General features: G+C 39.0%; 211 protein-coding genes, 1 tRNA gene and 1 riboswitch (2 of these 213 only partly in view). Of the genes, 104 read left to right on the forward strand and 108 right to left on the reverse strand.

From position 1 onward, the window contains the following. The 7 genes from R2Q84_RS11470 to R2Q84_RS11500 form a co-directional block, all read right to left on the reverse strand. Window positions 1-532, reverse strand: the beginning of a protein-coding gene (locus R2Q84_RS11470) for a right-handed parallel beta-helix repeat-containing protein (RefSeq protein ID WP_316816682.1). Its footprint begins 1,274 nt before the window's first position; 532 of the gene's 1,806 nt are visible here — the first part of the coding sequence; the start codon lies at window positions 530-532; its stop codon lies off the left edge, out of view. Next, window positions 529-2,787 carry a beta-galactosidase gene (locus tag R2Q84_RS11475; RefSeq protein WP_316816683.1) on the reverse strand — a complete coding sequence of 753 codons (2,259 nt, stop codon included), beginning with the start codon at window positions 2,785-2,787 and terminating at the stop codon, window positions 529-531. Before R2Q84_RS11475 ends, R2Q84_RS11470 begins: the two co-directional genes overlap by 4 nt. A 306-nt stretch (window positions 2,788-3,093) precedes the next feature. Next, on the reverse strand, window positions 3,094-3,582 hold the full coding sequence (locus tag R2Q84_RS11480) for a DUF5018-related domain-containing protein (protein ID WP_316816684.1): 489 nt from the start codon (window positions 3,580-3,582) through the stop codon (window positions 3,094-3,096). A 14-nt stretch (window positions 3,583-3,596) separates the two neighbouring features. After that, window positions 3,597-5,486, reverse strand: coding sequence for a RagB/SusD family nutrient uptake outer membrane protein (locus tag R2Q84_RS11485; protein WP_316816685.1), 1,890 nt, complete (start codon window positions 5,484-5,486; stop codon window positions 3,597-3,599). 19 nt (window positions 5,487-5,505) lie between these two features. Continuing rightward, window positions 5,506-8,811, reverse strand: coding sequence for a TonB-dependent receptor (locus R2Q84_RS11490; RefSeq protein WP_316816686.1), 3,306 nt, complete (start codon window positions 8,809-8,811; stop codon window positions 5,506-5,508). Between the two features lie 216 nt (window positions 8,812-9,027). Continuing rightward, window positions 9,028-10,071 carry a FecR family protein gene (locus R2Q84_RS11495; protein ID WP_316816687.1) on the reverse strand — a complete coding sequence of 348 codons (1,044 nt, stop codon included), beginning with the start codon at window positions 10,069-10,071 and terminating at the stop codon, window positions 9,028-9,030. 110 nt (window positions 10,072-10,181) lie between these two features. Next, window positions 10,182-10,760: an RNA polymerase sigma factor gene (locus R2Q84_RS11500; protein WP_316816688.1), complete on the reverse strand. Its 579-nt coding sequence runs from the start codon at window positions 10,758-10,760 to the stop codon at window positions 10,182-10,184. Between the two features lie 227 nt (window positions 10,761-10,987). On the opposite strand from R2Q84_RS11500, the gene R2Q84_RS11505 reads away from it, so the two are divergent. After that, entirely contained in the window at window positions 10,988-11,659 is a 672-nt protein-coding gene (locus R2Q84_RS11505; protein WP_316816689.1) for a MarC family protein, read from the forward strand. 103 nt (window positions 11,660-11,762) lie between these two features. On the opposite strand, the gene R2Q84_RS11510 is transcribed toward R2Q84_RS11505, so the two are convergent. The 3 genes from R2Q84_RS11510 to R2Q84_RS11520 all read right to left on the reverse strand — a co-directional run bounded on the left by R2Q84_RS11510 (window position 11,763) and on the right by R2Q84_RS11520 (window position 13,694). Further along, window positions 11,763-12,074 carry a hypothetical protein gene (locus R2Q84_RS11510; protein ID WP_316816690.1) on the reverse strand — a complete coding sequence of 104 codons (312 nt, stop codon included), beginning with the start codon at window positions 12,072-12,074 and terminating at the stop codon, window positions 11,763-11,765. A 197-nt stretch (window positions 12,075-12,271) separates the two neighbouring features. Continuing rightward, window positions 12,272-12,628: a hypothetical protein gene (locus R2Q84_RS11515; protein ID WP_316816691.1), complete on the reverse strand. Its 357-nt coding sequence runs from the start codon at window positions 12,626-12,628 to the stop codon at window positions 12,272-12,274. Between the two features lie 25 nt (window positions 12,629-12,653). Further along, complete coding sequence (locus tag R2Q84_RS11520; protein ID WP_316816692.1) at window positions 12,654-13,694, reverse strand: methyltransferase; 1,041 nt, start codon at window positions 13,692-13,694, stop codon at window positions 12,654-12,656. A gap of 223 nt (window positions 13,695-13,917) precedes the next feature. Between R2Q84_RS11520 and R2Q84_RS11525 the strand changes: the two genes are divergently transcribed. Continuing rightward, window positions 13,918-14,292: a hypothetical protein gene (locus R2Q84_RS11525; RefSeq protein ID WP_316816693.1), complete on the forward strand. Its 375-nt coding sequence runs from the start codon at window positions 13,918-13,920 to the stop codon at window positions 14,290-14,292. Between the two features lie 116 nt (window positions 14,293-14,408). Here R2Q84_RS11525 and R2Q84_RS11530 read toward each other — a convergent pair whose 3' ends face one another. From R2Q84_RS11530 to R2Q84_RS11575, 10 genes are all read right to left on the reverse strand, one after another. After that, window positions 14,409-15,707 carry a gluconate:H+ symporter gene (locus tag R2Q84_RS11530; RefSeq protein ID WP_316816694.1) on the reverse strand — a complete coding sequence of 433 codons (1,299 nt, stop codon included), beginning with the start codon at window positions 15,705-15,707 and terminating at the stop codon, window positions 14,409-14,411. Window positions 15,708-15,712: 5 nt separating this feature from the next. After that, the gene (locus tag R2Q84_RS11535) at window positions 15,713-17,209 is read right to left on the reverse strand and encodes a gluconokinase (RefSeq protein ID WP_316816695.1); all 1,497 of its coding nucleotides are present in this window, start codon (window positions 17,207-17,209) and stop codon (window positions 15,713-15,715) included. A 218-nt stretch (window positions 17,210-17,427) separates the two neighbouring features. Then, a complete protein-coding gene (locus R2Q84_RS11540; RefSeq protein ID WP_316816696.1) occupies window positions 17,428-18,858 on the reverse strand; it encodes a Gfo/Idh/MocA family oxidoreductase in 1,431 nt (476 codons plus the stop codon). A gap of 164 nt (window positions 18,859-19,022) precedes the next feature. After that, on the reverse strand, window positions 19,023-19,772 hold the full coding sequence (locus R2Q84_RS11545; protein ID WP_316816697.1) for a DUF4998 domain-containing protein: 750 nt from the start codon (window positions 19,770-19,772) through the stop codon (window positions 19,023-19,025). 19 nt (window positions 19,773-19,791) lie between these two features. After that, window positions 19,792-21,027 carry a DUF5000 domain-containing lipoprotein gene (locus tag R2Q84_RS11550; RefSeq protein ID WP_316816698.1) on the reverse strand — a complete coding sequence of 412 codons (1,236 nt, stop codon included), beginning with the start codon at window positions 21,025-21,027 and terminating at the stop codon, window positions 19,792-19,794. A gap of 25 nt (window positions 21,028-21,052) precedes the next feature. Then, window positions 21,053-22,957 (reverse strand): RagB/SusD family nutrient uptake outer membrane protein, encoded by a 1,905-nt coding sequence (locus tag R2Q84_RS11555; protein ID WP_316816699.1) that lies wholly within the window; start codon window positions 22,955-22,957, stop codon window positions 21,053-21,055. Between the two features lie 10 nt (window positions 22,958-22,967). Further along, on the reverse strand, window positions 22,968-26,339 hold the full coding sequence (locus R2Q84_RS11560) for a TonB-dependent receptor (RefSeq protein WP_316816700.1): 3,372 nt from the start codon (window positions 26,337-26,339) through the stop codon (window positions 22,968-22,970). 323 nt (window positions 26,340-26,662) lie between these two features. After that, on the reverse strand, window positions 26,663-27,811 hold the full coding sequence (locus tag R2Q84_RS11565; protein WP_316816701.1) for a FecR family protein: 1,149 nt from the start codon (window positions 27,809-27,811) through the stop codon (window positions 26,663-26,665). An 81-nt stretch (window positions 27,812-27,892) separates the two neighbouring features. Next, window positions 27,893-28,474: an RNA polymerase sigma-70 factor gene (locus R2Q84_RS11570; protein ID WP_316816702.1), complete on the reverse strand. Its 582-nt coding sequence runs from the start codon at window positions 28,472-28,474 to the stop codon at window positions 27,893-27,895. 91 nt (window positions 28,475-28,565) lie between these two features. Next, window positions 28,566-28,757, reverse strand: coding sequence for a hypothetical protein (locus tag R2Q84_RS11575; protein ID WP_316816703.1), 192 nt, complete (start codon window positions 28,755-28,757; stop codon window positions 28,566-28,568). Between R2Q84_RS11575 and R2Q84_RS11580 the strand changes: the two genes are divergently transcribed. Further along, window positions 28,756-31,131 carry an ABC transporter permease gene (locus R2Q84_RS11580; RefSeq protein ID WP_316816704.1) on the forward strand — a complete coding sequence of 792 codons (2,376 nt, stop codon included), beginning with the start codon at window positions 28,756-28,758 and terminating at the stop codon, window positions 31,129-31,131. The two genes, R2Q84_RS11575 and R2Q84_RS11580, sit on opposite strands and share 2 nt — an antisense overlap. 326 nt (window positions 31,132-31,457) lie before the next feature. Further along, a complete protein-coding gene (locus R2Q84_RS11585) occupies window positions 31,458-32,120 on the forward strand; it encodes a hypothetical protein (protein ID WP_316816705.1) in 663 nt (220 codons plus the stop codon). A gap of 43 nt (window positions 32,121-32,163) precedes the next feature. Here R2Q84_RS11585 and R2Q84_RS11590 read toward each other — a convergent pair. Both R2Q84_RS11590 and R2Q84_RS11595 read right to left on the reverse strand, forming a co-directional pair. Further along, window positions 32,164-32,235, reverse strand: a tRNA-Arg gene (locus R2Q84_RS11590). A gap of 189 nt (window positions 32,236-32,424) precedes the next feature. After that, entirely contained in the window at window positions 32,425-33,216 is a 792-nt protein-coding gene (locus tag R2Q84_RS11595) for a HEPN domain-containing protein (RefSeq protein ID WP_316816706.1), read from the reverse strand. A gap of 124 nt (window positions 33,217-33,340) precedes the next feature. Between R2Q84_RS11595 and R2Q84_RS11600 the strand changes: the two genes are divergently transcribed. Beyond that, complete coding sequence (locus R2Q84_RS11600) at window positions 33,341-33,757, forward strand: helix-turn-helix transcriptional regulator (RefSeq protein WP_316816707.1); 417 nt, start codon at window positions 33,341-33,343, stop codon at window positions 33,755-33,757. Window positions 33,758-34,039: 282 nt separating this feature from the next. Continuing rightward, complete coding sequence (locus R2Q84_RS11605) at window positions 34,040-34,861, forward strand: hypothetical protein (RefSeq protein WP_316816708.1); 822 nt, start codon at window positions 34,040-34,042, stop codon at window positions 34,859-34,861. 5 nt (window positions 34,862-34,866) lie between these two features. On the opposite strand, the gene metG is transcribed toward R2Q84_RS11605, so the two are convergent. After that, window positions 34,867-36,975 (reverse strand): methionine--tRNA ligase, encoded by a 2,109-nt coding sequence (metG, locus tag R2Q84_RS11610; protein WP_316816709.1) that lies wholly within the window; start codon window positions 36,973-36,975, stop codon window positions 34,867-34,869. 41 nt (window positions 36,976-37,016) lie between these two features. On the opposite strand from metG, the gene R2Q84_RS11615 reads away from it, so the two are divergent. Next, window positions 37,017-37,913: an LD-carboxypeptidase gene (locus R2Q84_RS11615; protein WP_316816710.1), complete on the forward strand. Its 897-nt coding sequence runs from the start codon at window positions 37,017-37,019 to the stop codon at window positions 37,911-37,913. Window positions 37,914-37,991: 78 nt separating this feature from the next. Here the strand turns inward: R2Q84_RS11615 and R2Q84_RS11620 are convergent, their stop codons facing one another. From R2Q84_RS11620 to R2Q84_RS11640, 5 genes are all read right to left on the reverse strand, one after another. Continuing rightward, a complete protein-coding gene (locus R2Q84_RS11620; RefSeq protein WP_316816711.1) occupies window positions 37,992-39,359 on the reverse strand; it encodes a SusD/RagB family nutrient-binding outer membrane lipoprotein in 1,368 nt (455 codons plus the stop codon). A gap of 12 nt (window positions 39,360-39,371) precedes the next feature. After that, entirely contained in the window at window positions 39,372-42,482 is a 3,111-nt protein-coding gene (locus R2Q84_RS11625) for a SusC/RagA family TonB-linked outer membrane protein (protein WP_316816712.1), read from the reverse strand. A gap of 445 nt (window positions 42,483-42,927) precedes the next feature. Then, window positions 42,928-44,283: a SusD/RagB family nutrient-binding outer membrane lipoprotein gene (locus R2Q84_RS11630; RefSeq protein WP_316816713.1), complete on the reverse strand. Its 1,356-nt coding sequence runs from the start codon at window positions 44,281-44,283 to the stop codon at window positions 42,928-42,930. 26 nt (window positions 44,284-44,309) lie between these two features. After that, on the reverse strand, window positions 44,310-47,552 hold the full coding sequence (locus R2Q84_RS11635; RefSeq protein WP_316816714.1) for a SusC/RagA family TonB-linked outer membrane protein: 3,243 nt from the start codon (window positions 47,550-47,552) through the stop codon (window positions 44,310-44,312). Window positions 47,553-47,750: 198 nt separating this feature from the next. Continuing rightward, window positions 47,751-50,237 (reverse strand): M14 family metallopeptidase, encoded by a 2,487-nt coding sequence (locus R2Q84_RS11640; protein ID WP_316816715.1) that lies wholly within the window; start codon window positions 50,235-50,237, stop codon window positions 47,751-47,753. 91 nt (window positions 50,238-50,328) lie between these two features. Between R2Q84_RS11640 and R2Q84_RS11645 the strand changes: the two genes are divergently transcribed. Beyond that, the gene (locus tag R2Q84_RS11645; protein ID WP_316816716.1) at window positions 50,329-51,630 is read left to right on the forward strand and encodes a UDP-N-acetylmuramoyl-tripeptide--D-alanyl-D-alanine ligase; all 1,302 of its coding nucleotides are present in this window, start codon (window positions 50,329-50,331) and stop codon (window positions 51,628-51,630) included. Here the strand turns inward: R2Q84_RS11645 and R2Q84_RS11650 are convergent, their stop codons facing one another. From R2Q84_RS11650 to R2Q84_RS11660, 3 genes are read right to left on the reverse strand one after another with little or no spacing between them, the layout of a single operon-like run. Next, window positions 51,631-52,101, reverse strand: coding sequence for a gliding motility lipoprotein GldH (locus tag R2Q84_RS11650; protein ID WP_316816717.1), 471 nt, complete (start codon window positions 52,099-52,101; stop codon window positions 51,631-51,633). It abuts the gene before it with no gap. After that, window positions 52,094-53,566: a regulatory iron-sulfur-containing complex subunit RicT gene (locus R2Q84_RS11655; protein ID WP_316816718.1), complete on the reverse strand. Its 1,473-nt coding sequence runs from the start codon at window positions 53,564-53,566 to the stop codon at window positions 52,094-52,096. The genes R2Q84_RS11650 and R2Q84_RS11655 overlap by 8 nt, the downstream gene beginning before the upstream one ends. A 6-nt stretch (window positions 53,567-53,572) precedes the next feature. Beyond that, the gene (locus R2Q84_RS11660) at window positions 53,573-54,715 is read right to left on the reverse strand and encodes a hypothetical protein (protein WP_316816719.1); all 1,143 of its coding nucleotides are present in this window, start codon (window positions 54,713-54,715) and stop codon (window positions 53,573-53,575) included. Window positions 54,716-54,935: 220 nt separating this feature from the next. Here R2Q84_RS11660 and R2Q84_RS11665 point away from each other — a divergent pair, with 220 nt between their 5' ends. From R2Q84_RS11665 to R2Q84_RS11715, 11 genes are all read left to right on the forward strand, one after another. Further along, window positions 54,936-55,244, forward strand: coding sequence for a type II toxin-antitoxin system RelE/ParE family toxin (locus R2Q84_RS11665; RefSeq protein WP_316816720.1), 309 nt, complete (start codon window positions 54,936-54,938; stop codon window positions 55,242-55,244). Between the two features lie 4 nt (window positions 55,245-55,248). Beyond that, window positions 55,249-55,545, forward strand: a complete 297-nt coding sequence (locus R2Q84_RS11670) for a HigA family addiction module antitoxin (protein ID WP_316816721.1) — start codon at window positions 55,249-55,251, stop codon at window positions 55,543-55,545. A gap of 30 nt (window positions 55,546-55,575) precedes the next feature. Next, the gene (gene ruvX, locus R2Q84_RS11675; RefSeq protein WP_316816722.1) at window positions 55,576-55,989 is read left to right on the forward strand and encodes a Holliday junction resolvase RuvX; all 414 of its coding nucleotides are present in this window, start codon (window positions 55,576-55,578) and stop codon (window positions 55,987-55,989) included. A gap of 14 nt (window positions 55,990-56,003) precedes the next feature. Next, window positions 56,004-56,639 carry an O-methyltransferase gene (locus R2Q84_RS11680; RefSeq protein ID WP_316816723.1) on the forward strand — a complete coding sequence of 212 codons (636 nt, stop codon included), beginning with the start codon at window positions 56,004-56,006 and terminating at the stop codon, window positions 56,637-56,639. A 3-nt stretch (window positions 56,640-56,642) separates the two neighbouring features. Next, window positions 56,643-57,323: a glucosaminidase domain-containing protein gene (locus tag R2Q84_RS11685; protein WP_316816724.1), complete on the forward strand. Its 681-nt coding sequence runs from the start codon at window positions 56,643-56,645 to the stop codon at window positions 57,321-57,323. Continuing rightward, on the forward strand, window positions 57,323-58,231 hold the full coding sequence (locus R2Q84_RS11690; protein WP_316816725.1) for a glucosaminidase domain-containing protein: 909 nt from the start codon (window positions 57,323-57,325) through the stop codon (window positions 58,229-58,231). Before R2Q84_RS11685 ends, R2Q84_RS11690 begins: the two co-directional genes overlap by 1 nt. A 48-nt stretch (window positions 58,232-58,279) precedes the next feature. After that, the gene (locus R2Q84_RS11695; protein ID WP_316816726.1) at window positions 58,280-59,032 is read left to right on the forward strand and encodes a hypothetical protein; all 753 of its coding nucleotides are present in this window, start codon (window positions 58,280-58,282) and stop codon (window positions 59,030-59,032) included. After that, a complete protein-coding gene (locus R2Q84_RS11700; protein WP_316816727.1) occupies window positions 59,029-59,352 on the forward strand; it encodes a hypothetical protein in 324 nt (107 codons plus the stop codon). The genes R2Q84_RS11695 and R2Q84_RS11700 overlap by 4 nt, the downstream gene beginning before the upstream one ends. 82 nt (window positions 59,353-59,434) lie before the next feature. Beyond that, entirely contained in the window at window positions 59,435-60,472 is a 1,038-nt protein-coding gene (locus R2Q84_RS11705; protein ID WP_316816728.1) for a DUF3078 domain-containing protein, read from the forward strand. An 82-nt stretch (window positions 60,473-60,554) separates the two neighbouring features. Continuing rightward, window positions 60,555-61,889 (forward strand): signal recognition particle protein, encoded by a 1,335-nt coding sequence (gene ffh, locus R2Q84_RS11710; RefSeq protein WP_316816729.1) that lies wholly within the window; start codon window positions 60,555-60,557, stop codon window positions 61,887-61,889. A 143-nt stretch (window positions 61,890-62,032) separates the two neighbouring features. Continuing rightward, complete coding sequence (locus R2Q84_RS11715) at window positions 62,033-63,571, forward strand: YifB family Mg chelatase-like AAA ATPase (RefSeq protein WP_316816730.1); 1,539 nt, start codon at window positions 62,033-62,035, stop codon at window positions 63,569-63,571. Here the strand turns inward: R2Q84_RS11715 and R2Q84_RS11720 are convergent. The 5 genes from R2Q84_RS11720 to R2Q84_RS11740 form a co-directional block, all read right to left on the reverse strand. After that, on the reverse strand, window positions 63,568-63,846 hold the full coding sequence (locus R2Q84_RS11720; RefSeq protein WP_316816731.1) for a hypothetical protein: 279 nt from the start codon (window positions 63,844-63,846) through the stop codon (window positions 63,568-63,570). The genes R2Q84_RS11715 and R2Q84_RS11720 overlap by 4 nt on opposite strands. A 32-nt stretch (window positions 63,847-63,878) precedes the next feature. Further along, window positions 63,879-65,312, reverse strand: a complete 1,434-nt coding sequence (locus tag R2Q84_RS11725) for a hypothetical protein (RefSeq protein ID WP_316816732.1) — start codon at window positions 65,310-65,312, stop codon at window positions 63,879-63,881. A gap of 26 nt (window positions 65,313-65,338) precedes the next feature. Beyond that, a complete protein-coding gene (locus R2Q84_RS11730) occupies window positions 65,339-65,932 on the reverse strand; it encodes a penicillin-binding protein activator LpoB (protein WP_316816733.1) in 594 nt (197 codons plus the stop codon). 31 nt (window positions 65,933-65,963) lie between these two features. Beyond that, window positions 65,964-66,359, reverse strand: a complete 396-nt coding sequence (locus R2Q84_RS11735; RefSeq protein WP_316816734.1) for a hypothetical protein — start codon at window positions 66,357-66,359, stop codon at window positions 65,964-65,966. Window positions 66,360-66,494: 135 nt separating this feature from the next. Next, window positions 66,495-67,091, reverse strand: a complete 597-nt coding sequence (locus R2Q84_RS11740; protein ID WP_316816735.1) for a TlpA disulfide reductase family protein — start codon at window positions 67,089-67,091, stop codon at window positions 66,495-66,497. Window positions 67,092-67,346: 255 nt separating this feature from the next. Between R2Q84_RS11740 and R2Q84_RS11745 the strand changes: the two genes are divergently transcribed. From R2Q84_RS11745 to R2Q84_RS11755, 3 genes are read left to right on the forward strand one after another with little or no spacing between them, the layout of a single operon-like run. Beyond that, complete coding sequence (locus R2Q84_RS11745; RefSeq protein WP_316816736.1) at window positions 67,347-68,213, forward strand: TraB/GumN family protein; 867 nt, start codon at window positions 67,347-67,349, stop codon at window positions 68,211-68,213. Between the two features lie 3 nt (window positions 68,214-68,216). Next, a complete protein-coding gene (locus R2Q84_RS11750; RefSeq protein ID WP_316816737.1) occupies window positions 68,217-68,720 on the forward strand; it encodes a sigma-70 family RNA polymerase sigma factor in 504 nt (167 codons plus the stop codon). Beyond that, the gene (locus R2Q84_RS11755; protein WP_316816738.1) at window positions 68,710-69,330 is read left to right on the forward strand and encodes a hypothetical protein; all 621 of its coding nucleotides are present in this window, start codon (window positions 68,710-68,712) and stop codon (window positions 69,328-69,330) included. The genes R2Q84_RS11750 and R2Q84_RS11755 overlap by 11 nt, the downstream gene beginning before the upstream one ends. Window positions 69,331-69,332: 2 nt before the next feature. On the opposite strand, the gene R2Q84_RS11760 is transcribed toward R2Q84_RS11755, so the two are convergent. The 3 genes from R2Q84_RS11760 to R2Q84_RS11770 all read right to left on the reverse strand — a co-directional run bounded on the left by R2Q84_RS11760 (window position 69,333) and on the right by R2Q84_RS11770 (window position 72,142). After that, window positions 69,333-70,628 carry an outer membrane beta-barrel protein gene (locus tag R2Q84_RS11760; RefSeq protein ID WP_316816739.1) on the reverse strand — a complete coding sequence of 432 codons (1,296 nt, stop codon included), beginning with the start codon at window positions 70,626-70,628 and terminating at the stop codon, window positions 69,333-69,335. Continuing rightward, window positions 70,625-71,158, reverse strand: coding sequence for an RNA polymerase sigma factor (locus R2Q84_RS11765; protein WP_316816740.1), 534 nt, complete (start codon window positions 71,156-71,158; stop codon window positions 70,625-70,627). Before R2Q84_RS11765 ends, R2Q84_RS11760 begins: the two co-directional genes overlap by 4 nt. A gap of 282 nt (window positions 71,159-71,440) precedes the next feature. After that, the gene (locus R2Q84_RS11770; protein WP_316816741.1) at window positions 71,441-72,142 is read right to left on the reverse strand and encodes a DUF4397 domain-containing protein; all 702 of its coding nucleotides are present in this window, start codon (window positions 72,140-72,142) and stop codon (window positions 71,441-71,443) included. A gap of 295 nt (window positions 72,143-72,437) precedes the next feature. Between R2Q84_RS11770 and R2Q84_RS11775 the strand changes: the two genes are divergently transcribed. The 3 genes from R2Q84_RS11775 (at window position 72,438) to R2Q84_RS11785 (ending at window position 74,879) form a co-directional block, all read left to right on the forward strand. Further along, window positions 72,438-72,902, forward strand: a complete 465-nt coding sequence (locus R2Q84_RS11775) for a nucleoside triphosphate pyrophosphohydrolase family protein (protein WP_316816742.1) — start codon at window positions 72,438-72,440, stop codon at window positions 72,900-72,902. 165 nt (window positions 72,903-73,067) lie between these two features. Further along, window positions 73,068-74,126, forward strand: a complete 1,059-nt coding sequence (locus R2Q84_RS11780) for a sensor histidine kinase (protein ID WP_316816743.1) — start codon at window positions 73,068-73,070, stop codon at window positions 74,124-74,126. 3 nt (window positions 74,127-74,129) lie between these two features. Next, the gene (locus tag R2Q84_RS11785) at window positions 74,130-74,879 is read left to right on the forward strand and encodes a LytTR family DNA-binding domain-containing protein (protein WP_316816744.1); all 750 of its coding nucleotides are present in this window, start codon (window positions 74,130-74,132) and stop codon (window positions 74,877-74,879) included. Here R2Q84_RS11785 and R2Q84_RS11790 read toward each other — a convergent pair. Next, window positions 74,865-75,791: a DUF6268 family outer membrane beta-barrel protein gene (locus tag R2Q84_RS11790; RefSeq protein WP_316816745.1), complete on the reverse strand. Its 927-nt coding sequence runs from the start codon at window positions 75,789-75,791 to the stop codon at window positions 74,865-74,867. The two genes, R2Q84_RS11785 and R2Q84_RS11790, sit on opposite strands and share 15 nt — an antisense overlap. 246 nt (window positions 75,792-76,037) lie before the next feature. Here R2Q84_RS11790 and R2Q84_RS11795 point away from each other — a divergent pair, with 246 nt between their 5' ends. Then, window positions 76,038-76,412 carry a helix-turn-helix domain-containing protein gene (locus tag R2Q84_RS11795; protein WP_316816746.1) on the forward strand — a complete coding sequence of 125 codons (375 nt, stop codon included), beginning with the start codon at window positions 76,038-76,040 and terminating at the stop codon, window positions 76,410-76,412. 385 nt (window positions 76,413-76,797) lie between these two features. On the opposite strand, the gene htpG is transcribed toward R2Q84_RS11795, so the two are convergent. The 3 genes from htpG to R2Q84_RS11810 all read right to left on the reverse strand — a co-directional run bounded on the left by htpG (window position 76,798) and on the right by R2Q84_RS11810 (window position 80,884). Beyond that, complete coding sequence (gene htpG / locus R2Q84_RS11800) at window positions 76,798-78,687, reverse strand: molecular chaperone HtpG (protein ID WP_410478421.1); 1,890 nt, start codon at window positions 78,685-78,687, stop codon at window positions 76,798-76,800. A gap of 173 nt (window positions 78,688-78,860) precedes the next feature. Then, the gene (locus R2Q84_RS11805) at window positions 78,861-79,934 is read right to left on the reverse strand and encodes a class I SAM-dependent methyltransferase (protein ID WP_316816747.1); all 1,074 of its coding nucleotides are present in this window, start codon (window positions 79,932-79,934) and stop codon (window positions 78,861-78,863) included. A 95-nt stretch (window positions 79,935-80,029) separates the two neighbouring features. Further along, on the reverse strand, window positions 80,030-80,884 hold the full coding sequence (locus R2Q84_RS11810) for a helix-turn-helix domain-containing protein (RefSeq protein ID WP_316816748.1): 855 nt from the start codon (window positions 80,882-80,884) through the stop codon (window positions 80,030-80,032). A 120-nt stretch (window positions 80,885-81,004) separates the two neighbouring features. Between R2Q84_RS11810 and R2Q84_RS11815 the strand changes: the two genes are divergently transcribed. Beyond that, window positions 81,005-82,234, forward strand: a complete 1,230-nt coding sequence (locus R2Q84_RS11815; RefSeq protein WP_316816749.1) for a pitrilysin family protein — start codon at window positions 81,005-81,007, stop codon at window positions 82,232-82,234. Window positions 82,235-82,252: 18 nt separating this feature from the next. Then, entirely contained in the window at window positions 82,253-82,813 is a 561-nt protein-coding gene (gene def / locus R2Q84_RS11820) for a peptide deformylase (RefSeq protein WP_316816750.1), read from the forward strand. On the opposite strand, the gene R2Q84_RS11825 is transcribed toward def, so the two are convergent. Genes R2Q84_RS11825 through R2Q84_RS11835 form a run of 3 tightly spaced genes read right to left on the reverse strand, consistent with a single transcriptional unit; the run spans window position 82,810 to window position 84,893 of the window. Continuing rightward, window positions 82,810-83,448, reverse strand: a complete 639-nt coding sequence (locus tag R2Q84_RS11825; RefSeq protein ID WP_316816751.1) for a hypothetical protein — start codon at window positions 83,446-83,448, stop codon at window positions 82,810-82,812. The genes def and R2Q84_RS11825 overlap by 4 nt on opposite strands. 56 nt (window positions 83,449-83,504) lie before the next feature. Continuing rightward, on the reverse strand, window positions 83,505-83,750 hold the full coding sequence (locus R2Q84_RS11830) for a NifU family protein (RefSeq protein WP_316816752.1): 246 nt from the start codon (window positions 83,748-83,750) through the stop codon (window positions 83,505-83,507). Window positions 83,751-83,804: 54 nt separating this feature from the next. After that, window positions 83,805-84,893 (reverse strand): Mrp/NBP35 family ATP-binding protein, encoded by a 1,089-nt coding sequence (locus tag R2Q84_RS11835; RefSeq protein ID WP_316817178.1) that lies wholly within the window; start codon window positions 84,891-84,893, stop codon window positions 83,805-83,807. A gap of 119 nt (window positions 84,894-85,012) precedes the next feature. Here R2Q84_RS11835 and R2Q84_RS11840 point away from each other — a divergent pair, with 119 nt between their 5' ends. The 3 genes from R2Q84_RS11840 to R2Q84_RS11850 are packed head-to-tail and all read left to right on the forward strand — an operon-like array spanning window position 85,013 to window position 88,451. Beyond that, window positions 85,013-87,172, forward strand: coding sequence for a biosynthetic peptidoglycan transglycosylase (locus R2Q84_RS11840; protein ID WP_316816753.1), 2,160 nt, complete (start codon window positions 85,013-85,015; stop codon window positions 87,170-87,172). A gap of 10 nt (window positions 87,173-87,182) precedes the next feature. Next, a complete protein-coding gene (gene hpt / locus R2Q84_RS11845; RefSeq protein ID WP_316816754.1) occupies window positions 87,183-87,743 on the forward strand; it encodes a hypoxanthine phosphoribosyltransferase in 561 nt (186 codons plus the stop codon). A 48-nt stretch (window positions 87,744-87,791) separates the two neighbouring features. Next, window positions 87,792-88,451: a phosphatidylserine decarboxylase family protein gene (locus tag R2Q84_RS11850; RefSeq protein WP_316816755.1), complete on the forward strand. Its 660-nt coding sequence runs from the start codon at window positions 87,792-87,794 to the stop codon at window positions 88,449-88,451. 62 nt (window positions 88,452-88,513) lie between these two features. On the opposite strand, the gene R2Q84_RS11855 is transcribed toward R2Q84_RS11850, so the two are convergent. The 7 genes from R2Q84_RS11855 to R2Q84_RS11885 all read right to left on the reverse strand — a co-directional run bounded on the left by R2Q84_RS11855 (window position 88,514) and on the right by R2Q84_RS11885 (window position 93,931). Continuing rightward, window positions 88,514-89,629: a mechanosensitive ion channel family protein gene (locus R2Q84_RS11855; RefSeq protein ID WP_316816756.1), complete on the reverse strand. Its 1,116-nt coding sequence runs from the start codon at window positions 89,627-89,629 to the stop codon at window positions 88,514-88,516. A gap of 4 nt (window positions 89,630-89,633) precedes the next feature. Then, window positions 89,634-90,860, reverse strand: coding sequence for a Glu/Leu/Phe/Val dehydrogenase dimerization domain-containing protein (locus R2Q84_RS11860; RefSeq protein WP_316816757.1), 1,227 nt, complete (start codon window positions 90,858-90,860; stop codon window positions 89,634-89,636). Between the two features lie 92 nt (window positions 90,861-90,952). Beyond that, complete coding sequence (rplS, locus tag R2Q84_RS11865) at window positions 90,953-91,300, reverse strand: 50S ribosomal protein L19 (RefSeq protein WP_008241658.1); 348 nt, start codon at window positions 91,298-91,300, stop codon at window positions 90,953-90,955. 299 nt (window positions 91,301-91,599) lie between these two features. Then, on the reverse strand, window positions 91,600-91,884 hold the full coding sequence (locus R2Q84_RS11870; protein ID WP_316816758.1) for a hypothetical protein: 285 nt from the start codon (window positions 91,882-91,884) through the stop codon (window positions 91,600-91,602). Between the two features lie 170 nt (window positions 91,885-92,054). Further along, window positions 92,055-92,732 (reverse strand): tRNA (guanosine(37)-N1)-methyltransferase TrmD, encoded by a 678-nt coding sequence (gene trmD, locus R2Q84_RS11875; protein WP_316816759.1) that lies wholly within the window; start codon window positions 92,730-92,732, stop codon window positions 92,055-92,057. A gap of 14 nt (window positions 92,733-92,746) precedes the next feature. After that, on the reverse strand, window positions 92,747-93,274 hold the full coding sequence (gene rimM, locus R2Q84_RS11880) for a ribosome maturation factor RimM (RefSeq protein WP_316816760.1): 528 nt from the start codon (window positions 93,272-93,274) through the stop codon (window positions 92,747-92,749). A gap of 75 nt (window positions 93,275-93,349) precedes the next feature. Further along, window positions 93,350-93,931: a 30S ribosomal protein S16 gene (locus R2Q84_RS11885; RefSeq protein WP_316816761.1), complete on the reverse strand. Its 582-nt coding sequence runs from the start codon at window positions 93,929-93,931 to the stop codon at window positions 93,350-93,352. Between the two features lie 173 nt (window positions 93,932-94,104). Here R2Q84_RS11885 and R2Q84_RS11890 point away from each other — a divergent pair, with 173 nt between their 5' ends. Beyond that, entirely contained in the window at window positions 94,105-94,428 is a 324-nt protein-coding gene (locus R2Q84_RS11890; RefSeq protein WP_316816762.1) for a heavy metal-binding domain-containing protein, read from the forward strand. 35 nt (window positions 94,429-94,463) lie between these two features. Here R2Q84_RS11890 and pfkA read toward each other — a convergent pair whose 3' ends face one another. Continuing rightward, the gene (pfkA, locus tag R2Q84_RS11895) at window positions 94,464-95,447 is read right to left on the reverse strand and encodes a 6-phosphofructokinase (protein ID WP_316816763.1); all 984 of its coding nucleotides are present in this window, start codon (window positions 95,445-95,447) and stop codon (window positions 94,464-94,466) included. A 58-nt stretch (window positions 95,448-95,505) separates the two neighbouring features. After that, complete coding sequence (locus R2Q84_RS11900) at window positions 95,506-96,240, reverse strand: biotin--[acetyl-CoA-carboxylase] ligase (RefSeq protein WP_316816764.1); 735 nt, start codon at window positions 96,238-96,240, stop codon at window positions 95,506-95,508. A gap of 83 nt (window positions 96,241-96,323) precedes the next feature. Between R2Q84_RS11900 and rsfS the strand changes: the two genes are divergently transcribed. From rsfS to R2Q84_RS11920, 4 genes are read left to right on the forward strand one after another with little or no spacing between them, the layout of a single operon-like run. Continuing rightward, entirely contained in the window at window positions 96,324-96,698 is a 375-nt protein-coding gene (rsfS, locus tag R2Q84_RS11905) for a ribosome silencing factor (RefSeq protein WP_316816765.1), read from the forward strand. A gap of 26 nt (window positions 96,699-96,724) precedes the next feature. Further along, window positions 96,725-98,815 carry an ATP-dependent zinc metalloprotease FtsH gene (ftsH, locus tag R2Q84_RS11910; protein ID WP_316816766.1) on the forward strand — a complete coding sequence of 697 codons (2,091 nt, stop codon included), beginning with the start codon at window positions 96,725-96,727 and terminating at the stop codon, window positions 98,813-98,815. Window positions 98,816-98,873: 58 nt separating this feature from the next. After that, complete coding sequence (locus R2Q84_RS11915; protein WP_316816767.1) at window positions 98,874-99,527, forward strand: lactate utilization protein C; 654 nt, start codon at window positions 98,874-98,876, stop codon at window positions 99,525-99,527. A gap of 55 nt (window positions 99,528-99,582) precedes the next feature. Beyond that, the gene (locus tag R2Q84_RS11920; RefSeq protein WP_316816768.1) at window positions 99,583-100,665 is read left to right on the forward strand and encodes a ketoacyl-ACP synthase III; all 1,083 of its coding nucleotides are present in this window, start codon (window positions 99,583-99,585) and stop codon (window positions 100,663-100,665) included. Here R2Q84_RS11920 and R2Q84_RS11925 read toward each other — a convergent pair. The 5 genes from R2Q84_RS11925 to R2Q84_RS11945 form a co-directional block, all read right to left on the reverse strand. After that, window positions 100,662-102,137: a tetratricopeptide repeat protein gene (locus R2Q84_RS11925; protein WP_316816769.1), complete on the reverse strand. Its 1,476-nt coding sequence runs from the start codon at window positions 102,135-102,137 to the stop codon at window positions 100,662-100,664. The two genes, R2Q84_RS11920 and R2Q84_RS11925, sit on opposite strands and share 4 nt — an antisense overlap. Window positions 102,138-102,231: 94 nt before the next feature. Next, window positions 102,232-102,975, reverse strand: coding sequence for a zinc ribbon domain-containing protein (locus R2Q84_RS11930; protein WP_316816770.1), 744 nt, complete (start codon window positions 102,973-102,975; stop codon window positions 102,232-102,234). Beyond that, a complete protein-coding gene (locus tag R2Q84_RS11935; RefSeq protein ID WP_316816771.1) occupies window positions 102,975-104,072 on the reverse strand; it encodes a Nif3-like dinuclear metal center hexameric protein in 1,098 nt (365 codons plus the stop codon). Before R2Q84_RS11935 ends, R2Q84_RS11930 begins: the two co-directional genes overlap by 1 nt. 27 nt (window positions 104,073-104,099) lie before the next feature. Further along, window positions 104,100-104,459: a TM2 domain-containing protein gene (locus R2Q84_RS11940; RefSeq protein WP_316816772.1), complete on the reverse strand. Its 360-nt coding sequence runs from the start codon at window positions 104,457-104,459 to the stop codon at window positions 104,100-104,102. After that, the gene (locus R2Q84_RS11945; protein WP_316816773.1) at window positions 104,452-104,784 is read right to left on the reverse strand and encodes a DUF2752 domain-containing protein; all 333 of its coding nucleotides are present in this window, start codon (window positions 104,782-104,784) and stop codon (window positions 104,452-104,454) included. The genes R2Q84_RS11940 and R2Q84_RS11945 overlap by 8 nt, the downstream gene beginning before the upstream one ends. A gap of 187 nt (window positions 104,785-104,971) precedes the next feature. Here R2Q84_RS11945 and mfd point away from each other — a divergent pair, with 187 nt between their 5' ends. Beyond that, complete coding sequence (gene mfd / locus R2Q84_RS11950) at window positions 104,972-108,313, forward strand: transcription-repair coupling factor (protein ID WP_316816774.1); 3,342 nt, start codon at window positions 104,972-104,974, stop codon at window positions 108,311-108,313. Between the two features lie 10 nt (window positions 108,314-108,323). Continuing rightward, complete coding sequence (locus R2Q84_RS11955) at window positions 108,324-108,545, forward strand: DUF3820 family protein (protein ID WP_316816775.1); 222 nt, start codon at window positions 108,324-108,326, stop codon at window positions 108,543-108,545. Between the two features lie 216 nt (window positions 108,546-108,761). Here R2Q84_RS11955 and R2Q84_RS11960 read toward each other — a convergent pair whose 3' ends face one another. Then, window positions 108,762-109,571 carry a phosphatidate cytidylyltransferase gene (locus R2Q84_RS11960; protein ID WP_316816776.1) on the reverse strand — a complete coding sequence of 270 codons (810 nt, stop codon included), beginning with the start codon at window positions 109,569-109,571 and terminating at the stop codon, window positions 108,762-108,764. Further along, entirely contained in the window at window positions 109,568-110,476 is a 909-nt protein-coding gene (locus tag R2Q84_RS11965) for a CPBP family intramembrane glutamic endopeptidase (RefSeq protein WP_316816777.1), read from the reverse strand. The genes R2Q84_RS11960 and R2Q84_RS11965 overlap by 4 nt, the downstream gene beginning before the upstream one ends. Window positions 110,477-110,530: 54 nt before the next feature. Here R2Q84_RS11965 and dusB point away from each other — a divergent pair, with 54 nt between their 5' ends. Both dusB and apaG read left to right on the forward strand, forming a co-directional pair. Then, on the forward strand, window positions 110,531-111,538 hold the full coding sequence (gene dusB / locus R2Q84_RS11970; RefSeq protein ID WP_316816778.1) for a tRNA dihydrouridine synthase DusB: 1,008 nt from the start codon (window positions 110,531-110,533) through the stop codon (window positions 111,536-111,538). A gap of 38 nt (window positions 111,539-111,576) precedes the next feature. Next, on the forward strand, window positions 111,577-111,963 hold the full coding sequence (gene apaG, locus R2Q84_RS11975) for a Co2+/Mg2+ efflux protein ApaG (RefSeq protein ID WP_316816779.1): 387 nt from the start codon (window positions 111,577-111,579) through the stop codon (window positions 111,961-111,963). Window position 111,964: 1 nt separating this feature from the next. Here the strand turns inward: apaG and R2Q84_RS11980 are convergent, their stop codons facing one another. Continuing rightward, complete coding sequence (locus R2Q84_RS11980) at window positions 111,965-112,657, reverse strand: zinc metallopeptidase (RefSeq protein WP_316816780.1); 693 nt, start codon at window positions 112,655-112,657, stop codon at window positions 111,965-111,967. 265 nt (window positions 112,658-112,922) lie between these two features. Here R2Q84_RS11980 and R2Q84_RS11985 point away from each other — a divergent pair, with 265 nt between their 5' ends. Then, window positions 112,923-114,221, forward strand: a complete 1,299-nt coding sequence (locus tag R2Q84_RS11985) for a DNA recombination protein RmuC (RefSeq protein ID WP_410478422.1) — start codon at window positions 112,923-112,925, stop codon at window positions 114,219-114,221. On the opposite strand, the gene thiL is transcribed toward R2Q84_RS11985, so the two are convergent. After that, on the reverse strand, window positions 114,216-115,256 hold the full coding sequence (gene thiL / locus R2Q84_RS11990; protein ID WP_316816782.1) for a thiamine-phosphate kinase: 1,041 nt from the start codon (window positions 115,254-115,256) through the stop codon (window positions 114,216-114,218). The two genes, R2Q84_RS11985 and thiL, sit on opposite strands and share 6 nt — an antisense overlap. A 44-nt stretch (window positions 115,257-115,300) precedes the next feature. Further along, window positions 115,301-116,293 (reverse strand): quinolinate synthase NadA, encoded by a 993-nt coding sequence (nadA, locus tag R2Q84_RS11995; protein WP_316816783.1) that lies wholly within the window; start codon window positions 116,291-116,293, stop codon window positions 115,301-115,303. A 602-nt stretch (window positions 116,294-116,895) separates the two neighbouring features. Here nadA and nadB point away from each other — a divergent pair. Together nadB and R2Q84_RS12005 are read left to right on the forward strand one after the other, a co-directional pair. Then, on the forward strand, window positions 116,896-118,482 hold the full coding sequence (gene nadB, locus R2Q84_RS12000; protein ID WP_316816784.1) for an L-aspartate oxidase: 1,587 nt from the start codon (window positions 116,896-116,898) through the stop codon (window positions 118,480-118,482). Window positions 118,483-118,485: 3 nt separating this feature from the next. Beyond that, on the forward strand, window positions 118,486-118,995 hold the full coding sequence (locus tag R2Q84_RS12005; protein ID WP_316816785.1) for a gamma carbonic anhydrase family protein: 510 nt from the start codon (window positions 118,486-118,488) through the stop codon (window positions 118,993-118,995). Here the strand turns inward: R2Q84_RS12005 and R2Q84_RS12010 are convergent, their stop codons facing one another. From R2Q84_RS12010 to R2Q84_RS12030, 5 genes are all read right to left on the reverse strand, one after another. Beyond that, window positions 118,996-120,624, reverse strand: a complete 1,629-nt coding sequence (locus R2Q84_RS12010) for an Ig-like domain-containing protein (protein WP_316816786.1) — start codon at window positions 120,622-120,624, stop codon at window positions 118,996-118,998. Between the two features lie 143 nt (window positions 120,625-120,767). After that, window positions 120,768-122,630, reverse strand: coding sequence for a tRNA uridine-5-carboxymethylaminomethyl(34) synthesis enzyme MnmG (gene mnmG / locus R2Q84_RS12015; protein ID WP_316816787.1), 1,863 nt, complete (start codon window positions 122,628-122,630; stop codon window positions 120,768-120,770). Between the two features lie 165 nt (window positions 122,631-122,795). Continuing rightward, window positions 122,796-124,658, reverse strand: a complete 1,863-nt coding sequence (locus R2Q84_RS12020; RefSeq protein WP_316816788.1) for an ABC-F family ATP-binding cassette domain-containing protein — start codon at window positions 124,656-124,658, stop codon at window positions 122,796-122,798. Between the two features lie 411 nt (window positions 124,659-125,069). Continuing rightward, window positions 125,070-125,504 (reverse strand): rRNA maturation RNase YbeY, encoded by a 435-nt coding sequence (gene ybeY, locus R2Q84_RS12025; protein ID WP_316816789.1) that lies wholly within the window; start codon window positions 125,502-125,504, stop codon window positions 125,070-125,072. Between the two features lie 11 nt (window positions 125,505-125,515). Beyond that, the gene (locus tag R2Q84_RS12030) at window positions 125,516-128,830 is read right to left on the reverse strand and encodes a DUF4175 family protein (RefSeq protein WP_316816790.1); all 3,315 of its coding nucleotides are present in this window, start codon (window positions 128,828-128,830) and stop codon (window positions 125,516-125,518) included. 155 nt (window positions 128,831-128,985) lie between these two features. Here R2Q84_RS12030 and R2Q84_RS12035 point away from each other — a divergent pair, with 155 nt between their 5' ends. Then, window positions 128,986-129,783, forward strand: coding sequence for a glycerophosphodiester phosphodiesterase (locus tag R2Q84_RS12035; protein WP_316816791.1), 798 nt, complete (start codon window positions 128,986-128,988; stop codon window positions 129,781-129,783). A 63-nt stretch (window positions 129,784-129,846) separates the two neighbouring features. Here R2Q84_RS12035 and R2Q84_RS12040 read toward each other — a convergent pair whose 3' ends face one another. The 6 genes from R2Q84_RS12040 to R2Q84_RS12065 all read right to left on the reverse strand — a co-directional run bounded on the left by R2Q84_RS12040 (window position 129,847) and on the right by R2Q84_RS12065 (window position 135,704). Beyond that, a complete protein-coding gene (locus tag R2Q84_RS12040; RefSeq protein ID WP_008241764.1) occupies window positions 129,847-130,038 on the reverse strand; it encodes a cold-shock protein in 192 nt (63 codons plus the stop codon). 97 nt (window positions 130,039-130,135) lie between these two features. After that, entirely contained in the window at window positions 130,136-131,074 is a 939-nt protein-coding gene (locus R2Q84_RS12045; RefSeq protein WP_316816792.1) for a hypothetical protein, read from the reverse strand. A gap of 43 nt (window positions 131,075-131,117) precedes the next feature. Beyond that, window positions 131,118-132,335: an aspartyl protease family protein gene (locus R2Q84_RS12050; protein ID WP_316816793.1), complete on the reverse strand. Its 1,218-nt coding sequence runs from the start codon at window positions 132,333-132,335 to the stop codon at window positions 131,118-131,120. A 2-nt stretch (window positions 132,336-132,337) separates the two neighbouring features. Beyond that, complete coding sequence (locus R2Q84_RS12055) at window positions 132,338-133,564, reverse strand: alanine dehydrogenase (RefSeq protein ID WP_316816794.1); 1,227 nt, start codon at window positions 133,562-133,564, stop codon at window positions 132,338-132,340. Window positions 133,565-133,626: 62 nt separating this feature from the next. Next, window positions 133,627-134,052, reverse strand: coding sequence for a tRNA (adenosine(37)-N6)-threonylcarbamoyltransferase complex ATPase subunit type 1 TsaE (tsaE, locus tag R2Q84_RS12060; RefSeq protein WP_316816795.1), 426 nt, complete (start codon window positions 134,050-134,052; stop codon window positions 133,627-133,629). Window positions 134,053-134,150: 98 nt separating this feature from the next. Next, window positions 134,151-135,704, reverse strand: coding sequence for a bifunctional response regulator/alkaline phosphatase family protein (locus R2Q84_RS12065; RefSeq protein WP_316817179.1), 1,554 nt, complete (start codon window positions 135,702-135,704; stop codon window positions 134,151-134,153). A 105-nt stretch (window positions 135,705-135,809) separates the two neighbouring features. Here R2Q84_RS12065 and R2Q84_RS12070 point away from each other — a divergent pair, with 105 nt between their 5' ends. From R2Q84_RS12070 to R2Q84_RS12105, 8 genes are all read left to right on the forward strand, one after another. Continuing rightward, complete coding sequence (locus R2Q84_RS12070) at window positions 135,810-137,033, forward strand: HD domain-containing protein (protein ID WP_316816796.1); 1,224 nt, start codon at window positions 135,810-135,812, stop codon at window positions 137,031-137,033. Window positions 137,034-137,152: 119 nt separating this feature from the next. After that, window positions 137,153-138,226 carry a UDP-3-O-(3-hydroxymyristoyl)glucosamine N-acyltransferase gene (gene lpxD / locus R2Q84_RS12075; protein WP_316816797.1) on the forward strand — a complete coding sequence of 358 codons (1,074 nt, stop codon included), beginning with the start codon at window positions 137,153-137,155 and terminating at the stop codon, window positions 138,224-138,226. 2 nt (window positions 138,227-138,228) lie between these two features. Then, on the forward strand, window positions 138,229-139,638 hold the full coding sequence (locus R2Q84_RS12080; RefSeq protein ID WP_316816798.1) for a bifunctional UDP-3-O-[3-hydroxymyristoyl] N-acetylglucosamine deacetylase/3-hydroxyacyl-ACP dehydratase: 1,410 nt from the start codon (window positions 138,229-138,231) through the stop codon (window positions 139,636-139,638). After that, window positions 139,635-140,420 carry an acyl-ACP--UDP-N-acetylglucosamine O-acyltransferase gene (gene lpxA, locus R2Q84_RS12085; RefSeq protein WP_084238270.1) on the forward strand — a complete coding sequence of 262 codons (786 nt, stop codon included), beginning with the start codon at window positions 139,635-139,637 and terminating at the stop codon, window positions 140,418-140,420. Before R2Q84_RS12080 ends, lpxA begins: the two co-directional genes overlap by 4 nt. A gap of 10 nt (window positions 140,421-140,430) precedes the next feature. Next, complete coding sequence (locus R2Q84_RS12090; RefSeq protein ID WP_316816799.1) at window positions 140,431-141,045, forward strand: ATP-binding cassette domain-containing protein; 615 nt, start codon at window positions 140,431-140,433, stop codon at window positions 141,043-141,045. A gap of 157 nt (window positions 141,046-141,202) precedes the next feature. After that, window positions 141,203-141,763, forward strand: coding sequence for an elongation factor P (gene efp / locus R2Q84_RS12095; protein WP_316816800.1), 561 nt, complete (start codon window positions 141,203-141,205; stop codon window positions 141,761-141,763). Window positions 141,764-142,065: 302 nt separating this feature from the next. Then, complete coding sequence (locus tag R2Q84_RS12100) at window positions 142,066-142,626, forward strand: 5-formyltetrahydrofolate cyclo-ligase (RefSeq protein WP_316816801.1); 561 nt, start codon at window positions 142,066-142,068, stop codon at window positions 142,624-142,626. Between the two features lie 109 nt (window positions 142,627-142,735). After that, window positions 142,736-144,526 (forward strand): OmpA family protein, encoded by a 1,791-nt coding sequence (locus R2Q84_RS12105; RefSeq protein ID WP_316816802.1) that lies wholly within the window; start codon window positions 142,736-142,738, stop codon window positions 144,524-144,526. Between the two features lie 48 nt (window positions 144,527-144,574). Here R2Q84_RS12105 and R2Q84_RS12110 read toward each other — a convergent pair whose 3' ends face one another. The 4 genes from R2Q84_RS12110 to R2Q84_RS12125 are packed head-to-tail and all read right to left on the reverse strand — an operon-like array spanning window position 144,575 to window position 148,305. Next, a complete protein-coding gene (locus R2Q84_RS12110; protein WP_316816803.1) occupies window positions 144,575-145,552 on the reverse strand; it encodes a formimidoylglutamase in 978 nt (325 codons plus the stop codon). Beyond that, window positions 145,552-146,796: an imidazolonepropionase gene (gene hutI / locus R2Q84_RS12115; RefSeq protein ID WP_316816804.1), complete on the reverse strand. Its 1,245-nt coding sequence runs from the start codon at window positions 146,794-146,796 to the stop codon at window positions 145,552-145,554. Before hutI ends, R2Q84_RS12110 begins: the two co-directional genes overlap by 1 nt. A gap of 2 nt (window positions 146,797-146,798) precedes the next feature. Next, a complete protein-coding gene (locus R2Q84_RS12120) occupies window positions 146,799-147,569 on the reverse strand; it encodes an exodeoxyribonuclease III (protein ID WP_316816805.1) in 771 nt (256 codons plus the stop codon). A gap of 13 nt (window positions 147,570-147,582) precedes the next feature. After that, window positions 147,583-148,305 carry a peptidylprolyl isomerase gene (locus tag R2Q84_RS12125; protein WP_316816806.1) on the reverse strand — a complete coding sequence of 241 codons (723 nt, stop codon included), beginning with the start codon at window positions 148,303-148,305 and terminating at the stop codon, window positions 147,583-147,585. 146 nt (window positions 148,306-148,451) lie between these two features. Between R2Q84_RS12125 and R2Q84_RS12130 the strand changes: the two genes are divergently transcribed. Both R2Q84_RS12130 and ygiD read left to right on the forward strand, forming a co-directional pair. Continuing rightward, entirely contained in the window at window positions 148,452-149,024 is a 573-nt protein-coding gene (locus R2Q84_RS12130; protein ID WP_316816807.1) for a YceI family protein, read from the forward strand. 51 nt (window positions 149,025-149,075) lie between these two features. Beyond that, window positions 149,076-149,903, forward strand: a complete 828-nt coding sequence (ygiD, locus tag R2Q84_RS12135) for a 4,5-DOPA dioxygenase extradiol (protein WP_316816808.1) — start codon at window positions 149,076-149,078, stop codon at window positions 149,901-149,903. 1 nt (window position 149,904) lies between these two features. On the opposite strand, the gene R2Q84_RS12140 is transcribed toward ygiD, so the two are convergent. Further along, on the reverse strand, window positions 149,905-151,305 hold the full coding sequence (locus R2Q84_RS12140) for an aldehyde dehydrogenase family protein (protein ID WP_316816809.1): 1,401 nt from the start codon (window positions 151,303-151,305) through the stop codon (window positions 149,905-149,907). Between the two features lie 120 nt (window positions 151,306-151,425). On the opposite strand from R2Q84_RS12140, the gene R2Q84_RS12145 reads away from it, so the two are divergent. The 5 genes from R2Q84_RS12145 (at window position 151,426) to R2Q84_RS12165 (ending at window position 156,353) form a co-directional block, all read left to right on the forward strand. Continuing rightward, window positions 151,426-152,634: an FAD-dependent oxidoreductase gene (locus R2Q84_RS12145; RefSeq protein WP_316816810.1), complete on the forward strand. Its 1,209-nt coding sequence runs from the start codon at window positions 151,426-151,428 to the stop codon at window positions 152,632-152,634. 12 nt (window positions 152,635-152,646) lie between these two features. Further along, on the forward strand, window positions 152,647-154,998 hold the full coding sequence (locus R2Q84_RS12150) for a prolyl oligopeptidase family serine peptidase (protein ID WP_316816811.1): 2,352 nt from the start codon (window positions 152,647-152,649) through the stop codon (window positions 154,996-154,998). A 152-nt stretch (window positions 154,999-155,150) separates the two neighbouring features. Continuing rightward, complete coding sequence (locus R2Q84_RS12155; RefSeq protein WP_316816812.1) at window positions 155,151-155,783, forward strand: peroxiredoxin; 633 nt, start codon at window positions 155,151-155,153, stop codon at window positions 155,781-155,783. A gap of 10 nt (window positions 155,784-155,793) precedes the next feature. Further along, the gene (locus tag R2Q84_RS12160; protein ID WP_316816813.1) at window positions 155,794-156,102 is read left to right on the forward strand and encodes a thioredoxin family protein; all 309 of its coding nucleotides are present in this window, start codon (window positions 155,794-155,796) and stop codon (window positions 156,100-156,102) included. Further along, the gene (locus tag R2Q84_RS12165) at window positions 156,102-156,353 is read left to right on the forward strand and encodes a DUF6952 family protein (RefSeq protein WP_316816814.1); all 252 of its coding nucleotides are present in this window, start codon (window positions 156,102-156,104) and stop codon (window positions 156,351-156,353) included. Before R2Q84_RS12160 ends, R2Q84_RS12165 begins: the two co-directional genes overlap by 1 nt. Window positions 156,354-156,433: 80 nt before the next feature. On the opposite strand, the gene R2Q84_RS12170 is transcribed toward R2Q84_RS12165, so the two are convergent. The 5 genes from R2Q84_RS12170 to R2Q84_RS12190 all read right to left on the reverse strand — a co-directional run bounded on the left by R2Q84_RS12170 (window position 156,434) and on the right by R2Q84_RS12190 (window position 163,822). Continuing rightward, window positions 156,434-159,022: a phosphoenolpyruvate carboxylase gene (locus R2Q84_RS12170; protein WP_316816815.1), complete on the reverse strand. Its 2,589-nt coding sequence runs from the start codon at window positions 159,020-159,022 to the stop codon at window positions 156,434-156,436. Window positions 159,023-159,254: 232 nt separating this feature from the next. Next, complete coding sequence (locus R2Q84_RS12175) at window positions 159,255-160,802, reverse strand: DHA2 family efflux MFS transporter permease subunit (RefSeq protein ID WP_316816816.1); 1,548 nt, start codon at window positions 160,800-160,802, stop codon at window positions 159,255-159,257. A gap of 3 nt (window positions 160,803-160,805) precedes the next feature. After that, window positions 160,806-161,849: an HlyD family secretion protein gene (locus tag R2Q84_RS12180; protein WP_316816817.1), complete on the reverse strand. Its 1,044-nt coding sequence runs from the start codon at window positions 161,847-161,849 to the stop codon at window positions 160,806-160,808. Between the two features lie 21 nt (window positions 161,850-161,870). Further along, window positions 161,871-163,187: a TolC family protein gene (locus R2Q84_RS12185; protein ID WP_316816818.1), complete on the reverse strand. Its 1,317-nt coding sequence runs from the start codon at window positions 163,185-163,187 to the stop codon at window positions 161,871-161,873. Next, on the reverse strand, window positions 163,184-163,822 hold the full coding sequence (locus tag R2Q84_RS12190) for a TetR/AcrR family transcriptional regulator (protein ID WP_316816819.1): 639 nt from the start codon (window positions 163,820-163,822) through the stop codon (window positions 163,184-163,186). Before R2Q84_RS12190 ends, R2Q84_RS12185 begins: the two co-directional genes overlap by 4 nt. A gap of 318 nt (window positions 163,823-164,140) precedes the next feature. On the opposite strand from R2Q84_RS12190, the gene R2Q84_RS12195 reads away from it, so the two are divergent. Beyond that, window positions 164,141-164,323 carry a hypothetical protein gene (locus R2Q84_RS12195; RefSeq protein ID WP_316816820.1) on the forward strand — a complete coding sequence of 61 codons (183 nt, stop codon included), beginning with the start codon at window positions 164,141-164,143 and terminating at the stop codon, window positions 164,321-164,323. 24 nt (window positions 164,324-164,347) lie between these two features. Continuing rightward, on the forward strand, window positions 164,348-164,902 hold the full coding sequence (locus R2Q84_RS12200; protein WP_316816821.1) for a DUF2911 domain-containing protein: 555 nt from the start codon (window positions 164,348-164,350) through the stop codon (window positions 164,900-164,902). Here R2Q84_RS12200 and R2Q84_RS12205 read toward each other — a convergent pair whose 3' ends face one another. The 3 genes from R2Q84_RS12205 to R2Q84_RS12215 are packed head-to-tail and all read right to left on the reverse strand — an operon-like array spanning window position 164,903 to window position 167,020. After that, the gene (locus R2Q84_RS12205) at window positions 164,903-165,325 is read right to left on the reverse strand and encodes a hotdog fold thioesterase (RefSeq protein WP_316816822.1); all 423 of its coding nucleotides are present in this window, start codon (window positions 165,323-165,325) and stop codon (window positions 164,903-164,905) included. Beyond that, a complete protein-coding gene (locus tag R2Q84_RS12210; protein WP_316816823.1) occupies window positions 165,322-165,825 on the reverse strand; it encodes a DinB family protein in 504 nt (167 codons plus the stop codon). Before R2Q84_RS12210 ends, R2Q84_RS12205 begins: the two co-directional genes overlap by 4 nt. After that, the gene (locus R2Q84_RS12215; protein WP_316816824.1) at window positions 165,803-167,020 is read right to left on the reverse strand and encodes a HAMP domain-containing sensor histidine kinase; all 1,218 of its coding nucleotides are present in this window, start codon (window positions 167,018-167,020) and stop codon (window positions 165,803-165,805) included. Before R2Q84_RS12215 ends, R2Q84_RS12210 begins: the two co-directional genes overlap by 23 nt. 89 nt (window positions 167,021-167,109) lie before the next feature. Here R2Q84_RS12215 and gltX point away from each other — a divergent pair, with 89 nt between their 5' ends. The 8 genes from gltX (at window position 167,110) to R2Q84_RS12255 (ending at window position 176,541) form a co-directional block, all read left to right on the forward strand. Beyond that, window positions 167,110-168,618, forward strand: coding sequence for a glutamate--tRNA ligase (gltX, locus tag R2Q84_RS12220; RefSeq protein ID WP_316816825.1), 1,509 nt, complete (start codon window positions 167,110-167,112; stop codon window positions 168,616-168,618). 72 nt (window positions 168,619-168,690) lie between these two features. Beyond that, window positions 168,691-169,530, forward strand: a complete 840-nt coding sequence (locus R2Q84_RS12225) for a neutral zinc metallopeptidase (RefSeq protein WP_316816826.1) — start codon at window positions 168,691-168,693, stop codon at window positions 169,528-169,530. A gap of 122 nt (window positions 169,531-169,652) precedes the next feature. Continuing rightward, entirely contained in the window at window positions 169,653-170,777 is a 1,125-nt protein-coding gene (locus R2Q84_RS12230) for a hybrid sensor histidine kinase/response regulator (RefSeq protein ID WP_316816827.1), read from the forward strand. Between the two features lie 16 nt (window positions 170,778-170,793). After that, the gene (locus R2Q84_RS12235) at window positions 170,794-174,372 is read left to right on the forward strand and encodes a response regulator (RefSeq protein ID WP_316816828.1); all 3,579 of its coding nucleotides are present in this window, start codon (window positions 170,794-170,796) and stop codon (window positions 174,370-174,372) included. A 24-nt stretch (window positions 174,373-174,396) separates the two neighbouring features. Then, the gene (locus tag R2Q84_RS12240) at window positions 174,397-174,774 is read left to right on the forward strand and encodes a two-component system response regulator (RefSeq protein WP_316816829.1); all 378 of its coding nucleotides are present in this window, start codon (window positions 174,397-174,399) and stop codon (window positions 174,772-174,774) included. Between the two features lie 3 nt (window positions 174,775-174,777). Beyond that, window positions 174,778-175,599, forward strand: coding sequence for a protein-glutamate O-methyltransferase CheR (locus R2Q84_RS12245; protein ID WP_316816830.1), 822 nt, complete (start codon window positions 174,778-174,780; stop codon window positions 175,597-175,599). After that, on the forward strand, window positions 175,599-176,159 hold the full coding sequence (locus tag R2Q84_RS12250; RefSeq protein ID WP_316816831.1) for a chemotaxis protein CheB: 561 nt from the start codon (window positions 175,599-175,601) through the stop codon (window positions 176,157-176,159). Before R2Q84_RS12245 ends, R2Q84_RS12250 begins: the two co-directional genes overlap by 1 nt. Before the next feature lie 13 nt (window positions 176,160-176,172). Next, entirely contained in the window at window positions 176,173-176,541 is a 369-nt protein-coding gene (locus tag R2Q84_RS12255; RefSeq protein WP_316816832.1) for a response regulator, read from the forward strand. On the opposite strand, the gene R2Q84_RS12260 is transcribed toward R2Q84_RS12255, so the two are convergent. Then, window positions 176,534-178,213, reverse strand: a complete 1,680-nt coding sequence (locus R2Q84_RS12260; protein WP_316816833.1) for a dipeptidyl-peptidase 3 family protein — start codon at window positions 178,211-178,213, stop codon at window positions 176,534-176,536. The two genes, R2Q84_RS12255 and R2Q84_RS12260, sit on opposite strands and share 8 nt — an antisense overlap. 117 nt (window positions 178,214-178,330) lie before the next feature. On the opposite strand from R2Q84_RS12260, the gene R2Q84_RS12265 reads away from it, so the two are divergent. After that, the gene (locus R2Q84_RS12265; RefSeq protein WP_316816834.1) at window positions 178,331-179,170 is read left to right on the forward strand and encodes an N-acetylmuramoyl-L-alanine amidase; all 840 of its coding nucleotides are present in this window, start codon (window positions 178,331-178,333) and stop codon (window positions 179,168-179,170) included. A 33-nt stretch (window positions 179,171-179,203) separates the two neighbouring features. On the opposite strand, the gene R2Q84_RS12270 is transcribed toward R2Q84_RS12265, so the two are convergent. Continuing rightward, window positions 179,204-180,865: a glutamine--tRNA ligase/YqeY domain fusion protein gene (locus R2Q84_RS12270; RefSeq protein ID WP_316816835.1), complete on the reverse strand. Its 1,662-nt coding sequence runs from the start codon at window positions 180,863-180,865 to the stop codon at window positions 179,204-179,206. An 80-nt stretch (window positions 180,866-180,945) separates the two neighbouring features. Between R2Q84_RS12270 and R2Q84_RS12275 the strand changes: the two genes are divergently transcribed. From R2Q84_RS12275 to R2Q84_RS12305, 7 genes are all read left to right on the forward strand, one after another. Beyond that, a complete protein-coding gene (locus R2Q84_RS12275) occupies window positions 180,946-181,365 on the forward strand; it encodes a cobalamin B12-binding domain-containing protein (RefSeq protein ID WP_316816836.1) in 420 nt (139 codons plus the stop codon). Window positions 181,366-181,368: 3 nt separating this feature from the next. Continuing rightward, a complete protein-coding gene (locus R2Q84_RS12280; protein ID WP_316816837.1) occupies window positions 181,369-182,151 on the forward strand; it encodes an enoyl-CoA hydratase/isomerase family protein in 783 nt (260 codons plus the stop codon). Between the two features lie 159 nt (window positions 182,152-182,310). Further along, window positions 182,311-183,711 carry a sigma-54 dependent transcriptional regulator gene (locus tag R2Q84_RS12285; protein WP_316816838.1) on the forward strand — a complete coding sequence of 467 codons (1,401 nt, stop codon included), beginning with the start codon at window positions 182,311-182,313 and terminating at the stop codon, window positions 183,709-183,711. A gap of 12 nt (window positions 183,712-183,723) precedes the next feature. Next, window positions 183,724-184,776 (forward strand): AI-2E family transporter, encoded by a 1,053-nt coding sequence (locus R2Q84_RS12290; RefSeq protein ID WP_316816839.1) that lies wholly within the window; start codon window positions 183,724-183,726, stop codon window positions 184,774-184,776. Window positions 184,777-184,828: 52 nt separating this feature from the next. After that, complete coding sequence (locus R2Q84_RS12295; protein ID WP_316816840.1) at window positions 184,829-185,098, forward strand: YtxH domain-containing protein; 270 nt, start codon at window positions 184,829-184,831, stop codon at window positions 185,096-185,098. A 24-nt stretch (window positions 185,099-185,122) separates the two neighbouring features. After that, on the forward strand, window positions 185,123-185,506 hold the full coding sequence (locus tag R2Q84_RS12300; RefSeq protein WP_316816841.1) for a phage holin family protein: 384 nt from the start codon (window positions 185,123-185,125) through the stop codon (window positions 185,504-185,506). Then, window positions 185,481-185,936, forward strand: a complete 456-nt coding sequence (locus tag R2Q84_RS12305) for a hypothetical protein (RefSeq protein ID WP_316816842.1) — start codon at window positions 185,481-185,483, stop codon at window positions 185,934-185,936. The genes R2Q84_RS12300 and R2Q84_RS12305 overlap by 26 nt, the downstream gene beginning before the upstream one ends. 55 nt (window positions 185,937-185,991) lie before the next feature. Here the strand turns inward: R2Q84_RS12305 and aspS are convergent, their stop codons facing one another. Then, window positions 185,992-187,737 (reverse strand): aspartate--tRNA ligase, encoded by a 1,746-nt coding sequence (gene aspS, locus R2Q84_RS12310; RefSeq protein ID WP_316816843.1) that lies wholly within the window; start codon window positions 187,735-187,737, stop codon window positions 185,992-185,994. A 192-nt stretch (window positions 187,738-187,929) separates the two neighbouring features. Here aspS and R2Q84_RS12315 point away from each other — a divergent pair, with 192 nt between their 5' ends. The 4 genes from R2Q84_RS12315 (at window position 187,930) to R2Q84_RS12330 (ending at window position 191,772) form a co-directional block, all read left to right on the forward strand. Then, window positions 187,930-188,721: a TerC family protein gene (locus tag R2Q84_RS12315; RefSeq protein ID WP_316816844.1), complete on the forward strand. Its 792-nt coding sequence runs from the start codon at window positions 187,930-187,932 to the stop codon at window positions 188,719-188,721. Between the two features lie 8 nt (window positions 188,722-188,729). Then, entirely contained in the window at window positions 188,730-189,779 is a 1,050-nt protein-coding gene (locus R2Q84_RS12320; RefSeq protein ID WP_316816845.1) for a nucleoid-associated protein, read from the forward strand. A gap of 178 nt (window positions 189,780-189,957) precedes the next feature. After that, window positions 189,958-191,502: an MFS transporter gene (locus R2Q84_RS12325; protein WP_316816846.1), complete on the forward strand. Its 1,545-nt coding sequence runs from the start codon at window positions 189,958-189,960 to the stop codon at window positions 191,500-191,502. Between the two features lie 21 nt (window positions 191,503-191,523). Further along, window positions 191,524-191,772: a DUF6814 family protein gene (locus tag R2Q84_RS12330; RefSeq protein ID WP_316816847.1), complete on the forward strand. Its 249-nt coding sequence runs from the start codon at window positions 191,524-191,526 to the stop codon at window positions 191,770-191,772. Window positions 191,773-191,968: 196 nt separating this feature from the next. Here R2Q84_RS12330 and R2Q84_RS12335 read toward each other — a convergent pair whose 3' ends face one another. Then, window positions 191,969-193,153, reverse strand: a complete 1,185-nt coding sequence (locus tag R2Q84_RS12335) for a class I SAM-dependent rRNA methyltransferase (protein WP_316816848.1) — start codon at window positions 193,151-193,153, stop codon at window positions 191,969-191,971. A gap of 190 nt (window positions 193,154-193,343) precedes the next feature. Here R2Q84_RS12335 and R2Q84_RS12340 point away from each other — a divergent pair, with 190 nt between their 5' ends. From R2Q84_RS12340 to R2Q84_RS12390, 11 genes are all read left to right on the forward strand, one after another. Continuing rightward, the gene (locus R2Q84_RS12340; RefSeq protein WP_316816849.1) at window positions 193,344-193,679 is read left to right on the forward strand and encodes a tRNA-binding protein; all 336 of its coding nucleotides are present in this window, start codon (window positions 193,344-193,346) and stop codon (window positions 193,677-193,679) included. A 15-nt stretch (window positions 193,680-193,694) separates the two neighbouring features. Next, a complete protein-coding gene (locus R2Q84_RS12345) occupies window positions 193,695-194,168 on the forward strand; it encodes a nucleoside deaminase (RefSeq protein WP_316816850.1) in 474 nt (157 codons plus the stop codon). Between the two features lie 120 nt (window positions 194,169-194,288). Beyond that, complete coding sequence (locus tag R2Q84_RS12350; RefSeq protein WP_316816851.1) at window positions 194,289-194,894, forward strand: superoxide dismutase; 606 nt, start codon at window positions 194,289-194,291, stop codon at window positions 194,892-194,894. A 178-nt stretch (window positions 194,895-195,072) separates the two neighbouring features. Then, window positions 195,073-195,516 carry a 50S ribosomal protein L13 gene (gene rplM / locus R2Q84_RS12355; protein WP_316816852.1) on the forward strand — a complete coding sequence of 148 codons (444 nt, stop codon included), beginning with the start codon at window positions 195,073-195,075 and terminating at the stop codon, window positions 195,514-195,516. Between the two features lie 11 nt (window positions 195,517-195,527). After that, window positions 195,528-195,914: a 30S ribosomal protein S9 gene (gene rpsI / locus R2Q84_RS12360; protein ID WP_316816853.1), complete on the forward strand. Its 387-nt coding sequence runs from the start codon at window positions 195,528-195,530 to the stop codon at window positions 195,912-195,914. A gap of 18 nt (window positions 195,915-195,932) precedes the next feature. Further along, window positions 195,933-196,757 carry a 30S ribosomal protein S2 gene (gene rpsB, locus R2Q84_RS12365; RefSeq protein ID WP_316816854.1) on the forward strand — a complete coding sequence of 275 codons (825 nt, stop codon included), beginning with the start codon at window positions 195,933-195,935 and terminating at the stop codon, window positions 196,755-196,757. A gap of 98 nt (window positions 196,758-196,855) precedes the next feature. Next, on the forward strand, window positions 196,856-197,695 hold the full coding sequence (gene tsf, locus R2Q84_RS12370) for a translation elongation factor Ts (protein WP_316816855.1): 840 nt from the start codon (window positions 196,856-196,858) through the stop codon (window positions 197,693-197,695). A 223-nt stretch (window positions 197,696-197,918) separates the two neighbouring features. Beyond that, a complete protein-coding gene (gene nagA / locus R2Q84_RS12375; protein WP_316816856.1) occupies window positions 197,919-199,025 on the forward strand; it encodes an N-acetylglucosamine-6-phosphate deacetylase in 1,107 nt (368 codons plus the stop codon). Between the two features lie 38 nt (window positions 199,026-199,063). Beyond that, window positions 199,064-199,771, forward strand: a complete 708-nt coding sequence (gene pyrH / locus R2Q84_RS12380; protein WP_316816857.1) for a UMP kinase — start codon at window positions 199,064-199,066, stop codon at window positions 199,769-199,771. 41 nt (window positions 199,772-199,812) lie between these two features. Beyond that, window positions 199,813-200,376, forward strand: a complete 564-nt coding sequence (frr, locus tag R2Q84_RS12385) for a ribosome recycling factor (protein ID WP_316816858.1) — start codon at window positions 199,813-199,815, stop codon at window positions 200,374-200,376. 94 nt (window positions 200,377-200,470) lie between these two features. Continuing rightward, a complete protein-coding gene (locus tag R2Q84_RS12390) occupies window positions 200,471-202,222 on the forward strand; it encodes an ABC transporter ATP-binding protein (RefSeq protein WP_316816859.1) in 1,752 nt (583 codons plus the stop codon). Here the strand turns inward: R2Q84_RS12390 and R2Q84_RS12395 are convergent. The 5 genes from R2Q84_RS12395 to pnuC form a co-directional block, all read right to left on the reverse strand. Continuing rightward, window positions 202,219-203,493, reverse strand: a complete 1,275-nt coding sequence (locus tag R2Q84_RS12395) for an MFS transporter (RefSeq protein WP_316816860.1) — start codon at window positions 203,491-203,493, stop codon at window positions 202,219-202,221. The genes R2Q84_RS12390 and R2Q84_RS12395 overlap by 4 nt on opposite strands. A 68-nt stretch (window positions 203,494-203,561) precedes the next feature. Beyond that, complete coding sequence (locus R2Q84_RS12400) at window positions 203,562-204,194, reverse strand: thiamine phosphate synthase (RefSeq protein WP_316816861.1); 633 nt, start codon at window positions 204,192-204,194, stop codon at window positions 203,562-203,564. An 18-nt stretch (window positions 204,195-204,212) separates the two neighbouring features. Beyond that, window positions 204,213-206,687, reverse strand: coding sequence for a TonB-dependent receptor (locus R2Q84_RS12405; RefSeq protein WP_316816862.1), 2,475 nt, complete (start codon window positions 206,685-206,687; stop codon window positions 204,213-204,215). A gap of 54 nt (window positions 206,688-206,741) precedes the next feature. After that, a riboswitch (TPP riboswitch) is annotated at window positions 206,742-206,873 on the reverse strand. Between the two features lie 45 nt (window positions 206,874-206,918). After that, window positions 206,919-207,449: an ATP-binding protein gene (locus R2Q84_RS12410; RefSeq protein ID WP_316816863.1), complete on the reverse strand. Its 531-nt coding sequence runs from the start codon at window positions 207,447-207,449 to the stop codon at window positions 206,919-206,921. Beyond that, entirely contained in the window at window positions 207,433-208,050 is a 618-nt protein-coding gene (pnuC, locus tag R2Q84_RS12415; protein WP_316816864.1) for a nicotinamide riboside transporter PnuC, read from the reverse strand. Before pnuC ends, R2Q84_RS12410 begins: the two co-directional genes overlap by 17 nt. 332 nt (window positions 208,051-208,382) lie before the next feature. Here pnuC and R2Q84_RS12420 point away from each other — a divergent pair, with 332 nt between their 5' ends. Further along, window positions 208,383-208,697, forward strand: coding sequence for a carboxypeptidase-like regulatory domain-containing protein (locus R2Q84_RS12420; RefSeq protein WP_316816865.1), 315 nt, complete (start codon window positions 208,383-208,385; stop codon window positions 208,695-208,697). A gap of 213 nt (window positions 208,698-208,910) precedes the next feature. After that, window positions 208,911-211,727, forward strand: a complete 2,817-nt coding sequence (gene carB / locus R2Q84_RS12425; protein ID WP_316816866.1) for a carbamoyl-phosphate synthase large subunit — start codon at window positions 208,911-208,913, stop codon at window positions 211,725-211,727. A gap of 49 nt (window positions 211,728-211,776) precedes the next feature. Here the strand turns inward: carB and R2Q84_RS12430 are convergent, their stop codons facing one another. From R2Q84_RS12430 to R2Q84_RS12455, 6 genes are all read right to left on the reverse strand, one after another. Beyond that, window positions 211,777-212,745, reverse strand: coding sequence for a DUF3137 domain-containing protein (locus tag R2Q84_RS12430; RefSeq protein ID WP_316816867.1), 969 nt, complete (start codon window positions 212,743-212,745; stop codon window positions 211,777-211,779). Then, complete coding sequence (locus R2Q84_RS12435) at window positions 212,742-213,302, reverse strand: LemA family protein (protein ID WP_316816868.1); 561 nt, start codon at window positions 213,300-213,302, stop codon at window positions 212,742-212,744. The genes R2Q84_RS12430 and R2Q84_RS12435 overlap by 4 nt, the downstream gene beginning before the upstream one ends. Window positions 213,303-213,605: 303 nt before the next feature. Then, complete coding sequence (gene radA / locus R2Q84_RS12440) at window positions 213,606-214,982, reverse strand: DNA repair protein RadA (protein ID WP_316816869.1); 1,377 nt, start codon at window positions 214,980-214,982, stop codon at window positions 213,606-213,608. Between the two features lie 234 nt (window positions 214,983-215,216). After that, entirely contained in the window at window positions 215,217-216,767 is a 1,551-nt protein-coding gene (locus R2Q84_RS12445; protein ID WP_316816870.1) for an Rne/Rng family ribonuclease, read from the reverse strand. Between the two features lie 250 nt (window positions 216,768-217,017). After that, window positions 217,018-217,887, reverse strand: a complete 870-nt coding sequence (locus tag R2Q84_RS12450; RefSeq protein WP_316816871.1) for a tetratricopeptide repeat protein — start codon at window positions 217,885-217,887, stop codon at window positions 217,018-217,020. Window positions 217,888-217,892: 5 nt separating this feature from the next. After that, on the reverse strand, window positions 217,893-218,195 hold the full coding sequence (locus R2Q84_RS12455) for an HU family DNA-binding protein (protein ID WP_084288493.1): 303 nt from the start codon (window positions 218,193-218,195) through the stop codon (window positions 217,893-217,895). 171 nt (window positions 218,196-218,366) lie between these two features. Here R2Q84_RS12455 and mutY point away from each other — a divergent pair, with 171 nt between their 5' ends. Together mutY and R2Q84_RS12465 are read left to right on the forward strand one after the other, a co-directional pair. Next, the gene (gene mutY, locus R2Q84_RS12460; RefSeq protein ID WP_316816872.1) at window positions 218,367-219,428 is read left to right on the forward strand and encodes an A/G-specific adenine glycosylase; all 1,062 of its coding nucleotides are present in this window, start codon (window positions 218,367-218,369) and stop codon (window positions 219,426-219,428) included. A gap of 3 nt (window positions 219,429-219,431) precedes the next feature. Then, window positions 219,432-219,860, forward strand: coding sequence for a single-stranded DNA-binding protein (locus tag R2Q84_RS12465; RefSeq protein ID WP_316816873.1), 429 nt, complete (start codon window positions 219,432-219,434; stop codon window positions 219,858-219,860). Between the two features lie 71 nt (window positions 219,861-219,931). Here the strand turns inward: R2Q84_RS12465 and glmS are convergent, their stop codons facing one another. The 3 genes from glmS to R2Q84_RS12480 all read right to left on the reverse strand — a co-directional run bounded on the left by glmS (window position 219,932) and on the right by R2Q84_RS12480 (window position 224,151). Continuing rightward, the gene (glmS, locus tag R2Q84_RS12470; protein WP_316816874.1) at window positions 219,932-221,770 is read right to left on the reverse strand and encodes a glutamine--fructose-6-phosphate transaminase (isomerizing); all 1,839 of its coding nucleotides are present in this window, start codon (window positions 221,768-221,770) and stop codon (window positions 219,932-219,934) included. 84 nt (window positions 221,771-221,854) lie between these two features. Further along, on the reverse strand, window positions 221,855-223,303 hold the full coding sequence (locus R2Q84_RS12475) for a DUF4270 domain-containing protein (RefSeq protein ID WP_316816875.1): 1,449 nt from the start codon (window positions 223,301-223,303) through the stop codon (window positions 221,855-221,857). 23 nt (window positions 223,304-223,326) lie between these two features. After that, window positions 223,327-224,151, reverse strand: coding sequence for a glycogen/starch synthase (locus tag R2Q84_RS12480; protein ID WP_316816876.1), 825 nt, complete (start codon window positions 224,149-224,151; stop codon window positions 223,327-223,329). Between the two features lie 152 nt (window positions 224,152-224,303). On the opposite strand from R2Q84_RS12480, the gene panC reads away from it, so the two are divergent. The 5 genes from panC (at window position 224,304) to R2Q84_RS12505 (ending at window position 228,792) form a co-directional block, all read left to right on the forward strand. After that, window positions 224,304-225,143: a pantoate--beta-alanine ligase gene (gene panC, locus R2Q84_RS12485; RefSeq protein ID WP_316816877.1), complete on the forward strand. Its 840-nt coding sequence runs from the start codon at window positions 224,304-224,306 to the stop codon at window positions 225,141-225,143. A gap of 45 nt (window positions 225,144-225,188) precedes the next feature. After that, window positions 225,189-225,539, forward strand: a complete 351-nt coding sequence (gene panD, locus R2Q84_RS12490; RefSeq protein WP_316816878.1) for an aspartate 1-decarboxylase — start codon at window positions 225,189-225,191, stop codon at window positions 225,537-225,539. 74 nt (window positions 225,540-225,613) lie between these two features. After that, entirely contained in the window at window positions 225,614-226,753 is a 1,140-nt protein-coding gene (locus R2Q84_RS12495) for an acyl-CoA dehydrogenase (RefSeq protein ID WP_316816879.1), read from the forward strand. A gap of 645 nt (window positions 226,754-227,398) precedes the next feature. Beyond that, a complete protein-coding gene (locus tag R2Q84_RS12500; RefSeq protein ID WP_316816880.1) occupies window positions 227,399-227,929 on the forward strand; it encodes an ORF6N domain-containing protein in 531 nt (176 codons plus the stop codon). A gap of 467 nt (window positions 227,930-228,396) precedes the next feature. Further along, a complete protein-coding gene (locus R2Q84_RS12505; RefSeq protein ID WP_316816881.1) occupies window positions 228,397-228,792 on the forward strand; it encodes a hypothetical protein in 396 nt (131 codons plus the stop codon). 115 nt (window positions 228,793-228,907) lie between these two features. On the opposite strand, the gene R2Q84_RS12510 is transcribed toward R2Q84_RS12505, so the two are convergent. After that, on the reverse strand, window positions 228,908-229,255 hold the full coding sequence (locus tag R2Q84_RS12510; RefSeq protein ID WP_316816882.1) for a phage holin family protein: 348 nt from the start codon (window positions 229,253-229,255) through the stop codon (window positions 228,908-228,910). A gap of 17 nt (window positions 229,256-229,272) precedes the next feature. Here R2Q84_RS12510 and R2Q84_RS12515 point away from each other — a divergent pair, with 17 nt between their 5' ends. The 3 genes from R2Q84_RS12515 to nusA form a co-directional block, all read left to right on the forward strand. Then, a complete protein-coding gene (locus R2Q84_RS12515; protein WP_316816883.1) occupies window positions 229,273-229,707 on the forward strand; it encodes a hypothetical protein in 435 nt (144 codons plus the stop codon). 143 nt (window positions 229,708-229,850) lie between these two features. Then, window positions 229,851-230,315, forward strand: coding sequence for a ribosome assembly cofactor RimP (gene rimP, locus R2Q84_RS12520; protein ID WP_316816884.1), 465 nt, complete (start codon window positions 229,851-229,853; stop codon window positions 230,313-230,315). A gap of 2 nt (window positions 230,316-230,317) precedes the next feature. Further along, window positions 230,318-230,686: the beginning of a transcription termination factor NusA gene (gene nusA, locus R2Q84_RS12525; RefSeq protein ID WP_316816885.1), read on the forward strand. 867 nt of this gene lie beyond the right edge of the window; only the first 369 of its 1,236 coding nucleotides appear in the window; the start codon lies at window positions 230,318-230,320; the stop codon falls past the right edge of the window.

Consider the following 230,686-nt stretch of genomic DNA (forward strand, 5'->3'; position numbering starts at 1 on the left):
TTTCTCCATACCATTCTAATTTATTATTGATAATAGCGAACTTACTGTCTGGATGTATACTGGCAATAACACTGGTTGGTGTTAATTCTTTAATGGTCATTTCAGACATGCCTGGTCGCTCGTAATTTATCGCCAAATTTTGAATGCTTATATTTTCACTATTATCCAACACCCAGGTAATCATTTTTCCATGAAACACAAACTCAGAGCCATTACCTTCTATTGTAACATTTTTTAACCCTTTTAAGAACAGGCCAATTCTTTGTTTTTTTACCGGAAACTCTTTCTCAGATGAAGTGTTCGAAATATAATAATTGGCTTCTGTTGCCTGATCAGGCCAAAAATCATACCTCCCCTTTGGAAAATTAATTATCGTACGTTCCTGATCTTTTGACGCTTCAATCGCTTTCTTGACCCCTTCTGTGGCATCAGCAAAACTATTGGGTACCACACCAAATGTGGCAACCTCAATAGTTTGTGCATTTAAATTCAAACTGCCCCCTAAAAGCAGATATATTAAAAATCTCTTCATTTACTTAGATTCAAAACTGTTTGATATTGTGGTACGGCATTTACCTTTTTAAACATAGTGCCTTTTTCAGTTATTTCTTTTACCAGTTCCGGAGCAACACCTGTTGTTCTATTGTTCCAATCCTGAAGTTTAAGTGTAATCTCTCCTCCTTTCATGAATCTTTGAAGGCCAATGTTCCAGGTTTCCCCGTTATAAAGGTTATCTGTGATATGTTTTCCGTTTTGCAACAATAGTGCGCTTCCACCAAGATAATCAACTTTCAAAATCACACTGGCGACATTAGAAGGCAAGTTTTTTGGTAACTGAACCACTGCATTTTGCTTTTCTGGATAGGTGATTGTTACTTTAGGAACGTATGGTGTTGTTTTAACGATATAGCTATCGAAAACTGCTGTCTTTCCGGATTGAGATTTAAGACCACTAATGGCATTCAACGACCTTGGATAAACCTGAATACCAAAGGCATCATTTCCTGTTTGCTGAAGTGTCAGTTTGTTATCCTCTATCATTACATCTGCTTCTGAAACCACTAGCGCTTCCTCTCCTTTCAATTTTAAACGCCAGGAATTTTCTGCTTGTTTACGGCTAAGGAATACCAATGATATGATGTTTCCTTCCTTATCTTTAACTTCAAGGTTTTTGTTTTTTCCGGCAGTCAGCTGTACATTGTTCCCAGATTTTTCAACTTTCCAGCCTTCAAAGTTTTTAGTTACGATACTCGCATCATCAAAGGCAAGTTGTGGATTTACACCCGGCAATTCCTGAAAGAATATGGTAGTTTTTTTGCCATTTACAAGCCTGGCCAATGGTTGTGCGGTGACATATTTGATTACTGCCTTGCCCACTTTCAAATTGAAAGGTAAAGTTGCAATTGTTTGCCCCTTCAACAGTAAATATGGAAATGTAATCGTCTCCTGATCCAGCTTCACTTTTACACTTACATTTTTATCTGGCATGTTCACACGCACTTGCGTATTACCAAGAAACAGGAATCCGCTGTTATTGTTCGCACGCACAACATACCTCAATTTAGCCGTGTCCAATTCATTGCGTACCGGATTTTCGGCTTCAAATACTTGCATTTCTGCCAGGTCGGTGCCAAAATCATTAATAAAAGTATGTAATACTTTCAAATACTTGTAAGAAGGTCTAAGCAATCCAAATTCATCTAAAGGAGCCTGAAAATCATAGCTATAGGGATATCCCGGTTCTTCCAGCCCAGGAGTTTGTGTACCTCCATGAAACATGTAATAACCCATAAGGTTCATTCCCCTCCCTACCTGATTTTGCACATGGGCTTCAGCTACTCCCGGATCTACAACAAAGCGGTTATTGAAAGTCATCTGACTACCTGCTCCCTGTTCGCACATGCCTTTTGGGAACATAGTTACATCATAATACACTTTACCCAAGGCATCGCTCATAATCCACTGGTCATTGCCATATAGGAAATCTTTGGTAGCCTTACCTCCTGCGCGTTCCCAGCCACGGTACGCATAAGCACCTTGCAAAGGAATCACTTCCATCTTCTTGTCGTCAAACACGGTGTTGGCTGTTATGCTCCAATACACCGGCGTAATGTTGGCCTGAAGGGCCATCTCTTTCAGCTTAGCGATATGTCCGGGTTGTCCGGAAGCATATTCATTTTCCAATTGAGTACCTATAATCGGTCCTCCATCTTTAAAATACAAGCTTTTAGTTTGCAAGCCGATCTGACGGTAAAGTTTAGCTGACTCGGCAAGGTATTCAGGATCATTGCTCCTGTGTCCTTTCATTTTTTGTATCCAGTCAGGATAACCACCATTTAGCTGTTCTCCATGACTCCATGGCCCGATACGCAGCCATACCAACATATGATGGCGCGCACAAAGCTCCACAAACCTTCTGATGTCCCGGTTATTTTTCCAATCCCAGACACCTTTGGCCGTCTCGTGTTCATTCCAGAAAACATAGGTGGCCACGATAGACAGGCCTCCACTTTTCATTTTAATGATCTCCTGCTCCCACTCCTGATAAGGAACCCGGTTATAATGCAATTCCCCCATTACAGGAAACCATGGCTTGCCATTCTTCTCGAAATACTTGTTGTTTGCAGATAAGGTAATCCCGGCAGGATTTTTACCGCTAAAGGGTAATGCATTTTCTTTCCGGGCAGTCTTCGCTCTGGCATCAATTTCGTAAACCTGGGCATTTGCCAGGTATGCAAAGCACATACAAAATACAACCAATTGGGTTTTCAGTTTAAACATATTCATTTGTGTGTTTTTTTACATTACGCATCATCATCTATCTACATCGGGAATAGCATCTACATAAAAACGGAATATAAACCATTTATAAAACCCAGACAATGAACTATACAACCATTTTAATGGATAATCTTATCATCAAAAAGATCATATAGATTGCCAATCATCCCATCTTAATCTCTCTATATAAAACGAGAAAAAGAGGATGCAGTAAACTTACCTGCACCCTCTACTAACTAATCACCAAGTAACAACTATTAATACTGCAAGAAATATTCTGATCTCCGGCAAGTTTAACTTTTTGTATGTGCCTTAGAGATTGGTGAAAGACGTTACATTAATTGTCCATACTCTACTCGTTCCATTTGCCGCAGTTACAGTGTACTTTAGCGGTTTGGTCGCATCCGTAGGATCACCAAGTGCAGGTGTTCCACTTACCGGGGCAATTGTAGCAGCAGTAGAAATGTTTACGAAAAACCACAATTTACTTTGCACTACTTTTGCTTTCTCAGCAGCGCTGAACGAACCATTAGCAGCAGGTACGGTAATCGCTACATTAATTACCGCATTTGTTTTATCAATCCCCCCTACCACGGCAACACTTAGTGGCTGGTAGGCAATAACAGGCTGACCATTTTTAATTACAGTACCTGGAAAGCGATATTCTGCACCAACCAAAGTAATCTCCTTGTCCTCGAACACAGGATAATCTTCTAATCCCTTTTTTAAACACGAAGTTGTCAAGGTAACTATTAGTAATAATATAGAAGTTGATATGTATTTAAGATTTCTTTTCATCATCAAATGTTATTAGGTTACCAGTTAGGGTTTTGAGGCGCAAAATTAGGGTTATTGTCTATCATCCCCTGTGGAACAGGGAATAGATATCTTCTTTCAGAAGAAAATTTACGTTGGTTATAAGTCGTTCTAAAAGGCCCGGTTACTATAGAAAATGATTTACGGTCTTTTGATATATCCATTACACGAACTGGCTCTGTTAATCCAGCTATTGTATTTCCAGGTGTCAAGCCATCATTAGCGTCACCTCCATATCTACCCCAACGTAATAAACTGAAATAGTAATCATTTTCCTCTGTGAGCTCTACGCGGCGCTCTCTCTTATAATCTCTCCAGGCAACAGTTGAACTACTAGCTGTAGAAGCTGGTATTTTACCATGCATTACCCGTGTTTTATTAAAATTGATTACAGCATTGGCTACATCTCCTTTAAGCAAATAGGCTTCTGCCAAGTTCAGGTATACCCTACCCAAACGCATACATACAAAGTGATAGTCTGTACTTACACTATTTAAATAAGATGGATTAACATTGGTGTAAATCCCCTTGCGCCAGTACATATTACTTAAAGTAAAGGCGTAATCCCCGCCGTTAATCTCACCTAAAAACCTTGCTGCATTCCCTCTTAGACCTGTGGTAAACAACTCATTGTAAAAACGGGTCGAATCACTGATTATAGAAGCTTTCCATCTCGCATCACGGTTTTCGTTGGTTAAAGTCCAAATGGTTTCCGTACTGCCGGGCTTAATACGACCCATTTTTACCAGCGTTTCATCATTTAGTTTAGCTGTTTTATCATGCGGGAAGCCTGTTCTGGAAAAAGGAGCCAGCACATTCACTGTTTCATCTATCGCATTCATGTATTGCGATGTCTGGTTCCAGGCTACAACTCTTGTTGGGTCAGCCTTATCAATTGTTAAATAATCATCTGTTAAATTTTGCGCAGGGAAATTCTCTGGCCAGCACTCAAAGGGAACGGATTTAGTAAACAAAGGTGAACCTTGAAATTTATTAATTTTATCCGCTGTTATATTCGGCATAGCATTTTGCATAGGTGTACTCGAAACAGTAGTATTTATTGCCTTTCTGTAAATGCCATAAATAATTTCGGGCGATGTACTTTTAGTTTCATTAAACATGCCTTCATAGTCTGTTTCTAATGTATAACCACCATCAATAACAATTTGTGCATTAGCAATAACCTTATCCAATAACGGATCGTTTGCAGCCACATTCGGCGCATTCGGATAGTTTTTATAGGCCAATGCCTGTAAACATACTTCGGTTAAAAAAGCTGCTGCAACATATTTATTTGTTCTTCCGCTTACCTTCGCAGTAGGCAAATCAGCTACAGCTTCTTCCAGATCTTTAATGATGTAATTATAGCTTTCAGTTGGGTTGGCTGTTGTAGGTAATTTAAATTCATCATTTTCAGTTAGCACCTTATCAATCCAAACAATACGGCCAATGTTACGTGCAACACTATAATATGACATGGCCCTTAAAAATTTAGCCTCAGCAATTAATGCCTTTTTGTCAACATCAGCAATCCCCGTTGATTCGGTAACATTTTTAATGATTACATTACACCGGCGGATCGATCCCCAATTATTAAACCCAAAATCGCTACGGTTAGTTAATCCCCCCGTTTCACTAAAAACGGTACTTGCGCCCCCAATTCCTCCCTGGGCAATGATATTTGTCGTATAGGGATCTGAGCCAGGTCCACTTTGATAACTGCTCATAATTCCGTAGGTACTAAATATAAAAGTCTCGGCGTTGGCTTTGCTACTCCATATAATGTCAGCGCTAATCCTATCAGTGGGCAGGGTGTCTAATACCTTTTTACAAGAATTTAGCACTAGTACACCTGTTAAAATCCCTATGGTTGTTATAAATTTTTTCATAATTTTTAAAAATAAAAGATTAAAAACCTGCGGCTAAACCTATCGCAAATGTGCGCTGTATAGGATATTCGTAGTTATTTAAGTTATTTGTACCAGATTCAGGGTCAAGAAAGTAGTCCTGACTTTTAGCTGAGGTTAACAAATTGGTTCCTGACACAAATAAGCGCAACTGCTGAAAAGGTATCTTTTTTAGCACCCCTTCCTTAAAGTCGTAACCCAACTGCACATATTTTAAACGAACATATTTCGATTGGATCAACCAGGCATCAGAAGGTCTAAAGTTATTTCCACCATTTATACCAGGTGTTGAAACAGCTCTCGGAAAACGTGCATCTGTATTATCGGGACGCCAGTAATCCAGTTGGTACCCATATACCAATTGATTTTGATTACTTGAACCCTGAAGTACATCACCAATATATCGATCCCGGTTACCAGCACCTTGTACCACTGCATTAAATGAAAACCCTTTGTAACCTAAATCCAAGGTAATACCATAGTTTGTGCGAGGGAAGGCGCTGCTGCCTATCCGTCTTTGGTCATCATCTGTAATCCTGCCATCACCGTTAGCATCAAAATACCTTAAATCTCCTGCAATAATATTCGCATTATCAAAACGGGCACCTGTTAATAACTGGCTATTATCAGTATAAAAACCTAAGCTATGCAAGCCGTTACCAAAAAAATTGCCCGCCGTATTGGATCTTCTGTTGTAGGGGTTTTTAATCGCACCTTCACTTTCTGTAGGGAATCTCTCCCAGAGCGTATTTGATCTTGTAAAATTGACACCAACTTTATAGCTGAAGTCTTTAATATTACTAGCATAATTTACATTGAATTCGAAACCTTCTGTTCTAAAGGCAGCTCCGGGCACATTTACCAGTGGCAACCCTACACCTAGCGTTGAAGCAAAACGAGGATCGCTGGCCACAAAGCCTTTTCTACGCGTATAGAAATAGTCGAAACCACCTGTTAACCTATTGTTTAGCGTACCAAATTCAAGCCCTAAATTCCTACTGGCTATTGTTTGCCAGGAATACTGGCTTCTTGGTAAAGCCCCTGGCTCAGAACTGCCCTGCACCAGGTTACCATTAATAACCCATGCATTTGCATTTAAACCATAAGCAGGAACATACTGAAATGGTAAAATTTCCTCTCCTGAAATTAAATCCTTTTTATCTCCTAACTCCCCATAAGAACCTCTTAGTTTTAAGAAATCAAGAATGTGTTTTTCCTTTAAGGATTTCATGAAATTTTCCTCAGAAATAACATAATTTGCCGACGCAGCATAGAATGTTCCCCATTGGCTTCCTGGAGGAAAAATAAAATCACCATCTCTTCTGATTGATCCTTCAACCGTATACTTTGATTGGTAAGTATATTTTAACCGGGCTAAAATTGCAGCACGTCTTTTTTCGCCCTCGCTACCATTAGTGGTGGCATTTAATGTTGGCCCCGCTATAATCTGGTCAAATATGATCTGATAATTTTGTCTCATTCCATTAACGAAAGAAAAATCATCTGTCTGACGTTCAAAAACACTTGTAAAATCAAATGCATGATCACCAAATGTCTTATTATAAGTCAAATAACCTTGCAGCGTAAGGGTAGCGCCTTGTCCTTGCTCATTAGTTAAGGACGGCGGCCCCGCATTTATTGGTGTTTTACTTCCAATGTTGTATGCAGGTGCTAAATAGCTCCATATTTTTCTAAAATTATTATAAGTGGTATAAGCCCCGTTCACTTTTAATTTTAGTCCATCTAAAAATGGGGCACTATATTCTAAGCCCAGGTTTGAGTTGAAAATTTTAGCAGTGATTTTGTTATACCCAGAAAGGGGATCTAATTCTCTTACCGGGTTATCTGGCTGAGAGGTAGGTAAACCAAACTCATTTACGGCCAATTGAGATGGCTGTCTATTTTGAATATGGCTATAAACACCGCCGTAACCTGCATAAGGCTGAGAATTCGCCTCAATAAACCCATCAATACCTGCTGTAATTCGAAGGTTAATCTTTTCGATATCACTTGTCGTATTTAATCGATAGGTAGTACGCTTGTTAAAGTTTTTTTCGGTTCTTAATATCGTTCCCTGATCGTAATGCGAAAGCGAAGCATAATAAGTTAACGCTTTGGTACCGGAAGTTAGCGACAAATCGTGCCTCATCTCCGGTGCGAAATCTTTCATAGTTAAAGCCTGCCAATCAGTATTGGGGAAAATTAAAGGATCGGATCCTGTTCGTACTTTTTCCAAATCCTCTGGTGTTCTAAAAGGACTTCTACCTTCAAAAGCCGCAAGATCGTTGAGCGCAACGGCTTGCTCATAGGCACTTAATTTTTCCGGGAATAATGTTGGCTGAGAAAAAATTTGATTGTATGCATAATTTATGCTGGCCTGCCCCTCTTTCCCACGTTTTGTAGTTACAATAACTACCCCGTTAGCAGCCGACACACCATAAAGTGCGGTCGCCGCTGCATCTTTTAATATTGAATACTCTTCAATATCATTTGGATTAAGGTTTGCAAAGTCATTTGAAGAACGAATAACGTTATCAATTACAAATAATGGAGTACCGCCTCCCCGAATTGAAATGGTGCTTTTAGACCCAGGTGCACCATTATTTGCCGTAACAATAACCCCTGGTAACCTACCCGCTACAGCATCGTTAATCGATGCCACGGGTATTTGGGCTACATTTTTCATATCAAGGGTACTTATGGCACTCGTTGTAGCGCGCCTGGTCGTTTTACCATAAGCCTGCACCACAACTTCATCAAGACTATTGTTAGAAGCTTTTAAAACAACGTTCATCATCGTAGCGGAAGCAGGTATTTCCAATGTTTCAAAACCAATAGTAGAAAAAACTATGGTCGCATTGTCAGGAACTTTCAGACTAAATCTTCCCTGATTGTCTGTTGATGTTCCCATCCCTTTTACTCCTTTTACTGAAACTGTCACTCCCGGAAGAGGAACCCCTTCAGTGTCTTTAACTGCTCCCCTAATCGATACATCCTGAATCGTGTTATTACGAGGCAAGATCGTAACCAGATTATTTTCCTGAACATAAAAACTTAGTGCGGTCCCCTCTAAAAGCTCACGCATCACATCTTCCAGGGAAGCCTCAAAGGTTTTTATACTTACTGTTTTGTTAAAAGGGCCCTCTGTAGGACTATAAACGAAACGATATGAACTTCTTTTTTCGATGATCTGTAGCGCTTTCTGAAGTTTTATATTCTGCACATCAAGCGATAGTTTTTGCTGCGAAAAAACCTTCGCAGAAACATTTAAGCAGGTGATCAATACAATGAAAAATGCAATCTTCATTTGAATAATAATTTTCGCGAGCAGTCTAATTTCAGGCCGCGCTTGGATAAGGTAAATCTTAATCATATTTTTGAATTTTGATTGGTTAATTTGGGGCCCAACTCATTTTTGCAATGCGGCTCCAGATTCAAAAAAGATCAAAAAACATTCTGGGGGAAGTGTTCGAGCACTTCCCCTTTTTTAGTCTTTGACCCAGGTTTATTTTGGTTAGGTTTGTTATTTAGTTATAAAAACTTGGTCTCCTTTCTTTTTAAAGTTAAAATATTTCACTTTCTGCAGATTGTGCAAAACGGCTAGCACATCTTCATTTTTAAAGTTTGCCGTGTAAATGTATTTTCCAACCTCTTTGTCTTTAAATTCTATTCTTATATTAAACCATCGTTCCAGGATTGGTTTAACTTCAAGAAAACTATTTTCAGAAAAAATCAGGTTATTATCTGTCCAAGCCGATTCTACGACTTCTTTGTTGACCACAGTAAGGCTTCCAATCTCAATTTTAGGTAGCTTTTCCCCAGGATCTGTTTTTGTTGCTGTCAAAATTGGTTCCGGACTGTGATAGATCACTTTTTGTCCCCGTTTAAGAATAACCTGGTTCTTGTTTTGAGAATGATCTTCCAGCTTTATGATCCCTCTTAACAAAGCTACTTCAGCCCCTTTCTCCCCATCATAACTCTTCACATTAAAAGCTGTCCCCAGAACTGTAATATTGAAATTTTTCGTAGAGATAAAGAAAGGTTTTTCCTTGTTATGTTTTACATCAAAGAAGGCTTCTCCCGTTAGTTTCACCCTTCGATGACTTTTATTAAACCCATCCTCAATTTCAATTTTACTATCAGCATTGAGGAATACAAGGGTACTATCGATTAACATAACCTTTTTTCGCTCGCCTTTCTGAGTAGTTAGATCATTCGCCTTATATATGGCTTTCTTTGTTTCCGCCGAGTTAAAATATAATATTCCAAAGAGTACGGCTATAAATATCGCAGCTGCAATCCCATAGTAAGTAAAACCAATTCGTCTGACCTTTACTTCTGATGAGATTTGTCGATCTAAAAACGCAAGCTGTTCGTTAACCGGTTTCAAATTTCCACTCAAAATCTGATAAAGCTGTCTGGCCTTATTAACGACGTTATTTTTCTCGGGATGATTTTCGATCCAATTTTCCCAGAAAACTACACATTTCTGGCTGCTACCTTCACAATACTGCTTAAAGGTATCATCCATTAAAAAATCTTCTGGCTCTTTGTATTCGTTAATCATTATTTGGTGCTCTTTTATTACCAGATCCCAAAATGTCTGACTTTTACCAAAAGAATTTCACTTTTTTTTCTAGCTGAGCAGAAAATCTAACAAAAACAGGGATAGAAGCCTTAAAAATGAAGATTTTCGCGAAGAAATTTTAGGGCTGCATAAATGGTATTGTAAGCGGTACGAACGGTCAACTGGCTTCGTTTTGCGACCTCTTCATAACTTAGCCCGTCATAGAAACGCAACTGTATAAGCTTGCGTTGCTGAGGTGTTAATTTTTGTAAAGCCAATATGAGCCTGTTTTTAACCAATTCATCTGCCTGAACCTTGACGATCAATTCTTCATAAGACATTTCCAGAAGCGCTTCATCATCCCGGACAATCAGCGCAATGGCTTTATCCAGTTTTTGCTGGCGTTCAATTTTCTTTAATATCTTGCGCTTTAACGCAGTTCGTAAATAGGATTCCACATGGTCTACCCTTGGTAAATGTTCATGTTTTTCCCAAATTTCAAGAAATAGCTGATTTAATGATTCGCTGGCAATCTCCGGATCGCTGCATACGCGTAAACCAAAACCACCTAAACTTCTATAAAGGCCTTTATACAGGTTAAAAAAGGCATCTTTTTCACCAAGACACATTGCTTCCCACCACAAACTATGCAGAGAAATTTCCTCATCCAAAACCTGTTTTTTGTCCATAGTTACTGTGTCAGATCTCCCGGTAATTTTTATGATTTAAAAAAACAAAGGCCAGTTGAGCCCCTATACTCCTATTATCTGAATGGTTCAAATGTAAAATTTTTGATTGATAATTTACCTTACATGTAAATATTTTGATTACCCTATCCCCGAATTCCGTTTGAAGAATAGAACTACAACATTTCGTTTTTTGTTTCTATTTTAGACCTCATGAAAGCATCATACATATGACCGAATTTTATGAATCTTTTGTTCACTTGATATTTATAGGCATCATTGCCCTATTTCCAGTAGTGAACCCTATCGGGTCAGCATTTATGGTAAGTCCCTTTTTTGAAAATCTGAACGCGGTTCAAAAAAGAGCTGCAGTTACTAAAATTACCCTTTATGCACTGATAATTTGTACAGTAGCTTTATTTGCAGGGCAGTGGATATTGATGCTCTTTGGAATATCAATACCCGTTGTACAACTGGCCGGAGGCATAATGATTTGTAAAATGGGATGGGAGTTCCTATCTACAGATCAGAAAAAAACATCTCCCGATGAAATCACTGAAGAGGTTGACGCGCTTGCTTATGAACACATCGCAAACAAGCTTTTCTACCCAATTACTTTTCCTGTAACTACCGGCGCAGGAACGATTTCAGTCCTTTTTACTTTGAGTGCACATGGGGCAGTATTTGGAAGTAAAGCTTATTTCATCAATACAGGTGCAATATTAATTTCCATTGTTGTCATGTGCCTAATGATATACTTCTTTTATCTAAACACAAAAAAAATGATCCATTATCTGGGATCAAATGGAGAAAACATCGTAAACAGAATTTCTGCCTTTTTGATATTTTGTGTAGGCCTTCAAATCGGCCTTACGGGACTAAAATCACTCTTTAAAATCTAAGTATCTAAGTCAACTTAGGTATAGCATTTTCTTTCATTTCAGTATAACAAAAAAAATGGCCGGATTAATCCGGCCACTTCATATAATAGGTGATGTAAATTCCTTATTGAACTACCTTACCTTCTTTGTCAATTTTAAGAGATCCAGTTTCTTCTCCTTTTTTCACATTGATCAGATAATATTCTGTTTTATCAGCATTTACAACCAGAAATGCTGCAGTTGGCGTCCATTCTTTAACCGCATCTGCTTTTAAAGTCTCTTGAACTGGTGCAGGAAGATCTTTTAATTCTACCGGCGTTTTTGTTGTGCTATCCTGATATACAGCAACTTTAATTGGGTTTTTGATTTCGCTTGCTTTTACTGAGGTTAATCCTGCTACTGCTAAAAATGCTGCTGATAAGATGATCTTTTTCATAGTTATTCTTTTTAAATCAATTAAAATTATTGTCAATTATGAATAAACTGTGCTTGATAACCGTGCCTTAACTTGATGTTTTTGGCACAAGACTGGTTTCCAGAGACTTCACTTATCCGGGTCTTTTTAAAGTTGTGGATCTTCTCTACACTCTGTTGTGCGACGCAACAAATCTTTAGTGAATCGGATGTTATTCTTTAGCGGGCTTGCTGAAAAACCAGGCAAACCGTTGTAGGATCAAGTACAGCAAACTCCCTTAATCCCCATGGCTGGTTCTTAATATAACTCAGGTTAGGGTGCAGAATCTCGGGTACCTTCTGCTTAATCTCGTTGTAAATGGCTTCAATATCATCTGTCGCAATTCTGATCTCAGGCCTCTCGCCCTCAGCAGACTCGTCAACTTTCAGCAACTGGAATGTGATCTGATCACGGCTTACAATGTATAAATTATCATCATTATAGCCTATTTCAAAGCCGAGCTGTTCAACAAAGAACTTTAAGCCAACCTGTATGTCAGCATAAAAAATTTTAGGAAGGATTTGATTTAATGCCATATATAAATTTATAAATAATACAGTTTTATTTATATGCTATTGCTGCACTTGATGGGCCTGCCAATGGGATAAGTGTGGTTGTTTTAAACCCGACAATTTTTGCCCATCTGTTAAAGTCTGCAAATGTGTAATCGAATCCTGTTCCTGTTTCAATAAGCATATTTAAACTCATCATCATGCCAAAAACGTTTTGTTTTCTTTCATCATCAATTATGCCTTCAATAGCTACAAATGCTCCATTGTCGGTAAGTGCAGCATAAGCTTTTCTCATTAAAGCTATTTTATTTTCTTCGTCCCAATCGTGCAGGATATTTCCCATTACAACAACATCTGCATTGGGTATTGGCATCGTGAAGAAGTCGCCACTTGCCGTTTTAACACGATCTGACAGCCCGAATTGCTGTATGGTAGTATTTGCAATAGGCTCAACCTGCGGCAGGTCAAAGCTTGTACAATGCATATGGGGATTATACTTTACAACCATCAGCGAGAGCAATCCCGCTGAACCACCCACATCAACTAACGTTTTATAATTTGTAAAGTCAAATTTTTGAGCGAAGGCCATAAAATTGCCCATTTGAATACCGCTCATCGCATTGGTAAATTCTTTTAATTTTTCCGGATCACTGTATATCAAACCGAAAAAATCTTCACTCCTTTTTGCTTCGTTTTGCGGAAGACCAGTCAGTAGCCCCTCGCCTAAATTACCCCAGAATCCATATAAACGATTGTTCATCATTTCAAGGATTCCTCCAATATATGAAGGCTTGTTTACATCTAAAAAAGTATCTGTATCTACCGTATTCGAATAAATAGCTGTATCCAGGACGCCCTCACGCTTTAAAAATCCAAATACAGTTAAGGCATCTAAAAAATCATAAACATTCCTGTCTGTACATTTAAGCCCTAAAAGATCCTTGATATCTTTAGCCTGCATCGTTTTCCTTTCCGCAAGCCTGGTGAATAATTGAAAACTTACTGCCGTCAAAAGAATTTTTGAAGCCCAAAAGCCTGTGCCAATTTTCATGATGTTTTCAGGCGATGGCTGGTTAGTTTGCTGTTCCATTTTTTCCTAATTAATTATCAGTTTTAATAAATTGGTGATGTCTTCCAGAAATCCTACTGGAGGTAAGCAAAAATTAGATTATCTAAAATACGGAGATTTAATTTTAAACACGTTCATATTTTCGAAATATACCCAACACGTTGTAAATATTTGTTCAATTTCTAAAGTTCGATGTAGCGTTTCTACAAAAAGAAACGATTAAGTAACAAAACCACAAACATTCATGAAAAAATCACTATTCATCATTACCGCATTTTTAGGCCTTTTCTTTACTGCCTGTAAAAAAAACGAAGAAGGTACCGGGAAACTTTATGGCAACTGGAAACTGAAAGAAACCTTAGCTGACCCGGGCGACGGTAGTGGCAGATACATCATGGTAAAAGAAGATAAATACCTAAAAATGAGCCCGTCCGGAAAGATAACGGGAGATGCTCTACCAGGCTTATCCGATTTTAAAATAGTAGACAGCGTAAGGATAGAGGTATACTCAAAAAACACGAATCAAAACTCTATCTTTTACTACACAGTAACCGGGAATACCCTTACCTTAAACCCGCCTTGCACTGAAGCCTGTGGGTTAAAATTTATCCGATATTAAAAACGCTAACCTTCTAAGATGGGAATCAGATCTGTATGATATAAAACATTTCTTTTTCCCTCTTTTGCAGAAGTAGGATACCTGCATCAACAATGTTATAACAAAGGACGATTGAACTATTGAACAATCAAACTCAGTCCTAACACGCCGAAAAGCCCTAACACCGATACAATGGTTTCCATGATTGTCCAGGTGGCAAAAGTTTGCTTTAGCGTAAGGTTGAAATATTCCTTGAACATCCAGAAGCCGGTATCGTTGACATGCGAAAACATCAGGCTGCCGGCACCAACTGAAAGCACCATTAGCTCTGCCGGAACACCCGGACCTATCAGGGGCAATACCATCCCGGAAGCGGTAAGCGCTGCAACGGTGGCCGACCCAAGCGTTACACGCAAAGCCCCTGCAATGATCCAGGCCAGCAGAAGCGGAGACAAGTTTAATGTTTGGGTCAATGATTTAACGGTTTCGCCCACGCTACTATCAACAAGGATCTGTTTAAATGCCCCGCCCGCGGCAATTATCATAACGATCATAGCAATACTCTTTACACCCTCTACGCAGGAATCCATACATTTTGCAATGCTTCGGTCCTGTAGCAACACGGTAACGAGCACAGCAATAAGCAATGCTGCGGTGGGATCGCTAAAAAAGAAAACAATGTCTTTCCAGGGCTGTGCCAGGTTGAGCGGCCCAAGTGCCGTACCGGCGATGATGAGCAGGACGGGCAACAAGGCGGTAAAAAAACTTTTTGCTGCTGAGGGCAACTCCTCATCAGCTGCAATAACGAAGTCGTTTCCTATGCTGCTAAGTTTGCCCCTCATAATGATCCTTGGAAATACAATTCCCGCTATAATGGCAATTGGAATACTTAAACAAACACCGTAGATTAATATTTTACCAATATCGGCGTGAAAAATCGATGCAAGTGCAACCGGACCAGGGTGCGGTGGTACAAAACCATGGGTAACTGAAAGTGCCGCAGCCATCGGAATACCAATGTACAGCGTGGGTAATTTGGTTGCCGAGGCAATTGCAAACACAAGCGGGATCAGCACCACGAAGCCGGCATTATAAAATAAGGGAATACCAACCATGAGTCCGGTAAGCAGTACTGCCCATTGGATATGCCGCTTGCCAAATACACCGATCAGTACATATACAATCTTCCTGGCCGCACCACTGTCCTCGATCAATTTGCCCATCATAGCCCCGAGTGCAAGCACCATGACCATACCGCCCAGTGTACTCCCGATTCCATTTGATACAGAGCTCATGACTTTCATAGCCGGCATACCAAGCAACAGGCCGGTTATAATTGAAACCGCCAGCAACGCGATCATGGGATTGATTTTTTTAATGATCAGGAAAAGCAAGACCAAAATGCCTAAAAGAACAATCAGGAGCGAGTGTATCATAGTTTTTAGGGGTTAACGGACAGCTGATGCAATGCATGCATCTGTGTTTTAAGGTTAGTATAAAGGGATTTATAAATATTGGAAAAAGCCTGGTAGCGAAGATGTGTGTCTTGCTGAGGGAAATAGTTCAAATTGGTTTGTTCAGGATAAAGATAGTCTACCGCTCCTATGATTGTTCTAATGGCGAGCATGGCCGCGCCAATCGCAGATGCATCATCATTCTGAACCAGCGCAACTTTTTTCCCCGTCACGTCTGCCAGGATCTGCGTCCAGGTGGCTGATTTTGTGAATCCTCCGCTTACCCTGATCTCGCTAATATCCTGGTAGGATTGATCCATTCCTGCCAATACCTCCTGTAGGGCAAAACAGATACCTTCAATTACGGCACGACAAAGATGAGCTTTGGTATGGTGAGTTTTGAGTCCGAAGAACATACCCGAACTGTCAGCATCCCACACCGGGGCGCGCTCGCCGGTAAGGTATGGAAGAAAAATAAGTCCTTCCGAGCCGGCAGGAATGCCAGCTGCCAGATCGAAAAATGATTGATAGCTAACCTGGTCATCTTCCAGTCCCATTATATTTCGGATCATCCACTGAATGGCCAGTCCACCATTATTAATGGACCCACCAGATACGAAATACACATCATCAAGGATATAATTGAATGTCATCACATCATTGTTGAACACAGGAGATTTTCCTGTAACACGTACAGCACCACTAGTGCCGATAGTGATTGCTGCAATACCAGTTTTTATAGCACCTGTGCCCAGATTAGCCAGGCAGCCGTCGCTCGCTCCTATAACCCACTCAGTTGTATTTTCACTTAACGGATGTTTATTTGATAATGGTTCAGCTGCTATTTTACGGATATGAGTTGTTGGAACAGGCACGGATAGTTTTTCTGTCGAAATACCAGCAAGTAATAAAGCTTCAGGGTCCCAATCGCGGGTAAGTATATTGAACAAACCGGTACATGAGGCAATGGAATGATCAATTTCCCATACGCCGAATAGCTTAAACCAGATGTACTCTTTTATGGATACGTATTTTGAAGCCTTTCTAAAAAGCCCGGGCTCATGTTCTTTAAGCCATATCAGCTTACATAACGGAGACATCGCGTGAAGCGGTGTGCCGGTACGGCGGTACAACCCCTTGCCAGTTTCCGTTTCTTTTAATGAAGCCGCAATTGCTGAACTCCTGGCGTCAGCCCAGGTTATCATAGGTGCGAGTGCACTTCCCGATGCATTGCAAAGGATCAGGCTATGCATGGCACTGCTTAACCCGACTGATATGGGGGCGGCTACACAGGCTAAAATAATTTCATGAATCCCCTCACTAAAGGCCTGCCATATTTCTTCAGGATCCTGCTCACTATAACCCGGATGCGGCGACAAAACAGGATAGTGCTTTTGAATTACCTTTAGAACAGTGCCTTTAAGATCAACTGCTAAAATCTTAACACTTCCGGTACCAATGTCTGCGCCAATGTAATACTTCATAATCAAGCCCTTTCTCGGGTCGGTTTGTATATTAATTCAGCGCTTAAGATAAGAATTAAAAATTACCCAACATGCTATACCTTAACAGACTAACACCTATACATGTTAATTTTTATGGATTTTTTTCACCCTAATATTTACGCCCATACCGGGCGCAAACAAAAATGGCTGGTTTTTCTTCCAGCCATTTAATGATACTTACTTCTTTCTGTTTCAATTTATACTTTATAATACTGTTCCCAGTCTTTACGTGGAGGAGGGCCAATAAGTAAAGCATTAGCAGTTTTATTATTTGTAATAACCTTAGTTTTACGATCAAATTTAAGTTTTGTATTTAATCTCTGAGCTATTACCCCTAAGCAGAATACCTGACTAAGAGGGCCTGCAACTGCAAATGACGAGCGTGTTTGCTCTTCTCCTTTACAGGCCTGAAGAAAGTTTTTAAAATGATTAGAAGGACTTTTTGGCACCTCTGGAAGTGAGCCTGCCATTGCCAGTGCTTTTTCTTCAGGGATAATGGTTAATGTACTATTATGAGATCCTCCCTTAAAAATAAGATCCTTGCTATAAATTATCTTTCCGGGATTTAATTTTGCAGGGCTCATAGTTCCTGTACTTGGCGGCGGTATGTTTGGATCTAAACCCGAAACGCCATACCCTTTTGGAATTGGCGGTAAATTATTTACCCCATCGTACCAGTTCACATCCAACGCCGGCATATTTCCCCGCTTTGGAAACTTAAATGCAAGCGTTGAGGATGTTGGGAAGAAGAAATCATTATGCCCTACTAATTTCGGACGAACCTCATAAGGTAAACCCAGGTCAAGGAACTCATGCGCAGTATCCAGTATATGCGCTCCCCAATCTCCGAGCGCCCCCATACCGAAATCAAACCAACAGCGCCATTGCCCGTTCACAAAATCCTTATTATAGTCGTGTCCGGTTGTCGCCATCTGCCATAAGTCCCAATCTAAACTGTCGGGCTTTGTTTGTGCAGGAGGAAAAGCTTTTATATTGACATCCCAACCATGCCAGCGTCTCCCCATATTCATATGAGCGGTTATAGAAGTTACATCTTTAATGATGCCTGCCTCTTTCCAGGCTTTAAACTGAAAATAATTAGCTTCAGAATGACCTTGATTTCCCATTTGCGTTACCACCTTATTGTACTTCTTTGCGGCCTTCATCATAAGTTCCACTTCATTGAAAGTACGGGCCATAGGCTTCTCAACATATACATGCTTCCCTAAACCCATGGCCATCATCGTTATTGGAAAATGTGAAAAATCAGGGACGCCGACAGTTACAGCGTCTATCTGATTACTTATTTTATCGAACATCTTTCTGAAATCCTGAAAACGAGGCACATCAGGAAATTCCTTTAAAACCTTTAATGTATGAGGCGCGCCCATGTCCACGTCGCATAAGGCAACAATGTTTACCAAACCAGTTCTATATAACTCAAGGATGATTTCTCCGCCACGATTTCCAATCCCAATGCCAGCGAGGTTCACGCGTTCATTTGGCCCGGCCAACCTTATATCACCCTTAGTCATACCCAACAGCATACCGGGCGTTACAGCTGCCGCAGCAGATAACATCGCTGTATATTTTAAAAAATGTCTTCTTGAAAGTTCTTTTGCAGTCATTTTCATTTGTTTAAATTTTGTTCTTCTTTTGCGATGAAGCTATCAGATTTATTCATCCCCTGCGCGGTTTAAAAAAACCATGATGGTTTCATTTGTGTTTTTAGCTTGATATAAATTAAAAAGCTTTTGATTTACTTAAATTTTGATGCGGGTAAATAACTGAATTACAGAAAAGTATATACAACTTCATCAAGTGCATTCAAAATATCCAATGCCCCTGCCGGAAGAAATGCCGTTGATACTTTGATTTGACTTCCCGCCTTCAGGCCTTTTAAAATAGTTTGAGTGTCAGTATTGACTACTTTAACCTCCTGAGCTCCTTCAATACCCTCATACTTTAATGTCGTGTATGAAATACTTGAGCTGGCTATCGGGTTCCATACAATAGTAAGATCTCCATTTTGTTGCCTGGTAATAGAAGCTATGGTTCTGTTTCTTAAATTCTTTATATAAACATCCCCAAAGACAGATACGGCTGTTTGTTTCGGTAAAGAGAAAAGACCGTTATCATTTTTCGCAATGAGTTCAAAAATATAGTCTTTCTCTTCTAAATTTTTCAGTTCGATTTCCATAGGAGTCCTTCCGTTACTTTCACGGACTACATTAACAACAGTAGAATCCTTTCTTTTATTCCAGTAAATTACTGTTTTAGTAATGCGTGGATCAGCTTTAATTTCCCATGATAACTTAGCTTTATTATATCCGGGTACGACCTTAACAGAGTCCACAACGCCCAAATATAATTCTTCACCACGATGATAAAACTCCCCCGAAACATCATACATTCCCTTATCACATGAAGTAAGCATACTTACAACAAGAAACGTAACAAAAGAGATTATTAATGTTTTACTTTTTATTGAAGAAAAATCAGATGTTCTTTTTTTTAACATGAAATATAAATATGTTTTCATAGTATGAATCAGTTTTAATCTATCGTGTACCATCATCTCCGAATATTGACAATTCCCCAAAATGAATTGCATTTGTTTTCTGCCATGTTTCCTTTATCACAAACCTTAAATAACGCATCTTCCCGACTCCGGATTCAAAAATAAACTCAAACCCGGCCTGCTCAACAGCCTTATCTTCATTAGTAGTTTGTCCATAAGGTAAACCTGAAGGTTTAATTTCTTCAAAATCCCCCAACAGCGTCCATTCATTCTTCCAATCTTGCGTTTGCCAGTAAGGGTCAAGCCGATCATGACTCATTTTATCACTTCCCCATACTTCAATATAGCGCGGGTTATGTTGCGTGAAAGAATAATCCAGTCTGTTCCAAAACATCAATCGACTAAGTTGTGCGGTCACACCAAGATCAATTGTAAATGTTTGTGGCATAATGAAAGGCTTTGTTGGATCCGTGTGCCATATTACATTAACTTTATCATCCCATACATTTGAAACTGGTCTGCCTCCGCTAACTGAATTATTATCGCCCAACAGGTATCCATCTTTAAACTTCTTCTTATCCAGCATTTTTTCAAATAACGGTGTAGCTTCCAGAATTAAAGTATCTGTTTTATTCCCAAACCGATCCATAATTTGCAATCCAAATTTTCGGTTTTTTGTATCAAATCCCCTTAGAGAACGCTTATCTATTGATTTACTTGAAAATGATAAGCTTTTCTCTTCCCATTTTCCGTCATCGTTAAGTGCATACAGAAAAAAGCCCAATAGGTCCTTATTCTCATTCTTCCACTTGAAAAGGACACCACTAAAATCAGCTTCCATTTCTATCGTTTCGAATACTGTTTTAAAATTAGGTTGCTTGGGCACAAAACTTCCTTTATAAGGCTCAGATTTGTTTTCGCTATGATCCACAAGGAAAAGCAAGAAATCAGTTTGTTTAGCCTCCACTAATCCCTCTACTGTAATAAAGTTTTGATATATAGATGATCGAGTTACCTTTTTTTCCCCCGAGCTGGAAGTATACTCGCATAAAACATAAGATATATCATTTTCATTTGGTAAATTATAGCTAATAATGGCCCCTCCTGCAGAGGGTTCAGCTTTTACATTGGTGACTGATGCGGGCGCTATTTTATCCTTTGGAAGCTGACCAATTGGCTCCTCCTTGCACGCACTAAAGAAAACAACCAATAATACTGCTATTTTGAGTTCTCTCAAAAATGGACCTTTTTGAAGGTCATTGCTAAATATCTTCATATATTAATTTCTTAAGAATTAAAAATTACCAACCTGGGTTTTGCATTAAACTTGAGTTCTTGATAATAGAGCTCTGATTTAATGGCCACAAGTAATCTTTATAGGTATAATTACGTTTTTGAAAATAGGTCGTCAAAGAATAATAACTCAAATCTCTACCTTGAAAATTCCAGCCCTCAATAGGTTGATTTAAATATTTCATTGCATCTTTCCATCTTCTTAAATCAAAGGCCCGCTGACCTTCAAATGCGAGTTCGATCATACGTTCATGCTTGATGATTTCACGCATACCTTCTTTTGTAGTAGGTTTACCTGGTACAGAAGAATATTTATTCCAGGACTCTACCACACCTTCCAGTCCCGCCCGTTCCCTGATTTTGTCGATCCATTGATATACTTCGTTATCCGGCGCATTCTTCACTTCATTAAGTGCTTCTGCATGCAGCAAATAGAGATCACTTAACCTGATTACCGGTATGGTATAATTATAAGCACTCGGAGCTGAGCCCGTAATTGAAGAACGAAAACTAACCAATTTCTTAATATAGTACCCGGTCTGAATATGTTGTGCACTAAAAACAGCTGCCATCGCCTCTCCAGCCCTATTCTTAACCGTAGCTGTTGTAACTCCTGTTTGAGACTGAACGTCATAAAGCCCTCTGTCAAAACCTAAGTGTGCATAAAAGCGGGCTTCACGTTTATAATTCAATTTAGCGGTAGTCTCACCTGCAGCTATATAATATTTGTGTGTTGCATCCGCATTTCTTTGCGTCTTGAACCGGTTTGCATAATCCCATGAAGGATCTTCATCTATCGGAACTCCATGATCGGTATAGTACTGTTCTGCGATTTTCATCGGAGCTGATACCTCTTGAACCGTTAATACCTGAGCGTTGTAAAAATTAGGTGTACAATAATTTTGGAAGGTATTTGCAGAGGTGGTAGGTGCAAAAATAATCTCTGGGTTTTGAGTGGCTCTTTCCGTTACCACTCCCCGCAGCGTAAAATTCATGGCTATTTCATCTGCAATATTAAATAGCGGATTCTTATAGTCATAGAGTTTATGACCATTTTCTTCAGCCAAAGCAATTGCAGATTTTACTGCTGTTAATGCCCGCGACCATTTATTTGGATCTACGCTAGCTGGAAATAATTTGGTTCCTTGCTTATCAGTAATATTAGCATAATCCGGATTCCCGTTCAATAACGGGCTGGCTGCCCAAACTAAAACTTTAGCTTTAAGCGCAGCCGCCGCGACTTTTGTCGGTCGCCCCATTTCCTTTGCAGGGTCGTCGATTATGTCTGGTAAGTTAGTCATCGATTCATCCAAAGTATTAACAATAAAGTCAGTTACTTTATCCACAGGATCGCGATAAACCCTCACTGCTGCTGGATCGACATTCACGGGTAGGTTTTTATCAATAATTGGAATAGGTCCATACAATTGAAAAAGAAAATAATGTAAATACGCTTTTACAAAACGAACTTCCGATATCCAACGTTCTCTTTCATATTCTGATATATCACGAACCTTGCTAATATTTTCTAAAAAAATATTGCAATCCCGAATTCCGATCCATAAACTTTTCCCTCCGTTTCCACCATCCCAAAAGTTTTGGAAAGGATTAGTAATATTTTGATTTCCCTGTGCTATTTGCGGCCCACTCCAACCGTTCATTGCAGCGTAGTCTATATCCCACCATATTTCATCCGATCCAATATTACCCGGGTAATCAAATGCAGCATTCTGATTAGGCATCATGTTAAAACAAGTGAAAAGAAACTTCTCCGCATTGTTTCGATTACTAAAAGCATTGTCTAACGTTGCTACACCGTCCGGAACGACATCCAAAAATTTGGAACAACCAGAAAAGCTGACAGTCAACAAAACCAATAAACCCAGCTTACAATTCCTTATGATAGTTTTCATATTTTTATAATTAAAACTCTAAATTAACTCCGAGGTTAAACACGCGTTGAATTGGGTAATTAAATGCATTACCTGCCTGTTCAGGATCCCAGAGTTTGAAACTTCTTATTTGCAGTAAATTATTACCTGACCCGTATAAACGAATATTTTTTAAGTGGACCTTTTTTGCAAAATTCTTTGAAATATTATACCCGACCTCAACGGTCTTTAGCCTTAAAAAAGCTCCGTTTCTCATCCACCATGTACTTGAAACACTATTATTAGCAATATTCTCAGGGGATAAACGTGGATAAAATGCGAATAAATCCCTTGTGTCTTCTGACCAATGATTATCAGCAATTACCTGAAGTAAAGCCCTGTTCGTTTTCATTCCCCCGGTAGTTACATTTGCAAAAGGAGCAATTGCATTAGGATCAATCCAAAACGAAGAAAGTGCAGAGCCCTGAAAAAAACAGTTGATGTCAAAATTCTTATAACCAAGAGACATCCCGAATCCATAAATAATTTCAGGTGTAGTTGGATATCCAATTGGCACCATATCATTTTCATCAACACGCCCATCTCTGTTAATATCCTTATATTTTATATCGCCGGGCTTGTATTCCCCAAAAGTTTGCAGAGGAGAGCTGTTAATTTCCTCATCATCCAAAAAGTACCTTTCTGCTATATATCCCCAGCGCTGAGAAATTTTTTGGTTCGCATGTGCTCTCCATGGGGTCGCAGAATAGTCTGGTTCTTCATATAATTCAAACTTACTGGAAGCATAGGTAAAATTACCTCTGACAATAGCCCATAAACCCGAAGAGAATGTCTTGTTGTAGTCGAGGGAAATATCAATACCACTACCGTTTGCCTTTCCAATATTTGATTTTGGAGTAGCCTGCAGGCCCATTGTGCTTGGGATGGCAGATCTTGTTTGTAAAATTCTACTCCTTCGTTCTGTAAAATAATCGGCCTGAATATTTATACCATTGGTCAGGTTTAGCTCCAGGCCAAAATTGCCCTTTTTACTTACCTCCCAGGTGATAAATGGATCTGAATAACGGGAAATTGAAATTCCGGAAACATTATATCCAAAATTCTCACCAAAAGTAAACCCACGTCCACTATCGTTCATATTCACATTAGAAAGATAATAGAACCTATCCTTTGCCTCTCCAATAGCATCATTTCCTACTAAACCATAAGTTGCTTTTAATTTAAATTTCGAAACCACATTTCTTAGCGGTTCCCAGAATTTCTCATTAGACACCACCCATCCTAAACCAGCTGAAGGGAAAAAACCCCATCTTTCGTTCATAGCAAATCTTTCAGAACCATTGTATCCAAAATTAGCCTCTGCAAAATAACGATTGTCGTAGCCATACGTAAGCCTACCTGCCAGACCGGCATTGCGTTGAGGAAGAGAACTTTGCAAGTCATTATAAGATCCATCCTTGTTTTCTCTCGAAGTAAAAACCAGCATCGCCGAAACTGTACTTTTTTCTTTAATTACAGTATTATAATCTAAAGCAGTTTCCAGATACATGGTATTGGTCACAATCCTATCAGAAGGTACATAATCTAAATAGTCTGTACCTCCATTAGGATTCAAGGCATTCAATTTATAATCTGTAGCTCCCATCACCAATGGAGACAAGGCATAGAAAAATGGTTTATACTGTCTGCTAACACTCAGATCAGCAAATCGATTAACATTATACATCCCTCTAAACCCCAGTCCCTTGACAATAAAATCCAAATTTTGCTTTAATCCAAATTGAACATACATGGACGAACGGTCCTGAGATTTATATCCCTTCAACATCTCAGCATAAGGATTTAGATATTCTCCATTCTCATTATTCCCAAAAAGAATATGATTGGTATAAACATTACCATCATCAGGTGCATAAAAGGGTAAAAATTTAACAGGATTAGCTAAAACAGCCTTATTGTACAGGCTTGTTCCCCCATCTAAAGGACCATTATAATTATCAAACGTTCCGCTTAACCGTACGACAGCTTCGGTTGTTTTTGTTAAATTTACATTAACATTGGATCGCAGGGAATATTTATTAATCTTAATATTATTATTAAAATTCTGCCTTTTATCCATTTTAATAATACCGTTATCCAAAGCATTAGCAGCCGCTATATAATATCGGGCAACTTTTCCTCCCCCGCTAACGTTCAAATTATAGCGTTGATTGATGGTCAGTTTATCTAACAATACACTTTGCCAGTCAATGGCAGGATATCTCATAGGATCTTTTCCCAATTCTGTATAATAGATATCAGCTTCATTATTAGGCAACCTTGTACCCGGCATCCTTGTTCTGACCCCCTCATTCTGCAATTTCATAAATGTCACAGGATCCGCAAAGCGTACATTCTCCGTTGGAGACGAAGAAGAGGTTTCTGCACGAAATTGTACCTTCGCTAAACCTTCCTGCCCCTCTTTAGTAGTAACTAAAATGACACCATTTGCCCCCCTTGCTCCATAAAGAGCTGTGGCATTTGCATCTTTCATTACTGAAAAGCTGGCAATATCATCAACAGTCAAACGGGATAAATCTCCGGTTGACATTTCAACGCCATCAATCAAAATCAATGGATTTGCCTTTCCTGTACCAAAAGTTGTTACTCCCCGAACAAAAAACTGGGCATCATCCATCCCCGGCTCACCGGTCCTTTGATAAGCGATAACACCGGCTATACGACCTGCTAAAGCTGTAGTAAGGTTACTTGAAGGAACCCTCAAAGTGGAAGGAGTAATAGTGGTAACAGATCCGACTACCGCCTCCTTTCTTTGCTTTTGCCCAAATGCAGTTACAACAACTTCATCAAGAGCAGAATTGTCTTCTTTTAGTGTTGCGTTAACGATAGATTGATTTGCAGGTAATTCGGCAGACAGAAACCCTACCATTTTAAATACCAGGACCGATTTTTCAGGAATTTTTATCGAATACCGGCCATTTAAATCTGTAGTTGTACCAATACCACTTTTACCTTTAACAAATACCGTTACACCAGGCAGGCCTCTTTTTAAGGTATCTGTCACCAGGCCCTGTATTAAAGTATCCTTTCTTAATTCTGGTACAGGGTTAAGATTTTTTGTAATAATAATGGTCTTGTGCAAAATAGAGTAGTCAAGGCCCTGGCTTTTAACAGCCAGATCAAGTACTTCATTCAATGGTGCCTTAACTAACTTCAGGCTGACAGACCTTGTAGACTTCAATATCTGATCGTCAAAAATAAAACTGTACCCTGTTTGCTTGTTTATTTCATTAAACAACGTTTTAAGGGGTACATCGTTCCTGTTGATTGTGACAGTCTGTGACATCGTCTTTGCACTGACGCTTAACATCGTGAAGAAGATAATAACTGCGGTAAACTGCATAATTCTCAATATTTTAATGACGGAATTCATACACCAAAACCTTCGTAATAATGGTTTTGTAGTTAAAGGGAAAAATGCAGACATAGGCCTACATTTACCTTTAATAGTAAAAATAAGTTGCATACTTTTGTAATTCTTTGGTTCAGTTTAAAAGACAATTAATTGCGGATTATAAACGAGAATCAATTTATTACCGGGAGTGGCGCGAATCACTTCCGGTTTTTTTGATACTTCGTATTTTATCGTGATTAATCTACGGGTCGTTGAGTGATTCTTTTCATGTTTGTTGGTCTAGGTTTATTCATATTTGGTTCTTTATTTGGTTACTTTTTTGGGCCTTTTAAGACGGTAACAGTTTGGTTATCAATCTCAAAATGAACGTGTTTTGTTTTCTCCAAAATCTCCAGGAGTTCATTTGAACTTACTTTCTTTGAAAGAGATCCGGAAAAACGGTGGTCACTGATTTCACCTTTATAGATGATATTCAAATCGTACCACCTCGATACCTCTTTGAGTATAGAAACGATGTCAGCGCCTTCAAATCTGAATTCCCATTTTTTCCAGGCGAGCACTTCATCTAAATTTGGTTTAGTTATTTTTATTTGATCGTCATTTTCGTTTAAAGTCGCCTGTTGTCCCGGAGATATCATCGTTGAAGTCTTGTCATTAGTTACTTGTACAGCACCATGAACAAGCGTGGTTTTTACGACAGGCTCGTCGGGATACGCATTTACATCAAAGCCTGTTCCGTGCACCTGAATATTGACACCGTTAGCAACTACAAAAAATGGTTTTGAAGGATTACTCTTAACCTCAAAATAGGCTTGCCCAATTAACCTTACCGTACGGGTATTACCCCTAAAAGCTACCGGATAAATTAGTTTCGAAGATGTATTGAGCACTACAGTTGAACCATCCGGCAATACAACTTCATAACCTGCTCCTTTTGGTGTAACCAGCGTATTATCTTCATCTGTTACAGCATCTGTACCGTAAACTAATTTACCAGCATTGGTTGTAGCATTTGACACGTTATTGCCGGCCACAATCGGGGCATTTTTATGGTTTTGCAAAGGGATAGATTTTCCATCGGGTAAAATCAGCGTTGCTTTATTTATTTCTTCAGGAATTGCAGTTTCTGCTGTCTCAGCATTTTTATCCCCCTTGAAGTCTGGCGACTGTCCAATAAAAAATAATTGTACTGATAATACCAGCAATATACTCGCCGCAGCTGCCGCGATCCATAATGGAATTTTCTTAGTATTCCTTTGATCGGACTGCTGATTTCGAATCTTCATTAAAAGATCCGACTCCATTAATTGCATTTTTTTAAGCTTATCTTCCTCAGACAGATCAGTATGACCTGTAAGTTCCAAATCGTCCAGCCACTGCTCAACAATTGCCTGTTCCTGAGCATTGGCTAATCCCTGTTGATACTTTTCAATAAGTCTGATTACATTATTTGGCTTCATAGTATGATCCTTATATACACGTCAAAAAAAATGGAAGCAAGGGGTAAAAAAAAATGAAAATAAATTAGAATTGCTATTGAATTATCTTTTGACGAATATCAAAATGGCAAATAGCAGCAAAATTGACTTCTTTAAAATTAACAATGCATGCTGAATATGCTTTTTTACGGTTTCTTTTGAAATGCCAAGCTCATCAGAAATTTCCTGATGTGATAAGTTTTCGAATCTACTCAGTTCGTACACTTTTTTCATTTTTTCAGGCATGTTATTAATTACCTTTTCAACATTTTGCTTCAATTCCTTAAGCTGGAGTATCTGTTGCGCATCATCATTATCATATTTTGCTATGGTAATCATTAATACATCCAGGTAATCCTTATTGGATAATTCCTTTTTAATAATATTTAAAGATTTATAACGCACACTGGTATACAGGTATCCTCTTACAGAATTTTTTATGTCCATTTCTTCACGCCTGATCCACAAGGAATGAAATACGTCCTGTACAACATCAACTGCAAAATCCTCGGAACGAAGTACTTTAACCGCAGTTGTATAAAGGAACTCCCAATGTCTTCTATAAAGATGAGAAAAAGCCATTTCGTCGCCTTGAGAAATCAATTTGATCAATTCTTCGTCAGTTGACATTAAACTTTTTTCCATATTAAGAAAACTGCAATTAGTTTATTGCTTTTTTAAAACGGTAAAATAGTACTAATAAATCAATTTCCACAAGCATAAATTTATTTGCATGTTACAGAAACGTATGAGCGCCTGGTACCGGGTGTCCGGCAGCGTACAGCCGATGTTCAATAATGAACGCTTTCCCGTCGATTTCGAAAGAAAGCAGGGTGTAACAGCAATTTAAAGCGTTTGCCGATCTTGGCACTAACTTGGTGAATTGCATTTCAATCTTATCTTTAACCGATAAACCAGTTGCCGCCATGTTCAGACTCAATTTAAAAATCGCTTTGCGAAACCTCTGGAGAAATAGGACTTCTTCTGTGATTAATTTTATTGGTCTGGCAATAGGTCTGGCTTCCTGCCTTTTACTCCTATTGTACGTGAACTACGAATGGAATTTCGACCGGGAATTCAAAGATGCTGACAAGGTTTATCAGGTAATGACCAATTTCCAGGATGCATCAGGAAAGATCACCAATACGGGTGATGCTCCGGGGAATGGCATCGCCGGAGAGATCAGAAAACGTGTTCCAGAAGTTGATGCGGTAACACGTATCGCAGGAGGTGGGAATACACTCATTGCCAATGGCAGAACAAGCTTCAAAAAGGTTGAAATATTTGCAGATCCTGAAATACTGGAGATCTACAATTACGAGTTTATAGCTGGTAATCCCGCAACAGCGCTTGATGTACCCAATTCAGTTGTCATAACTGAACAGACGGCAAAACTGTTATTTGGCGGGATCAATGTGCTTAACAAAAGCATAAAATACAAAAATGAAAGGGACCTCACCATCACTGGCATAATCAAAGATTTTCCGGATAATACTTCCATTAAGTTCGATTATCTCTTACCCTGGTCTTTCTTTGAGTTAATAAATGAAAGGGCAAAAAATTGGGATTGGGGCAGCTTCAGCTGGCTGGCAATGGTAAAGGTAAACGACCCGTCAAAAGTCGATTTAATCAACAGCAAGATCAAAGGTATATTTAATGAGAGAAGTCCCGACAGCAAAACGGAGAATTTCTTATTCCCATTTGCGAAAAAGCACCTCTACAATAAATTCGTTAACGGAAAAAATGTTGGTGGCGACATTGAAAGAATTTATCTTTTTATTGGCCTATCCTTTGGTATCTTATTGATCGCCTGTATAAATTTTATGAATATGGCAACCGCCAAATCGGAACGCAGGGCAAAGGAAGTCGGGATCAGGAAGACCATTGGCGCCACAAGGGCTTCACTCGTTATACAGTTCCTTACCGAAGCTATGGTACTGACATTGGGTAGTGTACTGGCGGCAATAACCATTGTAGAGCTTACTTTGCCAATGTTTAATAATTTACTTAGTATAGAAATTATAATAGACTATGGCAATATCTGGTACTGGCTGGTAATTTTTGGAGTGATATTGGTTACCGGATTGCTGTCAGGATTATATCCTGCGCTGTTCCTCTCTGCTTTCAACCCCATTCAAACTTTAAAAAGAAAGACGGCAAGGGCAAAGTCAATCCCTGTGAATTTTAGGCAGGTATTGGTTGTCGGGCAGTTTTGCTTTGCCATTATGCTGATCATCGCGACGCTGGTAATCTACAAACAGATCGGCTTCATCAAGGACAGGCCGATCGGCTACCACGCAAATCTACTGGTAGAATTACCGCAGGAGGGCGAGCTTTCCCGCAAATTTGATGTCTTTAAATCAGAGGTCCTGAAAACAGGTGCCGTCACCGCCGTCAACCAGGCTTCTGGTAGTTTTTCCAGCGTGAGTAACTGGTTTTGGGGTTTCGAGTGGCCCAATATGGCTCCTGGAGGGCAGGATATTGTTTTTAACCGTTTGGAAACAACTTACGACTTTGTGGAGACTAGCGGTGTGGAGTTAGTTGCAGGACGTGATTTTTCTAAAGACTTTGCTTCTGATACGGCAGGGATTATGCTGAGCAGTTCCGCTGTAAAAGTGATGAACCTTCAAAATCCGCTGGGCACTATTGTGAAACTTCATGGCAACGATTTGAAGGTAATCGGGGTATTCAAAGATTTCATTTGGGATTCGCCTTACAAGGCTGAAAAACCAATGGTCATCAATTTCAACAGGAACAAGTGCTTTAGCATCAACATGCGCCTGAATCCGGCCAACAGTTTGAGCCGGAATGTTGAACTGATCTCAGCTGTCGCAAAAAGGTTGAATCCGGCCTATCCGGTCGACATCAAATTTGTGGACAATCTCTACGCCCAAAAACTGCAGTCTGAAAAGATCCTGGGCATACTGGCCAACCTGTTTGGCGGTATCGCAATATTTATTTCCTGCATGGGACTTTATGGCCTGGTGGCTTACAGTGCGGAACAGCGCACGAAGGAATTTGGTGTACGCCGTGTACTGGGTGCCTCAGTGAGCAATATCATGAGATTGCTGTCGGTTTCGTTCCTGAAAATGGTATTTGTTGCTGCCTGTATTGGTGTACCTTTGGCTTATTATCTGATGAACAGATGGCTCACTAATTTTGAATTCCGGACAAGCATATCATTCCCGGTTATATTGATATCAATAGTCGGCACTGCCGCCATCGCATTTCTGACGGTCAGTTTTCAGGCGTATAAGGCTGCCAAGGCCAATCCTGCGGAAGCGTTGAAGTACGAACAATAGGAGAAATTTAAAAGCCAATAGTTAAACCAGAGGTCAAAAATTAAGCTAACCTTAAAATAGGTGTTAATTTAAGGTTAGCTTAATTTTTGACCTTAAAATCTTTTCCCTACGTGTTCATTTTTATCGAAAAACTGGACACGTTACACATATGTGTCCAGTTTTTAATGTGTGATTCTCTATATGTCCAGATTTGTCAACAGATTTCTACAGGGATTTTTATAATATGTTTTTCATAGGGACTTTGAGTACCTAATCTCCTGGCTGATTCAACCAAGCAAAAAAACAATGGCCACTATATTGTTATTCGGATTTTATATCTTTAAATAATGAGGTCCTCTTATTTAATAACATTAATATTAGCCATCCATTGGTTTTCCTTGGCTGGCCAAGAAAAAATGATTGTTCATGAAGAAGATTGGATTGCCTACAATTATCAGGAAGCTTCCATAACAGTATCATCACTTAACAAATTACCCACTAGCATACAAAAGGAAGTTAAAATACTAATGGATAAATCTTTTTGGGGTTTTAAAGATTCTATTCATTTCGTCAATGCCCAAATTGTTGATGTTATTTCATATCTTAAAGATGGCGATCCTCACAAAAAACATTCTGTTGTACCGAAGTATGAACTTAATTTTTATCTGAAAGATTCATCATTAGGCATCATTCGTTACAACATAACCCTTCATTTAGATGATTATGGTCAAATCCTAAAACTCAATTGGCCAAGACATGGAGCTGGGAGTAAAAATATGTTTCTATCTAGGGACGCCATTCAAGAATTTGCGCTTAAAGAAGCAAATAGGCGCGGATATAATCTAAACAATTTTTTAGTGAATTTTGAATACAATGAACAGTCTGACAGACTTTGTTGGGAATTCTCTTTCTTAGAAAAGGAATATGTGAGCGCAACATATTATAATTTCATTAAAACTCCTTGGGATGAGCTAACCGTAATTGATGGTTCAAAACAGGATAACAAATAAAACTATATAATAAAAAGCCTCTCAGAATATCCTAAGAGGCTTGTGGTCTCGACGGGAATCGAACCCATATCTAAAGTTTAGGAAACTTCTATTCTATCCGTTGAACTACGAAACCATACCCGTTTTTAACAAATGACGTTTAACAGGAGGCGCAAATATAATAATAAAACGTTTTGTTTAAATAAGAGATTAAACAATTACGCTCTATTTATTCTTCATGCTTCATTTAACAAAGCATTTTCATACAGTTCTGCCTGCTGTTGCAGTTCAGCAATTTTACTTTCGCACATTTCCCGAACAAGCGTTAAAAAGCAGAAACACGATCATAAAGTAACCTCGCATCTTGTTTTTCGACTGAAAAACTGTCTTTATAACGGGCCTGGGAATAGCTTTTCATCAAAATATCGAAAAGCCTTTCATCATTCGCCATACCAGTAACAAACAACTTATACGGTCGATCAGAAAAACAAAGGCTCAGGCGAAGCAACCGATGTAAATTATGCATTTCCAAACGATAAGCAATATGTACCCTGATCAAAGCAATACACGCTTGTTCCATTGCCTGGTGAAGCATAAACACACAAACCTTGTGTTGATCTTTTAACAAACATTCCGCGGCTCCCTGCAAAAAAGCTTCGGCCAAAGGTAAACGGTGATCAAAATGGTTCTGTGCGCCTTCTGCTGCCTGTAAAGGAACAAAACGTGCATTAAAATCAAATTCGGGTAAGCCATTCTGACTATATAATAATTCTCCTTCTGTATAAACACTCATAAAAAACCGGCTGTTCGCTTTAATGGCCTCTTCAATAGTTGCTCTATTATGGCAGAGAATAGTAATTGTACCTTGCTTATAATGTGCGTTAACATAGTCCTGTACCTCATAGTCAATACGAATTTGACTTTCAGTAACCATAAGTAAGGCATAATGTCCGCTTTGAACTAATGATGAATCTATAAAAGAACCATTGATTTCAACTGACGAAAAACGTCTGCTAAAGCAAATAATCTGCAAAGGGTCAAATTTCTTTGCTAGTAACAAAATGAGATCCTTAAAATGCGGTTCATTTAGTGGGTTGGAAATACTACTTCTTTTCATAATTTTTAAGTTTAATTGAGCCCAAATGTTCAGAAAGAACTAGTCGTAACAAACCACCAACGGTTGTATTTTACAACTTTGCAATTGTTGTTTACTCTGATTGCTTTTAATTATATTTGCTTATATGGAAACTACAGCTAAAAACAACAAAGTGCATATTGGCAGAAAAATTAGCCGCATTCGTGAAATACGGGGCATTAAACAAGATGCACTTGCGACAGAACTAGGTGTAAGTCAACAGGCGATCTCAAAAATTGAACAAAGTGAAGAAATTGAAGATTCTACACTAGAAAAAATTGCGGCCGTGCTAGGTCTTACTATAGAAGGAATTAAAAACTTCAGTGAAGAAGGTATTGTAAATTATTTTAACACTTTTAATGACACAAGTGTTAATCAAGGATCAATCGGCTCCTACAATATTTGCAACTTTAACCCAATAGACAAGGTTGTGGAACTCTACAACGAAAAAGTAGAACTTCTGGAACGCCTCCTCCAAAGCGAGCGTGAAAAAGTAGAAATTCTTAAAGGGAATATAAGATAATCGTCTTTCAAAGCTTGTTATTTTCAAAACACACTAGTTAATTCATTCGATTAAATCTGCCTAATTCCTTAGTAGCAGAAGCATCTAACTGGCACATTAAAAAAGAGTGAGTCCATAGTGAGTCCATGTTAAGTCCATATCAAGTCCATGTTTTTGCATAAATACTTGGATATAACATAGATTATTTATACATTTGATATGGATTTATACAAAATCATAGTACTCCCGTTTTCAAGCCGTTCCCGGAACTTATCTTAATTCACCTCTTAAATCACTAAAATTATGGCCAGAATTGATGGCAAATTTATCCGGGGAATGGCCGGAGATCTTACATTCAGAAAAGTAAAAGACAAACAAATAGTACAGGGCAAAACTAAAAAGGCTCAAATAGACATGACTGCCGCCACCTATAATGCGGCCTATATATTTGGCCGTGCTAGCACCTTGGCTTCATACATCAGAGTTCAGATAGACCCCATTATCGGATTCTACGATGGCGGTATGATTTCACGCTTCACAGGCGAATGTAACCAGATTCTTCAGCAAGCGGCTACTGCAGACGAAAACGTATTTGATTACAGTCAGAATCATTTTAACCGACTAAACGGCTTTGAGTTTAATCTTGAATCCCCTGTGAAAAATTATTTGTTTGCTCAGCCCATCGTTACGCTTGCTGAACAGATCGTAACAATTGACCTGCCGGAGATAAAAATCCCAAAAGAACTGAAGGCTCCGGAAAATGTGCAATACTGTACGGTCGCGTTTAGTGTTTCGCTATTTGATCTTAGCACTAACCAGTACAACAGTACCGAAATAAAATCCTTTGAAATTGAATGGAAACCCAGAGCTTTTAGTTTTCCTGCACAGCAATTGGTTTTTGAAGGTTCCCCGGGCTGTCTTTGCGTAATTGCCCTTGCTTTATATTATTCGGAAAGAACATTTGCAGGAAAAGCCGTTCTTAATAACAAAAAGCTAAGCCCTTCGGCTATATTAAAAGCAGACTTTTGTCCGGGCGAAACAGTCCCGAAAAATGGATGGCAGGAAATGACATTCAATGATAAGAAGAAACGAAAAAAAGCAAAGAAAGAAAAAAAAGAAGTGTGATCAGATTACCTGATCACACTTCCATTGTTATGTTTTGCGATTGGCGCAACAAAAGCCAGCTTCCCATCTGCATCTTCCGACATCAGGATCATACCCTGCGATACGATGCCTTTAATCTCACGAGGCGCAAGGTTAACCACTAAGCTCACCTGTTGACCGATAACCTCTTCAGGCTTATAATATTCAGCTATACCGGAAACTACCGTGCGCTGATCTATTCCTGTGTCCAGTGTTAACTTCAACAGTTTCTTTGTCTTTTCAACTTTTTCCGCAGCAACAATAGTTGCTACGCGAATATCCACAGCAGTAAACTGTTCAAACTGAATATTTTCTTTTGCAGGAGCAGCAACCGCCGAAGCAGCCGTGTTGTCTACCTTGCTTTGGTTAAGCTTATCAATCTGCGCCTGCACTTCTTCGTCCTCGATTTTATCGAACAACAAAACCGGCTCATTCAACTGGTGACCTCTGTGTAACAAGTTCATCTGTCCGGCCGACTCCCAGGTATGCCCACCATAGTTCAACATTTTCATCAGCTTATCAGCAGTGAAAGGCAGGAACGGCTCAATCAAGATCTCCAGGTTGGCAGCAATCTGCAAACTGATGTTCAGAATGGTACGCACCCTGTCTTCATCTGTTTTAATTACTTTCCAGGGCTCCATATCTGCCAGGTATTTATTACCCAGACGGGCAACGTTCATCACCTCGCCTAAAGCCTCTCTGAAACGATAGTTTTCAATAGAAGCACTGATTTTTGCCGGAGCAGCAGCCAGTTCATCTATCACCAACTGATCTTCAGGAGTAATGTGCATACACATTGGAACCTTTCCATCGAAGTATTTGTGCGTTAACACCACAACCCTATTAATGAAATTACCTAATATCGCAACCAGCTCGTTATTATTTCTTGCCTGGAAGTCTTTCCAGGTAAAGTCGTTATCCTTAGTTTCAGGAGCTGTTGCTGTTAACACATAACGCAACACATCCTGCTTGTCTTTAAACTCTTCAAGATATTCATTTAACCATACCGCCCAGTTTTTAGACGTTGAGATCTTCTGTCCTTCAAGGTTTAAAAATTCGTTGGCAGGAACATTATCAGCAAGGATATAATCTCCATGTGCCATTAACATTGCCGGGAAAATGATGCAATGGAAAACGATATTGTCCTTCCCAATAAAATGCACCAGCTTGGATTCATCATCTTTCCAGTACTCTTCCCAATTGCCTTTCTCTACTCCGTTCTGGTTGATGTAATATTCTTCCGCTTTAGGGTTCCAAACATCCAGACGAGCATACTCAAACAACTCTTTAGTAGCCGATATATAACCGATCGGTGCATCAAACCAAACGTATAGCACTTTGCCTTCTGCATCTTTTACCGGAACCTTAACACCCCAGTCCAGATCGCGCGTCATGGCACGAGGCTGTAAACCTGCGTTTAACCATGATTGGCATTGACCAAAAACATTTGGTTTCCACTCTTTATGGCTGTCGATATATTTTCTTAACTGATCTTCGTATTTATCCAGTGGCAGAAACCAGTTCTTAGTCTCTTTCCTTACCGGAGGCTCTCCCGACAGGGTAGATTTAGGATTGATCAGATCTGTCGCATTTAAAGTACTACCACAGCTCTCGCATTGATCACCATAAGCATTCTCATTACCACATTTCGGACATGTTCCGGTGATGTAGCGATCAGCCAAAAACGTCTGTGCCTTTTCATCGTAATACTGCTCTGTAACTTCTTCTGTAAAAACCCCTTTTTTATATAAAGTTTCAAAAAAATCAGAAGCTGTCTGATGATGTGTTAAAGAAGATGTTCGGTGATAAATGTCAAATGAAACACCAAATTCCCTAAATGAATCGCCAATAATTTTGTGATATTTATCTACAACAACCTGAGGACTTACGCCTTCCTTTTTAGCCTTTAAGGTAATAGGAACGCCGTTTTCGTCAGAGCCACAAATAAATTTAACATCCCTTTTATTAGAGCGCAGGTATCTCACATAAGTATCTGCCGGCAAATAAACACCTGCCAAATGTCCTATGTGAACCGGTCCGTTTGTATAGGGCAATGCCGCTGTAACGGTATATCTTTTTATTTTACTGTTATCCAAAACTATTTTTATTATTTTGGCAAAGATAAGTGTTTTTACCTATGATTAAACAGCCCAGATATCTAAAAAAAGGTGACAAAATTGCAATTGTTTGTCCGGCCAAGAAACTACCTGGCAGCATTGCCCCTGCAATAGCCATTCTTGAAAGCTGGGGACTGGAAGTCATCATAGGAAAAACAGTAACTGCTGAACACCATCAGTTTGCCGGTGATGATGCGCTAAGAGCTGCCGATCTGCAAGGCTTTTTAGATGACCCGGAAATTAAGGCAATTATTGCCGGAAGAGGTGGTTATGGCACCGTCAGAATAATTGATGAACTTGATTTTACGGCCTTTAATAAACATCCTAAGTGGATTGTTGGGTTCAGCGATATAACTGTTTTGTTATCTCATGCACTTGCCGTATTAAATACGCAGAGTATCCATGGTCAAATGCCTTATACTTTTACTTCTGCAACGCCTGAATCCTTAACTTCCTTGAGGAAAGCGTTGTTTGGAGAAGACCTTAAATACGAATACACTCCTTCGTTTCCAGGCAGAAGTGGTGATGCAAAAGGTGTTTTAATTGGAGGAAATTTAACGCTGATGCAAATGCTACAAGGCTCAGTTTCTGAAATAGATTATACGGACAAGATTTTATTTATCGAAGACGTTGGGGAGCATGAATATGCTATAGATAGAATGATGCGCATGCTAAAGCGCGCGGGAAAACTGGCAAAACTAAAAGGATTGATTGTTGGTGCGTTTAATGAAGTATCGGAAGAATCTATTCCATTTGGAGCTAGCCCTGAGCAGGTAATCTGGGATATTGTAAAGGAATATGATTACCCTGTTTGTTTTAATTTCCCTGTGGGGCATATTGATGATAATAGAGCGATGGTTTTGGGCAAGGCAATTACATTAGATATTACGAAGAAAAGCATTATGCTCATTCAATAGATTATCCCACATCTCATAACAAAAAGAAGTCCCGGCAATAAGCCAGGACTTCTTTCAAATCTTTGTTATTTGGAAGTATTAGTTTCCACCAGCCCACCAAACGGCTTGATCTAACGGAACGAAAATCGCATTAGGATTTGTATCACTCTCAGTAACTGGCATTGGAAGCCTTTTTGGAGTAACCGCTAGAACCGCTCCTACAGATTGTGGTCTTGGTGTTAGTGCAGGTATCCCTGTCCTTCTTACATCGTTATAAGCTTCGATATGTCCGAACATTGCTTTCCACTTTTCTGTCATCACAGCAGTCAGCGTCGCAGTTGCAGATGTAAAAGTTGCTAAAGACGCGCCTGTATTTGCTCCTTTAGTTACATACGCAACAGAAGCCCTAATACCATCATTTAGTGCCGTCGACGCATCTTGTCCTAGTCTAGCTTTTGCTTCTGCTTCTAAAAACTTAGCCTCATGGAGAGTTACCAATCCATAATTTTGGTCAGTTGCAAAGTAGGGCCCAATAATGGACGTACCTGTATTAAGTTGCTGAACATTAATATCAGTCCCAAGATAAGCTCCAGCTACATCCTCGAAATAATATGGTAATCTTGGATCATTTGTAGCATTCAAAATATCAACAAATTTTTTGTTAGCAACGATATGCCTTCCCCTGTTATTTTCAAAATCTCCCCACTGATTTGCATAATTTGCATCATGGATGTTTTCCATGTTATCAGCGGAGGTTTTGATCCCATTTGCCAAGTAGGTCAAGACCTGGTTAGCAGAGCCTGAGGCATCTTTTTGACTCAACCGGTTAGCAAACCGGGCCTTTAATGTCCACGCAGCAGATATCCATTTTGCTTGCGCACCATTGAAGATAACGTCGTCATCACCTGGCAATAGGTTATTACTTCCAGCAGGCGTACCAAGATCAACAATTGCTTCGTCTAACAATTTTTGAATAGACTGATAGATCGCTTGCTGTTTATCAAATTTTGCAACAAAATTCAGTTCAGCACCTTTAAACGCATCTGAGTAGGGGACATCGCCAAAAAAGTCAGTTGCAACACTCAGGTTTATTGCCATTAGCACCTTAGCAATTCCTCCGTAGCGAGGATTTTCTGCACCATATTTATCAATTAGCAACTTGGCGTTATACATTGTTCCAGAATAAAGACCGTTCCAGTGATTGTTATAATCATTTCTGTTTAGCTGATAATTCTGCAAGGTCGAATACTGCGCACTTACACCAGCCATTTGCTGAGAAAACACAGCAGACACCCGGGCTAAATCACCCTCAGTATTCATAAATGTATTTACCTCAATGGCCGTTAGCATCAGACTTGGCGAAACTTCCACAGGTGAATTTGGGCTATCATAGAGATCATCTCCCGTTTTGCATGAACTTGCTAAAACGAGCATGCACAAACCTATTGTATATAATATATTTTTCATAATTCGATCAGATTAAAAACCTACTCTTAAGTTTAATATAAATGATTTGGTTCCTGGGTTGTTATAAAAATCATACCCAGATAAGTTTTGTGAACCTCCGGTATCAACACCAGAACCAGTCAAACTTGTTTCAGGATCAACACCTTTGTATTTTGTAAAAAGTAGAAGGTTTCTTGCATTTGCACCAACTTCAACATATTGGAGTGGTGATTTAGGATTGGTTTTAGCAATGTTAAAACGATACGATAGATCTACAGACCTCAACCTAACCCAGGAACCATCCTGAAACGCCAGTTCATTTGTTGCACCACCGCCACCTAAATATTGATTAAAATAAGAGAATCCTGAGATTTCCTTTGCATTAGGCTGACCTTCATTTGGGCCACTCGACACTACACCTGGTACCACATAGGTTCTTTCCCTATCTAATGATTCTATAGATTTACCTCTAAAATTTAAGTTAGCCCAAGTACCGTTCCAGATCTTTCCACCTTTACGGAAATCCCACAAGAACGAGAGATTCCATGATTTATAAGAGAACGAGTTAGTTACCCCTGATAACCATTTTGGAGCAGGGTTACCTTGTGATCCCAATTCGTCCGCTGTCTCAGGTAGCCCCGAGTCTGGATTAATTAGAACCTGACCTTGATCATTTCTAGCAAATTTCGCTCCATACAATACCCCGAAAGGTTGTCCAACAATAGCATAAGATAATGGATCAGAAAATCCAGATCCTAATTGCAAGCGGGTTACACCAGGAGCCAACTCCAATACTTCATTTACATTTTTTGACCAATTAACATCAATATTCCAATTGAAATCCTCTTGCTTGATGATATGAGCACTTAAATCAAGCTCAACACCAGTGTTTCTCATTTTTCCAATATTATGGTAATATGATTGGAATCCTGATGAAGCAGACACTGGTTGTTGAATAAGTAAGTTTTTAGATGTTTGTCTATAAAATGTTGCATCAAAACCAATCCTGTTTTCCAAGAATTTTAACTCTAAACCAGCTTCAAGACCACTATTTCTTTCTGGCACAAGATCCTTCGCAAGAAGAGTTGACGAAAGCGCATAACCCGGCTGGGTTCCTAAATATGGAAAGCCGAAACCATTGGTCAGTCCATCAGCAATAAATGGAACGGTATAATAAGAACCAATGCTATATGGCGCAGGAGAAATACCAACATTAGAATACGCAAATCGTACTTTACCATAACTTAATACTTTTTTATCTTCTAGTAAGTGACTAAACACGTAGGAAAGATCGGCCTTAGGATAAAAGAACCCTTTTCCATCTCTTCCGAAAGTACTAGACCACTCATTTCTTCCTGTTAAAGTCAAAAACACGATGTTTTTGTAGTCTAAAGTAGCATCTGCAAATATCGCTTTGCTATTTTGATATTGTTCAGAATTACTTACAAATAAATTTCCCGCAGAAGCGAAATTATAAAAATCGTTTACACTTAAGCGCTTTCCTCTGGCAAATGATTCCTGATACTGGGAATAAGTATAGTTAGCACCAACTAAACCGTTAATAGTGAAGGCATCCTCAGCTCCAAAACTCTTTTTAAATTTAACTAAGAGATCTGAATATAAGTTGCGAAAATTAGCTGTAGTTCTGTTTACCTGTCCTGTACCATTCGCATCATCATTACCTCTTGAAGTAAGCGCAAACACTTTTCTGCCGGCAGTTGCATAACTGTCAGCACCAACTTTCCAGGATACAGAAAAAACATCGCTAAGCTTTGCATCTATGAATGCATTTCCTGTAACCCTATTGTTTTCTTCATTATACGGATTGTATTTAGAAGAGAAGAATGGATTATCATAACTTGCGAAATATTTAATCTGTGACTTAGTTTCCTCATTGTAAAAATTACGGCCATCAAAATCAACCGGCATCCTCATTAGGGCAAGCATAACTCCTGAGACGTCAGATCCGTTTGCAGGCGCCTGAATTCCTGTATTTGTGTAACTCATTGTACCTCCAATAGAAATTCTACTGGTCAACTTAGAATCACCGGTCATTCTAACACTATATCTATCTAATTTTGAATGAGGGATTACGCCAGTCTGGTTTGTGCTACCGAAAGACACCCTAAATGAACTTTGATCATTTCCACCATAAAAAGACAAGTTATTGATGTACGTGTGACCAGTTTTGAAAAAATTATCCGTGTTATTGAAAATTTCCTTTCCTGAAGCTATTAGATCTGGACCCCAGCTATTTGGTGTAGTATTATCATAAGCGCCATTTAAACCCTGACCATATTTAGACTGAATTTTAGGGAGTCTGCTTACAGAGGTGAAATCAGCAGAACTACTAAAATTGATACCAATACCTTTTCGTCCTTTACCTCTTTTAGTTGTATAAATAATAGCCCCGTTACCAGCAGATTGTCCATACAATGCTGCCGCTGCTGGCCCCTTTAAGATACTTACGGACTCAATGTCGTCTGGATTAATATCTAACGCACGGTTTGGAGTCTGAGCTCCTCCAAGCGTGTTGTTGTACGGGTTATCTCCTGCATTAACATTATTTACAGAGTTATCCATCGGAATTCCATCAATTACAATCAATGGTTGATTATCTGCCGAGAAAGATGCCGGTCCCCGTAAAATAACTTTACTTGAAGCTCCAGGAGTACCACTTGAAGAAGTAATAACAAGTCCACTTGCTTTTCCAGCCAACCCTTGTATTGCGTTAACCTCTGCAGATTTTACCAAATCCTCACCTTTGACTGACGAAACTGAATAGCCAATTGATCTTTCCGCTTTACTAATGCCTAATGCAGTAACGACCACCTCGCCCAATTGCTGAGCATCAGTAACAAGAACCGCATTTACAACATTCGAAGACCCTAAAGGAATAGTCAATTGTACATAACCAATGGATGTGAATTGAATTGAAGCTGATGATGATGCCACTTTAAGTGAATATTTACCACTCGCATCTGTTGATGTACCTGCCGAGGTACCTACGATTTTTACAGAGACTCCTGGGATTGGTTGTCCGTCGTCCTTTCCTGTAACTGTACCAGTAATTGTTCTGTCTTGTGCCATAGCAGCTCCCGCTACGAACATCAAAATGAACAAACTTTGTAAAAGTTTTTTCATAAGAAATTAAAATTTAGGTTAGTTAATAATATTCAAATATACCAAATATGTTATGCGTGCATAACAGACCACGCTTACGCCACCCGATTGTGACAATAACGTGACACACAATATCAACAATAATAGGATATAAAAAGTTTTAATTCAGAATATTATACTGAATTAAACTAGTTTAAAAATACATTATTCCGCATCGACAAGCGTTCAATATGTGTAACAAAACTTTTAACACATTTTAACACTTTATGTAAATTATTGTTGTAAACAAGTGCATAGGAAAGTTTTCACAATTAAAAAAACCAGTAAAGTCCTAGAACTTGTATGATTTAATGGAAGAATTACCTGATTTCATTTTTGAATTAAGCAAAAAAATGGTTTGCATAAAACATAAAAAAGGCAGGAATAAACATCCTGCCGTAAGCGTATAACTAGCTCCTTAAAATCACTAAGGTACATCCCACCAAACCCGTTTCAACATACTCGTATTTCTAGGTGCATTAGAATTATTTCTTTGCTCTCCAGAAGGGTAAAGAAGTGTTCTGGGTAATGCACCTCCCAATGCACTTCCCGGAGGCGCAACCAATGCCGGAAGCGCGGTCCTTCTCCAATCAGACCAAACCTCAGGGTTTAAAAACATAGCGATGTATTTCTGGGTCATAATATCTGTCATAGTTATTGTAGCTGCGGTTTTTGCAACCGTAGCAGCATAAGCCGGATTATTTATCGTCCGCAATAGATTTGCTGTAACTGCTGCATTGTAAGCATTAGCCGCAGCAGCCCTATTCTGAGCTAGTTTTTGAAACTGACATTCCGCTTCTATAAACTTCAGCTCATCATAACTCATGAGCACAACAGGAGAAGAGGAATTTCCATACAAAGTACCCAATCCTTCCGCTCCATCGCTGTAAACAGCTAGCCGGGGATCTCCCGTAGCATCCATGATATCATAGATATGCCCTGTAAAACCGATATCTCCTCGTTGGTTATTAAACTGATACCATGGGTTCTCAGTAGGTAAACTGGTTCCTGCAAACAAAACACTAGCATGTTCGCCATTCAAAAATCCTTGAGGAACCTCCAGCAAAGCCCGGTCATAAAAATTCCGGTCTATCTTAGCCCTATGAAGGTAAAACTTCGCTTTTAATGAATGTGCAAATCTCAACCACTTGTCCAGGTCACCTTTAAACATCAGATCTTCTGCTCCAGGCTGAAACGCACTTCCATCCGGAGTACCCAGACTTGTAATCGCTTCATCCAGTAGCTTATCCAGCGCATCATAAATTTGCTGCTGGGTATCATATTTAGGCTGCAAAACACCAAGCCCTTTAAAAGCCTCACTGTAAGGAACGTCACCCCATAAATCAGTTGTAAGCCCCAGATTATTCGCCATCAATACTTTAGCAACCGCAGCATAATGCCCCTGATTCATTTCGTTTGCTTTGGTTAACATTGAATTGGTATTATTCATAATACCGCCCCCATACAAACCCGCGGTCCACATATTATCTACATCATCAGCTGAAACCGCATAACGGTTAGCCGATATAGACTGATTGGCAATGCCCGTAACCTGCTGCATAAAAAGTGAGGTAAACCTCGAAGCATCTCCACCCCACAAATATCCGGTCGATTGAATAATACCAGGCAAAAGACTGGAAGGCACAGGGTCTTTTAATTGCGAAGGGTCATCGTTAATACCTTCGTAAAAGTACCCCTTTTTACAAGAAGAAACCAAGCTCATCGTCCCGATCAGCAAGATTAAGCTAACTCTTGTTATATTATTTATATTTAAAGATTTCATGTTCTTTATATTTAAATTAGTACAGATTAGAACTTGAATTTCAGATTCATGCCATAACTGGCTGTTCCCGGGTTATTAAAATAATCCATCCCTTGTGAACTGGTTGCTCCGGTTAAGCTTGTTTCAGGATCTATCCCATGATAAGGAGTCCAGATGATAATGTTTCTGGCAAAAAAACCAGCAGTCAGTCCTTTAACAAATTGTTTCCCATCTGTTTTAAACAATTTTTCGAAATTGTAAGTCAACGAAATCTCTCTCAATTTAATAAAAGAGGCATCCTCAATAGCGGCCTCATTTAAATTTCCAAAGCCTCCGCCATCACCCAAATACCACGCTTCATTCAAAGAAACACTCTGTGTATTAGGCCCACCAGGACCCGGCACCTCATTTCCTGAAGCATCTGAATGCACCAGATCGCCGTTCACATTCAGATGTCCCAAAACACCTGGAAATAGCATCTGCGTATTTCTGTTATTAGTCAGGTCCGATGTACCTATTGCCGCCAAAGAAGCCCTGGTACCATTCCAAAGATCTCCTTTAAATTTCCAATCTATCAATGCGTATAATGAAACCCCCTTATAAGTAAATGTATTACCAAAGCCCATCAGAAATTTAGGGTTAGGATTGCCAATTTGCTTTTGAACATTGGTGTTTGACAAGGGATATCCTGGATTATCACGATCATCGATAACCATATTACCGTTCGCATCATTGGTATAACCATATCCATAAATCACACCAGCTTCCTTGCCAGGTAACTGGGCAATAACAGTCCCGGTAAAACCATTAAGCGTAATCTGGTTTACCCCGGGGGCCAGCGATAACACCTTGCTTTTGTTTGTGCTAAAATTTAGAAAAGAAGTCCATTCAAAATTCTCGTTCTTAATTGGTGTGCCTGTAATTTGCAATTCCAAACCTCTATTCCTTATAGATCCTGAATTTAAAGTAACAAACTGATAACCTGTAGATCCCGGAACCGGAGCTTCAACAATTAAGTCCTCACCCTTACTATAATAGAAAGTCAGATCCATGCCTAAACGGTTATTGAAGAACTGCAATTGTGTTCCTATTTCGTACGCTGTAGTTTTTTCAGGCTTTAAATCCGGGTTCCCGAGGACATTGTCTAAACCAAAAGACCCAAAACCATTTGAAGGAAAAGAAATACCACTGGTATAACCATCAGGAAATGTTGTTGGCACATAGTAAGAATTTAATAAAAATGGTCCGGGGTCTTTACCTACCTGTGCAATAGAAGCCCTAAGTTTACCCATACTCAACACTCCTCCTTTAACTCCTTCCAGTTCAGAGAATATAAAACTCAAATTTACAGAAGGGTAAAAGAATGAATTCTTTGATTTTGGAAGCGTCGAAGTCCAGTCATTTCTACCTGTGGTTTCCAAAAACACCATATTTTTATACGCAAGATTTAGGGTATAATAAACACCCCATTTCCTATATGGAGTTACAAAATTGGCAGACTTCACGGCCTTTGCATTATAGATATTATCAAATCCCGGGGCAATAAACCCATCGCCCTGAACATAAAGCTCATCCAGCTTCCTGTTGTATAAGTTTCCTCCTACTTTTCCATCGAAGCGCCATTTATCGTTAAACTCTTTGGTGTAGCTTACAATCAAATCAGAGTTTATACTTCTATAAGTGAACCGGTCATCAAAAATCCGACCTCCATCAAAAGCACCGGACTGAAGCTCATAATACTGATGCCGATTATCATTATAAGTATCCAGACCGCCTCTATAGGTCGCGCTAAACCCATTTCCAATCGTATAATCCAACTGCAGGTTTCCCATCAACCTATTCAGCAGTGTTTTGTAGGGATTTTTATTGATTGTCCAATATGGGTTATCATAAATCCCATTCCTGTATGAGCGCTGTAAACCGTCGCTAAACAAAAACGCTTTTGGATCATCTGCATCTTTGGCACCATTAGAGTTATCAAATGATATAGGCGTTCTGGTTAATCCCAGCATAATACCCGACAAGTTACTTCCTTGTTGAGGCATATTGCCATCGCTGGTTATGTAAGTCATGCTGGTCGCCAATTTTAGCTTTTCCGATATTTTCAAATCACCTGCAAAACTCACTGAAGTCCGTTGGAAGTTCTGTAGAGGGACAATAGAATTAGAGTAAGCGTTACTCACTGATGCTCTATAAACTGCAATGTCGTTACCTCCACTCACAGAAACTGAGTTACTAAAGGTAGCGCCTGTCCTAAAGAAATTTCTCAGATTATCATACGGAACAAAAGGGGTTTTAGCAGTAGGATCTGTATTTAAAACAACATCTCCATGAACATCATATTCATTAGGTATTCCATTCCAGGACACGTCGCGAACATGTGGTCCCCATGAATAACGGTTGGTGGAAGAAAAAGGAGCAATGACCCCTCCGGATCCTTTAACCCATTGATTTTGAAGGCCGGGATAACGGTTCACAGCATCGAATGAAATACCAGTATTGAAATCGATCTGAATCTTCCCTGCCTTACCTCTTTTAGTGGTAATCACTATCGCTCCATTTGCCGCATCTATACCATAAATAGCCGCAGCAGCCGGACCTTTCAAAATAGTTATACTTTCTATATCGTTCGGATCGATATCCGCTCCCCTATTCGAATTCGATGCACCTTGTAATAAGTTATTCTTTTCGTCGGAAGGATCGCCTGAATAGTTTTGAGAATTGTCGACCGGACTTCCATCGATCACAAACAAAGGTTGATTATTTCCGGTCAGGGAATTTGATCCACGCAACTGGATATAGCTTGAAGAACCTGGTGTACCTGATGAAGACGTGATCTGCACGCCGGCAACTTTACCTGAAAGGGATTTTATAACATCTCCCTGATCAGCCCTCCTCAAATCATCTCCTTTTACACTTTGAGCAGCATAACCCAATGCCCTTACTTCACGCTTAATACCAAGCGCAGTAACAACAACCTCACCCAGCTGCGTTGCATCAGAAAGCATCACCACATCAATAACATTTGATGCGCCAATGGTTACGACCTGCCGTAAATAACCAATAGAAGAAAACTCCAGAGAAGCTTGTCCCTGCGCGACCTTTATCGCGTACTTACCATTTGCATCTGTTGATGTCCCGATAGTAGTCCCAACAGCTTTTACAGATGCACCCGGAATCGGAGTTCCGTCGTCTTTTCCTGTAACGGTACCCGTAATTGTCCGATCTTGTGCCATTGTAACTCCGACAATGAGCATCAACATGAACAAACTTAGTGTAAGCCTTTTCATGATAAATTAAAATTTAGGTTAAAAAATATTTAAACCATTTATCTTAACTCAAAACATCATTCGGGGAGAGAGGCCGGGGGATTAACTAAACTCTGGACTTAATTGATATATAATAAGAAACGAAACAAACGTCACAAACACTGATCCTGGAACAATGATTCTTATAAGATATTCTTTACTGAGCGCCTTTTTCACATATTAATTCACCAAAAAAACAGAATTAACGAACATTTGTTTTCCGTTTTCCCAAAAAGACCGAAAAAGCACGCTCGATCCAAGAAAAATGACAGTTCCTTTACCAATGGGCTGCAAGCCAAAAAGCATACCGGTTCCTAATTTTTTAAGTGCGGTCTCACCAACAATACCGGCCATATAAGCATCAGGCCTTAAAACTCCGGTATTCCAGCCATGCTTAAGAAATTCGTACAACCTATCGTCTGTTTTTAAAGTATAGTAGTAATTGCCCAGTCCTGCAGAAATCGGATGGCTTCGATCCAGCTCTACTTTAAAAATGGCGCCAGGTATGGCATTTGATAAATTACTTCGCTTACGACTTAAATATTTGGGGAGTTCATCAACCGAAACTTCTTCTTTAAAATATTCCTTCTTTTGAATATCAAAAGGCTTTTTGCTGATAACACTGGCTATTGCATCCTCCATTAAAATCAGTTTACCTCCTATCTTTATCCAATCTTCTATTTTCTCATTTACATCTTCTCCGTAGCCCCCATCTGGTAATATTAAAGTGTTAATCTTATTGATATCCAAAACACCAATATCATCTAAGCTGATTACAGTAACCGGATAACCTAGCTCTTGTTCAAAAAAATGCCATACTTCTCCCATACTTTGTGCAGAAACCTCTGCTCCTGCAACAATTGCAACTTTTGGGACACTTAATATGGGATAAACAGATGATCCAAAGTCCTTTCCCCTATCCACGAATCCACCCATCACCGGGAAAAACAAGGTGCCGCATGCTCTTTGTACATCAGCAATTTTAGTAGTCAGTCCTTTAACCTGCCGTTCGTTTTCAACCCTGTATATTAACAAGGACCCTACGGGGTATTCTTTGCCATTAGCAGTAAATCCCTCTTCCGCCAACCTTACCTTGATCCCCAGCCGCTGCAAAGCAATCAGCGTTTTGGCATCATCAACCGAGCCCCAGGGAAAAATCCAGGCATAAGGCTTCTGCCCGGCTACCATTGGAACTTTTGGCTCTTCGAAAGACGGATACACCCCCTTAATAGATTCTTTGATAGCATAAGCATTTAAACCATAGGCATAAGGTAATGCCCAGGCGGTAATGTCGTAAGTATTCGAATCCTTTATCATGGTTTGCGGTTCGAAAAGCACATTAGCTAACACCGCAGCAGGCTGCTTCAGGTTTACGATTAAATCATTCCGTTCTACTTTAAAATCGCTGTTTTTTCTTGTTTCATAATTATATCCCTTTCCTGCCCCGTCGCCCCCGAAAGCAAACTCCACACCATTCCGCTTTAAAAGCGAAGCTAGTCGCTTTATTTTGCCTAAATTCTGACCTTTTATCAGGTAGCTTTTAAAAACTCCCGGAGGGGTAAGTATTGCATTCTCAAAATATTTTTTAAACTCGTCAACAAGCTTATCGGTATGTTTTGATGCTGTTTCAATAGTGGCCATCCCAGCTGTAAAATGATGGTCTATCCGATCTTTCAGCGTCAACGTATCGCCATCACTGGTAACTACCGCCAAACCCGCGCCTATCCCACCCTGCTCGTAGGTCATACCCACCGCACCATTATATAAGGGATAGGTATCTCCATAAGAAGGATACAGCAAATCAAACTGTTCTTTAGTAAAATACTTCCAGCCTTTTTGATCAAAGTATTTCGCATTATTTTTCCCAACTATAACCTGAAACTCCCTTTGCCAAGGTGTGATATCCTGATGAATGGGCTCGGCAGCCGGGGCAAAGTAATAAGGTTCATTATAGTTCTGTTCATGAAAATCAACATGAACTTCAGGCATCCATTCCCTATATAAAATCAAGCGCTGCTGTGTTTCAACCTGTGATTGCCATGCCCAGTCACGATTAAGGTCGAAATAGTAATGATTTGATCTGCCTCCCGGCCAGAGCTCACGGTGTTCCCTTGCCATCGGGCTGGCATTAGGCTTTACCCCCACAATACCATTGAAATAACTCACATACCGCTCACGGCCATCCGGGTTTAAACAGGGATCAATAATCACAACAGTGTTTTTTAACCAATCCTGTATTTTTGATGTTTTAGCCTCAATCAGCGCATGCATTGTTTTTAAAGCCGCCTCTGTCGCACTCGCTTCATTCCCATGAACATTATAACTTAACCATACAATTGCTGGCAGCTTCGGTACTTTCCCTTCTATTTTTTCAGCTCTGCTTAGACTGCGGTTATTCTTTTTAATCTGCTCCAGCTTCTCCATGTTCTCTCTCGCAGAAACAATACCCACCAGCAACTCGCGCCCTTCATAAGTTTTGCCATAATTGACCACTTTTACATTTTTGCTGGCCTTAGCCAGGTATGCAAAATAATCTAGCACCTTATCATGAGGCGTAAACTTATCCCCAAGGGGATAGCCCAAAAACTCGTCAGGCGACTTCACCTGCCCATTTACAGCAGCCCACCCCAGCAATAAAAACAGAAAAGGAAACCTAAAGTATTTCATAGTGAGGAATTAATATACCTAAAGTACTAAAGAATATTTTTTGTTTCTATTCCTTAACGTAATTTTACAGCTTCATTCATCAAATTATTTTATGTTCAGCACCGAATCTTTGTATCAGCACTATCTTAAACATCCGACAATATGTACAGATACCAGGAGTATTGCTAATGGCTGTTTGTTTTTTGCACTTAAGGGTGACAAATTCGATGCAAATACCTTTGCTGCACAGGCATTAAATGAAGGCGCTGCTTATGCAATTATAGATAATGAATCCTACAAAACTGATGAACGTTGCATTTTAGTGCCGGATGTTCTGACTGCACTGCAAGATCTTGCAAAGCACCACCGAAGTCAGCTCAATATTCCAGTAGTAGGACTAACCGGAAGTAATGGTAAAACCACCACTAAAGAACTGGTCAACGCTGTTCTTTCACAGAAATATAAAACCTTTGCCACTAAAGGCAATTTAAATAACCATATCGGGGTTCCGCTTTCTATCCTATCTCTAACACAGGAAACAGAGTTAGCAGTGATAGAAATGGGCGCAAACCATCAAAAAGAGATCGAATTTCTATGCGGGATTGCGCAACCTACCCATGGATTGATTACCAATATAGGCATGGCCCATTTAGATGGTTTTGGAGGCTTTGAGGGTGTCAAAAAAGGAAAAGCAGAGTTGTTTGCCTATCTTAAAAACCACGAAGGAATTGCCTTCATCAATAGAAACAACCCTTATTTGATGGAAATGAGGGAAAAGACCGACTTAAATAAAGTGGTTTATTATGGCACGGAAAGCAGCGATACCGTATCAGGAGAACTACTTAAATCTGATCCTTTTATTGAGCTGTCGTGGAGTAGTAAAGCCGGTTCTTTTCAGACAGAAATCCATTTAACTGGCGCTTATAACTTCGAAAATATACTGGCGGCTATTTGTATCGGGCAATTCTTTGAGGTATCGCCTGCGGCCGTTAATGCTGGTTTATCAGGCTATCAGCCGAATAACAACCGTTCACAGATCACTAAAACAGCAACAAACACGGTCATTTGCGATTTTTACAATGCAAATCCAAGTAGTATGGCTGCGGCCCTGGCAAATATTGAACTTTTAAACAGTACACACAAGACTGTTATCATCGGAGATATGTTTGAGCTTGGGGATGAGTCAGCAGCACAACATCAATACATTATTGAGCAAACTGAAAGGCTGCATATCGATACACTTATTTTTATAGGTAAGCACTTTTATGAAGTGAAACAAACGCACAAAGGCTTTTTCTTTGCCACCCCAGCTGAAGCACATGCTTTTTTAAGTGAAAATCCGGTAACCAACAGTCTGGTCTTACTAAAAGGATCAAGAGGAATGGCCTTAGAGCAATTGCTGCCCTTGCTTTAATTAATTCGCTTTCGCCACCCTGATCCCCACATCACTTACTTCTGTAAGCGGATTATCGCGCATATTCTGTTCCAGTTCCAGTTCATATATACCCGGGACTGGGAATTTAAAATTGGTCAGCAAGGGGAATTCATAAGTATACAAGTTCCCGGAGCCAGACCCATTCCACTGTCCATCTGGCTGCGCCAGCTTAAACTCGTAACGTCTGCTACGCTTTTTTTGTGCTGTTTTTAAATTCAACAGCACAAAAATGTTTGAATACCTATAGTCTGAGGTATGACGTAGTTTAATATATATATTATAAATCTTATTGCTATCCTTAATATCTACCGTTGCCTTAACCTTATCTGCATAACTCCAGTTACGCGAACGCATGGTATGGTTTACATCGGTAATATTATTGGTATCACAACCACTAAACAATAATGTGAAAGTGGTAGCAAGCAAGATTAAAACTTTGCAATTATTCATTTTTAGGCTTATCCGATTGCTTTTTTCTACGATTATTCCTATTTCTGTTATTTCTGTTTCCTGCCGGTTTTTCTCCATCAGGCTGTTCCGCTCCTGCTGCGGCTTTAGACTTAGGAGGTTGCCCTTGCCCTTTAGGCTGCCCCTGTCCGGCATTTTCCTTTTTATTTACGTTCGGCTTGTTCTTGCCCTGCTGAGGTGGTTTAGTCCCTCTATCTGTACGCTCAGATTTATTCGGCTGTTCAGCACGTACCGGCTTTTCTCCTTTGTCAGTCCGGTCCGCTCTATCCGTTCTCTCCGCATTGTTTCTGTTGCGGTTTTGGTTGTTATTCCGATTATTGTTATTCCTGTTTCCTTTATTTCTGGGTTTATCATCCAAACGGGTTAAACTATCTTGTCCAACCACATTTTCGTAATCAGGAATTTTATCGATTACCGCAGTACTTACCAGTTCCACTGCTTCTTCCTTAAGATTATTAGGCTTTTGCCCCTTTTTATTCATGGCCATAATCTCTTTCACACGGTCGACCTTCAAGGGAATCCAGTCTTCCGTATTTGGATAGCTAAACCACATTAACTTTTTAAAGATGTCTGTTTTTTGATGTCTGGCAACCCCTATTTCGGTCTGTAAGCTTTCTATACGATCCGGAATATCTTTCAGTGCATCCAGATAAGTATCGAGTTCATAGTTCAAGCAGCATTTCAACTTACCACATTGTCCGGCCAGTTTCAGTGTATTTAAAGACAGGTTTTGATACCTTGCCGCAGCAGTTGATACTGTTTTAAAGTTCGTTAACCAGGTAGAGCAGCACAGTTCCCTGCCACAAGAACCTATTCCACCTAACCTTCCTGCTTCCTGACGCATACCAATCTGCCTCATTTCAATCCTGATGCGGAATGTTTCGGCCATTTTCTTGATCAGCTCTCTAAAATCTACCCGGCCCTCAGCTGTGTAAAAGAAAGTTGCTTTTGTTTTATCTCCCTGATAATCAACATCACTTATTTTCATAGATAAACGCAGATCAAGCGCAAGGGTACGAGCTTTATGCATGGTTTCCCACTCCATAGATTTCGCAACTTTCCATTTCTCTACGTCAGCTTCTGTTGCTTTTCTATAAACTTTCCTTGTTACCTGGTCGACAGCGGTTTTTCTACGTTTCATTTGTATTCTTACCAGCTCGCCGGTAAGTGAAACGTGACCGATATCGTACCCACCTGTAGGTCCTTCAACTGCTATAAGCTCACCAATTTCCAGGTAAATATTATCGCTGTTTACAAAGAATTCTTTCCTTGCACCTTTAAATTTAACTTCTATTACCTGAAAAGGTTTATAATTTGAGGGCATGTCCAAATTCGACAGCCAATCGTAAACTTCCATTTTTCCGCATCCACCAGTAAGGCAAGAGCCATTACTTTTGCAGCCTGCGGGGGCGCAACCGCCACCTGTAGAACAACTTCCACATCCCATAATTAATTATATATATTGAGTCCCTTTCGGGAGCGTTTTAAACTTAATTATTTTTACCAATTGTAAAGATACATCTAAAAACAGAATTTTAGGGTTTGCATTTCTTTCAATATGATAATGCGCCTTCTCCAATTCAGCGATAATGGCATCCGCCATGTTCAGGTCTAACACATGAGTAGAAAGCTTTTTGGCGGTTTCTAAAGCCCTCACGGGCAATTTCACCAGCTCATCTGCCCCACTGAGCAACAGGCTACACTCCCGTAAAAAGCTAATCCCATATTTTAAAAAGTTTTTCTGATTTTCCCTTCCCCAACTCGCCGCCTGCTCTACAAAAGCGGTTAAATCCAAAACTCTGTTGCCATATCCCATCCTTAACCACTCAGCAAATTTATCTGCATTTTCATTATGCGTATTGGATACTAAGGATTTAGCTTCTATTAGATTTCCATCTGCGAGAAAACTGTATTCTGTAGCCTGATTTTCTGATAAACCGTGTCCCTCCATCAAATAACTTTCTACTGTCGCATGCGAAAGTTTAGGTATTTTAACAATCTGGGTTCTCGATAAAAGTGTAGAAAGAATCTGCTCCTGGTTATTGGCGACTAGAATAAACAGCGTATTCTGAGGTGGTTCTTCAATAATTTTCAGTAAGGAATTACCCTCCTTATCCAGGTATTCCGGCAACCACATGATCAGAACCTTAGTGTCGGCCTCGAAAGCTTTGTAGCTCAGTTTTTTTATAATATCGTGGCACTCGGCAATATTAATATTCGCCTGTTTATTTTCTGCATTTAATTTTGAGCGCCAGATATCCATATCAAAATATGCATCTCCCAGCAACATGCTTCTCCATTCTTCCAGCACATCGACAGCCGTTTTCACGTCTTTGGAGGCAAAGAATGGATACGAGAAATGCAGATCGGGATGAATGTATCTTTCGTATTTACGACATGAAGAACATACACCACAGCTATCATCGGCTTTTTTATCTAAACAATTGATGTATTGCGCATAGGCAATGGCCAAAGGTAAGGCCCCACTACCATCGCACGACAGAAACAACTGGGCGTGACTAATCCTGTTCTCGGCAACTGTCTGTATCAATTGCGCCTTTATACTCTCCTGACCGATGATCTCTTTAAACTGCATTTGGTGCAAAATAACAAAATTTTGAGACTTGCAGACCGCTGCACTTTAAAGTTGACAAAAGTTTCAGCCAGATAGCAGATTCGGTAAGGGATTGAAATTCTTTTTACCAGCGTAATGCAGAAACTACATAGACTTGTGTTATTGCATATCGTCAATTAAACAATACAATAAGAATTAATCAAAAAACATTACACATTACGTATAATTTACTTACATTTGTATGATTATAAAATTCAACAATCTGTACCTTGAAGCATTAGCTCAGGATGAAACAAAAGGCAAACCAAAATACAATGACAAAGTCGTTTACAAATTCAGGAAAACACTAAAAATTTTACAACATGTGCCAGATACTAAAAGTTTATGGACTTTAAACGGCTTGGGTTTTGAACGGTTAAAAGGAGACAAAAAAGAACTGTTTTCTGTAAGAGTAGATTACCATTACAGGTTGATCTTTAAAATAGAACAGGATGTAATAAATATTAGAGAAATATTAATAATTAACGAATTAACAAACCATTATCAATAAAATCATGGGAAAAATCATAGACAAAAACGGTAAAGAAATTAATCTTAACATCTTAATTCACCCTGGCGAAGTACTGGCCGATGAGCTTGCAGCCAGAAAAATAACAAAGGGCGCTTTTGCCATAAAAGCAGGCATGTACCCTTCGCAACTAACCGATATATTAAAAGGCCGGCGTAACATTACCGCCTACATTGCCCTAAAGCTGGAGATGGAATTACAAACACCCGCAGAGTTCTGGCTAGGCCTGCAAATGGACTACGATTTGCAAGTTGAAAGGAACAAATTGAAGCAAATTGCTTAACCAGCAGCGTCAAAATGTTATCTTTGCCACATGCCGAGAATTATTGCCTTTGATTATGGTACCAAACGTATCGGCATAGCCGTTACTGATCCTTTGCAGATAATTGCAACCGGACTGGACACCATCCATCCCAAAGATATTATTGAATACCTGAAGAAATACCTCCTCACGGAACAGGCTGAAGCCTTTGTTTTTGGTGATCCGAAACAAATGGATGGTACTCCTTCTGATTCTGCACAACATGTAAAAGGTTTTGCAAAAACATTAAAAAAAACTTTCCCTGACATCCCTCAATACTGGATTGATGAACGCTTTACCTCTAAGTTAGCGCATCAAACCATTATGCAAAGCGGCTTAAAAAAACAAGACCGCAGGGATAAAGAACGGGTGGACACCATATCCGCAACCATCATTCTGCAATATTTTATGGAACAGTACCGTTAATAGAACATTAAAATATGAGTTTAATTAATGACGATATGCAGCAATTGCTGCTCAATTATTGCGAACCTGAGCACACTTTACTGCAAAAGATAGACCGGGAAACGAACCTTAAGGTACTCATGCCAAGAATGCTTTCCGGACATTACCAGGGCCGTGTTTTGAGCATGCTTAGCAAAATGATAAGCCCCTCAAGAATTCTTGAGATCGGCACTTTTACCGGCTATGCTACGCTTTGTCTGGCTGAAGGGTTAACCGAAAACGGTATTATTTACACCCTCGACATTAATGAAGAACTGGAAGAAATGGTTCGTGGTCATTTTGCAGAATCTGAATACAATAGCCAAATAAAATATATTATTGGTGACGCCAACGAAACCCTCGAAGTTTTAAATGAAACTTTCGATCTGGTTTTTATTGATGCAGACAAGAAAAATAATGGCACCTATTACGACATGGTTTTCGACCGTGTAAGACCTGGTGGACTTATCATTGTTGATAATGTACTGTGGAGTGGAAAAGTATTGAACAGTAACCCAGACAAGGATACAAAAAACATCACTACATTTAATGATAAGATTTTGGCAGACAGCCGTGTAGAAAAACTTATTCTTCCCGTTAGGGACGGGCTATTTGTCATCAGAAAAAAATAAAGTATGACTAAAGCAGCATTGTATATTTCGCTTTTTCTTACCTGCCTTACTTTTGGGAGTAAAGCACAAACTACAGAAGATTATATTAATGCTTACGCTGAACATGCCCAGGTACTCATGCGCGAATACAAAATTCCGGCAAGCGTCATTTTGGCTGTGGCCATCCATGAATCAGCCGCCGGCACCAGTAAAATTGCCCGCTACCTAAACAATCATTTTGGTATTAAAGGTGCTAATAGCAATACCGAAATCCGCTCTTCGTACAAGGACTACCTTTCTGTTAACGATTCTTATGACCATTTTATTGATTTCTTAAAAAGTCGTACCTCTTTTAATCACCTGTTTGAAAAATATGATCAATATGATTATAGAAACTGGGCCAGAGGGATTCATAGAGGAGGATACGCAAGAAGCAGAACCTGGACATCACAAATTATCGGTATTATCAAAAAAAACAATCTTTTTCAATACGATGAGCGCCCGGAGGATTATGTAGAACCTGTCGAACCTAAAACATTAGCTTCATCAGCAAAAAAAGTTACATCAGGAAAAACCTACACGGTTAAACGAGGTGATAACCTCCATAATATTGCCAAAGCACGCCGCACGACTCCTGCAGCAATCATGAAAAAGAACGGATTAAAAAGCCCCGCAATTAAGCCCGGACAAAAACTTAAATTATAATGAACAACAGAATACCAGCTTTAGCATTAATCGCCCTTGCTTTTTTTAGCGCTTGTAAATCCAGGCAATATAGCCGCAATAACAAGCAAATTGAAAAGGCGGCAAATAAGGCTAATCCGAATCCCAAATCCTTCACTACCTTAAACTATATTGAGACTTTTAAAGCTATAGCTATAGAGGAAATGAATAAATATGGTATTCCGGCAAGTATCACCCTTGCACAAGGTATCCTGGAGTCTGGAAGCGGAAACAGCAGTCTTGCTAAATATGCCAATAACCACTTTGGGATTAAATGCACGTCGGACTGGAAAGGGAAAGGTTATTTTAAAGATGATGACAAAGCTGATGATTGTTTTAGAGTATATAAAGACGCAAGGGAATCTTATAAAGACCATTCTGAATTTCTTAAAAGAAAACGCTACAGCTTCCTGTTTGAGTTAGACAAAAATGATTACAAAAACTGGGCAAGGGGCTTGAAACAAGCTGGCTATGCCACAAACCCTAAATACCCCGACTTGCTAATCGGTGTAATAGACCGCTACCAGCTATACCAGTATGATCAACCTGAATCAGAAAAGGATAAAATTAAACGTGAAGACAAAATCTTTTCTGAGATCAACGCGAATATTCCCAATGAAAAGAAAAAGTTCACTCCGGTTGAAACACCTCCATCAAAACAGATCGTTAAAACCCCGGACACACTAAGAATATCAACACCAGTTGTTTCGGATAGTACTACAGACAGTACCGCGCCTATCTTTAAACCCGGCAGTTATACTGTTAAACAAGGCGACACGCTTTACAATATCTCAAAACGCTTTAATGTAAGCATCGACGATTTGAAATTATTAAACAACATTAGCGATTCAGGAATAAAAATTGGCCAGAAACTTATCTTAGTTAAATAATGTTAATATTATTACAGGGATAACGTTATCTTGTAATTTTGAATTTGAATGAAGTTTTATAGCCTGGTACTCCTTTTCTATTGTTTAACATTTAAAGCTTTTGCCCAGCAACCTGCTGTGCGGGGCTTTGTGGTGGATAAGGATTCCAAACTTCGCCTGGCCAAGGTCTATGTTTACAATTCAGCCAACGATGAAGGTATTTACAACACTCCAAAGGGAGAATTTACCATTAAGGCTAAACCTGGAGATACTTTATTTGCCGTTTTACAAGGCTATGCAGTGGACACGGTTGTATTAAACAACCAGAAGTCGATATATTTTCAATTGAAATCGTTAGGAATTGCACTACGTGAAGTTTCCATCCTCGGTGATAAATTCACACCCATGGAGCGCCATGAAAAAACGCTAAAAGAGTATAAGTATGCGCTTGACAAAGGAAAGGCGAAAGATTTACTGAACCTGGGGCTGGGCGGAGCCGGGTTGGGCATTGATGCCATTTACAACTTATTGAGCCGACAAGGTAAAAATGCAAGACATCTGCAAAAGATACTGGAAAGGGATTACCGGGAGGCTATTGTTGATTATCGGTTTACGCCTGACTATGTAAAAAGAGTATTGCAGATTGGCGATTACGAGGCAGAAGACTTTATGCAACAATATCGCCCGTCGTATGATTTTGTACTCAGTGCTTCGGATTACGCTTTTGTGGTGTATTTAAGGAATAACTACGCGAACTATAAACGTAACCCTAAGGCGTTTAAATTACCTCCACTACCTAAAATAAACATTGAGAAGTTTTGAAAGCTTTCTTTCTAATCGTTTCAAAAATACCTGCCAACGCCATGGCGTTATATCCGTTTATACTTTTAAAAAACAAACATCAAAAAAATGATCCTATCCTGGTAAATCATGAACGTATACACCTACGGCAACAGGTTGAATTACTTATCCTTCCTTTTTACCTGCTATACCTGCTGAATTACCTTATTAACCTGATCCGATATAGAAATCATAGTCGGGCCTACTTCAATATTGCATTTGAAAAAGAAGCCTATGCCTGTGATCAAAAACCTAATTACCTAAAAACCAGAAAGTTTTTCGCCTGGGTAAATTACCTCTGAAAGACTGCTTTTTAGCGACGCTTAACCAATTAGTTTACTATTAAACTTTTAATAAGTCACTTTTTTGTTTTTCTTTGTAGTAATGAAGAGTTTTTATGCTTACTTACTAATAGTTTTTAGCGGTACTGCCAGCTTGTATGCTCAAGAGATTGACACCCTTCCGATTAATACGAAGGGTTTAGACATTAAACTAAAACGTAGTCCTCTGCCGTCAAGGACGGGAACTATCCCTTTCAAGCCTGTTGAGATCGATCCTATAGTCGTAGATGCCAGGGTGAATTATTGGAAAACAAGAACTTCGGTAGGCATCAACGTAAACCAGGCGACCTTCTCAAATAACTGGAAAGGTGGTGGTGTAAACTCATTAGCCGTAGGTGGTATTGTGAACTACAAAACTGAGTATAGCAAAGAAAGCTGGAGTTTTGTAAGTGAGGTAATCCTGGAATATGGTAAAGTAAAGAACAAAGATCAATTGCAAAAGAAAACGCGTGACCGTATTTTCTGGGATAATAAAGCAGCCGTACAATTGTCAAAAAACTGGTATTTCTTCGGTTCCGTCAATTTTGAATCACAATTTGACTCTGGTTTTGCCTATAGCAAAAATTCAGAGGGCAATGAATTTCCAAACCTCATTTCCAAATTCATGTCGCCAGGTTACCTAACTGAATCCTTCGGTTTTGAGTACAAACCAAGCAAATATTTCTCAACAAGGATTGGTACGGGTAGTGCCAGGCAGACTTTTGTGTTAGACACTGCTGTTTACATCACAAAAGATGCTAACTTTCCAAATGACAGGACTAAAGATAAAAAGGCGCCTACAAAATATGGTGTAGACTTTGGCAAGAAGTTTAAAAATGAACTCGCCTTCCAGATTGTAAGTAATTTCGAAAAGGAAGTTTTCACGAATACCATGCTTAAAGCCAGGTACCAGATGTTTATTCCGTATGACAGGGCGCTTGTAAACATTGATCATCGTCTTGATGTTTCCATCTCTTCCAAGTTGAACCGGCTAATGAACGTTTCACTTACTGGGGTGGGCTTGTTTGACCGCGACAATGACACCAAGATCCAGGGAAGCCAAAATCTATCCCTCGGTGTAACCTTTGTCTTCCCCCGCTAATACTTTTAATAAATCATTACCATTTCCTTCAAAATTAATACCTTTGAGGCTACAAAAAATTGAACACTAAGCATTAAAGAAAATGTTTGAAAATTTACAGGATAAGCTAGATCGTGCGTTTAAAGTTTTAAAAGGACAAGGAAGCATTACAGAGATCAACGTGGCCGAGACCATGAAAGAGATCCGTAAGGCTTTATTAGATGCCGACGTAAACTATAAAACAGCCAAAAGCTTTACCGATGAGGTAAAAGAAAAAGCTTTAGGATTAAACGTATTAACGGCTGTTTCGCCAGGTCAGTTGCTTACCAAAGTAATGAATGACGAACTGACTGCCTTAATGGGCGGTGAGGTTACGGAACTTGACCTGAAAGCAAACCCTACCATTATATTGATTGCTGGTTTAAACGGTGCTGGTAAAACTACTTTTACCGGAAAACTGGCGAACTTCCTGAAGAGTAAAGGGAAAAAACCTATCCTTGTAGCTGGTGACGTTTACAGACCTGCGGCGATAGATCAACTGCAGATCCTTGGTGAGCAGATTGGTGTCCCTGTATATGCAAATACAGCATCTAAAGATCCTGTAGCCATTGCCATGGAAGGTATTGCTGAAGGTAAAAAACAACATAATAATGTAATCATTATAGATACAGCGGGCCGTTTAGCAATAGACGAGCAGATGATGAACGAGATCGCCGCTGTTAAGGATAGTACAAAACCGCATGAAATCCTGTTTGTTGTTGATGCCATGACCGGACAGGATGCGGTTAATACTGCTAAGGCATTTAACGACCGTTTGGACTTTACCGGTGTTGTATTAACCAAATTAGACGGCGATACACGCGGTGGTGCTGCTCTTTCCATTAAATCGGTAGTAAACAAGCCAATTAAGTTTATTGGTACCGGCGAAAAAATGGAGGCCCTTGATGTGTTCTATCCTGAAAGGATGGCTTCACGTATTTTAGGTATGGGTGACGTGGTTTCCCTTGTTGAACGTGCGCAACAGCAGTTTGACGAGAAAGAGGCCGCCGAACTTCAGAAAAAGATCCGTAAGAACAAATTCGACTTCAACGACTTCTATAACCAGATCCAACAGATTAAGAAAATGGGTAACATGAAGGATCTGATGGGTATGATCCCGGGTGTAGGTAAAATGATGAAGAATGTTGAGATTGAAGATGATGCTTTTAAAAATGTAGAAGCCATTATCCAGTCGATGACTAAATTTGAGCGTGAAAACCCCGACAGCATTCAGCAAAGCAGACGTCTGCGCATTGCCAAAGGCTCGGGTAATAAAATAGAAGAGGTAACCAAGCTGATTAAACAGTTTGAAGATATGCGTAAAGTAATGAAGCAGTTCTCTAATCCGGCTACAGCAGCAAAGATGATGAAGAACATGCCTAAAATGCCACAACGCTAAACATAATTACAACAACCTAACCGATCCCGGCCAATAATAGGCCGGGATTTTTTTTGCTCCATTTTTTAAAATACATAGTCATTTTTTACCAACGTAAGGTTAAATCAACATAGATTCACACTAGTGATACATACGATTAATTTATGCTGATAAAAACATACGGCAGCGCCGTTTTTGGTGTGAACGCTTTAACCATAACGATCGAGGTAAGCATAGGAGGAGGCAATAAGTACCATATTGTTGGCCTGCCGGATAATGCGATTAAAGAAAGTTTAAGGAGGATTGAAAGTGCTATACAATCTGCCGGGCTTAAAATGCCCCGGCAGAAGATTGTGATCAACCTCGCTCCTGCGGATATCCGCAAAGAAGGATCGGCCTATGACCTACCTATAGCCATAGGCATTTTAGCGGCCTCTGGTCAAATCGAAAGCTCAGAGGCAGACAAATACTTTATTATGGGCGAACTGTCTTTAGACGGCGGCTTACAACCTGTAAAGGGAGCACTACCTATCGCCATACAGGCGCGTGCAGCAGGATTCAAAGGTTTTATACTTCCCAAAGACAATTCACGTGAGGCCGCCATTGTAAGTGAACTGGAGGTTTATGGCATGCGCAACTTGCTGGAAGTAGCTGCTTTTTTTAATGGAACTGAAAAACCTGAGCCGATACTGGTAAACGCAAGGGATGAGTTTTTTAATCATGTAAGTAGCTATGAACAGGATTTTTCTGATGTAAGAGGCCAGGAGAACATCAAACGCGCATTAGAGATTGCGGCGGCCGGTGGACACAACCTGATCCTGATTGGCCCACCAGGGGCAGGAAAAACCATGCTGGCTAAACGCCTGCCGACCATATTACCCCCGCTTAATCTCCAGGAAGCTTTGGAAACCACCAAAATACATTCGGTAGCCGGAAAATTAAATGCTGCAGAATCCTTAATGACAGAGCGCCCTTACCGCAGTCCACACCATACCATTTCAGATATGGCCCTGGTTGGAGGAGGCGCAAACCCGCAGCCAGGAGAAATATCACTTGCCCACAATGGCGTGCTATTTTTGGATGAACTACCCGAATTTAAACGCAGCGTGCTGGAAGTAATGCGGCAACCACTGGAGGACCGCTGTGTAACGATTTCCCGATCTCGCTTAAGTGTGGAATATCCGGCCAGCTTCATGCTCATCGCGTCTATGAATCCATGTCCATGTGGGTTTTTCAATCATCCCGAAAAAGAATGTATTTGCGGATCTGGTGTTGTTCAAAAATACCTTAGCAAGATATCTGGTCCATTATTAGACCGTATTGATTTACATGTTGAAGTTACCCCGGTAAACTTTAATGAACTTACATCTGCGGTTGAAACGGAAAAGAGCGTCGTGATCAGAGAAAGGGTAATTGCGGCGCGAACGATACAGGATGCGAGGTTTAACACCAACAGCAGCCTGCACTACAATGCGCAAATGAGCCCTAATATGGTGCGTAACATTTGTAAAATAGACAACAAAGGTCAAACTTTAATTAAATCAGCAATGGAGAAACTGGGACTTTCAGCAAGGGCATACGACCGCATTCTAAAAGTATCCAGAACCATTGCTGACCTGGCAAAAAGTGAAGATATTAAATTGGAGCATCTTGCGGAAGCCATACACTATCGCAGCCTTGACCGTGATAATTGGTCCGGTTAATCCAGCAGATCTTCGTCCTCGTCGCTCTCTTCCATTTCGTCTTCCTCCTCATCCGGCACATAAGCAAGAATCGCCTTGCCTATGGCATTGATTTCTTCATCAGGCTCAAATAGAGGTAGAGCCGTTTCATCGTCGAGCTTTAACCATTGCTCCTCTGTGTCTTTTTGAATCTGAACATACTCTTTCCCGTCCTTAAAAATAACATAAGTATCATTACCTTCCGGAAATACGGCGTAATCTGTTGTTCCTATCGTAATGTCAAATGGTTCTTGCATAATATATTCTTTTATTAATTGTATTAAAAAGTTTAGCGTAAAGTTGAGTAATTATAAAACTGAAGCCTTCCTGTTCCTGTAATCTCTATGGTTTTTGTTTCTTCATCACCTGCCGAACTTTTTAGCTTTAGGGTAATCGTATTGCTCCCTTTTTGTAATGGTATCCGGGTATAATTAATATTAGCGGGTAAAGATTGCCAGTTCCTCGTATCCGCTTTCTCCGAAAGAAGACCATACAATTGCATGCCTATCCCCAATCCTTCGAGCAAAGAATTATCCTTACCGTCTTTCCCATTTCCTTTTGCACTTTGCCTCAATACATATTCTGCGCTCTTTTTAACTGCAAGTCGGGTTAGCACCTTACCCATTTCTTTCAAAAATCGTTGTTCGAGCGTTTTAAAAGCCAGTTCATTAATATCCTCAGCTTTCTCAAAGGAAACAACCTGCGCTCCGTTACTTAAAGTAGCAGCATTGTAATAAGGGGCACGTGCAATATATTTTGGATAGGTTGCCCTAAGGCTTTCAACGCCAGTCAGACTAAAATTATCGTTACTATAACTGTGATTAAAAGGAATAATGATTGTTCCGCCTAGATTGGTAAAGAATAGATCTCCATTACTGCCTTTAATCAGTGAAAAGAACAGCTCTTCCTGCTGTTTAACCGGTGCCATTCCATTTTCCCAGAAGAAAATCAGCTCACCACCTTCAGGCGCAGCCTCACGTTTATATTTAATTCCGAACAATTCTTCAAAGCGACTCAGTTCTGATCCAAAACCATTTAAATCAGCGGTTCTTAAAACATCCTGCTTGAGTTCTTCCGGCATTTTTGTTCCATAGTAAGTCTGATCTTTACTATTCAAATAAACTTCCGCCGCATTTCGATAGGCAATAAATGCATTATTTACATCCCGATCACGCTCATAAATCAGTCCCTGCAGCATTAAGGAGAAGGCATCTTTTGAATACCTGCTATCCTTATCATTAAACTTATCGCCCTGTTGCTGCGACTGTAAGCTAATCCGCCTGGCCTCTACAATAGCATCCTCACTTTTGTTCAAATACACATAATTTAGGGCTTTATAATAGTGGATCATAAATTTTTCAAAATCCTCTCCCTTATAACTTTGTGTCATTGGATTTACCAATGTACCCACAACCGCATCCATAGCTCCTCCAATACCATTTTCAAGCATTTGGTCGGCCTCATTAAAATATTGATTGCTGGCTTCGTACTCGCCAGCAAGGTGACTCGCTTTTCCTTTTTCCATCAGAAAAAGGAGTTTATTCCTTGGCTTTTGTAACAGCTTGTTCTTATCGAGCTCCTTAACCGCTTCGGCATAATTCCCCGCAGAAATTTGCTTATAATAAGACGCAATCATGTCATTATAGCTGGAACAGCCAAAAAGAAAGAGCATCAGTCCTAAAAAGAATGATGCTCTAAAAATATTCCTGCGGATTTGTATCATATGGTCGTTAGTCGGGGTATTCCCGACTAATTTTTAACGTATTTAGCTATTTTCTTATCGCCAATCCAAACTACTTCATTGGTTTGAATATTTGTAAGCTCCAGGTTCACCTGGTAATACACAACTTTTTTACGTTTATGAGAATCTACAATAGAGTTGATTGATCCCTGAAGAATATAATCTGCTCCGTTTTCCAATCCGAATTTTTTCATGGTAGACACCGTGGCATTATCCTGTTGATCAGCTTTCTCAGCACGTAATTCTTCTCGTTTTTTCCCTCCTTGCACCAATCTTACACGTTCACTTTTAATAAATGACTGCTCTACATCCTTAACAAATGTTTCTGCATCAATATGCTCATGACTTTTATTTTGCACCACACCAACAATTACAACAGGTCTTTTACCTTGTTTTTCTTCCAGGTGGCCTGACAGCCATTTACCGCCTAAAATAGTCTGGGTCATCTCTTCTGCAACCAATCTGGAGTCGGTATTGTTCCAGTTACCACTTACGTCAATGGCCTGATCAGTACTTACTCTGGTAACCTGGCGAGAACATGATGTAATTATCATTCCCGATACGGCAATGGCCGCGATAGTCATTATCTTTTTAATCTGCATTTTTTTAATATAAAGTTTTTAAGTGTGCTGTTTACCATCCCCAGGGCCTGCTATTACCCCAGCCATAGCCGATATAGCCCCCATAGCCAAATCGACCTCCAAAGCCATAATTACCATAGCTGATAGAGGGATAAAAATATGGGCTTCCATAGTAATAGCCACCATTAAGGTTCAATTGAAAGTTTCTTTCTCTCCTTAGCTTCCTGCGTTCTTCTCTGGCTTCGTACCAGTCATAAGCTTTGTAAGTGCTTTGAACAGTTGAACCCTGATTGCGATTTAAAGAATCTGCAAGTTCAATATACTTAGCCCTGCTTTCCTGATACCTGGGATTCTGATCATTTAACAGATCCGTCTTTTGTGCATAACCAGTCGTTGTAAGGGCCAGGCCAGCAATGCAACTCATTATAAAAATCAAATTCCTTTTCATTGGTGATATGTTTTAAAAAATCAGACATCAATCATACCAAACTCAGTGCTTTCAGCACGACATACTATAAATTTACAGAAATTTTAACTTTCTGTGATGGTTTCTCCAATTTAATCATAAGACGTAAACAACCGCCTAAATGTTACTTGCTTTTAGCTTTTTTATAAAGTCAATAAATTTTTTACTTGCATAGTTTGCGGCTCCAACTTCATTATAAGAAACCCGACCTAGTTTATCAAATACCACAGTAGTTGGCAACGATCCTTTAAAAATTGATTCCGGTACGTTACTGGCAACCTGGTATACAGGTAATTTGTACCCTTTTTTGTCCATATACTTTTGTGATTTCGCAAAATCACTATCTGCGTCAACTAAAATAAAAACAACATCCTTATCATCTTTAAACTGTTCGTACAACTTGTTCACTGATGGCATCTCGGCCAGACATGGCGGACACCAGGTAGCCCAGAAGTTTAAAAATACAACCTTGCCTTTCAAATCTCCCAGATCGACGATTTTACCTGAAGTATCCTTAAATTTAATACCGGAAAGATCTGCTGCTTCTGCAGGAGCAGCATTTTCATTAGTGTTCTTAACGTCCGGGCTAAAAAGTCCGATCTCCATCAGCCCTCTTATCATAAAAGCCTTCGCCGATGGCACAAGAATTAATACCAGAAAAATGCCTATGATTAGTGCGTTTATAATGTTCTTTTTATTCAAAATCTTTTTCATCTATCTAAAGCGCTTTTTGTAAAGCTACAAGATTATGATCTGAACTAACGTTCAGGAAATCGCTTTTGACATTTCATTGTTAAACTTATTCGTATTGTTACAATACTACATGTCAAAAAAGGGCCCGCGCACACAGATTAAAAAAACTAATAATCAACCAATTACAATAACAACGAATATTTTTTCAAAAAAACTGTAACGAATAATCCCCGACAAATACTTACTCTATGAAAAAACATTAAAACCTATTATATTATGAAAACAATATTAAATACTATCGCTGTTATTGCTACCTTTCTATTTACACTTCACGTAAAGGCACAACAAAAATCAGCTAACAAATCTCTACTATGGGAAATAACCGGAAAGGGACTAACCAAACCTTCGTACGTTTATGGCACCATCCATATGATCTGCGAGCCAGATTTTGTATTGCATGACAAAACAAAAAAAGCACTGAGTACTGCAGATGAACTCGTATTGGAGTTAAACTTTACCGATCCAGCTGAGCTTGCTGATGTTCAAAAAACCATGACATCTCCGGTTCCTTTAAGTAAGAGATTAAGTCCCGCTCAATACAGGTTACTGGATTCTGTTCTCGCTTTAAAAGCAGGAATACAGCTACAGACAATGGATCAGTTAACGCTAATTGCTTTAAGTAGTATTGCCATATCTAAAACACTTCCATGCACAGAAATCAAATCATATGAATTTGAATTTGTTAATTTAGCAAAGGCACAGCACAAATCATTAGGAGCATTGGAAACCGTAAAACAACAAACAGCCTATTTCTCAAAAGCATATACTGATGAGTCACTAATAAAGCAAATTGCTAATTTCGATGATTACAAAGCTGTATTTGGACAACTGATCAATGCCTACAAAATGGAAGATCTTACTAAAATTGAAGCTATACTGAAAGATGAACGTTTTGGGAACACAGAAGAGAGTGATAAATGGCTGTTACAAGTTAGAAATGCAAACTGGGTAAAGCGGATGCCTCAGATGATGGAGCACAAAAGTTGCTTCTTTGCAGTAGGTGCGGGTCACTTGCCTGGAAAAGAAGGCGTCCTACAGTTATTAAAGGCAGAGGGTTATACCGTAAAACCAATATTCAACTAAGGTTTGGGAACAAGAGAGAACGAATTTCTTGAACAAGTAGAAACCCACAAAGGAATTATACACAAGATTTCAAGGATGTACATGGATGATGAAGATGATCAAAAAGACCTGTTTCAGGAAATCATCTGCCAGCTCTGGAAGTCATACGATTCCTTTAATCACCAAAGCAAGTTCTCATCATGGATGTACAGAGTGGCGCTAAACACAGCAATTGTATACTTCAAAAAGCAAAAGCGAAAAGAAGATGCTTATGCTACAATTGCCAATGAAATAGAGATTCCGTCAGATGATGCAGAAACAAAAGAGATACAGCTGGCCCACTTTTACAAGGCATTACAGCAGCTGGACAAAATAGAAAAAGCTTTGATGTTCTATTTCCTTGAGGACTACTCGCACAAAGAAATAGGAGAAAGCCTGGGGATTAGTGAGGGAAATGCAAGAGTAAAACTAAACAGAGCAAAAAATAAATTAAAAGAACTTATAAAGAAACAAGGATATGAATTTTGATGATATAAAATCTGCATGGGATAAAGCCCCGGAGGGCAAGGTAACAGTACCGAAAACGATCGATGAATTAAAGCATGCAGCCCTCCCTTTGGACAAGATCAAAAGAAATATGAAAAAGGAGCTTCTATTACAAATTGCCGCAATTATCTTTCTTGCTTTTGTACCTCAGATATGCAATTACAAACCAAGCCTGAACCTCCCTTTTTATTCAGTGTACATTTTACTGGTAATTACTTCAATTTATTTCTTCGGTCGCTTTTATTTCTTTTACAAACGAATTAGTACGATTTCTTTAAATACAAAAGATGCATTGTATGAAGTTAATTACGACATCAGACTAAATATGGAGCTGTATAAAATGTTTTGTTATATGCTGTTCCCTTTTCTTTTTATCCAGGTCGGACTATATCTGATTAATGAAAGATATGATCATTTTGTTAACCTTATCCAATCTGGAATTCCTGAACATTCGTTTTATTTGTTCTTCATTGTTTTTACGGCGGTAGCCTTCACGTTATTGCATTTCAGCGCAGTATATTGGCTAAAGGCTTATTATTCAAAATATGCCAATGAGATTGAAGATATATTAAAACAACTGAAAGAAGAATAAGGTTAAAAGTCAAATTTCAACCTTACACCTGTGCCAATTAGGTACAGGTTTTCTTTTGTGAATTCTTTCATAGGCAGCTTCATGAATGGCTCTACAGAAAAAGCCTTGCTTCCTGATATTTGCTGTTTAAAGCCGAAAGAAACATTGTAGAAGCCTAAATATTTGTCGCCTCTGATTTCCCCTGTAGGAACAGGTTCAGAAACCGTTTTTTCCTGAAAAACAGCTTTAAACCCTGCAACATTTGATTCATTAGTGGGAACATATTCAACCCCTCCCTGTACATAGTTATTGTTTTGTTTTTGATTCAAAACCGCAAAAGCCGATACCCCAACATTCGTATAAAACTTTTTAGACAGGTGATACTTAAGTCCAAGTGGAATATCGATTCCCACCAGGTTCGCATCGACAGATTTTAGGTTTTTGGTACTACTGGCCATCGTCATCGGAGGCCCCGGTGCATCCATCATACGATTATTTCCCCCAATACTTTTTGTTGCTGCCATCTCATTATAGGATATCCCTGAGCTTATCGAAATTTTATCAGACAGGGCATAATCCATACTCAAACCATAGCCCATGTTTAATTTTTTACTGTTACCCATCGAAGGCGCTACCATTAGCCCCATTTCCCACTTATCGCCTTTTTTGGCTGAAGACTTTAATGCCGCAACAGCACTATTCGACTTTACTTCTGCATCTAAAAACTCTTCAAAACTGCGGGGTTTATTAGTTTTAGCCGAATCTTTTTCATTCGCAACCGCTTTAGCTACCACTTCTGAAGTGGCCACAATTACCTCTTTTTTATCACCAAATCCGTTTACTTTAGGATTTGACGGAATGCCCGGCGCATCTGAAACTACAGGCTGAACTATTGGAACAACCGCTCTTGCATTTGTTACAGAAGGCTTAGTTACAACGATTAAGGGATCATTTGGAACATTGCTATTTGTTCTCTGCTCCACTATATTTCTATTCTCAGTTATTTTCGTTTCCAGATTTTCAATGGCAGTCAAAGGGGCTGTTTCTGATCCTTTAACCACATCTGTATTTTGTTTGGAAGCGTTATTATTTACCTGTTGTGGTAATTCATTGTCCTGTGTTTTATCCGCGGTATAAAATAAAGTGAAACCAATTAAGAGCACCGCAGCAGCGCTACTTAATCCTGCAAACCAAATCCATCCTGTCCTTTTCCTTTCCTTTTTCTCAAAGCGTTCCCAGGCACCAGGAGTATATGCCTCCTCGTGCTCAGCTAAGCTTTCCTTTATGTGAGCAAACAGCTCGTCCTCTACCGGTTTCATATTCTTCGGATATTTTGAATTGTTGTCGGTTCATATGAACTCATCAGAGAGCTTTTATACAACTCTCTCAACTTATTCTTTGCTCTTGTTAAATAAACCCTGCAAGAGCTTTCAGGGATGGTTAGCATTTTTGAAATCTCTTCATGCGAAAAGCCTTCAATTTCATACATATTAAATATTAGTTTATGTGTTTCGGGAAGCTTACCTAATAGCTTCATAATGTCCTGTACATTTAGCTGCGAAATAGCATTTAGCTCAGTAAGGGGCTGTTGTTCTTCTGCAATATCATCAACATATAAAAAAGTCCGTTGACTTCGTAAAAAATCTATCGCTGTCCGGGATGAGATTCTGGCAATCCAGCCTTTAAATGCCTTTTGTATCTGATCGCTATATTTTGGTGCATTAAACTGACTTATACTTTTAAATATTTTGACAAAGCTATCATTTACAAGCTCTTCCGCATCATTTCTATCGTTCACATAACGTAAAGTTACTCCCATTAAATAGCCGTAGAATGATTTATATATCATCTCCTTACACTTACTGTCGTTCCTTAAGCACCCCGCTATAGCGTCCTCAAAATTGAGCATCCTGTCTTTATTTCTGCAATTAAGGGTTAGTTCAGATTATTGTTAATTTGCATATTTCGAACTTTTAAAATTATAACAATTTAGAAGACATTTCGTTTAGCTAAATAGTCCTGAAACAACTTAACCCGCATTTAAAAATAAGCTGCAGGTTAATTCATAACATCAAACGTTTAATAGAGGATATTCCGTATATGACAGAATATCCTCAAATATAAACAGATATTATTTGTGTGTGTAAATTGCTGCTCCTAATTTTAAGCTATCAATAGTTGCGGTTGAAACTCCTTTAGCATAAATAGTATAAATCTTACCTGCCTCAATTTTAACATTTGGCAATGTTGTTTTAACAACATCCGCGGCTTTAATATTAAATGTTACGCTTGCTCCCGGATCAACCGATGTAAACGCTGTATACTCATAAAATGCTTTATTGGTAAACAAGTCAGTTTCTTTTCCATCAACCCTTAAACTTAATGCCGGAGCATCAGAACTTAAATTGATGAAACGAACTTTAGCTTTATCAGCAGCAGGAGCGCTTAAATCATCTTCAGTTAAAAGATATTTTTTAGTATTTGTATTTAATGTATCCAATACAAAAATAGAATATCCTACACCCGAAGCCAGGTTAAACCGCTCTGAAGCTATCGCCTTATTAGAACCTCTTTTGGTTAAACTGAATGCCCGGTTTCCTGGGAATAAGTTTAAATAGTCAATTTTACTATTAAATTTTAATGCGGGTTTGTTAGCTCTTGTCTGATCAATATAAAAATCGAGAGAATCCGGGGATGCGAAGGCATTGATAATAGAAAGGCCAGCTACCTGTTGAGGCTCATATCTATCTTTTGAACATGCAGCAAAAACTACTGACACGGCAACTACGGCAATAAAGGTTTTAAATATCGTTTTCAAATTTGCGTTTTTCATCGTTATATACTTTTAAGTGTTTAAGAAGCGAACTCTTTTGCATGTTGATACATGCGCGGTTCATACTTCAGTTTTTAATCTTTTAAAACAAAATGTTAATGGCCATTAACTGTTTTTCCTCTTAAAACGAGGCCTGATACAAAAACGCTACAGTACATCGTATTTTTTTTTCACGTATCTTATTCCGATATCCTATGCTAATTTTTTAGCAACTGAAGAACTTCAATTTTAATCCTTTAATTTTGGTGCAGAATTAATATGTGTAAATTTATACAACAACATAACCCTTAAAAAAATGCAGGAAACAAATTCACTAAATCAGGTAGCAGAGTTTCATAAAACATTTAAGCACCCTATAAAAGAGACACCGGGTATTCCCGCCATTGAAAGAGCAAACCTGAGAGTTTCTTTACTTGCAGAAGAACTTAACGAATTGAAACAAGCTATAGAACAGAATAACTTTGTTGAAGTAGCTGATGCGCTGTGTGACTTGCAATATGTCCTCGCTGGAGCGATCCTTGAGTTTGGCCTGGCAGATAAATTTAAAGCCCTTTTTGATGAGGTGCACCGCTCTAACATGAGTAAGGCATGTACGTCTGAAGAAGAGGCCAATAAAACGATCCAGCACTACAGAACAACCCAGCAATGCGATGCTTATCATAAAGAAGAGGATTCCTTGTTCCTGGTTTACAGAACCAACGACAATAAGACTTTAAAATCCATCAATTACTCTCCTGCAGATTTGCAAAGCATTCTTTAAGCAATTTCTTAAGCAGGGAGTTTTTCCCTGCTTAACCTTCTTTTACTGCTAGCTGTCAAAATTTAATCGCCGTTCATCAAAATATTTGAACACTTGCATTTTAATTTCTCTTATTTGGAGACCGTTCATTAAAATGAATCTCTCATTTCTTTATATTTTATAATAATGAAACAAGTCTCTTTCAATAAACATTGGTTATTTATTTTCACCTTCTGGCTTATCCTGGGGGTTACTGTATGGGCACAGGAAATCAATGATTTCCCTTTTTATTCCGCGCTCATACAATCGATCACTGTCATTATCTCTTCTGCAACAATTGCCCATACATTGAGTGATATACTACTTCCCAAAGCATTGGCGTCAGGACAGATGAATCATTTCGTTGTTCAATTCGCATTGATGACTTTATTATTATCGCTTATTTTTACGGGGCTTACGATGACTGCATATTGGTACTCTATAAAAGATACACCACTGGACAGTAAGAAAAAACTACTTACTTATGGCACGTTCTATGTCCGTCTATATAGCTCAGTCCCCTCAGCCTTATTGATTAATGCAACAGCATGCGGACTTAGATTTTACCAGGAACATAACCAGATAGAGAAAAATCATTCTCTCTTACAAAAGGAGCATCTCGAAGCACAGCTAAGGATCCTTCAGGATCAGATCAACCCACATTTAATGTTTAATGTTTTAAACCACATTCATATTTTAATGCAAAAGAATGTTGAACTGGCCTCTGCCCTCCTCATTAAATTTTCTGATATCCTGCGCTATCAGCTTTACGAATGCAACCAATCACACGTATTGCTAGACCGTGAAGTCCAATACCTAAAAGACCTGGTAGCGATAGAAAAAATTAGATGGGGTGAGGAACTAAAAGTAGAATCTATCTGGAGTATCGCCGACAGAAAGAGAGCCATCGCTCCTCTTTTACTGGTCCCTTTTGTAGAAAATGCCTTTAAACATGTATCCCGACTGCCAACAGAGAAAGGGTTTGTAAATTTGGTATTGAAACAGCACCATCATGAACTTAAGTTTAAAATAGAAAATTCTAACTCGCCAAGACCTGCCAGAAAGGACAATAGTCATGGCCTAGGCCTTGAAAATGTTCAAAAAAGATTAGACTTACTATACCCTGGACGCCACAAACTCCTCATAGAAAAAACAGATAAACTATTCATAGTATCACTAACCTTGCATCTCGAGCAAAAAGATTAATTTATGGAAACAACCTCAACCAATAAGACAAAAGGCCTTATTTTGCAATGCCTGGTAATAGACGACGAGCCTGTAGCGAGAGAAGGAATTGTTGACTTTATCGCAAAAGTCGACTTCTTACAGGTTGCTGGTACTTGTGCTACTGCGATGGAAGCATCAGCATATATACAAAAAGGTAATATTGACCTTTTGTTTCTGGATATCAATATGCCCTACCTTTCCGGATTGGAACTACTGGAGTCACTAGAAACTCCACCAATGACCATATTAACGACGGCCTATTCTGAGCATGCCCTGGAGGGGTACAGATTACAGATTGTAGACTACCTGCTGAAACCAATTACTTTTCAGCGTTTTTATCAGGCATCCTTAAAAGCCCGGCAATTGCATATGATGAGCAGTAGATCAAAAAACGTACAGCCTACCGATACATTTTTATATGTCCGCCAGGGAGATGGATTTCAAAAAATATCCTGGGTAGATATTCTATACATCGAAGCCATGCAGAATTATGCCATTTTACACTTTAAAAATCAGGAATTGGTTATTCATCAAACGATGATATCCCTGGAAGAGAGCCTTCCCAGGGACAATTTCTTTAGGATTCACAAGTCTTACCTGATCAACATCGCACATATTGATTCCGTATCAGGGGGACGGGTCTTTATAAATGGCAATGGGCTACCAATTTCCAGAACCCGCAGGGATGACTTGTTAAAAGAAGTCGTTTACACAAAACTACTTAGCCGATAATGCTTTAGAAAAATTCCAGGAAAGTCCGACAGCTCCGTACGCAGTAGTTGTAAACCTCGGACTTGCCTGGTCTATCGTCTTAAACATATCTTTCAGCTTTCTACTCTGGAGATCAAAAGAACGAACAAGTGTACTTCCTCCTGTAACTGAAAATGTTAAATATTTACCAAGTTTGACCTCCGGTCTGAGTCCTGCTACAATCTGTTGATACCCCAGTAACATCGATTTATTTTCTTTGTTTACTTCGGCAGTCATCCCACTCAGTTCAATAACCGTTTTAAGCTGAAAGGTTTTGCTCAATTGAACACCAAAATCCAATCCTTCGGGCAGGTTAATGTGAAGCTGATAACGTCCTTTGGTTACCCAATCAAAGTAAATTCCAGGCAAAACCATGGGTATGCCAAATGTATTAGTAACAACCGGGCCAAATCCAAAGGCGAGTGTGGGCTTAAAATGCTTCACGAACAACACGCCTCCCTGGGCAAGAAAATCCTTAGATGTAATCTCTTCCATATCCGTATATACTCCGATCGACGCCATCGCTATTATTGACCAGGTTTTACCTAGTGGCCGGGAATGGATTAATCCAACCTGAGCATTGAGCATCCGGGTGGGGAAAAGTTTTTCATCATAATCACGATTGGTTATTGTAGCATAGGATCCTTCCATTAACAAGGCCCAGGCTTTTGCACGCCCAAGGGTATCCATTTTGGTATAAAGAGGAATGCCAACTGCTCCTTGCACACGCTTAAAATCACTGGTCGATCCCGTTTTAAGGCTATCAATAGGTCTCACATAGTTTGAAAAAGGAACATACTCTGCCTTTAGCTTCCCCGAGACCCCTATTTGCGCATTAGTTTTTAAATGAAAACCTAATCCAACAAGGATTAAGTAATAATGTAAGTTCTTCATATTTTCTGATTCGTTTATAAATCACTTCGAAGAACGTATTACAAATACGGCAGGTAAAAACTATTTGACCATCGGTACTGTCGTTTTGATAAAAGGTTGTTCAAACCTGATCTAATTTCTTTGCAACAGGCTAAAAATAGCCTTTAAATGCTTATAGACAGAGATGTCGTAAAAATGCCGTAAACAAGTCGTAAAGAAAAAATAATAACTTGCTTTAGTTTTGACTCCGAACTAAATAACGACACAATGAAGAATACCGAATTAGCAAAGAAAATTAAAGAGCTACGGACCAGAAAAGGATTGAGTCAGGACGAGCTGGCCATAGCCTCTCAGCTGAATTTACGAACGATTCAAAGAATTGAAAGCGGCGAAACAGAACCCAGAGGCGATACCTTAAAACGCATGGCAAAAGCTTTGGAGGTTACGTCTGATGAACTGATCGACTGGGCCGAAGAGGAAGATCCCACAATGTTAATGTTCTTAAATATATCCGCATTGAGTTTTATTGTTTTCCCTATACTAGGCGTAATTATCCCCTTAGTTTTATGGGTATCAAAAAAAAATAAAATCAAAAATCTAAACACAACCGGAAAAAGGTTACTAAACTTTCAAATCTCCTAGTGTATCGTCGTATTCTTCATTTACATCGTACTCGTAGCATCAGCAATATTCCATATACCCATTTTCCCCAAATACATTTCCATATTTAATATGAGAGGTGGGGAATTATTAATTCTACTCATCCCTTTATTATACATTATAAATACAATCCTAATCCTTTTTAACGCCACGAGAAGTTATCAAAACAAAAATGTCATCTATCAGCCCGCTATTCCATTTTTAAGATAGCACTGGCTTTAAAAAAGCCCGGTAATAAAAAAGGGTGTACTACATTTTTTGCAGTACACCCTTTTTTGTGAAGAAAAAATTACCTTCTCAGAGGAGGCCTCAGGCGCTTTTGCTTTTTCAGCAAAAGATGCCAGACTCCGAAGAGAACGGTCATTTTTTAAATTAATTCAACACTTCTGCTTACAAAAGCAGTCAAATCCGCTCCAGTTAACATTCCTTGAGCAAGTAAAGCTAAATCTACAGCCTGTTTAGCCAGTACACCTTGCTCTTCTTCATTATCAGTAGCAATGATCTTTCCAATCAACTTATGGTTACCATTGATGGCTACTTTGTAGCTATCCGGCATACTGCCATAAAAGCCCATTCCGCCGCCCATTGCTGCCATATCTTTCATACGACGCATGAACTCATCCATCGTTACCGTAACCGGCAACTCTTCGGGGTTCAGGCCTACGATCTCTACATGGTAACCTGGTTTATTAATCGCTTTATCAAATATCTCAGCAACCTTTTTAGACTGATCTTCTGTCAATACCGACTCCACGTTCTCATCTTTATCAATCAGTTTACTAGCTACACTTGAATCAACGCGTTTTAAAGCCGTTTTTTCCAGTTTCTGTTCTAACTGACTAATGAAATGATTATCGATTGGAGAATCCATTAACAATACGTCATAATCCTTTTTATTGGCCGACTGGATAAAGCTATCCTGTTTCGCAGGATCATTTGCGTAAATGTAAACTACCTGTCCATTTTTATCAGTCTGGTTGTCTTTAACCCTTTCGCGATACTCTTCTAATGTAAAATGTTCTTTCCTGGTATTGGTTACCAATGCAAAGTCTTTAGCTTTTTCATAGAATTTCTCTTCGCTTACCATACCATATTTTACAAACAGACCAATATCGCTCCATTTTTCTTCGTATGCTTTACGGTCTTTATTGTACAACTCCTGCAATTTATCAGCAACTTTCTTAGTGATATAGCTGTTGATCTTTTTAACATTGCTATCTGCCTGTAAGAAACTTCTGGAAACGTTTAATGGAATATCCGGAGAATCAATTACCCCGTGTAACAACATTAAAAACTCAGGAACGATGTCTTTTACCTCATCGGTAATGAATACCTGGCGAGAGAATAATTTGATCTTATTACGCTGCATATCAAAATCATTCTTCACTTTAGGGAAATACAATACTCCTGTTAAGTTGAAAGGATAATCCACATTTAGGTGGATCCAGAATAAAGGTTCTTCTGAGAATGGATACAATTGTTTATAAAAATCCAGATAATCTGCGTCTGACAAATCTGCAGGTGCTTTTGTCCAGATTGGATTGGTTGTATTGATAATATTATCAACTTCTACACTCTTGGTTTTTGCTTTTCCTTCTTCATCTTCACCATCTGGTTCCTGTACTGTTTTTGTACCAAACTTAATTGGTACCGGCAGGAATTTACCATATTTATCCAGAATTTCTTCCAGCTTATGTTTGCTTAAGAACTCTTCAGATTCTGCATTAACATGTAAAATGATCTGCGTACCTCTGGTAGTCCTGTTACCTGCAGTAATTTCATATTCAGTACTACCATCACAAACCCAACGGGCAGGCTCAGCACCATCCTGATAAGAAAGGGTTTGGATTTCTACAAGATCCGCCACCATAAATGCAGAATAGAAGCCTAAACCAAATTTACCAATGATTTCGTTGGCATCTTTTGCATCTTTAAACTTCTCAACGAACTCGCTGGCGCCCGAAAAAGCAACCTGATTGATGTATTTTTTTATTTCCTCTGCAGTCATACCCAAACCATTATCTGTAATGGTGATGGTCTTCTGCTCCTCGTCTACAGCGACCTCTACAAGTGGGTTACCCAGCTCGCCGCTGTACTGTCCGAGTGCTGCTAAACGTTTAATTTTTTGTACCGCGTCAACGGCATTTGATACAAGCTCTCTTAAAAAGATCTCGTTATCTGAATACAGGAATTTCTTGATGATTGGGAAAATGTTCTCCGTGTGAATGGATATGCTTCCTTTTTCTTCTATGCTCATATATAAACTCATTTTTAAGTACGTAACACACCTATCAATGCTTATTCCAAACCACCTTTGTTGTCAAATTGACAGTATTTAAATGAAAAACCTATCTACTAAAAACAAGAAAGGGCAGCATCTTTTCCATGCAACCCTTTCTCTAACCGTTTTCTATGATTTTAATAGGGAAACTAGTCTCTTATCTCAAAAACACGGTTAAATGGTGTCTCGGTAGCTCTTTTAAAATGTTTAAAGCCCCCATTTCTGGCTACTTTTTCTAATTCCTCATCTGCGGCGACAGTACCAAGAGCAAACCCTCCGGTGGCTAGCGCATTAGGAGTACAACACAACACAGATGCTCCAGAATAGACTCTACCAACAGGATTGAAATTTTCTTCTGTTTTTCTTCCCGCCATTGGTTCAACAGCCATTATCACGCCATCTTTTCTAAGCATTTTTTTACAGTGTTTCAATACGCCTGTCGGATCGCCCATATCATGTAAACAGTCAAAGAAAGTAATAAAATCGTACTGCTGACCATTAAAGTCTGCAGCTCCTGAAGCCTGAAATGTAACATTTTTCAATTTTTTCTCCTTAGCGTGGGCCCTGGCTTTTTTGATAGATGGCTCATGGTTATCGAACCCAAAGAAGTGTGATGATGGAAAAGCTTCTGCCATAAGTATAGTAGATACACCATGGCCACAGCCCAAATCGGCGACAGCTATACCAGACTCCAACTTATTTACGATACCATTAATGGCCGGTAACCAGCTAGTCATTAAATTACCTAGATATGAAGGTTTAAAAAACCGCTCTGTTCCGTCAAACAAATCATGGTGGTGTTCGCCCCATTTCATTCCCCCACCTTTGAGGAAATTACTTTTAATTCGATCCTCTGCTTTTGTTAGCCCATTTATAATTTGAAAGCCCCCTGCTACATAAAAAGGGCTTTCCTCATCTGTAAGTGCAACAGCATGCTCATCCGGCAAGATATACTTCCTGGCTTTTGCATCGTATTCAATATATCCTCCTGCCGCCTGATTAATCAACCACTCACGAACATAGCGTTCACTTGTACCTGAACGTTCTGCCACTTCTTCACTACTTAAAGGACCAGCGTGTGCCATCGCTTTATAAAGCCCTAATTTGTCTCCTATAAAAGCAAGAGATACACCCAATGCCGCACCAAAATCAGTAATTACCCTACCAAGAAAAGCCTCAACTTTCTGAACGTCAATTTCACTTGATACCAAAGTGCTATTCATGATCTTAAATATTAGGTTTACAATAAAATAACTGCACAAAATTATCAAAAATGACGGCCAATAGCTTGTAGATAAGTCGGCATTACATGTATAGTTCAGCGTCTCTTTTGAAGCTCGTGAGGTGTATACCCTGTATGCTGTTTTATAAAGTGACTAAAATGGGCCTGATCTGAGAAATTAAGTATATAAGCAATCTCCGTGATGCTTTTTTCGGTAGAAGCCAATAACATCTTTGATTCTAGCAACAACATATCTTTTATAACCGCCCGGGGCGATTTCCCCATAATTCTTTTTACAACCTCCGATAAATATTTAGTGGTGACATTAAGCATTGCCGCATATTTGTTGACGGCTCTTATCTGGATAAAATTCTTTTCAACTAAATGTTTAAACCGATTAGCCAGGTTCAAACCACTTGTCGCACTTTCCTTTATTTTTTTTGCAAAAGGGTGATAAATCGTTCGTATCCGAAGTAAAAGAATATGAGTAAAACTGCGCAATAACTCTTCCTGTTCAGGAGAGGAATGATGATATTCACGAATAAGGTCTTTAAAACACCGCTGCAATATTAAACTTTGCTGGGCTGTTATGCTTACGATACGCTCGGCCTCAAGATCAAAAAAGGGGAAATCATCAGAAATAGTACTGCCAATAAGCGGCTGAACCAACTCTGTTTTGAAATGGAGATAATACCCTTTACATTTTTTCAGGTTAAACGAGGCATAAACAAAATTCTCCGGCACCAAAACCAGATCGTTAGACTTTAACCAGCGATGTTCCGCTCCAAGATGAACATCATGGGTTCCCTCCAGTAATAAATAGATCAAATTAAATTGCCGGCGAATAGGTTCTGCGTCATTTCCCGATAAGATGTTATCCCGCATATCTTCAAGCATACCAGGTATTGCCATTCTATTCATATGACCGGCACCACTTTTAATCTTGTTCATTGGATTATATCCCCTTCCGTATGACCTAATCAAATTTAATGAACCTTTTACAAGAATAGATAAATGTTGAATAAAATATTATCCCCATAAAGCTTATTTCTTCTGTACCTTTGCCCCTCAATGGAATATAATGTTCATACCTTGCCTAACGGCATCCGCTTACTTCATGTGCCTTCTGCATCTGCAATATCTCATGCCTGCATCATTATAAACAGTGGTTCCAGAGACGAGAAACCGGAGCAGTCCGGGCTGGCCCACTTTATTGAACACTTGATTTTTAAACGCACAGAAAAACGCAATACTAACCAGATTCTGAACAGGCTTGAAAGCGTGGGCGCAGATCTGAATGCTTATACCACCAAGGAATATACCTGTATTCATGCCTCTTTCCTTAACCCTTATCTGGACAGAACCTTAGAGTTGTTTAATGATATTGTTTTTCATTCAACCTTCCCCGAAGATGAGATGGAAAAGGAAAAAAGTGTTATCCTTGATGAAATTGCATCCTATTTAGATCAGCCGGAAGAGGCAATATATGATGATTTCGAGGATATGGTATTTGCCGGACATCCACTTGGCAGAAACATTTTAGGCACTACAGAAAGCGTCAATAAACTCAACAAAGAGGACATCCTGGCCTTTATTAAGGAAAATTATCATACTGACAAAATAGTAGTCGCAGTGCTTGGAAATTACCCCTTAAGCAAAGTGGTAAAAATTGGATCTAAGCATTATGCTGATATCCCAGCCAATCTACATATACAAACAAGAATTGCACCTGTAACGGTCCCTGCAATTACACAGTCTTTTCAAAAGCCTATTCAACAGGCCCACGCCATGATGGGTGCTCAGGCGTATTCCTTACACCACCCTTACAAAACAGGTCTTTTATTACTAAACAACCTGATTGGCGGTACCGGGATGAGTTCTATTCTGAACTTACAAATTAGAGAGAAATACGGGATCGCTTATACCATCGAGACAGGATATAGCCCTTTGAGTGATACAGGTATTTTCTCACTTTATTTTGGCACTGATAAAGAGAAAGTAAGTAGGGCCTGGTCGCTTATTCTTAAAGAATTTAAAAAAATAAAAGACAACCCACTAACGGAAGTTCAGCTTCAGAAAGCAAAAAACAAATTCATTGGACAGATTGCACTAGGTGAAGAAAACCGCATTGGATTGATCGTTGCCATGGCAAAAAGCCTGATCGACTACGATAAAATTGATTCATTGGAAACCGTATTTTCAAAAATCCAGGCCGTTAGCACCACAGATATGGCCAATATTGCCAACGAAATATTAGATGAAAGTAATCTTACGTCCCTAACTTTTTATCCTTTAGGGTAATATTTGTATTTTTGTCCCATGAAATTACCCATTATAGCCTACGGAGATCCGGTTCTTAAAAAAGTGTGCACACCTATTGACAAGAATTATCCGGACCTGAAACAATTAATCAGCAACATGTTCGACACCATGTACAATGCCCATGGCGTTGGATTAGCAGCTCCACAGGTGGGTTTGCCAATACGCTTGTTTATTGTAGATACAGGCGCAGATGAAAGCGATAAAAACAAGTTTAAAAAGGTTTTTATCAATGCTGAAATCGTTGAAGAAACAGGTGAGCCCTGGGCTTTTAATGAAGGCTGTTTAAGCATCCCTGACATTAGAGAAGATGTCATGCGTAAACCTAATATCCTGATCAGATACTATGATGAGAACTGGGTACAACATGAAGAAGAAGTTACCGGAATGCCTGCACGTGTCATACAACACGAGTACGACCATATCGAGGGAAAGCTGTTTACAGACACTTTAAGTTTGTTGCGTAAAAGAATGCTGAAAAGCAAATTGGACGCAATTTCTAAAGGTAATATACACGCTGATTACAAAATGCGCTTCCCGAATCAGAGCAGAAAGCGTTAATTGCTTTCGCTTCTAATCTTATCACCTTTAAAGATAGATTGCATCAGCTTACCCCATGCAAATGGATTTAATAACGGATTAGTTTGAACCATGTTCTTGTTTAAAGCACGATCATGGTTTAACCTGTTATTGATACTTTGTATCTCTCCTCCATCTCTGGGCAAGGTCATAATTAATCCGCTAAGCGCATCTGGCGAGAGGTTACGCGCTGCGATAACATAATCGTCATCCGCAATCTTCATCGACATAAAGTCTCTCGTAAAGTCTTCTACCGTTGCCCATGGATAAACCCGAACTGTAGGTAAATTCATAATCTCAGCCTTCATTTTAATCATGGCAGTATATTTACTGTCATTAATTTGTGCAGGAATAGGGAGCAAAAGATCTTTATAACCAATCGCGGTATACAATATCGTATCTCCCGGATGTGCGATAAATGAAAAATACCCTTTGTAATTTGCAGCATAGCGTTGCTCCTTGTTGCTCAGGTTCGTAACCGTAACATAAGGAACAACCGTATTGCTATCCACATCGGTAATAATTCCGGTGAATTGAATCAATGGTTTCTCCTTCGTATTTTGTGCAAATACAGATGAAACTAAAAGAAACAATATGATGGTTAACGAATACTTCATATTACAAAAATAGCTGTTATAAATAAAACGGCTAGTTAAATTGTGTTAAATCATTTCTAAACCGGCTCTGCCAGGTTAATTGCTTCAACGGCAGTAATTTGTGGAACAGCCTTTAAAATAGCCTGTTCAATACCTGCTTTCATGGTCATAAAGCTCATTTTGCAGGATCCGCAGTTGCCCAATAATCTTAATCTAACTACATTTTCTGCCGTAATCTCTTCTATAGCAACATCTCCACCATCGGCAATTAAATATGGGCGGATAGTTTCTAATGCTTGCTCTACTTGTTCTGTTAAATTCATTTTTGGTATTTTAAAATATAAAAATAGTAATTTTTTTCCTCATTCGGTACCTTTTTAAACCCTTAAGGAAAGATCTTCGGCCGTTTGAGCGTTATTGATAGCGATTTGCTGCGCCACTTTACCCGCAATTTCAGTAAAAGATACTGCTATTTTATGTTCACGGTTTATCGCAACAGGTACGCCATTGTCTCCTCCTTCAGTGATCCCCTGAACAATTGGAATTTCGCCAAGGAATGGAACTGAAAATGATTTTGCCAGTTCTTTTCCCCCGTCTTTTCCAAAAATGTAATATTTATTTTCGGGTAACTCTTCTGGAGTAAAATAAGCCATATTCTCTATCACACCTAAAACAGGGATATTGATACCCGGCATTCTAAACATCGCCAATCCTTTGCGTGTATCTGCCAGCGCCACCTGCTGTGGGGTCGTTACAATTACTGCGCCAGCTATCGGGAAGCTTTGAGTAACGGTAATGTGAATATCCCCGGTTCCCGGAGGAAGATCTACAATAAGATAATCCAGCTCACCCCAATCAGCATCATTAAACAACTGCTTTACTGCATTTGAAGCCATTGGTCCGCGCCATGGCACTGGTTGATCGGGATCCGCAAAAAAGCCTAATGAAAGCAGCTTTATTCCATATTTTTCAATAGGCATAATCAGGGTTTTACCATCTTCAGTCTCCCGGGCAGAAGGCTTTGCGCCCACCAGGTCAAACATAATTGGAACCGAAGGGCCGTAAATATCTGCATCAATCAATCCTACCTTTGCGCCATCGGCAGCCAGCGTAATCGCGAGATTACTGGCAACAGTAGACTTCCCTACCCCACCTTTACCAGAAGATACCAGGATAATATTCCTGATTGCCTTTAACTGGGTGGTATCCATTGGCTTCGTTACTTTTGAAGTGATATTGATCTCTATTTCGGCTTCCTGACTTACAAAATGCTTGATCGCATTTAAGCATGCATTTTTTAACATGTCTTTCATCGGACATGCAGGCGTAGTTAATTCCAGGGTAAAATTGACTTGTTTACCGGATATTTTTAAGTCTTTGATCATGTTCAGTGTAACCAGATCTTTCTTAAGATCGGGATCCTCAACATTCCTCAAAGCGGCTAGAACTTGTTCTGGGCTAATCATCATTAGCCAAATTTAACAAAAGACCGCCACAATTAATTTTAAATGCCCCTTTTTATTGTAATTTTAACACGAAATAAACATTTGAGTTTAACGTTTAGCAATAAAATCTTTTTTATAGCATGCATCTTCCTAAAATTAACATCCCTAAAAAGTACATTAAGACCGGAGCGTGGGCATTGGGGATAATTATTATTCTACTAATGATTACGGGCATTATAGCCTATAACAAAAGAGAAGCGCTTTTAGAGAAAATGATGGCTAAAGCTATAGCCAAGGCCGATAAAGATTACGGTCTGGATGTGAAAATTGCTGAATATGGATTCAATGGATTCAGTACTGTCCACATGAAAAACATCTCTGTAGTACCCAAAGACAGGGACACATTAACAACCATTTCCGATATGACGATTGGAGTTAAGCTCTTCCCTTTGATTTTTGGAGATGTAAAACTATCTGAAATTGACTTAAACATGGGTAAGCTCAATATTGTCTTCAGAGATTCATTGAGCAACCTGGACTTCCTGCTGAAACGAAAAAAGAAAGACAATCCGGAACAGAAGTCCAAAACTGGTCTTGGCGACCTTGCACACAACCTCCTGAACCAGGTACTCTACAAGATCCCGGACAATATGCAGATCAAAGACTTTCTATTGAATGTCAATGACAACGATACCGCAAAACTTACATTTCTAACCAGTAACGCAACTATCGACGATGGAGAGCTCAGTTCAACAATCCTGGTTAATGAAACAGAATCTACCTGGCACATTAATGGAACCGTAAAACCGGGAAAAAAACAAATGGATATTATGCTTTTTGCCGACAATAAAAAAGTAGAACTTCCATATCTGGAACGCAAGCTGCATGCTAAGTTTAGTTTTGATACGGTAAGAACTGAAATGAAAAATGCCGATTATAGCGGCGATGACTTTAAAATATCCGGCTCCTGGTCTATTAAGAACTTACTGATCAATCACCCAAAAATTGCATCCAACGACATTGTTGTTGCTGATGCAAAAATTGAGGCCGATATGTTAATCGGAAAGAACTTTGTGGCGCTGGACAGCACATCAACAGTTTATCTTAAGAAAGCATCTATTCATCCCTATATAAAATATACCCTTTCACCAAACAAGATCTACGAAGTAAAGCTCCATGCGCCTGAACAGGATGCGCAGGAGATCATTAGCGCTTTCCCCCAAGGGCTGTTTGAATCCCTTGATGGAATGCAGGTACGTGGAAAAATAAGTTATGACCTGAATTTTTACCTGGATAGTACATTGCCAGACAGCGTTAAATTTAGCTCTTCATTAACTCCATCGAATTTTAAGATCCTAAAATGGGGAAAAACTGATCTACAAAAAATGAACAAGGATTTTGTTTACACCCCATACGAACGTGGCAAGCCTATGCGCGACATTTTGATAGGCCCTGGCAACCCAAATTACACTCCGCTTTCTGAAGTCTCCAGTAACTTTAAAAATGCAATCCTGACTTCAGAAGACCCTTCATTCTTTACGCATAAAGGCTTTGTTCAGGAATCCATCAGAAAATCTATCGCGGTCAATTTTAAAGCAAAGAAATTTGTACGTGGCGGTAGCACCATCTCTATGCAGCTTGTGAAAAACGTGTTCTTAAGCAGGCAAAAAACACTTTCCAGAAAGGTAGAAGAAATTCTAATTGTATGGCTCATTGAGAACAACAATCTGATTAGTAAAAACCGTATGCTCGAGGTGTATTTTAACATTATTGAAATGGGTCAGAACATCTATGGAATAGGTGAAGCGACCCGTTATTATTTTGGAAAGAAACCTTCAGATCTGAACATCGGAGAAGGTATTTTCCTGGCCAATATTGTCCCAAGGCCTAAAATAGCCTTATACAAATTTAAAGATGATGGTGGACTTAAAGATTACCTCTACCCTTATTTTAAATTCATAGGAAAAATTATGGCAGGCCGCGGACTTACGCCTGTAGACTCCAATGGCTATGGTTTTTATAATGTACAATTGCGTGATGGATTAAGAAAATACCTGTTACCAGACTCGACCAGCATTGACACCAATGCGCTGGAAAGCGACGAGGATCCTCTGCTGCCAGCTATTGAAACCCATGATGCTTCAAAAAGTCTGTTTGACCGCCTGTTTGGTAAACAAAAAAAGGACACCACTCATACGCAGCCGGCTAAAATTGATACCACCAAAACGAAAAGAGAATTGAGACAAGAGCGACGGGAACAACGAAGAAGGGAAAAAGAACAGGAAAAACCCGCGCTTTAGGAAATAAATTATGACAAATCAAATTCAAATAGCAGACAAAACATTTGAACTGTTTTTAGAAAATCATACCATTAGCAAACGCACGCGTCTGATCGGCATTCAGCTCAACATCGATTACGAAGACAAATGCCCAATATTTATAGGCGTATTAAATGGAAGCTTTCTTTTTATGGCCGACCTGCTAAAGGAGGTTGAAATTCCCTGCGAAATAGGTTTCATTAGGGTTTCTTCTTATGACGGAGCAGAAAGCAGCGGAAAAATTAAAGAGACCTTCGGCTTACCTGATCATCTTCATAATCGGGATGTGATTATTGTTGAAGATATTGTTGATACCGGATTTACCCTTAACTACGTCATAAATGAGGTTAAAAAACAAAAACCTGCCTCCGTTAAAGTTTGCAGCTTATTGTTTAAACCAGCCGCATTAAAAGCACCAATTGAAGAGCTCGAATACACGGGTTTTGAAATTGCGAATGAGTTCGTGGTGGGCTACGGCCTAGACTATGATGGTCTTGGCAGAAACCTCAAAGATATCTACCGTGAAAAAACTGTTCCTGCCGATTTAGGCTAAATGTAATTTTTTTTTCACAATTTTGGGAAAAATATATAAGACATATCAATGACCATACACAAAGAAGGTTACACTACCATTGCACTATCAGTACTTTTCATATTTGTTCTGAATGCTTTTATCGATTACAAATTTGCTGATATAACCTGGTTAAAGTGGTTAATCTATATCTTCTCTTTTTCTTTATTTATTATTGTTTTACAGTTTTTCAGAAATCCTTCGCGCACATTTACCAACGGTGAAAACCTGGTAATTTGTCCAGCAGACGGAAAAGTTGTCGTAATTGAAGAGACTGAAGAAGGAGAATACTTTAAAGATAAAAGACTACAGGTATCTATTTTTATGTCGCCGGTTAACGTGCACATCAACAGAAACCCGATTTCAGGTGTTGTTAAGTTTTTTAAATACCATCCAGGTAAATATTTAGCGGCATGGAACCCTAAATCGTCAACGGAGAATGAAAGAACAACAGTAGTAGTTGAACATAAAAATGGTACGCCTGTTTTATTCAGACAGATAGCCGGTGCATTGGCCAGAAGAATCGTTTGGTATGTAAAAGAAGGTGATAAAGTAGAGCAAGCGAAAGAATTCGGATTTATCAAGTTCGGTTCAAGAGTAGACATCTTTTTACCTTTAGGCACCAAAGTTAACCTGGAACTGAACCAGGTGGTAAAAGGAGGAATTACCGTATTGGCGGAACTCTCTTAAGCAACTATAAAGAATAAAAAAATGCCCTGGATAATGAATATCCAGGGCATTTTTATTTCTAATTATGCTTTATTAGGGTGATCTCCTATTGATCTTTGCGTTGGATAGGCAAAGTCTGAGCGATACTCCTTAACAATCTCCATCAGCTTAAAATTGATCCCTTCTTTTACGCGTACATATTTGCTATGTTCCATGTTCTTCACCAAATAAACAACTTGAATATTCAGGGCAGAATCACCAAAATTATCAAACGTAGCATAACCATCCTGTGTATCCGGATGAGCCGTCAGAAAGTCTCCAATCGCTTTAATGATCTGTTTAATATCATCGGCCTCGGTTTCATAAACAATGCCGATGAAAAAGTTTACTCTTCTATAATTCCTTAACGTAACATTTTCAAGCACACCATCGATCATTGCCCTGTTAGGAATAACAATAGTCGTTTTATCAGGACTAATTAACCATGTACTTCTGAAACCAACCTTTTCAATTGTGCCTTCTATTCCATCTACTTTTACTACGTCTCCAACGGTAAAAGGTTTATCGAGAAAGATTGTAAATGAACCAATCAGGTTTTCCAGACTCTCTTTTGCCGCCAGGGCAATGGCTATACCACCAATCCCCAACCCCGTAATCAGGGTTAACACATTGATTTCAAAAACAAAGCCAAGCAGGACAAAAAATCCTAAAAAACAGATCAGCGTTTTAGTCAACTCCTTCAAAAAAGGCACCAACTGATCATCGGCCTTATTATTGGTCTTAACCGCTTTGTTTTTTAAAACGAAAGCCATAAAATCTATAATCCTTAGAATTATCCAAAAGATCGAAAGAATGATTAGAAAAAGAAAAACCTTATCCAAACAATCGCCAATGGTAACCTCGATTTTCGTCTTCGATTTTTGCCACAATCCAATGTCTAGAGGATGACTTAAATTATTAATGGCAATGTATATTGTACAGAAGGTAATAAATGACTCTATAGGCTTTAAAAGCAGGGAAACAAAAGTCTCCCCGTTTACCTCATCAGCAAAGCCTTTAAATATTTTAAAAAGAGCCCGGCTAAACAATCGGGAAACCAATTTTTTAAACAGCAGTCCCAGTAAAATAACTACAAGAAAAATACAATATTGCTTAACCGTATTGCCCCAGAAAATTTGTTCAAAAAATTGATTATCCATATACCTATACTAATTGTTTTAATGCGATTTCAAAAGCTGTTTTAGAAAGTTGTGTTGGCGCTGAAGACTCATCATGTACCGCCTTCATCGCTTTATAAATAACCTGAGAAGCATCACTAAAAATAGCATCATCACTCATTTCTACATTTCTTTGCATCAGGTAAGCAAAAACTCTTGCCATACCGCAGTTTGAAATAAAGTCAGGAATTACTGCAACATTCTCATCAACATGCTCCATTATACTGCCGAAGAAAATCTCTTTATCAGCAAAAGGAACATTTGCACCGCACGCAATAACTTCCAGTCCACCAGCAATTAACTGATCAACCTCTGCCTGCTGTACCAACCTCGAAGCTGCTGCAGGTACAAATATCTCTGCCCCTACATTCCAAATCTGTTTACTGGCCTCTTCAAAAGAAATAAGATCCGGAGATACCAGGGTGTTACCAGCTCTGTTGTTAAAAAGATCTATGATTTCGTCCTTACTAAAGCCCTCCGGCTTAATCAGTCCACCTACACGATCGATAATACCTACGATTTTTACTCCATTTTGCGACAAATAATAACCTGCTGCTGCTGCAACATTGCCCCATCCTTGAATAACCGCTTTTTTGCCAGCTAACTGACCGCCCCAAAGGCTGTAAAAATGACCAATAGACTCTGCTACACCGTAACCTGTGATCATATCTGCTACTTTGTACTTTCTCTTAATATCAGGCGTGTAATTTAAATCTTCCAACACTTTAGATACACCATAACGCAATTGTCCAATCTGGTGGATACGCTCGTTCTCTCTTGCGTGATAGTGTCCGTTAATTACACCTTCCTGTGGATGCCATAAACCATAATTTTCTGTAATTGGAATCACTTCATGGATCTCATCGATATTTAAATCACCACCGGTACCATAGTAATTCTTTAGCAGTGGCATTACAGCTTTATACCAACGTTCCAATACTTCTTTCTTTCTTGGATCTGCAGGATCAAAATTTATCCCTGATTTGGCACCACCAATTGGGGGGCCCGACACGGTAAACTTTACCTCCATTGTTTTTGCCAGGGACTCAACCTCTCTTTTATCTAAGCCCTTACGCATTCTGGTTCCACCACCGGCAGCACCACCACGAAGAGAATTTATAACTACCCATCCTTCAGCTTCAGACTCTTTGTCTTTCCATTCAAATACAACTTCCGGTCGCTTCTCTTCGAATTTTTTTAACAGTTCTTTCATTATATATATTAAGTTAGTTGGCGCAAAGATATACAAACAAAAAAACCTCACCGATATGATCGGTGAGGTTAATATATCTTTTTTTAAAAGAATTAAACTCTTTTAGATTTTATACGAGCTGCTTTACCAGTTAATTCGCGCAGATAGAACAATTTCGCTCTGCGAACTTTACCGTGGCTGTTCACTTCGATTTTAGCGATGTTAGGAGAGTTAATAGGGAATATACGCTCTACACCTACGCCGTTAGACATTTTACGAACGGTAAACGTTTCGTTTGCACCAACGCTGTTACGTTGTAATACTACGCCTTGGTAAATTTGAATACGTTCTTTATTACCTTCGCGAATTTTATAGTGAACACTCACTGTATCTCCTGATTTGAATGCAGGAAACTCATTTTTTGCGATTACCTGCTCTTCAACAAATTTTACTAAATCCATGATTTTAAGCTATTAAGCCGACTTTTTCTTGTTTAAAATCGGACTGCAATATTAGGAATTTTATTTTAAAAATAAAAGTCTTTTTTGTTTTTTTCCACATTCTTTAATATTTCCACAAAATGAAAGTAAAACTCAGTAGGCTATTAATTTATAAAAAAACACAGTACAACACCAAAAAAAAGCCTTATGACATATTTCTGGTAATAAAATCTCTGGTCACATATTATTAAAAAACTTTTTAAATGCCTGTGATCCTTTGCCTTTTATAAATTATAAGTTTTTATTTTACGTCCCGAAATTTACATCTCCACCGGCCCCTGTTTCAACAATTCTTTTAACGGCTTACACCTAAGCTCTTTGTTCATCAGCTCTCCTCCCCGCATTTCAAATAGTTTTTCAAACAAAACAACCTTTTCATGCGGAATGTCTTGTCTGTCCCCCAGTAAAATATTTCTATAATTATTAAAAGTATTCAAGGATATACCCAAAATTTTCGGCAGGATCTTTACCGTCTCTCTATATTGATGTACCGGCAATCGTAACAAAAAATCATTAATTTTATACTTTCTGGTATTATTACTCATATAATAAATTTTAGTTGCCATTAAATCTCATATACCATCCCCCTTCTAGAAAAACGGAGAGTACATATTTTTTTATGGTAAACTTACTAAGAAAAGAATGAAACAACCAAAAATAAGCACGTGTTTTTTACCAAAACACATAAGTTTATCATTTGTAAAGTAAAAGAAGATTAATCTTCCAGCAAATCTGGTCTGCGGGTTTGTGTACGAATAAGCGCTTGTTCATGACGCCATTCATTGATCCTGGCCTCATGTCCACTCAACAACACGTCAGGCACCTTATGCCCTCTCCAGTCCGCAGGACGGGTATAAACAGGAGCATCCAGCAGCTCGCCCTGAAAGCTATCAGACAATGCAGAGGTCTCATCATTCAACACCCCCGGAATTAAACGAATGATTGCGTCTACAAGTACTGCAGCAGGCAGTTCTCCACCCGAAAGCACGTAATCACCGATAGAAATTTCACGGGTTACAAAAAGATCTCTGATCCGTTGGTCTATGCCTTTATAATGCCCGCAAAGAATCATGATATTACCCTTGCCCGAAAGCTCATTCGCAATAGTCTGATTGAACGTTTCGCCATCAGGACTCATAAAGATGATCTCATCGTATTTTCGTTCTGCCTGAAGCCCCTCAATACAGCGGGCAAAGGGATCGATAGACATCACCATACCACTACCACCACCATAAGGATAGTCGTCAACACTTTTTTGCTTGTTCGTCGCATAATCACGTAAATTATGAACAACTATTTCAGCGATACCTTTTTTTTGTGCACGCTGAAGAATAGAATGAGCAAAAGGACTAACCAATAAATCAGGTAATACAGATATAATGTCAAAACGCATCTTACAAAGATAAATTAATTTGATAGATATATGTCCAAAAGACCTTCTGGTAAGTCTACCAATAAAGTCTCCTCTTCTTCATCAATTTCAATAATCATGTCTTCATTTAAAGGGAACATAATTTCTGTGCCTTTGTATAATACCGTTGCTACAAATTGTTGAGGATATTCATTCACTTCAATAATTTCCCCCAGCTCTCCCTGCGTTTCATCCGAAACGATAAAGCCTTTCAGGTCATTATAATGAAAATCCTCATCAGAGCGATCTGGCATTTTAGTTAAGGGCAGGTAAATCTTTTTTCTAACTAAAGCCTGTGCCTTATCTATATGATCAATATCATCGAAATAAAAATTACCCGTATTATTGTTTTGCAATTTACAGGACGACACAAAAAACGGCACCATTTTACCATTTATCTCTGCAAATACCACATCCAGGTCTAACAACCCCGGCTCATCATATTCAAAAAATAGCTGAACCTCTCCCTTTAACCCTTTTGTCTTGGTAATGTACCCTATGTAAAACGCTTCTTCTTGTGTCATATTTACTTAAAAATAAAAATAGCGAAGAATTCATTTTCATGAAATTTCTTCGCTATCCATTAGCATAAAAAAATACTATGCTTCTTCTTTGTTTTCTTCAGCAGCAGGAGTAGCTTCTTCAGTAGCCGGAGCTTCTTCAGCAGCAACCTCAGCAGCAGCTTCAACAGCTACTTCTTCTTCAGCAACTTCTTCTACTACAGGTGCATTTTTAATTGCAAGAGCAGCAGCACGATCAGCATTTTTCTTAGCTTCAGCAGCTAAAGCCGCTTTTTTAACTTCTTCTTTAGATTTAGTTAAGCCTTCTTTTTTGCCTTCAATACGCTCGCCTTTTGCAGTTAACCACTCAGCGAATTTAACTTCAGCCTGTTCAGCAGTTAATGCTCCTTTTTTAACACCACCTTCTAAGTGTTTTTTGTATAAAACACCTTTGTAAGAAAGGATAGCACGACAAGTATCCGTAGGTTCAGCACCTTTGTTTACCCAGTCTAAAGTTTTATCGAAATTAATGTCGATAGTTGCAGGATTGGTGTTTGGGTTGTAAGAACCTAAACGCTCAATAAATTTACCATCTCTTGGTGAACGGGAATCCGCTACCACTACGTGGAAAAAAGGTTTCCCTTTTTTACCGAATCTTTGCAATCTGATTTTAGTTGCCATTTCTTCTTTTTGTTTATGTATTCAACATAGTTCCCGGAGCTTCATGCTTGCGGGGCTGCAAAAGTAAGTAAAATACTAATGATTAACAAGATGCAGTCCGTTAAAATTCATTTCCAGCAATTTTCTTGTAACATTTAAAGATTAATGGCATCAAAAAAGCAAAACGAATCACTATGTTAATCACAACAACGAATACAATAGAAGGCAAAAAAATAGTCAGATATATAGGCCTTGTTAGCGGCGAAACCATTATTGGCGCCAATATTTTTAAAGATCTTTTTGCGGGTATCCGCGATATAGTTGGCGGAAGATCTGGATCTTACGAGCAGGTACTGAGAGAAGGCAAACAAACTGCTGTAAACGAAATGCAGCAATATGCAGCAGCACTGGGTGCCAACGCCATCATCGGTGTTGACCTTGATTATGAAACTGTAGGCAGTGGAGGCAGCATGTTAATGGTTGCCGCAACCGGAACAGCAGTCATCATTGAAGATTAAAATAAAATGGCCCTTTAAAAGGGCCATTTCTATAATTATAAAGACAATATCTCAACCAGTTTCAACCACGCCGGACTCACTTCCTGTGCATCGATATGTTTTATAGCATGATCAAATCGTGTAAACACCAGCTCTCTGTTTATTTGCCCCACCATTACGCCTGACTGATCATTCAAAAGCCCCTCTACTGCGGCTACACCAAAACGACTAGCCAATACCCGATCCATACAGCTAGGCTTTCCACCACGCTGAATATGTCCAAGTACAGAAACTCTGATATCGTAATTCGGAAAGTGTTTCTTTAATGCCTCACCAACATTAAAAGCCCCACCAACCTCATCTCCTTCTGCAACAACAACAATCTTGGAAGCCTTGTCCTTCCTTCCGTTTTCCAGTCTGTTAATCAATCCTTCAACACCCATATTGGCTTCCGGAATAAGAATGGCTTCTGCACCAACGCCAATTCCGCTCCTTAGAGCGATTAACCCTGAATCTCTGCCCATCACCTCTACGATGAATAAACGATCGTGCGACTCTGCTGTATCTCTGATCTTATCTACAGCGTTTACCACCGTATTGATTGCTGTATCGTAACCAATTGTAAAATCGGTTCCCTGTAAGTCATTATCTATAGTACCCGGCAATCCAATAATTGGAAAATTAAACTCGCTGGTAAACAAGCTCGCCCCTGTAAAGGTACCGTCGCCACCAATCACAATCAATCCATCTATCTTGTGTTTCAATAATTGTTGGTATGCCTGTTCGCGCCCCTCTTTAGTCCGAAAAGCATCACTACGTGCCGTTTTTAAAATTGTGCCTCCGCGCTGAATAATATTGGCTACTGATTTTCGGTCCATCTCGATGAAATCACCATGAACCAAACCTTCGTATCCCCTTAAAATACCTGTAACCTGTAAATCATAGTAAATTGCGGCCCTAACCACTGCCCTAATGGCAGCATTCATTCCGGGAGCATCGCCACCCGACGTTAATACTCCAATATTTTTTATTTTGTTCATTTATTTTCAGATGATTTAAAGCTCTTTTGCTACAAGGCCGTGAAATTAGCTATAATCTTTAAATGTTGTTTAAAAATTCTACTTCTTTAAAATTATATTGCTTTTCTATCCCCTCTGATTCAATAATCAGGAAGCCTCCGGCCGCTACATTGGTAATTACCCCTTCAAACGTTTCATTGTTGCTCCGGTAAAGCTTCTTTTCATTTAATCTATACAACCCTTTAACGTAATCAGCCTGTAACTTATTGAAAGCTCCGGATTTCAATTTGAGATATTGACCCTCGATATGACTACATATTTCTGCTAAAAGCTCCAATAAATTAACATCCCGTTGTAAAATTTTTCGCATAGAAGTTGCCTTATTTAACAGTGCCGGGTCAAAATTTAGCTGATTTACATTGATTCCTATGCCAATAATACCGGCCTTGTAGGTAATTCCGGACAGGATATTCTCAATTAAAATCCCACCTAGCTTCTGATCATTATAATACAGATCGTTGGGCCATTTCACCTTTAACAAAGGCCCCAAAAATTTAGCTAAAGCATCTCTAATACCTACGCTAACAGCCATATTCAGCATAAACTGCTCGCTTATCGGTAAGAAGGACGGACATAAATAGATACTAAAAGTAAGGTTCAAACCGGGCTCAGTAAACCAGGTGTTTTCCTGTTGTCCCCTCCCCGCAAACTGGTGACCTGCCATTATAACAGTCCCTTCGGGTAATGGCTCGGAATTTGACACCTTAGATTTTAAAAAGTTATTGGTAGAATCAACCTCAGATAATCTTATCAAATTTTGACCAACAAATAATGTTGAAAAAGTGTTATTTTGCAAGTGTTGATTGTATATTTGTTTATCAAAATTAAAACATTTTAATGTTAAAAAAGAAAATAGGAAACCTTTCTACATACCTCTCAGAGATAGCTGTACATGGCATACAGGAAAAAAAAGGAAACGACATTGTAAGGTTAGACTTAAGGGAGCTTAACAGTTCCGTTTCTGATTACTTTATTATCTGCAACGCAGATTCCGCTACTCAGGTAAAAGCAATTGCCGATAGCGTTGAAGAAGAGATCTATAAAAACACGCAAACTAATCCATGGAGAAAAGAAGGTCTGGATCATGCAGACTGGATCATTCTGGATTATTTTGACATTGTAGTTCACATATTTAAAACTGAAAAGCGCGAATTTTATGGAATTGAAGACTTATGGGGCGACGCCCAGTCAACATCCTATCAAAGCGCCTAATCATTCAACCCATTTTTGATTTAACGATGAAAGAGAATCCAAATACGAAGCCCAAGTTGATTAAGAAAATCCCGAATATTCCTAAAAAACCTCAAAAAGGTTCTAAATTTAATATCTTTTGGGTTTATGCAGCAATTATTTTAGGCCTTATCCTACTACAATTCATGTTTAGCGGAGATACCGCTAAAACAATATCGTACCGTACATTTGAAACGCAAATGCTGATTCCGGGCGATGTAGAGAAAATTATTGCCTACAAACATGAAGATGTAATCAAGGCAGAAGTCTTTATTAAAAAAGACCGCCTAAAAGAAGCTAAGTATAAGCAATACCTGGGCAGAAATAGCTTCGGTCCTAATGATGGCCCGGTTGTTTACTTTAATGCCGGGTCTTTCGACAAGCTTAGCACAGACCTGAAAGAATCTCAGAAAAATTTACCGGCTGATCAACAGATCCAACCGGACATTCAAACCAGACAGAGTTCATTTAACTCCTGGTTTTTAACTATCATTCTACCTGTTTTACTATTTATCGGCTTCTGGATATTCATCATGCGCCGTATGGGTGGTGGTGCCGGTGGTGGTGGCGGACAGATATTCAACATAGGAAAATCTAAAGCAACACTCTTTGATAAAGAGAGCCAGGTAAACGTTACTTTTAACGATGTAGCGGGTCTTGAAGAAGCAAAACAAGAAGTAATGGAAATCGTCGATTTCCTTAAAAATCCTAAAAAATATACAAACCTGGGCGGTAAAATACCTAAAGGTGCATTATTGGTAGGATCACCAGGTACGGGTAAAACGTTATTAGCTAAAGCTGTTGCAGGCGAAGCCCAGGTGCCTTTCTTCTCACTTTCAGGATCTGATTTCGTGGAGATGTTTGTTGGTGTAGGTGCTTCACGTGTACGTGACTTATTTAAACAAGCTAAAGATAAAGCCCCTTGTATTATCTTTATTGATGAGGTAGATGCAATTGGTCGTGCTCGTGGTAAAAACAGCATGATGGGCGGAAACGATGAACGTGAAAATACGCTAAACCAGCTACTTGTTGAAATGGATGGGTTCGGTACAGATTCAGGGATTATTATTCTTGCTGCAACTAACCGTCCTGACGTATTGGACTCTGCTTTATTGAGACCGGGACGTTTTGACAGACAAATATCTATTGATAAACCAGATCTGGTTGGTCGTGAGCAAATCTTTAAAGTTCACTTGAAGCCTATTAAAACAGATGAAATTGTTGATGCGAAAAAGCTTTCAGCACAAACCCCGGGCTTTGCAGGTGCAGAAATTGCCAACGTTTGTAACGAAGCTGCTTTAATTGCCGCACGTCGTAATAAAGAATTTGTAGACATGCAGGACTTCCAAGACGCTATCGACCGTGTTATTGGTGGTTTAGAGAAGAAAAACAAAATCATCTCTCCTGAAGAAAAACGTATAGTTGCTTATCATGAAGCCGGGCATGCTATTGCAGGCTGGTTCCTTGAGCATGCCGATCCATTGGTTAAGGTATCTATTGTTCCTCGTGGTGTTGCAGCCCTTGGCTATGCACAATACCTGCCTAAGGAGCAATTCCTTTATACCACAGAACAGTTAACCGACGGTATGTGTATGACCATGGGTGGTCGCGTGGCAGAAGATATCGTTTTTGGTAAAATATCAACCGGTGCTCAGAACGATCTTGAACGGATCACCAAATTGTCTTACGCCATGGTAACTATTTATGGTATGAACACCACCATTGGTAACGTTTCCTTCCACGATCCGCAAAACGAATACAATTTCAACAAGCCATATTCGGAGAAAACCTCTGAAATGATTGATCACGAGGTTCGTTTATTGATCGAAGATGTATACGCAAGAACAAAAGAATTACTTACAGAAAAAAGAGAAGGCTTAGAAAAACTTGCTCAGAAACTGATAGAAAAAGAGATTCTTTTCCAGGCCGACTTAGAGGAAATCTTAGGCAAACGCCCTTTTGATAACCGTACCACTTATGATGAATTTGTAAATGGAACCGGTGATCAGAAACCAGCTGCCGAAGGATTATTGCACGACGGGGTAAGTCAGCCTACTGACCCTGCAACTCCAATAAATCCGGTACAAACAGAGTCTTAATTACAATATTTATGGGGCTGCCGTCTTCCTTAAGGAAACGGCAGCAAATCCATTTTTTATGCAGGAAAACATTTCTTCAAAAGAGCTCATGCTAAAAAAGATAAGGAAAGCCCTTCTGGAAAGAAGAGATAACCCTTATCCAAATTTAGAAGATACCCCTCTTTACACAGAGAGCGAAGATCACAGGGAGTATCCCGAAATTTTATTCGCAGAACAGCTTACTGCTGTTTCAGGAAACTTCATCTACTGCGAAAATGGAATAGATTTCATTGAAAATATCCTTCAGTTAGCCGAGAAGTTTAACTGGAGAAAAATATATTGCTGGGAACCTGAATTACAAGACCTCCTTGCTACTTACGAATTCCCTTTTTACCAGACCGACAAAGACTTTGAAATGGCTGAAGTAGGCATAACACTCTGCGAAGCCTTAATTGCCCGTAATGGCTCTGTAATGGTCTCAAATCAAAATGCTGCCGGACGAAGGTTAAGCATATTTCCACATCATCACATTGTAATTGCACGTACCGGACAAATGGTTATGGATCTAAAAGACGCATTCAAACTCATCAAGAATAAATACGGTACAGAAATCCCTTCCATGATCAGTACCATCACCGGTCCTAGCAGAACTGCAGATATTGAAAAGACTTTGGTCCTTGGCGCACATGGCCCTAAAGAATTATTCGTATTTTTAATTGACGATTTTTCTTAATCTAATATATTTATCTTAATTTTATACTGTACACCAAAACAGTATATGGTTCAAAATGGGCATTAAAACAAACTTACGCTCGGTTATATCGGGCACAGGAAGCTATATTCCTAAAAACATTATCTCAGGAAATGCCTTTTTAAACGCTTCGTTTTATGACAATGGCGTAAAACTGGAAAAAGAAAACAGCGAAATCATCAGCAAATTCTCAGAAATCACAGAAATCAACGAGCGCCGCTATATTGATGACGACCAGGTAAGTAGTGATATCGCTGCAATAGCTGCACAAAGAGCAATTGACGATGCCAGAATAGATAAAGAAAGCCTGGACCATATTATATTCTGCCACAACTTTGGTGATGTTAAAAATGGTAGCAACCGCATGGATATCCTTCCTTCCCTTGCAGCCAAGATAAAGCAGATCCTTCAGATAGAAAATCCTGACTGCGTTGCGTACGACTTGATTTTCGGCTGTCCAGGCTGGGTACAAGGAGCCATTCAGGCCAATTATCTTATACAAAGTGGTGATGCAAAACGTGTAATGGTAGTTGGAGCAGAAAGCCTTTCCAGGATTATTGATCCACATGATCGTGACAGCATGATTTTCTCCGACGGAGCTGCTGCTGTAATTTTCGAAGCTCGGGAAGACGAAACACCATTAGGTATCATTGCCCACAAAACACAAACCTATGCTGCTACGCATGGCTCATTGCTCGTGATGGGAAAAAGTAATAACCCAGACGAGCAAAATGGCAACGCCTATCTTAAAATGAATGGTAGAAAGCTATACGAGTTTGCCGTGTCAAACGTTCCAAAGGTTGTAAAAGCTGCAATAGATAAAGCAGGAATTAACATAACTGACATAAAAATTGTTTTTATTCATCAGGCAAATGGAAAAATGGACAATGCCATTATGAAACGCGTATTTAAGCTGTATGATCTGGATACTGTTCCTGAAAACCTGGTACCTATGACCATTTCCTGGCTGGGAAACAGTTCTGTAGCAACCATTCCTACCCTACTTGATCTGGTTAGAAAAGGCAAAGTTGAAGGCTACAAAGTGAATAAAGGCGACTATGCTATATTTACATCTGTAGGCGCAGGTATGCACATCAATGCTTTTATATATCGTTTTTAGTTTATCCTTTTTAAACTGTCTCTTGCCTCGCTTTCAATACTGTTTTCGTATTGATGGCCTTTCATATTGATGGCTGTATTAAAGCAGGATTTAGCCTGTGCGTAACTCCGTTTCTTCATATAGATTTTACCCATAAATAAAGCCGAATTCGCTGCAAAGTATGCTTTGAGACTCTTCCCGTAAGTCACAGCCTTTTGGTAGTTTTCCAAAGCCTCGTCTGATTTGCCCAGCTGATCATTGTTCCTTCCCAAGCGGTAAAAGTACTCCACCCTATCTTTGACTAGTTTTAAATCACCTTCTTTAATCCCCGATAAAACCTCAAGAGACTTAGCATAATACCCCCCATCAAATAACAACCTGGCCTTTAGTAGCCCTATATTAGGTGCTCCGTCTGCAACTTCGTTCATCGCCTGTTTATCCCTTTCATTGATGGCATAACCAGATCCCTTAACCTTCGCCGAGTATTGATCATACCCCACTCTATCACCAGAAATCAATTCCATCCAGCCCAAATGCAAATAGGTATCTTTCACATAACTTACTCCTTTACTGGTCTGTAAAAACTTATTAAAATATGTTGAAGCAGTCAAATCCAACTTATTCAACCGCGCAATACCCATCAAATAATCCAGGTAAGGAAATGACTGATACTGTTGTCCGACAGGTCGATTTGCAAGTGTAATAATAGCTTCTTCTGTATGCCCTTTTTTCGCACTTACATACGATTTAAGATAAGATTTTAATAAACTGGAGTCAGACACCCTCCCAACGTATTTCATCGTTTCTGCGTAAGCATTTTCACTATGAGCCACATCTACCAGTACGAATGAATAATAAAATACAACTTCTTCATAAAACGGCTCATAAACTGAGGAAGGCAAACCTGCTGCCAACCGCTGCATCATAGCGAGCCCACTTTTCACATCTCCCTTTATTCCAAAAGTAGAAAGCGTACTTTTCATGAACCCATCAGGCAAACTTCCCAATACAGCACTAATCAAACCAAGTCCCTTAAAATTCAATTGAAAAGCAGGATACTTTTTAGCATTTTCCCGCAGGTAGGCATTAGCCTTTTTTATTTCCATTGCAGCATTAATCTGCTCCCCAAAACGTCCTCTGATTAATGCCCACTGTAAATTGATCTCTGCCTGTGCATAAAGGCTATAAGGAGACTTTTCTTTATCATCCTCTATTTGATCCAGCCGTTTGCTTTTATTCCCCTTTAAACGATCAAAATCAGCCTTGCTATCTGTAGTTAACAATTGAAAAAAATCTACATAATTTTCCAGTAAAGGAACAATTGAGTTTTCAGGGTTATTCTTCTTTTCAACCACAATTAACTGTCTTGCAGCGTTTAGTTTCAGTTCAAATATAAGTCCATAAGCTTTCAAACAATTTGCATTAAAATCAAACTTAGCAAACAATGCTCCGGGAATAAACAAGAGGAAGAGGATTAAACAAAAATAACGCATATTACATTTTCTATGTTTTTAATTGCCATAAATTTAGGCACAAAAAAAGGTCAGATGTAATTTCCGACCTTTTTTATATTTTGATAACTGGTATTTATACCGGTGCAACTTCCTGAGTTAATGCCTCATCCACTAAAATCCTTCCACAATGCTCGCAAACGATAATTTTTTTGCGCTGACGGATATCCAACTGACGTTGAGGTGGAATCTGGTTGAAACATCCGGAACATGAATCACGGTCGATAGTAACAACTGCCAAACCGTTATTTGCATTTCCTCTTAATCTGTTATAAGCCACCAAAAGTCTTTCGTCGATTTGAGTTTCAGCCTTTTCAGCTTTCTTTAGCAAGCCCTGCTCATCTTTCTCCGTTTCAGCAGTAATGGTCTCCAACTCTCCCTTTTTAATATCAAGATCTTTCTTTCTTGATTCTAAATCAGCAACAGCTTTATCATAGATATCAGTTTTTTGAGAAATATCAAATCCGAATTCTCTGATTTTCTTCTCACAAACCTGAATTTCAAGCGTTTGTATTTCTACCTCCTTTGTTAAGGCATCATACTCACGGTTGTTTTTAACGTCTTTTAATTGAGTCTCATATTTTTTGATCAGGTTTTGAGCGTCCTTGATCATATTTTTACGCGTTACAATGGCATCTTCAGTATCATCCAATTCGCCTTTGAATTTTTGTATACGTGTTTCCAGACCTGCAACGTCATCTTCTAAATCGGCAACTTCCATTGGCAGCTCACCGCGTATCTGACGTATTTTATCAATCTGAGTATGCAGGGTTTGTAATTCGTATAAAGCTTTTAGCTTTTGCTCTACAGTTTGTTCCATTAAATGAAATAATTTATGGGGTTTGTATTATGCTCCGTTAAACGGATTGCAAAGTTAGGAAATTTTTCTTGAATAATATCTATCAACAAATCAGATGTAAATTGTTCACTCTCAAAGTGTCCGATATCTGCGATTACTAATTTTTCATCTGCGTCGAAAAACTCGTGGTATTTAAAATCAGCAGTCACAAAAGCATCTGCGCCGGCAGCAATAGCTGCTTTCAGCAAAAAGCTCCCAGAACCTCCGCAAACCGCTATTTTTCTTATCTTTTTAGGTAAAATACGTGTATGTCTGATCACCGTTGCATCCATGCTGTTCTTCACCATCCTCAAAAACTCATGACCATCCAACGCCTCCTCAAGCCAGCCAATCATACCCGCTCCAACACTGCCCAGTTCATTTTCCAGTGGATAAATATCATAAGCAACCTCTTCGTACGGATGATGTTCAAACAAAGCGAGCATTACTTTTCTTTCGTCCTGAACCTTAAAGATAGTTTCAATCCTAACCTCTTGTTCCTGATGTTGTATTCCTTTTTCTCCAACAAAAGGATCAGAATCCTCTCCTCCTTTGAAAGTACCAAAACCCTCAGCATTAAAGCTGCATTCGCTATAGTTGGAAATATTTCCTGCACCGGCAGCAAATAATGCTTCTCTGAGTACATCCGACTGCGCAACGGGACAAAAAGTAACGAGTTTCTTTAAAATTGCATTTTTCGGACTTAAAATTTTCGTATTCTTTAATCCAAGTCTGCGACTGATCACACCATTTACCCCATGTTCAACATGGTCAAGGTTGGTATGTATGGCATATAATGCAATGTTATTTTTAATAGCCTTTAATACTACACGCTCCACATAATTCTTCCCCGTGATCTTTTTCAGGCCCTTAAAAACGATTGGATGGTGCGTAATAATCAGATTACAATTATGTAAAATGGCTTCATCAACAACACTTTCTATGCAATCCAGCGCCACAAGGGCTCCACGTATTTCCTCATTTGGATCGCCTACAATCAGGCCCGAATTGTCATAATCTTCCTGATAATTCAATGGAGCAAAGGCCTCCAGGTGCTTTATTAAAACAGATAACCTCATATCCCGTAAATATACAATAGATTTTAATTACTGTATATTACCCATTTTCACCAATTGCAAACTCTCAAAAACCATCTTTTGATTGTACTCATAAGCCAGGGTTTTGTGATTGATAAGGTCTATAATTGTCCCTATAAAACATAGCCCTGCTGTACAGAAGTATAAAATACCCATACCGATCTGTCCTACCAGGAATCTTGATAATCCGAACACGAAAAACCCAAGTATACAGTACAATATCATATCATCCGGATTTCTCCTTTTACCACTGTAAATCATCAAAAATCCCCTTAACTGTTGCTCGCTAAATCCTGTAGTTGCACTTTGCAAATAAGAAAATTCCTGCGGCGAAATGCCCGGCAGCGACATAAATGGTGAGTCAAACATATCTTTCCTCCTTATATTTTAGGTTTAATACCTTCCGGTTTTTAAAATTATTTTTAATCAAAATCACAATACGGTTTACAATAATCAGCAAAGCCGGTATGCCAAACCAATGTTCGTTTATGCTCAGTTTAAAATCACCTTGCAGCAAATGTCCTATCGACCTGCCTATTCCACAACCAGGGCACCAGCTAAAGCCCATATTGGCAAGCGGGCATAGTGTAAAATGTTGTTCAGTACTATGCACGTGTAGATCTGCAATTCCCAATAGCAGCAAGGCTACTATCCAGAAACACAGTTCAAAAGGTAGGCGCATTAACTTTTTCATCTTATGTCACTAAATTATTGTTCAATGTACATCATTAAGCTATTCAACACCATATAAATTGCTAAATATAAGTACTTCTTTCTATACAAATCGCCTGGCACAATCTTGTTTTAGCCTTTTTACCTTTAGATCAATAAGTTGAAACATTGTTACATTTAATGCCCCTCATAAATATTACATTTGTATTGTGAACATTCGCGACCTGATTAACAGATACAAAACAGATGACCGCATTGTCGCATTGGCAAAAGCCCTTAACGTGGGTAAAGGCTCCAAACTTCAGCTAAAAGGCTTAGTGGGGTCTGCCGATGCAACAGTTGCAGTGGCTACCTATTTTCTATTACATAAGCCCCAGTTATTTATTCTTCCAGATAGGGAAGAAGCTTCTTATTTCCTTGCCGACCTGGAAAGTATCCTGGATAAGGAAGTACTGCTTTTCCCTTCGTCATTCCGTAAAGCATTTGATTTTACGCAGGTAGATACCGCCAATGTATTGGCCAGGGCAGAAGTGCTAAACGAGCTGAACCATCACTCTGAATACGGAAAGATTGTGGTTTCTTATCCCGAAGCTATTGCAGAAAAGGTAATAGACCGAGCGGTATTGGAGAAAAATACCCTGGAAATTAGCTTAAATACAAAACTGGGTATCGATTTCATTAATGAATTCCTGATAGATTACGATTTTAACCGTACCGATTTTGTTTATGAACCGGGTCAGTTCTCCATTCGTGGGGGTATAGTTGATATATTTTCATTCTCTCATGATCTTCCTTACCGAATCGAATTCTTTGGGGATATTGTTGAAAGTATCCGCACATTCGAAATAGAAAGTCAGCTTTCTGTCGAAGATGTAAAAACACTTACTATCATCCCAAATGTCCAATCCAAATATCTGACAGAAAACAACATCAGTATCCTGGATTATATTGAAAAAGATACTCAACTGTGGTTTAAGGATGTAGAATTTACTTTAGACATCATAAAAAGCGGCTATAAAAAAGCCGTGGAACTCTGGAAAGCACTTCCAGCTAAAGAAAAACAAGAAAATCAGGATTGGATAGATCCGAAATTTGGTTTTACAGATGAGAAAATGCTAGGGGATATGCTGCATGATTTCGCACTGGTAGAATTTGGAAAGCAGTTTTTCTATAAAACAGATCATGTTTTTCAGTTCGAAACCAAACCTCAGCCATCTTTCAATAAAGATTTTAGCTTATTGATTCATAACCTCAAAGAGAATGAAAAGGAGGGCATACATAACTTCATTTTCAGTTCTTCTGTTAAACAAACCGAGCGTTTATATGCCATACTTGATGATATAGATAAATCGGCAAAGTTTACACCGGTAAATATTCCATTAAGGGAGGGATTTGTAGACGGACAGCAAAAACTTGCTTTTTATACCGACCATCAGATATTTGATCGCTTCTATAAATACAAACTTAAAAGAGGATATCAACGCAGTCAGGCTATTACCCTAAAAGAGTTAAGAGACCTTAAACCTGGTGATTTTGTAACCCATATTGATCATGGAATTGGAAAATACGCCGGTCTCGAAAAAGTAGAGGTAAACGGTAAAACACAGGAGATGATCCGGTTAGTCTATGCAGATAACGACCTGCTTTATGTAAATATCAACTCTTTAAACCGTATTGCAAAATATAGTGGTAAGGATGGTACAGCACCTAAAATGAACAAATTAGGTACTGAAGCCTGGGATAAACTAAAAAAAACTACTAAAAAAAAAGTTAAAGACATTGCCCGGGATCTGATTAAGCTTTATGCTTTAAGAAAATCTCAGGTAGGAACCGCATTTAGTCCGGATGGTTACCTGGAAACTGAATTAGAGGCTTCATTCATTTATGAAGATACCCCAGACCAGGAAAAAGCGACTGCCGATGTTAAAAAAGACATGGAAGCCCCGCATCCTATGGATAGACTGGTTTGTGGGGATGTCGGTTTTGGTAAAACGGAGATTGCCATCAGAGCTGCTTTTAAAGCCGTTGCAAACGGCAAACAAGCAGCTGTGTTAGTTCCGACAACTATCCTTGCACTTCAACATTTCAAGACTTTTTCAGGTCGTTTAAAAGACTTTCCCTGCACAGTTGATTATATCAATCGTTTCAAAACCAATAAACAGGTTAAAGAGACGCTTGCAAAACTAGCCGAAGGTAAAGTCGATATTGTAATAGGAACGCATCGTTTATTGAGCAAAGACGTAAAATTCAAAGATCTGGGCATCATGATTATTGATGAGGAACAGAAATTTGGGGTAACCTCAAAAGAAAAACTTAGGGCTTTACGAGTGAATGTGGATACGCTAACGCTTACAGCAACACCAATACCACGTACACTGCATTTCTCTTTAATGGGTGCCCGGGATTTGTCAATCATGAGTACCCCGCCACCAAACAGGCAGGCTGTAAATACAGAACTGCATGTTTTTAATGATAAACTAATTCAGGAAGCCGTACAGTTTGAATTAGACAGGGGCGGACAGGTTTTCTTTATTCATAACCGGGTTAATGATTTGCCGCAGTTAGGTGGATTAATTAAAACACTTGTGCCTAAAGCACGTATTGGTATCGCTCATGGTCAGCTTGATGGTGATCAGCTGGAAGATGTAATGCTTGATTTCATCAACGGGGAAAAAGATGTTTTGGTGGCTACAACGATCATAGAGGCCGGTCTGGATATTCCAAATGCCAATACGATCATCATCAACCATGCACATATGTTTGGTCTGAGCGACCTGCACCAGATGAGGGGCAGAGTAGGGCGTTCCAATAAAAAGGCTTTCTGCTATTTATTAAGCCCTCCTTTATCAACCCTAACTTCCGAAGCCCGCAAACGCCTTAGTGCAATAGAAGAGTTTTCAGACCTTGGGAGCGGCTTTAATATTGCGATGAGGGATTTAGACATCCGTGGCAGTGGAAACCTCTTAGGCGCAGAGCAAAGTGGCTTTATTGCTGAAATAGGTTTCGAAATGTATCATAAGATTTTGGATGAAGCCATTCAGGAGCTTAAAACTGACGAATTTAAGGATCTATTTAAAGATGAACCACTACGTCCGTTTGTTAATTTTACACAGGTAGATACCGACCTGGAATTGTACATTCCCGATGATTATGTAACCAATATTACCGAAAGATATAACCTGTATACTGAACTTTCAAAAATTGAAAATGAAACACAGTTAAAGGCTTTCGAACAGTCTCTTAAGGATCGTTTTGGTCCCGTACCTAAACCGGTTAAAACCATGCTGAATGTACTTAGACTACAATGGGTAGCCAAGAAACTGGCCTTTGAGAAATTGAGTTTTAAAAAGGGTATTCTACGTGGTTATTTCATTTCGGATAAACAATCGGCATTTTTTGATTCTTTAATGTTCAATAAAATATTGCATTTTGCCCAGATGCATCCACGTTTATGTAATCTGAAAGAAGTTAAAGATTCTTTACGCATTGCTTTTGATAACTTAAATACCGTTGATGAAGCCGTAGAAATGCTGGAAATGGTAGCCAACTAACCCCTAAATAATGAATCCACAACTATTACAAGACCTGGTTACCATGCAAATGCCTTTCGGAAAATACAAAGGCAGGATTATTTGCGATTTGCCCGAAACATACCTCGTTTGGTTTCATCAGGAAGGATTTCCCCCAGGTAAACTAGGGGAGATGATTGCCACACTTTACGAAATAAAACTAAACGGACTGGAGTACCTTCTGGAACCCCTAAAGAAAAACAGGAACAGATAGCCTGTATAGCTATAATAGGACAAGACATAATAGCATTTCACCGGCACATAACAAAATAGTGACTCCATAGTGAGTCCATGTTAAGTCCATAGCAAGTCCATGTTTTCACATAAAAACATGGATATAAACTGAAATTACTATTTAGTTAGTATGAAGTTATATTCAACGGAGATCAAACTGTTTATCTACGCCAATTCAACAATGATAAAATGATAGCTAATTAAGTATCAGATACAGGTATACGTAAACCATAGGTGCAGCCACTAAAAGTCCGTCAAAACGATCTAAAAAGCCTCCATGACCAGGTAATATATTACCTGAGTCTTTTACATTCAGACTTCTTTTGAGCATAGACTCAACCAGATCGCCTAACGTACCAAAAGAAACAACCAATACGGCCATTCCGGCAAATACAAATGGACTGATCTCTGTAAAGAATAAGGAAATGATATACGAAACGAGCACACTGGTAAACATACCTCCAAAGAAACCTTCCCAGGACTTTTTAGGGGAGTGTCGTTCAAATAAGCGCGTTTTACCGAATTTCATTCCAAACAGGTAAGCTCCGGTATCACTGGCCCAAAGCATCAGCAGAAAAGACAGTGGTAAATGAAAATTATATTCAGTATGATTTTGTATAAACCCTAAAGAATAAAAGAAACAAAATGGGATAATTACGTAAATAATACCTGCAAAAGTGTAGGAAATATTAGTAAAAGGGTTCTTTTCTTTTTTATACAATTCAGCTATGAAAACCAAAAAAGTCAGCGGTATAATCAGCAGTATAAATTTCTTTTCAAACTGCAGCAACTGATAGCCTGCAGTCATTAAGAATATTATTCCAGATAAAACTAAAGCAATATTTCTATGCGGTTTGATTCCTGCTGTTTTTATCATTCCGAAGAATTCAAACAAGGCAACAAGACTTAAAATAAGATAGAAAAAAGTAAATGTATAGCTGCCTAAAAAAATGGACCCCAGCATTACAATGGTAAAAAAGAAAGCAGTTATTGCTCTTGTTTTCATTCAGTTTGTTTTTTAAAATAGCGAAATAGCAAAACCGTTAATATTACACTAATAATATAACCATACCAGGCAATATTCATTGTTTTATCGGCTTCGGACAAAGGTATATTGTTTTTTTGCATATACCATGCCGCACATACAGCATATCCGTTATTTATAAAATGTCCGAATATGGCATACCATAAACTACCACTCCATATATACAGATAGCCAAAGGTTGCACCCAGCAATAAACGCGGGAAAAATCCATAAAACTGCATGTGGATTGCACTAAATATAAATGCAGACAACCAAATAGCAACATGGTGATTTTTAAACATACGTCCAAATGCACGCTGTAATCCTCCTCTAAACATCAATTCTTCAGCAATTGCGGGTAATATGGCAATCATCCCAATATTAATCAAGAATATACCTATATGATCCATTTTAAGTAATGCAACAGTAGTTTTCATTCCTTGTTCTTCGGCTGCTTTCATCCATTTTTCAATAGATTTAAATGATTCTGGTAATACCATTTTCTGATTCAGTTGGGTCACCCATTCCAAAATAGGCATAGAACATATCATTAACAACATAACGATAAATAATAAATGGGTAGTTGGCTTTTTAAAACCATAAAATACAGTTGTTTTCTGCCCCTCAACCTTTGCGAGGAACAAGGCAGGAACAAGAAAAAGTCCGATTTGTTGAGTTGTCAATAATATTCTTTGTGCCGCCAAATAATAGGAACTAGTACTTGATAACCAGTTCAAATCCGAAAAAATACTGCCACCATATTGTAAATATACCAGGGCAAATCCGATGATGGAAAATAGAAAAAGACCTATCAGCGCATAAAAACCCAACATCAGTAGTTGTAAAAAGGGACTGTTTTCTTGTCTGGAATTTTGAATAGAGTTCATTATTTGTATAATTTGTACCTTTGTACCGCTAATTTTGGCAATGAAGATAGAGAAATGTCTGTAAAGATAGGAAATATTGATTTGGGAGAATTCCCTTTATTACTTGCTCCAATGGAAGATGTGAGTGATCCGCCTTTTCGTTTTGTTTGTAAACAAAGTGGGGTAGATATGATGTATACAGAGTTTATTTCATCAGAAGGATTGATCAGGGATGCTGCAAAAAGCAGGGCTAAACTTGATATTTTCGAATACGAAAGACCCATTGGAATACAAATATTCGGCAGTGAAATTGATCATATGCGTGAAGCTACAGAAATAGCTACACTTGCAGGTCCTGATTTAATGGATATTAACTATGGTTGCCCAGTTAAACAGGTAGCCTGTAGAGGGGCTGGTTCAGCATTGTTACAAGATATAGATAAGATGGTTAAAATGACTGAAGCGGTTGTTAAAGCTACTCATCTACCTGTAACAGTAAAAACAAGGCTGGGCTGGGATGATACTACAAAAAATGTGGAAGAAGTTGCAGAACGCTTACAGGATATTGGTATACAGGCTTTAACTATTCATGGTCGTACCAGGGCCCAATTGTATAAAGGATCAGCAGATTGGACACTTATCAGAGAAATTAAACGTAACCCAAGAATCAAAATTCCAATTTTTGGAAATGGAGATGTTGACAGCATCCAGAAAGCAGCAGACTGGCGACTGGAATATGAAGTAGATGGCATCATGATTGGCAGGGCAGCAATTGGATATCCATGGATATTCAGAGAAATAAGACACTTTTTCAATACTGGCGAGATCTTAGCGGGACCAACTATTGAAGAACGTGTAGCGGTCTGCAGAACACATTTTGAGAAATCTATTGCCTGGAAAGGGCCAAGGGTTGGAATTTTTGAAATGAGAAGGCATTATGCCAATTATTTTAAAGGTATTCCCGACTTTAAAACCTACAGAATGCAGTTGGTTAAAGAAGAAAACATTGATACTATACATAGTATTTTAGACGAAATAGCTGATAAATATCAACATCTTTGCCCAAGTGGCGAAATGGCTTGATTTTTGAAAAGTAAATATTAAACAAAGTAAAAGTTAAAATGGTAACAGCTATCACGTTAGGAGTTAAAATTTCCGTTGAAACGACTTATCAGGATGAACATTCTAATCCTGCAAATGAACATTTTATGTTTGCTTACCGCATTACGATTGAAAATTTAACTGATTATACTGTACAACTTAAAAGAAGGCAGTGGTTTATTTTTGATTCAAATGGCATCCAAAGAGAAGTTGAAGGTGAGGGAGTGGTTGGAGAACAACCCATTATCGAGCCAGGAGAAAGTCATTCTTATGTTTCTGCCTGCAATTTAAATACAGATATAGGTAGTATGAGTGGCAATTATCTGATGCACCGTTTAGCGGATGACAAAGATTTCATTGTTGCTATTCCAGAATTCGAATTGATTGTTCCTTACCGCTTGAATTAAGCTATTTATTTCTACCAAAAAGAATGGAAGCATAGTAGAACAGGTTTGCCAGTGAGCCCAGTGCGGCAACTACATAAGTCATAGCAGCCCACCAAAGCGCATCCTTAGCCTGAACATGCTCTTCATTGGTATATAATACTTCTTTGTTATTTTTCAACCACAATAGAGCTCTTTTACTGGCATCAAACTCTACGGGAAGAGTTATTATACTAAATATGGTAATTAAGGTAAGCCCCAGTACGCCAATCCCCAATACAATCGGATTAAAAGTAAAAGCTATTAATAAAACACCTATAATCAGTACCCACTGTAATAGGTTAGACGTAATACTTACCACAGGAACCATATTGGAACGTAACTGCAACCAATGGTATGATCTGGCATGCTGAACAGCATGTCCACACTCATGGGCAGCAACAGCAGCAGCAGCTACACTACGCCCGTAAAAAACGTCTGTACTTAAATTAACAGTCTTGTCTTCGGGGTTATAATGATCAGATAAAGCTTTATCTGTACTCATTACCTTGACATCAAAAATTCCATTGTCGTGTAACATTTTCTCTGCTACTTCCCTTCCCGAAAATCCAGAATTCAACTGCATCTCTGCATATTTTGAAAATCTGTTCCTAAACCTCCACTGCACAAACATGCTAATAATCAGTATCGGAATGATCAATGAAATATAAGTTCCCATTTTATATAATGATTGTGTTCCCTTTTGGAATGCATCAAAAAGCGTTCCTTTTTTGTTTAAAACGATTATAAATCATTTTTAAGCAGGTATTTAGTGTCTTAATTCAACTGCGTAACATATTATTTCGTTAATTTAAAATATGCCTTCCCCTACCATATGATCACTAAAGTATAAACTGGTAGTAAATAGTATGCACTTGATAATTCCATAGATTTTAATCACTTTTGATAAAAATATTAGTATGGAAGCTTTTTTAGTCCCCTTAATGATCATAATATTAGTACTAATTATTGTACTATATTTCAAAAAACCTGTAGGTAATCATGATTCCGCAATCCTGTTGGAATTGAAGGAACAGGAACATCAAAAGGCGTTAAACTGGTTAAAAGAGGAAAAGTTAAGACTTGAAGATGAGTTGAACGATTTACGAGCCATTTTTATGGAAGAACGTAGTAAGGTGGTCAAGGCAGAAGAGACTTTACAGGCACAACAGCAAAAACATATTGAACAGGAAAAATATATTCAGGAACTTCAGCAACGGTTCAAACTTGAATTTGAAAATATAGCTAACAAGGTTCTGGAAGAAAAAACAGAAAAGTTTACGCTACAAAACCGCACAAATCTGGATATTATCTTAAATCCGCTAAAAGAGAATATTAAGGCTTTTGAAGAAAAAGTGGATAAAGTGTACAAAGCCGAATCGGATGAGCGGAACATCTTAAAAGGGGTAATTTCCCAATTGATGGATCAAAGCAAGCAAATCCAGGAAGATGCCAATAATTTGACCAAAGCATTAAAAGGCGATAATAAGAAGCAAGGAAATTGGGGAGAAGTCATTCTGGAACGTGTTTTAGAACGTTCAGGTTTAATCAGGGATAGAGAGTACAGGATACAAACCAATTTAAGCTCATCTGAAGGCTCCAGGATGCATCCGGATGTTATTATTGACCTTCCGGACGATAAACATATAGTAATCGATTCTAAGGTATCTTTAATGGCTTATGAACGATTGGTTACAGCAGACAATGATGAGGATAGGGAATTACATTTAAAACAGCACCTGGTATCAATAAAAAATCACATACAGGGTTTATCAGGAAAAAATTACCATGATCTGTATCAGATCAATTCTCCTGATTTTGTTTTGTTATTCATTCCAATTGAGTCTTCATTCGGAATTGCTGTACAAAAAGACGCTGAACTTTTCAATTATGCATGGGATCGAAGAGTGGTTATTGTAAGCCCTTCCACACTTCTCGCTACTTTACGAACTATCGCCAGTATCTGGAAACAGGAAAGACAAAACAGAAATGTCCTGGAAATTGCCCGGTTAAGTGGCAGTATGTATGATAAATTTGTAGGTTTCTTAGCGGATATGGAGGGAATAGGACGTAATATAAAACTAAGTCAAGACGCTTACGACAAAGCACTTAACAAGTTATCCACAGGTTCAGGTAACCTTTCAAATACATCTGAGAAGATCAAAAAATTAGGTGCCAAAGCAACTAAGCAAATTGACACCAAATTTTTAGATCCTGTTTTATCTGCTGAAGACGAATTATAACTTAAAGGCATTCCAGCCCTGAGCTTTTAATTCGTGTACCACATTTGATTTTGAAATCATCTTACAGCCTGCATTTTTTTCTGTGATATGTCCGATGATACTGATGTCTACATCATGTTTTAATTTCTCATAATCAGCTTGTTTTATGGTAAATAGCAGTTCATAATCTTCACCACCATTTAATGCACAAACTGTTGGATCAAGACCTAATTCCCTTGCCGTTTCATAAGTCATAGGATCAATAGGTAACTTATCTTCATACAAAGTGACACCTTTTTCAGATTGCTGACAGATATGTAAAATCTCTGATGCCAAACCATCAGAAACATCAATCATAGAAGTAGGAATAATATCCATTTGTACCAGCAAATCAACAATATCACGTCTTCCTTCAGGTTTCAGCTGACGCTCTATGATATAGTCTTTTCCATCCAGATCAGGCTGTATATTAGGATTTTCCAAAAATATCTGTTTTTCTCTTTCTAAGATCTGCAAGCCAACATAAGCGCCGCCCAAATCACCTGATACACATACAAGATCACCTTCCTGCGCGCCATTTCTATAACAAACACTTCCTTTTTCAGCATGACCAATACTGGTTACACTAATTACCAGCCCCTGTTTGCTTGAAGAGGTGTCACCACCAATTAAATCTATATTAAATTTATCACAAGCGAGTTGTATGCCTTTATAAATTTCTTCAACTGCTTCCAGTGGAAATTTACTCGATAAACCAATAGAAACTGTAATCTGAGTCGCAATACCATTCATTGCATAAATGTCGCTTAGATTAACCTGAACAGCTTTATATCCCAAATGCATCAGCGGTACGTAGGCCAGATCAAAATGAATTCCTTCCAACAATAAATCTGTTGAAATTAACACCTCTTTATTTTCAAAATTCAACACGGCAGCATCGTCACCAATTCCTTTGATGCTACTTTCGTGTTTCACCTTAAAATTATCAGTAAGGTGTTTGATCAATCCAAATTCACCCAATTCCGCAATATCAGTACGCTCTTTATTTTCAAACATTATCTTATTCTTTTACAGTAAATTAACACAGTTATCCACATCGTTTATAACCCTAAACTGGCCGATATTTCCAACATTCTTTCAATTGGTTTACGGGCCTGTACAATAATATCAGCAGGCACAGTAACTTCAGGTAAACCATTTTTTATACACAAATACAGCTTTTCTAGCGTATTTCTTTTCATATATGGACAATCATTACAGGCACAACTGTTGTTTGGGGGCGCCGGAATGAAAGTTTTGAGTGGATTAGCTTTCTCCATTTGATGAATGATCCCACTTTCTGTTGCTACAATGAATTCCTGAGCGTCGTTATTGATAGAATATTTCAATAATCCCGTAGTAGAGCCAATGTAATCGGCCATTTCCAGCACTGCTTCTTCGCATTCCGGGTGCGCAATAAACTTAGCATTAGGATGACGTTCCTTTAACTTAGTTATTTTTTCTCTGGAGAAAATTTCGTGCACCATGCAAGCGCCATTCCATAGCACCAAATCCCGACCCGTTTTTTTAGCAACCCATGCACCTAAATTTTTGTCCGGACCAAAAATTATTTTTTGATCCTTCGGTAAACTCTCTACAATTTGAACTGCATTTGTTGAAGTACAAACAATATCGCTTAATGCTTTCAATTCAGCTGTACAGTTCACGTAAGTGATGACCAGGTGATCTGGATATTTTTCTTTAAATTTCTTAAATAAGTGCGGAGGACAGCTGTCTGCCAGTGAGCAACCTGCTTTTAAATCAGGCAATAATACCGTTTTTTCAGGAGAAAGTATTTTAGCTGTTTCGGCCATAAAATGCACGCCAGCAAAAACGATTACATCAGCTTCTGTCTTGGCAGCTTCCTGGGAAAGTCCCAAACTATCACCAATATAGTCTGCAATATCCTGTATATCAGGCTCCTGGTAGTAATGTGCCAAAACTATGGCATTTTTTTCCTTTTTTAATTTTTCAATCTCTTCAAAGAGGTCCAGCGTTGGATCAATATGCTCTTCGATATATCCTTTTCTGTTTAATTCGGCTAAGGTGTCCATTTTCTCTTTTTATTTTATCCAATTTTTTAATGCGTACTCCACAGGTTTATTGAACTTATCAACTTTAATGTTTTCTCTGCGAAAATAATTCATTCAGTTTTTAAGATTTTGTAAAGGTACCAGTTTCAACACTTCAATAAATTATAATTATTTTAATATAAATAGATTTCTATTGTTTATTAGTCTGTTGATATTGTTTGTAAATATCATTTTTTTGTGCTGATAAATGAGTTATTAGTAATTTACTAACATTTAGATTACATTTTTATTCAAAATATTGACTGATTTACAACGAGATATTTTTCTGGCCATATTTTTATCAATACCAATATGTTTATTGTTAGTTTGTGTGTAAAAAGTTAATAAACTACCCGAACCTGCTTAAAAATAGTGTAAAATATTGTGGCAAATTCTCTTTTTAGCTTAGCTTTAAACATTCAAAAATATTTGTTCTGTTTCTATAGACATGTAATTAACATTAATATCAACGTTGTTAACAACTAGAGAATAATTGTACAGTTACAAGTATTTTTTTATAAATAGGTGGGGTGTTAATAGGGCTTATTTTTCCTTATAATAAATTGAAATACAATAGTATACGAATGAGAGAAGCAGATTTTTTAGTTATAGGATCGGGGATTGCTGGTTTGAGTTTTGCTTTAAAAGCAGCTCAACATGGAAAGGTGTTAATTGTTACTAAATCAAACGAGGATGAGTCGAATACAAAGTATGCCCAGGGTGGTGTAGCTGTAGTAGTTGATAAAGATGATTCCTTTGAAAAACATATAGAAGATACGCTTATTGCGGGTGATGGATTATGTGATAAAAATATAGTGGAAATCGTTGTAAAAGAGGGACCTCAGCGCATTCAGGAAATTATCGATTATGGTATTAATTTCGATAAGGACCGTACGGGTGTTTATGACCTGGCAAAGGAGGGAGGCCACTCAGAACATCGTGTTTTACATTATAAAGATGTAACAGGATATGAAATTGAAAGCGTTTTATTGAGGCAAATTCATCAAAATAAGAACATAGAGATATTAACACATTACTTTTGTTTGGAGTTAATTACGCAACATCATCTGGGTGAGCATGTGGATAAGAGTTCTGAAGATATCCACTGTTATGGCATATATGCTTTTAATACAGAGCTTAACGATGTGGAAAAGATCTTAGCACCTGTGACTATCATGGCTTCTGGAGGGGCGGGACATGTATATTCAAGTACAACAAATCCGGTTATTGCGACGGGAGATGGAATGGCGATGGTGTATCGTGCTAAAGGAAAAGTACGTAATATGGAGTTTATTCAGTTCCATCCGACGGCCTTGTATAACCCTGGAGAGTATCCAGCGTTTTTGATTTCTGAAGCTGTAAGGGGTTTTGGGGGTGTTTTAAGAAGGAAAAACGGAGACGAATTTATGTACGAATACGACTCCAGAGGTTCTTTAGCCCCCCGAGATATAGTGGCCAGGGCAATAGATGCAGAGATGAAAAAGTCTGGAGAAGACTTCGTTTATCTGGATATAAGGAATAGAAAGAAAGCCGATATTTTAGCTCATTTTCCTAATATATATGCGAAGTGTCTGTCTATAGGTATTGATATGACCAAAGATCTTATTCCTGTTACGCCTGCAGCGCATTATATGTGTGGGGGTATAATGGTTGATGAATACGGAAGATCATCTATTAAAAATCTTTATGCTTGCGGAGAATGTTCGTCAACAGGTTTGCATGGTGCAAACAGATTGGCTTCTAATTCGTTACTGGAGGCACCTGTATTTGCCCATAGAATCTACGAGGATGCTGTTAAAGCATTTAAAAAAAGTATAATTCCATCAGATATACCTGAATGGAATGCAAATGGTGTTACCCAGTCAGATGAAGATATCCTGGTTACGCATAACCTTCGTGAAACACAAAAATTGATGAGTGATTATGTAGGTATTGTTCGCTCTGATTTTAGGCTGGAACGAGCGATGAGAAGGTTATTTTTGTTACACGAGGAGACCGAGGAATTCTATAAATTGAATAAAGTTTCTGTGAAATTATGTGAATTGAGGAATGTTATTCAAGTTGCTTTTTTAATAATTAAGGCAGCGAAAGTTAGAAAAGAAAGCAGGGGACTTCATTATACAACTGACTATCCAAATCATTCGGCACAGTTAACAGATACAATTTTTTAAGATATGGCAGTAATATTACCAGTTAAGGACAAAAGCCCCAAATGGGGAAGTGATTGCTTTATAGCACCAAATGCGACTATTGTAGGTGATGTTTTAATGGGAAATAACTGCTCAGTCTGGTTTAATGCCGTTATACGTGGTGATGTAAATAGCATTACTATTGGCAATGAAACCAATATTCAGGATGGGGCTGTAATCCATGCAACATATCTTAAAGCGTCAACAATTATAGGAAACAGAGTTTCAATAGGGCATAATGCAATCGTACATGGTTGTATTCTAAAAGACCACATTTTAGTAGGAATGGGGGCAATTATAATGGATAATGCCCTGGTTGAAGAGTATTGTATTATCGCAGCGGGATCGGTTGTGCTTGAAAATACACGTTGTGAAAGTGGTTATATTTATGCTGGTACACCGGCAAAAAAAATAAAGCCCATTACTGAAGAGCAACGGGCTTTATTAAATAAGCTACCTGATAATTATATCATGTATGCGGATTGGTTTCGGTAATTATTCCTTAGGAATAGTTATCGTTTCATTTCGTTCCCAGTTAGCTCTGATAGAAAGTTCTTTGGGTTCGTTCCATATTTTTTCCGGTTGTAGGCCAAGACTTACATTTCCTGTGTCCCATTTACCATTTTTGTTGGTATCGTAACTTATTCGTATCCAGTATTTTCCTGCTCTGTAATTTACAAATTTTACAGTGGTATCACGGGTTACAACAATGGTATTTACTACACCTTTGGCCTCATTAAGTACGTCGAGAACATAGCTTTTTTTGAATTCAGGAGGAACTATTTTTACAATTAAAGTTCCGTAATCGTCCTTACTTGCCAATTCGAATACCTTGGTAAATTCTTTGTTTTTAGTATTAAAAATAGCAGTAAATGCAGCAGCACCGAACTTGATATCATAGCTCTTTTTTTGCTTCCAGGGATACCTTAAATAGTAGCTCAGGAAGTCAGCACTGTCTTTTACAAGGGTAAAGTTTTTGCGTTCTACAGAGTCTTCCAGAAGCGTTATTTTGGCTATATCAGTACTTTCAATAGGAAAGTTAAAAGTTAGTTTTAATGGCTTATTAGGATTAAGCATTCTACCTTCGAGATTATCAGTAGCACTTAATACCCTGGTATAAGTTTCTTTTTTTCCTCTCGTAAAGTTCACTGTTTGCAACAGCTTAGCATTATCTTTAATAGCTATTTTGGTGGAATCAAAACTTAGATCTTTGAGCCAAACGCGTAAAGAGTCATTGTTTTTACTAAATTTTATAAGCTTTGTGGCATCTAATGCTGGCGGATCTGTAACTGTAACTTCAGGTTTAATCAATTTTTGATTAAAGGATAATGTAATACTTCCATCAGTATTCAGTCTTTTATCTACTATCCGAAATATTGTTGCATCTTCCTTAAATATACTTAAGTTTATAGTATCCAGCACTTTATCTAGTACAATAGAATCTTTTAAAAAGCCTATTTCGTCGGTTGCCTGCTGGTAAATTCTGTCACCATTTTTTTCCTTGAGTGCATAAATTTTGTAGGTATCTTTTCTCAGGTTATTTAAGGCATAATTACCGCTACTATCAGTTGTAGTAAAGATAGAAGGCTTGTATTTGCCAAATAGTGTATCTCTGTTTAGGGGCAGTATAAATACTACAGCATCGAGCTCAGGTAATCCTGTAATAGAATTGATTACTTTACCTTTGATACTTAAGGAATCAAGTTGTGGACCTGTAGAAAACACGTAAGTAAGATTTTTGACTACGTTGCCTTCATTTACATCTACAACTGACTTTCCGAAATTAAGGGTGTAGGTTGTATTTTTTTCTAAAGTATCCTGTATACTTACTTCCAGTTTTTTGCCTTTTGGTTTTAAGATAGGAGGGAGTGCCATTTCCGGAGATACAGAAAACTCCTTGAATTCGTTTTGTAATTTAAAATACTCATCGAATTCAATTATAATTTTTGGCGCAGTAAAATTGACCGTCAAATTTTTAGGTGTCATCTTTAAAATCTTCGGAGGTTCAGTATCTCTTGGACCTCCCTGAGGTTGTTGAATACTGGCACAGGCATAAAATGCCATACTTACGAAAAGAAGTGCAATGAAATTTGTAAAATTTTCGGTGATTCGTTTTTTAGCCATTTATGTACGCTGTATTTGATTTATATGTGTTTTTAACCAATATCATTCAAAAGTTTTAAAAATGTCTTAAAACGCATTTAAATGCTTTGATTTTTTATTGTTATAGTGCTTGGTTAATTTATTATAAATCAATTGTTTATATACTATTTGCTCATATGAACCATTAAAACTGAGATATCCGAAGGTGAAACACCGGAAATTCGAGATGCCTGCCCCAGAGTTCTTGGTTTTATCTTTAATAATTTTTCTCTTGCTTCTTTTGATAGAGATATTAGTTGAGAATAATCAAAATTAGGATTAATGTCTTTATCTTCCATTTTCTGCATTTTATTTACAATTTCCTGCTCTTTTTCAAAATAGCTCTCATATTTGATTTTGATTTCAGCTTGCTCAATAGTTTCCTTGTCAAACTGATTCAGTAGCTCGTTAAAAGGTTGACTTACTTTTCGAACATCATTTATCCCAACTTGTGGTCTGCCGAGTAAACTAACGATTTTAACATTTTGATTTAGCGGAGTGGTGCCAAGCTCTTCGAGCATTGTATTTGCACTACTCATTTCTATACCTTGTTTTTTTGAGAAGGCTACTATTGCGTCTGAGTTTTCAATCTTTTTATTAACGATGTCCATTCGCTCTTCACTGATCAAACCTAGTGTATGACCAATAGGGGAGAGTCGGATATCTGCATTATCCTGACGTAATAGTAAACGATGTTCGGCTCTTGAAGTGAACATTCTGTAGGGCTCTTCGGTTCCTTTTGTAACCAGATCGTCTATCAAAACACCTATATATGACTCTGATCTTTTCATGATGAGTTCATGTTTGTCAAATACCTTTTGATGTGCATTGATTCCAGCTATAAACCCTTGACTAGCAGCCTCTTCGTATCCTGTTGTGCCATTAATCTGACCAGCAAAGAACAAGTTGCTGATTAATTTGGTTTCGAGGGTTAATGATAGTTGCGTAGGTGGAAAATAGTCGTATTCTATGGCATATCCAGGTCTAAACATCTTGGCATTTTCGAAGCCTGGTATCTGTGTTAGAGCACGATATTGTACATCTTCAGGTAGGGAAGTGGAGAACCCATTGACGTAGATTTCACATGTATTCCAGCCCTCTGGTTCTACAAATATCTGGTGTCTTTCGCGTTCAGCGAAGCGATTTATTTTATCTTCAATGGACGGACAATACCTGGGACCAAGACCTTTAATCCGCCCTGTGAACATGGGCGATTTTTCAAATCCTTCCTTTAAAGTTTCGTGAACATTTGCATTGGTATAGGTGATCCAGCAACAGCGTTGTTCTTTTGGAAGCTCAACATTGGTATAGGAAAAACGACCGGGATTCTCATCTCCCCATTGCTCTTCCATTAAGTTGTAATTTAACGAACGACCATCAACGCGGGGTGGGGTACCTGTCTTCATTCTGCCCGCTTCAAAGCCTAGTTCTGTAAGTTGTTCGGTTAAGCCGGTTGCAGCCTTTTCTCCTGTTCTACCTCCACCAAATTTCTTCTCTCCGATATGGATAAGACCATTCAAAAATGTACCATTTGTAAGTACTACTGATTTGGCTTTTATCTCTACACCGATGGAAGTTTTTACGCCAACTACGGTATTGTTTTTAATGATGAGGCTGCCTACCATGTCTTGCCAGAAGTCTACATTTGGTGTGTGCTCCAGGGCTAGTCTCCATTCTTCCGCAAATCTTTTTCTATCATTTTGTGCTCTTGGGCTCCACATCGCTGGACCTTTAGAAAGGTTGAGCATGCGGAATTGCAGTGTGGTTTTATCACTAATGATCCCGGAGTAGCCACCCATTGCATCTATTTCACGAACAATTTGACCCTTGGCTACGCCGCCCATAGCGGGGTTGCAACTCATCTGTGCAATGGTTTCCATGTTCATTGTGATCAGCAGAACAGCAGAGCCCAGGTTCGCTGCAGCGGCTGCAGCTTCACAACCTGCGTGGCCTGCGCCTACAACGATTACATCATATTCTTTAAACATTTCGTCTTGTTATTAGTTAGTGTTTCACGTGGAACGTATGGAGCTTATATGCGATTTTCTGAAAGGGTTCCACGTGAAACGTATGTCTTTTTATCTTTTATTTTGTTCTTTTTTCTTGCTTCCTGATCTTCCTTTTTATAAACGGAATACAAATATAAATAGTGTTTATTGCTCTGAAAGTGTCAACCAACGTTCTGTTTTTGTTTCCAGTTCGTCATTTAATTTCTCTATTGTTTGTGTAGCAATTTGCAGTTCCTGATAGTTCGCGCTGTCGATATTGGACAGCGATGAAGTTAAATCAGCGATCTCTTTTTCAATTTCAGCAATTTTTATTTCTAACTCTTCCAGTTCGCGCTGTTCTTTATAACTAAGTTTTTTTGCAGCAGGGCCAGGGCTTGAAACGGGGCTGTCTTGCTTTTGTTTTATTTCTGCTTTTTCTTTAGGTATTTCTAAGCTTAATCTGTATTCAGAATAGTTGCCATTATAAATGGCAACTTCGCCATTGCCTTCCATGATGAATAATTGTTCACTCATTTTATCCAGCAAATACCTGTCGTGTGAAACCAAAATTAAAACACCAGGGAAGTTTTCAAGGAATTCTTCCAGTACGTTCAAGGTGTCTATGTCCAAATCATTGGTTGGTTCATCCAGAATTAAGAAGTTAGGATTTTGCATCAAAACTTTCATCAGGTGTAAACGTTTCTTTTCACCGCCACTTAATTTTTCTACCATTCCATGTTGTTTCTTAGGAGGGAATAAAAACAAGGTTAAAAGTTGTGATGCGGAGATGGTTTGACCATCTGCCATTTTTATATATTCGGCATCCGATTTTACAATATCAATTACACGTTCTTTTTCATTGAAGGCTAAACCACCTTGCTTGTAATATCCATATACTGTAGTTTCGCCGGTACTTACTTTTCCTTTTTCAGGTTGCATAAAACCGGTGATGATATTAAGTAGGGTAGATTTGCCTGTTCCATTTTTACCTGCCAAACCAATTCGGTCTGCACGTTTAAAGGTATAGCTAAAATCATTGATGATATTTTTACCATCGAAAGACTGACCGATGTGATCCAGCTCAAGGATTTTATTTCCCTGCCTCGACATTTTTACATTTAAAGTTACTTTTTGATTGTCGGATCTTTGTTTGGTTTTACTTTCTAAATCGTAAAAAGCATCTATCCTGGATTGAGATTTTGTTGTACGCGCCGCAGGCATTCTGCGCATCCATTCGAGTTCTTTCTTCAGGAGGTTTTTATTCTTCTGGAAAGTACTTTCATCAGCGGCTTCTCTTTCTGATTTTTTTTCAAGGAAGTAAGCGTAGTTTCCATTGTAATTGTAAATCTTTCCTCTGTCGAGTTCTACGATTGTGTTACAAACATTATCTAAGAAGTAACGATCATGGGTAACCAGAAGTAAAGTTTTGTTTCCTGAAGTAAGCAATTTCTCTAACCATTCAATAGTATCAATATCCAGATGGTTGGTAGGCTCATCCAACACATAGATCTCCGGATCTTCAATCAGAAGTTTGGCTAGTGCCAGACGCTTCTTCTGACCACCCGATAGGGTAGAGATTTTTTGCTGTAAATGGTTAATGCCCATTCTGCTGAGGATGGTTTTTATTTCGTGTTCATATTCCCAGGCATTATGTTCGCTCAGTTCTTCATATAAACGGTTTAATTTCTTTTCATCCGGGTTTGGGTCTTCAATAAGCTCCTCATATTCTTTAATCAGCTGTTGCTGCTTATTTTCAAGCGAAAAAATAAAGTCGCTTATAGAGTAACCATCTGGAAATGAGGGTTCTTGATCTAAAAATCCTATTTTAGTGGATTTATTTTTTACTATTTTCCCTTCCAAAGGAGAGAATCTCTCGGCAAGAAGTTTTAGCAAGGTGCTTTTTCCAGCACCGTTAATACCCACCAACGCTACGCGTTGCCCTGTTTGGATGCCCAGGGTTAAATTTTTGAATAGCCATTCGTCGTGGTAAGCATGGCCTAAGTTTTCGGCTGCAATAAGTGTGCTCAAAGTCTGTGTTTAACGATATTATGATAAGAAATTACCGCAAAAGTAAGCAATAATTATTTGGTATATCACTGGGCTTATTCAATATAACGGATTTTGATCTTAAGAAAACATAAGTTCACCTGTGTATTGTAACAAAAAAGTTGCATGATAAAAAATGATCAAACCGAAATACTTCTTTGTGTCTTCAAAACCACCTGAAAAACGACCTCCACAGGGCGCTTCTGAGCGAATAATGCAATAGGGTCCAATACTTATGTTGTCAGGCGGATAAAATTGAACAGAGAGCCTAAAAAGCTGCAATAGGAGCTTCTGCGGTTTTTCATAAAAAAGGGACAAAAATTTATACAATTTTTGTCCCTTTTTTATTGCTTTTGTAATAAAATTTTAATAAATGGGATGTTCTAATTAAAATCAGGAATTAAATAATTTCGAAAGGTAGTAATCTTCTTTAGCAGTCATCAAGGTCTTTGCCGCTTTGCTCTTGTCTTTGTAGCCTAGTAGGTGAAGCGTTCCATGGATGATAACACGACACAGTTCCTGTGCAACAGTATGCTTAAATGCTGTTGCATTTTCCTTTATCCTTTCAATGCTGATAAATATATCCCCTATAATCGTTTTAAGGATTTCAGAGTTATCAAAAGTGATTACGTCGGTATAAGTGTCATGATTGAGGTATTCCTGGTTTATACGCAGTAAATATTCGTCTGAGCAAAGGATAAAGTTCAACTCCTGTAAAACGTACCCTTCTTCGGATATAGCGGCAGCTACCCATGCTTTTATGGCTCGCTTGTTTTTAAGGGTATAGTTAGTGTCTTCAGTAAAAAAATTGATGCTTGCTTTGCTCATCAGCTAGTAGATTAATGCGGCGAATTTAGCAATTTAAAATATTCTGTAATTTTATTTTTGTAATAATGATTCAGATTTGGAGGTAATTTCTGCAGCCATTCTGTTTCATTTTTCTCTGCTTTTTTAAATTTTTCAAGCATTTTCTGATAGGAAGGAGGCAGGTCTTTTCCAGCTTTGCTTTCTCTTTTCGCATCCTGATCCTGTTCACGCTCGGCATTTTCAGCCTCTAAAAGTTTGATCAGGAGTTCTTTCTGGCGTTTCATAGTTTCCTGTTCCAGTCTTTTGTTTACCAGCTCCGCCTCCGTAGCTTTCATATCTTCTATCATTTGATTGAGATTTCCCAATCCTCCTTTTCCGCCCTTATTATCTTCCCGGTTTATTTTTTGTAAGGCCTCGCGTATCATTTGCTGTTGCTGAGCCATTTTGGCAAATTCCTCACTCATTGAACCTTTCGGTACCGTACCTTTGTTGCCATTTTTCTGCATCTGGTCCCGTGCCTTTTGCATCCCATTGTTTAATTGCTGCTGCATTTGCTGCAATTGTTTCATGCTTTGTTTTTTCTTGCCTTTACCACCACCTTTGCTATTTTTTGACATGTTTTGCAGCTGGTCAAGTGCTTCGTTTAACATCAGGGATAAATTGTTTACAGACGTCATCGTATACTGTTGGTTTCTGTTTGCAGCAGCTGTATTTCTTTCTCCGAGGTTTTCAAGACTTTTGTCTAGATTGAAGTTGATTTTCTGCATTTCCTCATTTACAGCTGTTTCGATTTGAGGAACACGTTTACTTAGCGAAAACAGGCTGTCGGCTATAACCTTCATGTTATCTTTTATTTCACGCTGCTTCTGAACGTTGCTGGTGTATTGCGGATCGGTACTGTTTAGACGTCTTAGGTTCAGCATCACTTTCTCCTGATCAAACGAAGTTTTTAAAAGGTTTTCCAATAAACGTCGCAGTTCCTGTGTATTTAGGTTATTCTCCATTTCGGCTGATTCCTGCTGCATTTCAGCAAGTTTTTTAGCTTCCTGTTCCATTTGCTCGCCAGCTTTCTGCTGACTTTCAGCGGCCTTTTTCTTGTCGTTTTTATCTAATTGCTCTTCGCTGTTCTTTTGTTGCTGGTCAATCGCATTCATTTCCTGTTCCGGGGCTTTGAATGGATTGGGTTTTTCCAGCTCCTGGTTTTTCTCATCCAGTTTTTTCAATTCTTTTTTCAGCTCATCAAAGGATTGTGAGAGTTCCTTTTGTTTAGATTTTAAATCCAGTGCATCTGCATTTTTATCTAAGCTTTTTTTCGCCAGATCTTTTTGTTCCTTAGATAGTTCGGTTAATCTGTCTATGTTGTTTTGCAGGCTTTGTTCGAATTCTAATTGTTTATAGAGTTCTAAAATTCGGTCCAGTTCGTTTTTAAGCGATTTATTGTCCATCTGCATCTTAGAGAGCTCCTGTTGGGTCTGATCCTTGTTGTTTTGGTCCATCAGGTTCTGCAATTTCTCTAACAGAGCCTTGGTTTTTTCGTCCAGAACGTTGTTAAACAGGTCATCAATCTGTTTTTGTTTTTCAGCAAGCTCCTGTTTAAGTAAATTATTCTCTTCCTTTTCCTGTGTGTGTTTTTTATTCAGGTCATTGATTTCTTTAACGGCCTGTTCCAGTTGTTTTTGTTTTTCCAGCAGCTGTTCAATCTGTTTCTTATCATCAAAAGAGATCTGTTTTTTATCTAGTAGTGTCTCGCCTAGTTTCTTACTATCCTTTTCTACTTGAGCGGCCAGTTTAATGGCTTTCTCCATTTTTTGTTTTAAGGCCGCACTACTTTCGTTTATTTTTTCGGCCACCTGCTGTGATGATGGGATAGCATAGACTTTAAGTTCAGATTTGGTCGTTTTTGGACCATTTACACCGTCATTGTCTGAAACCTCAAAATAATATACTAATGTCTGTCCGGGATTAATCAGAGGTTCATTCAGGTTCCAGAGGAAAAAGAAGGTATCGTTTAGCTGTCCTTTTTTAACCGGGATAGCTTTACTTACTGTCATTTTAACTTTATCCTTTTCTTTAATTTGATATTTGAACTTAAGGCTGCTAAAACCATGATCATCTGTGATATTACCCGAAAAATAAAGGGCCTTGCTGCTCAGTGAATCTGGTGTTTCCTTAACAGAAATTCCGGGTAATTCATCTTTAATCACGTTGATTTGATGATTAAGTGAGTCAATGCTGCTGATAAAATTGTTTTGAGGAACGATTCCGTATTTGGAATTTTCGAGGATGCGACCGGTATAGGAGAATAAGTTGTCACCGGCATTTAACTCTAGCTTTTTGCTGCCGATGATAAAAGTTAAACGATCAGTGTTTTTCGTTTCCATTTTCCAGGTTACCTGCGTTCCTTCGGGAAGAAGAAGGTCGCCTGCATTTTTTATGCTTTCGTTCTTTTTATTTAAGTATGAAGGGTAATCCAGCGTTGCTGTGATATTGATTACCGAGGGGCGGGGTTTTACTTCAATCTGAAAAGGCAGGGAATTGAATCCGCCGGCAGAGAATATTACCTGTTGTGTTTTTTGGAGGTTTTTTAGGGTATAATTAAAACTTGTGTTATTTTCTTTTTCCAGTTTGTAAGTGTTAATACCATCGTTAACATATACATCCTGGGGAATTTCATTGCCTTTTAGTTTTAGTTTCAAGGTCAGGTCGTTACCCTGCGCAACGATGAGTTTTTTTGTCAGCAATTGAAACTCAAATGGAGCCTTTGGTAGAATTTGCTTATTGTATTGTACAAAGCTACTTGTTCCTTCTTTCAGAATCGAAGGAGCTATAACTGCAATCAGGAGGATTACGGAAGCAGGAACAAGGAAATACTTCACATATTTTCTGTTGTCTGCCAGGCTTACAGCGTTTGAAAAGGGGATAGGCTTCAGTTCCGCTATTTTCTGATCGATACCTGCCATTATCAGCTGACTGTTGCCTGGAGAGGCATCTGCCATTGCTTTTAATTGCAAGGTATTTAGCAGCTTGTCTTTTACATTAAAAAAGTGATTGCCTATGATCGCGGAAGCTTGTTCTATACTTAAGTTTTTGCCCAGTTTAAAATAGGCCAGGGCAGGCTTTAAAATTAGTATGGAAATAACGAAAATGCCGATTACAAGCGAGCCAAAAAATAAGAAGGTTTTAACGGTTGCTCCAGGTTGGCTGTAGTAAATGAAAACAAACAACAAAAGGTATAAAGCCAGTAGGATAGTAGCGGCATAAATGCAGCCACGCAAAAGTTTATTGAGGTAAAACTTTTGTGTAAACTCATTAATTTTTGAAATTAAAAGTTCGTAGTTACTGTTCATTTGCTTTAATTGAGCTTCAATGTATGATTAAGGCAGTTCTGCTATAAAAATAGAGATATAATCTCTGCTTTTATTTAAACAATATCAATTTATTAACTTTGAGAAAACACATATATTGTATTTTACATGATATTTCAGTAGAAAGAGACACTTAAATGAAACATTCATCTTTAATCATTATCCTTATGGTAGTGAGTTTAAATAGCACATTTGCGCAAAAGAAGATAAAAGCAATTAAAAGCTGGAACAAAAACGAAGTCATAGCTCATCGTGGAGCCTGGAAGACAAAAGAATTGCCTGAAAACTCAATCGCGGCTTTAAAAGAGGCGGTTAGATTGGGTTGTCATGGCGCTGAATTTGATGTGCATATGACTTCAGACGGGGTATTGGTAGTTAACCATGATGCTGATTTTTTAGGTTTACATATTGAGCAGTCCACTTATAAAGAGCTCCTGACTAAACGGCTTTCTAATGGAGAATACATTCCAATGTTAGCAGACTATTTAAAAGAAGGTAAGCAGCAGAAATCGACTAAATTGATACTGGAGATCAAACCATCTAAAGCGGGTGCTGAAAATGACAAGGTGTTAGCTGCAAAAGTTGTTGCGCTGGTGCAAAAACTAAAAGTTCAACCCTGGGTAGATTACATTAGTTTTAGTTATGATATTCTGAAAAAAGTAATAGAACTGGACCCGACTGCGAATGTGGCTTATCTTGCAGGTGATGTGCCTCTTGAAAAGCTTAAAAAGGATGGCTTTTACGGTGCAGATTACCACTATACTGTTTATCAAAAGGGGGATTGGTTTCCCAAATCAAAAGAATTGGGATTGACGCTTAATGCATGGACTGTAAATGCTGAAAAGGAAATGAATTGGTTGTTGGACAATAAGGTAGAGTTTATTACTACAAACGAACCGGAATTGCTTTTGGAGTTGATTAAAAGAAGAAAATAAGCCTTAAAATAAAAAAGCATCGCGGGTTATCCGCGATGCTGTACAATTTATGTTTTTAATAATCTAGATTACTTTAACATTAATCGCATTCAACCCTTTTTTGCCGCTTTCTACGTCGTACTCAACTTTATCGTTTTCACGAATTTCGTCGATAAGGCCTGTTGAATGTACAAAAATTTCGCTATCTCCGTTTGCAGGGATGATGAATCCGAAACCTTTAGTTACATTAAAAAATTTTACTGTTCCTTCTTGCATTGTATTATTTATTAAAAATTAAGTGTGCAAGGTACATATTATTTTTTTATAACGTGCAAACGCTTCATTTTTTGATAAATATAAAATAAAACGACCTTTAATGCCCTTTTTTGCGACCTGTAATGGCGATATTAATTTCGCTGGAGTGCGCAATTCCCAGAGTTTTACCGGGGATAACCTTTAAAAGATTTTGAAGATAAACATTGATAATTGCCTCCAATGTTTTCTTCCTTGGCTCATAGTTTTCAGGGAAATCTGTACGGAATTTTCCGAGGTGAATTTTTCCCTTTGCATCTACTACAGCTGAAAAATCATATCCAAAATCATCATAGGCATTTACAATGTCAATCCGGTAAGTTGGGAATAGATAATCATAGGCTTCAGTCCTGCCTTGAAGTTTATCAACAGTGCTGATTTTCCTTACTTTAATGATCTTACTAAGGGGTGTGAATTCAACAGGTATACGGCCCGCAAAAGCGCTGTCGAGATTTCCTGGATTTCTATTGGATTTTTCAGATAGTCGCTGTATATAAAGGGTATCTGCTTTTGTAGGTTGTTGCAATTCCCGAGCGGTTGTCTTGAGTACATTTTTGATGTAGTTTTCTGCGTACCAGGTAATATTAACGTCAGATCTGATGTCTTTAGATATCTCACGACCTGTTAAATGCAGCCTTTGGAAAACCAGGCTGTCTTTACTGATCTTTTTGATTTTAAACCATTCTTTTGCAAAGTTGTAGACCTCACCATGGTCATAATGCAGGTAAAAACTTTGCATTCGCTTTTTTTGGGGGCTATAAGCGAGAATAGAATCCTGATCCTTAAACTGAATAATCCATGTTGGTTCCTGCTGAAACCCTAGTTCATTAAAGGAGAGACCTGTGCTAAAACGACGTTTTACCTCGTAATACTTTATTCCCGTAATGGAGTCAAAAGAGATTCGCCCTCTAAAGGTTTTACTTTCTTTGGAAGTACTGGTACAACTGCTTATGAGCAGTAAAAGACCTGCTATGCTATTAAGGATGCCGTATTTCGTCATGTAATGATCAAGATATTCTTTGGAGCAAAGTTATAAGAATCCTTTATATTCTCTGTTTAAGCTTGAAAGTCTTGATCATTAGCTCCTTATTTCTATAGATAGACAGGATAATAATTTTACCATCGGCTGATTTAAACAGATTGGTGATATCGTTTAGTTTTAAGCTTGACGCAGCCTGGAAATTGATGAAGACAATCTCGTCATCCACCATTACGCCGGCCTTTTCAGCAGGTGAACCAGGTTCAATCCGGCTGATAAAATAGTGTGGAGGTTTGCCTTCCTGAAGGTATAATTCTATGCCCGACATATCATGTTCAAAAGGACGGTTAAACTGACTGCCTTTTTTGAGATACATGGAGTTGTCTTCATAGTCAAAAACAACGTTAAATCGACTTAATATGTCCGCACCTAGATTTCCGTTACGTTCTTTGAGCAGAACTTTAGCTGCTACGTCGTCATACGTGGGGTAGGAAGCTAACACGTTTTTTAATGTGAACCCACCGATTTTCAATGAAGTAAGACGGCCAATACTCCCGTAAATAAGGCCGCCCATACCTACGCCCAGGTTTGCTGGTATGGAGGTCTTGGGAACTGGAAATGGGCGTTCATTTAGTCTTTCCAGGGAAATGGCATGGCTGGCTCCATTATCTACCAGTGTTTTGACGTCAATTTCGCCATGTTCCGGGCTTTCAATGCCTACTGTTATGTATGGTTTACTGTTAATGATTTCAATAGGAATCCTTTCTCCTTTTATTTTGCCTCCGGCTCCGGGCTCTCTGAAGAGTAACCTTTTGGAGGAATATTTCAACTCTACCAGGAAACTATTGAAAAAATAATACCCCAGCAAACCATAAATTTTTGTGCCTACATAGTTAGATAAACCAAGGATATCTTTTTTTAATATAGCTGTGGGGATATTGTCCATGTAAGCATGACCGATTTTAACAGATATATCATTAGAAACAAATGCATCAATTTCATCTCCTTTTCCGAGGCCGGAAATCTTAATGGAGCGGGCAATTTTTAACTGAAGGCTATCTACAAGCTGGGGTTCTGTAATGATCAACGGACCGACCCCTGTGTCCAGAATAAAATTAAAAGGACCGCTGTTGTTGATGTAGAGAGGTACAATGACCAGATTTTTAACCATTGAAAATGAAATCGCATCTTTATCTCTGTTTCCTTTAAAATAAAATTGTTGGGCATGGACACTATAGACCATGCAAATATGTATCAACAGGATAAGCTGACAGGTTCTCATTTTTATTGGTTGGCAGCAACTAGTAATTCTATGTCCTTATAAGGTAAATTAAACATTGCTGCCAGGTCTTTACTGGTCAGGTGCCCTTGGTAAATATAAAGCGCTTCTCTGATACCAGGTTTGCTCCAAACGACATTCATCAGGCCGCCCATATCACCTATATCAACCAGTATTGGGGTAAAGATATTGGTTAGTGCATACGAAGCGGTTCTGGGCACCCTTGAAGCAATATTTGGAACACAATAATGAATGACATCGTGTTTTCGGAAAACAGGATCTTTATGGTTGGTTACTTCCGATGTTTCAAAACAGCCCCCCTGGTCAATGCTCACATCAATTACCACAGAATTAGGTTTCATTTGCGCAACTGTTTCCTCCATCACGATACAGGGGCTTCTGCCGTGGGAGGCCCGGATGGCACCAATTACCACGTCACAGGTAGTGATGGCTTTCCCTAGTACTATTGGCTGCATGACAGAAGTAAAGACACGCGTTCCCAGGTTGTTTTGAAGCCTTCTAAGTCGATATAATGAGCTGTCGAACACTTTCACCTCCGCACCAAGAGAAATTGCGGTACGGGCAGCGTATTCACCTACAGTTCCTGCGCCAAGTATAACGATCTCTGTTGGGGGGACGCCGGTAAAGCCACCTAGCATTAAACCTTTCCCGCCAGTTACATTACTTAGGTATTCGGCTGCGATAAGAATGGAAGTTGCGCCAACAATTTCACTCATTGAACGTACGACACTTAAAATATTACCCTCATCACGAATATTTTCAAAGCAAAGGGCGTTAATTTTTCTATTTAATAAGGCTTTAAGATAGGATTCTTTAAGCGCACCCATTTGCAAAGCAGAAATCAATGTTTGACCTTTATGCATTAAGGCAATTTCTTCCAGCGTTGGCGGGGCGATTTTAACAATGATATCTGCATCAAAAACGTCCTTCTTGTTAAAGGATATAATTGCGCCCTGCTCACTATAATCATTGTCTGAGAAGTTGGCACCGACACCCGCACCGGTTTCAATAATTACTTTGTGGCCGTTATTTACCAGTAGTGCAACAGATAAAGGCGTTAAAGCTATCCTGTTTTCCTGAAAAGAAATCTCTTTAGGAATGCCTATATACAAACTGTTATTCTTTTGGTTTATTTCTGACATTGCCTCTTTTGGTTGTATTAAACCCTTTTGAGCAATGGAGGCCATACCTTCGCGTAATCCTGTAGCCATTATTATTTATTGATTTGGATTGAAATTAAGCAAAATACCTGAAATAAAGAGCGTTTGACTATTTAAATTTTTGAAATTGACAATAACCGGTCATTTTCACTTACTGCCGTGATTTCAATTTTTACATGGTGCTCGGGCAGGAGCGACTCAACTTTGCCAGGCCATTCGATGAAACAGATATTGTCTGAATAAAAATACTCTTCATAACCGATGTCGTATGCCTCCTGAATGTTTTTAATTCTGTAAAAATCAAAGTGATAAATTACATTTCCATTCATGTCGTATTCATTTACGATAGAGAATGTGGGGCTGGTTACCACTTCTGTTACCCCCAAAGTTTTTGCAAGCACCTTAATCAAGGTTGTTTTTCCTGCACCCATTTCGCCTTCGAAAATAAAAATCCGCTCTTCCTGAGCAAAGGTTATTATCTTTTTGGCGGCATCGTCCAGTTCAGCAAGTCCGTTTACTTCAATTTTTATATTATTCATGCTAAAACAAATTTATGATATTTCAGGTGACTTTCACAGCAATACAGGCCCATACATTGTTAATGATACGGGCCTGGTGCAATCAAATTGATAAAGCTTTATCTGGAAGTGTATGTTGCGATTGGAATAATCATTTCTTCCAGTGAAATTCCTCCATGCTGGAAGGTTTCGTTGTAATAATTTACAAACTGGTTATAATTGTTCTGGTAAACAAAATACCGGTCCTCTTTTGCAAAGATATAATTAGAACTGATGTTTATTTTTGGTAATTGTGCCTCGTGGGGATTTTTAATCAGGAATACTTCTTTTGCATTATAATTTAGGTTTCTGCCTTGTTTATAGCGCAGGTTTGTATTAGTGTTTCTATCGCCTATAACCTTGCTGGGATGTTTTACCCTGATGGTGCCGTGATCGGTAGTGATCACCAATTTGACTTTTTTCTGGGAGATCTTTTTTAGTAAATCCATTAAAGGAGAATGTTCAAACCAGGATAAGGTTAAAGAACGGTAAGCTGCATCGTCATTTGCCAGTTCACGAATCATTTGCATATCTGTCCGCGCATGAGAAAGCATATCAACAAAATTGTAGACGATGGCATTAAAATCATTTTGAAGCAGATTGTTTACCTGCTCATTCAGTGCGCGGCCATCATCATAGGTTAAAATTTTATTGTAGCTGAATTTGCATTCTTTGCGTAGGCTTCGTTTAATCTGATCGGCCAGGAAAGTTCCTTCGTGCATGTTTTTGCCACCCTCATCGTCATCATTCTGCCACAGTCCAGGGAAGCGTTTTTCCATTTCCAGCGGCATTAATCCAGAAAAAATTGCGTTTCTTGCATATTGTGTTGCAGTAGGGAGTATACTCGAATAAATGTCTTCATCATCCATCCTAAAATACTCTGTGATTAGTGGGTTGATGATCCGCCATTGATCATAACGCAGGTTATCAATCAGGATAAAGAAGACAGGGGTTGTATCGTTAATTAAAGGAAATACTTTCTTTTTCAGCAGCTCGTTGGACAACAAAGGAGTCTTTCCTTTGCCATTTACCCATCCCAGGTAGTGGTCTTCAATAAATTTTGAAAACTGTGTATTGGCTTCTGATTTCTGCATGGTTAAAATTTCATGCATTTGAGGGTCGTCGAGTTTTTCGAGTTCGAGTTCCCAGAAAACCAGCTTCTTATAAACATCAACCCACTCTTCATAACTCAGCTTGTCGTTAAGCGTCATACCCAGGCGCCTAAAGTCCTGCTGATATGCCATAGAAGTCTTTTCGCTTACCAGTCTTTTATTGTCTATGATCTTTTTAATGGTCAGTAAAACCTGTTTAGGGTTCACTGGTTTAATCAGGTAGTCGTCTATCTTGGATCCGATGGCATCCTCCATCAGGTTTTCTTCTTCGCTTTTGGTAATCAGGACCACCGGGACATCGTTTCTAATGTTCTTTATAGCAGTCAGGGTTTCCAGTCCGCTCAGTCCCGGCATATTCTCATCAAGGAACACCAAATCAAAATGCTCCTTTCCGAAGGCTTCAAGGGCGTCGTTTCCATTTGTAAAGGTGGTTACATGGTATCCTTTTTCATTAAGTAGTAATATATGTGGTTTTAATAAGTTAATCTCATCATCGGCCCATAAAATCTTAGTCTCTTGCATCATTATATGTGTATAATGTAAAAATAATTCCTCAAAAAGAGTCATCTCTTTCTTAGTTATGGATAAAAATAGCAATTTTTGTACCGTATAATTTATTTTTAAAGGTTGAACAAAAAGAAAATCATAAATGATCCGGTATACGGCTTCATAAATATTCCTTCTGAAGTTGTATTTGATCTGATTACGCATCCGTATTTTCAACGGCTAAGATATATCAAGCAATTGGGGATGACGCATCTTGTATATCCTGGTGCGCTGCATACCCGGTTTCATCATGCTTTAGGAGCGATGCACCTGATGAGTTTGGCTATTGAAGTGTTGAGGGGTAAGGGGCATGAGATTACTGCAGAGGAAGAGGAGGCCGCGACGATTGCTATTTTGTTGCATGATATCGGACATGGGCCATTTTCTCATGCACTGGAGCATACTTTGGTGAATGGAATAAAGCATGAAGATATTTCCATGATGATGATGGAGAAGCTGAATGTGGAGTTTGGTGGGCGTCTTACCCTGGCTATTAACATCTTTAAAGGGGATTATGCAAAAAGCTTTCTTCCTCAGCTGGTTTCCAGTCAGCTGGATCTGGACCGGATGGATTATCTGAACAGGGATAGCTTTTTTACCGGTGTAAGTGAAGGCGTGATTAGTTTTGACAGGATCATTAAGATGTTCAACGTGTTGGATAATCAACTGGTAATAGAAGAAAAAGGGATTTATTCCATTGAAAAGTTTCTGATAGCACGCAGGCTGATGTACTGGCAGGTTTACTTACATAAAACAGTTATTGCGGGGGAGATGTTGCTGGTGAAAATTTTAGAACGGGCGAAGCATCTTGCGGTTCAGGGCGAAAAGCTATTTGCCACGCCTGCACTCCAGCACTTTTTAAAAAATGACATTACTGAGGCTGAATTTTTTTCATCGGAGCGTCATTTGTTACAATTTTCGAAATTAGACGATCAGGATATTTTTGCATCCGTAAAGGTATGGGTTGATCATCCTGACCGGATTTTGTCGCAGCTTTGTACTATGCTGACACAGCGAAATCTTTATAAGGTTGAGATCAGTAATGATGCCCCGGATGAAGGCCGTGTACGGGAATTGCGTGAGCGGGTTGCGGCATTTTTAAAGGTAAATGAAACGGATGTATGCTATTTTGTGTTTACGGATATGATTAGAAACAGGGCTTATAATGCCGGAAGTGGCAATATTAATATTCTGTTGAAAAACAATACGGTGATTGACATTGCAAAGGCATCGGATTTATCTAACTTAGAATCATTAGACAAAACTGTAAAGAAACATATACTGTGCTACCCGAGAATTATTTAGCACTTTTTAACAAAATAACTGACAAATAAACCCGTTTTTTAGAATGTTGACTCAAGATGATAGTCGCTAACCTAAATAGGTTTATTTGTTCATATCAATTTAACATATAACTTTGTAAAATGCAATTTACTGCCAAGCAGATAAGTGAGTTTATAGATGGTACCATTGAAGGCGATGAAAACGTTAAAGTTAGTGAGCTTTCCAAAATAGAAAATGGTAAGACTGGTTCTTTATGCTTTTTATCTAACCCTAAGTACGAGAACTATTTATATCTGACAAATGCGTCAGTGGTAATTGTTGGAAAGGACTTTGTTCCTTCTCAACCAGTCAACAGCACCCTGATCAGGGTAGCGGATCCTTATAGTGCATTTTCTGTTTTGCTGGACAGGTACAATGAAGCTGTCAACCAAAGTAATGCCCAGGTGGGAATAGAACAACCATGTTTTATTCATCCTACAGCGAAAATTGGCAAGAAAGTATTTATTGGTGCGTTTACTTACGTGTCTGAAAACGTAGAAATTGGAGATGGTTCGAGGATTTCTGCTCAGGTATTTATTGGCGCAGACAGTATTCTTGGAGATAATTGCAACATTTTTCCGGGTGTAAAGATTTACAACCGCTCGGTACTTGGTAATAATGTTGTTATCCATTCTAATACGGTGATTGGAAGTGATGGTTTTGGATTTGCCCCTCAGGCAGACGGAACTTATTCTAAGATTGCACAGATTGGAAATGTGGTGATAGAAGATGATGTAGAGATTGGTGCAAATACAGCTGTAGACCGGGCGACCATGGGTTCTACTTTCATCAGAAAGGGTGTTAAGCTGGATAACTTAATCCAGATTGCCCATAATGTTGATGTTGGTGAGCACAGTGTTGTTGCTGCTCAAACCGGAATTTCGGGTAGTTCGAAAGTGGGAGAGAAGTCAGTTATTGGCGGACAGGTAGGTATCGCCGGGCATCTTTCGCTGGCAAAAGGTACACAAATTGGTGCACAGGCTGGAATAAATTTTAATACAACTGAAGAAAATAAACAATGGCATGGCAGTCCGGCTCAACCACTAAGAGATTGGATGCGGGCGTCTGTGATTTTTAAGCAGTTGCCAAGTGTTGAAAAAAGAATAGCAAGCCTTGAATCAAAAATAAAGGAGCTTAACTTGATCATCGAACAAAATAGTACAATACCAAAATAATAATGAACGTTAAACAAAAGACCATAAAGAATGAAGTTTCGGTACAAGGCGTTGGTCTGCATACCGGAGCAAATGTTACGCTCACATTTTGTCCGGCACCGGAAAATCACGGTTTTAAATTTCAGAGAGTCGACCTTCCGGGTAGTCCTATTGTAGATGCAGATTGTGATAATGTTACTGATACCGCAAGAGGAACCACTATTACACAAAATGGGGCCAGTGTAAGTACAGTAGAGCATGTTATGGCCTCTTTGGTGGGGATGGATTTGGATAACGTGCTGATGAAGCTTGATGGGCCGGAAACACCTATTATGGATGGAAGTGCCATTCAGTTTCTTGATGCGCTGGAAATTGCAGGTGTACAGTTGCAAAGTCAGGATAGGGAATATTTTCAAATTCCTCATAACATCACTTATACCGAGCCAGATAGAAAGGTTGAAATTGTTGCAATGCCTTTAGACGATTATAGATTTACTTGTATGATCGACTATAATTCGCCTGTTTTAGGGAGTCAGCATGCCGGAATATCAAGTATTGCTGAATTTAAGAAGGAGATTGCTTCTTGCAGGACTTTCTGTTTTTTACATGAATTGGAATATCAATTGCAAAATAACCTGATTAAAGGAGGTGATTTAAATAATGCGATTGTTATTGTAGATAAAGAAGTAACCAAGGAGGAATTAGACCACCTTGCTAAAATATTTAAGCGTACAGCCATAGAAGTTGCTCCTCAGGGAATATTGAACAACATGGAGCTTAGGCATCAGAATGAGCCGGCAAGACATAAGTTGCTGGATATGATTGGTGATCTTGCACTTGTTGGTGTTCATTTGAAAGGACATATTATGGCGGCAAGACCTGGGCATGCGGCCAATGTAGCCTTTGCTAAAAAGATTAAAGCTGCCATAAAAAAAGAAAAAAATAAAAAGGTTCATCATGTGTATGACACAAATGTGAAACCGCTATATGATATTGTTCAGATTATGGACATTCTTCCTCACCGTCAGCCGTTTTTGTTTATCGACAAGATCTTGGAATTGAGTAAAACTCATGTTGTTGGTGTGAAAAATGTAACCATGAATGAGGAATTTTTTAAAGGTCATTTTCCTGGTGCACCTGTTTTCCCTGGTGTAATCCAGATTGAGGCGATGGCTCAGACCGGGGGGATTCTTGTATTGAGTACGGTCCCAGATCCTAGAAATTATCTTACTTTGTTTTTGAAGATTGATAATGTTCGGTTTAGAGCGCAGGTTGCTCCTGGTGACACCATAGTTTTCAGATGCGATTTAATGGAGCCAATCAGAAGAGGCATCGCGCAGATGAAAGGTGTTGGAATGGTCGGCGGAAAAGTGGTGGTTGAAGCAGAGATGATGGCCCAAATCGTAAAAGTAAAAGAAAACGAAACTACATGATACAACCCTTAGCATATATACATCCGCAGGCGAAAATAGCCGATAATGTGGTTATTGAACCTTTTGCTGTAATTCATAAAGATGTTGAAATAGGTGAGGGTACCTGGATTGGCTCTAATGTTGTGATTATGGACGGAGCCAGGATTGGGAAGAACTGCAGGGTATTTCCAGGGTCAGTAATTTCGGGCGTACCTCAGGATCTGAAGTTCGCAGGAGAGGTAACAACTGCTGAAATTGGTGACAATACAACCATTAGGGAGTGTGTAACCATCAACAGGGGCACAAAGGATAAGTGGAAAACTGTTATTGGCAGCAATTGCCTTATCCAGGCTTATTCTCACATTGCGCACGATTGTGAGGTTGGAGATTATTGTATTTTCTCTAACAGTACGACGCTAGCAGGCCACATTACTATTGGAAACTATGTGGTGCTGGCGGGGCTGGTAGCGATCCACCAGTTTGTAAAAGTAGGTTCGCATGCGTTTGTAACGGGTGGTTCATTGGTGAGAAAGGATGTACCGCCGTATGTGAAAGCCGCAAGGGAGCCTTTGTCTTACGCCGGAATCAATTCAGTTGGTTTAAGGAGAAGAGGCTTCTCTTCTGAAAAGATCAATGAAATACAAGAAATTTACAGGGTTTTATTTGTAAAACACAATAACGTAACCAAGGCCCTGGATATGATAGAAGCAGAATTTAAGCCTACAGAGATTCGTGATGAGATTGTAGATTTCATCAGAAATTCTAACCGTGGCGTAATGAAAGGCTTTGGGTCAGGAAGTTAATTCGCTTTAAATGACGATTAGCTTAGCGAATGTTGGGAGGCGGTTTAACCAGGAATGGATTTTCAGGAATGTAGACTATGAGTTTCTTCCTGAAGAGAAATACGCGGTTTTAGGGCCTAATGGCTCCGGTAAATCAACTTTGCTAAGTGTTTTGCATGGTAATTTATCTCCTTCAGAGGGCGTGCTTCGGTATCATTCGGGTGCGGAGATCCAGGTGGAGGAGATTTATAAATCTATTAGTTTTGCCGCGCCTTATCTGGATCTGATTGAAGAGTTCACGCTTCAGGAGACCATCCGGTTCCATTTTAAATTTAAAGCGTTTTACGAAGGGATGGATGCGGAATCGGTGCTGGACCTGCTTGGGCTTGCAAAGTCGCAGGATAAAGCTTTAAAATACTTTTCTTCAGGAATGAAGCAGCGTACTAAACTCGCATTAGCGTGTTGTGCTGCTACTCCTATTCTTTTACTGGATGAGCCGACATCCAATCTGGATAAACAGGGGATGGCCTGGTATCTTCAACTGATCGAGCGTTTTTCGGCAAAAAGAATGTTAATTATTGGGTCGAATCAAGAATCTGAGTATTCCTTTTGTAACCATTTTGTTCATTTGACGGATTATAAATAACTAAATTTTATATTTGAAAACAGGGTAAAAGGGGCTTTTTGAAGTTTAAAATACCTTTGTGAAAATATTTTTAAATTACTATTGTGAGATTCAAAAATAGTCTTTACCTTTGCGGCACGAAAAAAGGCCGAAAGTTTAGGCTTAATTTCAAAATGAAATGGCAAAAGCATCAGAAGTAAAAAGTGGAAATATCCTTCGTTTTAACGGAGAATTGGTACAAGTAGAGGAGTTTCTACACCGTACGCCAGGAAATTTACGGGCCTTTTATCAAGCAAAGATGCGGAACGTTAAAACCGGGAAACTGGTAGAATATAGGTTCCGTGTTGATGAAGAGGTTGAGATTTGCCGTGTTGAAACCAGCGATTACCAGTATTTGTATGAAGATGGTGATGCACTGGTAGTGATGGATAACAATACTTTCGAACAGTTCAACATTCCAAAGATGTTATTCGGTAAAAGTATTCGCTTCCTGAAAGAAGGAATGAATGTAATCATTGCATTTGAAAGTGACGAGCCGATCATGGCACAGACACCTTCACATGTAGAATTAGAAATAACCTACTCGGAGCCCGCAGTTAAAGGCGATACTTCTACAAACGCATTGAAATATGCAACGGTAGAGACAGGAGTAGAAATAAAAGTCCCGATGTTTATCAACCAGGGCGATAAAGTTAAGGTTGATACGCGCACTGGTGACTATGTTGAAAGAGTAAAATAAGAATTTTCATAGTTTAGTTTTAGGTTTAGGTTGATTGTGGCTTCGGAGTGGTTCCCGAAGCCATCTTTTTTTATGAGAAATTTTGCGGGAAAAAGTAAATATTTGCTTCTGAGTCTGAAACTTTGCGAAGCAAATTCTTGAAGACAAAAATCAATAGATACTATCTGAAAAATCTTTTGCATCGCTACGCTCTTTATGGCAAAAGTTTCTAGGCCTCTTCAGCAAATATTTACTTTTTCTTTAAGCACTACAAATTGGGCGGATAAAAAAAGAAATAGCTGGTAATTGTTATCTTTGTTTTGATGACAAAAGCAGAGATTAGAAAATTAGCTGGAACGCGAAGAAAGAGCCTTTCTGATGAACAAGTGAAGGTTTATAGTCAACAGTTACTAAATTTATTTTCTTCTTTTGAACTTTCGTCTTTCAAAACCATTCATGTTTTTCTTCCCATTGCGGAAAAGAAAGAACCAGATACCTTTTTGTTTATTGATTGGTTAGTTTCAAGTCATCCGGATATTAAGATTATAGTTCCGAAAGCGGACTTCGATACGGCATTGATGACGAATTATGTGTATCGAGGCAAGGATGGCCTTGTCAAGAACCTTTATAATATTCTGGAACCAGAGAAAGGCGAGCTACATACCGGGGATGTGGACCTGGTGTTGATTCCGATGCTGGCTTTTGATTTGCAGGGTTATCGTGTAGGATATGGAAAGGGATTCTATGATCGATTTTTACAGGGGATTGAGACACTTAAGGTCGGCTTGTCTTTTTTTGAGCCTGTCGACTGTATTGAAGATGTAAATGCGCATGATGTAAGACTGGATCGCTGTATTACTCCGGACAGGGTTTATCGGTTCTAATCGATTTTAAATTACTCGCCACCAATTTATTTGAATATAAGGGGTAACAAATGTTGTTGCTTCATGATATATCTCCAAAGAGTTTGATTGTAAACTAAAGGAGAAAATTATGAAAAAGTTAATATTGATGGTGCTGGCGGTTCTTTTGACCGGAATTACCTGGGCGCAAACAAAGCGGAACGTTGTTGAAAACGAAAGAGGTAGGCTACAGATTTCTGCCTTTGGTGGATTTAGTATGCCTATCGGAAAGTATAAAAATGAGATTGGCCGGGCAAAAAATGGCTATTTTGGTGGTTTGGCTATTGATCAGTATTTTAAAGGAGGTAGTTGGGGAATTGGGGTTGATGCACGGTTTTTGAATCATGATATCAGAAAATTCGATTCAGTATTTTTCGACAATGGTTATGTTGCGACTGATTACGTTAATCATGCTTCTTATCAGCACATCGGCGTAAGTATAGGACCAACTTACAAAGCTAATTTTGGTAAACTGGATCTGGAAGGTTTTCTTCGCGGAGGGGTTTTGTTTCAGGGATTTCCTCAATACAAGCAATCTGTATATGTAAACCAGGCTGTCGGCCCTGCATTAAATATGTTTGATACGTATTATACCAGCAATCCTAAACGGATTACAAAAGCATGGATGGGACTGGGTGGATTGCGCTTATCTTATTCGTTAAATAAAAACTGGGGTGTATTTGCCCAGGCGGATTATTTGAGAACATTTGGTAAAAGCTTTGGCAGTGACTCCAGTGAATTCCATATCACTAAATATGACGTGAAAAAAGCACTGACATCAATAGATGTGCTGGCTGTAAAAAACAATACAATTACAAACATCAATACGTATTATGAGGAAATTCCTACTACTCAAAAAACTTATGTGCAGGCCGTTAATGTAGGTCTGGGAATTAAATTTACATTTGGGCCCAAACGTAAAGCAGTTGCCGCTGCGGCTGCTACGACTACAGTTGCTCCACCTATAGCGGCGCAGCCTAAGGATATATTAGTCGTTGTAAAGGATAAACAAACAGGTTTGGCGCTTAGCGGTGTGATGGTTAAAATTACAAGGAACAATATTGATAATACTTCTATTAGCAATGCTGAAGGCCAGGCTGAGCGTATTTTAAAAGCCGAAAAGGGAATTTATCAGGTTACGGCCATAAAGAATGGTATTGCTGCTGAACCAGTGGCGATCGGTGTTGCCGATTTTGATCACTCAGGTAATGTGATCTATAAAGAAATTTATCATGACGATCCGAGGTTTACTTTAATTGGGGAAACGGTTAGGGCAAATGACAGTTCAAAATTGCCTGGTATCGGGACGGTTTTAACCAATTCAACGAATAGTAGTAACATGACCCAGATTTCTGATGGAGAAGCAAAGTTTGTTTATCAGCTTGAACAGCAATCTGATTATAATATCGTAGCCAATCAGGCTGGTAAGTTTTCTCAAACTGAAAGTGTCACAACTAAAGGGCTGGATAGAAGTAAAACGCTATATGTAACGTTGAAACTAGGGGTAAATAACCTGGATGCCGGGGCGATTTTTGTACTTAAAAATATTCATTACGGTTTTGATCAGTCGTATATAAGACCAGAAGCTGGAAGAATACTGGATAATCTGGTAAATGTGATGTCGCAAAATCCTACGCTGAGGATAGAACTGTCATCTCATACAGACAGCAGGGGAAAAGATGCTTATAATTTGCGTCTGTCTCAGCAAAGAGCGGAGGCTGCGGTAAATTATCTGGTGAGTAAAGGAGTGGAACGTAGCAGGATGGTTGCTAAAGGATATGGAGAAACCCGTTTGTTAAATCATTGCAGCAATGGGGTTCAATGTAGTGAGGATGAACATCAGGCAAACAGACGTACAGAAATAAAGGTTTTGAAATATTAGAATAACATATACATGAAGAAGCCGCGTCATATTATGATGCGGCTTCTTTTATTTTTGCGACTTTATAAAATCGCTTATAAGATAGGCAATGGTCTTTGCCGTGGTTTGACTCTGTCGACCATCTATTAAAGCAACAGCGCCTTCGCAAACGTGTAAATATTTGAATTTTTTATCTGAGGTCAATATAAGCTTTCTGATTTCGTTTAAAGGAAAGCCTGAAGGGCTCATTGCGCTGGACAATACGTTTTCAATACAATCCAGATCTAACTCTAATCCGGTCGCTGACCCCGTTTTTTTTAAAAGACGAGCCCAGGTTGAAAAAATGGATTGGTCACTTTTAAGCAGATCATCAAAAAACACGGGGTAGATGTGCTGGTTTGCTGCGATGGTTTGTAATATGGCGTTGTTGTTGTAATTCTGGTGTAATCCGAATATGCCATAACGGGTTAAATAGCCTTCTTTTATGGCATAGCTGAATCCATTTCCGCTATGTCTGCCGTTCGCAGGTCTTAGGTCGGCATGAGCATCAATGTTAATGACATCAATCGGGGCATTTAAGGCTAACGATGATCCTTTAATTATAGGGTATGCATTGTTATGTCCACCGCCAATGACAATTGGGGTTTTTCCGGCAGCAATTACCTTCTGAATAACCGGATAAACGACATCGTCTATTTCTGCTACTTTTTGTTGTAATTGGTTTATGTTACTGTTTGCGTCTGGGAAGCTTGAAAATTCAAAATGACCCAGCACCAACAACTCTTTTCCATCAAAAAATGGCGTGCTTTGTATATTTAGTAGCGCTTTAAGTGCCGGGTGCCATGCAGATGCGGCACCAGCAATGCCGTGATTGGCACGGACACCTATGTCTTCAGGGATGCCAATCAGTACAAATTGTGCCGTTGACTGTTCCAATTCGTGCAGGCTGGAAATAAACTGTGCTTTTTCACCTATTTTAAGCTCTCCTTCACGACGATTTGTTGCTTGGGGTAGATCCGCTGCTCCGTAAATTTTAAGTCCTTCCATTAGCTTATTTTGCCCTTTAGCACTATGGTTTCAATTTGTGACTGCCCAAAGCTATAAGGAAGAAAGGCTAGGGAGGGCATTGGTCTCGTGATAAAAAGATTTGCTGTTTTACCTTTAGCAATACTGCCTACCTCGTTACTTAATTCCATAGCCGCCGCTCCATTGATGGTTGCTGCGTTTATCGCTTCTTCAGGACGCATTCTTAATTTAATACAAGCCAGTGATACCACCAGGTTCATATTGCCAGACGGAGTTGAACCAGGATTATAATCTGTAGCTACGGCAACGGGAATGTTTGCATTCATGAGACCTCTTGCATTTGCAAAAGGAATATTGATGTAGAATGAACAAGAAGGTAATAACGTTGCGATGGTATTGCTTGTTTTCAAACTTTCAATAACGGCATCATCTGTTGCTTCCAGGTGATCTACAGATATTGCATGATGTTTTACACCGATTTGTACACCTCCCGATACAGAAAGCTGGTTGGCATGTATCTTTGGTTTTAGGCCATATTTTGCACCGGCTTGTAACAGTCTGTCTGTATCTTCGACAGAAAAGAACCCTTGTTCACAAAATGCGTCCATATAATCAGCAAGGCCTTCATCCGCTATTTTGGGTAGCATTTCGTTAATGATGAGCTGGATATAACCTTCGTGATTGTTCTTATATTCGGGAGGGTAAGCATGTGCAGCAAGAAAGGAGGCTTTTACCGGGATTGTAAAATGGTTTTTCAGTCGGCGAATAACCCTAAGCATTTTAAGCTCGCTCTCGGTACTCAGTCCATATCCGCTTTTTATTTCAACGGCACCCGTACCTTGTTTGATCATATCTGCCAGACGTTGAGCTGCAGATTCAAAGAGGGTATCTTCTGATGCCAGTTGCAGTTTTCGTGCTGAATTTAAAATCCCTCCACCTGCGGCGGCAATATCTTCATAGCTTTTGCCATCAATTTTCATCACAAATTCTTCTTCGCGTGATGCGGCAAATACAATATGCGTATGAGAATCACACCAGGAGGGGAACAGAAAGCCCGCTTTGGCATCATGTGTAATTACCTGGTTTGGGAGCTGAGAGGGCTGATTCGCCATCGTCCCAAAGTCTGATATTTTTCCATCTTCACATAAAATCCACGCGTTTTCAAGAACTGGAAGCGTTTGCATCTCTTGTCCTCTTAACATTAAAGTGTTTGTAGGGTGTGCGCCAACGAGGCAGCCAATATTGGTAATGTATAATGCTGACATGATTAGGCGTTTAGTTCGAGTAAAACAGGACAGTGGTCAGAATGGATCGCATCAGCAAGGATGGTTACGTTTTTAAGTCTGTCCAGCATAGGTTGAGTGGCCAGGTGATAATCAATACGCCAACCCAGGTTCTTTGCTCTTGAGTTTGCTCTGAAGCTCCACCATGTATAATGATGAGGATCCTTGTTGAAATGTCTGAAGGTATCGATAAAGCCATTGTTTAAAAACAACTCCATCCATTCCCGTTCTTCGGGCAGGAAGCCTGAAGAATTTGCATTTGATTTTGGATTATGGATATCAATAGCAGTATGGCAAATGTTATAATCTCCGGAGATGATCATGTTGGGTTTTTCTTTGCGTAACTCAGCTATGTAGATGTCAAAGAACCGCATGAATTCGTATTTTTTAACTTGCCTTTCATCTCCACTTGATCCCGAGGGCATGTATAAACTCATCAGGGAAAAAGTATCAAAATCTGCCCTTAAAATCCGTCCTTCTTTATCGATCCATTCTTCACCGCAACCGTATTCAACATGATTTGGTTTGATGCGTGTGAGGATGGCTACGCCGCTATATCCTTTTTTTTCGGCCGGGAACCAGTAATGATGGTAGCCAAGTTGTTCTATTAAACCAATAATTTCAGGAATTTGTGAAGGGAGTGCCTTTACTTCCTGAAGGCAGATCATATCAGCATCAGTGGCTTGCAGCCATCCGAAAAAATTTTTAGTAGAAGCAGAGCGAATGCCATTGACATTATAGGAGATAATCTTCATCTGTATTATTAAATTAAACGGTTGTCGTTTTTTTAGTTAAGACTTTAGCTTGTTTAGCGAATTCTTTTTCCAGTTTTTTAGCTTCGCGGCGTTTCAGCACCGTAACTGTCATTTTTATATCGGTTTGAGGCCTGTTGTTCCCGTCTATTTCCAGGGCGGCGATCTGATCGATCAGTTCAATACCTTTAACCACTTCTCCGTAAACGGTATAATTCCGATCCAGGTGTGGCGTTCCGCCAATTGTTTTATAGATTTCTCTTTGCCATTCCGGGATCTTGAATTTCAGACGGTTTTTCTCTACCGCATCCAATTGTTCATCGCTAAACTTCTTTCCCTGCACGAGGTAAAACTGGCTTCCACTGGAGGCTTTCTCAGGGTTGTTATCTCTGGCTGCTGCCAATACTCCCTTTTTATGGAACAGGCTGTCGCGGAATTCGGCAGGGACTGTATAACCAACTGTGCCTTCGCCAAGCAGCGCTCCTTTTACTGCTGTTTTTGAATCTGGATCGCCTCCCTGAATCATGAAATCCTTTATAACCCTGTGAAATAAGGTGCCATTATAGGTGCCCTTTTCGGTTAATTTGAGAAAGTTATCACGATGTTGCGGGGTTTCATTATACAGTTTAACAATGCACTCGCCTTGTTCTGTTTTGATTTTAACGTATTGATGTTTGGGCTTTGCAGAAAAGGCTGAAATAAAGCACAGACAAAGCATTATGGTAAAATAATTCTTCATTTTCAGTTTAATTACCCGGCTAAGTTAAGTTAAATCTGTCTGATTAGGTAAGGCGTCTTAAAATGTTAAGGATACAATTTCTTATCATAGATCAACAATTAAGGCTGTGATTCGTTATAAGTTTGTAACTTATAAAGTCAAAGATTATGAAAAAAGTATTTTTATTCCTGGTTGCGGTATCAATCAGTGTTGCGTCGTTCGCACAAACAAAGTGGACAGTAGATCCCATGCATTCATTTGTGAACTTTTCTGTGAAACATATGGGAATATCGTTTGTTGATGGTTCATTTAGGAAATTCGACGGTTCGGTTGTCGCTTCAAAAGCAGATCTGACGGATGCGAAAATTAATTTTACAGTAGATGTAAACAGCATTAATACCGGCGTAGAAATGAGAGATAATCACCTTAAAACAGATGATTTCTTTAATGCAGAAAAATATCCGGCAATGACTTTTGAAAGTGCAACTTTCAAAAAGCTTAAAGGAAATACTTATGCCTTAGCAGGAAAGCTGACAATCCGTGATGTCACTAAAAATGTGGTGTTTGCGGTAACTTATGGTGGGACTGCTAAAGATCAACAAGGGAATACAAAGGCAGGTTTTACGGCTACGACAAGCGTTAACCGTCTGGATTATAACATTAAGTTTGATCCGACTGGAGCAGGTGTAGGAAAAGATATTAAAATTACTTTAAACCTGGAGTTTACTCAGGCGAAGTAATTAGACCAACTGGGCTGTCTGTTTTCAGTCGGCCCAGTTAACATTACTATTATGTCAAATTTATCTCAATTCAACAATTTTACAGGAGGTTTATCCTATCAGGATACACTCATGCCGGTTTTGTTTATTGGTCATGGTTCACCAATGAATGGAATCGAGGATAATGAGTTCAGTGTTACGTGGGCTGGTCTTGGGAAGGATATTCCAGAGCCTAAAGCCGTTGTTGTTGTTTCGGCTCATTGGTTTACTAAAGGGACGCATGTAACAGCCATGGATTTTCCCAGAACAATACATGATTTTGGGGGCTTCCCGCAGGCTTTATTTGATGTGCAATATCCTGCGCCGGGGGATCCTAAGCTGGCTTTGGAAACTGCCGGGCTGATCCATAGTGCGGAAGTGGGACTTGATCATGACTGGGGACTTGATCATGGCGCCTGGACTGTTGTAAGGCATATGTATCCAAATGCCAATATTCCTGTTTTACAGTTAAGTATTGATTATACTAAAGACGCGACCTATCACTACAACCTGGCTAAGGAACTTTATGAGTTGAGAAAAAAGGGCGTTTTGATATTAGGAAGCGGCAATATGGTTCATAATCTAAGAATGATGAGTTGGGAGATGATTAATGGGGGTGGGTATGACTGGGCGCTGGAAATGAATGATAAATTCAAGAACCTGATCATGAATCATGAACACCAGCAATTGGCCGGTTATCGGAATCTGGGTAGCGCAGCTATGTTGGCTATCCCTACACCGGAGCACTATTTGCCCCTGATGTATACGCTTGGCCTGCAAAATGAGCGGGAAAGTGTTTCCTTGTTTAATGATAAGGCCGTTGGAGGTTCTTTGACAATGACCTCTGTAAGGATCGGTTAGGCTACATCAGTTTTTTAAGTAATTTTAACACCCATGATTTCCCTTCATAGGGTGGATAAATCATGCTGCTCATGTTCATTGCAGACTGGAAAACAACAGCTCTTTCGTGGGAGAAGGTTTTGAATCCGAAAATGCCATGACAACTCCCCATTCCACTGCTGTTAACCCCACCGAAGGGCAGTTTTGGATTAGAGATGTGGATCAGTACATCATTTACACAGGTGCCTCCGGCAGAGGTATTGTTAATGATGTGACGTGTATTTTTACTGTCTTCACTAAAGATGTATAAAGCCAGGGGTTTGCTTTTACTGTTTACTGTCGCAATTGCATCGTCGACGGTTTTATAGGTGATGATTGGTAAAACCGGACCAAATATCTCTTCATTCATAATGTTTGCCGCTGAAGGCAATTGAGTTAGGAGTGTAGGGTTGATAGTTTGAGATACTTCCTGTGTTTCTCCTCCATACGATATTTTCGCGCCTTTTGAGGTTGCATCTTCAATTAATGCTACAATTCTCTTAAAGTGTTTTGGATTGATGATTTTTGCGTAAGCGTCCTCATTAATTTGCTGGTTGTTTTTAAAAAATAGTCTTTGTGTAGCTTCACTGTAAGCTTTTATAAATTCTTGTTCTTTGTGTTCCGGGACCAAAATATAATCAGGAGCGATACAGGTTTGCCCGGCATTGACAAGTTTCCCCCATGCAATTTTTTCAGCGGCGTTACTGATGTTTGCACTTTGGTCTATTATGGTTGGAGATTTACCACCAAGTTCGAGTGTGACTGATGTTAAATGTTTGGCTGCGGCTTCCATAACTATTTTACCAATAGCTGGGCTTCCGGTAAAAAAAATATGGTCGAACGGTAAATTCAGTAAGGTTGTAGATACTGTTACATCGCCTTCAAAACAACATATTTCCTGCTCTTCGAAGCATTCTTTTATAATTTTGCTAATTATTTGACTTGTTGAGGGGCTTAATTCGGACGGTTTTAATATAGCGCAGTTGCCAGCAGCTATAGCAGATAGCAGTGGGCTCATCATCAACTGAAAAGGATAATTCCATGGTGAAATGATAAGGCAGGACCCTTTTGGTTCGTAGTAGATTCTGTTTTTTGCCATCAGGCTCACCATGCTTTTACCGACCCGCCGAGGTCTCATCCATTTGCCCAGGTTTTTTATTGCAAAGTCAATTTCTCCATAAATAAATATTACTTCGGTTACAGCGGCTTCGAAGTGGCTTTTTCGCAAATCATTTTGTAAGGCTTTATAAATACTGCTTTCATTTTTTTCTATTGAGGCTTTTAGAGTTTTTAATTTCTTAATTCTTTGTGCTGCATTAGTGTTTCTAAGCGTATATTTATATTGTTGTTGGGCTTCAAAAACTGAATTGATCGTTTGCGTCATGATGGTGTATTAAGCAGGATTAATTTGTTAAAATACGTTAAATGATTTTATCTGTTATCAATTTGTCTATTAACTAAAGTCATTTAATCGATATTGCAGACCAATATTTAAATATACAAAATGAAAAAGGGATTATTTATTGTTTTCTTTATTTCGGTATTTACACAGATTGCTGAAGCGCAAACGATTAAGACAGGTGTGCTGGTTATTGGTAATGGAAGTAACGCAGTAGGTGCGGGGATTCAATCAGCGGTATCGGGGGTAAAAACCACCATGCTGATTCAGGAATCCGGGTTTATTATTTCTCCGCCAGATAAAAATATCAATTCAGGACTGGAGGCTGATTTTTTGCAGCGGATGCGTTTGGCAAGTGGGCTCAAGGATAGTACAAGCAAAGTTTACGTGGATGGTTCCAGTGCAAATGCGGTGCTTAAAAGCTGGACAGATAGCGTAAAAAATCTTACTGTGATACGGAGTGTAAAATGGTCAAGGATTAAAAGATCAGGGAATAACTGGAATGTATTATTGGAAGATGGACGGACAATTAAAGCAGAGGTAATGGTTGATGCTGATGCAAGCGGAAATGTAAGTGATGCTTTAGGCTTGTCTTCGAGGGATACAAAATTGTGGCAGGCGTTCAATTACAAGAATAGTCTTTATCGCCTGAGTGTGGGCGGAGGCTATGAGATGAACAATACGACTGCAAACTTTATCCCATTATTTAATTTTCTGATACCGGAACAGGAAAACCTGATTGCTTTAGATAGAAGGTTTGGAAGTATGGCTGAAGGTCAGGCTGGGGGGGCGACGGCGGCATATGCTGTTTTTTTTAGAACAAAAACTTCTCAGGCGGTTTTAAAGCCTATTCAGAAGGAATTAATCAATTATAAGTTGGCGGTAATTCCTTTCGCTGATATAAATCATGGGGACAAGAACTGGAGTCCGATTCAATACGTAGGCTTAACAGGTTTTTTGAAAGCTGTTTTTGTAAATGGGACTGCGAATTTTATGCCCGAACAGACGGTGTCTACAACAGAAGTAAAAGAACCTATAAAGGAATTCTATTATAAGGCACAGATATGGTTTGACGATTATAAAGAGGATAAAATGACTTTAGGTGCCGTTTTGAATATGATCTGTATGGTTGGGAATAAGGCTCTGGAGAATACAACAAATGAGGTTAAGAAGAAATGGAAAACGCAGTATCATTTTGAGAAGGATTTTGATTTGAATAGAGAGGTAACCCGTCGGGAATTTGCGGTTTTGGTTGACGAATATATGAGCCCCTTTAATGTGAATGTTGATAGAAATGGTCGGGTTATCAGGTAAATTGAAATACTAATGAGACAATTTTTTTTATTTTCTTGCTTACTGATCTCGTCCGCAAAGGCACAGCAGCTGGCTCCGTTGACTGTTGAGAAAATTATGCGTGATCAAAAGTGGATTGGTGTTTCGCCTTCAGGCTATCGATGGGCGGCAGATAGTAAAACTGTTTATTTTGACTGGAATCAAGAAGGTAAAGAGAAGTCGGAGCTCTATGGATTGGATGTTTATTCCGGTAAATTAAAAAAGGAAGACAGAAAGCTAGCAGATAAGGCTGTAGGTCTTGCTTACAGATATAATGCAGACCGGACATTAGGTGTAGCCGAAAAAGAAGGAGATCTTTATTTTTATGATGTAAAAAGCAAAAAAAATATACGCCTTACGAATACATCTGATTACGAAAGCAATCCGTACTTTTTAAGGAACGGGTGTGTGGTTTTTCAGAGAGGAGAGAACGTATTTGAACTTGATTTCAAGACGTCGGAACTTAAGCAGTTGACGAACTTTATCCGTGGAGTTAAGCCCGCTTCAGACAAAGACCTTTCTGATCCGCAAGGTGCTTGGTTAAAAAAACAGCAAACTGAGCTATTTGACATCATCCGAGGTCAGAAAAAAGAACAGGACTTGCTTAAATTAAAAGAAGGAAAGAGGGATAGTACTCAAATTGCTAAAGAGATTTTTATAGGAGATAAGGAGCTTGGAGATGTGGTGGTTAGTCCCGACGGAGGGTATATTTCTTATAAGCTTAGTACAGGGGCGGAAATCAAGAAAAATACAATTGTTCCAAACTATGTTACTGCATCTGGTTACACTAAAAATCTGGCTACCAGGACTAAAGTCGGAAGTTCTTTCGCTATTTCAGAGAACCATGTTTATGATGTTCGTAAAGATACAGTTTATGTTGTTCGCATTGATGGAATTCCGGGTGTTAAGGATCTCCCTGATTATGTAAAGGATTATCCTGCTGAGCTGGACTTGCGAAAGCAAAAAAATGCGGACAGGGGTATTGATTTGGCAGGGCCGTATTGGAATGAGAAAGGGACTGCTGCGGTAATGATAGCATTGGCACAGGATAATAAAGACTTGTGGTTGTTAAAACTGGATGCTGCAACGGGAAAAATGGTGTGTATTGATCGGCAGCGGGATGAGGCCTGGATTGGTGGACCGGGAGTAGGTGAGCTGGGCTGGTTGGATGCAGATAGGGTTTATTATAGGAGTGAGGCAAGTGGTTATGCTCATATTTATTCTGTCAATGTAAGTACTGGTGAAAAAAAGCAGCTGACCTCTGGTAATTGGGAGGTGCAGGAGCTGCAACTTTCTAAGGATAAGAAATGGTTTTACTTTAAGGCCAACAAGGTGCATCCGGGGGTCACTCATTTTTATAAACTTGGTGTTAATGGAGGAGGTCTGGAGCAGCTTACTACGATGAAAGGCGGAAATGATGTTTTGCTTTCGCCGGATGAAAAGTGGCTTGCCCTTAATTACTCCTATATGAACAAACCCTGGGAACTTTACTTGCAAGCGAATAAGCCCGGTGCTAAAGCGCTAAAAATCACCAGTTCTACATCAAAAGAATTTAATTCGTACCCCTGGCGGGAGCCGGATATGGTTGTTTTTAAAAACAGGTATGGTGATGATGTTTATGCGAGGGTATATCCGGCGAGTACCCCTCATCCAAATCGTCCGGCAGTTGTTTTTGTACATGGTGCGGGATATTTGCAGAATGTACATTATTGGTGGAGTCAGTATTCCCGGGAGTACATGTTTAATAACTTGTTGGCTGATAACGGGTATACGGTAATAGATATCGATTATACCGCTAGTTCTGGATATGGAAGAAACCATAGGACGGGAATTTATCGTCATATGGGAGGAAAGGACTTGACAGATCAGGTGGACGGCGTGAAGATGCTGGTTGATAAATATGGTGTGAATCCTAAGTATGTAGGCCTGTATGGTGGTTCTTACGGTGGTTTTATTACTTTGATGGCTCTGTTTAAGGAGGGGGATGTTTTTAAAAGTGGAGCGGCCTTGCGGTCGGTAACGGATTGGGCGCATTATAATCAAGGTTACACTTCAAATATTTTGAATGAGCCTTTTAATGATGAAAAGGCCTATAAACAAAGTTCTCCAATCTATTTTGCTGAAGGATTTAAAGGAAGTTTGCTGATGTGTCACGGTATGGTTGATGTAAATGTTCACTTTCAGGATGTGGTCCGCTTGTCACAGCGCCTGATTGAGCTGGGAAAGGATAATTGGGAATTGGCTGTTTATCCTGTAGAGGATCATGGTTTTATCGTGCCGAGCAGCTGGACAGATGAGTACAAGCGGGTATACAAACTATTTGAAGAAACGTTAAAAAATCCATAGACGGAAACTAATTCTTGTTTTGTTGTTATAGATACGCTCTATATGCGTATCAAGATTAAGTATGTGTTATATCTTGAATTTGGTTGCTTTTGAAAGGGGATAGCCTTACCTTTGCACTGTCAAAAAAAGAACAATAAATACAAAAAATAATTATGGCAATAGTAGGTAAAAAATTCCCGAGTGTTAGTATTGATGCAATGTCCGAAATGGGCGACGATTTAAAGATCAACGTATTTGAAGAGGCTGTAAGCAAAGAGAAAAAAGTTTTATTATTCTGGTATCCAAAAGATTTTACTTTTGTTTGCCCAACTGAACTACACGCTTTTCAGGCTGCATTGCCTGATTTCGAAAAAAGAAATACAATAGTAATTGGTGCTTCATGCGATACCAACGAAGTTCATTTCGCGTGGTTGAATACAGCAAAAGATAATGGTGGTATTGAAGGGGTAACTTATCCTATTTTAGCAGATACACACAGACATTTAGCTAATATCTTAGGTATTGTTGAACAAGATGTTGAATATGATGAGGAAGGAAATGAATCATTCACTGGTTCAAATGTAACTTACAGAGCTACTTACTTAATTGATGAAACTGGTAAAGTTTTCCATGAGAGCGTTAACGATATGCCAGTAGGTAGAAATGTAAAAGAATATTTGCGCTTAATTGATGCTTATGCTCACGTTCAGAAACATGGCGAAGTTTGCCCTGCTAACTGGGAAGAAGGTAAAGAAGCAATGAGTGCTAACAGAACTGGCGTTGCAGAATACCTGAGCGCTAACTAATCAAAAAAATATGTTTTTAGAATTAACAGAAGATAACCTTCAGCAGTATGTTGCGGATAACAACAAGGTGATGGTTCAGTATGCCGCATCATGGTGTGGAAACTGCAGGATCATGAAACCAAAGTTCAAGAAACTGGCGGCTGAAAACGAAGATGTTGCTTTTTTAATTGTGGATGCTGAAAAACTTCCTGGATCCAGAAAGCTTGCAAACGTTGATAATTTACCAACTTTTGCTGCTTTTGAAGGTGGAGCCTTGGTTGATCAGGTTCAAACGAACAAAGCAGAAGTATTAAGCGAATTATTTAATAAAATAAAATAATGAAGATTCCGGTTATAAGACAGCTATTCCAAAATAATACGCCTGAAAATCTTGAAGCAACTTTAACTGTGTTAGAAGCTTTTTGTGAATTCAGAGGCGTAAGTGAGGAAGAAATTGATGTGGCGGGCGAATTAATTACCAATATCTGCGGTGCACTTGAAGTGCATGAAAGTGTTAAGGCAGGTGCACTCGAAAAGGATGCATTGAATGCTTTTGGACAAAAGGTAATGGGCTCAATTGATAAACATTAATTTAGTTATTACATGAAAAAGGCGACTCAATTGGGTCGCCTTTTTTATTACTGAGATTTCCGATATACACCGGGTTCTCATTATGCCAGGTTTCGGCCTGCATTTACGATGCCATACACCGTTCTTATGGCTAGTTTTTCATAAGACTGTTGCTCTTCATCGGTTATTTCCGTTTGCAATTGCTCAAGAGCATAGTGTTGAATGAGTACAAGAGGGAGAACAATTTTCTCTCTCACGGCAATAGAGGTCTTCTCGACAGGGTAATTCTCCATTAAGGCCTTGTGGCCCGACAACTTCAATAACATCTCCTTAGAGAGCTTAAATTCGTCGTACAGCATTTTCCAGAATGCTCCATATTCTTTGTCATTTGCGAAATGAGCAGTGATAGAAAAATCGGATTTGCTCATAGACATCATACAGTTGTCGATGATTGTCTTGAAATAGCCTGATTCCTGATAAGTTTTAACCACTTTATCCCAGTTCCCCTGGTCTGCCTGATTTTTTAAGGCAGTTCCCATTCCGTAAAAGCCGGGAATATTTTGTTTCAACTGACTCCATGCGGTTACAAAACTAATTGCCCTGAGGTCTTCCAGTTTTAATGCTCCGCCGGAATTGCGTTTCACTGGTCTGCTGCTGATGGTGATCTTCGACAATAAAGTTAGGGGAGAGAATTTCTCCAGATAACTTAAAAACAATGGGTGCTGACGCAAGGATACAAAAGACTCATAACTTTCTTTTGCCATTACATCAAGCAGGTTTTTGTGTAGTGGGTCGAGTAGAATATTGTGTGTTTCTTTGATCCCCGCTGATATCCCTGCATTGATCAGTTGTTCAATGTTGAATTCAGCACTGTCGATTGAACCATATTGTGAACTTATGGTTTGTCCCTGCACGGTCAGCTGTATGTTTTTATTGGCAATTTCCTTACCCATGGAAGCATAGAACCTGTGTGTTTTACCTCCTCCGCGCGAAGGTGGGCCACCACGGCCATCAAAAAATGCAAGTTGTATATTATGCTGATTAGCCGTTTCTGTTAAGGCTACCTTGGCGTTAAAGATCGACCAGTTTGCCATTAAATAGCCGCCATCTTTGGTGCTGTCAGAGAAACCTAGCATGATATGCTGTTTATTTCCTCTTCTTTTCAGGTGTTTTTTGTAGAAAGGGTGTGAATATAGTGTATTCATGATTTCCGCTGCATCAGCAAGGTCATGTACTGTCTCAAATAGTGGTACAAAGTCCATTGACAGATCGTTTTCATCCCATCCGTTCCAAAGGAACAGCTCTATAAGCTGAAGAATATCACTTGCCTGCTGACAATTGCTAATGATGAAACGGTGACAAGCCAGTTCTCCGCTACTTTCCTGGATCTGTTTGATTTCAGCGATAGTTTGTAGTGTATCATCTACAAGCGGATTACTAGTTTCAGTATAGTTTAATTTGGCGCTTTTAAAGGATAAGTTTTTGATCTTATCTGCTTCGGAAAGGCTGTCGTAATCTTCGGGGAATAGGGAAACGATAGGTTTACTTTGACGGCAGAAAGCGTGTACATCTCTTAACACACGACTGTCTTGTCTGATGTCTAGAGATGCAAAATGACTGCCGTAAAGTTCTACTTTACGGATCAGGTCTGAGGCCAGATCGGCAAATAATCCATCATGGTCTTCGTTTAATGTCGTCAGGATCTTATTAAGATTTTCAATTAAAAAGTCTGAGATGTTCTCCATTGCGATGTTTGGATCGAAGGCATTTTTATAGAGCACATCTTGTACCGTTGCAATAGGATCTTCAACTCCTCTGAAGGTAATACGGCGCTTAAGGTTTCTAAAGTCGCGGTAGTAACAACGGAATAGGATCTGGCGGAGCATTTTAGAAACCTGTATCGTAGAATCGGTATGTACATTTGGGTTGCCGTCACGGTCGCCACCAGGCCAAAAGCCTAATTCTATGATCTTTTTCGATTGCAGATTATAGTCATTCAGACTTTTATCTACTTCTGACTGAATATTTGCTGCTGCAAAGTAAAATACATTTTCAAGATACCAGGCCAGGCTTAACGCTTCATCAACAGGTGTTGGTGATTTTTTGTTAAAGAAAGGTGTTTTTCCTAACTGTTGCAGTAAGAGGTTGATCGTTGTGATGTCATTGGTCTTAATGGCGGTAGTAAGGTCGGTTATGATAGAAAGTACGCTGCCAGGATAGAACTGGGTAGGGTGTGCTGTTAATACAAGACGAAGTGAAAACTCGTCGATCAGCTTTTCAATCTTATCATTCAGTGCTTTATTATCTATTCCCTTTTTGAGGTAAGATAACAGTGCATTGTGTTCGTCGGCTGCATTTAGTTTGTTAAATGAAGCATCTTCCACGGCATCAAACAATACAACCTGACGCTCTATATATTGTATAAAACGAAAAAGAAGATCAATAATGTCTTTGTTTGAGTGGTTCTGCGTGTACTTCTTGAAAAACACATTAATAATTTCTGCTGGGGTGTCGTGGTTATTAACCCCATCTTCACAGTACTTAATAAAAAGTGGTAATAAAGTACCGGTGTCTTTAATCTTGTAAAACGGAAGGGTTAGGAAAAGGCTATTATAAAGTTCGAACCGGGATACAACTTCATTATTAAATATAGACTCTCTCTGACCTTTTGCTCGTTGTTTCTGCATCATAATTTAGGCGAAATATTTTCGCGCTTAAAATACCAAAAATGATTCAGAAAGAGTCTAATAGAGGGGTAAATTATTTTGATTTATTTACGAAAACGATTAACTTAGGGGTATAGAGATTCATAAAAGTCTTTAAAAGGAATGTGCATATTGAAGCTGAGAAGTGATGATATGCAGTTTAATTGTTATTTTTTTGGGGTAAATCGGCCGTTAGAGAAACTAACGGCCGATTTTATTAATGGAGATCTGCAGGAACAACAACGTTCTTTTTGAATTTCTGAAGATATAACAATGGGATTGAGCAGAGTAGTACGAGTCCGGCAACCCAATAGGCATCACTATAGGTTAACAACAGGGATTGTTTGGTGACAGCACCATCAATTGCTTTCGCTGCCAGTGTTTTAGCATCCAGATAAGTATAACCCTTTGCCATAAAGCTATTTACAAAGCCATTGAATCGTTCTGTGAAGGCGGGATTGTATTCGTTTACATTGACCAATAGGTTGCTGCGGTGGAAACCCTGGCGTACATGTATGAGTGTTGTTAACGCCGCGATACCGAAGGAGCCACCTAATTGTCTCATCATGTTGTTTAGGCCTGAACCTTGTCCGATTTCGGCTCCTTTTAGATCCTGTATAGCCAGTGTGGTTAACGGAACGAAAAGTAACGCCATGCCTACGCCTCTAATCATTAGAGGGAGAAAGAAATCTCCTGTTCCGGACTGTAGGGTTGATTTGCTCAGCATTGAACAGAAAACAAAGAAGAGAAACATACCTATTGTTGCCATAAACTGAGCAGGAATGTTCTTCTTTAGCATGATGCCAATAAAAGGCATCATAACAATAGTGCATAGTCCACCCGGAAATAGAAGTTCGCCAGTTTGAAGTGCAGAGAATCCAAGTAAATTCTGACAGAAGACAGGGAATACGAATACAGATCCATATAGTCCAAATCCTAAGATAAATGAGGTGAACATTCCTACGGAAAAGCTGCGGTGACGCATAATTTTAAAGTTAACAATGGGATGGTCTGTACTTAATTCTCTCCAGATAAACAAGAGTAGGCCAAGTACTGACGTTACGGCCAGCGCTGTTATATATGGAGTGGCAAACCAATCCTCACTTTCGCCTTTTTCCAATACTGTTTGTAAACTTCCCACTGCTACAGCAAGTAAAACGATTCCCCACCAGTCTACTGGCATTCCCTTTCCATCCTTTGGTGTTTCCCTGACAAAGGTGTAGGTACAATATGCGGCTAGAATTCCGACAGGAATGTTTACAAAGAATATTAATGGCCAGCTGCTGATTTCGAGTAAATATCCGCCTATTGTAGGACCAACAGTTGGCCCCACAACAGCGCCAAGCCCAAATAGGGCTGTGGCAATGCCCACGTCTTCCCGGGGCCATGTTTCAATCAATATAGCCTGTGCCGTAGAGATTAAGCCTCCTCCTGCCAATCCTTGTAAAATACGAAATGCAATGAGCTCTTCAAGATTCGTTGCATTTCCGCAAAGGAAAGATGCAATAGTAAAGAGGACAATAGAAAATAAGAAATAATTTTTGCGACCGAAGCGACTGCCTAGCCATCCTGACATGGGTAATACAATTACGTTTGCGACAGCATACCCGGTAGATAGCCAGGCTACGTCTTCGAGCGTTGCCCCCAGATTACCTTGTATTTGAGGGATTGCGACGTTTACGATGGTGGTGTCAATCAGTTCCAATAAGGATGCTGTGATCACGGTAAAAGTGATAATCCACTTTTTTAAACCTTTCTCGGCCATTTTTTAGTCTTTTATTGAAACAGAAACCTTAACGCTCATTCCAGGACGTAGCTTTTCAAGGATTTCTTTCTGGGCTTTGGTTATTTTTATTTTTACAGGGATCCGCTGTACTACTTTAACAAAATTTCCGGTTGCATTATCGGGAGGAAGTAGTGAGCCTTTTGCACCAGTAATAGGAGCGAAGTTGTAAACTTCTCCTTCTACATCCTGATCTGGGTAAGCATCCACCTCTATTTTAACCTTTGATCCAGCTTTTATGTCTTCCAGTTGCGTTTCTTTAAAGTTTGCAGTAACATAGATACTATTGTCGTTTACAATTGAAAACAGTGATTGTCCTGCCTGTATCAACTGACCTTTCTGGATGTTCTTTTTAGAGATGATACCCGAAGTAGGGGCTTTAATTTCTGTATAAGATAGCTGAAGTTTAGCAAAATCTACATCGGCCTGACGTTGTGTTACTCCAGTGTGGCTTACCGCAAGTTGTGATTGTGTGGTGCCGACTTGTTTTACAGCGGCATTGTATTGGTCATTTGCAGCAGTAAACGCGGCTTGAGCGGATTCTTTTTGTGCTTTAGCCTGATCAAATTGTTGCTGTGTAATTGAGCCGTCTTTTACAAGGTTTAGATATCTGTCGTAATCTTTTTGCGCAAGATTCAGTTTTACCTTAGAAGCATCTATGTTTGCCTTTGCAGTGCTGGTATTAGCTGCGGTGGCTGCAATCTGAGATTCTGAAACACCAACCCCTGCACTAGCCCCTTTTTGGCCGGCCATTGCCTGCTCTAATTTTATCTTGTAATCGCTATCGTCTAGTTTAACAAGGATATCACCTTCTCTGACTTTTGTGTTTTCTTCAAATTTGATATCTTGTACATATCCACCGACACGGGCTACTACCGGGCTGATGTCCCCATCAATTTGTGCATCATCGGTGTCGACATGTTTACTGTAGTAAATGTACTCTTTAATACCAAATATACCTCCCAGTATGATGAGCACGCCTAATATGATTGGGATTACTTTATTCTTTTTTTTCTTTTCAGTTGTCATTGCCTAATTTGTTATAGTATTTTATTGAGAAATTTTTCCGGTAGATTTTAATAGGGTATAATAGGCCAGTCCAGCATCAGCTTTAGCTAGTTCTAAGTTGATTTTAGCTTGATACAGCAAGGTTTCCGCATCAATTCTATCTATTGCTGACGCAACGTTGTTCTTGTATTTGGACGCTAATAATTTATCGTTTTCCGTAGCCTGTGTAATGGATGTTTCCAGCACTTTTATTTTGTTTAGCGATAACTGGTAATTCTGGTAATTTCTGTTGATTTCCGTTTTTACCTGATCAGAAAAGATCTCTTTCTGTAATCCTATTTCTTTTTGCTGAATTCTCGCGTCGGTAACCTTGTGTTTGTTTGTCCATAAGTTCCCAATATTCCAGGAAACATTTGCTCCCAAGGTCATAGGCATAATATACTGATCTGTAGAGGGTATAAATTTGCCGCTTGGATTGATGTAGTACAGATTTGCGCCTACGCCAACAGTAGGTAAGGTGTTGGCTTTGACAGATTTTATATTAACGTCTGCCACCTTATTTTGAAGGTCAAGTTGCTTTAGTTCCTGGCGACCATTGAACCCCATATCAAGATAATTACTTAATGGGGTTGTCGCTTTCAAAGCTACATCAGGTTCTGTAATTTCGATTTCCGTATTTTCGTTTAAGCCAAGTAAAATATCGAGGTTATAATTGATGATTTTACGGTTGTTCTCCGCTTCCATGTCGGTAAGTAATACATTAGCCTGCTGAAGCTGAAATCTCAACACATCATTTTTGGTAACGATTCCTTGCTCGAAAAAGCGTTTGGATTGCTTTAACTGGCTGTCTATAGACTCAAGGTTTTGAGCAATTACTTTTTTACTCTGAATCACTTTGAACAGGGAGTAATAAGTATTGATTATTGCGTAGCTGATTTCTTCTTTGTCTTTATCTGCATCCAGACGTGCAACCTCAGTTAGCAGTCGGGTCGATTCTTCAGCATATTTTAGTTTACCGCCCCCGTAGATGAGTTCCTCTACAGATGCTGTACCTACAAAGGCGTCTGCACGTTTAGGTAAGTGGATGGGATCTCCTCCTCCGATTGAGAGGCTGTTGGTTGGAATTTCCGCATGATTGTACAAAAAAGATACTTTTGCGGTGGGCAATACATTGTCTTTTACTATATTAAGTTTCGCAATCGCTTCATCTACTTTGTTTTTTGACAGCTTTAAATTTTTGCTGTTTTCTACGCCAAGCGCTATAGCTTCCTGCAGGCTTAGTTTTTTATGGTCCTGGGCATAAAGAATTCCAGGTACAAGAAAAGTTAACAAGCTTAACTTGATTGATTGATTTATCATTTTTTTGTTTTAGATTCTTGAATTGGTGTTAAATAGACGATGATAAGGTCTTTTAAGTGAGCAATTAATCGTTCTGTGATAAGCGCCCTGTCTGCTGTATTATTAATATCAAGTGTAGTACCGTAAGTAATTTTAGATGGGGAGATGGCTACATTGCTGATCGTGCCCATTATTGTTGCGATAAGCATTCTTACGTCTACATCCCTGAAACTTCCATCAGCAATTCCATTATTGGCTATTTCTTCAATTACCTTTAGGTTTTCGGCCATTGAATTCTTTATCTTAAAAAACATTTCCGGACGGTGGGGTAGGGACAACTCACGGTGCATCATTTTATGAAAACCATGATTAGAAAGAATTCTGGTCGCGTAACCTTCAATTACTTTCAAAAGTTTTTCCATTCCGGATAAGTTATCCTGGTTTATGATTGTAAGCTGTAGTCTGAAATCCGCAATTCTTTTGCTTATTATTTCCATAAATACACCTTCTTTAGACCCGAAGTAGTAATTGATCATTGCCATATTTGCTCCGGCTTCTTTCGCGATGTGCCGGGTTGAGGTAGCTTCATAGCCTCGTTCGCAAAATAGCTTCTCTGCGGCTTCAAGAATGCTTGATTTCTTATCTGCTTTTTCCATTTGATAATTCCTAAGGCACAAAATTAATCAATCGATTGAACAGACGACAGTAAAAGTGTCAGCGCTTAAAATAATTTACGATATGCTGACAAGCAGACACGATTTTTAATGGTTATTTTTTCGTCTTGCAGACAAGATTTCAATACCAGGGAATCTAAATCAGGATGAAACAGGTATGTTGTAGCATAGCATTTTATTCTTATTAAAGAGGTAGCGGTCCCGATGTGTATGAAGATTAAATGGGGCGCTTGGGTAAATAAGGTTTAATATTTGGATACAGATAAAATAAATCAATATCTTTGGAGCCTAAGAATTAATATGATGATTAAAGAAGATAACAACAGTTTGGATTGGGTTTACTACATTTTAGGCCTGTTTTTTGGAATTTTAACTGCAGCAATTATAACTGGTAGCTTTGGCTGGTCTATACTAGGTGGAATTATAGGGTTCATATTTGGTGCTATTTTCTTAAACGGAATCGTTAAAGGACGTCAGTATTAATCTCAATCATTTAGCCGACCTCTAATGAAAAGAATAAGTTTTATCGGGGTTTTTATATTGTTTGCTTTTATGGCTGAAGCCCAGGAGGTAAAGTTTGCTCCTGTGGATGCCAGCGCAGCGGATATTGTATATTTTCCTTTAAATGCAGCAAAAGCAAAAGATGGTTCATCTCCTTTGGTTAAGGTGGTTTATTCACGGCCTACTAGAAAAGGGCGAGATATTTTCGGCGTGCTTGAGCAATTTGGTAAAGTCTGGCGTTTAGGGGCTAATGAGAGTACTGAGATCAGGTTCTATAAAAAAGTTAATATAGGAGGAAAATCGGTAAAAGCAGGTATTTATAGTTTGTTTGCTATCCCTAACAAGGACAAATGGACTATTATTCTTAACAGGCAGACAGACCGCTGGGGTGCTTTTACTTATGATGAAACGAAGGACGTTCTAAGAACGGATGTTCCTGTTAAAACGCTGGATAAGCCAATCGACAGTTTTTCTATAACTTTCACATCGTTGCTAGAGGGAACTAATATGGTTTTAGGCTGGGACAAAACGATGATTGAGTTGCCAATTATAATTAAATAATTAGGCTTTATTGATAATTGCCACGGTTAGCCTGCTAATGCAATTCATCTTACCTTTGTCATTATAAATCTTGATTTCCCATACATGGGTCTTCGCGCCAATGTGTAATGGTTTGCAAACACCTGTAACAAGGCCGGATTTGACTGGCCTGAGGTGGTTTGCGTTGATTTCAAGACCTACAGCCTGATATTTCTCAGGATCTATACACATATAAGAAGCAACACTTCCCAGTGTTTCTGCGAGTACGACAGAGGCTCCTCCATGTAAAATTCCCGCAGGCTGATGTGTGCGCTCATCCACGGGCATTGTTGCAGTAAGGGCATCGTCATCTACCTGAGTAAACTGGATGTCTAGGAATGCTCCCATATGATTTTTAGGACGGTCATTCAGTTGTTTTGGACTGAAGTTGGTAAACCAGATCATAGATATCGGCTTTTAATGATTTGTGTATGATGGATAATGTGACCAGCAATTACAAATAATAAAGCTCTCACTGTGATTTGTCTTTCGGATGCGGTTCCACTTCTGTTTAATTCCTTTTCATTTAGCGAGTTGAAAAGAAACATATTTGCTTTTCTCAGCTGGGAAAATTCCTCTGACAAACTGAGGAGGCTTCTATCCTCAAAATGAGCATTTGCTACATATTCGTCTTCTTCGAAGCCTGGTAGCGCATGGTTTTCTCCTCTTGCAAAGCAGGTGAGACGATAAACGAGAATTCGTTCGGTATCTATAATGTGCCCAATAAGTTGTTTAATTGTCCATTTCCCCGGAGCGTAAGCATAGTCCGCTTTTTCAATCAGACTGGTTGTAAAATCTGAGAATTCAGATGCTTGCCTTTTTAGCAAGTCCATTACATCTCCTTCAACAAGGCTGATGTATTGTTCAGCCCATACTGGATACTCATGTGTTTGAGGTCGGTTCATAAGTAATACTACTTTTTAGAATGATACGAAAGGTTGTCCCCTTGCCAAGTTCTGAATCCTTTACAAAGATCTGCCCGTTATGGTAGTTTTCAATGATTCTTTTGGTGAGCGAGAGCCCTAGTCCCCATCCGCGTTTGCGGGTGGTGTATCCGGGTTGGAAAACGGCATCAAATTTAGACCTGGCAATACCTTTTCCTGTATCCGTCACATCTATAAAAACTTCTTCTTTCGTTAAGTTCTCAATAATGTTTATAGTAATGTTTCCTTCATTTTCGATCGCATTGGCTGCATTTTTTAACAGATTTTCAATTACCCAATCAAAAAGGGGAACATTTAATAAAGCACGGACCTGTTCGTCTCCTATAATCTTGAAGATAATCTTGTCTGAAGTTCGTAGCTTGAAGTATTCAACGAAGTTGTAGATTACCGTATAAACAACATGGTCTTCCACAATTGGTTTAGATCCAATCTTTGAAAAACGGTCAGTAATAACTTCCAATCGCTTTATGTCGTTCTCCATCTCAGCAATTAAGGGGTCGTCTTCTGCATCAAACCTGGATTTGATGAGTTCTACCCAGGCCATTAGCGATGATATCGGTGTGCCTAACTGATGTGCAGTTTCTTTAGCCATACCCACCCATACCTGGTCTTGTTCTGCTTTTCTTGCTGAGCTGAACGCTACATAAGCCGTCAGTAAAAATAGCCCGATTACGGCAAGCTGTATGTAAGGGAAATACCGGAGTTGTGTTAAAGTGGCGGAATCTTTATAGTAAATGTACCAGCGAGTCCCGTCTAAACCAATAATTGGAGTTGGCGGATGCTGTTCTTTCATTTTTCTTAGCTCCCTTGAAAAATAAGCGGGGTCATAGGTCTTGTTGGGTTGTTTCTCTACTTCGTAATTGGTTTTTGTGGAGTCAAGGCCCTGGTAGGCTATAATTGAACCTTCCGAATCTATCATTATAACAGGTAACTTTGTATTAGTCCGGATCAGGTCTATTAAGCTTGTGTACCGATCGTCATCATACATTGCCAACGACTGTTCGGTTACATTGACATACAATTGAAATTGAAGTTGTTCTTCGCGTTCCATTTTCTTTACAAAGAAATCGCTGTAAAAAACAGATGCAGTGCCGATAATAATGGCAAAGACAAGCAAAAAGAATTTCCAGCGGCGTTTTTTCTCGTATGGGTTCATAGAATATGAAGGCAAAATACAAAATAGCATTCAAAAATGTATCAATAGAACGGTAACGCAGTAAAAAATATATCTTTGTAATTCGTAATATGGAAAAGAAAGTAAGAGTAAGATTCGCTCCAAGCCCAACTGGGGGACTACATTTAGGTGGTGTACGCACCGCACTGTTCAATTATCTGTTTGCAAAAAAGCATAACGGAACATTTATTTTGCGTATTGAAGATACCGATCAAACACGTTTTGTAGAAGGCGCTGAAGAATATATTGCTTCTTGTTTAGATTGGTGTGGGATTATTGCGGATGAAAGCCCGGTACATGAGGGGGATTTTGGACCTTATCGTCAAAGTGAACGTAAGGCTTCTTATAAACAATATGCCGATCAGTTAATTGCTGATGGGTATGCTTATTGTGCTTTCGATACTCCAGAGGAACTGGATGCCAAAAGAAAAGAAATTCCGAATTTTACTTACGGGCTGCTTACGAGAGACGGAATGCGGAACTCGCTTACTTTGCCTGAAGATGAAGTTAATGCATTACTGGCTGGTAATACTCCTCATGTAGTACGTATAAAAATGCCTGAAAATGAAACTGTTTCTTTTACTGACCTGATTAGAGGGCATGTTAGTTTTGATACAAATTTAGTTGATGATAAAGTCTTGTTAAAAGCCGACGGAATGCCAACATATCATTTGGCGGTAGTTGCTGATGATCGGGCAATGGAAATCAGTCATGTTTTTAGAGGTGAAGAATGGCTCCCGTCTGCGCCTATTCATATCCTTTTATGGAGGTATTTGGGCTGGGGGGATGAAATGCCACAGTGGGTACATTTACCTTTGATTTTGAAGCCAGATGGAAATGGTAAACTCAGCAAGCGAGATGGGGATAGACTTGGTTTTCCTGTGTATGCCCAAAATTGGGTAGACCCTAAAACCGGTGACCTTACAAAAGGATTTAGAGAGTTAGGCTTTATGCCTGAGGCTTTTGTGAACTTGCTGGCGATGCTTGGCTGGAATGATGGTACAGATCAGGAAATTTTCTCCATGACTGAACTCATAGAGAAATTCTCGATAGAAAGAATTAGTAAAGCGGGAGCGAAGTTTGATTTTGAAAAAGCGAAATGGTATAATCATGAATGGATTAAGCATTCAAATGCGAGAGAATTGCTTGACTTTGTTAAACAGGCTTTTGTTGAGCAGGGTATTACATTAAATGACGATGTATACCTGGAAAAAGTAATTGACCTAATTAAAGACCGTTGTAATCTGTTGAGTGATTTCGTCCCGCAAAGCCAATACTTTTTTCTCGCTCCCGGAGAATACGATCTGGATGCTGTGAAACCAAAATGGACAAAGGAAAAAGCTACATTTTTTGAAGCCTATGCTTTAGAGGTAGTAGACGAAGCAACGGGAGCTGAGCTTGAGGAAAAGTTCAAATTGCTAGCTGCAGCGCATAATTTTAAGCCAGGCGAATTAATGCTCCCTTTTAGGATTATGCTAGTTGGAGGTAAGTTTGGCCCTGGAGTTTTCGATATTGCGGTCGCGCTTGGAGCGGATGAAACGGTGAAAAGAATTCACAACGCTATAGCTGCTTTTAATTAAGCCGGCTACTTTTCCTGGTTTTGGTATAACAATTGTCACAAAAATTGATTAACCAAAATAAAAGGAATTTATATGCAATGGTTCGGTAAAGGTAGTAGCAATGTAGATGATAGAAGGGGGATGAGCGGTGGAAAAGTCCTTGGTGGCGGCGCAGCGATTGTTGTTGTTGTCCTGGGACTCATCTTCGGACAGGATTTCACAGGTTTAGTTAGTCAGTTGCCTATCGGGGAGACTGCTGGCGTTGAAGGTAAGCAAGGAGTGCCCCAGGACGCCGAAGGTAAATTTGTTTCGGGAGTCCTTGAGTCTACAGAATCGGTCTGGTCTGATCAATTCAGAGCAATGGGACGGGAATATGAGCAACCTGTGCTCACTTTGTTTGATAACAGTGTTCAATCGGCCTGTGGAAATGCAAGCTCGGCTGTCGGACCATTTTATTGTCCTGCCGATCATAGGGTGTATATTGATTTGACTTTTTATAAAGATTTAAAAGATCGGTTTGGTGCGGCCGGTGATTTTGCACAGGCCTACGTTATCGCGCATGAAGTAGGACATCATGTTCAGAACTTATTAGGTATTTCTGAGAAGGTCCAACGTGCCAGAGCTCAGTTGAGTGAAACGGAGTATAATAAACTATCAGTTAAATTAGAACTTCAAGCTGATTTCTTCGCAGGACTTTGGGCGCACCATGCTCAAAATCTGGAGAATTTTAGACTCGAGGAAGGAGATATTGAAGAAGCTTTAACGGCTGCAAATGCAATTGGAGATGATAAACTTCAGCAGCAGTCACAGGGAGAAATTGTCCCTGATGCTTTCACTCATGGCACTTCTGCTCAAAGAATGTACTGGTTCAAAAAAGGATTCGACACGGGTGATTTCCGACAAGGGGATACTTTTAGTTCGGGTAGACTTTAATTTATTTTTTATGACAAAAATGGTTATTTGTAAGTTTAAACTTATAAACTTGTATAACTTTAACTTAAAAAAAATAAACTAGATTACGCTCCTGAAACTTTAAAGCCCTTTTATTTTTAATAATGATATTAATTGTAGATGATACCCCTGAGAACCTGATCTCATTAAAAAAGGTTCTGGAGAAACATAATTTTGAAGTTGATACTGCATCCTCGGGAGAGGAAGCGCTAAAAAAAGTACTTAAAAATGAATACGTTTTAATCATCCTTGATGTACAGATGCCCGGTATGGATGGGTTTGAGGTTGCAGAGGCTATTTCAGGCTACAGCAAAGCTAAAGAAACTGCAATTATCTTTTTATCTGCGGCAAATACTGAACTTAAGTTTATTACAAAGGGGTATTCTTCGGGAGGACTGGACTATATTACCAAGCCGGTAGATATGGATATCCTGCTCTTAAAAGTCAAAACCTTTTATCGCATCTATGAACAAAGCAGGAAGCTTATCGAAATACAAAAGGCTTTGCTGGATGAAATAGAATTTAGAAAGAAGGCCGAACGTAAGAAGGATGAGTTCATTAGTATTGCAAGTCATGAATTAAAAACACCACTAACAAGTGTAAAGGGCTACGTTCAATTGCTTGGCCGAAGCGTAGATAAGGGCGATATACCTACGGTAAAGAAACACCTTGCGAAAGCACAGGTTCAATTAGAGAAATTAAATGATCTTATTGCGGATCTTCTGGATATCTCTAAAATCGAAAGCGGGAAGCTAAAGTTTAATAAAAAGTATTTTTCGTTAGATCATTTATTAGATAGTGTGCTGGAGGTTATTCATCAGGCTAATCCTGAGTTTAAGATTACCAGGGTGGGCGCTGCACCACCAGAAATTTATGCTGATGAGATGCGTATTGAGCAGGTGGTTGTTAATTTTTTAACCAATGCTATTAAATATTCGCCGGGGACAAACGAAATAGTGGTAAATATAAAAACTGAAGGGCATAAATTATATTTGGGAGTTCGCGATTTCGGTATTGGAATTGCCCCGGAATTACAGAAAAACGTATTTGAAAAGTTCTACCGGGTGGAGGAAACGTCGATCCATTTTCAGGGATTGGGAATCGGACTATACATATCTGCCGAAATTATTAACCGGCATGGGGGAGAAGTGGGCGTGAAAAGCAAATTAGGGGAAGGTTCTGAGTTTTACTTTACGCTGCCTATAATTACTGCGGCTGAAGTGGATTAAAAAAGTAAGAAATCTTATGAGTAATAAACACATAAAAAATAACCTGCGAATTGGTTTAGGTCTATCATTATTAATTCTTTTTATAACATCTCTGGCCTCTTACCTGAGTATTAAAAATTTGATTAAAAATGGTGAAATGGTTGCTCACAGTAATGAGGTAATCAGCAAATTGCAGGGAGTTATGTCTGCTTTGAAAGACGCTGAGACGGGACAACGAGGGTATCTTTTAACAGGTGAAAGTGACTTTCTGGAGCCATATACCGGAGCCCGGCAGCGGGCATTGGATTTATTAGAAGATGTAAATGCTGAGACAAGGGGGTATGACTTTCAGCAAAGAAACGTTAGGAAGTTGAGAGGGGTCATCAATGGCAGACTTGATATTTTAAAAAACACAGTCGATATAAAGAGACGTGGAGGTACTGTAGGTGTTAACGAATTGATCAATGGGAAAGTCTATATGGACGCTACCAGAGATCTGATAAAAATAATGGAGACTGAGGAGGCCAGGCTATTGGAGACACGTACTGCAACGATGAACAAGCTGGCCGCTTATACCCCTTCTTTGATTGTTTTTGCAGCATTTCTAGCTATTTTAATTACCATATTCTTTTATAGAAAGGTATCCTTCGACTTCAATGCCCGTGTAAAACTTCAACAGGAACTGGAAGATAGCCATGAAGAGATGGATAATCGGATTGCCGTTATTCAGGGAATCGCTAACAGAATTTCAAATGGGGATTACCAGATGCGACTTGATGATACAGAAAAGGATGAATTAGGGAGTCTGGCGGTTTCTTTGAATACAATGGCAGAATCGCTGCAGTATTCTTTTTCTTTGTTGGCAGATAAAGAGTGGCTACAATCTGGAATTGCCTTGCTCAATGACAAGATGGTAGGAGAAAAAAGTGTCGAGGAGTTGGCAAACGATATCGTTGAAGAAATTGTAGACCGTACACATAGTCAGGTTGCTGCGTTTTATCTGACAGAAGACGATCAATCGCTAACTTTGGTCGCTGGTTATTCGTTGCTAGATGACAAAAAACGCAAAAACATAAAACCGGGAGAAGGAATTGCAGGGCAATGTATCTTATCTGAGAAAACGATTTTAGTAAATGATATTCCTGAAGGCGAATTGACCATTAGTTTTGCTGCTGGTAATACAAGGCCAAGGAATGTAGTTGCTATACCGATCTTTAGGAATGGAGTTATTGTGGGGGCGATGGAATTCGGCTCTTTACAAACTTATACACCCTTACAGCTCGAATTCTTAAATAGTATTTCAAGTAATATAGGCATCGCGGTACATGTATCACAGAATCGTAAAAGGCTGCAGGAATTTTTAGAAGAAACACAGGCTCAGGCTGAGGAATTACAAGCTCAGCATCGGGAACTAGAAGGACTAAATGCCGAACTGGAAGCTCAAACACAAAGAATACAGACTTCGGAAGAAGAACTTAGAGTGCAGCAGGAGGAACTTTTACAAAGTAATCAGGAACTCGAAGAACGCACAAGTTTACTGGAGGAAAAAAACCAACTTATTCAGGAAAGAAACCTTGATATACAGCATAAGGCAGAACAACTGGAACAGAGCACTAAATATAAATCGGAATTTCTTGCGAACATGTCGCATGAATTGAGGACGCCCTTAAACTCCATTTTACTATTGTCAAAGTTAATGTCTGACAACAAAGATCTTGATAAAGAGTATATTGAGTATGCCGAAGTTATACAAAGTTCCGGACAAGGTTTGTTGGGGCTGATTGATGAAATTCTTGACCTGTCCAAGATTGAGGCCGGTAAAATGAAGCTTGAATTTACAGATGTCAATATTACCGAGGTAGCAACAGATATGCGGTCGCTGTTTAGTCCTATCGCTAAAAATAAGCACCTTGATTTTGTTATTGAGGTAGATGAAAAGCTTTCGAACATCAACACAGATAAAATGCGGTTAGAGCAAATTTTAAAAAATCTGCTTTCAAATGCAATTAAATTTACTTCTTCTGGGAAGGTTGCATTGACGGTTCAAAAAGATGAATCGGGAGATGTTATTCTTTTTAAGGTAACAGATACAGGAATTGGTATTCCTGCGGATAAACAAGGCCTGATCTTTGAGGCCTTCCAGCAAGCTGATGGTTCGACCCGTCGTAAATTTGGAGGAACTGGCTTAGGTTTATCAATAAGCAGGGAATTAGCTAAACTATTAGGTGGAGAGATAGAATTAACGAGCAAAGAACACGTAGGTAGTGAGTTTACATTTGCTTTACCGTTGAACCGTAAAATAGCCAGAGCACAAGATGTGATTGCTCAGCCTGTTTACGTCGATAAAATTGAGCCGGTTGTTACCGAACGTTTTACGGTTGATCATATACCTAAGGAGATAGAAGACGATAGGGATGATATTCAGCCTGGAGATCGGGTAATTCTGATTATTGAGGATGATACAAACTTTGCCAAGACCTTGCTGAAATTTACACGCAAAAGGAATTATAAGGGGATTGTTGCGGTTCGTGGAGATATGGGAATTGAAATGGCAAATCATTATCAGCCACTGGCGATCCTGCTTGATATCCAGTTGCCTGTTAAAGATGGGTGGCAGGTAATGGAGGAGTTAAAATCTAATCCGGCAACCCGACCAATTCCAGTGCATATTATGTCTTCTCTTGAGGTTAAGAATGAGAGTCTGCTAAAAGGTGCAGTTGATTTTATCAATAAGCCGTTTGCATTAGAACACATGCAGCAAATTTTCCAGAAACTGGAGCATGCATTGAGCCGACATCCGAAGAAAGTTTTAATTGTTGAAGAGAATAAGCAACATGCAGAGGCCTTGAGCTACTTTTTGAGCAATTATAATATTCACACTGAAGTAGCGGATAACGTTACGCAGAGTATTGGTGCATTAAATAAGAATGAAGTTGATTGCGTAATACTGGATATGGGAATTCCGGATAAGAACGCCTACGAAACACTGGATACCATTAAGAAAAGTAAGGGTCTGGAGAACTTACCTATTATTATTTTTACCGGTAAAAACTTGTCTAAAGGTGAAGAAACCCGAATTAAGCAATATGCAGATTCTATCGTTGTTAAAACGGCTCATTCCTATCAGCGGATTTTAGATGAGGCGGGCCTTTTCTTACATCTGGTTGAAGAAAGTGAGCTTGACAATAAGAAAAAGAAGTCCCCGTCAGAAAAGCTTGGAGGCTTGTATGAAGTTTTGAATAACAAAACCGTTTTGATTGCTGACGATGATGTTCGAAACATATTTTCATTAACTAAGGCACTGGAACAGCATAAAATGAAAGTGCTGGCCGCTACCGATGGAAAAGAAGCTCTTCAGGCGCTTAAAGAAAACCCTTTAGTGGATATCGTGCTTATGGATATGATGATGCCGGAGATGGACGGATATGAGACGACACGGGAGATTAGAAAGATTCCGGCATACAAACAATTGCCCGTCTTAGCTGTTACTGCAAAAGCAATGATGGGCGATAGAGAGAAATGTATTTCAGCTGGTGCTTCAGATTATATTTCGAAACCAGTAGATATAGATCAGTTGATTTCATTACTTAGGGTTTGGCTTTATGACAAAGTCTGACCTCTAAAATACGGTTATTAAAATATGGCAGAAAATAAGATATTAATAATTGATGATGATAACAGGAATATTTTTGCTTTAAGTGCAGTCTTAAAGGCAAAAGGCTATCAATGCCTTTCGGCAACCGGAGCAGAGGAGGGGATTGAGATACTTTTAAGTGATAGTAATATCGTAGTTGTATTGATGGATATGATGATGCCTGGTATGGATGGCTATGAAGCAATGGCAAATATGAAAACCATGCCGGAGCTTAAAGAGATTCCCGTAATTGCGGTTACCGCGCAGGCAATGTTGGGAGACCGGGAACGGTGTTTGAATGCGGGGGCCGTAGGGTATGTTTCAAAACCTATAAATGTTGATGAATTGGTTAAGTTGATAAATCTTTACGTATTAACGGAATAGCTCTTGGATTTACCTTTAATAACAGATCAACATGTAGAAATTCTACTTTCCGACCTTTTGGAACAGTATGGGTATGATTTTACAGGTTATTCAAAGGCATCTTTGAAAAGACGTATTGCAAGACTTTATTCTTTGGACAAGGCCTTGAGCTTTGCGGAATTCAGATATAAGATTTTAGACGATCAGGTCTATTTTAAGCGCTTTGTAGAGCAGATCACAGTTAATGTGACTGAGATGTTTCGGGACCCCTCTTTTTTCAGGACTCTGAGAGAGGACGTTTTGCCGAAGTTAGGTACCTATCCTTTTATTCGTATTTGGTTGGCGGGCTGCTCTACAGGAGAAGAAGCATACTCGATCTCTATTATTTTAAAGGAATTAAACTTATTGCATAAGTCCTTGATTTACGCCACAGACCTTAATCCGACAGTTTTGGAAAAGGCTGGTCAAAGTATGTTTGCAATGAGTCAAATGAAACAGTACTCAGAAAATTATATTTTATCTGGGGGGAAAAATGATTTTTCAAGTTATTACACTGCAAGTTATTCGCTAGCTAAGTTCAATGATGACTTAAAGCAGAAAATTATATTTTCAACGCATAATCTGGTGTCTGATCATTCTTTTAATGAGTTTCAGTTGATTCTATGTAGAAATGTACTGATTTATTTTGATCGGGATTTGCAGCATAAAGTGCTCGATTTGTTTGATAGTAGCCTGGAAGACCTTGGCTATCTCGCACTCGGGTCGAAAGAAACGATTGAGTTTTCGAGGATTACCCCAAAATATAAAAGGTTAGCGGGACAAAAAATTTGGAGAAAGGTTGGCTAATGAAATGTAAAGCATTTATCATAGGAGGTTCTGCAGGTAGCCTGGAGGTGTTGTTAAAAGTACTTCCAGACGTTAATGTTAATATCCCGTTTCCTATTATCGTTGTTGTACACAGAAAGCATGGTGTCGACTCATTGTTGCCTGTGCTGCTTTCTACGCGAACAAAATTAGCGGTTAAGGAAGTAGATGAAAAAGAGAAGATCGTGGCAGGGACAGTCTATATTGCGCCGTCTGACTATCATTTGCTGATTGAACAGGATGAAACTTTCTCGTTGGATTATTCGGAGAAAATAAATTATTCTAGACCTGCTATTGATGCTACTTTTCAGACAGCCGCAGAGGTGTATAAAACTAAGTTAGCTTGTTTATTACTTTCCGGATCAAATTCGGATGGTGTAAACGGTTTAAAAAGTGTGAAAGCATGGGGTGGAATGACCTTAATTCAAGACCCTGAATCTGCTCAGGTTGCCTACATGCCTATGCAGGCAAAATTAAATGTTAAAATAGATCAGGTTTTACCTATAGAAGCTATTGCAGAATTTATAAATTTGTTATCCTAACATCTAAATAAAAATGATTAAGAATAAAAAGGTATTCGTGTTTGACGACAACATAGACATTTTAGAACTATGTACCATCATTTTGGAGGATGCGGGTTATGACATTAAAACATCATCAACATCTAACAATATTATAGATCAGGTAATGGCTTACACTCCTGATATTATTTTTATGGACAACTGGTTGCCGGATGTGGGTGGTATAGATGCAACAAGGGCCCTGAAGGCCCATGCGCAATTAAAAAATATACCTGTAATCTATTTCTCTGCCAATAATGATGTGAAGTCCCTGGCAGATCAGGCAGGTGCTGATGGATATTTATCCAAGCCTTTCGATATTGAAGAGCTTGAAGGAATTATCAATAAGCATTTAACTATTTAACACCAAGAACATCTACTCCCTGTTCAAAAACAATATCAACAGGAATACCTCTTTTGGTTAATTTATCCAGATCAGCCTGTAGTTCTGGTGTAATTACCGCTTTTTCACGTTGAACTTTTTCAACTGCAGCTTTATCTCCGTTGCCCTGAAGGGTAATGATGAGGCTACTCAATTTGTTCATTGCATCTTCGAATTTAGCAAAATCTACCTGGTAGGTGCCATTCTCGTTTCTGATGAATGCTCCTTTTTCCTTGAAAAAGTTAAAACACTGCATGTTGGCTTTCCCATGCGCGCTGGCTGCGCCAAATCTTACGGAACGAAGGATACCTGCCATATATGTTGTGTAGAATTGTTTAATATCTCCTTCCAGCTCACCTTTTTTAAGTAATCCCGTCACCATATAAAGTCCCAATACATCAGCTTTACCTTCTTCCAACCAAGAATATTGTTCCTGAAGTGCTTCTTTAACAAAGCCTTTACCAGTTATTGTGTTTTTTATGCCAAGGCCATGTGCTACCTCATGAAACATCACGTTTGCAAAGAAGGCGTCAAAATTAATGTGCTGAAGCTGGTCTTTGTCTATTAGTTCGTTGGCGATAGGCATCAAAATCTTATCAAACTTGGCTTTCATAGCATTCTTTAACTGCGAACGCCTTGTGCCTTTCTTTTGTTGTATAACTTCGTCATTTGGGAGGTTAACAGCAATTGTTTTGGACCCAGCATTACAATCTCCAGCATAGTAGACTACATCATAGGCGTTTAATTCAGAGTCAGTGCCAGGTTTTTCTTTTTTATACTTGGCATCAACAGGTAAGCCTTGTTGCAGCTGAGGTAGCATACTCACATATTTGGCAAGTTTTTTACTCCAAACTTTGTCCTTTATAAGCACATAAGCTTCATATGAAGCGCGGGCATTAAAAAGCTTATCTTCATAATTTTCAATTGGACCAATGATAATGTCTAGGTTGTTGGTTTTCATATCCAGCCATGCATAATCACTTGCTGTGTAATTGTCGGTAACTAATGCGTCGGCACGTAAGTTCAGGTATTTTTTTAAGCCAGCGTCTTCCGCAAGCAATGCTGCTTGTTTTAGCAGACTGGAAGCCTGTTGCAGTTCTGTAGCATATAAAACATGATAAGGAATAGAACTGAGCTTTCCTGTACTGTCTTTTTTTATAACTGAATATTGACCGTATTTGTCTTTTACATCAGAATTTTTCAATTCTTCTTTCGTCATACCAGCGGGATAAAATGACGATGCATCTGGTTTTGGCCCGATTCCTGAAATAAAGGGCTTGTCACCATTTAATCTATCCCATGGACCGTAGTTGATCATTACAAAGGATCTGGCCTTTTCATCTTTTATGGTGTTAAGCAGGCTGTCGCGTTGTGGGTAAGCCTGTTTCCAGAACAATTCGTCCATAATTTGGGCGGCTTGTATCAATAAGGGCAATATTTTTCTTTCGTTGGCCGTTAGATCATTCAGATTGGTGGTTAATTTCACCTTTTCGTAAATGTCCAGACGTTCATTAACATATTTTTGAAGACTGTCTTCTGCTGAAGTGTGTTTGGTTGCCTGGTTGGTATTCCCTTTGGGATTGGAGCAAGATGCTATCCCCAACATAATTGAGCATCCGGCAATAAAAACAGTTGCTTTGTTAATGTGTTTCATGTGTTAGTTGTTTTACTGGTTATGAAGCAGCAACAAGGTTGTGCTGGATTCATATATCGAATATTTTGCGACTAAAATAGTAAAAAATAGTAATTTCACGGCTTCTATCTACTCCATATGGCTAAATACAATAAATTTTCAAACGTTGGGTTGACAATTGTTTCTTCATTGTTATTTGTAGCATGTTCTACAAGTAAGTATGCAGCTACAGAGAAAATATATAAGAACAAGGCAAAGGGCTTTTCGGAAATCATTAAGACTGTGCCGCCGCCAGAACAACAAATCCCTGGTATTGACGTAGCTCAGCAGTCCTGGGTAGGCTCTGTTAATTTTGGTATCCGGAAGCCAAATTTTGTAATACTCCATCATACCGCACAGAATTCTACACAGCAGACCATAAATACTTTTCTGGTAAAAGGAAAAAGCGAAGTTAGTGCACATTATATAGTCGGAAAAGATGGTGTTGTGGTACAAATGGTGAATGATTATCTGCGTGCTAATCATGCCGGTATTGGTAAATGGGGCAATAATAGCGATCTGAATTCTTCTTCAATAGGCATTGAGCTGGACAATAATGGCGTGGATGAGCCTTTTACTGATGTGCAGATTAAAAGTTTGGTCATATTACTTGAAACGCTTAAAAAGCGCTATAATATTCCTACTGCGAATTTTATAGGCCATTCTGATATTGCACCGGGAAGAAAGGTTGATCCGAAGAATTTCCCCTGGAAGGTACTGGCAAAAAAAGGACTGGGACTTTGGTATGATGACATCTTAAATCTGCCTCCGGAAGATTTTAATGCTGAGCTGGCATTAAGAGTTATTGGTTATGATACGCGTAACTTAGCAGCAGCTATCGGGGCATTTAAGTTACATTTTGTGCAGACAGATGTTACTCAGGTACTCACACAAGCAGATAAACTGATTTTGTTTAATCTATATAAAAAATACATGTAAACATAAGAGGCGCCTTTAAAGCGCCTCTTATGTTTATTTATTCCCCTTTGCCCAGGTATCTTTTAAAGATACTGTTCGGTTGAATACGAGGTTTTCTGGTGTTGAATCCTTGTCCAGGCAGTAATAGCCTTTTCTGATGAACTGATAACGTGCATCTTTATTCGCTGTTGCCAGGTAAGGCTCTATATATGCCTGTTTGATTACTTCCATGCTGTTTGGGTTCAGGTAGTCTTTAAAATCGCCTTCTTCGCTATCTGGAGATTCTACTGTAAACAGACGGTCGTACATTCTTATCTCGGCACTTTTAGCGTGTTTAGTACTAACCCAGTGGATGGTTCCTTTTACGTTAATTCCGCTAGTGTCTTCACCACTTTTAGATTCCGGAATATAGGAACAATGTATTTCGGTTACTTTACCATCCGCATCCTTTACAAAGTCTTCGCATTTAACGATATATGCATGTTTAAGACGTACCATTGCCCCAGGAGCCAGTCTAAACCATTTTTTTGCAGGTTCTTCCATAAAATCTTCCCGCTCAATCCATAGTTCATTCCCAAAAGGAATTTCTCTTCTGCCACCTTTATCTTCTGCCTCAGGGTTATTTTCTCCGATTAGCATTTCTTCTTGTCCTTCCGGATAATTGGTGATTACTAATTTTATGGGATCTAAAACCGCCATAACGCGATTAGCCGTTTTATTTAAATGTTCACGTACGCAGAATTCCAGCAGGCTAAGCTCGATCATGTTCTCTCTTTTTGCAACGCCAATGCGTTCGCAGAATTCACGGATGCTCTCAGGCGTATAACCTCTTCTTCTTAACCCGCTTATAGTTGGCATTCTTGGGTCATCCCATCCAGATACCATTCCTTCATTGACCAGTTGAAGCAATTTACGCTTGCTCATTACGGTATATGAAAGGTTTAAGCGTGCAAATTCGTATTGTTTTGAAGGATATATTTCCAGTTTTTCAATACACCAGTCGTACAATTCTCTATGCGAAACGTATTCAAGCGTACAAATAGAGTGGGTGATGGTTTCTATACTGTCACTTTGACCATGTGCAAAATCATACATCGGGTAAATACACCATTTGTTTCCGGTGCGGTGATGTTCTGCATGTTTAATACGATAGATTACAGGGTCGCGCATGATCATATTCGGACTTGTCATATCTATCTTTGCCCTTAACGTACATACGCCGTCTGCAAACTCACCATTTTTCATGCGGGTAAACAGATCCAGGTTTTCTTCAATGCTGCGGCTCCGGTATGGGCTATCTTTGCCAGGTTCAGTAGGAGTACCTTTTAATTCAGCAATTTCTTCTCCGGTACTATGATCTACATAGGCTAATCCCTTTTCAATCAGCTTAACAGCAAAACCATATAGCGTATCAAAATAATCAGAAGTATAAAGTTCATTTTTCCACTCAAAGCCAAGCCATTTAATGTCCGCCTGCTGGCTGTCAACATATTCAGTTTTTTCTGTTACTGGATTGGTATCATCGAACCTAAGATTGGTGTAACCTCCATATTTTTTTGTTAAACCGAAGTTTAAACAAATAGCTTTGGCATGGCCAATGTGTAAATATCCATTAGGTTCAGGTGGAAAACGGGTAATTAATGTCTTGTATTTTCCGCTATTTAAATCGTTCTCAATGATCTCTTCAATAAAGTTCAATGATCTTTCCTCACTCATATAAGCTGTAATTTTTAGGCCAAAGTTAACATAAAACCGCTAATTTACTTACATTTACAGCCTACTTATTAGCATAAAATATGAGCAATGCATTAAAAAGGCCCATTCGGGTTTTAGTGGCGAAGGTTGGATTGGACGGTCATGATCGCGGTGCAAAAGTAATCGCAACTTCTTTAAGAGATGCTGGTATGGAAGTGATTTATACAGGATTGCGTCAGACACCGGAGATGGTGGTCAATGCAGCATTACAGGAAGATGTAGATGCTATAGGTGTTTCCATCTTATCTGGAGCGCATATGACGGTCTTCCCAAAAATCATTGACATTATGAAGCAAAAAAATGTATCGGATGTTTTGCTTACCGGTGGTGGGATTATACCAGAGGGAGATATGGAAAAGCTTAAACAGATTGGTGTGGGCGAATTGTTTGCGCCGGGTACTACAATGGAGACTATCGTTAACTATATTAAAAACTGGGTTGCTGAGCACCGAAATTTTTAGAACATGATCTATAAAAACATTCTATCGGAATTAAAAGAACAGATTTTATATGTTACCATCAACCGGGAACATAAATTAAATGCTTTAAATAAGGAGACGCTGGCAGAGCTGGCCGATGTAATTTCGTATGCAACCGGCGAAGATGAGGTGCGAGGAATACTCTTAACCGGAGCTGGCGAAAAGGCTTTTGTTGCCGGAGCAGATATTTCCGAATTTTCAGATTATAATGGGGAGCAGGGAGAAGCGTTGGCACGAAACGGTCAGGAGCAGGTTTTTAATGCGATGGAAAACTGTCCAAAACCTATTGTTGCAGCCATTAATGGCTTTGCGTTAGGCGGTGGTCTTGAACTAGCTTTAGCATGTCATATTCGTATTGCTTCTGATAATGCAAAGCTGGGGCTCCCTGAAGTTTCTCTTGGCTTAATTCCAGGATATGGTGGCACGCAACGATTGACTCAAGTGATTGGTAAAGGAAGAGCGTTGGAGATGATCGCAACAGGCGAGATGATATCAGCGGATCAGGCGGAGAAGGTAGGACTGGTTAATCACGTTGTTCCACAGGCGGAGCTAATTGCGAAAGCAGAATCACTGCTGGGCAAGATCAAATTAAGAGCCCCTTTAGCGGTTGCCGCTGCAATAAAATCTGTCAATTCTACAAACAATTTTGGTGTAAATGGATTCGAAATTGAAATTAAAGAATTTGGGAAGTGTTTTAACACAGCAGATTTTAAAGAAGGAACCTCCGCTTTTTTAGAGAAGCGAAAACCTGTCTTTTCTGGAAAATAGTCTTTAAAACAGCCTGATGGCTGTTTTTTTATGCCCGAGCCTTTTTCTAGCGTAAGTTTTATATCTCTTTGTGGGAATGGTCTCGCGAAAAGTGTAGAGAATATTTCCCATAACAAAAAAACTCTCTATATTTATCTCAGTATTATTCAATAAATACTTATGAGAAAAATATTGATTGTTGACGACGAAATAAATATTGGGATACTGTTGTCTAAATTTTTAACGCGAAATAACTTTAGCGTTTCAACAGCTACAAGTGGTGTTTCGGCGATGGAATATCTGTCCAAAGAGTATTACGATTTAGTCTTATGCGATTATCGGCTTGAAGATACAGACGGGAAAGAGATGCTGATCAGAATCAAAGAAAAGTATCCTAGAACCGGAGTAATCATCATCACCGGGTATTCAGATATTAAGCTTGCTGTAGAGTTGATTAAACTTGGAGCATATGATTATATAACTAAGCCGCTCTACCCGGATGAGATTTTAAATACGATTAATAAATCTATAGAAACTCAGATTGCACTAAATGCCGGGCCGCCTGCAGAAATTTCTGAGACGCCGAAGCAAAGGATTCAAAAGCAGATATACAGTCAAACTGATAATTTTGTTGCCGGACAAAGCAATGCTTCCAAACAATTGTTGAAACAGATCCAGTTGGTTGCCCCTACTTCTTATAGTGTAATTTTAACTGGAGAAAGTGGTACAGGGAAAGAATCCGTTGCAAAAGCAATCCATTTAAATAGCCCAAGACGTGACAACCCATTTGTGGCGATGGACTGTGGTTCCTTAACAAAGGAATTGGCAGGGAGTGAGTTTTTTGGACATGAAAAAGGATCCTTTACAGGTGCGCTGTATACAAAAATTGGCCATTTTGAAATGGCCAATGGAGGCACGCTTTTTCTGGACGAAGTAGGGAATCTGTCCTATGATATTCAGGCAGCTTTGTTAAGGACAGTTCAGGAGCGTAAAATCAAAAGAATAGGGAGTACCAAAGAAATTGATCTGGATGTCCGGATTATTGTAGCTACCAACGAAAATTTGGCTAATGCTATTCAGAAGGGAAAATTCAGGGAAGATCTGTATCACCGTTTTAACGAATTTTCCATTGATCTTCCGCCTTTAAGTCAACGTGGAAGAGATATCCTGATCTTTGCCAATACGTTCCTTGAAGTAGCAAATCAGGAGCTTGGACGCAGTGTATTAGGCTTTTCACAAGAAGTAGAGGAGTGCTTTTTAACTTATAACTGGCCGGGTAACGTACGGGAGTTGAAAAATGTAATCAGACGCGCTACCTTACTCACTGAGTCACAGGAGATTCAATTGAAAGCGCTTCCTCTGGAAATATCCACTTATGCTAAGGCGAATGCAATAGAGTCAACTATGTCACGCACAGAAAAGCCACGGGATCTAAAAAATGCAGCGCTGGAAGCGGAATACGAAGCTATCCTGAAAGTATTAAGGGAGGTTAATTTTAATAAAACGAAGGCGGCAAAGATTTTAAATATCGATCGTAAAACACTTTACAATAAAATGAGAGCCATTAACCTCGAAAAATAACATCGGTTATATATGTCAATATTCAACTATAAGCAGCGAAATAATATTAACCTGGTTATAATTATAGCATTAGGATGTTTAATTGCATATTCTTTACAAGGAATTTTCGGATCTATTCTAAGTACGCTTGTCTTATTTACCATTCTGCGACCGGCATATATTTACCTGGCTGAAGAAAAACAATGGAATAAAAATTTTACTGCCGTTTTATTGTTGATTGTCTCTGTGGTCGTCTTGATTCTGCCGTTTTACGCATTAAGTGCTATGGTACTTGAAAAGATTGCCGAACTGCAAAATGATCCGGCTTATTTCAAGGATCTGGTTTTTAAAATTCAACATTTGGTACCTGTTGGAGATGATATACAGGCGTTAATAGGCGATGGACTTAAAAAGGTTGGTGTTTGGGCTACGGAATTATTCCCCTCTTTAATTTCAGGAGCTTTTAACATTGTTCTGGGGCTTATGCTAATGTATTTTTTATTGTATTTTATGTTGGTAGAGCGGGAACGTTTTGAAAATGCGCTGATAAAGTATGCGCCATTCAGGGCTCAAAATTCACAACGATTTGCTGAAGAGATGCGTAACACTACCTACGCCAATGTACTTGGACAAGGTTTTATTGCATTGGTGCAGGGATCTTTATTAAGTCTTGCTTTTTATATATTGGGTTATACCGATCCTATATTTTGGGGAGTCATTACGACCTTTATTTCTTTCGTTCCGATATTAGGACCGCCAGTAATATTTGTCCCTGCAGCATTAATTCAGATGGCAAATGGTAACAATTTTGCTGCATGGGCGATGTTAATATTCGGCTTTGTAGTCCTGATCAACATAGATAACATCCTTAGATTTATTATTGCAAAAAAAGTTGGAAATATTCACCCTATTATTACTGTAATTGGCGTAGTTATTGGTATACCCTTATTCGGAATACTTGGACTGGTTTTTGGTCCGCTCTTGTTATCATATTTTATTTTATTGATTAAAATATTCGAAACAAGCTCAATGGCTTCGGAAAGATTGGAAAGAATTAAAACAATTTCTGAGCACGGGGAGTTATAATAATGGTGTCCCGGATAAATTAATATATTGTTAACCACAAAATTTAAATATTATGAATGATAATTCAAAAGTGTTAGTTGGACTATTGGCTGGTTTGGCTGCCGGAGCTGCACTGGGCTTACTATTTGCTCCGGAAAAAGGAAGTGAAACGAGAGATAGATTAAGCCAGTCTCTAAAAGACCTTGGTGACTCCATCAAAGATAAGGCTGCGGATGAGATCAATAACCTTAATAACTTAAAAGACAAAGTTGTTACCTCTGTTAAAAGCAAACTTCGTCAGTCTGAGGACGAATTTGTTGATGATGATTTGGAACACGCCTAAAAACTTCGCGAAAACTACTTAATAATGCAGGAGAATAAAGAAAAGAGTATCGAAGATTTGTTTGACGACGCCAAGGACTACGTAGATACCAGGGTAGAGTATACCAGGTTGTACCTGGTAGAAAAGGTCTCAAAAATATTTGCAGACATCGTAACTAATGCAGCAGTAATCATCTGTTTTGTTTTAGCCTTTTTGTTTGGTACCCTTACTTTAGCTTTGTTTTTATCTGATATACTAGGCAGTTATGCGCGCGGATTTGGTTGTGTTGCTATGATCTATCTCCTTTTAGCGCTTATTGTATACTATGCTAAAGACAAGTATATAGAAAAGGCGATAATTAACTTTACCATCAGAAACTATTTTAATAAACTGGCTGATAAGGATGAAGAAGAAGAGCAGAAGATATAACATAAATAATTTAGAAGAGCTGCACGCCATGGTGAACAGTCTGAAGGCTGAGCATCAGGTAAAGGGAGATTTGTTGTTAGAAGACAGTAAGAGCTATCTTAAGCAGTTTACTTTAGGTGGATTGATTAAGAAGTATGCTACTCCTTCAGCGTTTCTTAAAATTGATGATAAACTGAACATAAGCAGCAGTATTATGTCTATGGTACTGCCCTTTTTAATGAACACTACTTTGTTTAAAGGTTCAGGGTTTTTAACTAAAACTCTGGTTGGTCTGGCTTCTAATAAAGTCGGCAAAACGTTGGATGCAGAACACTTGTCTGCGATATTCAATTCTGTAAAGTCCTGGTTTAGCACTTCTAAAAAGAAGAAAGAACAAAATCTACCTCAATATGTAGACTATGGGATTCCTCCAGACAGCGAAACGTATTAATAAAGCATAAAAAAGAGCTTCATGATGTCATGAAGCTCTTTTTTATGCTTTAGAATTAAAGCGTAGACTTTATTTTTAATTCATTCAATTGTTTCTCGTCAATTGTGGAAGGACTATCGATCATTACATCTCTGCCTGAGTTGTTTTTCGGGAAGGCAATTACGTCACGAATACTGTCCAGACCGGCAAAGATGGAGCACAACCTGTCAAAACCAAAAGCAATACCACCATGAGGAGGAGCACCGAACTCAAATGCATCCATTAAGAACCCGAATTGTTTTTGGGCCTCTTCTGCAGAGAAACCAAGGTGCTTAAACATTAATGCCTGCAAAGCCCTGTCATGGATTCTGATAGAGCCGCCGCCTACTTCAGTTCCATTGATAACCATATCATAAGCATTTGCCCTAACCTCGCCGGGTTTGGTGTCAAGCAAAGCAATATCCTCTGGCTTCGGAGAAGTGAAAGGATGGTGCATGGCATGATAGCGTTCAGTTTCCTCATCCCACTCCAGCAAAGGAAAGTCAAGTACCCATAAAGCGCTGAATGTTTGTTTGTCGCGAAGACCTAAACGGCTACCCATTTCCAGGCGTAGTTCGCTCAATTGTTTTCTAACCTTTTCAGTGTTTCCTGCCATTAGTAACGCTAAATCCCCAGGTTGGGTGTTTAGGGTCTCCGACCATTTTTTAAGTTCTTCTTCGTTGTAAAATTTATCTACTGATGATTTTAAAGATCCATCTTCATTATGTCTTAAGTAAATTAAGCCTGTTGCGCCGATCTGCGGACGTTTGATAAAGTCAGTTAATTCATCAACTTGTTTCCTTGTGTATTGTGCGCAGCCTTTAGCATTGATGCCAATAACAAGTTCTGCCTGATCAAAAACAGGGAAATTTTTACCTTTTACTACCTCGTTCATTTCTACAAACTGCATGTCGAAACGGGTATCTGGTTTATCAGAACCATATAAACGCATAGCATCGGCATACTGCATTCTTGGAACTTCAGGTAAGTCAAAGCCTTTGATCTCTTTAAATAACGTACGGATCAGTCCTTCAAAAGTGTTTAATATATCTTCTTGTTCAATAAACGACATTTCACAGTCAATCTGGGTAAACTCAGGCTGTCTGTCCGCGCGTAAATCCTCATCTCTGAAGCATTTAACGATCTGAAAATATCTATCAAAACCAGAAACCATCAATAATTGCTTAAAGGTTTGAGGTGATTGAGGCAAGGCATAGAATTCGCCTGCATTCATTCTGCTTGGTACAACAAAATCCCGGGCGCCTTCAGGTGTCGATTTGATCAATACAGGTGTTTCCACCTCGATAAAGTCTAATCCATCTAAATAACGACGGACAGCCTGGGCAATTTTATGTCTTATGATCATATTATTGCGCACCGGATTGCGTCGTAAATCTAAATAACGGTATTTCATCCTTAGATCATCACCACCATCAGTCTCATCATCAATTAAAAACGGGGGCAATTTCGCTGCATTTAATACTTCGAGGGCTGTAATTTTTATTTCAACATCGCCAGTTGACATTTTAGGGTTTTTGTTCGAGCGCTCAACTACTTCCCCAGTTGCTTTAATTACAAATTCGCGTCCCAAATTACGGGCTGCTTCACACAATTCACGGTTATCATCCATATTGAAAACCAATTGGGTGATGCCGTATCTGTCACGGATGTCTATAAAAGTCATTCCGCCTAAATCTCTTGATTTCTGTACCCAGCCACACAGGGTTACATTTTCTCCCAGGTTCTTAATGGTTAAAGCACCGCAAGTAGTTGTTCTTAACATTATTATTAAAGTATTAAGTGGCAAAAATATTCATTTTGAACCACATATTTCAAACCTCAATCAATTTAGCATGTTATATTGGAAATATTTCAAGAAAGGCTGTTTATTTTGAAAATATTGCAATGACAGATGAATTAGGGAAGCTCAGATTATAATATTGTTTTTATATCTTCGCATACATTATTTTTACACATGGAACTTTTAAGTAGCCCAGAGGCATGGATCTCGCTTTTAACCCTAACGATTCTTGAGATTGTTTTAGGAATAGATAACATTATTTTTATCTCTATTCTGTCAGGAAAACTACCTGCCCATCAGCAGAAAAAGGGGCGGCAAATAGGTTTGGCTTTAGCTATGATTACCCGGGTATTGTTGCTTTTGTCATTAACATGGGTGATGACCCTCACAACTCCGCTATTTAATTTAGGTACCCTGATAAATATCACCGATGCAGAATGGTTGGATAAACTAGCAATTTCAGGCCGGGATTTAATCCTGATTATAGGAGGGCTGTTCCTGATCTATAAAAGTACTCATGAAATTCATGACAAGCTGGAAAGCGAAGAAGAGAAAGAACTTAAAGGTAAGGTGTACTCCTTCAGTGGCGTAATTGTTCAGATTTTACTACTTGATATCGTTTTCTCATTAGACTCTGTAATTACGGCAGTTGGCATGGCGGAACATGTAGAGATTATGATCACTGCGGTAGTTATTGCTGTAATTATCATGATGGTATCTGCAAGTGCAATCAGTAATTTTGTGAACAACCACCCAACGGTAAAAATGCTTGCATTATCATTCTTATTGCTGATTGGAGTTTCTTTATTGGCTGAAGGTCTGGATCAACATATACCAAAAGGATACATCTATTTCGCGATGGCATTCTCAATTCTGGTTGAAATGCTAAACCTGAAAATGAAGAAAAATGCGCAGAAGCCAGTTGAACTGCGGAATACACCTAACGAAAACGAGACAATAGACTAATTTTATTAATGATTTCTTTTTTTGAGGCCTCATTGGCCGAACTATCTATACACCGTATCGGAAATAAGTCCGAGGATGAATTTTACGTATTGTCTGAAAAATCCATTGCGATCAGGGACATTACGTTAAGCAATTTATTGCAACAGTATTTTCTGAGTCCTTATGAAAAGGTAAATGAGGTCTATCGGTTTATACATCCAAATGGCGATTTGAATTTGAATGAAGCCTATCATTTCGCTACAGAGATATTTGCAAATGGGGAGACTTTTCATGAAAATAGCAAACAACTGGCTAAGTACCTATATGATGTTTCTGGTCATCCGAAAATTAAATCTGGAGAGTTATATGTTGCGTATTTTGAGAATGTGCAAATAGAAGGAGAGCTTCATGATGCCATTGGAGTGTTTAAATCGGAAACAAAAGAAAGCTATTTAAAAGTCTTTCCAGAACAGGATGGTTTTGGCTTATCCTACGAACAGGAAGCCGTCAATATCAATAAATTAGATAAAGGCTGTTTGATCTTTAACACTGACAAGGAAGAAGGTTTCAAAGTTGCTGTAATTGATCAAAGAAGTGCTGAAGCTGTTTATTGGAAAGATGAATTTTTAAAGCTTAAAATCAGAAATGACAGTTTTAATCAAACTGCAGGTGTTTTGGGTGTTTACAAAAGCTTTGTAACGGAGAAGCTTGATGAGGAATTTGATATTTCTAAAGCCGATAAAATTGACTTATTAAATAAGTCGATGAAATATTTCAAAGAGAAGGAAAGCTTTGACCTGGAAGAGTTTTCTAACGAAGTTATTGGTAACGCCGAAGGGATTGAGTCCTTTAAAAATTATAAAAAGAGCTTCGAAGAAGAGTTTGATCAACCAATTCCAGACAGCTTTGATATTTCCGGGGCTGCGGTAAAAAAACAAGCAAGGGCTTATAAAAGCGTATTAAAGCTGGATAAGAACTTTCATATTTATATTCATGGCGACAAGGAGCTGATTGAAAAAGGTTTTGATGATGATAAATCAATGAACTATTACAAAGTTTTCTTCAGGGACGAAGAATAACTCTTGACTTGATGAATGGCATTATTTAATGATAATGCCATTTTGTAAATAAAATCGCTTAAACATTTCTATTTTGTAAAAAAACGTTTAATTCATTTAACATTTTTACGAAAATGCTTTGCTCAAACTTCGGAATAAATTGTAGATTTAATTTTTAAGTCAACCTTTTAAACCAAATATGAGCCAGGAACCACAACAAACCGGTATCTTTAAAGTTATCGGCGCCTCGTCACTGGGGACGCTAATCGAATGGTACGATTTCTATATTTTTGGAAGTCTTGCTACTATTATAGGATCACAATTATTTCCTGCAGATGCAGGCGCATCAGCTTTAATCAATACACTGGCTATTTTTGCCGCTGGGTTCATTGTACGCCCTTTTGGAGCACTATTCTTCGGAAGATTGGGAGATCTTATTGGCCGGAAATACACTTTTTTACTTACGCTCGTATTGATGGGAGGTTCGACATTTTTAATCGGATTAATTCCTTCCTATTCTAGTATAGGCTATGCCGCACCGATTTTAGTGTTAATTTTAAGATTGGTACAAGGACTGGCACTTGGAGGAGAGTATGGTGGAGCGGCAACTTATGTGGCAGAACATGCACCCGCGAATAAAAGAGGATTTTTTACCAGCTGGATTCAAACTACTGCAACAGGAGGATTATTCCTGTCGCTGGGTATCATTGTGTTAACCAAGAATTTTGTGGGCGCTGAGAGTTTTGCGGACTGGGGCTGGAGAATTCCGTTTCTGCTTTCCATTTTACTTGTTGGTGTTTCTATCTATATCAGGTTGAAAATGCATGAATCACCGATGTTTACCAAATTGAAATCCGAAGGCAAAGTTTCTAAAAACCCATTAAAAGAAAGTTTTAATAATAAGGCGAACTTTAAAATGGTATTACTCGCTTTATTTGGAGCAACTATGGGGCAGGGGGTAGTCTGGTATACAGGCCAGTTTTATGCTCAGTCTTTTATTGAAAACACATGCCATGTCGATTTTAACGATTCCAGGTATATCTTGTTATGGGGAATTGCCTTTGCGACGCCATTCTTTGTTATTTTTGGTTCCTGGAGTGATAAAGTAGGAAGAAAGTGGATCATGCTTGCTGGGATGTTGCTTGGCGTTATATTTTACCGCCCCATTTATCAGATCTTTCTTGACGATACCGATGTTACAAAAATTGAACAACGCGATATTAAAGAAATCACAAATCCGGTAGTTACGCGTACGGCTATTGCTGGCACCACAGATAGTCTGATTAGTACCTCGTCAACGGTTACTTTGCTCGATGGGATGTCTTTCCAGAAAATCCAGTCGCACACTAAGTTTGCTGATTCCAGTAAACCCATAGCGGAATTGCCCGATGCTTATAAAGATAAAAAACTATCTACGCCTGTTTTCTGGAAATTTGTATTCTTAATTTTCTTTCAGATTTTATTGGTGACAATGGTTTACGGGCCAATTGCGGCATTCTTGGTTGAATTGTTCCCTACGAAAATTAGATATACGTCAATGTCCCTGCCTTATCACGTTGGTAATGGGGTTTTTGGCGGATTGGTGCCGTTTATCGCAACGCTTATCGCTAGTTTTTCCGGATCAACGCCATTGTCTGGGTTGTGGTATCCTATTGGTATTGCCGCGTTAAGTTTGTTAATTGGTGCGGTTTATTTGTCGAATAAAAGACCTGATCACAACGAAACTGAATCTGAAAGTCATTAACGAATTTAAAATATTAAGCTCATGAACGCATTAAAAAAAGCATTAGGATTAGTTTGGATCATATTGGGCCCGGTATCCGTGATATTCATGTTTATGCAGGCCTTTGAAAAAATTGGGCTAGCAGAAGAAGGAGTGCATAAGACCAATACAGCACTGCAATGGGGAATCATATTGTTCATCTTTATTCCCATCAGTGCGGGGCTTGTTATATTTGGCTATTATGCAATGAAAGGGGAGTATGATAAACTGCCGGACGACGATAGTTTATAATATCTGCTTAGGGTTAAAAAGAAGGCTCCTGGATCTTCAAAACATGATCCAGGAGCCTTCTTTTCTAGATAAGTTGCCATCGCTGATATAAAAAAGTGAATTAAAACTGGCTGAACGGCCTCACCTCGTACAGACTCGCCTCAAACTCGTAGGTAAGTCGCTCTAAACTCGTATTTTTTTACTCAGAAGTATAATATTACAGCACTCTTAATAACAAGCCCTTTAAATATTCACCCTCAGGGAAAGAAATTCGAACCGGATGGTCCTCGGGCTGGTGAAATTGCTTAATAATCTGTACTTCCCTACCTGCATCTAATGCAGCCCATGCAATAATTTGTTTAAAAGTTTCCAGGTCTACTGCTCCCGAGCAAGAATAGGTAGCCAGTATACCGCCTTTTTTAAGTAGTAACATACCAAGCCTGTTTAGGTCTTTATAGGCCCTCGCAGCACGATCTAATGCTGATCTGGACGGTGCATATTTTGGCGGATCTAATACAAGCACGTCGAAAGTCTTTCCTTCATCCTTAAACACCCGGAGTTGTTTGTTTACATCCGATTGAATGCTGCTTTGTTTATCCTTGCTAAAGCCATTTAATTCAAGGTTGTGTGCTAAGGTTTCAATAGCCAGAGCTGAGCTGTCTACACTAGTTACGTGTGCCGCTTCATATTTTAGGCTATTCAGGGTAAAACCGCCACTGTAGCAGAAACAATCCAGGACAGTTTTGTTTTTTGTATATGCAGCGAGGATCTGTCTGTTATCTCGCTGATCACAGTAAAAGCCCGATTTTTGTCCATCGGCAATGTTGATGTGATAAAGAACTCCATTTTCTTTTACTTCGATAAATTCAGGAGGTGTTTCGCCCCAAAGCAAACCTTGTACCGGCTCAAGGTTCTCGTGTTTACGAGCACCTGCATCACTTTTGTCAAATATTCCTTTAGGGTTTAATTCCTGTCTTAATATATCAATGATGTCTTCCTGTATCGCTTCTATCCCTGCGCTCAAAACCTGGAGGGATAAAAAGTCAGCGTATTTATCTACAATTAGTCCCGGTAGAAAGTCAGCCTCACTAAATACGAGTCTGGAGGTATTGGTATCTTCGTTTAATACATGTGAACGTGAAGCTATAGCGCTTTTAATTTTTTGAGCATACCAGTCTTTGTCTATCGCGGTACTCTCATCCCATTCCAATAGACGTAGTGCTACTCTTGATTGATCGTTGTAATAAGCGTATGCCAGAAATCCTTTTTCAGCGGATCTTACCGTTACGACTTCTCCATTAGCTGGCTTCCCTTTGATTTTGTCTATCGCGCCAGAAAAAATCCATGGGTGGCGCAGTACGGCGGCTTTTTCTTTGCCTTTTTTAAGTATTACATCGATCATGATGCAAAAGTAAAGGAAAAATTGAGCATTCTCCTCGAAGACTGAGCCTTTCGCCGAAAAAAGGCGAAAGTGCTGCTGATTTCTCGTAGGAGCTAAATTTTTTGAAAAGCAGACGAAAGTGCTTCTTAAGTAGGGGTAGGATTGGTTTTGAACATCTTTATTCATAGTTTTAGATTTTTAATAAATGAATATGGAAGAGATAACCTGGAATGATTTTGAAAAGGTAGAGTTACGTGCTGGTACAATTCTGGAGGTTTTTGATTATCCGGAAGCCCGCAAGCCTGCTTATAAGGTGAAAGTTGATTTCGGAGATTTCGGTATTAAGATGAGTAGTGCGCAGATTACTGCACATTACACAAAAGAAGCACTGGTCGGGAAACAGATTGTGGGGGTAGTAAATTTCCCGAGAAAACAGATAGGAAAATTTATGTCGGAGTTTTTGGTTACAGGTTTTGCTGATGAAAGCGGGAATATTGTGTTAACGACATTAAATGGTCGAGTGCCTAACGGTAGTAAAATGATATAATGCTATCTTTGAGCCATGAGTTTTTATAATTTTTCAGAGGGAGAGGACCCGGGAGCAGAAGATGAGCACTATATGCGGCTGGCCTTACATGAGGCGCAAAAAGCTTTTGATGCGGAAGAGATTCCTATCGGTGCGATAGTCGTGTGTAAGGGGCGTATTGTTGGTCGTGGCTATAATTTGACTGAACAGTTAAACGATGTTACTGCTCATGCCGAAATGCAGGCATTTACAGCGGCCTCGCAAACGCTGGGGGGTAAATACTTAAAGGAATGTACGCTGTACGTAACCATCGAACCATGCGTGATGTGCGCAGGGGCCAGCTATTGGACACAGATTGGCAGGATGGTATATGGAGCAAATGAGCCTAAAAGAGGTTTTACCACTAAAGGCGCCAGCCTGTTACATCCTAAGACAGTTGTAAAAAGTGGTGTGCTTGCGGAGGAATGTGGTGCTTTGATGAAAAAGTTCTTCGAAAATAAAAGAGGTTAAACTTGACAAAGTATTGAACAAAACTTAACCCTTGATTGTTATATTTGCTGTGCAAGCCCTCATTATGTGAAACCATGAGGCATAAATTAAAATATTATTTAAACTTTAATCATAATTAATATGGCTTTTGAATTACCTGCGTTACCATACGCAACAGATGCATTAGAACCGCATATCGATAAACAAACTATGGAAATTCACCATGGTAAACATCACCAGGCTTACGTTACCAATCTAAATAAAGCTTTAGAAGGCAAGCCAGAGGCAAGCCAAAGCATAGAAGAAATCGTTAAAAATATCTCTAAGTTTCCTGCTGCAGTAAGAAACAATGGTGGTGGTCATTACAATCACTCTTTGTTTTGGGAAGTTATTGGGCCAAACAAAGGAGGTGAGCCTACAGGTGAACTTGCTGATGCAATCAATGCAGCTTTTGGTTCTTTCGCAGATTTCAAAACTAAATTTGCTGAAGCGGGTGCAACTCGTTTTGGTTCAGGATGGGCTTGGTTAAGCGTTGGTGCAGATAAAAAATTAGTTGTTTCTTCTACCCCTAATCAGGATAACCCTTTAATGGATGTTGCTGAAGTAAAAGGCACGCCGATTTTGGGTATGGACGTATGGGAGCATGCTTATTACCTGAAATATCAAAACAGACGTCCTGATTATATCGCTGCTTTCTGGAGCGTTGTAAACTGGGATGCAGTAGCAGATCGTTTCAAAAAAGCGTAATTTGTCGGCTGTTTTATAACAGTATAAATCATATTGAAATGCCTCGACGGAAACGTTGGGGCATTTATTTTTTAATAATATTTCGTCAACTGTTTGGTAATTAAATATTTCTATCTATCTTTGCAGTCCCTAAAATTTAGGGGAATAAATAATTGTTTAACAAATTAAATACAAGCAAGTGAATACGTTAAGTTACAAAACTGTCTCTGCCAATGCAAAAACTGTTAACAAACAGTGGGTTGTTGTGGATGCTGAAGGCGAGATTTTGGGGCGCTTGTCATCGAAGATCGCTATGATCATCCGTGGTAAAAACAAGCCTGAGTACACCCCACACGTAGACTGCGGTGATAACGTTATCGTTATTAATGCAGACAAGATTAAGTTGACCGGAAATAAAATGAACGACAAAGTTTACATTTCTTACACTGGTTATCCAGGTGGTCAGCGTTTCATTTCTCCAAAAGAGTTAATGGCGAAACATCCAAAGCGTGTTGTTGAGAAGGCTGTACGAGGTATGTTACCTAAAACTAAATTAGGTGCAAAATTGTACACAAACCTTTTTGTTTATGCTGGTGCTGAGCATCCTCACGCAGCGCAATCACCAAAAACCATTAAACTTTAATTAAAGAAGAAATGTCAGTTACTAATACTTCAGGAAGAAGAAAAACTGCAGTTGCTCGTATCTATTTAAAAGATGGCAACGGCACCATTACCGTAAACGGTAAAGATCACAAAGAATATTTCCCAACATTGCCTTTACAATACATCGTTAACCAGTCGTTCGAAGTAGCAGAACTTATTGGTCAGTATGATGTAACTGTAAATGTTGCCGGTGGTGGCGTTAAAGGTCAGGCAGAAGCTGTTCGTTTAGCTATTGCTAAAGCTATTGTTGAATTAGATGCTGAGAAAAAACCAGCATTACGCGCTAAAGGGTTAATGACCCGTGATATGCGTATGGTTGAGCGTAAGAAACCAGGACGCAAGAAAGCACGTAAGAAATTCCAATTCAGTAAACGTTAATCTTAAGGAGACAAAACAATGGCAAGAACTACATATCAAGACTTACTGGATGCAGGTGTACACTTTGGTCACCTTACCCGTAAATGGAACCCAAAAATGGCCCCATACATTTTCATGGAGCGCAATGGTATCCACATTATAGATTTAAATAAAACTTTAACTAAAACTGAAGAAGCTGCTTCAGCAATCAAACAGATCGTTAAATCTGGTCGTAAGATTCTTTTCGTAGCTACTAAGAAACAAGCTAAAGAAATCGTTGCTGATCAAGCAAAAAAAGTAAACATGCCTTACGTAACAGAACGTTGGTTAGGTGGTATGTTAACTAACTTTGCTACTGTACGCAAGTCAATCAAGAAGATGGTTACCATCGATAAAATGACTAAAGACGGTACTTATTCGATTCTTTCTAAGAAAGAGCGTTTAATGATCCAGCGTGAGCGTATCAAATTAGAAAGCTTATTAGGTGGTATCGCGGACTTAAACCGTTTACCAGCTGCTATCTTCTTAATTGACGTTAAAAAAGAACATATCGCTGTTAGTGAAGCGTTGAAATTAAACATTCCAACTTTTGCAATGGTTGATACAAACTCTGATCCTTCTAACATCGATTTCCCTATTCCAGCGAATGATGATGCTACTAAATCTATCTCTTTAATTACTGATGTAATCATCAAAGCAATTGAAGAAGGTTTAGATGAGCGCAAACGCGAAAAAGACGAGGAAACTGAAAAAGAAGCTGTAGCTGCTAAAGCTGCTGCTGATACTCCGGAAGCTGCTGCGCCTGGTGCAAGAAGAAAAAAAGTTGAAGCTGATACTGAAGAAGGTACAAGCGAAGAAGCTTAAATGATATAATTTGGGTTGTGTATGGTGCGTTGCAGTTTATACTACAACAAGTCGTGCACAACCCTTAATTTTTTGATAAAAACTTAAAAAGAAATAAAATGTCTACAGTACAAATTTCTGCAGCTGATGTAAACAAATTGCGCCAACAAACTGGTGCTGGTATGATGGACTGCAAAAAAGCGTTAATCGAAGCTAACGGTGATTTCGAAGCTGCGATTGATTATTTACGTAAAAAAGGTGCTAAAGTAGCAGCTTCTCGTCAGGATCGTGACTCTAACGAAGGTGTTGTTATTGCTAAAGCTACTGCTGATGGCAAACGTGGTGTTGTAGTTGAGTTAAACTGCGAAACTGACTTCGTTGCTAAAAATGCTGATTTCGTTGCTTTAGCTGGTAAATTTACTGATTTAGCGATCGAGCAAAACCCTGCTTCATTAGAAGAACTTTTAGCTCTTGAAATTGACGGACAAAAAGTTTCTGATATCATCATTGAAAACACTGGTAAAATCGGTGAGAAAATTGGTATCTCTAAATTTGAATCTGTTACCGGTGAATTAGTAGTTCCTTACATCCACGGTAACTACCGTTTAGGTGTATTGGTTGCTTTAAACCAAGCTGGTGCAGGTGTTGATGAAGCTGGTAAAGACGTTGCAATGCAAATCGCAGCAATGAGCCCGGTAGCTTTAGATAAAGGTGATGTTGACGCAACAGTTATTGAGCGCGAAACTGAAATCGCTAAAGAGCAAATCCGTGCTGAAGGTAAACCAGAAGAAATGGTTGAGAAAATTGCTGCTGGTAAATTAAATAAATTCTACAAAGACAGTACTTTATTAAACCAGGAATTTGTTAAAGATTCATCTAAAGATGTGCGTAAATTCTTAAATGATGTTTCAAAAGATCTAACTGTTGTTGCATTCAAACGCGTACAATTAGGAGCTTAATACTTAATTAATTTTTTTAGAAGGGCCTTCTGTTTTCAGGAGGCCATTTTTTTTGCGCTTTATTATGTGCACCGTCATCCAGAATTTATTTCAGGACCTTTAGAGAGAAAAGCCGAGTTGCAGGTTCGGGCTCCTGAAATAAATTCAGGATGACGACCGGATTATAGCGTCTCGTCTATTCATTTTGCCTTATATTTGGGCAAATACATAATACATAACCCGTATGGTTGCAATAACAAATTGTAAGCTCTTTAAAGAAGGTGCACTGTTAACGGATCAGTCTGTTTTGGTTGAAGACGGAAAGATTACCCGCTTGTCAAACGAACCAATACCAGCAGGATATCAACAGATTGATGCAAGTGGAGATTTCCTTTGCCCGTCATTTATCGATCTTCAGATATATGGTAGCGGTGGGCCTCTTTTTTCAGCTTATCCTACAGCCGAAACCTTGCGACAAATGGATGATGATTTGCTGCGTAAAGGAACAACAGGTTTCCTGGCTTGTGTGGCTACGAATAGTATGGAGATTGTTTACCGGTCTCTGGATGCGGCAAAAGCTTACAGGACTCAGGCTAAAGGCTTTTTGGGGCTGCATCTGGAGGGACCTTATCTGAATGCTAAACGTAGAGGAGCGCACATTGCAGCGTATATTCATAAAGCCGGACTTGATGAAGTAAAACGATTACTGGATTATGCGGATGGCACAGTGAAAATGATGACACTGGCGGCCGAGCTTCAGGACGACGCAGTAATCCGCCATTTATTGGATAACAATGTGGTGTTGTCGTTGGGCCATAGTGATGCTAGTTTTGAAGAGGCTACGGCTGCGTATAACAAAGGATTTGCGACAACCACACATTTGTTCAATGCGATGCCTTCGATTCATCACAGAGCTCCAAACTTGCCAGTAGCGGTATTTAATCATCCTACTGCAATGGCGAGTATTATCGCTGACGGAAACCATGTGGATTTTGAAATGGTTAAAATGAGTCAGCGGCTAATGAAGGAAAGACTGTTTTTAATTACAGATGCAGTGACCGAATGTAATATCGGCCCATATCAGCACCAGCTTTTGGGCGACAAATTTGTAACCGCTGACGGTACACTTTCGGGTTCTAATATTACCATGTTACAGGCGGTACAAAATTGTGTATCACATTGCGAAATAACCTTAAATGATGCTTTGAACATGGCTGCTTTGTATCCGGCAAAATTGGTCGGACTTCAAGATAAAATAGGGCAGCTTAAGGTAGGTAATGATGCTAATATGCTGTTATTGACGCCGGAACTTAAGCTGAGCAAAGTTTTTGTCGGTGGTTTGTACATTTGATCCCTTATTAATTAAAACAAATAGTTATTTTTGAAGCCATGAAATATAAACGGATCCTGCTAAAATTAAGCGGCGAGTCGCTGATGGGCGAAAAGCAATATGGAATTGATAATGAGGTTGTAAGACAGTACGCTGAAGACATTAAAGCGGTACATGACAAAGGCCTTGAGATAGCAATCGTTATTGGTGGAGGTAATATTTTTAGAGGATTAAGTGCAGAAAAGTCGGGTATGGACCGTGCACAAGCTGATTATATGGGGATGTTGGCTACTGTAATTAACAGTATGGCTTTGCAGGATGCCCTTGAAAAAGTTGGTTTGAAAACACGTTTGTTAACCGCCATTAAAATGGAGCAAATTTGCGAACCATTTATCCGCAGAAGGGCTGTACGTCACCTTGAAAAAGGGCGTGTAGTTATTTTTGGAGCTGGTACGGGTAATCCTTATTTTACTACAGATTCTGCCGCTGCATTACGCGCGATTGAAATAAAAGCAGATGTGGTGTTAAAAGGTACGCGTGTAGACGGAATTTATACTGCTGATCCTGAAAAAGATCCTAGTGCGACTAAATATACCGAGATTTCCTTTAAAGAGGTTTATGCTAAAGGATTGAACGTAATGGATATGACAGCTTTTACCCTTTGTGAAGAGAATAAATTGCCAATTATTGTTTTTGATATGAATAAAACAGGCAATTTCATGAAAATAGCAAATGGCGATGAGATTGGAACACTGGTTAAGAACTGATGCTAAATAAATTTTATATTTTTGGTTAAATTTTACAAAACATGAATGACCTCATAAAGAAACAATTACAAGATGCCCAGGCTAACATGGACAAAGCGATTGACCATTGTGAATCTGAATTGACTAAAATTCGCGCAGGAAAAGCTTCTGCAGGAATGTTAGATGGCATATTTGTAGATTATTATGGTAGTGCTACAGCTTTGTCGCAGGTAGCAAGTATCAATACACCAGATGCACGTACTTTACTTGTTCAGCCTTGGGAGAAAAACATGTTGGTGCCGATTGAACGTGCCATCATGGAAGCTAACATCGGAATCAACCCGCAAAATGATGGTGTTGTGATTCGTTTAGTAGTTCCGCCACTTACTGAAGAACGCAGAAAAGACCTGGTGAAGAAAGTTAAAGAGGAAGCTGAACGTGGTAGAATTACCGTTCGTAACATCCGTAAAGATGCCAACGAAAAAATTAAAAGATTAAAAGGTGAAAGTATTTCTGATGATGAAATCAAAACCGGTGAGGGTGAAGTACAGAAAATAACTGATGCTTACATCCTTAAGGTTGATAAACATGCAGAAGCCAAAGAAAAAGATATCATGACCGTTTAATGAACGGATTATAATCTACTTGTAAATTAAAGGGAATGAGCACAATGCTTCATTCCCTTTTTTTATTTTTGATCCCTCAAAACAAAACTTATCCATGAATTTACTGATTGAATATCTGAAGAACTATAAATGGATAGTAGTTTTAGCCCTGGTGCTGGCTGCTATTAATATAGGATTCTCTTTATTAGACCCCTATATTACTGGTAAAATTGTCGATCGTTTTATCGAAAGAAAAGATGTATTGGAGCGGAGTGAATTTATCTGGGGGGTACTAGGCTTAGTTGGTCTGGGTGTAGGGGCTGCCATGGTGTCCAGAATCGCAAAAAACTTCCAGGATTATTTTACAAGTATCATTGTACAAAAAGTAGGTGCCCAAATGTATGCTGATGGGTTAAAACACTCGTTGGAATTACCTTATCAGGTATTTGAGGATCAGCGTAGCGGCGAAACACTAGGCATATTGCAAAAGGTGCGTTTAGATTCAGAGAAGTTTATTACCTCATTCATCAGTATTTTGTTCGTCAGCCTGATTGGGATGGTTTTCGTGATCGTTTATTCGGTTACGGTAAGTTATAAAGTAACACTGATTTATTTCTCCGCAATACCCATTATCAGCTTTGTGAGTTGGTTTTTGAGTAGAAAGATCAAAACAATACAAAAGAATATTGTTGCAGAGACAACTGCGTTGGCCGGCTCTACAACTGAGTCATTAAGGAATATAGAACTGGTTAAAAGCCTTGGTTTGGCGAATCAGGAAATAGAGCGTTTAAATAAAACAACCTATAAAATACTCGGACTGGAACTTAGAAAGGTAAAGTATGTGCGTAGTATGAGCTTTGTACAGGGGACCACAGTAAATTTTGTCCGTAGTTGTATGGTCGTGATTTTGTTGATCCTTATCTTCGAAAATACGATTTCTCCGGGACAGTACTTTTCTTTCCTCTTTTACTCATTCTTCCTTTTTGGGCCATTGCAGGAGCTTGGGAATGTAATCCTGGCCTGGAGAGAAGCAGAGGTTTCCCTGGGGAATTTTAAAAGGATATTAAGCACTCCCGTTGATCAGAAACCTTTAAATCCTGTCCATCTCGAAAAGATTACCAAACTTGCTTTTGAGAAAGTTAATTTCAAACACCTGACGGGTAAATTCAATGCACTAACGGATATTAGTTTTAGTACTCACAATGGCGAAACCATCGCGTTCGTAGGTCCTTCGGGTTCTGGTAAAACAACATTAGTTAAACTATTGGTTGGGCTTTATCAACCCAAGGAGGGGGAAGTCTTTTACAATGATACCTCAAGCAAGCAAATAGACCTTGATCTGTTAAGGGAAAAGATCGGCTTTGTAACACAGGATACTCAGTTATTCTCGGGTACAATAAGGGAAAACCTGCAGTTTGTAAGACCAGGCGCCACCGATGAAGAATGTATGAGGGTATTGCAGCAGGCGGCTTGTCATAATCTACTGGCAAGGGCTGACAACGGTTTAGATACAGTTATTGGTGAAGGTGGGGTAAAAGTATCCGGAGGAGAGAAGCAACGCTTATCGATAGCCAGAGCGCTGCTCCGTAAACCAGATATTTTGGTGTTTGACGAGGCTACATCTTCTTTAGATTCCTTAACCGAAGAAGATATTACAGCTACTATTCGTGATATTTCTGTTCATACCAACCACATTACTATATTAATCGCACATAGATTGTCGACTATTAAACATGCTGACCGCATTTTTGTACTTGAAAAGGGGCATATCATTGAACAAGGTAAACATGATGATTTATTATTGCTTAATGGCTTGTATTACGCTATGTGGAGGCAACAAATAGGTGAGCGGTTAACTACAGCTTAGACTTTTTGTTCATTTATCTCCTGAAGGCTTAATTTAATTAAGCCTTTTGTTTTTAAATAGGTAATGCCGGCAATAAGAATTGTCATACTGCCACCAAAGACCACTGCAGGTACAGTACGCATCAATTTGGCCGTTAAGCCCGACTCAAAAGCACCGATTTCGTTGGAAGAACCAATGAACATGCTGTTTACAGCAGATACACGGCCTCGCATTTCATCAGGAGTGAGTAATTGCATAATGGTTGAGCGAATAATTACACTTATACTGTCAAATGCGCCTTCCATAAACAGGAATAAAAGGGTCAGGTAAAAGTTCTTGGATAGACCGTAACAAATAATGCTGGTACCAAAACCTGTTACAGCGATAAGGAGATTGCGCCAAGGCCTATTCATGGGTGAGAAGCGAGTCATCACCAGCATGGTTATTACAGCGCCACTTGAGGCAGCCGCACGCATAAATCCTAAGCCTTCTGAGCCTACTTTTAAGATGTCGTGGGCAAATACAGGCAACAAGGCTACTGCACCCCCAAAAAAGACGGAGAAAAGGTCCAGGCTCATCGCACCTAGCATCATTTTGCTCTTAAACACAAACTGTACACCTTCGGTAAGACTTTTTACAATACTTTCTTTTGGGATAAAGGTTGGCGGATGAGGTTTTAGAAAGAAAATGCAGACCAGTGCGATAGCAATAAAAGTGATGATGATGATATAGGTTACTGTAATGCCATAAAAAGCGTAAATCAATCCTCCTGCTGCAGGTCCTAAAATGGAAGCCATCTGCCAGCTGGAGCTGTTCCAGGTACTCGAATTTGGGTACAGCTTTTTAGGAACAATCTGTGCCATTAAGGAGAAAGTCGCGGGACTAAAAAAGCCTCTGGCAATGCCAATTCCAAATATCATGCAATACATGATGGGCACAATATAGCTGGTTGGTACATAGGCGTGCATTTGTTTAGTAGTTACAACGAGCATAACAAATGAGCATAAAAATACACCGGCAAATATTTTAAGTAAGAGCCCTCTTTTTTCGGTTTTGTCGGCCACATAGCCTCCATACAAGGCAATGCTAATTGCTGGTATAGCTTCGCAAAGGCCAATTAGTCCCAATGCGAGGGGGTCTTTGGTCAGGTAATAAATATGAAAGCCGATAATAACGGCTTGCATTTGATAGGCAAAGGTGAAAAAGAAACGCATTCCGAGATAGGAGCGGAATTCTCTGTAGCGGAGGGCTGCAAAGGGGTCGGGTTTCTCTAAAGGTATGTGGTCTTCCAACAGAAAAGTATTTTAAACAAATGTATGCCATCAACAAGCAATAACATACATTTATTTAAAATAAGTGATTACATAATGCTGTCGTAGAATGACAGGTATGCGGCCCTCATATCATCGGCTTGGTTGATGGCTGCCGAGGCTGCTATTCCAAAGATTCCTGTATTCATTAATGGATCAATATCACTGATGGTAACCCCGCCAACAGCCAGTATAGGCAGGTCGATATTTAAGCTTTTTAGCATTTCCATAGCTTTTTTGTAACCTTCAATGCCTAATAAAGGAGCATTGTTCGGCTTGGTGAGTGTGGTATAAAAAGGGCCAAAGCCTGCGTAATCTGCACCTTCTTTAGCGAGTCTGATTAAACCTTCTAATGTAGTCGCAGAGCCGCCGATGGTTACAGCTTCACCAAGTTGCTCACGAAGTTTTACAAAGTCGGCATCAAAGTCTTCGACGTGAAAACCCTGTATGTCGGCTTTGCCGTTTAAATGTATATGATCTGTGACGATCAGGGTTGCTCCCCAATCGTCACAGATCTCAGCAATGGCATTAATATCTTCCAGAAGTTCATCGTCATTTTTTGTTAAACAACGGTATTGTATCCATTTTGCACCCGCAGAACAAGCAATTTGAACCTGTTCAATGTGACTATGCTGATGGATGTCGTGTGTAATAAAATGGAATTTTTCGATGAACTTTTTCATGTATATGTGCCTGTAGTATTAGAATTTCAAATTAAGCGAAAGTAAGAAATTAGTTCCGGCCTGAGGAAAGTAAAAGTTCTCAGTTACGGTTGCCCATGGATAGATTGAGCTATAGGTATAACCATTACTCTCATATTTTTTATCGAGGATGTTATTAACCAATAGACCAATGTTGATGTTTTTTACCCCTTTAAAATTGAAATCATAACCTAGTCTGGCGTTGTTTACCCAATAAGCATCTAGTTTACGACTTTCGTTTTGAGTATTGTCCATGTATTGCTTGCTTACATATTTGCTTTGCCATGCTACAGCGAAACCAGCCAGGGGCTTATAAACCAGTTCGCCGAAAAGAACAGTGTTTGGCGAAAATGAAATATCCGGGTTTGCATAATTGGTAGCCTGTACATTGATCAGATCAAAATTAGCATCGTATTCAGAAACGTAGTCGATGTAGTTTTTGATTTTATTTCTACTCAATGCTGCATTAGCATTCACTGCAAACTTAGGACTGATGATATAAGAGGCATCTAGTTCAATCCCCATGCGGGAGCTTTTATCTACGTTTTGACGATAAGCATCAGAATACTCATTGATTTCTCCGGTAAAGATCAACTGATCTTTATAAAACATGCCATAAACATTTATGCCGGCGCTTAGACTGTTGTTCTTAAAGCGATATCCAGCTTCAACGTTGTTTAAGCGCTCTGGTTTTGGTATGTCGCGACCAGCCTGTAAATTGGTGAAGTCATCGCGGTTAGGCTCTTTATTGGCTACACTAAATGAACTGTAAACGTTGCTTTGCTCGTTTATGAAATAAGTAGCGCCAAATTTCGGATTAAAAAAGTTGTAGTTGTTGTGGAAATCCAGCGTTGCATGGTTTTTGTCTGTTCCGGTGATGTCGTAGCTTACATTTCTGTATTGCAGGTCTGCAAACAGGCTTAACTGGCTAATAGGGCTGTAATTTACTTTGGCGTAGGTGTTGAAATCATCCTTGTTTCCTTTGCCATCATAATAGTGGTAGTCATTTTTTGCTGTTGATGCGTATTGAGCCCATATTACTTCTCCGAAGTGCTTGCCACGATACTGATTATAAGCTCCACCAAGGGTAAAGGTTAAGTTAGATTGAGCTGTGTAATTGAACGCATAAGTTGCACCATAAAAGTCATTGTCTAACCAACGACGACGAACAAGGTCTGTTCTTTTGATTGTTGTTGCATCGATAATTACATTTGGTAATCCGTAATCTGCAAACTTGCGGTTCGGTTTGTATTCTTCAAAGTACCCTTTGCCATCTGTATAGTGTAAAGCGCCATTAAAGGATAGCTTTTCATTGAACTGCTTTGCATATAAAGCCTGGTAGTGACTTTGGTTGTAAACGTCGTTCTGATCTTTGTAGGTAAACTGATTGTATGTCCTGTTGTTCGAATTAAACAGGTTATCTCGATCTGCCTCAGTGAAATATAAATAATCCAGGTTGTTTTCATAATGTGTTTGAAGACCTGCCAAGTCACCTCTTAGTTTAGCTTCAGGAACTCCGTTCCATGCCTGGTATGTTTTTTCTGAACCGCCAAATACGTTTATCCTTAACAAATCGGTTTTTCCGTGATAAGCACCTGATAAGAAGAATGATTTCAGATCAGACGCAGCACGATCAATAAAGCCGTCGGATTTTATTCGGGACAATCGACCGTCAAAGCTCCATTTATTGTCAATTAGTCCTGTGCCAATCTTAACAGTGTTTTTTAAAGTGTTAAATGATCCGTATGTATTGTTCAGTTCTGCATAAGCCTGATCCGAAGATGAAGTGGTTTGAATGTTTACACTACCACCAAATGCACCAGCGCCGTTTGTAGAGGTACCAACACCACGCTGAATCTGTATGTTGTCTACAGAAGAAGCGAAGTCGGGCATGTTTACCCAGAATGTTCCCTGGCTTTCGCTATCATTGTATGGAATGCCGTTAACAGTAATGTTGACGCGGCTGGCATCGCTTCCTCGTATCCGAATTCCTGTATAACCAACACCTGCACCTGCATCGGAGGTAACAACAACACCAGGAGTGTTGTTTAAAATGAAGGGCAAATCCTGACCGAAGTTGTTCTTTTCAATTTCAGCTTTGTCAATGTTTTTGAAGGTTGTTGCTGTTTTTTCAGTTGCCCGTGTGGCACGCACAATCACCTCATCTGCAAGAAATGTTGACGGTGTAAGGCTAAAGTCAACTGTTTCATTTGTATTTAAATTCACCGTTTTTTCTATGGTCTGATAACCCACATAGCTTGCTGTAATTGTATAGTTGCCCGCTTTTAAGTTTGTCAGTTGATATTTACCTGACGCATCGGTCGTTGTTCCTGTAGCTTTGTTTTTAAGCCTGATGTAGGCTCCGGGTAATGTTTTGTCTGATTTTTCGGATACCTTTCCTGAAATACTGAATTGTGCTGACGCAAGACCCGGCAACAATAGCATTGCCATTGCGGCAATCATTAATCTTTTCAATTTTTTAAATTTTAGTTAAACCACTGCAAGTAAGGGGCACTTACAGTCCAGTTAAAACTCCATAACTCCAATCCCTACGCCGGCATTACCCGGATCAGGTGCATATATCTGTATACAGATATAATGGGTATGCTCTCAGCCTGTTTTTGTGTTTTTCGCAAAACAAGGCACCCCCTTTTGATGGGGCAAAGGTACCTGCTTATTTTATCAATAACAAGAAAATGAACTTGCTTAAGTTGTCGCCAGAAAATGATCAACAGCAGTAACAGCATTTTGCAGTCTGCTTTCCTGCCCGCTTATAACGGTGTAATTCGCATTTAAGGCCTGAAGTTCCTTGTGCCATACTTGCATAAAGTGTTCCCTTTTGTGAGGGAAATCGCGTAAAGGGTCTTCTTGCCAGGGCAGGTCAATGTCCATTAATAGATATAAATCATAATGATATTGTGGGAGCGCATTTAGGACAACCGCAGGTGTTTCCCCAAACACTTCATCGCTCCATATTTTTACGGTAAGAAAGGTGGTATCGCAAAAAATCAGTTCTTTTTGAGCAATAGCTAATATGGATTCCTCAAGGGCAACTTGTCCATGAAACATATTGATCTCGTCCTGCAAATTGCAGGGCTCTGTTAAGGCTGCACAATAATATCGTGCATATTCAGGTACCCATAAAGTGTGATAGTGTTGCGCCAATTGCTGTGTAATGGTCGATTTGCCAGTGCTTTCCGGCCCTACAATAGCTATTTTTTTAATTTGCTTGTTCACGGTAAGTCCTCCTCCAGTCTAAATAGCCCTTAATTGCAATGGCAACCAGAAATGCGTAAAATACTGCACTAAGATTTAAGTGTTTATAAATATACAATGGAATGTAACAAATGTCTACAATAATCCAGAGGATCCAGTTTTGTAGTACTTTCCTGGTAAGCAACATTTGAGCAACAAAGCTCATTGCTGTGCAGAATCCATCTTCATACGGAACGTCCGTATTGGTAAAATGATCTAAAAAAAGGCCCAATAGAACCGATAGTACAGCAACAGAGCTGCCAGCAAGTATCCATCCGCGGGCGCCTAGGCTTTCAATAGGCTTATGTGGGGCTGTATCTTTTTTACTCCAATAGTACCAACCATACAATGCAGTAAACAGGAAATAGAACTGAAGTGCCATGTCGCCATACATTCTTGCGTCAAAAAATACCCAGGCATAGGCAATAACACTGATGATAGATATTGGCCAGCTTAGGATGTTTTCTTTTGCAGCGAGATAAATGCAAACAAAGCCCGTAATTACTCCAAGCCATTCCGGCCATGTGGTGTGTTTAAACTGATCAACGATTAATTGAAGAAATGAGTTTGCATCGAATAGCATGGGCCAAAAGTAATTACCTGATTCGAATTAAAAAAAGATATTGACGGTTTAAGGACATAAAAAATCCGGCAGAGATGATTCGTGCCGGATAATAAACCAAACAAACTATTTATGAAAATTATTCTCTGTAATGCAGAGTGTTTCACTAAAACGCAAACGCGTAATATCTATTGCAAGGTTTGCGCCAATACCTCGAATGTAGCAGAATCGTGACCTGACCATGATAATACACTGATAAATTCATGGAAAAACAATGGGAATTTATTTTTTGTATGTATTTTAAAGCAAATTATACGTTAGTAATCATATCGTAATAAATAAAATAACGGAGTATGAGAAGAATAGGTGTGAATTTTTTAATGGTGGCAGGATTAGTCTTGAGTTTGCTCGGCTTTACTTTTATTAAAACGGGAAGTATCCAAGGTAAAGTGGCTCCAGCCGAGGGCGTATCGCAAGTGCTTGCAGTCCTTGGAACGGATACTTTAAACACCACAATAAATAACGGCAGTTTTGCATTCAGAAACGTAAAAATCGGGACATATACCATCGTCATAAAGGCGAATGCGCCCTTTAAAGATCTGTCCATTAAAAATGTAGCCGTAATTGATAGTGCAACTACTGATGTAGGGTTGATTAAACTTCAGTAATAATTGTTTTATTATCAGTGAATTAGCGGGTTGTTTTAGCCTGCTTTTTTAATTATAAGGGTTTTTTAAAAAATAGCTGATTTTTAATGCACAAAACCGTAACTTTGCATCCCGACAGAAGAGTCGGAGTTTACATCATATCCTCTTGACTGCTCCAGTCTAAAAAAAAGCATTTTTTTACCACATATTTTACATTAGACTTTTCAAAGCCTTATGCCTAAAGACACCTCCATACGCTCAGTACTAATTATCGGATCAGGACCTATCATCATTGGTCAAGCATGTGAATTTGATTATTCAGGTTCTCAAGCCGCTTTATCTTTAAAGGAAGAGGGGATTGAAGTTTCGATCATCAACTCTAATCCTGCGACAATCATGACCGACAAGGTGATTGGCGACCATGTTTACCTTTGGCCTTTAACGGTAGATTCAATTGAGCAGATCTTACAAGAACGTAAAATTGATGCTGTATTGCCTACTATGGGTGGACAAACTGCACTTAATCTTTGTATCGAAGCCTCTGAACGTGGGATTTGGGAGAAATATGGAGTTAGGGTAATTGGTGTAGATGTTGCTGCAATTGAGAAAACTGAAAATCGTGAAGCCTTCCGTCAGCTAATGGTTGATATAGGTGTAGGCGTAGCTACATCAAAAATTGCCAACTCTTTCCTTGAAGGGAAAGAAGCGGCCCAGGAGATTGGTTATCCATTGGTAATCCGCCCTTCTTACACACTGGGAGGCTACGGTGGTGGGTTTGTGCACAAGAAAGAAGAGTTTGACCACGCTTTACAGCGTGGACTTGAAGCCTCTCCAACTCACGAAGTTTTGGTAGAACAAGCCGTTTTAGGTTGGAAAGAATATGAATTAGAGTTGCTGAGAGATAGTAATGATAATGTAATCATCATCTGCTCTATTGAAAACTTTGACCCAATGGGTATTCATACAGGTGATTCTATCACTGTGGCACCTGCAATGACTTTGTCTGACCGTTGCTACCAGGATATGCGTAATCAGGCTATCAAAATGATGCGCGCTATTGGAAACTTCGCAGGAGGTTGTAACGTGCAGTTCTCTGTAAATCCTGATAATGATGAGATCATCGCTATTGAGATCAACCCAAGGGTTTCTCGTTCGTCGGCCCTGGCGAGTAAGGCTACAGGTTACCCAATCGCTAAAATAGCAGCTAAATTGGCCATCGGGTATAATCTGGATGAACTGGAAAACCAAATTACAAAAACTACCTCAGCATATTTTGAGCCGACACTTGATTATGTTATCGTAAAAGTTCCTCGTTGGAACTTCGATAAATTTAAAGGCGCAAATATGGAACTGGGCTTACAGATGAAATCTGTGGGTGAAGTGATGGCAATCGGACGAACTTTTATCGAAGCTCTCCAGAAAGCTTGTCAGAGTTTGGAAATCGGTAGAGCAGGTTTAGGTGCTGATGGTAAACACAACCGCAGTATCGACGAGATCATGCAGGGCCTGGAGCATGCAAGCTGGAACCGGTTGTTCCTGATTAAAGACGCCATGAGTATGGGCGTGCCACTTGAATCGATTCGTAAAGTTACACGTATCGACAAATGGTTCTTATCACAAATACAAGAGTTGGTTCATCTGGAAACAGAACTGAAGCGTTACTCCTTAAATAATATCCCTAAGGATTTCTTCTTTACATTAAAACAAAAAGGTTTCTCTGATATACAGATTTCTTATTTACTTGGAAACGTTACAGAAGACGAGGTTTACGAACGTAGAAAGTCATTAGGAATCAGAAGAGTTTATAAAATGGTAGATACTTGTGCTGCCGAGTTCGCTGCACAAACACCTTACTACTACTCAACCTTTGAGGAAGAGAATGAATCTCTTCCATCTGATAAAAAGAAAATAATTGTCTTGGGTTCTGGTCCTAACCGTATCGGTCAGGGTATAGAGTTTGACTACTCATGTGTACACGGTCTATTAGCTGCTAAAGAAACTGGTTTCGAAGCCATCATGATTAACTGTAATCCTGAAACGGTATCTACAGACTTTAACATGGCGGATAAATTATACTTCGAACCTGTATTCTGGGAGCATGTACGTGAAATTATTGAGTTAGAGAAGCCGGAAGGTGTAATCGTTCAGCTAGGTGGTCAAACTGCTTTAAAAATGGCTGAGAAACTTCATGAAAACGGAATTAAGATCATCGGAACTTCATATAATGATATGGATGTTGCTGAAGACAGGGGCCGTTTCTCTGATCTGTTAAAAGAGCTGGATATCCCTTATCCTAAATACGGAGTTGCGGAAAATGCTGAAGAAGCAATCGTTGTCGCAAATGAAGTTGGTTATCCTGTACTGGTTAGACCGAGTTATGTATTGGGTGGACAGGGAATGAGCATCGTAATTAACGATGAGGACCTGGAGAAAGCAGTAGTAAAATTATTGGGAGATTTACCTGGTAACCGCGTACTGATTGATCATTTCCTGGACAGAGCAGAAGAGACTGAATCAGATTCGATCTGCGATGGCGAAGATGTTCACATTGTCGGATTAATGGAGCATATTGAGCCGGCAGGTATCCACTCTGGAGACTCTTTCGCAGTATTGCCGCCATTCAGTTTGTCTGAAAAGGTAAAGAACGACATGGAGACTTACTCTAAAAAGATTGCAAAAGCATTAAACGTGATTGGATTATTAAACATTCAGTTTGCAGTTAAGAATGAAAAGGTTTATGTGATTGAGGCAAATCCAAGGGCTTCAAGAACGGTTCCTTTTATTGCTAAGGCTTACGATGTTCCTTACATTAACATTGCGGCTAAAGTGATGTTGGGTGTGAATAAACTGAAAGACTTTACTATCGAGCGTAAACTGGAAGGTTATGCGATTAAAGAGCCGGTATTCTCTTTCTATAAATTCCCTGAGATAACTAAAGAATTAGGTCCGGAAATGAAGTCGACAGGCGAGTCAATCAGGTTCATTAAAGATACTGAAGATCCATACTTCAGAAAGTTAGTTAAAGATAAATCTATGTATTTATCCAAGTAGATATAAAAGTAAAAAAGTCCCTTTCGGGACTTTTTTATTGCCTTTGATTTTAGGCTTTAGTCCAGATTCGTGTATTTAGATCCAGATCCTTGATAATCTCATACATAAATCGGATAATTTCTGTGTCATCTTTTAGAAAGCCAGGAGTCAGCAGGCTTTTATGTACAGGCGGTTCGAAATAGTTTTTATCTAGCGGAAACGCAATAAAAACATGGCTGTCAATAAACGAAACGGATACCGTATAACTACAGCGGCTATTCAGTTCAAATAAGCGTTCCATCATCGCAGGTGTTAGTATATAACGCGCCTCTATCTGGTCTGTTGAGTAGGTTACAAATTCATTGTCAAATTCAGGGCTTTCCAGTTGTATCAGTTCCTTACCGGAAGGGGAAAATATAGGCATGGCTTTCGAAATCCATGCGCCTAAAGCTGCGCCCGTATCTTTTGGACGGACTACTGTTACACCATTAAAGTTTTTATTAAAATCAGCACAAAAAACTATTCCTTCTAATATGGTGTGCCAATGTTCTTGTCTGCCGTTTTTTGTTTGTGTAACAGTTTTGTATTCCGCATGGAGCTCCGAAAATGAAAATTTTGTCTTTCCGGCCATACCATAAATCTGGTCTTCACTTCTGTATCTGTCGGGTTTTTTGTTAAACAGTTGTGAGTAGATAAAGGCACTTTCAGACAATCCGTTTGTATAGTCTATCTCCAAACTCTCGTCTATGCTTTTAAGTGCTAGTGTTACTGCATTTTGCTTGAAGTTATGTCTGTAGGCACTAAATTTCTCATCAGCTTTGCTGAGAAATACAAATCCGGTGATGAGTATGATGCCGCCAATCACTGCTGCTGGAATAGCCAAAGCGCCTAGTATTGATGCTGCGGCAACGGTCAGGACCCCTCCGCCAATAAACAGATAGCTTTTTATCTTTATTGATGCGACTTCTTTTCTTTGATACTCCAGCTCTTTTAGAGCGTTTTGGACGGGTGACTCCTGTTGAGTGGTGTTAGAGGTCATTTGCTGTTAAAAAGATCCTTAGCGCTGATGTTTTTGCGCTCTTCTTCTGTATTAGCCAGGACATTGATCGCCTGGTAATTCATCATTCTAGCAATTATGCTTCCCGGGAACATCATAATTGCATTGTTGTAATCGGTAACCGAAGCGTTGTATGTTCTCCTGGCGGCAGCAATTTGTTCTTCGCTTTCAGTCCATGTAGCTTGAAGGTTAAGGAAGTTTTGATTGGCTTTTAAATCCGGGTAATTCTCAACATTAACCATTAAACCTTTAACCCCTGCACTCAGTTGTCTGTCGATTTCCAGTTTTTCATCATTACTGATATTGGCATTTCCAGCTTTACTACGTAGCTCAACTATTTTACTCAGTAAGCTTTCTTCATAGTTCATGTATTGTTTAACTGTCTCAATCAAGTTGGGTAACAGATCAAAACGTTTCTTTAACATGACGTCAATGGCCGAGAAGGCATTAGTAACCTGGTTTTTTTTTCCGATGAGAGAATTGTAAATGCCAACTCCGACCAGGAGGAGAACACCGATAATAATTAGCGCTATAATCATTTAGATATTTGATTTTTTATAAATATATAAAATTTCAAATAGGAGGGGCAAAAAAAAATCCTCGTTATCTACTGATAACGAGGATAATCATCCCTATTGTTTTGTTAAAATTCATAAATGAACGCTAACACTGACATATAGACAATTAGTAGGCCAATTTAAAAATTATCAAAAGCAGTGTGTTAATTCACTGTGTTTCAGCTTGATGTATTTTTTATTGTGTTTTTATCTTGTTTTAAAATTGGGTAAATTTATTCCCTTTTCGAGTAAAATTGAGGAGTGAGATCCCCGTTTTTACCCATTTTATCCAAATAAAATTGAAAATACATCCTCTATTTTACTGACTGCTGTTAACTCAATGCTGTATTTTTCTATAGCTAAACCTTTCATATTGTAATTCGAAAGAAATATGCGTTCGAATCCAAGTTTTTCAGCTTCCGAAATACGTTGTTCTATTCTATTTACAGCTCTGATTTCTCCTGATAATCCAACTTCTGCAGCAAAACAGATTTTTGAAGAGATGAAAATATCCTCATGTGAAGAAATGATCGCCACAAGTATCGCCAGATCAATAGCCGGATCTTCTACTTTAATCCCTCCGGCAATGTTCAAAAAAACATCTCTTGTGCTGAGCCTGAATCCACATCTTTTTTCCAGTACAGCCAATAGCATATTCATTCGTTTTGTATCGAAGCCATTAGCTGACCGCTGAGGTGTTCCATAGGCTGCAGTACTTACCAACGCCTGCGTTTCTATTAACATCGGCCTGGCGCCCTCTAAAGTGGCTGATATGGCAATTCCGCTTAGTTCTTCGTCTCGTTGCGAAAGCAAGATTTCCGAAGGGTTCGAAACTTGTCTTAGTCCTGTGCTATGCATGGCATAAATCCCCAGTTCTGCTGCTGCACCAAATCTGTTTTTTATAGAACGTAAAATCCGGTATACATGATGTCTGTCGCCTTCAAACTGTAAAACGGTATCTACCATATGTTCCAGTATTTTTGGACCGGCTATCGTTCCGTCTTTTGTAATGTGGCCAATTAGGAATACCGGAGTATCCGTTTCTTTAGCAAATCGCAATAACTCTGCTGTACATTCTCTTACCTGCGATACGCTTCCCGGGGTAGATTCAATGTGGGCAGAATGCAAAGTCTGTATAGAATCCACAATAATGATATGCGGCTCAAGTACCTCAATTTGTTTAAATATGTTTTGTGTAGAGGTTTCTGTTAAAATGTAGCAATCGGCCGTTGTGATATCAGTAATCCTTTCAGCCCTCATTTTGATTTGTTGCTCACTTTCTTCTCCGGAGATGTACAAAATCTTTTTACCAGGGATATTTAAAGCAAGTTGTAGCATGAGCGTTGATTTTCCAATGCCCGGTTCGCCACCTATCAATGTTACAGAGCCCGGAACGAGTCCGCCTCCAAGTACACGGTCAAGCTCTTTATCTCCTGTTAAAATACGTTCTTCAGTGATAGACTGAATCTGGTCTACCTTATTGGGTTTGCTAACGCGTTTGGTCTCTGAGCTGGTTTGCCAGCTGGGAACTTTGCTTGTAGCTTTTTCAATTACCTCTTCAACGAATGTATTCCACTCATTACAAGACGGACATTTTCCCAGCCATTTAGCTGATTCATATCCACAATTCTGACAAAAATATGCTGATTTAGTTTTAGCCAATTTAATTCGATTTTATATTAATCATTTCGTCATCCTGAATTTATTTCAGGATCCCGTACTTACCATTGAAAAACTCTTTTAGCGAGATCCTGAAATAAATTCAGGATGACGAGGCGCATAGGCTTTAATGGGTTTACGAATTTAGGCTAAATTCCAGAAATAAGCATCAGTTAAAAATAAAACAGGCCCGATCTCTAACGCGAAATCAGGCCTGTTTAAACAATAGGAATTGTTTTATAATTTGATCTCTTCGTCTTTTGAAGAAATAAAATGGAATTCAGTGAGGTTGTAAGATGGCACAGCTTTGATTTTTATGCGCTGTCCAAATTTAAAGAACCATTTCCACTGTAAAGAAATTAATCCTTTTTTAATGTAGGCTTCAATGTACGGATGTACACAAAGCGTAATATTTTTTTCGTTTTGCTCCTGCAAAATATAGGTCAGATTATTTTCAATGTCATCCATTAAAACAATACTAGCCTTAATTTCTCCCGTCCCATCACAAGTCGGGCATTTCTCACTGGTTACGATGTTCATTTCCGGTCTTACGCGCTGACGGGTAATTTGAACAAGTCCGAATTTACTTGGAGGAAGTATGGTATGTTTAGCGCGGTCCAGCATCATCAGATCCCTTAAGTGATCAAATAACATTTTTCTGTTCGCAGGCTTATGCATATCAATAAAATCAATTACAACAATGCCACCCATATCGCGTAAACGTAACTGACGGGCAATTTCTTTAGCCGCCTCTTTGTTTACCTGAAGTGCATTCTCTTCCTGATTTTCTTTACTCGCAGTTCTATTACCGCTGTTCACGTCAATAACGTGTAAGGCTTCGGTATGCTCTACCACCAGGTATGCTCCTCCAGCCAGGTTTACCGTTTTCCCAAAAGCATTTTTAATTTGCTTTTCGATGCCGAAATGTTCAAATATAGGCTCCTTATGCTTGTATACTTTAACAATCTTTTCCATTTCCGGAGAAATCTCATGTACGTATGAGCGGATGTCTTCAAAAAGACTATTGTCGTTTACATAAACATTTGTAAAGTCTGTACTTAATATATCACGAATCAGTGTTGAAGTACGGTCCATCTCACCCCAAACGCGTTTTGAAGGTTCTGCTTCAGGCAACTTTTTAATAAAGTTCTCCCATTTTGTTACAGAATCCAATAAATCCTTCTGAAGTTCAGCAACACCTTTTCCTTCAGAAACGGTTCTAATGATTACACCAAAATTCTTAGGTTTAATACTTTCAATAATCTTTTTTAAACGATTACGTTCAGTATTGCTCTTAATCTTTTTAGAAATAGAGATTACGTTAGAGAAGGGTACCAGTACAATGTATCTTCCTGCAATAGATAGGTCAGAACTTAAACGGGGTCCTTTTGTTGAGATGGGCTCTTTTGCGATTTGGACAGGTAATACCAGGTTTTTGTTTACAACCTCCGATATTTTACCTGCTTTGTTAATGTCCGCTTCTAATTTGAAATTATCTAATAGTGTGCCATTAACAGAGCCATTACGCTTAATTTTAGTAAGCTTTATTAAAGATTGAACTTGTGGACCAAGATCGAAATAATGCAAAAAAGCATCCTTTTCGTAACCAACATCAACAAACGCAGCATTTAGACCCGGCATAATTTTCTTTATGCGGCCTAAATAAATGTCGCCAACTGCGTAATTGTTATTGATCTGCTCCTTGTGAAGTTCTACAAGTTGTTTGTCTTCAACCAAAGCTATGGTTACTCCCGAAGGAGATGAATCTATAATTAGTTCCTTTACCAAAAGCTACAGATTTTAAAGCATTGCTGCTTTATTAACACATGGACAATAAAAAAAAACATGCTACCAACAACTAAGGCTACGATCAAATCCTAGCCTTTAGTTGTTGAGCAATAACATTAAGAAAAATTATTTTTTCTTATGTCTGTTTTTTCTTAAACGTTTTTTGCGTTTGTGAGTAGCCATTTTATGTCTCTTTCTTTTTTTACCGCTTGGCATAGTTTTAAATTTTAAATATTTTTAAATCTGTTTATTATTTTTTTTGCTGTAATGCAGTTACTTTATCGTCGATGAACTTCGATAAGGTTGCATTGGCAGCTAATTTTTTGCTTTCTAAATAGGCAGAAATAGCTTCTTCATTTTTACCAAGGTTCTCATAAGCTGTACCTAAATAAAAGTACGCGTCAGGAGAAGGTTTAATGGCAATAATGTTGTTAAATCTCGTAATTGCTTTGTCGAACTGACCTGATTTTATGGCAAAAGTACCTAAGCTCATATTTGCTTTTAAGTTCTTAGGGTCATTTTTTACCACATCCATTAGCATTGCAATCCCTTCCATTGGCATTCCCATTCCATTTACAATGGTGATACCTAAGCCTGTTTTTGCATCTGCGCTGGTCGAGTCTATCGCTACTGCATTTTTATAAGCTGTATTCGCTTTTTGTAGCAATGCAGGCTGTAATAAGCTGTCACGAGTGTTATCAAACGCTTTCATGAATCTTTCGCCTGTAACCAGCCAGTTTTTTAATGACGGCTCTTTATCGGCTATAATTTCTAAATATAAAGCACTTGGTAACGCCTGCTCCAGGTCATCCCATTTTTGAGCCAATAATTCAGCAGCAGGAACTTTTTTGCTCTCTGAAGCAGATTTAAAGGCATTTTCTAATGAGGTGATTTCTGCAGAAAGACTCGTACTTAATAGATTTTTACCTGTAGTCGAAACCTCATTTAAGTTAATCACTGCTGTTTCTGTCGGCGCCATTTGGCCGCCTTGAGGAACAGCAGCAGTGGTGTCTTCTTTAGGTTTTACCAAACCTTTAATATCCCTCGTAAACAAAAATGCCACAAGCAAAACAATGGAGCCTATTAGAATAATTTGTTTGGAACGGATACTTTTTATCATGGCTATTAAGCTTCTACGCTAAGTTTTTTTGAGTTGCTTTTCACTTTGTCAACAAAAACTTTTGCTGGTTTGAAACTTGGTACAAAGTGCTCAGGGATAATAATTGCTGTATTTTTCGAAATATTTCTAGCAGTTTTTTGTGCTCTCTTTTTTACAACAAAGCTACCAAAACCTCTAACATATACATTTTCGCCACCGATCATACTGTTTTTGATGACCTTGAAAAATGCCTCAACGGTTTCTTGTACATCTACCTTTTCAATTCCTGTTTTCGTTGATATCTCTGAAATAATATCTGCCTTAGTCATATTTTTTGTTTTATTAATTTACTGTGTGTTGTATTTTATAAATGTTTTGGGCTGCAAAAGTATTGCTTTTTAATGAGATAGGAAAATAAAAGATGATTTATTTGTCTGGACTTCCATCACCGGATTGCAAGTTTTATTAAAATCAAATATTTACGCCGTATTTTTACCGGCATGAGTTTTCAATCTGAAATCGTAAAATGGTATTTAAAATACAAAAGGGATTTGCCCTGGAGAAATACTAATGATGCCTATGTAATCTGGTTATCGGAAGTTATTTTGCAGCAAACCAGGGTAGAACAGGGGCTGCCATATTTTAACAGGTTTTTGCAAAATTACCCTACAGTGCTGGACTTTGCCGCTGCAACAGAAACACAGATACTTAAATTGTGGCAAGGACTTGGTTATTATTCGAGAGGACGAAATATGCTTTTTACCGCGGTGCAGGTACGCGAGGAACACAACGGGCAGTTCCCCACAAGCTATGATGCATTGATAAAATTAAAAGGAATTGGTGATTATACTGCAGCCGCCATCGCTTCATTTTCTGCCAATGAACGTAAGGCGGTACTTGATGGGAATGTTTTTAGGGTGTTGTCCCGCTATTTTGGTATTGAAGAACCTATAAATAGCAGTAGCGGAAAAAAGCAATTTTTAAATCTTGCTCAATCTCTTATTGAAGATCAGCATGCTGCTATCTATAACCAGTCAATTATGGAGTTTGGCGCACTTCAGTGTAAGCCAAAATCACCCGATTGTAGTGTGTGTCCGCTTCAGACAGGATGTGTAGCCAGGGAGCAAGGTCTGGTAAATGTATTGCCGGTTAAACTCAATAAACTAAAAAAGCGTACGCGATACTTTAATTATTTTATGGGAACCGGGAATGATCAGATTCTGGTTAAAAAACGTAACGCTGGTGACATATGGCAGGAGCTTTATGACTTTCCTTTAATAGAAACAACGGATAATTATCAGGAAGATTATAAAAGTTTTTCAGAGAAATTGACGTTGGCATTTGGTAAAGACTGCAAAATCACTGCATTAAGTCAGCAAAAACATTTGTTAACTCACCAAACTATATATGTTCAATTTTTTGCTTTAGATAATTATATCATTAACTTTAATGAGGATACAGACATAAAATGGGTTTCATTCGAGGAATTTAACGAATTGCCACAGCCAAAGGTGATCACCAATTTTATGAATACCCATTTTAATTACTTAGAAAAACTATAATTCATGTCAGGTATTAACAAAGTTATTTTAGTCGGACATTTAGGCAAAGATCCTGAAGTGCGGCATTTAGATGGAGGTGTGACTGTTGCCAGTTTCCCATTGGCAACATCAGAAACCTATAACAAAGACGGCAAAAGAATAGAGCAAACAGAGTGGCACAATATAGTTTTGTGGAGAGGACTGGCAGAGGTTGCCTCTAAGTATTTGCAAAAGGGCAAGCTGGTTTATATTGAAGGTAAATTGCGTACCCGCTCTTTCGAAGACAGGGAAAAGGTAAAGAAATATGTTACAGAAGTGGTTGCCGAAAATTTCACTATCCTGGGTAGGAAAAGTGATTTTGAACATACCCCGGTAAGTACAGAGAATACAACTCCAAAAAGCGAAACTGAGTATACAGATCTAACAGATCCTTCGGGGGATTTACCCTTTTGACTGAAATAGATTCGTGGAAGCGAACAGCATAAAAAAGGGCCTGATCATTTTGATACAGGCCCTTTTTAGTATTATTCTACCGTAACTGATTTTGCCAGGTTTCTTGGCTGATCAACATTGCAGCCTCTAAGTACAGCAATATGATATGATAACAACTGTAATGGAATGGTTGCCACTAACGGTAAGAAAGCCTCACTAGCATCAGGTATTTCAATGCAGTAATCAGCCATTTTTCTAACTTCAACATCTCCCTGGGTAACAATTGCCAATACAATCCCTTTTCTGGCCTTTACTTCCTGAATGTTACTGATTACCTTTTCGTAAGAAGAATTTTTGGTAGCAATAACAACAACAGGCATTTCTTCGTCAATTAAGGCGATTGGGCCATGTTTCATCTCGGCAGCAGGGTAGCCTTCTGCGTGGATGTACGAGATCTCCTTTAGCTTTAAAGCGCCCTCTAATGCAACAGGAAAACCGCTACCTCTACCAAGGAATAAGCAATTCCTTGAATCTTTGAATTTTTCTGCAATTTCCTGGATCATTTTATCGGATTCCAGCGCTTCTTCAATTTTTGAAGGGATATGATCCAATTCCGTAAGCAGCTCAGCAAGTTTAGAACCGGTTAAGGTTCCTTTTTGTTGCGCCAGGTGGAAAGCAATCAGGGTAAGTACGGTAACCTGTGCTGTAAATGCTTTTGTAGATGCAACACCAATCTCTGGTCCGGCATGGGTATAAGCACCAGCATGTGTTAGTCGCGGTATTGAAGCACCAACTACGTTACAAACACCGAATATAGTTGCTCCCTTTTCTTTGGCCATTTCAATAGCAGCCATAGTATCGGCAGTTTCGCCAGATTGAGAAATTGCAATTACTACGTCTTTTTCTGTAATAATTGGATTTCTGTACCTGAATTCCGAGGCGTACTCAACTTCAACCGGGATTCGTGCATATTCTTCAATCAGATATTCCCCAACCAATCCTGCATGCCATGAAGTACCGCATGCTACAATAATGATGCGGTCTATGTTTTTTAATTTTTCGGCATATTCATTAATACCACCCAACTGTACACGACCTTCATTAGGATAAATTCGTCCCCTTAAACAATCTCTTACCGATCGCGGTTGCTCATAGATTTCTTTAAGCATGAAATGCTCATAGCCACCTTTTTCAAGCATTTCCAGTTTCAGCTCCAGTTCCTGAACATATGGGGTTTGAACCACATTATCTAAACGTTTGATCAGTAATTCATCGCGTTTCAGAAATGCGATTTCATTATCGTTAAGATAAATGACATTCTTGGTGTACTCCACAATTGGCGTAGCATCAGAAGCAATAAAATATTCTCCGTCACCAACACCAATTACCATCGGACTGCCTTTTCTTGCAGCAATCAACTGTTCCGGCTGGTCCTCGTCCATAACTACGATGGCATATGCTCCGTTTACTTCATTAAGGGCAAGTCTAACCGCTTCTAAAAGATCAGTATTGTCATTCTTATAGACCTCTTCGATCAGGTGAACCAGAACTTCCGTATCTGTGTCACTTTTGAACTCATGCCCCCTTGTCCGCAATTCTTCTTTCAGAGTAGCATAGTTTTCAATGATCCCATTATGAATAATGGTGAGTTTACCGTTGTTTGAGGTATGAGGATGAGAGTTCCTGTCAGACGGCGCACCATGGGTTGCCCATCTGGTATGTCCGATCCCGATAGTACCTGATAGGTTTTTTCCTTCGGCAAACTTTTCCAGTTCCTGAACTTTACCCGCTTTTTTATAAATGTTTAATCCGGACTCATTAATTAAAGCGATCCCGGCGCTATCATAGCCACGATATTCTAATCTTTTTAGTCCTTTAATAACGATAGGCCAAGCTTCTCTATGGCCGATGTAACCAACTATTCCACACATACGATAGGTTTATATTAGGTATAAAAAATAAATCCCCCGAAATTAATTAATCTCGGGGGATTTGACTACAAATTCAGTCGAATTTTAATTTATCTGTGTGTAATAAATGTTCAGTCGTAATCTCTTATCTGCTGGCGCTGCGCCTTTTTTGTAGGTGTGTATAACAGAGCGGGCTGCAGAAGTTACCGAAGGACTAATATTAAATTCGGTAAGTGAGCTTGGTGCTAAAAATGTTCCATAATCCTCAGTCTTTCCATCTAATAAATCCTGGATATAACTGGTTATGGTGAAAATATATCTTTTGTTGACAGAGTCAAAGTATCCTCCAAATAAAAGCTCATTTCCAAGTGCTCTAGGGTCGCCATTGTAAGATCCTTGTATACTGTTGTCATTGTCCGGAACATTTGCTCTTTGTCCTGCGATGTCAAATCTGTATAAAGCCAATCGTTGAGCTGCGCTAAAAGGAACGACATCTGTACCGTCGCTCAGGTCAATCACGAGTTCAGCTTTGTTAACCAAAATAGTAGTTTTAGCTGTATTTTTCGCTTTTATGTCGCTTACGAATTTCTTTAAATAAGGGAAAGAAATTTTATTTTTTAATCCGGCTAAGGCTTGTAAATAAGTTACAGCATAAGTCCCATTAGGATTGTCCAGTTGATCCTTTACAGGTGTTCCTGTGTAGTTATGCTTTACGGTTGCTGTAACTGGTCCGGCAGCTCTGCCAACCGGGAAGTTTACAGATACTGTATCTCTTAAAGTTGCTGTAGTTGCATTTTGCTTTTTATAATACAGCTCAATTCTTCCTTCCGTTCCTGCGAAATCAAGAAACATAATACCGCCCGTACCATTTGATTTGGTAGCCGTTACTTTAAAGCCTTTAAGGCTTCTGTAGAAATTATTGGCGGTTGATAAAGTAACAGAGTCCAGTCTAACGATATTCGCCCCAACAAAAGTAGTATCCAGTTTAATTCTGATTTGTGGAACAACAGTAGCTAGTGTATCGGGTTTACCCGTTACTACATTGTAAATTTTAAACTTTGTAGTTGGTTTAATTTTACCATTGAATTCTCCAAGTACAGCGCTGCTGGCAGCCCAGTTTTTGTCAATAAGGAAAGACGTTTCTTTGGATAAATCGTTCGTAAGCTGACTTACTTTAACGTTATAAATTGAAGTAGTTGTATCACCATAAAACTGAGTAGAAAAAGGCAAAACAAGAACTGCCGAGTCAATAGCAGGATATTTTCCAAATGAATAACCCGTGTTGCCTGGTCGCCCTAAAGCAAACGCAAGGCCTGCATTGGTTTCTCCAAAAATATCATCGCTCATCGCGCCTAAAGGATGCCTGGTCAAGCCTACGCCAGATGTTACATCATCTAACACGGTTTGCGATGTAACGGTTGTCGTATCCATCTTCACACCTTTAATTTCGAAGTTTTCATCCATGTCCAAACCAATAGTGTTGGAGTCTTTACAGGAAGCAAAAAGAAAAAGACCTATCAACATGGTTAATAAGTCTTGTTTTGTAAATTTCATATATAATTTAATAATACCTGAGTTTATGCTATTGAAGCCAATTCTTCATTCGAAATCTCCTCATATAAAGAATAGAAGTTTTCAAAATTTTCTGTTAAATTATAAGCTAAAGTTGGTTTATTAGAATCTTTAACAAATTTTAACACATTGCTGTGAATGTTTTCGTCGGCTAATACCACTGCATCAGAGTAACTTACGGCACCCATGTGCAGAATATTACAATCAGCATTTTCGAACATTTTAGTATCGTCAGCAGTCATTGAATTCATGATTGCTTTTTTATGCAGGTCAACATTTAAAGTCTCAGTAAAGCAATTCTCATAAATAGAATATACAACTTTTGAGTTTTTAAAAGTAGGATCGTTTTTATAAGTGGTTTTGATATAAGCAGGCACCAATGATGTCATCCAGCCATGGCAATGCACAATATCAGGAGCCCATCCTAATTTTTTAACAGTTTCCAATGCGCCTTTGCAAAAGAAGATCGTTCTTTCGTCATTATCCGCATAAAACTTGTTCTCTTTGTCCCTGAATACATACTTGCGCTGAAAATAGTCTTCATTGTCAAGGAAGTAAACCTGCATACGCGCAGCCGGGATAGAAGCAACCTTAATGATTAGTGGATTGTCATTATCATCAATGATAATGTTCATTCCAGATAAACGGATAACTTCGTGCAATCTGTTCCTTCTTTCATTAATATTCCCAAACCTCGGCATCAATATGCGGATCTCAAATCCTTTATCCTGCATTGCCTGTGGTAGTTGACGGGTAATTTCAGAAATCTTTGTGAGTTCAAGGAAAGGCGACATCTCGTGTGTAACAATCAGTAGCTTCGTTTTTGCCATCTCCATATTCTAAATAAAAATTTATGTTAAAGAAAAGATTATCAAGGGGCAAAGGTAAGCAAAATAATAACATTTATCAATAATATACGCAAGATGTTTTGTTGGGAATGCAGAAATAACCAACTTTGCCCCTTGAAATTTTACAAGCTACTTTGAAAGTAATAAATACTATAGCGGCATTAAAGTCGTTGCTTGAGCCACTTAAACTGACTCAGCAGAAAATTGCATTGGTACCCACAATGGGTGCTTTGCATAAAGGACATGTGTCGCTCATAAAAATAGCGCAGCTACAGGCTGATGTGGTGGTATGCAGCATTTTTGTAAATCCTACCCAGTTTACTGATCCGAAGGACCTGGAAAAATATCCGAGGCCGCTTGAGCACGACATGAAGATGTTGGAAGATGCAGGTTGTAACGTGGTGTTTATGCCTTCGGTTACGGAAATGTATCCGGCCCCGGAAGAATGGCATATAGACCTAGGTCCGGCAGAGTTCCTGCTAGAAGGAGAGTTTAGGAGAGGGCATTATCAGGGCGTAACTCAGATTGTAAAGAAGCTGTTTGATGCAGTAAACCCAGACGTAGCATTCTTTGGTCAGAAAGATTTTCAGCAGGTATTGATGATTAAGAATATGGTTGCTCATTTTGAGATGCCCATTCAGATTGTATCCTGTCCGATTATACGGGAAGATGATGGCTTAGCGATGAGTTCGAGAAATATCCATCTCACTGAGGCTGATAGAAAAAATGCGCTGGTGCTTAGCCAGGCTTTGCTTTTTGTAAAAAATAATTTTTCATCGTTAAGTGTCCCGCAGTTGTTAGAAGAAGCGAAAAAACTAATCAATGAGACCCCTGGTGTTGAGCTTGATTATTTTACGATTGCCAATGGGGAAACTTTGTTGCCGGAAGTAGATAAAAGTCACCATGATATTGTGGCCCTGGTAGCTGCCAAGGTTGGTCAGACCCGTCTTATTGATAATATGATACTTCGGTGAAAATAGAAAAAACCGCTCATTCATAAAATTAGTTAACTTTGCAACATGATTATCGAGATATTAAAATCGAAAATACACCGTGTTAGAGTAACACAGGCTGAACTACACTATGTTGGAAGCATCACCATTGATGAAGATTTGATGGATGCCGCCCATATCATTGCAAATGAAAAAGTACAGATTGTAAACAACAATAACGGCGAGCGTTTTGAGACGTATGTGATTAAAGGAGCGCGCGGGAGTGGTACTGTTTGTTTAAATGGTGCAACAGCCCGAAAGGTTCAGGTTGGTGACATTCTGATCATTATGTCTTATGGCTCTTTACCGATTGAAGAGGCGAAGAAATATCATCCTGTTTTGGTGTTCCCAGACGACAATAATCACTTGCTGAAATAATATTACTATGCAGCCATAGTAATATCCCGGAGAATATATAAATTTGGCGTAACTTATTATTATATAATATTATTATGCTATTTCAATTAAGTGAAGAACAATTGATGATCCAGCAGGCTGCAAGAGATTTTGCGCAGACTGAATTGAAACCTGGAGTTATCGAACGAGATGAGCATCAGAAATTCCCTGCAGAACAGGTGAAAAAACTGGGCGAACTGGGCTTTCTGGGAATGATGGTATCAGAAAAATACAATGGTAGTGGTCTGGATGCCTTGTCTTATGTCCTGGTTATGGAAGAGTTGTCAAAGATTGACGCTTCTGCCTCTGTAGTCGTATCTGTAAATAACTCTCTCGTTTGCTACGGACTGGAATCTTACGGTTCCGAATTCCAAAAAGAAAAATATTTAAAGCCTTTAGCCTCCGGAGAAAAGATCGGGGCGTTTTGTTTGTCGGAACCAGAAGCGGGATCTGATGCAACGTCGCAACAGACTACAGCCGAGGATATGGGTGACTACTATTTGTTAAACGGTACAAAGAACTGGATTACCAATGGCAGTACTGCTTCTACTTATTTGGTTATTGCACAAACAGATAAATCTTTAAAGCATAAAGGTATCAACGCTTTTATCGTTGAAAAGGGCATGGAAGGTTTTACGGTTGGTCCTAAAGAAAATAAAATGGGGATTCGCGGTTCTGATACCCACTCGCTAATGTTTAATGATGTTAAGGTGCCAAAAGAGAACCGCATTGGCGAGGACGGTTTTGGTTTTAAATTCGCTATGAAAACACTTGAAGGTGGTCGGATTGGTATCGCGGCACAGGCATTAGGTATTGCTGCTGGTGCGTACGAACTTGCACTTGAATATGCTAAACAGCGTAAATCGTTTGGTAAGCCTATTGCTGAGCACCAGGCCATCGCTTTTAAATTGGCTGATATGGCTACGCAAATTGAAGCAGCAAGAATGTTGGTTTATAAAGCGGCATGGTTAAAGGATCAGGGGCAACCTTATACACTTGCTGGTTCTATGGCTAAATTATATGCATCGAAAGTAGCAATGGACGTAAGTGTTGAAGCTGTACAGATACATGGTGGATATGGTTTTGTAAAAGAGTACCATGTTGAACGTTTAATGCGTGATGCAAAAATAACACAGATTTACGAGGGTACTACCGAAATTCAGAAAATGGTCATTTCCAGAGAGATCATTAGATAGGAAACAATAATTTCAATATAAGGCGGATGTTCAGTTGATTCTGAGTATCCGCCTTTTTGTTTTGATATACCTGGTTTGAAAGCAAATGGGATGCGCATGCATATCGGTCTGTGGTTGTAATGACTTTATTATGACTAAGTAATGAATAAGGAATAAAGAGACTTTTTCTTTACCGTTGCTTTACCCTTTCTTTAGGGTTCCTTTACCATTTGGGTAAAGCAGGGGTAAAGCGAGGGTAAAGGAAGGGTAAAGCAACAGTAAAGGAACCCTCTATTCATTCTTTGATTATCCTTAATTCATAAGCCATCAATTTCGTTGTGTCTTGTCCGGATATTACTTGTCGATTTAGGCTAACTCGAACTAGTTCGATACTAGTTATTCCTGATTTTGATTGTTTAGTAGGAAACTTCTTCCTGAAATCGTTTGATGTTTGGAATTACTTTCCTGAAATTGATTGTTTTGTTTTCTTTTATTGTTTCCTTCGGCATGCCTGTTTTCTGAGTTGTTGGAAAAAAATCAAATTAATTTTAAGAAAATAGTGATTATTATAAGTTTTCTTATGACGTTCGGGTTAATGAATTATTTGTTGGGGAATTAATACCTGTCTTCAGCGCAAACAATGTAGGCTGATATAGCAATGAAATTATGACGGATAAACATGTTGGCATTCCAGACGAAGCTGTTTTGAGTAAGATTTATATCCTCAGAGGTCAGAAAGTAATGTTGGATAGGGATCTTGCCGAGCTTTATGGAGTTGAAACCAAAGCGTTAAAGCAGGCAGTAAGACGTAATATTACACGTTTTCCAGAAGACTTTATGTTTGAAATGACCAGAGAAGAGTTGGAGAATTGGAGGTCACAATTTGTGACCTCCAAAGAGGATCGTCAGGGATTGCGCTATATGCCATTTTGCTTCACTGAACATGGTGTTTTAATGCTGTCTAGCATACTTAATAGTGAGAGAGCTATCCAAGTTAATATTCACATCATGCGTGTATATACTCGAATAAGGGAATTGTTCTTAGCTCATAAAGATGTATTTATTAGAGTCGAACAGGTTGAAAAGCAAATGATAAAGCAAGACCAGAAGATTGAATTACTATTTTCTTATCTTAATAAATTCCTGGATAAGGAAGATAGCCCGAGAGAGCAAATAGGTTTTAAAGTAAAACGCTAATATTATGAAGGTTAAAGTTGTTAGCTCTTTGAGGTCGCAAATTGCGACCTCAAGTTGGGAAAGCAAGAGTGGTTGGAGGTATCACAATTTGTGATACCTGCCTGAAACGATCAAATAAAATCATTAATCTTAAAAAAAGCCAATGAAATAAAGAACTATATAACATATCATACTTCTTAAATGAGGTATTAATTAAAGAGTCTCGAATCCCAAATTCTCACAACTACGAACCGAGGCAATAGATTAAACCCATAACAATATTTATTGTACTTTTGGCGGTGCACTATAGCGTTATGGGTCTATTGTAATCTGTGTTCAAGGCCGTGAGAAGCCCGGGATTGCGGAATTTACTCTAGGCCCGCTATAGTGCACCTTCGTTTTAACTCTATTTATGGTTAAAACAATTCAGCAGGCCTTCTGCTAAATTTCCATCGGGACTCATATTATTAACTTTTAAAAACAATAATATGAAACTTCAACAGCAACAAACCCAAGAAACTATCTTTTTTATCCTTGAACCAAATGACGAATCAGACATTCCTGTGCAGGTCGCTTTTGACGATATGGATACTGCCAAAGCATATTTAAACAGGTTTAGAACCTACAGCGACGGGCAGATTGTGGAATGTCGTCTTAATCCAGGTTTTTACACGGACATCACTAAAGATTGCTTTTTTATTCAGCTCAATAGGCAGAATGATGTGTACGTAATTTCTCTGGCCAATGATTTACAAAGATCCGAACTGGCCATCAACGGCCATTACTTTTTTGAAGGAGAGGAGATTTGCATGTATGTAATGGCAGTATCAGAAAACGAAGCTTTAAAAGTCGCGTTTAAAATAAGGGATGGGGTTGTCGCTTAAGGAAACAGACGTAGCCGCTACAATTATATGCTGTTCAATGGTAAAACTGAACAGCATATAATTGTAGCGGTAGATTCCCGTTTATTAGAGGGCATATAAGCACCGATAGATATGATTAGTCGTTATCTGTTCCTGCGATGGCATTGTAAATGGCTTTTAACAATGCCAGTGCAATAGCTAGAAATGCTGCAGCCCAAAAGCCTGTAACATTGAACCCGCCCATTAGATAGGAGACAAGCATGATCATCAATACCGAAATGATAAAGGATACCAAACCAAGTGTTAAGAAGTTGACAGGGAAAGTAAGAATTCTTAAGATAAACCCAATAGTAGCATTTGCCAGTGCAATTAAAATAGCTGCAATGATGGCAGTGCCATAACCGTCAACCGAAACGCCGGGTACGATACGTGCGCCAATAAAAACAGCAAGTCCCATGAGTAAAATTTCGATAATAAGTTTCATAATGTTTAATTTAGAATATGATTAAATATTTTGTACAGCCAACTGGTGTCTTCTTTCTTGTTGTTTTGCTGTTTGCCTGTTCCTCAACAAATAATAAGCCACTTTTGATCGGATTTTCTGCGGATAGTTCCGCTATAGTATTTAATGATATAGATCAGGCAGGATTGTTGCAATTGCAAAACCTTGAAGGTAATGATACTACGCTGAATAGTTTAGTGTCGGTTTTGCAAACTCCATCAGAGCGGGATTCAACAATAAAAGAGAGTCCGGTTGATGGAAAGATTTTGGTTACCGATAGTTGTATTGTTTTTACTCCTTCCGTTCCGTTTTTAAAGGGGAGGGATTATCTTGTGATTACCCATTTGAATACCCGTTTCGGCAGCATAAAAGATTTGTTGAAAGATGAGGTTGTAAACCGCGTTCGTCCACAACAGCAGTTGCTAACCAGGTAAGTTTAATGCGGGGGGAGCCGTGCTTATTAGAACTCATTGTGCCTTAGCATTTTTAATTTACAAAATTATTTCTTACATTTGCGCTGTAATAGAGGGTAAGAGGGGGCAGAAGTCCCCTCTTTTCTATTATTGGCAAATTGGTTATGCAGGTAGAAAAAAGAGTAACAGAATTAGTTGAAGAGAAGATTTCGGACAGACCGGAACTGTTTTTAGTTGAGGTGAAAATGCTGCCGAACAATAAGCTTATTATTCATGTTGATGGCGATGAAGGGATCAGTATTCAGGATTGCGCGGCCATTAGCAGGCATGTAGGCTTTCATTTGGAAGAGGAAAACACAATTGAAAAAGCATATAATCTGGAAGTTTCTTCTCCGGGTGTCGGTGAACCCTTAAGGCTCAAAAGACAATATGTTAAAAATATTGGACGTGAGCTGAGTGTAAAACTGACAGGTGGCGAAGTGAAAGAAGGAAAGTTGTTAAATGCTGATGAAAACAGCATAACCATAGAAGCAAAGGTTAAAGAAAAAGGTAAAAAAGTTCAACTGGTTGAAACCAGTATAGCTTTTAATGAGATAACAGAAACAAAGGTTTTAATTTCATTTAAATAAAAATGAGCAATATTAATTTAATCGATTCATTTCAAGAGTTTAAAGACTTCAAGAACATCGACCGTCCTACAGTGATTAGTGTGCTGGAAGAGGTATTTCGCAGTATGTTGCGTAAAAAATATGGTACGGATGAGAATTGCGACGTAATTGTTAACCCGGACAACGGAGATTTGGAAATCTGGCGTACAAGAAAAGTTATGGAAGATGGCTTTTCTGAAGACGATGATTTAGAAATTGAATTGGCTGAGGTGAAGCAGTTAGATCCGGATATGGAAGTTGGCGACGACTACATTGAGCAGATCACTTTGGAGAGCTTTGGCCGTAGGGCAATTTTAGCTGCCCGTCAGACACTGGTTTCTAAAGTATTGGAA

It is taken from the genome of Pedobacter nyackensis, from assembly GCF_032678475.1.
Taxonomy (GTDB): domain Bacteria; phylum Bacteroidota; class Bacteroidia; order Sphingobacteriales; family Sphingobacteriaceae; genus Pedobacter; species Pedobacter nyackensis_A.

Coding starts and splice junctions, on each gene's coding strand:
- R2Q84_RS11475 (WP_316816683.1), bottom strand. CDS start 2,787: ATGAATATGTTTAAACTGAAAACCCAATTGGTTGTATTTTGTATGTGC.
- R2Q84_RS11480 (WP_316816684.1), bottom strand. CDS start 3,582: ATGATGAAAAGAAATCTTAAATACATATCAACTTCTATATTATTACTA.
- R2Q84_RS11485 (WP_316816685.1), bottom strand. CDS start 5,486: ATGAAAAAATTTATAACAACCATAGGGATTTTAACAGGTGTACTAGTG.
- R2Q84_RS11490 (WP_316816686.1), bottom strand. CDS start 8,811: ATGAAGATTGCATTTTTCATTGTATTGATCACCTGCTTAAATGTTTCT.
- R2Q84_RS11495 (WP_316816687.1), bottom strand. CDS start 10,071: ATGATTAACGAATACAAAGAGCCAGAAGATTTTTTAATGGATGATACC.
- R2Q84_RS11500 (WP_316816688.1), bottom strand. CDS start 10,760: ATGGACAAAAAACAGGTTTTGGATGAGGAAATTTCTCTGCATAGTTTG.
- R2Q84_RS11505 (WP_316816689.1), top strand. CDS start 10,988: ATGACCGAATTTTATGAATCTTTTGTTCACTTGATATTTATAGGCATC.
- R2Q84_RS11510 (WP_316816690.1), bottom strand. CDS start 12,074: ATGAAAAAGATCATCTTATCAGCAGCATTTTTAGCAGTAGCAGGATTA.
- R2Q84_RS11515 (WP_316816691.1), bottom strand. CDS start 12,628: ATGGCATTAAATCAAATCCTTCCTAAAATTTTTTATGCTGACATACAG.
- R2Q84_RS11520 (WP_316816692.1), bottom strand. CDS start 13,694: ATGGAACAGCAAACTAACCAGCCATCGCCTGAAAACATCATGAAAATT.
- R2Q84_RS11525 (WP_316816693.1), top strand. CDS start 13,918: ATGAAAAAATCACTATTCATCATTACCGCATTTTTAGGCCTTTTCTTT.
- R2Q84_RS11530 (WP_316816694.1), bottom strand. CDS start 15,707: ATGATACACTCGCTCCTGATTGTTCTTTTAGGCATTTTGGTCTTGCTT.
- R2Q84_RS11535 (WP_316816695.1), bottom strand. CDS start 17,209: ATGAAGTATTACATTGGCGCAGACATTGGTACCGGAAGTGTTAAGATT.
- R2Q84_RS11540 (WP_316816696.1), bottom strand. CDS start 18,858: ATGACTGCAAAAGAACTTTCAAGAAGACATTTTTTAAAATATACAGCG.
- R2Q84_RS11545 (WP_316816697.1), bottom strand. CDS start 19,772: ATGAAAACATATTTATATTTCATGTTAAAAAAAAGAACATCTGATTTT.
- R2Q84_RS11550 (WP_316816698.1), bottom strand. CDS start 21,027: ATGAAGATATTTAGCAATGACCTTCAAAAAGGTCCATTTTTGAGAGAA.
- R2Q84_RS11555 (WP_316816699.1), bottom strand. CDS start 22,957: ATGAAAACTATCATAAGGAATTGTAAGCTGGGTTTATTGGTTTTGTTG.
- R2Q84_RS11560 (WP_316816700.1), bottom strand. CDS start 26,339: ATGCAGTTTACCGCAGTTATTATCTTCTTCACGATGTTAAGCGTCAGT.
- R2Q84_RS11565 (WP_316816701.1), bottom strand. CDS start 27,811: ATGAAGCCAAATAATGTAATCAGACTTATTGAAAAGTATCAACAGGGA.
- R2Q84_RS11570 (WP_316816702.1), bottom strand. CDS start 28,474: ATGGAAAAAAGTTTAATGTCAACTGACGAAGAATTGATCAAATTGATT.
- R2Q84_RS11580 (WP_316816704.1), top strand. CDS start 28,756: ATGTTCAGACTCAATTTAAAAATCGCTTTGCGAAACCTCTGGAGAAAT.
- R2Q84_RS11575 (WP_316816703.1), bottom strand. CDS start 28,757: ATGGCGGCAACTGGTTTATCGGTTAAAGATAAGATTGAAATGCAATTC.
- R2Q84_RS11585 (WP_316816705.1), top strand. CDS start 31,458: ATGAGGTCCTCTTATTTAATAACATTAATATTAGCCATCCATTGGTTT.
- R2Q84_RS11595 (WP_316816706.1), bottom strand. CDS start 33,216: ATGAAAAGAAGTAGTATTTCCAACCCACTAAATGAACCGCATTTTAAG.
- R2Q84_RS11600 (WP_316816707.1), top strand. CDS start 33,341: ATGGAAACTACAGCTAAAAACAACAAAGTGCATATTGGCAGAAAAATT.
- R2Q84_RS11605 (WP_316816708.1), top strand. CDS start 34,040: ATGGCCAGAATTGATGGCAAATTTATCCGGGGAATGGCCGGAGATCTT.
- R2Q84_RS11615 (WP_316816710.1), top strand. CDS start 37,017: ATGATTAAACAGCCCAGATATCTAAAAAAAGGTGACAAAATTGCAATT.
- R2Q84_RS11620 (WP_316816711.1), bottom strand. CDS start 39,359: ATGAAAAATATATTATATACAATAGGTTTGTGCATGCTCGTTTTAGCA.
- R2Q84_RS11625 (WP_316816712.1), bottom strand. CDS start 42,482: ATGAAAAAACTTTTACAAAGTTTGTTCATTTTGATGTTCGTAGCGGGA.
- R2Q84_RS11630 (WP_316816713.1), bottom strand. CDS start 44,283: ATGAAATCTTTAAATATAAATAATATAACAAGAGTTAGCTTAATCTTG.
- R2Q84_RS11635 (WP_316816714.1), bottom strand. CDS start 47,552: ATGAAAAGGCTTACACTAAGTTTGTTCATGTTGATGCTCATTGTCGGA.
- R2Q84_RS11640 (WP_316816715.1), bottom strand. CDS start 50,237: ATGAAATACTTTAGGTTTCCTTTTCTGTTTTTATTGCTGGGGTGGGCT.
- R2Q84_RS11645 (WP_316816716.1), top strand. CDS start 50,329: ATGTTCAGCACCGAATCTTTGTATCAGCACTATCTTAAACATCCGACA.
- R2Q84_RS11650 (WP_316816717.1), bottom strand. CDS start 52,101: ATGAATAATTGCAAAGTTTTAATCTTGCTTGCTACCACTTTCACATTA.
- R2Q84_RS11655 (WP_316816718.1), bottom strand. CDS start 53,566: ATGGGATGTGGAAGTTGTTCTACAGGTGGCGGTTGCGCCCCCGCAGGC.
- R2Q84_RS11660 (WP_316816719.1), bottom strand. CDS start 54,715: ATGCAGTTTAAAGAGATCATCGGTCAGGAGAGTATAAAGGCGCAATTG.
- R2Q84_RS11665 (WP_316816720.1), top strand. CDS start 54,936: ATGATTATAAAATTCAACAATCTGTACCTTGAAGCATTAGCTCAGGAT.
- R2Q84_RS11670 (WP_316816721.1), top strand. CDS start 55,249: ATGGGAAAAATCATAGACAAAAACGGTAAAGAAATTAATCTTAACATC.
- ruvX (WP_316816722.1), top strand. CDS start 55,576: ATGCCGAGAATTATTGCCTTTGATTATGGTACCAAACGTATCGGCATA.
- R2Q84_RS11680 (WP_316816723.1), top strand. CDS start 56,004: ATGAGTTTAATTAATGACGATATGCAGCAATTGCTGCTCAATTATTGC.
- R2Q84_RS11685 (WP_316816724.1), top strand. CDS start 56,643: ATGACTAAAGCAGCATTGTATATTTCGCTTTTTCTTACCTGCCTTACT.
- R2Q84_RS11690 (WP_316816725.1), top strand. CDS start 57,323: ATGAACAACAGAATACCAGCTTTAGCATTAATCGCCCTTGCTTTTTTT.
- R2Q84_RS11695 (WP_316816726.1), top strand. CDS start 58,280: ATGAAGTTTTATAGCCTGGTACTCCTTTTCTATTGTTTAACATTTAAA.
- R2Q84_RS11705 (WP_316816728.1), top strand. CDS start 59,435: ATGAAGAGTTTTTATGCTTACTTACTAATAGTTTTTAGCGGTACTGCC.
- ffh (WP_316816729.1), top strand. CDS start 60,555: ATGTTTGAAAATTTACAGGATAAGCTAGATCGTGCGTTTAAAGTTTTA.
- R2Q84_RS11715 (WP_316816730.1), top strand. CDS start 62,033: ATGCTGATAAAAACATACGGCAGCGCCGTTTTTGGTGTGAACGCTTTA.
- R2Q84_RS11720 (WP_316816731.1), bottom strand. CDS start 63,846: ATGCAAGAACCATTTGACATTACGATAGGAACAACAGATTACGCCGTA.
- R2Q84_RS11725 (WP_316816732.1), bottom strand. CDS start 65,312: ATGATACAAATCCGCAGGAATATTTTTAGAGCATCATTCTTTTTAGGA.
- R2Q84_RS11730 (WP_316816733.1), bottom strand. CDS start 65,932: ATGCAGATTAAAAAGATAATGACTATCGCGGCCATTGCCGTATCGGGA.
- R2Q84_RS11735 (WP_316816734.1), bottom strand. CDS start 66,359: ATGAAAAGGAATTTGATTTTTATAATGAGTTGCATTGCTGGCCTGGCC.
- R2Q84_RS11740 (WP_316816735.1), bottom strand. CDS start 67,091: ATGAAAAAGATTTTGAATAAAAAGAACATTATAAACGCACTAATCATA.
- R2Q84_RS11745 (WP_316816736.1), top strand. CDS start 67,347: ATGAAAACAATATTAAATACTATCGCTGTTATTGCTACCTTTCTATTT.
- R2Q84_RS11755 (WP_316816738.1), top strand. CDS start 68,710: ATGAATTTTGATGATATAAAATCTGCATGGGATAAAGCCCCGGAGGGC.
- R2Q84_RS11760 (WP_316816739.1), bottom strand. CDS start 70,628: ATGAAACCGGTAGAGGACGAGCTGTTTGCTCACATAAAGGAAAGCTTA.
- R2Q84_RS11765 (WP_316816740.1), bottom strand. CDS start 71,158: ATGATATATAAATCATTCTACGGCTATTTAATGGGAGTAACTTTACGT.
- R2Q84_RS11770 (WP_316816741.1), bottom strand. CDS start 72,142: ATGAAAAACGCAAATTTGAAAACGATATTTAAAACCTTTATTGCCGTA.
- R2Q84_RS11775 (WP_316816742.1), top strand. CDS start 72,438: ATGCAGGAAACAAATTCACTAAATCAGGTAGCAGAGTTTCATAAAACA.
- R2Q84_RS11780 (WP_316816743.1), top strand. CDS start 73,068: ATGAAACAAGTCTCTTTCAATAAACATTGGTTATTTATTTTCACCTTC.
- R2Q84_RS11785 (WP_316816744.1), top strand. CDS start 74,130: ATGGAAACAACCTCAACCAATAAGACAAAAGGCCTTATTTTGCAATGC.
- R2Q84_RS11790 (WP_316816745.1), bottom strand. CDS start 75,791: ATGAAGAACTTACATTATTACTTAATCCTTGTTGGATTAGGTTTTCAT.
- R2Q84_RS11795 (WP_316816746.1), top strand. CDS start 76,038: ATGAAGAATACCGAATTAGCAAAGAAAATTAAAGAGCTACGGACCAGA.
- htpG (WP_410478421.1), bottom strand. CDS start 78,687: ATGAGCATAGAAGAAAAAGGAAGCATATCCATTCACACGGAGAACATT.
- R2Q84_RS11805 (WP_316816747.1), bottom strand. CDS start 79,934: ATGAATAGCACTTTGGTATCAAGTGAAATTGACGTTCAGAAAGTTGAG.
- R2Q84_RS11810 (WP_316816748.1), bottom strand. CDS start 80,884: ATGAACAAGATTAAAAGTGGTGCCGGTCATATGAATAGAATGGCAATA.
- R2Q84_RS11815 (WP_316816749.1), top strand. CDS start 81,005: ATGGAATATAATGTTCATACCTTGCCTAACGGCATCCGCTTACTTCAT.
- def (WP_316816750.1), top strand. CDS start 82,253: ATGAAATTACCCATTATAGCCTACGGAGATCCGGTTCTTAAAAAAGTG.
- R2Q84_RS11825 (WP_316816751.1), bottom strand. CDS start 83,448: ATGAAGTATTCGTTAACCATCATATTGTTTCTTTTAGTTTCATCTGTA.
- R2Q84_RS11830 (WP_316816752.1), bottom strand. CDS start 83,750: ATGAATTTAACAGAACAAGTAGAGCAAGCATTAGAAACTATCCGCCCA.
- R2Q84_RS11835 (WP_316817178.1), bottom strand. CDS start 84,893: ATGATTAGCCCAGAACAAGTTCTAGCCGCTTTGAGGAATGTTGAGGAT.
- R2Q84_RS11840 (WP_316816753.1), top strand. CDS start 85,013: ATGCATCTTCCTAAAATTAACATCCCTAAAAAGTACATTAAGACCGGA.
- hpt (WP_316816754.1), top strand. CDS start 87,183: ATGACAAATCAAATTCAAATAGCAGACAAAACATTTGAACTGTTTTTA.
- R2Q84_RS11850 (WP_316816755.1), top strand. CDS start 87,792: ATGACCATACACAAAGAAGGTTACACTACCATTGCACTATCAGTACTT.
- R2Q84_RS11855 (WP_316816756.1), bottom strand. CDS start 89,629: ATGGATAATCAATTTTTTGAACAAATTTTCTGGGGCAATACGGTTAAG.
- R2Q84_RS11860 (WP_316816757.1), bottom strand. CDS start 90,860: ATGAAAGAACTGTTAAAAAAATTCGAAGAGAAGCGACCGGAAGTTGTA.
- rplS (WP_008241658.1), bottom strand. CDS start 91,300: ATGGATTTAGTAAAATTTGTTGAAGAGCAGGTAATCGCAAAAAATGAG.
- R2Q84_RS11870 (WP_316816758.1), bottom strand. CDS start 91,884: ATGAGTAATAATACCAGAAAGTATAAAATTAATGATTTTTTGTTACGA.
- trmD (WP_316816759.1), bottom strand. CDS start 92,732: ATGCGTTTTGACATTATATCTGTATTACCTGATTTATTGGTTAGTCCT.
- rimM (WP_316816760.1), bottom strand. CDS start 93,274: ATGACACAAGAAGAAGCGTTTTACATAGGGTACATTACCAAGACAAAA.
- R2Q84_RS11885 (WP_316816761.1), bottom strand. CDS start 93,931: ATGGCAACTAAAATCAGATTGCAAAGATTCGGTAAAAAAGGGAAACCT.
- R2Q84_RS11890 (WP_316816762.1), top strand. CDS start 94,105: ATGTTAATCACAACAACGAATACAATAGAAGGCAAAAAAATAGTCAGA.
- pfkA (WP_316816763.1), bottom strand. CDS start 95,447: ATGAACAAAATAAAAAATATTGGAGTATTAACGTCGGGTGGCGATGCT.
- rsfS (WP_316816765.1), top strand. CDS start 96,324: ATGTTAAAAAAGAAAATAGGAAACCTTTCTACATACCTCTCAGAGATA.
- ftsH (WP_316816766.1), top strand. CDS start 96,725: ATGAAAGAGAATCCAAATACGAAGCCCAAGTTGATTAAGAAAATCCCG.
- R2Q84_RS11915 (WP_316816767.1), top strand. CDS start 98,874: ATGCAGGAAAACATTTCTTCAAAAGAGCTCATGCTAAAAAAGATAAGG.
- R2Q84_RS11920 (WP_316816768.1), top strand. CDS start 99,583: ATGGGCATTAAAACAAACTTACGCTCGGTTATATCGGGCACAGGAAGC.
- R2Q84_RS11925 (WP_316816769.1), bottom strand. CDS start 102,137: ATGCGTTATTTTTGTTTAATCCTCTTCCTCTTGTTTATTCCCGGAGCA.
- R2Q84_RS11930 (WP_316816770.1), bottom strand. CDS start 102,975: ATGGAACAAACTGTAGAGCAAAAGCTAAAAGCTTTATACGAATTACAA.
- R2Q84_RS11935 (WP_316816771.1), bottom strand. CDS start 104,072: ATGAGGTTATCTGTTTTAATAAAGCACCTGGAGGCCTTTGCTCCATTG.
- R2Q84_RS11940 (WP_316816772.1), bottom strand. CDS start 104,459: ATGTTTGACTCACCATTTATGTCGCTGCCGGGCATTTCGCCGCAGGAA.
- R2Q84_RS11945 (WP_316816773.1), bottom strand. CDS start 104,784: ATGAAAAAGTTAATGCGCCTACCTTTTGAACTGTGTTTCTGGATAGTA.
- R2Q84_RS11955 (WP_316816775.1), top strand. CDS start 108,324: ATGAATCCACAACTATTACAAGACCTGGTTACCATGCAAATGCCTTTC.
- R2Q84_RS11960 (WP_316816776.1), bottom strand. CDS start 109,571: ATGAAAACAAGAGCAATAACTGCTTTCTTTTTTACCATTGTAATGCTG.
- R2Q84_RS11965 (WP_316816777.1), bottom strand. CDS start 110,476: ATGAACTCTATTCAAAATTCCAGACAAGAAAACAGTCCCTTTTTACAA.
- dusB (WP_316816778.1), top strand. CDS start 110,531: ATGTCTGTAAAGATAGGAAATATTGATTTGGGAGAATTCCCTTTATTA.
- apaG (WP_316816779.1), top strand. CDS start 111,577: ATGGTAACAGCTATCACGTTAGGAGTTAAAATTTCCGTTGAAACGACT.
- R2Q84_RS11980 (WP_316816780.1), bottom strand. CDS start 112,657: ATGGGAACTTATATTTCATTGATCATTCCGATACTGATTATTAGCATG.
- R2Q84_RS11985 (WP_410478422.1), top strand. CDS start 112,923: ATGATCATAATATTAGTACTAATTATTGTACTATATTTCAAAAAACCT.
- thiL (WP_316816782.1), bottom strand. CDS start 115,256: ATGTTTGAAAATAAAGAGCGTACTGATATTGCGGAATTGGGTGAATTT.
- nadA (WP_316816783.1), bottom strand. CDS start 116,293: ATGGACACCTTAGCCGAATTAAACAGAAAAGGATATATCGAAGAGCAT.
- nadB (WP_316816784.1), top strand. CDS start 116,896: ATGAGAGAAGCAGATTTTTTAGTTATAGGATCGGGGATTGCTGGTTTG.
- R2Q84_RS12005 (WP_316816785.1), top strand. CDS start 118,486: ATGGCAGTAATATTACCAGTTAAGGACAAAAGCCCCAAATGGGGAAGT.
- R2Q84_RS12010 (WP_316816786.1), bottom strand. CDS start 120,624: ATGGCTAAAAAACGAATCACCGAAAATTTTACAAATTTCATTGCACTT.
- mnmG (WP_316816787.1), bottom strand. CDS start 122,630: ATGTTTAAAGAATATGATGTAATCGTTGTAGGCGCAGGCCACGCAGGT.
- ybeY (WP_316816789.1), bottom strand. CDS start 125,504: ATGAGCAAAGCAAGCATCAATTTTTTTACTGAAGACACTAACTATACC.
- R2Q84_RS12030 (WP_316816790.1), bottom strand. CDS start 128,830: ATGAACAGTAACTACGAACTTTTAATTTCAAAAATTAATGAGTTTACA.
- R2Q84_RS12035 (WP_316816791.1), top strand. CDS start 128,986: ATGAAACATTCATCTTTAATCATTATCCTTATGGTAGTGAGTTTAAAT.
- R2Q84_RS12040 (WP_008241764.1), bottom strand. CDS start 130,038: ATGCAAGAAGGAACAGTAAAATTTTTTAATGTAACTAAAGGTTTCGGA.
- R2Q84_RS12045 (WP_316816792.1), bottom strand. CDS start 131,074: ATGACGAAATACGGCATCCTTAATAGCATAGCAGGTCTTTTACTGCTC.
- R2Q84_RS12050 (WP_316816793.1), bottom strand. CDS start 132,335: ATGAGAACCTGTCAGCTTATCCTGTTGATACATATTTGCATGGTCTAT.
- R2Q84_RS12055 (WP_316816794.1), bottom strand. CDS start 133,564: ATGGCTACAGGATTACGCGAAGGTATGGCCTCCATTGCTCAAAAGGGT.
- tsaE (WP_316816795.1), bottom strand. CDS start 134,052: ATGAATAATATAAAAATTGAAGTAAACGGACTTGCTGAACTGGACGAT.
- R2Q84_RS12065 (WP_316817179.1), bottom strand. CDS start 135,704: ATGCAAGAGACTAAGATTTTATGGGCCGATGATGAGATTAACTTATTA.
- lpxD (WP_316816797.1), top strand. CDS start 137,153: ATGCAATTTACTGCCAAGCAGATAAGTGAGTTTATAGATGGTACCATT.
- R2Q84_RS12080 (WP_316816798.1), top strand. CDS start 138,229: ATGAACGTTAAACAAAAGACCATAAAGAATGAAGTTTCGGTACAAGGC.
- lpxA (WP_084238270.1), top strand. CDS start 139,635: ATGATACAACCCTTAGCATATATACATCCGCAGGCGAAAATAGCCGAT.
- R2Q84_RS12090 (WP_316816799.1), top strand. CDS start 140,431: ATGACGATTAGCTTAGCGAATGTTGGGAGGCGGTTTAACCAGGAATGG.
- efp (WP_316816800.1), top strand. CDS start 141,203: ATGGCAAAAGCATCAGAAGTAAAAAGTGGAAATATCCTTCGTTTTAAC.
- R2Q84_RS12100 (WP_316816801.1), top strand. CDS start 142,066: ATGACAAAAGCAGAGATTAGAAAATTAGCTGGAACGCGAAGAAAGAGC.
- R2Q84_RS12105 (WP_316816802.1), top strand. CDS start 142,736: ATGAAAAAGTTAATATTGATGGTGCTGGCGGTTCTTTTGACCGGAATT.
- R2Q84_RS12110 (WP_316816803.1), bottom strand. CDS start 145,552: ATGGAAGGACTTAAAATTTACGGAGCAGCGGATCTACCCCAAGCAACA.
- hutI (WP_316816804.1), bottom strand. CDS start 146,796: ATGTCAGCATTATACATTACCAATATTGGCTGCCTCGTTGGCGCACAC.
- R2Q84_RS12120 (WP_316816805.1), bottom strand. CDS start 147,569: ATGAAGATTATCTCCTATAATGTCAATGGCATTCGCTCTGCTTCTACT.
- R2Q84_RS12125 (WP_316816806.1), bottom strand. CDS start 148,305: ATGAAGAATTATTTTACCATAATGCTTTGTCTGTGCTTTATTTCAGCC.
- R2Q84_RS12130 (WP_316816807.1), top strand. CDS start 148,452: ATGAAAAAAGTATTTTTATTCCTGGTTGCGGTATCAATCAGTGTTGCG.
- ygiD (WP_316816808.1), top strand. CDS start 149,076: ATGTCAAATTTATCTCAATTCAACAATTTTACAGGAGGTTTATCCTAT.
- R2Q84_RS12140 (WP_316816809.1), bottom strand. CDS start 151,305: ATGACGCAAACGATCAATTCAGTTTTTGAAGCCCAACAACAATATAAA.
- R2Q84_RS12145 (WP_316816810.1), top strand. CDS start 151,426: ATGAAAAAGGGATTATTTATTGTTTTCTTTATTTCGGTATTTACACAG.
- R2Q84_RS12150 (WP_316816811.1), top strand. CDS start 152,647: ATGAGACAATTTTTTTTATTTTCTTGCTTACTGATCTCGTCCGCAAAG.
- R2Q84_RS12155 (WP_316816812.1), top strand. CDS start 155,151: ATGGCAATAGTAGGTAAAAAATTCCCGAGTGTTAGTATTGATGCAATG.
- R2Q84_RS12160 (WP_316816813.1), top strand. CDS start 155,794: ATGTTTTTAGAATTAACAGAAGATAACCTTCAGCAGTATGTTGCGGAT.
- R2Q84_RS12165 (WP_316816814.1), top strand. CDS start 156,102: ATGAAGATTCCGGTTATAAGACAGCTATTCCAAAATAATACGCCTGAA.
- R2Q84_RS12170 (WP_316816815.1), bottom strand. CDS start 159,022: ATGATGCAGAAACAACGAGCAAAAGGTCAGAGAGAGTCTATATTTAAT.
- R2Q84_RS12175 (WP_316816816.1), bottom strand. CDS start 160,802: ATGGCCGAGAAAGGTTTAAAAAAGTGGATTATCACTTTTACCGTGATC.
- R2Q84_RS12180 (WP_316816817.1), bottom strand. CDS start 161,849: ATGACAACTGAAAAGAAAAAAAAGAATAAAGTAATCCCAATCATATTA.
- R2Q84_RS12185 (WP_316816818.1), bottom strand. CDS start 163,187: ATGATAAATCAATCAATCAAGTTAAGCTTGTTAACTTTTCTTGTACCT.
- R2Q84_RS12190 (WP_316816819.1), bottom strand. CDS start 163,822: ATGGAAAAAGCAGATAAGAAATCAAGCATTCTTGAAGCCGCAGAGAAG.
- R2Q84_RS12195 (WP_316816820.1), top strand. CDS start 164,141: ATGATGATTAAAGAAGATAACAACAGTTTGGATTGGGTTTACTACATT.
- R2Q84_RS12200 (WP_316816821.1), top strand. CDS start 164,348: ATGAAAAGAATAAGTTTTATCGGGGTTTTTATATTGTTTGCTTTTATG.
- R2Q84_RS12205 (WP_316816822.1), bottom strand. CDS start 165,325: ATGATCTGGTTTACCAACTTCAGTCCAAAACAACTGAATGACCGTCCT.
- R2Q84_RS12210 (WP_316816823.1), bottom strand. CDS start 165,825: ATGAACCGACCTCAAACACATGAGTATCCAGTATGGGCTGAACAATAC.
- R2Q84_RS12215 (WP_316816824.1), bottom strand. CDS start 167,020: ATGAACCCATACGAGAAAAAACGCCGCTGGAAATTCTTTTTGCTTGTC.
- gltX (WP_316816825.1), top strand. CDS start 167,110: ATGGAAAAGAAAGTAAGAGTAAGATTCGCTCCAAGCCCAACTGGGGGA.
- R2Q84_RS12225 (WP_316816826.1), top strand. CDS start 168,691: ATGCAATGGTTCGGTAAAGGTAGTAGCAATGTAGATGATAGAAGGGGG.
- R2Q84_RS12230 (WP_316816827.1), top strand. CDS start 169,653: ATGATATTAATTGTAGATGATACCCCTGAGAACCTGATCTCATTAAAA.
- R2Q84_RS12235 (WP_316816828.1), top strand. CDS start 170,794: ATGAGTAATAAACACATAAAAAATAACCTGCGAATTGGTTTAGGTCTA.
- R2Q84_RS12240 (WP_316816829.1), top strand. CDS start 174,397: ATGGCAGAAAATAAGATATTAATAATTGATGATGATAACAGGAATATT.
- R2Q84_RS12250 (WP_316816831.1), top strand. CDS start 175,599: ATGAAATGTAAAGCATTTATCATAGGAGGTTCTGCAGGTAGCCTGGAG.
- R2Q84_RS12255 (WP_316816832.1), top strand. CDS start 176,173: ATGATTAAGAATAAAAAGGTATTCGTGTTTGACGACAACATAGACATT.
- R2Q84_RS12260 (WP_316816833.1), bottom strand. CDS start 178,213: ATGAAACACATTAACAAAGCAACTGTTTTTATTGCCGGATGCTCAATT.
- R2Q84_RS12265 (WP_316816834.1), top strand. CDS start 178,331: ATGGCTAAATACAATAAATTTTCAAACGTTGGGTTGACAATTGTTTCT.
- R2Q84_RS12270 (WP_316816835.1), bottom strand. CDS start 180,865: ATGAGTGAGGAAAGATCATTGAACTTTATTGAAGAGATCATTGAGAAC.
- R2Q84_RS12275 (WP_316816836.1), top strand. CDS start 180,946: ATGAGCAATGCATTAAAAAGGCCCATTCGGGTTTTAGTGGCGAAGGTT.
- R2Q84_RS12280 (WP_316816837.1), top strand. CDS start 181,369: ATGATCTATAAAAACATTCTATCGGAATTAAAAGAACAGATTTTATAT.
- R2Q84_RS12285 (WP_316816838.1), top strand. CDS start 182,311: ATGAGAAAAATATTGATTGTTGACGACGAAATAAATATTGGGATACTG.
- R2Q84_RS12290 (WP_316816839.1), top strand. CDS start 183,724: ATGTCAATATTCAACTATAAGCAGCGAAATAATATTAACCTGGTTATA.
- R2Q84_RS12295 (WP_316816840.1), top strand. CDS start 184,829: ATGAATGATAATTCAAAAGTGTTAGTTGGACTATTGGCTGGTTTGGCT.
- R2Q84_RS12300 (WP_316816841.1), top strand. CDS start 185,123: ATGCAGGAGAATAAAGAAAAGAGTATCGAAGATTTGTTTGACGACGCC.
- R2Q84_RS12305 (WP_316816842.1), top strand. CDS start 185,481: ATGAAGAAGAAGAGCAGAAGATATAACATAAATAATTTAGAAGAGCTG.
- aspS (WP_316816843.1), bottom strand. CDS start 187,737: ATGTTAAGAACAACTACTTGCGGTGCTTTAACCATTAAGAACCTGGGA.
- R2Q84_RS12315 (WP_316816844.1), top strand. CDS start 187,930: ATGGAACTTTTAAGTAGCCCAGAGGCATGGATCTCGCTTTTAACCCTA.
- R2Q84_RS12320 (WP_316816845.1), top strand. CDS start 188,730: ATGATTTCTTTTTTTGAGGCCTCATTGGCCGAACTATCTATACACCGT.
- R2Q84_RS12325 (WP_316816846.1), top strand. CDS start 189,958: ATGAGCCAGGAACCACAACAAACCGGTATCTTTAAAGTTATCGGCGCC.
- R2Q84_RS12330 (WP_316816847.1), top strand. CDS start 191,524: ATGAACGCATTAAAAAAAGCATTAGGATTAGTTTGGATCATATTGGGC.
- R2Q84_RS12335 (WP_316816848.1), bottom strand. CDS start 193,153: ATGATCGATGTAATACTTAAAAAAGGCAAAGAAAAAGCCGCCGTACTG.
- R2Q84_RS12340 (WP_316816849.1), top strand. CDS start 193,344: ATGGAAGAGATAACCTGGAATGATTTTGAAAAGGTAGAGTTACGTGCT.
- R2Q84_RS12345 (WP_316816850.1), top strand. CDS start 193,695: ATGAGTTTTTATAATTTTTCAGAGGGAGAGGACCCGGGAGCAGAAGAT.
- R2Q84_RS12350 (WP_316816851.1), top strand. CDS start 194,289: ATGGCTTTTGAATTACCTGCGTTACCATACGCAACAGATGCATTAGAA.
- rpsI (WP_316816853.1), top strand. CDS start 195,528: ATGTCAGTTACTAATACTTCAGGAAGAAGAAAAACTGCAGTTGCTCGT.
- rpsB (WP_316816854.1), top strand. CDS start 195,933: ATGGCAAGAACTACATATCAAGACTTACTGGATGCAGGTGTACACTTT.
- tsf (WP_316816855.1), top strand. CDS start 196,856: ATGTCTACAGTACAAATTTCTGCAGCTGATGTAAACAAATTGCGCCAA.
- nagA (WP_316816856.1), top strand. CDS start 197,919: ATGGTTGCAATAACAAATTGTAAGCTCTTTAAAGAAGGTGCACTGTTA.
- pyrH (WP_316816857.1), top strand. CDS start 199,064: ATGAAATATAAACGGATCCTGCTAAAATTAAGCGGCGAGTCGCTGATG.
- frr (WP_316816858.1), top strand. CDS start 199,813: ATGAATGACCTCATAAAGAAACAATTACAAGATGCCCAGGCTAACATG.
- R2Q84_RS12390 (WP_316816859.1), top strand. CDS start 200,471: ATGAATTTACTGATTGAATATCTGAAGAACTATAAATGGATAGTAGTT.
- R2Q84_RS12400 (WP_316816861.1), bottom strand. CDS start 204,194: ATGAAAAAGTTCATCGAAAAATTCCATTTTATTACACACGACATCCAT.
- pnuC (WP_316816864.1), bottom strand. CDS start 208,050: ATGCTATTCGATGCAAACTCATTTCTTCAATTAATCGTTGATCAGTTT.
- R2Q84_RS12420 (WP_316816865.1), top strand. CDS start 208,383: ATGAGAAGAATAGGTGTGAATTTTTTAATGGTGGCAGGATTAGTCTTG.
- carB (WP_316816866.1), top strand. CDS start 208,911: ATGCCTAAAGACACCTCCATACGCTCAGTACTAATTATCGGATCAGGA.
- R2Q84_RS12430 (WP_316816867.1), bottom strand. CDS start 212,745: ATGACCTCTAACACCACTCAACAGGAGTCACCCGTCCAAAACGCTCTA.
- R2Q84_RS12435 (WP_316816868.1), bottom strand. CDS start 213,302: ATGATTATAGCGCTAATTATTATCGGTGTTCTCCTCCTGGTCGGAGTT.
- R2Q84_RS12450 (WP_316816871.1), bottom strand. CDS start 217,887: ATGATAAAAAGTATCCGTTCCAAACAAATTATTCTAATAGGCTCCATT.
- R2Q84_RS12455 (WP_084288493.1), bottom strand. CDS start 218,195: ATGACTAAGGCAGATATTATTTCAGAGATATCAACGAAAACAGGAATT.
- mutY (WP_316816872.1), top strand. CDS start 218,367: ATGAGTTTTCAATCTGAAATCGTAAAATGGTATTTAAAATACAAAAGG.
- R2Q84_RS12465 (WP_316816873.1), top strand. CDS start 219,432: ATGTCAGGTATTAACAAAGTTATTTTAGTCGGACATTTAGGCAAAGAT.
- glmS (WP_316816874.1), bottom strand. CDS start 221,770: ATGTGTGGAATAGTTGGTTACATCGGCCATAGAGAAGCTTGGCCTATC.
- R2Q84_RS12475 (WP_316816875.1), bottom strand. CDS start 223,303: ATGAAATTTACAAAACAAGACTTATTAACCATGTTGATAGGTCTTTTT.
- R2Q84_RS12480 (WP_316816876.1), bottom strand. CDS start 224,151: ATGGCAAAAACGAAGCTACTGATTGTTACACACGAGATGTCGCCTTTC.
- panD (WP_316816878.1), top strand. CDS start 225,189: ATGATTATCGAGATATTAAAATCGAAAATACACCGTGTTAGAGTAACA.
- R2Q84_RS12495 (WP_316816879.1), top strand. CDS start 225,614: ATGCTATTTCAATTAAGTGAAGAACAATTGATGATCCAGCAGGCTGCA.
- R2Q84_RS12500 (WP_316816880.1), top strand. CDS start 227,399: ATGACGGATAAACATGTTGGCATTCCAGACGAAGCTGTTTTGAGTAAG.
- R2Q84_RS12505 (WP_316816881.1), top strand. CDS start 228,397: ATGAAACTTCAACAGCAACAAACCCAAGAAACTATCTTTTTTATCCTT.
- R2Q84_RS12510 (WP_316816882.1), bottom strand. CDS start 229,255: ATGAAACTTATTATCGAAATTTTACTCATGGGACTTGCTGTTTTTATT.
- R2Q84_RS12515 (WP_316816883.1), top strand. CDS start 229,273: ATGATTAAATATTTTGTACAGCCAACTGGTGTCTTCTTTCTTGTTGTT.
- rimP (WP_316816884.1), top strand. CDS start 229,851: ATGCAGGTAGAAAAAAGAGTAACAGAATTAGTTGAAGAGAAGATTTCG.